Below are 165378 nucleotides of genomic sequence, written 5' to 3' on the forward strand. Positions count from 1 at the left end.
CACATCGTTGACGCCGTCGCCGAGCATCAGCACTTTGCGTCCCTGTTGTTGCAGGGATTTGAGCTTTTCCAGCTTGTCATCAGGGCGCAGGCCACCGATGGCCTCGTCGATCTGTAGTTCGGCAGCGACGCTTTGCACCATCGGCGAACTGTCGCCAGACAGCAACAAGGTTTGCCAGCCACGGGCGCGACACGCTGCGAGCAGATCGGCGGCATCGCTGCGCAGGCGGTCATCAAGCACTAGCCAGGCCAACGGGCCTTGGCTGTTGCCGAGGAGCAACCATTGCCCTGGCTCTGCTGGCATCGGCGGAACCGGGGCTGCGCTCAGGGCGCAGACGAACCCGGGTTCGCCGATGCGCAGGCGTTGGCCTTGTACCAACCCTTCGAGCCCCAGGCCAGGCTCGGCCTGCACCTCTTCGGCGGCCACGCTGGCACGGCCGAAGGCGCGAGCAATCGGGTGCTCGGAGCGATTCTCCAGCGCCGCGGCGAGCATCAGGCACTGATCGGCATCGCTGCTGGCCAGCGGGCGAATGGCGCGCAAGGTCAAACGACCTTCGGTAAGGGTGCCGGTCTTGTCGAAGATCACCGTGTCGATCTGGTTCAGGCCTTCAAGCACATGACCGCGGGTGAGCAGGAGGCCGAGCTTGTGCAGCGTGCCGGTAGCGGCGGTCAGTGCAGTCGGGGTGGCCAAGGACAGGGCACAGGGGCAGGTGGCGACCAGCATGGCCAGGACAATCCAGAATGCGCGCGATGGGTCTAGCTCCCACCACAGCAGGCCGATGACGGCAGATGCAACCAGGGAGAACAGCAGGAACCACTGTGAGGCGCGGTCGGCGATTTCTGCCAGACGCGGCTTTTCCGACTGCGCGCGCTCCAGCAAGCGGACGATGGCGGACAGGCGCGTATCCTGGCCCAGGGCCAGGACTTCGACGGTTAGTGCGCTTTCGACGTTGAGGGTGCCGGCTGTGACAGCGTCGCCCGGTTGGCGGGGCTGCGGCAGATATTCACCGGTCAGCAGCGATTCATCGACACTGGATTGGCCACTGACGATCCGCCCGTCGGCGGGAATCACGTGGCCGGGTTGAATCAGGACACTGTCACCCAGTTGCAGTTCTCGAAGCAGGATTCGTTCGCTCTGGCCCGCTGCGCCCAGACGCAGGCACGAGGCCGGCAGCAGGTTGACCAGTTGCGCCGTGGCCGCGGCGGTACGCTCACGTGCGCGGCGTTCCAAATAGCGACCTGCCAGGAGGAACAGGGCGAACATGCCCACCGCATCGAAGTACAGTTCGCCGCTGCCGGTGATTGCGGTCCAGATACCCGCACCATAGGCAAGGCCGATGGCCAGAGATACCGAGACATCCATGGTCAGGTGGCGCGTGCGCAAGTCGCGGGCGGCGCCTCGGAAGAAGGGCGCGCAGCTATAGAAAACGATTGGAGTGGTAAGGAACAGCGCGACCCAACGCAGGATGGTGTGTAGTTCCGGGCTAAGGTCGATGTTGAATTCAGGCCATGTGGCCATGGTTGCCATCATGGCCTGAAACCATAACAGGCCGGCCACGCCGAGTTGGCGCAAGGCTGTGCGGTTTTCATTGGCCAGTTGTTCAGCTGCGCGGTCGGCCTGATAGGGGTGGGCCGCGTAACCGATGTGGCGCAACTGTGCCAGTAACGTGGACAGCGGCAGTTGGCTGTCGGCCCAGTTCACGTGAAGGCGGTGGTTGGACAGGTTAAGCCGAGCTTCGGCGACCCCAGGCAGGCTGCGCAGGTGCTTTTCGATCAGCCAGCCGCACGCGGCGCAACTTATGCCCTCGATCAGTAAAGTGGTTTCGGCCAGTTCACCGCTGTGGCGAACGAAGGGCTTCTGCACGTCAGCTCGGTCATACAGGGCCAGTTCGTCGACCAGTTGCTGGGGCAGCGCTTCGGGGTTGGCGCTGGCTTCACTGCGGTGCTGGTAATAGCTCTCCAGATTGCCAGCGACAATGGCTTCGGCCACGGCCTGGCAGCCGGGGCAGCAAAATTCGCGGACCTGGCCGAGTACCACGGCGGTGAAGTGGCTGCCGGCGGGAACGGGCAGGGCGCAGTGGTAGCACGGCGTGGGGCTGGTCATGGCAATCTATCGCAAGGTCTTGGGTGACTCTGATCGCGGGGCTGTTGGGGCGGGCGTGCGCCGCGATCAGGGACGACTTATTTTTCGAGGTGTTCAGCCCCTTGCAGCGCTTCGTCGCCCAACTGCAGGGTTTTGTCGTGGCCGACCTGTTCTTCTTCGAACAGACGCCATACATGTTCATCCTGGCTGCCGAGCAGTTCGACGAAACGACGACCTTCTACTTTGTCGTTGAGTTGGCCAATGTAGCGTCCGGCTTCGCTTTCGCTTTGAGTCAGGACAATTTTCCGGTCCTTTTCCGGCTGGGTGGGCGAGATCAGATTCAGCTCAAGGGTTTTCGGCAGGCTGTCGCCAGTGAGGCGCAACTCGACTTCGCCGGTCAACTCATCAAGGTGCACGCTCGCCTTGAGGTTCAGGGTCTGGGCCAGCAGTTCGCGGTCCAGCGCGCGGTTGATGCCTTTGCCTGCCTCGTAGTAGTTGTCGTTGACCAGGTTGTCCGGGTTGTTCACCGCGATCGTCACCATGGTCAGGCTGAGGGTCACCGAGGTGGCCAGCACCCCGATGATGATCCACGGCCATAGATGCTTGTACCAAGGGCTTGCGGCGGTAGCAGAAGGCATAAAGGCAGTCTCTTATCTAATTTGTGGGCCAATGAATCGGCTCTTGGCTTCAACCTGGGTGGCGCTGTCGTCAGCGTCCCTGAGGATGAAAGTAACTTCGTTGGTGCTGGATGGCAGTTTTTCCGGGGCCATCGACAGTTGTACCGGCAAGCTGACAATGTCGCCGGCCGCTACGCGGATTTCCTTCGCACCATCGAGCTTGAGATCCGGAAGACCGGCAGCTTCAAGCACATACACATGATCTTGCTGGTCTTTGTTCATCACTTTCAGGCTGTAGACGTTTTCGATCCAGCCCTGGGCATTTTCGCGGTACAGGACGCGGTCTTTACTGACGTCGAAGCCTACCAGCGAGCGCATGATGAAGGCACTGGAAAGCAGGCCGATCATGGCCAGCAAGACCAGCGCGTAACCGATCAGGCGAGGGCGCAGCATATGGGTTTTCTGCCCGGAAAGGTTGTGCTCGGTGGTGTAGCTGATCAAACCTTTGGGGTAGTTCATCTTGTCCATGATGGTGTCGCAGGCATCGATGCAAGCGGCGCAGCCAATGCATTCGATCTGCAAGCCGTCGCGAATGTCGATGCCGGTCGGACAAACCTGGACACACATGGTGCAGTCGATGCAATCACCCAGGCCCTTGGCCTTGTAGTCGATGTCCTTTTTGCGCGGACCACGGGTTTCACCGCGGCGAGGGTCGTAGGAAACAATCAGGGTGTCCTTGTCGAACATCACACTCTGGAAGCGCGCATAAGGGCACATGTAGATGCACACCTGTTCGCGTAGCCAGCCGGCATTGCCGTAGGTGGCCAAGGTAAAGAAGCCGACCCAGAAATACGCCCAACCATCGGCCTGGCCGGTAAAGAACTCCACCACCAGTTCGCGAATCGGTGAGAAGTAGCCGACGAAGGTCATACCGGTCACAAAGCCGATCAGCAGCCATAGGCTGTGCTTGGCCAGCTTGCGCAGGAATTTATTGCCGCTCATGGGTGCTTTGTCGAGCTTCATGCGCTGGTTGCGGTCACCTTCAGTGACCTTTTCGCACCACATGAAAATCCACGTCCAGACACTTTGCGGGCAGGTATAACCGCACCAGACACGACCGGCGAATACGGTGATAAAAAACAGACCGAAGGCTGCAACGATCAACAAGCCGGAAAGCAGGATGAAGTCCTGGGGCCAAATGGTTGCGCCAAAGATGTAGAACTTCCGCTCTGGGAGGTTCCACCAGACTGCCTGGTGCTCACCCCAATTCAGCCACACCGTGCCGAAATACAGGAGGAACAGGACGGCGCCGCCGACCATGCGCAGGTTACGGAAAATACCGGTAAAGGCCCGGGTATAGATTTTTTCCCGAGCGGCGTAGAGATCGACGCTGTTCTTGTCTTTATTGGCAGGCGGGGTGACATCATGTACTGGAATCTGCTTGCTCATCATTGAGTCCCACGGCAGTGGAATTACGCCGCGATCAGTGCGTGCCGACCGCAGTCAGAAGTTTATGCTGCTCTAGACCGGATGATACGCCTGTAGTGGCAGTATGGGGCATGGCTGCGACCTTTAGCCGCGTTGGGTTTGCCTGATGTTTAGTGTAGTGGGTGTGTCAATTGATCTGGGTCAAGCCCACGGCGCGCGGGCTTACGACCGCCTCAGTTGCTATAAAAAAAGCCCCGCCGTTTGCACGTGCAGGGCTTCGGGCTTGCCGTACGAATTACTTCGCGTCGGCAGTCTTTTCAGCCTGGTGTGACAGGCTGTAGACATAGGCGGCCAGCAGGTGGACCTTGTCGTTACCCTGAATCGCTTCCTGTGCAGGCATCTGGCCCTGGCGGCCGTAACGGATGGTCTGCTGCAGTTGGGCGAAGCTTGAACCGTAGATGAAGGCTTGCGGGTGAGTCAGGTTAGGCGCGCCCATCGCTGGAGTACCTTTGCCTTCTGGGCCGTGGCAAGCCACGCAGTTGGCAGCGAAGATCTTCTGGCCATTGGCTACGTCAGCTTTTGCACCCTCTGGCAGCTTGCGGCCATCGAGGTTGGTCAGTACAAACGCGGCAACGTCGGCAACGCCTTGCTCACCAATGACTTCCGACCAAGCCGGCATTACGCCATGACGACCGCCCATGATGGTGGCCTTGATGGTCTCGGGCTCGCCGCCCCAGCGCCAGTCATTGTCGGTCAGGTTAGGGAAGCCGTAGGAACCCTTGGCGTCGGAGCCGTGGCAAACCGAGCAGTTGGAGGCAAACAAGCGGCCGCCCATCTTCAAGGCTTGTGGGTCCTTGGCGACTTCTTCAATTGGCATCGAGGCAAACTTGGCGAAGATCGGACCAAACTTGGCGTCCGAGCGGGCCATTTCCTTTTCCCATTCGTGAACACCGGTCCAGCCTGGCTGACCGTTGGCGAATTCGGTCTTTTTCTCGTTATCTACGTACTGGTAGCCCGGCAATACACCTTTCCAGTTGCCCAGGCCCGGGTACAGCACCAGATAGCCCAGCGCGAAAACGATAGTGCCGACGAACAACCAGAACCACCACTGCGGCAGCGGGTTGTCGTACTCCTCGATACCGTCATAGACATGGCCGACGGTTTCATCGGTGATATCGCTGCGTTGGCCCTTGCGGGTGGACAGCAGCAGCCAGGTCAGGGCAAAAATGGTGCCCAGACTCAAAACGGTGACGTACAGACTCCAGAAGGTAGTCATTCGTTGTTACTCCTAGACGCTTTCGCTTGCGCTTGCTCGACGTGCTTGCTGGCTTCGGGATCATCCGCGAAGGGCAGCATGGTCGCTTCGTCGAACTCAGACTTGCGTCGAGAACTGAACACCCACAACGCCAGGCCGATAAAGGCCACCATCACCACGACGGTGCCCAGGCCACGAATCATCCCGATATCCATCAATATCACCGTTTGCTTTTGATGATGGTGCCCAGGCCCTGCAGGTAGGCCACCAGAGCGTCCATTTCAGTCTTGCCCTTGACTGCGTCGCGGGCACCGGCGATGTCTTCATCGGTGTACGGCGTGCCTAGGGTGCGCAAGACTTCCATCTTCTTGATCGTGTCTTTGCCGTCGAGCTTGTTCTCTACCAACCATGGATAGGCAGGCATCTTCGACTCAGGCACGACGTTGCGCGGGTTGTACAAGTGCGCACGGTGCCAGTCATCGGAGTAGCGACCGCCGACACGGGCCAGGTCCGGACCGGTACGCTTGGAACCCCACAGGAACGGGTGGTCCCAGACGCTTTCACCGGCTACCGAGTAGTGGCCGTAGCGTTCGGTTTCGGCACGGAACGGACGAATCATCTGCGAGTGGCACTGTACACAGCCTTCGCGGATGTAAATGTCACGGCCTTCCATTTCCAGTGCGGTGCGTGGCTTCATGCCCTCGACCGGCTTGTTGGTAACGTCCTGGAAAAACAGTGGGACGATCTGGGTCAGGCCGCCAATGCTGACGGCAATGACCATGAAGAAGGCCAGCAGGCCGATATTCTTCTCGACTACTTCGTGCTTCATCAGTGGGCTCCAACTACAGCGATCTGTGCAGCAGCTTCAGCTTCGGCCGGCTTCGAGGCACGGACGGTGCGGAACACGTTGTAGGCCATCAGCAGCATGCCGGAGGCGAAGAACGCACCGCCCAGGGCGCGGACGATAAAGCCTGGATGGCTGGCCTGCAGGGCTTCAACGAAGGAATAGGTGAGGGTGCCGTCGTCGTTGATTGCACGCCACATCAGGCCCTGGGTGATGCCGTTTACCCACATCGAGGAGATGTACAGCACGGTACCGATGGTAGCCAGCCAGAAGTGCGCGTTGATCAGGCCGATGCTGTGCATCTGCTCGCGACCGTAGACTTTCGGGATCATGTGGTACAGCGCACCGATCGAAATCATCGCTACCCAGCCAAGAGCGCCGGCGTGTACGTGACCTACGGTCCAGTCGGTGTAGTGCGACAGCGAGTTGACGGTCTTGATTGCCATCATCGGACCTTCGAAGGTCGACATGCCGTAGAACGCCAGGGAAACCACGAGGAAGCGCAGGATCGGGTCGGTGCGCAGCTTATGCCAGGCGCCTGACAGGGTCATCATGCCGTTGATCATGCCGCCCCAGCTTGGTGCCAGGAGGATGATCGACATCGCCATGCCCAGCGACTGCGCCCAATCTGGCAGCGCGGTGTAGTGCAGGTGGTGAGGACCGGCCCAGATGTACAGAGTGATCAGTGCCCAGAAGTGCACGATCGACAGGCGATAGGAGTAGATCGGACGCTCGGCCTGCTTGGGTACGAAGTAGTACATCATGCCGAGGAAGCCGGTGGTCAGGAAGAAGCCCACCGCGTTGTGGCCGTACCACCATTGAATCATTGCATCGGTTGCGCCCGAATAAGCCGAGTAGGACTTGAACAGGGTGACCGGCAGGGATGCGTGGTTGACGATATGCAGCATCGCGGTAACCACGATGAACGCACCGTAGAACCAGTTACCGACATAGATGTGCTTGGTCTTGCGCTTGACGATGGTACCGAAGAACACCACACCGTAGGTGACCCAGACAATGGCAAGCAAAATGGCGATCGGCCATTCCAGCTCTGCGTATTCCTTGGTCGTGGTGTAACCCAGGGGCAAGGTGATGAGCGCACCCACGATGACCGCTTGCCAACCCCAGAAGGTGAAGGCCGCAAGGCTATCGGAGATCAGTCGCGCCTGGCAGGTACGCTGCACGACATAGTAGGAGGTGGCAAACAGCGCACAGCCACCGAAGGCGAAAATCACCAGGTTGGTGTGCAGTGGGCGAAGGCGTCCAAAGCTCGTCCATGGCAGGTCCAGGTTCAGCTGGGGCCATACCAGTTGCGAGGCGATGAAGACTCCAAGCCCCATGCCAAGGATCCCCCAGACCACCGTCATGATGGCGAACTGGCGGACGACCTTATAGTTATAAGCAGTCGGACTGATTGCTGTGCTCATTCTAAGGTTCCACGGTTTGGGTGTTTTTGTAGGTTAAAAAATCGGCGCAAGTATGTATAAACCGTGTGGTTATTGCAACGCGATGGCTGCACTGCCGACCTCTGCCAAAGCCCGCTCCGACGCTGTTCCGAGCGCTTTCGGCGAGCAAAGTGTACACAATTATCTTGTTGATATGTGTACCGTTGTTAATGTTTTCTTGTCCAATCGGTCAAGCTTGCTGTGATCTTTTTTTCCTGCAAAGAAGACGAGATGAAGAGGTCGAGCCGGTCCCATCTACCTTTTCACGCATTCTTCAATAGCCACAGTCGGGCAAGGGAATTAACAGGCCCCTGGTGGCGGTTGCCGTGGCAACAAGCTTAGTTCCGATCAGGGCAGGTGCAAGGTGGGGTGGCGGGGGAGGTGCGACACTTGGTCGCAAGGCGTAAACGGAACCGCCGCATTCAATGGAATGCGGCGGGTTGAGTCAAGGCTCAGTTACGCGAGGATTTTACTTGGCAGAAAGGTCGTTGCTTTGCGCGGGCTCATCCTGGGACAGGCTGTAGACATAGGCCGCCAGCAGGTGGACTTTGTCATTGCCCTGAATGGCTTCCTGTGCAGGCATTTGCCCCTGGCGACCATAACGAATGGTCTGTTGCAGTTGGGCAAAACTTGAGCCGTAAATGAAAGCCTGAGGGTGAGTCAGATCAGGTGCACCCATCGCTGGCATACCTTTGCCTTCCGGGCCGTGGCAGGCCACGCAGGTGGTTGCGAAGAGTTTCTCACCGTTGCTGGCATCGGCCTTGGTGCCCTCAGGCAACTGCCGTCCATCAAGCTTGGTCAAGACAAATGCGGCAACATCGGCAACACCTTGCTCACCAATTACCTCGGCCCAGGCCGGCATTACGCCGTGACGGCCGCCCATGATCGACTGCTTGATGGTTTCAGGCTCGCCGCCCCAGCGCCAATCTTTGTCGGTGAGGTTGGGGAAGCCATAGGCGCCCTTGGCATCGGAACCGTGGCAGACCGAGCAGTTGGACGCAAACAGACGGCCGCCCATTTTCAGCGCTTGCGGGTCTTTCGCTACTTCTTCCACCGGCATGGCAGCAAATTTAGCGAAGATCGGCCCGAACTTGGCGTCAGCCTTGTCCATTTCCTTCTGCCATTCATTGACCTGGGTCCAGCCGTTTTGATAACCCGGCAGGATGCCTTTCCAGTTGCCCAGGCCCGGATAAAGGATCAGGTAGCCGACCGAGAACACCAGGGTGCCAACGAACAGCCAGAACCACCACTTGGGCAGCGGGTTGTCGTATTCCTCGATGCCGTCGAAGCTGTGACCCATGGTCTGGTCGCCAGCTCCGGGTTTTTCACCCTTGCGCGTGGCCAGCAGCAGCCAGGTCAAGCCGATCAGGCTGCCAATGGTCAGTACGCAGATGTACGCACTCCAGAAGGTGGTCATTGCCCGTTACTCCTCGATGCGGGTTCGTTGGCGGCAGGTACTAGGCGATCATCGGCAAACGGCAGCAAGCTTGCTTCGGCAAACTCGCGGTCGCGCCGACCGTTGAACACCCACAGCGACAGGCCGATGAAGGCGATGGCCACCAGCAGGGTGCCCAGGCCGCGCAGTTGGCCTATATCCAGTGTGAAGTCCATGGCGCTTACCTCTTGTTCTTGATCGCGGTGCCGAGCACCTGCAGGTAGGCGACCAAGGCATCCATTTCGGTCTTGCCCTTGATCGACTCCACTGCACCGCTGATATCCGCATCGGTGTAAGGCACGCCCAGGGTGCGCATGGTGCGCAACTTGGTTTCGGTATGGCTGCTGTCGACTGGAGCGGCCACCAGCCATGGGTAGGCAGGCATCTTCGACTCAGGCACGACGTTGCGCGGGTTGTACAAGTGCGCACGGTGCCAGTCATCGGAGTAGCGACCGCCGACACGGGCCAGGTCCGGACCGGTACGCTTGGAACCCCACAGGAACGGGTGGTCCCAAACGCTTTCACCGGCTACCGAATAGTGGCCGTAGCGTTCGGTCTCGGCACGGAACGGACGAATCATCTGCGAGTGGCACTGCACACAGCCTTCACGGATGTAGATGTCACGCCCTTCCAGTTGCAGCGCGGTATAAGGCTTCATGCCTTCCACCGGCTTATTGGTGACGTCCTGGAAAAACAGCGGGACGATCTGGGTCAGTCCGCCGATGCTGACGGCAAAGACCATCAACAGCACCAGCAGGAAGACGTTTTTCTCAATGACTTCGTGTTTCATCTGGATCTCCTCAGGCCAACTGCGCGGTGGCAGGGGCGGTCGCGGCCACTGGGGAACGCACGGTGCGCCAGGTGTTCCAGGCCATCAGGAACATACCGGTCAGGAAGATCGCTCCGCCGACAAAGCGCACGATGAAGCCAGGGTGGCTGGCTACCAGGGTTTCGACGAAGGAGTAGGTCAGGGTGCCGTCGGCGTTGACTGCGCGCCACATCAGGCCCTGGGCGATACCGTTGACCCACATCGAGGCGATGTAGAGCACAGTGCCGATGGTGGCCAGCCAGAAGTGAGCGTTGATCAGCCCCAGGCTGTACATTTGCTCGCGACCGAAGACTTTCGGGATCATGTGGTACAGCGCACCGATCGAAATCATCGCTACCCAGCCAAGAGCGCCGGCGTGTACGTGGCCGATGGTCCAGTCGGTGTAGTGGGACAGGGCGTTGACGGTCTTGATCGCCATCATCGGACCTTCGAAGGTCGACATGCCGTAGAACGCCAGCGAGACCACGAGGAAACGCAGGATTGGGTCGCTGCGCAGCTTATGCCATGCGCCCGAGAGGGTCATCATGCCATTGATCATGCCGCCCCAGCTTGGTGCCAGGAGGATCAGCGACATGACCATGCCCAGTGATTGGGCCCAGTCTGGCAGTGCGGTGTAGTGCAGGTGGTGAGGGCCGGCCCAGATGTACAGGGTGATCAGTGCCCAGAAGTGCACAATGGACAGGCGATAGGAGTACACCGGACGTTCGGCCTGTTTAGGCACGAAGTAGTACATCATCCCCAGGAAGCCTGCGGTCAGGAAGAAGCCTACGGCGTTGTGGCCGTACCACCATTGCACCATGGCGTCGGTTGCGCCGCCGTACAGTGAGTAGGACTTGGTCAGGCTGACCGGAATTTCCATGTTGTTGACGATGTGCAGGATCGCAACGGTGATGATGAATGCACCGAAGAACCAGTTACCCACATAGATGTGCTTGGTGGTGCGCTTCATCAGGGTGCCGAAGAACACCACGGCGTAAGCGACCCAGACAATGGTGATCAGGATATCGATCGGCCATTCCAGTTCGGCATACTCCTTGGAGCTGGTGAAGCCCAGAGGCAAGCTGACTGCCGCCAGTACAATCACCAACTGCCAGGCCCAGAAGGTAAAAGCGGCAAGGCGTGGAGAGAACAGGGTGGTCTGGCAGGTACGCTGGACCGAGTAATAGGACGCGGCAAACAGTGCGCAACCGCCAAAGGCGAAGATCACTGCGTTGGTGTGCAGTGGACGCAAGCGCCCAAAGCTGGTCCAGGGGAGGTCGAAGTTGAGTGAAGGCCAGACGAGTTGCGCGGCAAGAAAAACGCCGAGCCCCATCCCGACGATTCCCCACACCACCGTCATAATGGCGAATTGGCGGACCACCTTGTAGTTGTAGGCGGTACTGCTGGTTGTGTTCATGTATGGGTTCCCATCCACGGTTATAGGCAGGCTAAATAGCGAGGCAAGCATGAGTAATGGGCAAGTGGCCGGTATTGACGGGGATCAATGGGCACGGCTGATCGAAAGTCGCGGGTGGCGCTGGAATGCCCCGCAAAATCAGGGGGATGGCGAGCATTCAGGGTGTCTGATTCTGGCGCATGGCGCGGGCGCGCCAATGGACAGCGAGTTCATGGAAGAAATTGCGCAAAGGCTGGCTGCACAAGGGCTGGGGGTAGTGCGTTTCGAGTTTCCCTACATGGCACAGCGACGCTTGGATGGTGGCAAAAGGCCTCCAAATCCGCAGGCCAAACTGCTGGAGTGTTGGCGCGAGGTGTATCAGCAAGTGCGACCATTGGTCACTGGGACGTTGGCCATTGGCGGTAAGTCCATGGGCGGGCGCATGGCCAGCTTGCTGGCTGATGAGTTGGCTGCCGATGCGCTGGTATGCCTGGGTTATCCGTTCTATGCCACTGGCAAGCCGGAAAAACCACGGGTGGCGCATTTGGCTGAATTGAAAACCCCGACGCTGATCCTTCAGGGGGAGCGGGATGCCTTGGGAAATCGGCAGGCAGTGGAGGGCTATGCACTGTCACCGGCAATACAAATAGCTTGGCTGGAAACGGGGGATCACGACCTGAAACCGTTGAAGGCCTCAGGATTCACCCACAGCGCTCACCTGGCGACGGCAGCGCAGAACATTGTGGCGTTCGTGAATAAATCAGAGCCCTAATGGCGCACGTTTCGTGCAGCGGGCCTCGTCTGGCGATAATCCTGGGTGCGGAACGAGCGCTTTATGGCAGATTGCCGCGCCCGCCCGCTTCCATCGACTAGCGTCTCAGCCGCGGTACTCGCAAAGGTAAGCGGTATCCACAGCGACCTTCAGTTGGAACTTGCTGTTGGCTGGCACGTTGAACTGGCTGCCTGCAGAAAAGGTTTCCCAGTTGTCGCTGTCAGGCAGTTTTACGGTCAGTGCGCCGGAAACCACATGCATGATCTCGCGCTGCGCGGTACCGAATTCGTACTCGCCAGGGGCCATTACGCCGACAGTTGCTGGACCTTCGGCGCTTTCGAATGCAATCGATTTGACCGTGCCATCAAAGTACTCGTTGACCTTAAACATGGGCGACTCCTGAAAAGGGGCTGAAAAGGCTGGCCAGTATGCCCAAGGCATCTGGCGCCGTCATCCGCTTTCAGGCGCCGCTGGCCGGCAGGCTCAACGGTAACAAACGTGCGGTGTTGCGCGCGTCTTCCAGGGCCCGATGTTGCTGCCCGCAAAACTGCAGGCCGGCCAGCTGCAGCGCACCGTTCAGGCCTAGCGGGCGCTGGAGTTGGCGAGCCTTGGCGAAGCGCTGTTTGAGGTTGATATGTGGCAGGTCGGCAAGCAGGCTGTGCATCTGATGCAACTGCCACTCCTGGACAAGTTGCTGGCGGTCATAGTCGCCCCAGCTGACCCAGGCTTGCAGATGCTTTTGATGGTGGCCGATCCAGCGCTCGAACTGCGTCCAGACCTCTGTGAACGAGGCTGCTGTATCAACGCTCGCTTGGCCGATGTGGGTAAGCTCGCGGCAGAAGGGGGTAAGCTGCGGACGTCGCCGTGGTTTGACGAAACGCTGGAAATGATCGATTTCCCGACCCTGTCGGTTGACCAGGGTTGCGCCAATTTCGATAACTTCCATATCTGTGACCGGCCAACCTCCGTCATCTGTGGTTGCTTCCAGATCGATCACCAGCCAATGCCCCATAGTAGGCTCCATTCCAAGAGTTGTTAGAGCGTAGCCAAACTTCAGCGTGGGCGGTATCCCCTGGCGAATTGCCTGTAAGCGCCATTTGGCGCAATCGAAGGTTGTGCAGCGCCGGGAAAACGCCTAGCTTAGGTTGATTCCGGTTAGAACCCGTAAAGAGTGTGTTGCTTTGACTCCAACGCCCATGCCGCAGGTCATGTCCTTGCTGTTGATGCTCGCCACGCTGTGGCTGGCGCCGTTGGCACAGGCAATCGAGGTCGTCGAGGTCAAAGTCGGCGCTGCGCATTTCCCGCCCTATACCATGCGCCCCGAAAAGGGGGCAGATACCGGACTGTTGCCACAGCTGATCGACGCGTTGAACAACGCTCAGCAGCGTTACCACTTTATTTTGGTGCCTACTTCCATACCGCGTCGATTTGGCGATTTTCGCCAGGGGCGTACCGATATGGCGATTTTCGAGAACCCCGAATGGGGTTGGCAGGACATCGACCACGAAGCAGTCGACATGGGACTTGAAGACGCCGAGATATTCGTCACTCATGTTCAAGCCGACCGTGATGAGCGCTATTTTTCCGATCTCACGGGCAAGCGTCTGGCCCTGTACAACGGTTATCACTATTCCTTCGCTGATTTCAATCCCGATCCGCAGTACTTGGCCGAACGTTACAATGCAACGCTGACCTATTCCCACGACAGCAACCTGCTGATGGTTCAGCGCGGCCGGGCAGATGTTGCCTTGGTGACTCGCTCCTACCTCAGCGATTTTCTCAAGCGTAATCCAGGCAGCGTTGGGCAATTGCTGACCTCTGAACGGGTGGATCAGGTTTACCGTCATTACGCCTTGTTGCGCCCCGGTGCGCCGATCAATGGAGCTCGATTCGCTGCGTTGCTGCAAAAGCTGTACGACAATGGTGAATTGTTGCGCATTTTCCAGCCCTATCGCATCGGCGTTACCTCGCCCCTGGCTAACTAAATTTGCGCACCCTGGCTACGTTCTGAAGGTTAAGCCACTTTCCTTTTCGAGCTCAGACCATGCCCTTCGACCTTGCTTCGCAAACGCTGTCATTACCCCGCTGGCACAGCCTGGAGGCCGATGAAAGCGACGGTCGCCTGAGCCTTGAGCTTGAGGGGCGCGCGCTGATACGCGTGCGATTGGTGCGCGGCGACAGTTTCGACATTCATCTTGAGCAGTGTGATCAAGAGCGGCGCCAGCAAGCGCTGTGGGCGGCCTGCTATTGGTTGTTCGCCCGCGATCCCGATTGCCAGCGTTTGACCTGGTATTTGAGTGCCGAGCCTGTTGAAGCGTTGGCAGACGGCTTGTTGATAACTCAAGCCCAGGCGGGCGTGTACAGCTGTGAAAGGATGCAGTTCTGGCAGCTGCCGCATCCTTGGCTTATGCGCACTGCGAACGGCGTGTACCCACAGCAGATGCAGCTCACCGAGGGCAAGCGGCACCCGCGCCGCGCACCCAAACCGCACGGGGAGGTGTACCGGCGGTTCGATCCACGCCTGGGCGCCTGGGTGTCATTGCGCACCGTGGACATCGATACCGACCTGGAGCGCTTCAATCGCTGGCAGAACAATCCACGGGTTTTGAATTTCTGGCAGGAAGGCGGCAGTCTTGAACAGCACCGCGCGTACCTGAACAAGTTGCAAGTCGATCCGCACAGCCTGACCTTGATAGGTTGTTTCGACGATCAGCCATTTGCCTATTTCGAGGCCTATTGGGCCAAGGAGGATCGTATCGCGCCGTTTTATGCTGTTGATGATTACGATCGAGGCATTCACATGCTTGTAGGTGAGGAACATCACCGTGGCCCGCACAAAGTGGCGAGCTGGATGGCCGCATTGGTGCACTACTTGTTTCTGGATGACCCGCGGACGCAGCGAGTGGTAGCCGAGCCGCGTGCCGACAACAGCAAGATGATCGGCTACATGCAAGCGCGGCGTTTTTACCGTGAAAAAGAATTCGATTTCCCGCACAAGCGCGCGGCACTGATGGTGCTAGGGCGAGAGCAATTCTTCGAGAGTTGCGAACTTTAAACTTCAAGTTTCAAGCTGCGCGTTGACCACCACCAACTTGCAGCTTAACGCTTGCAGTTTGCCGCTCAGGTCCGCCGATTGGACACTTTGCGGCAATGTACCAGGGCGTCGCGAATCATGAAGTTGACCAGGGTTGGGGAGACGCCCAACTCCTTGGCAATATCCTTTTGCGCCACCCCATGCAGGCGGTACATTTCAAACGCGTAACGAGTACGTTCTGGTAGTTCGTTCAGTGCATCGGCAATGTTTTCCAAGGTGGCGAAATTCATGTGCGTGGCTTCGGGCGAGGCACCCTGGATCACCACATTCAGGCCCTCTTCTTCGCTGCCGGAATACCTGAGCTCCATGGACTGCTTGCGATAGTGATCGATCGCCAGGTTACGCACGATCTGGAACAAGTAACTCAGTTGGGCCTTGAACGAGGAAGTAATCGGCGGGGCTGAACTGAGCCGGAAGAAGGCGTCCTGCACCACGTCTTCAGCGCGTGAGCGGCAGCCGGTGATGCGAGCGGCGATCTTGACCAGAATACTGCGGTTGTCGACAAACGCCTGGAGTAACGGTGAATCGCACTTACTTGTGGATTGTTGTTCCGCCATGGAAATCACCTTAGCTCTAAGAGGGAGGGGGAGCGCTCCTGTTGGGGAGGCTTCCTACGACGTGCGACAAATTATTCTTAATGATAATTATTGTCAAATGAGAAAAGTAATGTATACGCGGGTATTTTGGTTATAAGCCGCAAAGTGTGATTGGCTTCAAAAACTCCTCGCCCAAGCCCCTGAACGCAAAGCTCTCAGTCGCTAATTATTTGCCCAGGCCATCCGTTCCTCTGTGTACATCCCTGGGCGCTCGGCAAGCGCTTGGTGCTACCGCTGAGCCGGTACGCATCACTACCGAGCCCTGATTTAACGCATAGACTCTGGCAGGAACCTCCCATGACGGACGCCTTCGAACTTCCGGTTACGCTGGTCCAGGCATTGGCACAGCGCGCTGCGCAAACGCCGCAGCGAATCGCCCTGCGCTTTCTTGCCGACGACCCGCAACAGGAGGCCGTGCTGGATTATCGGGAGCTGGACTTGCGTGCCCGAACCATCGCCGCAGCACTGCAGGCACGTACCGACTTCGGTGACCGCGCTGTGCTGTTGTTTCCCAGCGGCCCGGATTACGTGGCGGCTTTTTTCGGTTGCCTGTATGCCGGAGTGATCGCGGTGCCGGCTTATCCGCCGGAGTCTTCGCGCCGTCATCACCAGGAGCGCCTGCTGTCGATAATTGCCGATGCACAGCCGCGCCTGCTGCTGACCTCCAGCGCCTTGCATGACAGCCTGCAGGCACTGGAAGTGTTGAGTGAGGCAACAGCACCGCAGTTGCTGGCAACCGATCAGTTGTCGGGAAGCCTCGCCGACGCCTGGCAAGCACCAGCGCTGCAGGCTCACGACATCGCTTTCCTGCAGTACACCTCAGGCTCTACGGCTTTGCCCAAGGGTGTGCAGGTCAGTCATGGCAACCTGGTGGCAAACGAGGTACTGATCCGTCAGGGCTTTGGTATCGATCTCAACCCTGATGATGTCATCGTCAGTTGGTTGCCGCTGTACCACGACATGGGCCTGATCGGTGGCTTGCTGCAGCCCATCTTCAGTGGGGTGCCTTGTGTATTGATGGCGCCAACCTATTTCCTTGCTCGGCCGCAACGCTGGCTGCAGGCGATCAGTGATCATGGCGGCACCATCAGTGGCGGACCCGATTTCGCCTATCGCCTGTGCAGCGAGCGTGTCAGTGATGCAGCCCTGGCCAATCTTGACCTCAGTCGCTGGCGGGTGGCGTACTCCGGGTCCGAACCGATCCGCCAGGACAGCCTGCAGGCGTTTGCCGAAAAATTTGCCAGCTGTGGCTTCAATGCCCAGAGCTTCTTTGCCAGCTATGGCCTGGCTGAGGCGACGCTGTTTGTCAGTGGCAGTACTCGTGGCCAGGGAGTTGGCGCGGTGAGCCTGGATGCCACGGCGCTGGCGCGCAACTGTGCCGAGCCTGGCAACGACATAGTGCAGATGAGCTGTGGGCGCAGCCAGCCGGAGCATGATGTGCAGATCGTCGATCCACACCAGCTCACGGTGCTGGACGACAACCGCGTTGGCGAGATCTGGGCCCGTGGCCCGAGCATTGCCACCGGCTACTGGCGCAACCCACAAGCGACGGCGCGTACCTTTGTCGAGCAAGGTGGGCATACCTGGTTGCGTACCGGCGACCTGGGTTTTCTGCGTGAGGGCGAGCTGTTCGTAACCGGCCGCCTCAAGGACCTGTTGATTGTGCGAGGGCACAACCTCTACCCGCAGGATCTGGAAAAAACGCTGGAGCGGGAAGTGCAGGTATTGCGCAAGGGGCGAGTGGCCGTGTTTGCCGTCGACAACCTGGGTGAGGAAGGTATCGGTGTTGCAGTCGAAGTCAGTCGCAATGTGCAAAAGACCATCTCGGCGCAGCGCTTGATCAAGGCCCTGCGCCAAGTGATCGCCGACGCCTGTCAGCAAGCCCCGGCAGTGGTCTTGCTGCTCAATCCTGGCGCGTTGCCCAAGACTTCCAGCGGGAAGCTGCAGCGCTCGGCTTGTCGCGTGCGAATGGACGACGGCAGTCTGGATTGTTATGCGCGCTTCCCTGAAGCGCAGCATGCGCCGGCGCTTGACCAAAGCATGCATGGGACCAGGCTGCACGGCCTGATCGCACGGGCATGGTGCGAACAGCTGGGCATTGAACAGGTGGCGCAGGATGATCACTTCTTTCTGCTCGGCGGCAACTCGATTTCCGCCACTCAGCTGACTGCGCGCCTGGCGGATGAACTGGGTTTGCAACTGAGCGTGCGGTTGCTGTTCGAGTGCCCGCAGCTGGATACCTTCAGCAGCGCTGTGGCGGCACTGCAACAGCAGGGGGGCGCGGCGCATGACGCCATCGAGCGTCTCGACCGGCACCAGGCGTGGCCGCAGTCTCTGGCGCAACATCGTATGTGGCTGCTCTGGCAACTGGATAAGCACAGCGCCGCCTATAACATACCCGGAACCCTGCGACTGCGCGGTGAACTTGATCATGCCGCTGTGCAGTCGAGCTTCCAGTCGCTGGTCGAGCGGCACGAGTCGCTGCGCACCGTATTCAGCGAGGTCGATGGGCAGGCGCTGCAGCAGGTGTTGCCGATGCTTACACTCGAGGTGCAGCATCTGGACCTGAGCGAGCTTGAGCTCGACCCTGTCATGACTCGGCGCGAAGCCGAAGCGCAGCAGCCGTTCGATCTGCAAGCCGGTCCGTTGCTGCGAGTGACCCTGGTGCGTCTGGCAGATGAGGAACATCAACTGTGGGTCACCCTGCACCATATAGTTGCCGATGGCTGGTCGATGAACATTCTCATCGACGAGTTTTCGCGACTGTATGCCGCTCACAGCCAGGGGCAGCAAGCTGAGCTGCCTGCGCTGGCCCTGGATTATCTCGACTATGGCAATTGGCAACGACAGTGGCTGGTCGAGGGCGAGGCGGCGCGGCAATTGAACTATTGGACAGCTCAGTTAGGTGGTGAGCCGCCTGTGCTCGATCTGCCCATCGATCATCCCCGCTCCAACCAACAGCGCAAGTTGGCCGCGCGCCTGAGCCTGCGCGTGCCAGCGACGTTAAGTGAGGCACTGCGCACTACCGCCCGCCAGCATGACAGCACGCTGTTCATGATCTTGCTGGCCGGTTTCCAGAGCCTGCTGCATCGCTACAGCGGACAGTGCGATATTCGCGTCGGGGTGCCCAACGCCAACCGGGCGCGGCTGGAAACCCAGTGCCTGGTGGGCTTTTTCATCAATACCCAGGTACTGCGGGCCGAGCTGAATTCGTGCATGCCTTTTGCCGAACTGCTGGCCCAGGTGCGTGAGGCCACCGTGCAGGCTCAGGCCCATCAGGACCTGCCGTTCGAGCAACTGCTCGCAGCCTTTCCCGAGGCGCGCGAGCAGGGTTTGTTCCAAGTCATGTTCAACCATCAGCAACGTGACCTCGGCGCGTTGCGACGCCTGCCGGGCCTGCTCGCCGAAGAGTTGCCATGGCACAGCCGCGAGGCCAAGTTCGACCTGCAGTTGCACAGCGAGGAAGATCACCAGGGGCGCCTGTCGCTGTCCTTCGACTATGCCAGTGAGTTGTTCGATGCTGACAGCGTGCAGCGTCTGGCAGCGCACCTGATCAGCTTGCTGGAACAAGTGTGCGCAGCGCCGAGGCTGAGCATTGGTGACGTGCAGTTGCTCGATGTCCAAGGTCGCGAGCAGCTTCTGCAGTGGGGGCAGGCTCCGGCTCCGGCGGCACAACAGTGGGTGGTGGAACAGCTCAACGAGCAAGCCCGCACGACACCGCAGCGCGTTGCCCTGGTGTGGGACGGCGGCAGTCTCGACTACGCCAGCCTGCATCAGCAGGCCAACAGGCTGGCGCATTATCTGCGCGACAAGGGGGTCGGTCCGGATGTGTGTGTGGCGATTGCGGCTGAGCGTTCGCCGCAATTGCTCATTGGTATCCTGGCCATTATCAAGGCGGGCGGTGCCTACGTGCCGCTGGATGTCGACTACCCACCGGAGCGTCTGGCCTACATGCTGGCCGACTGCGGCGCCGGATTGTTGCTCAGTCATAGCGATATGCTGGAACGCTTGCCGCACGTAGCAGGCGTCAGCACCCTCGCCATGGATCAGCTCAAGCTCGACAGCTGGCCGAGCCAGCCCCCGGGCCTGCACCTGCATGCCGAGAACCTCGCCTATGTGATTTATACCTCAGGCTCCACCGGGCAGCCCAAGGGCGTGGGCAACACCCATGCAGCATTGGCTGAACGCCTGCAATGGATGCAGCAACGCTATGGGTTGGATGAAACCGATGTGCTGATGCAGAAAGCCCCCATCAGTTTTGATGTGTCGGTGTGGGAATGTTTCTGGCCACTGATCAATGGCTGCCGGCTAGTGCTGGCAGGTCCCGGCGAACACCGTGACCCGCAGCGGATCGCTGCCTTGGTGCGTGAGCATGGCGTGACGACTTTGCACTTCGTTCCCGCTTTGCTGCAGGTGTTCATTCAAGAACCGCTGGCGGCCGCCTGCACTAGCCTGCGTCGATTATTCTCCGGTGGTGAGGCGCTGTCTGGCGCCCTGCGTGACCGCGTGCTGCAGGTGTTGCCAGAGGTGGCGCTGGATAACCGCTATGGCCCGACCGAAACGGCGATCAACGTTACTCATTGGCGCTGCAATCAAGCCGATGGTGCGCGCTCACCGATCGGGCGGCCGCTGGCCAACGTCGTGTGCCGGGTGCTGGATGAACAACTGCAACTTAGCGCCGTCGGTGTGCCAGGCGAGTTGTACCTGGGCGGGGCGGGGCTGGCGCGAGGTTATCTTGCAAGGCCTGGGCTCACCGCCGAGCGTTTCGTGCCGCAACCAGATGGCGATGGTCAGCGCCTCTACCGCAGCGGCGACCGGGCACGTTGGGTGGGGTCACTGGGCGCCCTGGAGTACCTGGGTCGGCTGGATCAGCAAGTGAAACTGCGCGGCTTTCGCGTAGAGCCTGAAGAAGTCGAGGCCTGTCTGTTGAACCAGTCGGGAGTGGACCAGGCCGTGGTTGTGATTCGCCAGACCACGGCTGGCGCGCAATTGGTGGGCTACTACAATGGCAGTGAAAACAACGCCGGGCTGATGACTGCATTGATCCAACAACTGCCGTCCTACATGGTTCCTGCGTTGCTGATGCACATCCCCCAGATGCCCCTTGGCCCGAGTGGCAAGGTCGAGCGCAAGGCGCTGCCGGAGCCGGTCTGGACCACCGGCGAGCACATCGAACCGAGTACTGCACTGGAACAACAGATAGCCGCGATCTGGCGTGAAGTATTGGGGTTGCAGCAGATCGGTCTGCAGGACGACTTCTTTGCCCTGGGTGGGCACTCGTTGCTGGCTACCCAGATCGTTTCCCGCACGCGTCAGGCCTGCAACGTCGAGGTACCGTTGCGGGTGCTGTTCGAGGCCAGTCAACTGCGCGCATTCGTGCGCGAAGTCGAGGCCATCCAATGCAGCGGCTCACACAACCTGCAAGGCGCAATTGCTCGCGTCGATCGTCACCAGGCGGTACCACTGTCGTACTCCCAGCAGCGCATGTGGTTCCTCTGGCAGATGGAGCCAGACAGCCCAGCCTACAACGTTGGCGGCATGGCACGGTTGCGTGGTGTGCTGGATGTCAGCCGCTTCGAGCAGGCGCTGCAGTCCTTGATCGTACGCCATGAGACCCTGCGCACCACCTTTCCGAGCATCGACGGGGTGCCGTACCAGTGTGTGCACCGCGACAGTCAACTGCACATGGACTGGCAGGATTTCTCGGCCCACAACCCGGCACAGCGTGAATCGCTTCTACAGGTATTCGCCGACCAGCAGGCGCACCAGCCGTTCGATCTGGAGCGCGGCCCGCTGCTGCGAGCGTGCCTGGCCAAGACCGGTGAGCAAGAGCACTACTTTGTGTTGACCCTGCATCACATCGTGACCGAAGGCTGGGCCATGGACATCTTTGCCCGCGAACTGGGTGAGCTGTATGAGGCGTATGTCGATGAGCGCGAGTCGCCGTTGCAGGCTTTGCCGGTGCAATATCTGGACTACAGCGTCTGGCAGCGCCAATGGCTGGAAGGTGGGGAGGGGCAACGTCAGCTTGATTACTGGAAGGCCAAGCTGGGTGCAGAGCATCCGGTGTTGGAACTCCCCAGCGACCGCCCTCGGCCTGCGGTGCAGAGCCACCGTGGTGAGCTGTATCGCTTTGACTTGAGTCCGCAACTGGCCGCGCAGGTACGTCAGTTCAATGCTGAGCGCGGCTTGACGCTGTTCATGACCATGACTGCGACCTTGGCGGTGCTGCTCTATCGCTACAGTGCCCAGCATGACCTGCGTATCGGTGCGCCGGTGGCCAACCGTATTCGCCCGGAAAGCGAAGGGCTGATCGGCGCCTTCCTTAATACCCAGGTATTGCGTTGCCAGCTCGATGGGCACATGCGCGTCAGCGAGCTGATCGACCAGGTGCGCCAGACGGTGATCGAAGGTCAGTCACATCAGGACTTGCCCTTCGATCAACTGGTCGAAGCACTACAGCCTGCACGCAGTACTGCTTATAACCCATTGTTCCAGGTGATGTGCAACGTTCAGCGCTGGGAGTTTCAACAGCACCGGCAATTGTCGGGCATGCAGGTGGATTACCTGGTCAACGATGCCCGGGCGACCAAGTTCGATCTCAACCTCGAAGTCACCGACCTGGACCGACGTCTGGGCTGCTGCCTGACCTACAGCTGCGACCTGTTTGACGAGCCACGGATCGCCATGATGGCTGAGCATTGGCAGAACCTGCTGGCGGCAATGCTTGATAACCCAGAGCAATATCTGTGCGAATTGCCGATGCTGGCCAGCGGCGAGCAACGCGCCTTGCGAGCAAGCCTTGAAGGGGACCTTGAGGCAGACCTCGGCCAGACCATCGAAGGCTTGTTCAGCGCCCAGGCGTTGCGGGAACCGCAAGCGATTGCCCTGACTTTTGCCGGCGAGCATTTGAGTTACGCTGAGCTGGACGCCCGATCCAATCAGTTGGCCCGTGTACTGCGCGAGCGTGGTGTCGGCGCGCAGGTGCGAGTCGGCCTGGCACTGGAGCGCTCACTGGAGATGGTGGTGGGCCTCCTGGCGATTCTCAAGGCCGGTGGGGCCTATGTGCCGCTGGACCCGGAGTACCCGCGGGAACGTTTGCTCTACATGATCGAAGACAGCGGCATCAGCATATTGCTGGGCCAGCGCAGTCTTTTCGAGGCATTGGGCGAACTGTCCGCTGATCTTGTCTGCTGGTGCCTGGAAGATGACGTGGCAAGCCTGGCAGAGGTCAGCCGCGAGCCGCTGCGCGCTACCAGCCTGCCGGGGCATCAGGCTTACCTGATATACACCTCAGGTTCCACCGGCAAGCCCAAGGGGGTGGTCGTCAGCCGGGGTGAAATCGCCATGCATTGCCAAGCGGTGATCAACGACTTCGGGATGCGCAGCGATGACTGCGAACTGCACTTCTATTCAATCAACTTCGACGCTGCCACGGAGCGCCTGCTGGTGCCATTGTTGTGCGGTGCGCGGGTGGTATTGCGGGCGCAGGGGCAGTGGGACGCGCAAGAGATCTGCACGTTGATTCGTGAGCAACAGGTATCGATTCTTGGTCTTACCCCAAGCTACGGCAGTCAACTGGCGCAGTGGCTGGCCAGTCGCAACGAAACCTTGCCGGTGCGCATGTGCATCACCGGTGGCGAAGCGCTGACCGGCGAGCACCTGCAGCGGATTCGCCAGGCGTTTGCGCCACAGCAGTTCTTCAACGCCTACGGGCCAACCGAAACCGTAGTCATGCCCCTGGCATGCCTGGCACCTGATCAGTTGCAAGCCGGCTTCGCTAGTGTGCCGATTGGTCGCGTGGTCGGTGCCCGGGTGGCGTACATTCTCGATGCCGATCTGGCCTTGCTGCCCCAGGGCGGCATTGGTGAGCTGTATGTCGGTGGCGCCGGCCTGGCCCAGGGGTACCACGAGCGCCCGGGGCTGAGCGCAGAACGCTTTGTCGCCAACCCCTTCGCCGCTGACGGTGGTCGTCTGTACCGTACTGGCGATCTGGTTCGCCAACGTCCCGATGGACTGGTCGAGTACATGGGTCGTATCGACCATCAGGTGAAAATTCGCGGTTTCCGCATCGAACTGGGCGAAATCGAAACGCGACTGCTGGAGTACCCGGCAATCCGCGAGGCAGTGGTGCTGGCGCTGGACACGGCCGCAGGCAAGCAACTGGCTGCTTATCTGGTCTGTGATCAGGCGCTCGCCGATACCGCCACTCAGGTTGCACTGCGTGATGCACTCAAGGCACATCTACGTTCGCACCTGCCGGACTATATGGTGCCAACCCACCTGATGTTGCTTGAGCAAATGCCCTTGATGGGCAATGGCAAACTCGACCGAGGCGCACTGCCGCCAGCGCATCTGGAACACGCTCATGAACATTACCAGGCACCGCGCAGCGCGCTGGAGCAGCAATTGGCCAATCTCTGGCAGGATGTCCTGAATGTGCAGCGCGTTGGCCTGCAGGACAATTTCTTCGAGCTAGGTGGTGATTCTATCCTGTCGATCCAGGTGGTTAGTCGCGCTCGCCAGTTGGGGCTGCAATTCACCCCGCGTGACCTGTTCCAGCACCAGACGGTCCAGACCTTGGCCTCCGTGGTTCGGTGCAGTGACGACAGTCAGGTTGATCAAGGCCCGTTGAGCGGCCGTGCTGCGTTGACACCCATTCAACACTGGTTCTTCGACAGCGATGTAGTGCAACCACAGCACTGGAATCAGGCTGTACTGCTGGCTCCGACCGAGCGCTTAGTAGCCAGGGTGTTGGAGCAGGCCTTGCAGCGACTGGTCGAGCATCACGACGCATTGCGCCTGCGCTTTACTGTGCAGGATGGCCAGTGGCAGGGCGAATATGTGCTGGGCGGCAGTCGCGAATTGCTCTGGCAGGTGTCGGTGAGCAGTTTTACCGAGTGCCAGGCGTTGTACAGTGATGTGCAGCGCAGTCTCGACCTGGGCAACGGGCCGCTGCTGAGGGCCTTGCTGGTTGAAGACAGCAGCGGCGAACAGCGTTTGTTGCTGGCAATACATCACCTGGTGGTCGACGGTGTGTCGTGGCGGGTGCTGCTGGAAGATTTGCAAGCGCTGTACCGCGCACAGACGTTGGCGGCCAAGACTCGCGCCATGAGTGATTGGGCCGCGCGTCTGCAGGCGTACGCCAGCAGTGACTCGCTGCGTGACGAACAACGCTGGTGGCAAAGCCAACTGGGCGCGGCTCACCAGGAGCTACCATGCGATCATCCGCAAGGAGCGAACCTGCACAAGCAGGCGCGTAACCTCAATGTGCGCCTGGATTCGAACCAGACCCGACAACTGCTCAAGGACGCACCGGCGGCCTACCATACCCAGGTCAATGACCTGCTGCTGACGGCACTGGCACAGGTATTGTGCCGTTGGAGCGGTCAGCCGTCGGTGCTGGTGCAGCTTGAAGGCCATGGCCGCGAACACCTGTTCGACGACATGGATCTGACCCGCAGTGTAGGTTGGTTCACCAGCGCTTATCCCTTGAGCCTGAGCCCTTCGACGGCTGAAGGAGAAGCTGGGCAGGGGGCCTCGATCAAGGCCATCAAGGAGCAATTGCGCCAGGTGCCACACAAGGGCCTGGGCTATGGCGTGCTGCGCTACCTGGGCGATCCGTCGGTACGCGAAAGCATGGCCGCTTTGCCACAGGCGCGGATCACCTTCAATTACCTCGGCCAGTTCGACCAGCAGTTCCAGGGTGATGCCCTGTTCCTGCCAGTGGATGAATCGGTCGGCGAGGCCCATGACCTGGACGCGCCACTGCCTAACTGGATGAGTGTCGATGGTCAGGTGTACGGGGGTGAGCTACAACTGCGCTGGACCTTCAGTGGCGAGCGCTACGACGAGCACACCATCGAACATCTCGCCCAGGCTTACAAAGTGCAACTGCTTGCTCTGATTGAACATTGCCTGGACGATAACAACGGAAGCTTCACGCCTTCGGACTTCCCGCTTGCGCAACTGTCCCAAGAGCAGATCGACAACCTGCCCGTGCCGGCGGCACACATCGAAGATGTGTACCCACTGACGCCGATGCAGGAGGGTTTGCTGCTGCACACCCTGCTTGAACCCGGTACTGGCATTTACTACATGCAGGACCGCTACCGGATCAACAGTGCCCTGGATCCGCAGCGCTTTGCCCAGGCCTGGCGGGCCGTGGTCGGGCGTCATGAAGCGCTACGTGCGTCGTTCAGTTGGAATGCTGGCGAAGCCATGTTGCAGATCATTCATAAACCAGGCACTACAGCGCTCGATTATCAAGACTGGGCCGACCTTGGCGATGACGAACAGGAAGCGCGCTTGCAGGCTTTGCATAAGCAGGAGCGCGAAGCAGGTTTCGATCTGCTGCAGCAGGCACCGTTCCACTTGCGTCTGATCCGCGTGGGTGCAGACCGGTACTGGTTCATGATGAGCAACCACCACATTCTCATCGATGCCTGGTGCCGCTCGCTGTTAATGAATGATTTCTTCGAGCTGTATATGGCCCTGGGCGAGGGCCGCGAAGCTCAACTGGCAGTACCGCCGCGTTACCGCGACTACATCGGCTGGCTGCAGCATCAGAATCTGGATGAAGCGCGCCAGTGGTGGCGGGAAAACCTCCAGGGCTTCGAACGCAGCACGGCGGTGCCGAGTGATCGTCCCCTGCTTCGGGATCACGGTGTCGAAAATGCCGGGATGATCGTCGGCGATTGTTACACCCGCCTGGATGCAGCCGACGGCGCGCGCCTGCGGGAGCTGGCCCAGGCCCATCAACTGACCATTAATACGTTCGCCCAGGCGGCCTGGGCGCTGGTATTGAGCCGCTACAGTGGCGAGCGTGATGTACTGTTCGGGGTCACCGTGGCCGGTCGTCCGGTCAGCATGCCGCAGATGCAGCGCACGGTAGGGTTGTTTATCAACAGCATCGCCTTGCGCGTGAAGTTGCCAGCGGCGGGTGAGCGTTGCAGCGTGCTGCATTGGCTCAAGGGCTTGCTCGAACACAACATGCAATTGCGCGAGTATGAATACCTGCCATTGGTGAGCATTCAAGAGTGCAGCGAGCTACCGAAAGGACAGCCGTTGTTCGATAGCCTTTTTGTGTTCGAGAACGCGCCCGTAGAAGTCTCGGTGCTGGATCGGGCGCAAAGCCTGAATGCCAGTTCCGACTCGGGCCGTACTCACACCAACTTCCCACTGACTGCGGTTTGTTACCCGGGTGATGACCTGGGCCTGCACCTGTCGTTCGATCAGCGCTATTTCGATACCGCGACGGTCGAACGCATGCTGGCCGAGTTCAAGCGTCTGCTGCTGGCCCTGGCCGACGGTTTGTTCGCCGACATCAGCGAGCTGCCATTGCTCGGTGAGCACGAACGGCGCTTTTTGCTCGATGAGTGCAACCGCAGCGAACAGGCCTACCCCCTGGAGCAGAGTTATGTGGCGTTGTTCGAAGCCAGGGTTGCGGCCCATCCGCAGCGTACGGCGGCCCGCTGTCTCGAGGCGACGCTCAGCTATGCTCAACTCAATCAGCAAGCCAATCGTCTCGGGCATGCGTTGGTTGCAGCTGGGGTGACGCTGGACCAACCGGTGGCGCTGTTGGCAGAACGTGATTTGTCATTGCTGGGCATGATCATCGGGAGCTTCAAGGCCGGTGCCGGTTACTTGCCTCTGGACCCCGGCCTGCCGACGGCACGCCTGCAACGCATCGTCGAACTCAGTCACACGCCGGTGCTGGTGTGTACCCAGGCCTGTGCCGAGCAAGGGCGAGCGCTACTGGATGAACTGGGGTGTGCGGGGCGTCCGAAATTGTTGATCTGGGAGCATGTGCAGAGCACGCAAGGGAGGGATTTCGATCCGGGTATCTATAGTGCTCCGGACAACCTTGCATATGTGATCTACACCTCCGGTTCTACCGGCTTGCCCAAGGGTGTGATGGTCGAGCAGCGCGGCATGCTCAACAACCAACTGAGCAAGGTGCCGTACCTGCAATTGGACCAGCAGGATGTGATTGCCCAGACCGCCTCGCAGAGTTTCGATATCTCGGTCTGGCAGTTCCTTGCCGCACCGCTGTTCGGCGCGCAGGTGGCGATTGTGCCCAACGCCATTGCCCACGATCCACAAGGCCTGCTTGAGCATGTCCAGGCCAGCGGCATTACGGTGCTGGAAAGCGTACCGTCGCTGATTCAGGGCATGCTCGCCAACGAACATCGGCAACTGGACAGCCTGCGCTGGATGCTGCCGACTGGAGAAGCGATGCCGCCGGAGCTGGCCTGGCAATGGCTGCAGCGTTACCCGCAGGTTGCGCTGGTCAACGCCTATGGCCCGGCGGAGTGCTCGGATGATGTCGCCTTTTTCCGCGTCGATGCTGATTCGACCCGTGGCAGCTACTTGCCTATTGGTACACCGACCGACAATAACCGTTTGTACCTGTTGGATGACGATCAGGCTCTGGTGCCTATGGGGGCGGTAGGTGAGTTGTGCGTGGCAGGTACCGGCGTCGGTCGAGGCTATGTCAGTGATCCGCTGCGCACGGCCCAGGCGTTTATTCCACACCCCTTCGGCGCGCCTGGGGAGCGTTTGTACCGCACTGGCGACCTGGCGCGTCGACGCGTGGATGGCGTGCTCGAGTATGTGGGGCGTATCGACCACCAGGTGAAGATTCGCGGCTATCGCATTGAGCTGGGTGAAATCGAGGCGCGTCTGCATGAGCAGGCCGAGATTCGCGACGCCGCCGTGGGTGTGCAGGAGGGCGTCAACGGCAAGCACCTGGTGGGTTATCTGGTGGCCAGCGATGCAGGCGCCTACCTTGCGGCAGTGCTGGAACGGATCAAGCAACGTCTGCGCGCCGAGCTGCCTGAGTACATGGTTCCATTGCACTGGGCCTGGCTCAAACAGCTACCGCTCAATGCCAACGGCAAGCTCGATCGCAAGGCACTGCCGAGTATCGATTTTGCAACTCAGCAGCGTCAGGACTACCTGGCGCCGCGCAGCGAGCTGGAACAAACCCTGGCGCTGATCTGGGCCGACATACTCAAGGTTGAAAGGGTGGGTGTGCGCGACAACTTCTTCGAGTTGGGCGGCCATTCCCTGCTGGCGACTCAGATTGCCTCACGGGTGCAGAAGACATTGCAGCTAAATGTGCCATTGCGGGCGATGTTCGAGTGCAGCTCGGTCGAGGAGTTGGCCATCTATGTCGACGGTCTCAAGGGCAGTGAGCTGAGCGATGACAAGGTCGACCGTTTGAGTGATCTGATGGCGGCGCTGGAATCGTTGTAAGGGCTGAAAACCATCGTGGGGCAAGCCTGCTCCCACCGGGTGTGATGATCCCGGTGGGAGCAGGCTTGCCCCGCGATCGCGTTCGCCGAAACCTCAGCGTTTGCCCAGAATTTTCCCCAGCATGTCTGGCCGTGGTGCACCTTGCTGCGCCTGCATTTGCTGTTGTTCATCCAGATAGAAAATCGCCGGCGTTGCCGACAAGCCCAATTCCTCCATCAACGCCAGGTTGGCGTCGAGTTTGGCTTGCACTGCGGCAGGAATCTTATCCAGTGCCTTGAGGGTGCTGGCCTTGCCGGCGCTCTCGTGCTTGTGCAGAGCCTGGGCCGGGTCATTGCTGGCCATCAGCGCTGCCGATTTGCCCGGGCTGTCTTCGCGAATGATGCCGACCATGATATGGCGCAACTGTACTTTGCCCGACTCCACCCATGGCCGGGCCTGTTGCCAGAACATGTTGCAGTACGGGCAGTTAGGGTCGCTGAACAAGTAGACGATGCGTGGCGCATCAGCCTTGCCGTCGGCGATCCAGGCGGTCTTTTCCATTTTTGCCCAGGCTTGCTTGGCCATCGGCGCATACACCAGCTTCTGCAGTGGTGCTTCACTCAGGTCCTGGCCTTGTTCATCGAACAGACTGCCGACCAGCACATGCTTGCCGTCGGGCGTCAGGTACAACGCCATGCCGCGGTTCTGATATTCGGCGGCGTAACCACGCAGGCCGTTGGGAGCATCGAAGCTGCCTTTGACTTTTACGCCCTTGGCCTCGATTTGCTGCACAGCCTTGGGCAGCGGTTCGGCCGCGATGACCTGGCTGGCCAGCAGGCCGAAAGTGAGGCTAACAGGCAGTTTCAACAATGGGTGCATGCGTCGTTCCTTGAGGAGTTGGAGACGGCGGGCGCAGGTGCGCGCTCGAAGGATTGCAGGGCGTGACTGAGGCTGGCCCGCGACAGCTCGCCCAGGTGGCTGCCGACAAGACGGCCGTCGGCGTTGTAGAACAGCGTGGTAGGAAGCGCCATGGAGCCGACTTTCTGCGCCAGTTGGCCACCGCCATCAAACAGCACATGTGACAGGTTGAGGCCGGTGGTGGCGAGAAAGGTGCTGACGGTCTGTGGGGTTTCTCCCTGGTTGACGAACAGGAAGGTGATGTCCGGGTGTTCATGCTGCGCTTGTTGCAGTACCGGCATTTCTCGACGGCACGGTGGGCACCAGGTAGCCCACAGGTTGATAACCAGCGGCCGGCCACTGTAGGTGGTGAGTTGCACCGCTTCGCCGTTGGCCTTCTTCAGGCTGACTTCGGGCAGTTGCGTGCCTTGTTCGTAGAGGTGACTGGCCAGGCTGCCAAGCAACCAGAACAAGGCGCCGCTAAACAGACCCCAACCCAGCGGCCGGCGCAGCGCGGTGCGGCGCCAGCCTTGCCACAGTGCACCGATGATAACCACCAGCAGGCCCGGCCAGAGCAGGAAACCGCCATCGCGCAGGTCGATGATCTGCAGGGGATCTTCGCGGTACATCGACCAGTAGCTCAGTACAAAGCCCAGGCGAGCCCCCAGCAGGCCGAGCAGGAACAGGCTGAACAGCACCGACTCCGGGTTGTCGCCGCCGCGCTTGGCAACCCGCCAGCCAACGACGGTGGCCAGGGTCAAGGCACAGATAAGCAGCAAATGGTCGACGGCCATGGTCAACGGCCCGAGGTTAACGGTCAGCATCAGCCTTGACTCCGGGTCTGGGCCCACTGTTCGAGAAAGTTTTGCGCATCGATTTCGCCGGTGATACGGCGGCTGCGTCGCTCGTTACCTTCTGGTCCGATCCAGATAATCGTCGGTGGGCCGGGTACCTGGTAGCGTTGCAGCAATTGGCGGCTGGACGCTGCATCGGCGGTCACATCCAGGCGCAGCAAGCGAATGCCGTTCAATGCGTCCAACACATCGGCGCGGCCGAACACTTGTTTTTCCATGACTTTGCACGACACACACCAATCGGCATAGTAGTCGAGCATCACCCATTGGCCTTGGGCTTTGGCGCTATCGAGTTCGCGTTGCAGGTCGGCCGGTTGACTGACGGTGATGAAGGCATCCTCGTGGACCGCACTGGCAACAGTGCCGCTGCCTGCGCGGAAGGGTTGCAGTGGCTGCCAGGGATCACTGCCGCCGGCGGCTGCGCCGATCACTAGCAGACTGCCCCAGAAACCCAGCAATACTGGCAGTGCGCGGATTGCCTGCAGTCCATGCAGTGCAGGCCAAGCGGCCCAGGCCAGAGCGATCAGCCAGGCCCCGCCCAGGCCCAGCCACAGCGAAGGTTCGAGTACCGTGCGCAGTGTATACAGCGCCATGGCCAGGAACACGAAACCGAACAGGCCTTTGATCAGATTCATCCACGGGCCCGGACGTGGCAGGTAGCGATTGCCCAGAGTGACTAGGAGCAACAGCGGCAAGCCCATGCCGATGCCTAAGGTGAACAACACCAATGCACCCTGCACAGCATTGCCGCTTTGGGCGATGTACAACAAGGCACCGGCCAGGGGCGCGGTCATGCATGGGCCCATGAGCAGACCGGAAAGGGCGCCGAGCAGCGCCGCCCCATAGACATTGCCGCCACGAGTGCCGTGCCCCGCGCGTTCCAGGCGGTCGCGCAACCACGCCGGCAGTTGCAGCTCGAAGGCACCGAACATCGGCAAGGCGAGCAAGATGAACAGGCCCGCCAGGGTGCCGAGCAACCAGGGTTGTTGCAGCCAGGCCTGCAGACTTCCACCCAGCAAAGCTGCAATTACACCGAGCGCGGCATACACCAGGGCCATGCTCAGCACATAGACGCAGGCCAACAACCAGCCGCGCCGCGCACTGACGCCGTTACCCAGGACCAGTCCGGCGAGAATCGGCAGCATCGGAAGCGAACACGGTGTAAATGCCAACAGCAAGCCCAGGCCGAAGAAGGCCAGCAGGCTCCAGGCCAGAGTCGATTGCTGCAGGTTGCCCGCCAAGGCCTGGTCGCTGGCTTGCTCATCCACAGGCACATTGCTCAGACTGACCAGATTGGTCTGCGGCGGATAGCACAGGCCAGCATCAGCGCAACCTTGCCAGCCCATGCGCAATTGGCCACTGGCGTCTGCCGGCAATAGCAACTCAAGTTCACCTCGATATACCTGGGTATCGCCGAAGTATTCATCATGGTAAGGCAAGGCGTTCGGCAGGGTCGGGTGCTGTTCAGGCGGCAGTCCGTCGAACTTCAGGCGTTTCTGATACAGGTAATAGCCATCGGTTATTTTCCAGTGCAGGCGCATCTGTCCCGAATCCAGCCGCTCACTGCTGAATACAAAGGCCTTTTCTACTGGCAGGAAGTCGCTTTGGGTAAAGGGATTTGCCTGAGCCAGACCGCTGAACAGAAGCATCAGGGCAATCAATAATCTACGCATGTCGAAACCTTGGCAGTGCGATAAGTGTTCGATCCTGGCCGAGCGCGATTAACCGAGTGTTAACCCATAAGCGTCAATTGTCGCCCCGGCCGCGACGATCCGGCGCTGGCACGGCATAATCCTGAGTTAATCCGCCTGCGCTTCACTGTCACTTTTAGTATTGAGACCCATCATGCACGTATTGCTCTGCGAGGATGACGACCTGATTGCCAGCGGCATCGCTGCGGGCCTGACTGCTCAGGGCATGACTGTGGACAGGGTAGCCACGGCAGCTGCGGCGCAGGCCATGCTCCAGGCAGCGGCCTTCGATGTCATGGTGCTGGACCTGGGACTGCCCGATGAAGATGGGCTCAAGTTGCTGCAGCGCCTGCGCCAGCAAGGTGAGAGCCTGCCGGTGCTGGTGCTTACCGCGCGCGATGCAGTCACCGACCGGGTCGATGGCCTGCAAGCGGGTGCCGATGACTATTTGCTCAAACCCTTCGACCTGCGTGAGCTGGCCGCACGCTTGCATACCTTGTTGCGCCGGTCTGCAGGTCGGGCGGTGAATACCATTGAGCACGGCCCGCTCAGTTACGACCCCAGCAGTCGTGAAACCTGCCTGGGCGGCATACCGGTCGACCTGTCGCGCCGCGAGCAGGCATTGTTGCAGGCGCTCCTGCACAACCGCGGTCGAGTGTTGTCCAGCGAGCAGTTGAAGGACAGTGTCTATGGCTTCGGTGACGAGGTGGAAAGCAATGCCCTTAATGTGCATATCCATCATCTGCGGCGCAAGCTGGGCAACGGGATCGTCGAAACTGTGCGCGGGTTGGGCTATCGCCTGGGGCCGGCGCAGTTGCCAGGGGAAGCACAGCAATGAGTTTGCGCGTACGCCTGACGTTGATTCTGGGCACCGCCTTTGTGCTGATCTGGGCGCTGGCGGCAGCCTGGATGCTGCGCGACCTGCGTTACCAAATGATGTTCTCTCTGGACCAGCGTCTGGTGGCTTCGGCACGCATGGTTGCCGGGCTGATCGATCAGTTGCCACAACCACTGGTTGCCAAGGGCGAAGGCACGCAACTGAGTGCCGATCAGCTCAGCGTCCCGGATGGCATGGCCTGTCAGGTCAGTTCCCTGCGCGGTGAGATCATTGCCCGCAACCACGGTCAGGAGCACGCCCTCAATGATGACCGCAGCGGCTTTCGTGACCAGACTATCGAAGGCGCGCGGTGGCGCACCTTTACCTACTACCGCGGCGATGTGCGCATCACCACCGCGGACCGTCATCAGGAGCGCGAGGCTTTGAACCGCTCGATCCTGCTGGCGGCCTCGGCACCGGTGCTGGTGGCATTGCTCGGCAGCCTGGGCTTGCTGTGGATCGGTATCGGCAAGGGGCTGGCGCCGCTCAATCGTATGCGCGATGCCTTGCGCCGGCGTCGGCCGGACGCTCTGGAGCCCTTGCAGGTGCGTGCCTTGCCCAGTGAGCTGCAACCGCTACTGGACACCCAGAACCAGTTGTTCCTGCGTATTGCCCAGACCATCGAGCGCGAACGGCGTCTGACCGACGATGCCGCCCATGAGCTGCGCACGCCGTTGACCGCTATCAAGACCCATCTGCAGGTAGCGCGGATGACCGACGGCGCGGCGCGCGAGCAGGCCTTGGAACATGCAGAACAGGGTGCTGATCGCTTGCACCGGACCTTGGAACAGTTGCTCTTGCTGGCCCGGGTCGAAGGCAGTCTGTCTTTCGAAGACGGTGTGCAGTGCAGTGCCGAGCAGGTGGCGCGCCAGGCCATCCAGGACACCGGCTTGGGTGATTCGCAGCGCATAGCCCTGCAATTGGCCCCGGAGGCTGCCCAGGCATATCTGGATATGCCTTCACCCTTGGCCGTGACGGCCTTGCGCAACTTGCTCGACAATGCGTTGCGCCATACCCGTGGTCCCGAGCCTGTGGATCTGGCGGTGCAGATGGAAAAAGGGCAGGTGGTCTTTCAGGTGCGCGACCACGGCGCGGGCATTGCCGAACAGGATCTGGAGCGACTCACCGAGCGTTTCTGGCGTAACGGACAAAGCGGCGGTTGTGGTCTGGGCCTGGCCATTGTCCAGGCCATTGTCCAGCGTTGCGCGGGCTCGCTGCACTTCGACAATCGCAGCGACGGCCTACGGGTACAGTTGAATATCCCTACGCGCGCTGTGTAACCCATCGCGGGGCGGGGCAGATCGACGTTTCATCGCTGAAGCGATCGCAGCCCCGCGATAAAAGTATTTTTTTGGCCTAAATCCACTCGCACCTGAAGCGTTTTTCAAGCGATAACACCCCGACACACATCTGCGAGCAGGCGCGTGACGGGTACATCCGCTTGCTTGCGAGGGTTCCCCCCGATGTCAGTCGCTATCAGCCTTGCCCAGCCGTTGCCGGTGTCTTCAGACGTGGCCGCGGTCGAAACGCTTTATCACTTCCAAGAGTCGCCCTTGCTGACTCGCCAAAGCCAGCAGGAGTCCAATGCCCGTAGCTACCCGCGACGCATCCCCCTGGCGTTGAAAAAAGCTCGCGGTCTATATGTCGAGGACGTTGAAGGTCGGCAGTTCATCGATTGTCTGGCGGGTGCCGGGACGCTGGCCCTGGGGCACAATCATCCGGTAGTGATCGAGGCCATCCAGCAAGTGCTGGCCGATGAATTGCCCCTGCATACCCTCGATCTCACCACACCCGTCAAAGATCAATTCGTCCAGGATCTGTTCGGACTGTTGCCACCGGCCTTGCGTGATGAGGCAAAGATTCAGTTCTGCGGACCGACCGGTACCGATGCAGTGGAAGCGGCCTTGAAGCTGGTGCGTACCGCCACCGGCCGCAGCACGGTGCTGTCGTTTCAAGGCGGTTATCACGGCATGTCCCAGGGTGCGTTGAGCTTGATGGGCAGCTTGGGGCCGAAAAAGCCATTGGCGGCACTGTTGAGCAATGGCGTGCAATTTCTGCCCTATCCCTACGATTACCGCTGCCCGTTCGGCTTGGGCGGCGAGGCGGGGGTCAAGGTCAACCTGCATTACCTGGAAAACTTGCTCAACGATCCGGAAGGCGGCGTGCAACTGCCGGCGGCGGTGATTGTCGAGGCAGTGCAAGGCGAAGGCGGCGTCATTCCGGCTGATCTGGAATGGCTGCGCGGGGTGCGACGCATTACCGAGAAGGCCGGCGTGGCATTGATTGTCGATGAAATCCAGAGTGGATTTGCCCGCACTGGTAAAATGTTTGCCTTCGAGCACGCAGGGATCATTCCTGATGTCGTGGTGATGTCAAAGGCTATCGGCGGCAGCCTGCCGCTGGCCGTAGTGGTCTACCGCCAGTGGCTCGATACCTGGCAGCCAGGCGCGCATGCCGGTACCTTCCGCGGCAACCAGATGGCCATGGCCGCAGGCTCGGCGGTCATGAAGTACATCAAAGAACACGACCTGTGCGCCCACGCCCAGGCAATGGGCGAGCGCCTGAGTGGGCATTTGCGGCGTCTACAGGCGCGCTTTGCGCAATTGGGGGACATCCGGGGTCGCGGCCTGATGCTGGGTGTCGAATTGGTCGACCCGGCAAGTGCGAAGGACGCTCAAGGGCATCCGGCGGCATGTGCGCGACTGGCTCCCCTGGTTCAGCGCGAATGCCTCAAGCGTGGGTTGATTCTTGAGCTGGGGGGGCGACAGGGTGCTGTCGTGCGTTTCTTGCCGCCTCTGGTTATCACTGCTGAACAAGTTGACGAAGTGGCCGTTCGATTCGAGCGTGCTCTGGGCGCGGCGGTGGCAAGTCTGTAGTAGATCGCTGGGCAAGCCCGCCCTACCAAACGGTGCACAACCGGTAGGTACGGGCCTGCTCCCGAATTTGAGAATCTGCTGGTCGATGTCCTTGCCTAGAAAGAATTCACCTTGGAAACCCATGCTCGTGCGTATGGATTAGCTGTCACCCCGGCGCTTAAATTTCCTTCGGCTCGATACGTTTTAGCTTGGATACCGCCTGCTTTGATGGCGCAAACGGGTAGAACAATGACGATATCGCGGCGAGGTTTCATGGCGGGGCTGGCAGTAGCAGGCGCAGCGGTGCCCGCAGCCTACTATGCGCATAAGAAACTGAACCACGATCCTGAGGACGATATCGTTACCCCAGGTGAAGCCAGTGTCGAGTTGGCCGACCTTGCCGGCCAGCAATTGGCAGATCAGTTGCGTGGCGTGTGGGACTTGCGCTTGTCCGGCAGCCAGGCTGCGATTGCAGGCTTGCCCGAACACGGCCTGCAACTTTACCTGGACGTTGCCACCAAAGGTCGAGGTTTGCGCGGCTTCGTCGATGAGAAGAGCCGTCTGGAAGGGCCGGGGCCAGTGGCTTACCGAGTGCTGGGCGATCTGGTTGGCGCCTCCAGTGCGCAGATTCGTTGGCGTCTGTTGAGTAATCAGGGCGGCCCAGGCTATGAGTGTGTCGCCACGTTGGATGAAGTGTGGGGAAATTTCGCCAATGCCGGCAGCGCCAGCTTGAGTGGTCACCTTCAGCCTTTGCAGCGTTCTCTGGCGTTGCCGCTGTTGGACAGCCATTTTGTCGCGGTCAAACGGCCGTTTCCCGAGGCGCGCGAGCGGTTGCCCTATACCCCGGAACTCCAGGCTTGGGTGGTGAGTGCCGAGCATCGTTTGTTTCACCAGCTCTGGCATGCGACACGTGACAAGTGGCACAACCTTTCTGAACGAAAACAGGGGGCCTTGCGCGGGCTGGGATGGCAGCCCGGACCGCGCGACCATGAGCGCGATGCCCGCGGGCCGCGCAAGCATCGCAACGGCTCGGGTATCGATTTTCTGTTCATGCACCGGCATATGCTCGGTGCCGCGCGCACCCTGCAGGATTTGCCATCCTGGCCACATTTCCCCAGGCCAAGGCCTGCGGTCGAGCAGGACCGCCAAGGTTTTGCTCGCTACTTTGACAACCATGACGGAAATTGCGTACCGCCCACCTGGCTTGCGCCGGACGATGAGGCGTATGGGCAATGGGTATCTGCGATCAAGGCCGGGGAAACCTACTGCAGCAATTTTCAAGTCTGGGAATCCCAGTATCAGGATCCGCACTACCTGTCGAAGCTGACACTCGGTGCGTTTGGTTCGGAGCTGGAGATGAACCTGCATGACTGGTTGCACATGTGCTGGGCCTCAGTGCCCCGTGATCCGGTCAATGGTGCGCCAGTGCCGTTTGCGCGTGATCCTTCCGATTTCGGTTCACGTTGGTTCGCAGCGCAGAACGACTTTCTCGGCGACCCGTTTTCGTCCCATGTGAGTCCGGTGTTCTGGGGCTTTCATGGCTGGATCGATGATCGTATCGATGACTGGTATCGCGCCCATGAACGCCACAATCCAGGCCAGGTTCAACGGCTTGAGGTCAATGGTGTCCAATGGTTTGCCCCTGGGCGTTGGGTCGAGGTGGACGACCCGTGGCTTGGGCCCGCGACTCATGGTTGCAGCACTGTGCCAGGAACGTTCCCGGGCAAGTCGGTGGAGATGGATGTGGAAACCATGAAGCTTGCCTTGCGCATCACCTTTGGCGATGAGGACAATATTGGCAATTGGGTCCGGCGTGTGCCGCAGCGCCCGTGGTATGCCCGCCACTTGTCACTGCGCGGGATCGTTTCCTGAAGCAATTGCGGGGCACAGGTTTGCCCCGCGAAGGCCTGTCAGCGACTGACTTGCCAACCGCCTCCCAACGCTTTGTACAGCGCCACGCTGCCTTGCAGCCGGGCCAGGCGCAATTGCACTTGTTGGTCTTGCGCCTGGTAGAGCGTGCGCTGCGTTTCCAGAACAGTCAGCAAGGTTTCGGCCCCGACCTGGTAGCGGCTTTCGGATAGCGTGAAAGCGGTGCGTGCCTGTTCGACTTCTTGATCCTGCCACTGGCGCTGCTCGTCTACACCGCTAATGCCATTGAGCGCCTTTTCGACGTCTGCAAAGCCGGCAACGATGCTGCTGCGATAGTCCTGCAACAACTCCTCCTGCCTGGCGCTGGCCTTGTCCCGTTCGGCGCGCAGGCGGCCATTGTTGAAGATCGGCGCGGCCACGCCCGCGGTCAGTGCGTAGTAGGGGCTGCGCAGTATCTGTGAAAAGGTTTCAGCTCCCGAGCCAAGGTCGGCACCCAGGGTAAGACTGGGCAGCATGGCTGCGCGTGCTACCTGGACATTGGCCTGGGCTGCAGCCAGGCGCGCTTCGGCTGCGGCGATATCGGGTCGGCGGGCTAACAGTTGGCTGGGAACGCCGCTTCCAATTTCGGGCCAGCGCACCGCGTGCAACGACTCCTGAATCGGTGCCAGCTCTTGCACAGGCTCGCCAAGCAAGGTGGCCAGGGTGATGCGCGCTTCCTGCAATTGCTGCTCGAACAATGGCACCTGACGTGCTTGACCGGCCACCAGGCTGCGTTGTTGAGCCAGTTCCAGGGCCGTGGCTGAACCTGAGTCGTAGCGGGTCTGTACCAGGCGCAGCACGTCACGAGCGTTGGCCAGGTTGAGCTGGGCAATACGTACCTGTTCGGCCAGCGCCAAACTCTGCAGGTAGCTGTCTGCAACCCCGCTCAGCAGGGTCAGTTCCACCGTCTCACGGTCGTATTGGCTGGCATCCAGATCGAGCAGGGCGCTGTCGCGCGCGGCGACTTTGCCACCCCAGAAGTCGACTTCGTAGCTGGCACTCAGGCGAGTGCTGAACGTGGTGCTGGTGCGTTCACTGTTATTGCCATCGTCCTGGTTGAAATCTGTGCCGCGCATCTGGTGCTGACGACGGCCGTCCAGGCCAAACTTGACCTCCGGCAGCAGCGGTGCGCCAGCGATAACCGCCGAGGCCTGTGCCTGGCGAACTCTGGCCACTGCGGCGGCAAGATCGAAGCTGTTGTGCCGCGCGTGTGCAATCAGTCGATTGAGCGGGGCGCTGGAGAATTGTTGCCACCATTGCTGTTGCGGCAGCGACACAAGCAGATTGCTGCTGGGGCCTTGCCATTGTTTGGGTGCCTCCAGGCCGCTTTGCGGCGGTGTGCGGTTGTAGCTGCAGGCAGCGATAAGCAAGCTGATGGACAACACACTGAGGCGGCTGGGCAGGTTCATTGATTATTCGCTGGTAAGGGCTTTGACTGGGTCGAGACGGGCGGCCTTGCGCGCCGGCATGAAGCCGAACACCACGCCAGTGGCCACTGCGCAGGCAAAGGCGCCGAGTACGGCCGCCAGGGAAAAGGCCACGGCAATGTTGCCAAGCAGCAATACGCCACCAATCATCAGGGCCAGGGCAATACCGGTAATGCCGCCGACCATTGACAGCAGTACCGCCTCGCTGAGGAACTGACGCAGAATATCGCGCTGCCTGGCACCAGTGGCCATGCGGATTCCGATCTCACGCGTGCGTTCGCGTACGGTCATCAACATGATGTTCATCACACCAATGCCGCCAACCAGCAGCGAAATCGCAGCAATCGAGCCGAGCATCAGCGACAGAGTGTTCTGGGTTCGCGCTTCAGCCTGGATCAGAGCGGCGTCGTTGCTCAGCTCATAGTCGTGCTTGCCGTTGTGCAGCTTGCGCATCAGTTTGTTGATTGCAGCTTCGGTTTGCGCAACGCGTTGGGAGTCGCTGGCAGCGATGGTGACGTATTCCGGGTTGCGGCTGCCGAACAGGCGAATGGCAGCCGCGGAGTAGGGCACCACGATACGCTCGTCGCTGTCCTGGTCGCCGGAGCTGGCGCCTTTGCCTTTGAGGATGCCAACGACCTGGAACGGTACGTTCTCCACCAGGATGTACTGGCCGATCGGGTTGATCTGCGTACCGAACAGCTTCTCTTTGACCTTCTGGCCGATCACGGCGACAGCCGCGGCGGCGCGTTCGTCGGCCTCGGTAAAAAAGCTGCCCTCGACCACCGGCCAGTTGAATATTTCGGAGAAGTAGGTGTTGTTGCCACCCACATAAAACTGTTGGTTGTTGTTGCCGTAACGCACCATCAGGGTGTTGCCGATCACCGGCATGATCATCTTGACCTGGGGCAGGCTACCAACCGCAGCCACATCGTCGAGGGTGACGATGCCGGCAGGTTCGCGCAGGGTCGGTGCGCTGCCACTTAGGTAGAGAATGTTGGAACCAAATGCGGCCATTTGCGCCATGACCTGGCGCTTGCTTCCTTCCCCAACCGCGAGCATGACTACAACCGAAGCCACACCGATAACGATGCCGAGCAAGGTCAGCGCGGTGCGGAAGCGATTGATCCACATGACCCGCCAGGCGGCTTGCAGTGACTCGAGCAGCTCGCCTTTCCAGGCACCGCTGTGGGTAGCACCTTGATCCAGACGTTGGCGCAGGTCTTCGGCCTGCAAGCCTTCGTGATGTTCCTGTGCATTGGAGTTTTCATGGGCCGAATCGCTGAGGATCAAGCCATCGCGGATCTCGATGATCCGTTTGGCCCGTGCCGCCACTTCGCGATCATGAGTAATCAGGATAACTACATGGCCTTGGCTCGCCAGTTCATCCAGCAACGCCATGACCTCGGCACCGCTTTGGCTGTCGAGGGCGCCGGTAGGTTCGTCGGCAAGAATGATGTGGCCGCCGTTCATCAATGCCCGCGCAATCGACACTCGTTGCTGCTGACCGCCTGAGAGCTGATGCGGACGGTTGCCGGTACGGCTGGCCAGGCCCAGGCGTTCGAGTAAGGCCGCTGCGCGAGCGTGACGCTCATCAGCGGGGGTGCCAGCATAGATGGCCGGCATCTCGACATTCTCCTGAGCCGAGCCCGAGGCAATCAGGTGGTAGCCCTGGAAGACGAAACCGAAGGCTTCGCGGCGCAGCCACGCCAGTTCATCACTGTCCAGTTCGGCGACATCCTTGCCGGCGAACAGGTACTGGCCTGATGTCGGCCGATCAAGACAACCGAGGATGTTCATCAGCGTTGACTTGCCGGAGCCGGAGGCACCGACGATGGCGACGAACTCTCCGGGATGGATGGCCAGGCTGATGCCACGGACCACCTCGACCTTGGGCGTATCGACGCCGCCGTAGGATTTGCGAATGTCGCACAGCTCGATCAGCGGGGTGCTCATTCAACCTCCGCTGGCAGCAGGTGCGCCGATCAACAGTCGCTCACCTTCATTCAAGCCCTCCAACACCTGTACCCGCAGACGGTCGCTCAGCCCCGTGCGAACCTGGCGTTGCTCGACCTTGCCGCTGGCATCGAGCACCTGGGCAATCTGCAGGTTGTCATTGCTGGCGTCTTCGTCGAGGGCTGCCACCGGTACGGTCAGCACTTTGCTGGCGCGACCGGCAACGAAGAATACCTGGGTGGTCATTTCAGCCATCAGCGCGTTGTCGGGGTTGTCGACGTCCAGCAGCACGGTGTACAGCACCACTTTACCGCCGGCGCTACCACCACTGGCGCTGGCCGGGCTGCCGCCGCCTTGATTGGACTGGTCCAGGGGTTTGGGCGGCACGGGAAGAATCTGGCGCACAGTGCTGGTCCAGCGCCGCTTGCCGCCGGCGAGGGTGGTGAAGTAGGCCGCCATGCCGGGTTTGACATGGCCGATGTCGGCTTCGGACACTTCGGCCCAAACAGTCATTGGCGACAATTTGGCAATACGCAGTATCAATGGTGTCTGCTGCTGGGCGTTGAGGGTTTGACCTTCGCGGGCATCGACAGCGACGACGGTGCCGGACATCGGTGCATAGATGCGCGTGTACCCCAGCTCGGCTTCGTCACTGCGCAGACTGGCCTGGGCCTGGCGGATCTGCGCGCGGTACATGTCGATACGTGCTTGGGTCACCTTGAGCTGTGCCTGGGCGCTTTGCACATCTTCTTCGCGGGTAGCGCCGCCGGCAGCGAGATTGCGCTGGCGCTTGTATTGTTGCTCGGCGAGTAGGTACTGGGCTTGCTGTTCTGCGAGCTGCGCCTTGAGGTTGTCGATCGAGAAGCGCCCTGCATCGAGCTTCGCTTGCTGGGTAGAAGGATCGATCTCGACCAGCAACTGGCCAGCCTTCACCTGATCGCCCACCTCCACATGCAATTTGCGGATCTGTCCGGAAGCCTGTGCACCGACGTCCACATAGCGCCGAGGTTGCAAGGTGCCCAAAGCCGTGACACTGCTTTCGATGTCATTGCGCGTCACGCTGACAGTGCTGAGCGGGTCGGCGCCGGGGGAAAGGATTTTCCACGCAAGCAAGGCGCTCAGGCTGAGCAGGCCGAGGCCGCAGAGTATCAGCCGGCGTTTTTTTGAAGGACGTCTCATGCAGAGTTCCAGCCAAAGGGATGGGGCGTGGCGTCGTGTTGCCAGGCAACCACGACATACACGTAAAGCTTCAGGTAAACGAGATTCTCGCGACAGAATTTACCGCGACGGGAAGGCACGACAGCAAGGCTTGGTTACGAATAATTATAATTTGTATTTGGGTTTAGTGCCATCACTCAAATTTCTCCCAGGCTGTCCTTGATTTATGCGGGTTTCCCTACAACTATCAATGAACACCTTGTGTCTGGCGAAGTGCCTGCCACCAGCCTGAAGTTGATTTATTGGCGCAGTACGGTCGAGGAGTGCCTTTAACGCTTATTTGCCTTGGTCAATGACGATGCCAGACAAATCCCTGCGGATACTGATTGCCGATGAGCATCCGATGCAATTGATGCAGTTGGAAAAAATGCTCAATGGCATGGGCTACTACCGCATAGCGCCTGTGGAGTCTTTCGAGGACTTGCAGCGATTGGTGCAGGGCGCGTTGCAACCATTCAATCTGCTGGTTGGCAATATCGACCTTGCCAGTCATGTCGGGGTCGATCTTGAGCGTTATTGCCAGGTTAATACGCAGATTCAGCACGCCTTGCTTTATGAGTCTCAGCACCTGAAGGTTCCGGCCATTCCCAGTGGTCAGCGCCAGTCGGTCAATGTCAGCCTGCCTAAAGTGCCAGACAACGAAACCATGCAAAGCTTCATGGCGATCATTGATATGCCCAGGGTGATCGGGCAGTTGCCGGGGGTCTATGAGCATGGAAACCATCGCGGCTATGAACCGCGACGGGCAAGCTTCGCGCATTCTATTTTCTCTCGCTGATCGATAGCCGTAGCCTCCGCCAGCACATCCCGATGGGGTGTTTTGCTATCCTCTTGCGTTTGCCCTCGCGCCAGCAAGCGTGCGGATGCCTATCGATTGACGGATTGCTTCTATGACAGCCACCTCGCCTGCGCCTGCGTTACGCCTGACGCGCAGTCATCACAAGACCCTGAGCCTGGCAGCATTGGGCGGTGCCCTGGAAATCTACGATTTCATCATTTTCGTGTTTTTCGCCCTGACCCTGAGCCAGTTGTTCTTCCCGCCAGAAATGCCGGAATGGCTACGTTTACTGCAGAGTTTCGGGATTTTCGTCACCGGCTATCTGGCGAGGCCGTTGGGCGGCATTCTCATGGCGCATTTTGCGGATCATCTGGGGCGCAAGAAGGTCTTCAGCTTGAGCATCCTGATGATGGCGTTGCCTTGCCTGCTGATCGGGGTGATGCCTACTTATGCCGATATCGGCTATTTCGCGCCGCTGATTCTGCTGGCACTGCGTATTTTCCAGGGCGCGGCAGTGGGTGGCGAAGTGCCAAGTGCCTGGGTGTTCGTTGCCGAGCACACTCCGGCCGGCCGCCGCGGCTATGCCTTGGGCTTCCTCCAGGCAGGGCTGACCTTCGGCTATCTGCTCGGTGCCTTGACTGCCACGCTGTTGGCGCAGATGTTTACCGCCCAAGAGATCCTCGATTACGCCTGGCGCTTTCCGTTTCTGTTGGGTGGGGTATTTGGCGTGATCGGGGTGTGGCTACGCCGCTGGTTGAGTGAAACCCCGGTTTTCCTGGCCATGCGCGACCGCCGTGAACAGCCGGTGGCCTTTCCGCTGCGTACGGTGTTGACTGAACACCGCCGTGCTTTGCTTCCTGCGGCGCTACTCACCTGCGTGCTGACATCGGCAGTGGTGGTGTTGGTGGTGATAACCCCGACCGTCATGCAGCAACGCTTTGGCATGAGCGCTGGTCATACCTTCGCCTTGAGCAGTATGGGGATTGTCTTTCTCAATATTGGCTGTGTATTGGCCGGGCTGCTGGTCGACCGCATCGGTGCATGGCGGGCACTGATGATCTACAGCCTGCTGCTGCCGCTGGGTATCGCGGCCTTGTATACCAGTCTGGTGAGTGGCTGGCAGTGGCCTGGGTTGGCCTACGCGGTAGCCGGTCTGGCTTGCGGGGTAGTGGGAGTGGTGCCTTCAGTGATGGTCGGGTTGTTTCCGGCGCCGATCCGCGTTTCGGGCATCTCCTTCACCTACAATATCGCCTATGCATTATGGGCCAGTACTACGCCGCTGATGCTTATAGCGCTGATGCCCTGGAGCCCCTGGGTATGCGTTGGGTTCAGTCTGATTATGGGCGCTGTGGGACTGCTCACGGCATGCTACTTTGCGACACGAGAAACATTGGACTACGAGGCAGACGCGGTGCGCTGCTGAGTAGGCGGGCGTAATACGCAGTCGGAAAAAAGCCCCCTGGCCGTAAGGCGAGGGGGCTTTTTGTTGGGTGCTGACTTACATGTTCGGGTAAGTCGGGCCACCAGCGCCTTCCGGCGTTACCCAGGTGATGTTCTGCGAAGGGTCCTTGATGTCACAGGTCTTGCAGTGCACGCAGTTCTGGGCGTTGATCTGGAAGCGTTTGTTGCCGTCTTCCTGGGTCACCACCTCGTACACACCTGCCGGGCAGTAGCGCTGGGCGGGTTCGTCGTAGAGCGGCAGGTTGGTGCCGATCGGAATTCCTGCGTCGGCCAGTTTCAGGTGGCACGGCTGCTCTTCTTCATGGTTGGTGCTGGAGAGGAACACCGAGCTGAGCTTGTCGAAGCTCAGCTTGCCGTCTGGCTTGGGATAGTCGATTTTCTTCGAATCGGCGGCAAGCTTCAGGCAGGCGTAGTCCGGCTTGGTGTCGTGCAGGGTGAACGGCAGCTTGCCACCGAACCAGTTCTGGTCGAGGTAGTTGAACGCAGCACCGAGCATTGGGCCGAACTTGTGCATTGCCGGGCCGAAGTTGCGGCTGGCGAACAGTTCTTCGTGCAGCCAGCTGGCTTTGAAAGCCTCGACGTAGCTGTTGAGCTGATCGCCACCTTCACTGCCCGCGAGCAATGCATCGGCCACCGCTTCAGCCGCCAGCATGCCGGATTTCATCGCAGTGTGGCTGCCTTTGATCTTGGCCACGTTCATGGTGCCCAGGTCGCAGCCGATCAGAGCGCCACCAGCGAAGACCATTTTCGGCAGCGAGTTCAGGCCGCCTTTGGCCAGGGCGCGAGCGCCGTAGCTGATGCGCTTGCCGCCTTCGAGGTACTGGCTGATCACTGGGTGGTGCTTGAGGCGTTGGAACTCGTCGAACGGCGACAGGTAGGCATTGCTGTAGGACAGGTCGACGATCAGACCGACTACTACCTGGTTGTTTTCCAGGTGATAGAGGAACGAACCACCGGTGTTCTCCTTGGCCATTACATCCAGCGGCCAGCCAGCGGTATGCACAACCAGGCCTTGCTCATGCTTGGCCGGATCGATTTCCCAGATTTCCTTCAGGCCGATGCCGTAGTGCTGCACGTCGGAGTCGCTGTCCAGGTTGAAACGCTTGATCAGTTGCTTGCCCAAGTGGCCGCGGCAGCCTTCGGCGAACAGGGTGTACTTGCCACGCAACTCCATGCCTGGGGTGTACAGGCCGTCTTTCGGATTGCCTTCACGGTCGACACCCAGGTCGCCCGTGATGATCCCGCGCACGACACCGTTTTCGTCGAACAGCGCTTCCTGGGCGGCGAAGCCTGGGTAGATTTCCACACCCAGGTTCTCGGCCTGCTGGGCCAGCCAGCGGCACAGGTTGCCCAGAGAAATGATGTAGTTACCTTCGTTGTGCATGGTCTTGGGCACGAACAGGTCAGGCACCTTGACCGAGCTGCCGGCATCCTTGAGCACGTAGATGTCGTCGCGTTTGACTTCGGTGTTGAGCGGGGCGCCGAGTTCTTTCCAGTCCGGGAACAGTTCGTTCAGGGCGCGTGGTTCGAACACCGCGCCGGAAAGGATGTGGGCACCGACTTCCGAGCCTTTCTCGACCACGCAGACGCTGATTTCGTTACCGGCTTCGGCGGCCTTCTGCTTCAGTCGGCAGGCGGCGGACAGGCCAGCCGGGCCAGCGCCGACAATGACCACGTCGAATTCCATGTATTCGCGTTCCACAGGTTCTCTCCTACTCAAGGCTCATCGGTTTTTCTTTGTTGACGGGTGTCAGGCGGTCATTATTCGGTACGCTTGAGCTGTAGCTCGAGTACTGACGGACTACACCGCTTTCTCTTGGCCGCGCATTATATCTACACCACTGGCGGGGTCCAATACAAACGTTTGTTTGAATTTGCCGCAGGCCAGTAAAATCAAAGACGCGCGGCGTGAATCTGGCCGGATTGCCGTATTGACCGGATTGGGCGTTACGGTCAAGATACGAGCGGTTTTGCGCTCGCCGTAGGCTGACCGCAGGATGCAGGTACACCCCTAAAAACCAGGCGAAAAGCAGGGCAGCAGGGCTTCGGCCCGCTTTGTAGTGGAGTTTACACGCCACGACAGAAAATGACCCATGGGTTTTGCTGCTACATGGTCGAATTGAGACTGCTGGGTCAGGGTTAAATTCTATCGGCTGCAATAGTTTTTAGAGGTGCCCTTGTACCCACGCGCAATCGCCGGGTTTGCCCCAGGCGACATTCTTTTCACCGGAGAGTAACGAGGAATCCATGAAGGTTCTTGTAGCTGTCAAACGAGTGGTCGACTATAACGTCAAGGTTCGCGTCAAGGCGGACAACTCCGGCGTCGACCTTGCTAACGTCAAGATGTCCATGAACCCCTTCTGCGAAATCGCCGTAGAAGAAGCCGTACGCCTGAAAGAAAAAGGCGTGGCGAGCGAGATCGTCGTCGTTACCGTCGGCCCTGCCACTGCCCAGGAGCAATTGCGTACTGCCCTGGCACTGGGTGCTGATCGTGCGGTGCTGGTCGAGTCGGCAGACGAGCTGACCTCGCTGGCCGTGGCCAAGCTGCTCAAGGCTGTCGTCGACAAGGAACAGCCTCAGCTGGTGATCCTTGGCAAGCAAGCCATCGACAGCGACAACAATCAGACCGGCCAGATGCTGGCTGCGCTGACTGGTTTCGCCCAGGGTACTTTCGCCTCCAAGGTTGAAGTCGCTGGCGACAAGGTCAACGTCACCCGTGAAATCGACGGCGGCCTGCAGACTGTAGCGCTGAGCCTGCCTGCGATCGTCACCACCGACCTGCGCCTGAACGAGCCGCGCTATGCGTCGCTGCCGAACATCATGAAGGCCAAGAAGAAGCCGCTGGAGACCGTTACTCCAGACGCGCTGGGCGTTTCCACCGCCTCCACCAACAAGACCCTGAAAGTCGAAGCGCCAGCTGCACGCAGCGCGGGTATCAAGGTCAAGTCGGTTGCTGAACTGGTCGAGAAACTGAAGAACGAGGCGAAGGTAATCTAAATGACTATCCTGGTTATCGCTGAACACGAAAACGGTGCCGTAGCCCCGGCCACTCTGAACACTGTTGCTGCCGCCGCGAAAATCGGTGGTGATATTCACGTACTGGTCGCAGGCCAGAACGTGGGTGGTGTTGCTGAAGCCGCCGCGAAAATCGCTGGTGTTGGCAAGGTGCTGGTCGCCGACAACGCCGCCTACGCCCATCAACTGCCAGAAAACGTCGCACCACTGGTCGCCGAATTGGGCAAGGGCTACAGTCACGTACTGGCGCCTGCCACCTCCAACGGCAAGAACATCCTGCCACGCGTCGCCGCGCTGCTGGACGTTGACCAGATTTCCGAGATCATCGCGGTTGAATCGGCCGACACTTTCAAGCGTCCGATCTATGCCGGTAACGCCATTGCCACCGTGCAATCGAACGCTGCGGTCAAAGTTATCACTGTGCGTGCCACCGGTTTCGACGCCGTTGCTGCTGAAGGTGGTTCGGCTGCGGTCGAGGCTGTTGCTGCTGCTCACGACGCTGGCAAGTCGGCGTTCGTTGGTGAAGAGCTGGCCAAGTCCGATCGTCCTGAACTGACTGCTGCCAAAATCGTCGTTTCCGGCGGTCGTGGCATGCAGAACGGCGACAATTTCAAGCATCTGTACGCACTGGCCGACAAGCTGGGCGCTGCAGTAGGTGCTTCGCGCGCCGCGGTCGACGCCGGTTTCGTACCGAACGACATGCAGGTCGGCCAGACCGGCAAGATCGTTGCGCCACAGCTGTACATCGCCGTCGGTATCTCCGGCGCGATCCAGCACCTGGCCGGCATGAAAGACTCCAAAGTGATCGTTGCGATCAACAAGGACGAAGAAGCGCCGATCTTCCAGGTTGCCGATTACGGCCTGGTCGCTGACCTGTTCGAAGCAGTACCTGAGCTGGAGAAGCTGGTTTAATCCAGCCGCTTCACTTATAAAAGAGCCCGATCCATTCGGGCTGTGCGAGCAAGCCTTGCACAGCCCGGTCGATCGGGCTTTTTAATTCAGGGTAAAAAGGGTAGGGAGTTGTTGCATGGGATGGCTTGGCCGAATGACCCCGGCGCTGATGGTCGCTGCGTTGCTGACGCCATTGCAGGTTTGGGCGGTAGGTAAATGCGAGCGTCTGGTGGCCACTGGCAGCCCGGATGCTCCGCCTTATTCATGGCGCGACCCGCAAGACCCCAAGCACCTGATCGGCGCTAACGTCGACCTTTTCAAGCAGGTCGCCAGGGAACTGGGCCTGAAGGTCGAGGTGCTCGACAGCGGTACGCGCAGTGATGCGCTGGAAGAGGTACGCAGTGGGCGCGTGGACCTGCTGATCGATTCGCCTTTCACGGTGGCCGAACTCACCGCTGTGGATTACATCCACCCTTCGTTGCTGAGCAACGAGTATGTGGTCTGGACTCGCCACGATTCGTCGGTTGTCTACGATACGTTGTCCGACCTGCAGCACTACCAGGGCAGTGTTTCGGAAAAAGCGCGCATGACCCCCGAGTTTTCATCCTATGCCAAGAGCCAACTGAAAATTGCGCCGGCGCAGAACCTGACCCAGGCGTTTCAGCAGTTGTTGCTGGGGCAGGTCGACTACGTATTGGCTGGACGCTACGCCGGTATGGCAATGGCCCAGAGTCTGGGCATGAGCAACGCGCTAATCGCTCGCGGTTTGCCTTTGGACCGACCCGGGCTTTATCTGGCGCTATCGCATAATTCCGCATGCAATGACGCCTGGTTGCGCGGACAACTGGCAAAAAAACTGACAGAATTGCCGGCCTCCGGCGTGTCCCAAACGGTACTGCAACGCAACGTCGAGCGCTGGAAGGCGCAGATGCAGGCACCGTTGGATGCCCCTAAACAGTAGGAAGATTGTGTGAGAATTCATTCACTATTTGCCGCCGTGGCGCTGCTGGCCCTGGCTGGATGCGCCAATGACCCGGCTCCTAATGAACAGTTGCGCCTCTCCGAGCAGGCGCTGGCGCAAGCCAAGGCTGTCGGTGCGACCGATGAGGTACCAGAGCTGAAGATGGCCGAAGACAAAATGGCCCGAGCTCAGGTCAACATGAGCAACGAATCCTATCGTGATGCGCGCATGCGCGCTGAACAGGCCGAACTCGATGCGCGCCTGGCCGAAGCACGGGTGTTGACCAGCAAGAGTAAAGAGCAGCTCGATCTGCTGCAGTCGCGGGTCAATCGCCTGCGTAAACAGTTGGGAGAGCAACCGTGACTGCAATCAAACCTATGGCAGCCTTGCTGCTGGTCGGACTTGTCGGCCTGCAAGGTTGCGCCAGCCAGCGCAGCGAGTCGGCACTCGACGAAGCGGCGGCCAAATTCCAGACGGTCAAGGACGACTCCGACGTGTTGCGCAGTGCGCCGCGTGATGTCATTCGCGCGGGTGAGTCGTTGGCGCGGGCAGATCGCTTGTCCAGTTATCTGGGAACGGGATCCGATGTTCGCCACTATGCTTACTTGAGCCAGCGCTACAGTGATATCGCGCGTGAGCACAGTAACCTGGTACTCAACCAGGAGCGCCTGGCCAAGCTTGAGCTGGAGCGTCAGCGCCTGCAGTTGGCGTTACGGGAGGCCAAGCTTGCCAGTGTACAGCAGCAGGGCAAGTGGCTGGAGGCGCAGATCGTCAGTCTGGCGACCACCCAGAGTGATCGCGGATTGGTCATGACACTGGGTGACGTGCTATTCGATACCGGTCGTGCGGAGTTGAAAAACTCGGCCAATCGCACCGTCCTCAAGCTGGTGCAGTTCCTGCAACTCAACCCTAAGCGCGTTGTGCGCATCGAAGGGTACACCGATAGCACCGGTGCTTCGGACGACAATCTCAAGTTGTCCCGTGACCGCGCGCAGGCTGTTGCGGATATGCTGGTCGATCTTGGGGTGGACGAGAAACGTATCCAGGTTGAAGGGTACGGCGATCAGTACCCGGTCGAGGCCAACGCTTCGGAGCGGGGCAGGGCGCAGAACCGTCGAGTGGAAATCGTTTTTTCCGACGAAAAGGGCAAGCTCGGCGCCGCGCGCTGAACCCCTTGAGAAACCCGGTGGGCTTTCCCTCACCGGGTTTTTTTGTGGGCGTTCGAAACGAACAGTGGGGCTGTCACGCAACTGTATTGTCGACTATTCTGCAATCTGTCCCAGTACACTTTGCAACTGTTACGGTATTCTGGCTTGATATTCGAGTCATACAACAATAACTACATCGCCTGCGTGTCGAGAACCGATCATGACCAACCTGCTGCTTTATCAGCGTATCGCCCAGCAACTGGCCGAAGACATTCGGCGTGGCGTCTATCAGCCGGGTGAGCGGGTGCCGTCAGTGCGAAAAATGAGTTCGCAGCTCAATGTCAGTCACGCCACGGTGCTGCAGGCATACGCCAACCTTGAGGATCAGGGGCTGATCCGTGCGCGCCCGCAGTCTGGTTATTACGTTCACCAGACCCCCGCATTGACTGCGCAGACCCCGGACATCGCTCGCGTAGAGCGACCCGGCCTGGTCACGCGCAGCAGCATCATTCAGCAAGTATTGGCTGAAGCGCGGCGCGACGGCGTGTTTCCCTTCGGTGCGGCGGTGCCTCACGTTGACTATTTGCCGGTGCGAGCGCTGCACCAGCAGTTGGCCAAGGTCACCCGGTTTCACAGCCCTCGGGCCTTCAGCTACATGTTCAGTCCTGGGTTCGAGCCCTTGCGCCGGCAGATCGCCATTCGTATGCGTGATGCGGGCGTGGTGGTCGACCCCAGTGAAGTGGTGGTTACTCACGGCTGTGTCGATGCGTTGCAGATGTCGCTTCGGGTGTTGACCAAGCCAGGTGACCTGATTGCTGCCGAATCGCCAACTTATTATGGGTTGTTGCAGCTGGCCGATCTTCTCGGGCTCAAGGTCATCGAAATTCCAAGTGATCCATCTACAGGGATCAGTTTGGAGGCCCTGCAGTTAGCGGCGAATCAATGGCCGGTCAAGGCGTTGGTGTTGACGTCCCGGTTGAGTAACCCGCTCGGCGGCACGATTCCTGAAGATCGGCAGAAACAGTTGCTGCGTTTGGCGTCGGACTTCGACATTCAGATCGTGGAAGACGACATTTACGGCGAACTCATGTTCGAGCAGGGCAAGACCAAGGCTCTCAAGGCGTTCGATCGCCTGGGCCGGGTGATCTATTGCTCAAGTTTTTCCAAGACGTTATCGCCTGGCGTGCGCATCGGCTGGATGATTGCCGGTAAGTACCAGGCCGAAATCCAGCGTTTGCAGACGTTCACAACACATTCCGCCTGCAGCGTTACCCAGATGGGTGTTGCTTCCTACCTGGAGAATGGTGGCTACGACCGACACTTGCGATATATCCGACAGGAGTACCGAAAAAACCTCAGTGCCTATCAGCTGGCGGTGCAGCAGCACTTTCCTGAAGGTACGCAGATGACCCGGCCGACAGGAGGTTTCATTCTGTGGGTCAGCCTGCCAGGCCGGGTTAATACCCAGGAGCTGCATGTGCGCGCGCTGCAGCAAGGCATCAGCATTGCACCTGGGTTGATTTTCAGTAATACCGAACAGTTCAACCACTGTATTCGCCTGAACTGCGGTATTCCCTGGAATCGTGAGGCGGAGCGAGCTCTGATGACCCTGGGTATGTTGGCCAGCCAGCTGTGTCAGGAGTCGGGTGCGGCCAATTATTTCTAGCTTGCCAGCCCTCTCGGGAGCGAGGAGCATATGCATATTTTGCGGACGATGTTCGGTAACTATGAAAGCCTTGACTCGGGTTGTCCTCCTTTGTCTGCTGGGGCTTATGCCTTGCGCCGGTGCTGTGATGGCCCAGACCTCACCTGCCGATGGGGTGACGAAGCACGCAAACACTGCAACTAAAGCCAAGCCTGCCCCGGTGACTAAAAAGCAGGTGAAGCCAGTCCACCATAAAGCTGCAAAAAAGGGCAAGGCAGCTCCAGCACCGCTGCCAGAGGCAAAACTCGATCTGCGATTACCGACTGAAATGGTCAAGGATCTCAAGCCGGTAACCCAGGATACGGTGACCACGCCCAAGCCACTTCTGCCGTACCTGTTTGGTGAAAAGCCGCCTTCAGACAGCCCGTTCCAGCTCAACGGCAGGCTGCTGAGTAACGAAATGCAGCTACAGTTGCGTAACGATGCCCGCCAGGATATCGAAGGCGCCGCGATCGAATTCGAGTTCCGCCAGTAGTTGCCGAACTGACTCGTTGGTCATGAGTGACGGCGTGATTTTTCATCTTGCCAGTAATTTCAAACGACCGTTTAAGCGGGTACTATCCGGGTTCATTCATCATTTGCTGTACCGAGGATTCTGTTTTCATGAACTGTCGTGAAGGATGTGGCGCTTGCTGCATCGCACCGTCCATCAGCTCTCCGATTCCGGGTATGCCCAAAGGCAAGCCGGCGGGGGAGCGCTGTCTGCATCTGTCCGTGATCAATCTTTGTGGGTTGTTTGGCAAGCCTGAGCGCCCCGCGGTATGTGGCGGTTTCAAGGCCGATGTGGATGTCTGCGGCAGTGATCGCGATGATGCGATAAGAATTCTTGGGTGGTTGGAGCAAGTGACGGCAGCTTGAAACGCAGGTCTTCGACAATAAGGAACAACACAATGGGATCGTTTAAGCGCATTGCAGTGATTTTCGGGTTGAGCGCTATGCTCGCGCCTATGGTTCAGGCCGAAGATTGGAAGGTGGCCAAGGACGAAGACGGCATCAAGGTCTCGCTGGGCGAAGTTGCCGGTTCCGAATACAAGGCGTATCGCGGCGTGACGCTGATCAAAGCGCCATTGGCAAAAATCAAAGCGCTGCAGGAAGACGTCGTAGGTGCTTGCGCCTGGATTCACGAGTGCAAGTCGCAAAAGCTGCTCAAGGCCGAGGGTGACCAGAGTTGGACCTACACGCAGTTCAACACCCCATGGCCGGTTACGCCGCGTGATTCCATTTTGCACGTCACCACCACCGAAGACGCCGATGGCAGCTTGACCCGTAAGCTCGAAGGGGTGCCCAAGTACCTGCCGGAAGAAAAGGGCTTCGTACGTGTAACCAAAGTCGAAGGCTTCTGGAAGTTGACACCTAAAGACGGCGGAACCGAGGTGACCTACCAGGTTCACACTGAGCCAGGTGGTAGCGTGCCTTCAATGGTTGCGAACAAATTCGTCGTGGATGCGCCTTTCAATACCTTGAAAGCGTTGAAGGCTAAAGCGGAAAGACCCTGAAACAAGGTAGTCCTGGCCCCATCTGGGGGCCAGGCGCGGGATTATGGCGAAGGCGTTTAGTCGATCCGTTCGATCTCCTGTGTGCGGTGGCTTCCCAGTTTGGTGATGACCTCGTTGCGTATCGATGAGTAGTCAGCTACAAGGGTCAAGGTGCTGCTGTTTACTCGAATGTACGCCGATTGATGGGGTGATGCGCTGTGTTTTTGGTTAAGCCAGTCGCCTGTAAAGACATCATCGTCATCGAAGCTCACGGTGTTGAGTAGTAGCTGATTGGTCGCAAGCGCTACGGCAACGCTTATTCGAGCTTCCGTCATGTGCGGGCGTTTCCTCAGGCAGTAAGGCTTAAGGGAGTCTTTGCATGCTTGTGATAGCTGCATAAGCGCTGCCTCCAGTTGTATGCCATCCGGTTTGTCCAGGGTCGCGGAGGCGACCGAGTTGAGGGAGAAAGGCGCTTTGGCAACCTCTGTGGTGCTCTCAGATCCAGTGACGATCCAGCCCAGCTGATTAATGGTTTTGTTAGCGATTTTTCGCCAAAGTTCAGGGGTGTCGAAGGGGTCGTACTGCTTGTTGGCGTAGAGTTGTGCGAGTAGGACACAGTCAAGCATGTCCCGCAGGTTTGTCGCGTTCGGGTTGGGTGGGGTGATAAATATCGTGCCTGCAACTCTGAACAGTCTAGCGGTGACCTCGTTCATGATGTCCCCTCGATAACCGGTGGGTCATCATAGTTTGATGTTTTCAAAGAAACTGTTGGAGCTTTCGCCCAGCGCTTTTTTGATCCCCGCCTCGACTTGCTGATAGTGCGAATAGTTCAGTGTCCACTCGTTGGCTACGTGTTGAAGATCAACTTCTTTCAGTGACCAATCCCAGAACAAAAAACTGCCGCTTGTGGTTGAGTGCTCGAAAACCATTGAGTGGTCATACATCACAACGTCATCATCGCGCTGCAAGCAGGGCAGAATGTCGAACGTGCCTGATTTGCCGCGGACCGAAGCCTTCTGCAATTTCAGCGAGAGCTCGTTGTCGCCCTTGAGCGTGCTGATTGCAGCATTGGTGATTTCCAGCAGCAGCGCTGCGTTGGGGCCGGCTGCCAATTGGATGAGTTCGAGAGCCACTGATTCCATGGTTACGTCGAGGTCGGCGCCATGATACTCAGTCAGTTTGTTGTCAGAGCCAATCCACCCTGCATGGCGTAAGGTCTCGATGTAAGTGTTATACCAGTCCATGCGCTCGGTCAGCATGTCGTGCTTGGCGTTGGCCGCGCGTTGTGCAATCTGGGTTGAGTATTTGACGACTTCTTTGTATTTGGTGTCGAGGTTGGATGTAAAGGTGATCAGTTTGTTGTCTTGGATGCCTGCGGCGCTGTCGACGGTATCTGCTTGTAATGGCGCTGCATTTCTAGTGCTCTGCAGTGCCGACCTGGTTAGGCGCGGCGCTGGCAGATGCAGTTGCTCCAGGTAGTTCAGGCTGGTTTGGATATCCATTTCTGCGTTCCTTATATCGAGGAGATTGAGTGCACGTTGACGTTGCGCGGGACAATGCTCTCGATTTGGCGAAAAGGCCGGCAGCTGGAACGCTTTCCGTGATCGAATAAGAATGAATTAATCGGTACAGTTGCCAAAAATCTACGGGCACTTCGAAACTGTGTTTCATTGATGAAAAAATCAAGCACATAAAAAAGGCTGCCCAAGGGCAGCCTTTTTCGTGTTCGGCGCGAGGCTTACTTACGGTCTTCCAGCTTGACGATGTCGCGTTGCTCGTAGCCGGTGTACAGCTGGCGAGGACGGCCAATCTTGTACGGGCTGGAGAGCATTTCTTTCCAGTGCGAGATCCAGCCGACGGTGCGCGCCAGGGCGAAGATCACGGTGAACATGCTGGTCGGAATGCCGATTGCCTTGAGGATGATCCCCGAGTAGAAGTCGACGTTCGGGTACAGCGAGCGTTCGATGAAGTAAGGATCGGTCAGGGCGATCTCTTCCAGGCGCATGGCCAGTTCCAGCTGCGGATCGTTCTTGATGCCCAGCTCGCGCAGAACTTCGTCGCAGGTCTGCTTCATCACGGTGGCACGTGGGTCGCGGTTTTTGTAAACGCGATGACCGAAGCCCATCAACTTGAACGGATCGTTCTTGTCCTTGGCCTTGGCGATGAATGTGTCGATGTTCGAGACATCGCCGATTTCATCGAGCATGGTCAGTACTGCTTCGTTGGCACCGCCGTGAGCGGGGCCCCAGAGAGCAGCGATGCCGGCAGCGATACAGGCGAACGGGTTGGCACCCGAGGAGCCGGCGAGGCGCACGGTGGACGTCGAGGCATTCTGTTCGTGGTCGGCGTGGAGGATGAAAATCTTGTCCATCGCCTTGGCCAGCACCGGGCTGATCGGTTTGATCTCGCACGGGGTGTTGAACATCATGTGCAGGAAGTTTTCTGCGTACGACAGGTCGTTGCGCGGGTACATCATGGGTTGGCCCATGGAGTACTTGTAGACCATCGCTGCCAGGGTCGGCATCTTGGCGACCAGGCGAACCGCGGAAATTTCGCGATGCTGCGGGTTATTGATGTCCAGCGAGTCATGGTAGAACGCCGAAAGTGCGCCAACCACGCCGCACATGACGGCCATTGGGTGAGCGTCGCGGCGAAAGCCGTTGAAGAAGGACTTCAATTGCTCGTGCACCATGGTGTGATTTTTCACGGTGCTGACGAACTGGGCCTTCTGCTCGGCATTCGGCAGTTCGCCGTTGAGCAGCAGGTAACAGGTCTCGAGGTAATCGGATTGTTCGGCGAGTTGCTCGATTGGATAGCCGCGATGCAGCAGGATACCCTTGTCGCCGTCGATATAAGTGATCTTCGACTCGCAGGACGCGGTCGCCATGAAACCAGGGTCGAAAGTGAAGTGACCCGTGGCCCCCAACCCTCTAACGTCGATAACATCGGGACCAACGGTGCCGGTTAAAATGGGCAGCTCGACGGGGGCTGCGCCCTCGATGACCAACTGCGCTTTTTTGTCAGCCATGTGGCCTCCTATTAATGCTTGAAATCATCAGACAGACCCCCCACGCAGGGCCCGCACCACTATAGTGAGATAAATTCGAATGTCAATTTGCCTAAAGCACGGTTGTAATGGGGCTTTGGCGTGGTTTTTCCTCGAAATTGCCGCCCGTTTACGCCTTTTATCAGCTAAAGGCAATGCGCTATTTGGGCTAGGGGCTTGCGTTGTCATTAGTAGCCTAACTGTCTATAATCGGCACCCGACCGCCAGGGGCTTGCAAGCCCGTGTTGCTGGGGTCGTCACTCCCTGGGTGGTGGGTACCTGACCAGTACACTTACCAACAACTTTGCCCTGCTTGCTAGGGGCTCTTCAGTGTGAAAAAAGCCGTGAAAAGCCAACGACCTGTAAACCTAGACCTAAGGACCATCAAACTCCCCATTACCGGCGTTACGTCATTTCTTCACCGTGTTTCCGGCATCATCCTCTTCCTGGGCTTGGCCATCATGCTTTATGCATTGGATCAATCTCTGGCTTCCGAGGAAGGTTTTGCCGAGGTGAAGGCGTGCTTGACCAGTCCGCTGGCCAAATTCGTTGCATGGGGCCTCCTGTCCGCTTTGCTGTATCACTTGGTAGCCGGTGTGCGCCACTTGATCATGGACATGGGCATCGGTGAAACGCTGGAAGGCGGAAGACTGGGCTCGAAAATCATCATCGCCATTTCCGTGGTGCTGATCGTGCTGGCAGGAGTTTGGATATGGTAACCAACGTCACGAACCTCTCGCGTTCGGGCCTCTATGACTGGATGGCGCAGCGTGTTTCTGCGGTCGTTCTCGCGGCTTATTTCATTTTCCTGATCGGATACCTCGCCGCGCACCCGGGCATCGACTATGCCCAGTGGCACGGTCTGTTCTCCAACAACGCGATGCGTATTTTCAGTCTGCTGGCCCTCGTTGCCCTGGGCGCTCACGCCTGGGTCGGCATGTGGACCATTGCTACCGACTACCTGACGCCGATGGCGCTGGGCAAGTCGGCGACTGCTGTACGTTTCCTGTTCCAGGCGGTATGTGGTGTCGCGATGTTTGCGTACTTCGTCTGGGGTGTGCAGATTCTCTGGGGTATCTGATTCATGGCTAACATTCCTACGATTTCATTCGACGCCATCATCGTTGGTGGCGGCGGTGCCGGCATGCGCGCTGCGCTGCAGCTGGCCCAGGGCGGTCACAAGACTGCCGTGATCACCAAGGTCTTCCCGACCCGTTCGCACACTGTATCGGCCCAGGGCGGTATCACCTGTGCCATCGCTTCGGCCGACCCGAACGATGACTGGCGCTGGCACATGTACGATACCGTCAAGGGTTCCGACTATATCGGTGACCAGGACGCTATCGAATACATGTGTCAGGAAGGCCCGGCTGCGGTCTTCGAATTGGACCACATGGGTCTGCCGTTCTCGCGTACCGAAACCGGCCGTATCTATCAGCGTCCATTCGGCGGTCAGTCCAAGGACTTCGGTAAAGGTGGCCAGGCTGCCCGTACCTGTGCTGCATCCGACCGTACCGGTCATGCACTGCTGCACACCCTGTACCAGGGCAACCTGAAGGCAGGCACTACGTTCCTGAACGAGTACTACGCGGTTGACCTGGTGAAAAACCAGGAAGGCGCGTTCGTTGGTGTGATCGCAATCTGCATCGAAACCGGCGAAACCCTGTATATCAAAGCCAAGGCCACCGTATTGGCTACTGGTGGTGCAGGTCGTATCTACTCGTCCACCACCAATGCCCTGATCAACACCGGTGACGGTATCGGCATGGCCCTGCGTGCAGGCGTGCCGGTCCAGGACATCGAAATGTGGCAGTTCCACCCGACTGGCATCGCCGGCGCTGGTGTACTGGTTACCGAAGGGTGCCGTGGTGAAGGTGGATACCTGATCAACAAGCACGGCGAGCGTTTCATGGAGCGTTATGCGCCCAACGCCAAAGACCTTGCAGGTCGTGACGTTGTGGCCCGTTCCATGGTTAAAGAGATCATTGCCGGTAACGGCTGTGGTCCTAACGGCGACCACGTGATGCTCAAGCTCGATCACCTGGGCGAGGAAGTGCTGCACAGTCGCCTGCCAGGCATCTGTGAGCTGTCCAAGACCTTCGCTCACGTCGACCCTGTCGTTGCTCCGGTTCCTGTTGTTCCAACCTGCCACTACATGATGGGCGGCGTCGCCACCAACATTCATGGTCAGGCGATGACCCAGGACGCCGACGGCGTAGACCAGATCATTCCTGGTCTGTTCGCAGTAGGTGAAGTGGCGTGCGTATCGGTTCACGGTGCAAACCGTCTGGGTGGCAACTCGCTGCTCGACCTGGTTGTTTTCGGTCGTGCGGCTGGCCTGCACCTGGAAAAAGCGCTGAGCGACGGTATCGAGTACCTCGACGCCAGCGATACCGACATCGATGTTGCCCTGAGCCGTTTGAAAAAGCTCAACGAGCGCAACACTGGCGAAGACGTCGCTACCTTGCGTCGCGAGCTGCAAAGCTGCATGCAGAACTACTTCGGTGTATTCCGTACTGGCGAATACATGCAGAAGGGTATCGAGCAGCTGGCGCAACTGCGTGAACGCATTGCCAACGTCAAGATCAACGACAAATCCCAGGCCTTCAACACCGCGCGTATCGAAGCGCTGGAGCTGCAGAACCTGCTGGAAGTCGCTGAAGCCACTGCAATCGCTGCAGAAGTTCGTAAAGAATCCCGCGGTGCTCATGCCCGTGAAGACTTTGAAGACCGTGACGACGAAAACTGGCTGTGCCATACCCTGTACTTCCCGGGCGAGAAGCGTGTTGCCAAGCGCGCCGTTAACTTCGCACCGAAAACCGTACCGGCGTTCGAGCCAAAAGTCCGGACTTACTAAGGGGTGGTCGCTATGTTGCAAGTCGAAGTCTATCGTTACAACCCCGATACCGACTCTGCGCCGAAAATGCAGACGTTCCAGGTCGATACCGGTGGCAAAGACCTGATGGTGCTGGATGTCTTGGCACTGATCAAAGAACAGGATGAAGGTTTCTCGTATCGTCGTTCTTGCCGCGAAGGTGTTTGCGGCTCCGACGGCATGAACATCAACGGCAAGAATGGTCTGGCCTGCATCACGCCGCTGTCGGCAGTGGTCAAGCGCAACAAGCTGATCATCCGTCCGCTGCCTGGATTGCCAGTCATTCGTGACCTGGTCGTTGATATGAGCATCTTCTACAAGCAGTACGAGAAGGTGAAGCCATTCCTGCAGAACGACACGCCGGCTCCGGCCATCGAGCGTCTGCAGTCGCCGGAAGAGCGTGAAAAGCTGGACGGTCTGTACGAGTGCATCTTGTGCGCTTGCTGCTCGACTTCCTGCCCATCGTTCTGGTGGAACCCTGACAAGTTCCTCGGTCCAGCTGCACTGTTGCAGGCTTATCGTTTCCTGGCCGACAGCCGTGACACCAAGACCCAGGAACGTCTGGCTTCTCTGGACGATCCGTTCAGCGTATTCCGTTGCCGCGGAATCATGAACTGCGTAAACGTTTGCCCTAAAGGTTTGAACCCGACCAAGGCAATCGGTCACGTACGTAACATGTTGCTGCAAAGCGGTACCTGATTTTAAAAGTGTTGTACCCGTAGCACACCGAGGTGCGGGCCCTTGCCCGCACCAAGGTGAAACCCGAGCGAGGGCCCAAAAAGCCCAAGCTTTTACCTATGAAGATATGAGACCAGCAGGGGCTTCCGGGCTGGTACCCGGAAAATCTGTGAGATTCTTGGTGGCTTGGTTCGGTCGCTGCATTCGGACTTTTCCAGGCACGCTGTGGTTCTCGCCGATCCGTCCCCTAATCGAGGGTGACCAAGCATGCAAGAAAGCGTGATGCAGCGCATGTGGGAAAGCGCCCACCTTTCAGGTGGTAACGCTGCATATGTGGAAGAGCTCTACGAGCTTTACCTGCACGACCCTAACGCTGTGCCAGAAGAGTGGCGCACTTACTTCCAGAAGTTGCCCGCCGAAGGCAGCACCGCTACCGATGTATCGCACTCGACAATCCGCGACCATTTCGTACTGCTGGCAAAGAACCAGCGCCGCGCCCAACCGGTTTCCGCCGGAAGCGTGAGCAGTGAACACGAGAAGAAGCAGGTTGAAGTACTGCGACTGATCCAGGCCTACCGTATGCGCGGCCACCAGGCTGCCAAGCTCGACCCCCTGGGGTTGTGGCAGCGCCCTGCGCCAGTAGACCTGTCGATCAATCACTACGGCTTGACCAATGCCGATCTTGATACGACCTTCCGTGCCGGCGACCTGTTCATCGGCAAAGAGGAAGCGAGCCTACGCGAAATCTTCGACGCTTTGCAGCAGACATATTGCCGCACCATTGGCGCCGAGTTTACCCACATCGTCGACTCCGAGCAGCGCAGCTGGTTCCAGCAGCGTCTGGAGAGCGTTCGTGGTCGCCCGGCAGTCTCTGCAGATGTCCAGAGTCACCTGCTTGAGCGCGTGACGGCAGCAGAAGGCCTGGAGAAATACCTGGGCACCAAGTACCCGGGCACCAAGCGGTTCGGTCTGGAAGGTGGTGAAAGCCTCATTCCAATGCTGGACGAGTTGATTCAGCGCTCCGGCTCTTACGGTACTAAAGAAGTTGTTATCGGCATGGCCCACCGCGGTCGTCTGAACGTGCTGGTAAACACCTTCGGCAAGAACCCGCGTGACTTGTTCGACGAGTTCGAAGGCAAGAAAAAGGTCGAGTTGGGTTCCGGTGACGTTAAATACCACCAGGGCTTCTCTTCCAACGTAATGACCGCCGGTGGTGAAGTTCACCTGGCCATGGCGTTCAACCCTTCGCACCTGGAGATCGTCTCGCCAGTGGTTGAAGGCTCGGTGCGCGCCCGTCAAGACCGTCGTAACGACAGTGTTGGCGACAAGGTATTGCCGATCTCCATCCACGGTGATGCGGCATTCGCCGGTCAGGGCGTGGTCATGGAAACCTTCCAAATGTCGCAGACCCGCGGTTTCAAGACCGGCGGTACTGTGCACATCGTGATCAACAACCAGGTTGGTTTCACCATCAGCAACCCGCTGGACTCGCGTTCCACCGAGTACGCCACCGACGTTGCCAAGATGATTCAGGCGCCGATCCTGCACGTCAACGGTGATGACCCGGAAGCAGTGCTGTTCGTGACCCAACTGGCTGTCGACTACCGCATGCAGTTCAAGCGTGACGTGGTTATCGACCTGGTCTGCTACCGTCGTCGCGGCCACAACGAGGCGGACGAGCCCAATGGCACCCAGCCGCTGATGTACCAGCAGATCGCCAAGCAGCGCACGACTCGCGAGTTGTATGCCGAGGCCCTGACCCAGTCGGGTCGTCTGGACGCTGAGCGCGTTCAGGCCAAGGTCGACGAGTACCGCAATGCGCTGGACAACGGTCTGCATGTCGTGAAAAGTCTGGTCAAAGAGCCGAACAAAGAGCTGTTCGTTGACTGGCGTCCGTATCTGGGCCACGCCTGGACTGCGCGTCACGACACTCGCTTCGACCTGAAGACCCTGCAAGAACTGTCGGCCAAGCTGCTGGAGCTGCCAGAAGGCTTCGTGGTTCAGCGTCAGGTTTCGAAGATCTACGAAGATCGCCAGAAGATGCAGGCCGGTGGCTTGCCAATCAACTGGGGCTACGCCGAAACCATGGCTTACGCCACCCTGGCATTCGAAGGTCACCCGATTCGCATGACGGGCCAGGATATCGGTCGCGGCACCTTCTCTCACCGCCACGCGGTGTTGCACAACCAGAAGGACGCCAGCACTTATATCCCGCTGCAGAACCTGTACAAGGGCCAGCCACGATTCGACCTGTACGATTCGTTCCTGTCCGAAGAAGCGGTTCTGGCTTTCGAGTACGGTTACTCGACTACCCAGCCAAATGCGCTGGTTATCTGGGAAGCTCAGTTTGGCGACTTCGCCAACGGTGCCCAAGTAGTTGTCGACCAGTTCATCACCAGTGGCGAGCACAAGTGGGGCCGTCTGTGCGGTCTGACCATGCTGCTGCCTCACGGTTATGAAGGGCAGGGGCCAGAGCACTCCTCGGCACGTCTGGAGCGTTACCTGCAGCTGTGCGCTGAGCACAACGTTCAGGTTTGCGTACCGACTACGCCGGCTCAGATCTACCACCTGCTGCGTCGTCAGGTTATTCGTCCGCTGCGCAAGCCGCTGATCGTTCTGACACCAAAGTCGCTGTTGCGCCACAAGCTGGCCATCTCGACGCTGGAAGATCTCGCCGAAGGCTCGTTCCAGACTGTGATCCCGGAAATCGATACCCTCGATCCGAAAAACGTCACTCGCCTGATCCTGTGCAGCGGCAAGGTCTATTACGATCTGCTGGAAAAACGTCGCGCCGAAGGCCGTGAAGACATCGCTATCGTGCGTATCGAGCAACTGTATCCGTTCCCTGAGGACGATCTGGTCGAGATCCTCGCGCCGTACACCAATCTCAAGGATGTGGTGTGGTGCCAGGAAGAGCCGATGAACCAGGGCGCTTGGTACAGCAGCCAGCACCACATGCGTCGTATCCTGACCCGCCACAATAAAGAGCTGGTTCTGGAATACGCCGGTCGTGATGCTTCGGCAGCGCCTGCTTGTGGTTACGCTTCGATGCACGCCGAGCAGCAGGAAAAACTGCTGCAAGATGCCTTCACTGTTTAATGCCATCGCGCACTAGAAACCGAATTTAAGGAACCACTGATAATGGCTATCGAGATCAAAGCCCCTACTTTCCCGGAATCGGTTGCCGATGGCACCGTTGCCACTTGGCACAAACAACCGGGTGAAGCCGTAAAGCGTGACGAGCTGATCGTCGACATCGAGACCGACAAAGTCGTTCTGGAAGTCCTGGCTACTGCCGACGGCGTATTGGGCGCTATCGTCAAGGGCGAAGGCGAAACCGTCCTGTCCGACGAAGTCCTGGGTTCGATCGAAGAAGGTGGTGTCGCTACCGCTGCTCCAGCCGCTGCCGCTGCACCTGCACAGGCTGCTGCTGCTCCTGCCGCTGCGTCGGACGAAGACGCCATCGGCGCTCCCGCTGCTCGCAAGCTGGCCGAAGAAAACGGCATCGCGCTGAACAGCGTCAAGGGCACCGGTAAAGACGGTCGCATCACCAAGGAAGACGTGGTCGCTGCCATCGAAGCGAAGAAAAACGCTCCGGCTGCCGCGCCTGCCGCCAAGCCTGCCGCTGCCGCCGCCGCGCCGATCGTTGCTACTGGCGATCGCACCGAGAAGCGCGTGCCGATGACCCGTGTACGTGCAACCGTGGCCAAGCGCCTGGTTGAAGCACAGTCGAACATGGCCATGCTGACCACCTTCAACGAAGTCGACATGACCGAAGTCATGGCCCTGCGTTCGAAGTACAAGGACCTGTTCGAGAAGACCCACAACGGCGTCCGCCTGGGCTTCATGTCGTTCTTCGTCAAGGCTGCTACCGAAGCACTGAAGCGCTTCCCGGCTGTCAACGCCTCGATCGACGGTTCCGACATCGTCTACCACGGTTATGCGGATATCGGCGTTGCCGTTTCCAGCGACCGTGGCCTGGTGGTACCGGTTCTGCGTAACGCCGAGCTGATGAGCCTGGCTGAAATCGAAAACGGCATCGCCACCTTCGGCAAGAAGGCGCGTGACGGTAAGCTGTCGATCGACGAAATGACCGGTGGTACTTTCACCATCACCAATGGTGGTACCTTCGGTTCGATGATGTCGACTCCGATCGTCAACCCGCCACAGGCTGCTATCCTGGGCATGCACAACATCATCCAGCGTCCTATGGCCGTTAACGGTCAGGTCGTTATCCGTCCGATGATGTATCTGGCACTGTCCTACGATCACCGCCTGATCGACGGTAAAGAGGCAGTGACCTTCCTGGTGACCATCAAGAACTTGCTGGAAGACCCAGCTCGTCTGCTGCTGGATATCTGATTGAGCAGCTGCAAGCGGCAGGCTACAAGCGCCAAGCCTGTAAGGTATGCGCTTTAGCCTGTGGCTTGCAGCTTACTGCTTGCCGCTTGAAAGAGGATTTTTTGAATGACGCAAAAATTTGACGTTGTGGTGATTGGTGCAGGTCCTGGCGGCTACGTAGCTGCCATCAAGGCTGCGCAACTCGGTCTTAGCACTGCCTGTATCGAGAAGTACACTGACGGTGAGGGTAAACTGGCCCTCGGCGGCACCTGCTTGAACGTGGGTTGCATTCCGTCCAAGGCGCTGCTGGACAGCTCCTGGAAGTACAAGGAAGCCAAAGAAAGCTTCAACGTCCACGGCATCTCCACTGGCGAAGTCAAAATGGACGTCGCTGCGATGGTTGGCCGTAAAGCTGGCATCGTCAAGAACCTGACCGGCGGTGTTGCCACCCTGTTCAAGGCTAACGGCGTTACTTCGATCCAAGGTCACGGCAAGCTGCTGGCTGGCAAGAAAGTCGAAGTCACCAAGGCTGACGGTACCACTGAAATCATCGAAGCCGAAAACGTGATCCTGGCTTCCGGCTCGCGTCCGATCGACATTCCGCCGGCGCCGGTCGACCAGAGCGTCATCGTCGACTCCACTGGTGCCCTGGAGTTCCAAGCCGTACCTAAGCGTCTGGGCGTTATCGGTGCCGGTGTTATTGGTCTGGAGCTGGGTTCGGTCTGGGCTCGCCTGGGTGCAGAAGTGACTGTTCTGGAAGCACTGGATACCTTCCTGATGGCTGCTGATGCTGCCGTTTCCAAGGAAGCCCTGAAAACCCTGACCAAGCAAGGTCTGGACATCAAGCTGGGCGCTCGCGTTACCGGCTCCAAGGTCAACGGCGAAGAAGTCGAAGTGACCTACACCGATGCCAACGGCGAGCAGAAGATCACCTTCGACAAGCTGATCGTTGCAGTCGGCCGTCGTCCGGTGACCACCGATCTGCTGGCAGCTGACAGCGGCGTAACCATCGATGAGCGTGGTTTCGTTTTCGTTGATGATCATTGCGCGACCAGCGTACCGGGCGTTTTCGCCATCGGCGACGTCGTTCGTGGCATGATGCTGGCCCATAAAGCCTCGGAAGAGGGCATCATGGTTGTCGAGCGCATCAAGGGCCACAAAGCCCAGATGAACTACGACCTGATTCCATCGGTTATCTACACTCACCCGGAAATCGCGTGGGTAGGTAAAACCGAACAGTCCTTGAAGGCTGAAGGCGTTGAGGTTAACGTGGGCACCTTCCCGTTCGCGGCCAGCGGCCGTGCGATGGCTGCCAACGATACCGGTGGTTTCGTCAAGGTTATCGCCGATGCCAAGACCGACCGCGTTTTGGGTGTACATGTAATTGGCCCATCGGCTGCCGAACTTGTGCAGCAGGGTGCAATCGCAATGGAATTCGGCACCAGCGCCGAAGACCTGGGCATGATGGTTTTCTCCCATCCGACCCTGTCCGAAGCGCTGCATGAAGCCGCACTGGCAGTGAATGGCGGTGCCATTCACGTAGCCAACCGTAAGAAGCGTTAAACAATAAGAAACCACGGCGGGTGGCCCGTCGTGAGTCTTGCGTGCATGACTCACCGCGGAAAGTCCGCCGGACTCGAACTCCCGGAGCATACCGGGGGCATGTGGTCACAGGTGGCGCGGCACTCCAAAAGAGCGCAGCGCCGAAGCGCAGTACCTAACGAAGACGGTAAAAAGCATGAATCTTCACGAGTATCAGGGTAAGCAGCTGTTCGCTGAATACGGCCTGCCAGTTTCCAAGGGTTTCGCAGTCGACACCCCAGAAGCTGCCGCAGAAGCCTGCGACAAAATCGGTGGCACCGAGTGGGTTGTCAAAGCCCAGGTTCACGCCGGTGGTCGCGGTAAAGCGGGCGGCGTCAAGCTGGTTCGCAGCAAAGAAGACGCAAAGGCGTTCGCTGCGCAGTGGTTGGGCAAGCGTCTGGTAACCTACCAGACCGACGCCAACGGTCAGCCAGTGACCAAGATCCTGGTTGAATCCTGCACTGACATCGCCAAAGAGCTGTACCTGGGCGCTGTAGTAGATCGTTCGAGCCGTCGTATCGTATTCATGGCCTCCACCGAAGGTGGCGTGGATATCGAGAAAGTCGCTCACGAGACTCCTGAGAAGATCATCAAGGCTACTATCGATCCACTGGTTGGCGCTCAGCCATTCCAGGGTCGTGAACTGGCTTTCCAGCTGGGCCTGGAAGGCAAGCAAGTTGCACAGTTCGCCAAGATTTTCGTCGGCCTGGCCAAGCTGTTCAAAGAGCACGACCTGGCCCTGCTGGAAGTAAACCCGCTGGTCATCAAGGCCGACGGCGACCTGCACTGCCTCGATGCCAAGATCAACATCGACGCAAACGCCATGTACCGTCAGCCTAAGCTGAAAACCTTCCACGACCCGTCGCAAGACGATCCTCGTGAAGCTCACGCAGCCAGCTTCGAGCTGAACTACGTGGCCCTGGAAGGCAACATCGGCTGCATGGTCAACGGTGCTGGCCTGGCCATGGGTACCATGGACATCGTCAACCTGCACGGCGGCAAGCCAGCCAACTTCCTCGACGTAGGTGGTGGTGCTACCAAAGAGCGCGTTACCGAAGCCTTCAAGATCATTCTGTCCGACAGCAATGTCGCGGCCGTACTGGTCAACATCTTCGGCGGCATCGTTCGCTGCGACATGATTGCCGAAGGCATCATTGGCGCTGTGAAAGAAGTCGGCGTTAAGGTACCGGTTGTTGTTCGCCTGGAAGGCAACAACGCTGAACTGGGTGCTAAAGTACTGGCAGAAAGCGGTTTGAACATCATTGCTGCAACCAGCCTGACCGACGCTGCTCAACAAGTTGTCAAAGCTGCGGAGGGCAAGTAATGAGCGTCCTGATCAATAAAGACACCAAAGTCATCTGCCAGGGCTTCACCGGCTCGCAGGGTACTTTCCACTCCGAACAAGCCATCGCCTACGGCACCAAGATGGTTGGCGGCGTGACCCCAGGCAAAGGCGGTACCACTCACCTGGGCCTGCCGGTGTTCAACACCGTCAAGGAAGCCGTTGAGGCTACCGGTGCTGACGCTTCGGTCATCTACGTTCCAGCTCCTTTCTGCAAAGATTCGATCCTGGAAGCTGCGTTCGGCGGCATCAAGCTGATCGTCTGCATCACCGAAGGCATTCCTACCCTGGACATGCTGGATGCCAAGGTCAAGTGCGACGAGCTGGGTGTTACCCTGATCGGCCCTAACTGCCCAGGCGTCATCACTCCGGGCGAGTGCAAGATCGGCATCATGCCAGGTCACATCCACTTGCCAGGCAAGGTCGGTATCGTTTCCCGTTCCGGCACCCTGACCTATGAAGCGGTCAAGCAGACCACTGACGCCGGTTTCGGTCAGTCCACCTGCGTTGGTATCGGTGGTGACCCGATCCCAGGTTCGAACTTCATCGACATCCTGAAACTGTTCCAGGAAGACCCGAAGACCGAGGCGATCGTCATGATCGGCGAGATCGGCGGTTCGGCTGAAGAAGAAGCCGCTGCCTACATCAAGGCTAACGTGACCAAGCCTGTCGTTTCCTACATCGCTGGTGTTACCGCTCCTGCGGGCAAGCGTATGGGTCACGCCGGTGCAATCATCTCCGGCGGCAAAGGCACTGCAGACGAGAAGTTCGCTGCGCTGCAAGACGCGGGTGTGAAAACCGTGCGTTCGCTGGCAGACATCGGCAAGGCCCTGGCCGAGCTGACCGGCTGGGAAGCCAAGAAGTAATAGCTTCTCAGTAAACAAAAAGGCCACCTTCGGGTGGCCTTTTTGCGTTTGCACGGCATCAATTGGTGATGGCTAGTGTAGTTGGGTGTTACCAAGTGACACCCGGATTGCTGTCATCGAGGCGACAAACTTTTTCGCACATCGGACAACTCGTCAGGCAGCCATGCGCAGTGGGTGCAACTTGGTTACACTGTCTGCACTTTCGTGTCGGTCCCCCAAAAGGGTGCTGGCATGCTTTAAAGGGCCTGTCTCATCCGGACGGGCTACATATTTCCCTCACCCAAGGGGAAATCCCTCTCTAAATCCCGATTTCAGAAGTGTGGTATTTCCTTAATGAAAGTCTTGAAAGGCCAGGATGTCCTGGCGCTTGGTTTTATGACGTTCGCGTTGTTCGTTGGTGCGGGCAATATTATCTTTCCGCCGATCGTCGGTCTGCAGTCCGGTCCACACGTGTGGATGGCGGCGCTGGGCTTTCTGATCACCGCGGTAGGTCTGCCGGTTATCACCGTGATCGCCCTGGCCAAGGTGGGCGGCGGTATGGACGCGCTCAGTAGTCCAATCGGCAAGGTCGCTGGCGGGTTGCTTGCAGCGGTCTGCTACCTGTCTGTCGGTCCCCTGTTCGCCACGCCGCGAACCGCGACGGTTTCCTTCGAAGTAGGTGTGGCACCGCTGACCGGCGAAAGCTCGACCGCGCTGTTTATTTACAGCCTGGTGTACTTCCTGTTGGTTCTGGCCGTGTCGATGTACCCCGGCAAACTGCTCGATACCGTGGGTCGTTTTCTTGCGCCACTGAAGATTATCGCCCTGGCGGCGTTGGGCATAGCCGCGTTCATGCTGCCGGCCGGTACCACGGGGGAAGCGTTGCCAGCCTATGAGGCGTCGGCATTTTCCCAGGGCTTTATCAATGGTTACCTGACCATGGATACCCTTGGTGCGCTGGTATTCGGTATCGTCATCGTCAATGCCATCCGCTCCCGGGGCGTCGAATCGCCAAGGCTGATCACTCGTTATGCCATCATTGCCGGCCTGATCGCAGGTGTCGGTCTGGCGCTGGTCTACATCAGCTTGTTCCGTCTGGGCGCCAGCAGCCATGAGATTGCTGCCGGGGCATCCAATGGCGCCGCTGTACTGCATGCTTATGTGCAGCATACCTTTGGCTCACTGGGCAGCGGCTTCCTTGCGGTGTTGATCGCCCTGGCTTGCCTGGTGACTGCAGTTGGCCTGACATGCGCGTGTGCCGAGTATTTCAGCCAGGTGTTGCCGTTGTCCTATCGGGTTCTGGTAGTGATCCTGTGCGGCTTCTCGCTGCTTATCTCGAACCTGGGCCTGACCAAGCTGATCATGTTCTCGATTCCGGTGCTTACAGCGATTTACCCACCGTGCATCGTGGTGGTGGGCTTGAGCTTCTGCAAAGAACTGTGGAACTCGCAGGTGCGTATCCTGGCGCCGGTTATGCTGGTATCGCTGATCTTCGGTATGGTTGACGCCATCAAGGGCACCAGCCTGGGTGTGAATCTGCCAAACTTCCTGGCCCACTTGCCGCTCAGCGAGCAAGGTCTGGCCTGGTTGGTTCCGTCGGTAGCAACCTTGGCAATCGCCATCGGCTGCGACCGCTTGCTGGGCAAGCCGCGCGAAGCGCTGGCCTGAGAATAGGCCCTCATCTGGCGCCGGCCACAAGCCAAAGCGCGCCAGCCTGGGCATATTTACAAGCCCCGCATCCTGAAAGGGATGCGGGGCTTTTTCGTTGTGCGGAATCGGACGTGTCTTTTTCTTCGGCTAAGCGTCGAAAGCCGGTCAATGCGTATTACTGTGTTCGAACTTATTTACCGGGACCTCGCATGAGTTTCATTCAAAATAATCTGATTCATCTGCTGGCAGCCTGTTGGTTTGTTGTGTGCTGGGGCGGCTATACCCGCTATGCGACCTGGAAGGGGCGCGACACAGCCTGCCTGGCCAGCGTGTTGCACCTGTACCGCGAAGACTGGATGCGCCGGATGTTGATGCGGGACAACCGTATTGCCGATGCAAGTGTTGTGGCTAACCTTGAGCGCAACGCTTCGTTTTTTGCTTCCAGTACGCTGATTATTCTTGCGGGCATTCTTACTGTGCTCGGCGCTTCTGATCGCGCCGTGTCGTTACTGGCTGACTTGCCGCTGGTTCAGCAGGCGACTCAAGGCATGTCGGAAGTAAAGCTGCTGTGCTTGGCCACGGTGTTTGTTTATGCCTTTTTCACCTTCAGTTGGTGCATGCGTCAGTATAACTTTGCGGCCATTTTGGTGGGGTCGGCGCCAATGGTGGGTGAGCGTCATGTCAACGAACTGGAGCGCAAGGCATTTGCCCAGCGTGCAGCGCGGGTCATTTCAATGGCTGCCAACCAGTTCAACTTTGGTCTGCGCTCTTATTACTTTGGCATGGCCATGCTCAGTTGGTTTATCAGTCCATGGTTGTTCATGCTGATGAGTGCGGGTGTTGTCCTTGTGCTGTACCGGCGCGAGTTTCACTCCGATGTGCTGGAGGTGATGGTATATACCCCGACTGAGGTGCCAGGGGTGGAAACAGCAAAAGACGCTGGGCTTAACTGAAACGTTACAGCGTTGAGTCACGAATATAAAAAAACCCGACAACTGTCGGGTTTTTTCATTCCAGGGCGCTTGCTTACTTGGCAGGCTCGGCTGGAGCGGTTTCTGGCGCGGGGGTGACCGGTGCAGCAGGAGCGGCTTCTTCAGCGGCTTTCTGTTGCGCTTCAGCACTGTCTTTGGCGGCTTCAGCGTTTTCTTTTGCAGCCTCGTTCACTTTATCCTGAGCTTCGTCCATCTTCTGCTGGGCGTTCTCGGTGTGTTGCGCAGCATCCTGAGCCTTGTCTTCGCTGGCTTTATCGCAAGCAGCGAGACCCAGGGCGGCGGCCAGCATTACGGCAAAAGCAAAAGGTTTACGCATGGGGTGTTTCTCCTTGTGGAAATAAGTTACTTGTTCCTTTGAGCTCAAGTAACGGATAGAAGTTCCACATACATTACAGATATATAACTCCCGGATCTACATAGACTTTTTTTGGGGCGTGTGCATTGTCTCAATAACCACAAAGGCTTTAGTGATATGAGTGACACTCCATTGATGGCCATGGCAGAGCGCTTTCTCTGTGCTTTACCTCATTGCCAGGTTTTACAGATGCGTGTGCATCACGTGGACAACCAGGGTATGACGCTGGTGCTGCATTATTCGCCAAAAATTATCGGCAATCCACAGACCGGGGCTATTCATGGTGGTGCCCTGACGACATTGATGGATACCACCTGCGGCATGGCCACGCTATGTGTACTGCCAGCGTTCGAAGTCTGCCCGACCCTCGATCTGCGCATCGACTATATGCATTCAGCCAAGCCTGGCCTTGATGTCTACGGTTATGCGCATTGCTATCGGGTTACCCGCGATGTGATTTTCACTCGCGGCATGGCGTATCAGGACGATCCCGAGCAACCCATTGCGCAGGTGGTGGGTACCTTTATGCGTTTGGGCAAAAATGTGAAGGGCGGGTTGAGTTTTGGCAGTTCGTTGAAGGAGCGCGGGCAATGATTCCCCCAGAGGTGCATTTGCAGTTACGCAAGGCGCATGCTGAAGGTAACTATCAGCCACTGTTGCAGTTGATTCCCTATGCAGGGTTGATAGGCATTCAGTGCAGTCGCGAGGGCGACGATCTGTTGTTTTGCCTGCCGGCCAGCCGGGAAAACATTGGCAATCCCTTGCTGCCCGCTATTCATGGGGGGGTTATTGCCGGCTTCATGGAATTGTCGGCAGCCTTGTATCTGTTGATTTTCAGTGAAAGCGCTACGATTCCGAAAATCATCGATTTTTCCATCGACTATCTGCGTGCGGGGCACTTTCGCGACACTTATGCTCGCTGCCAGTTGTGGCGCCAAGGGCGACGGGTGACCAACGTGGCGATAACCGCATGGCAAGGCAGCGAAGCTGAACCGATTGCCACGGCGCGTGCGCATTTCAAGATCGAAGAAGTCAGCATGCCCTTGAAATAGTTTCTCGTGCCCCCATCTGCATGACATCCCGCCGTGAAAGCAGGCTTGGGCCGATGTGTCCGCCTGCCGAACGACTACTGCCATCAGATTGGAGTGTTGAATACCATGAGTGTGGAAACTCAAAAAGAAACCCTGGGCTTCCAGACCGAGGTCAAGCAGCTGCTGCACCTCATGATCCATTCCCTGTATTCGAACAAGGAAATCTTCCTTCGCGAACTGATTTCCAACGCCTCCGACGCGGTCGACAAACTGCGTTTCGAAGCCCTGGCCAAACCTGAGCTCCTCGAAGGCGGCGCCGAGCTGAAAATTCGTGTCAGCTTCGACAAGGATGCCAATACCGTTACCCTCGAAGACAACGGCATCGGCATGAGCCGTGAAGACGTGATCACCCACCTGGGTACGATCGCCAAGTCCGGCACAGCCGACTTCATGAAGAACCTCACCGGCGACCAGAAAAAAGATTCGCACCTGATCGGTCAGTTCGGTGTGGGCTTCTATTCGGCATTTATCGTCGCCGACAAGGTCGATGTGTTCAGCCGTCGTGCCGGCGCCCCGGCTGCCGAAGGTGTGCATTGGTCCTCCAAGGGCGAAGGCGACTTTGAAGTGGCCACCGTAGATAAAGCCGACCGTGGTACTCGTATTGTTCTGCATCTGAAAAAAGGTGAAGAAGAATTCGCTGATGGCTGGCGTCTGCGCAACATCATCAAGAAGTATTCCGACCATATCGCGCTGCCAATCGAGTTGCCAAAGCAAGTCGAAGCTGCAGAAGGCGAGGAGAAGCCGGCCGAGGAATGGGAAACCGTCAACCGTGCCAGCGCTTTGTGGACCCGTCCGCGTACCGAGATCAAGGACGAGGAATACCAGGAGTTCTACAAGCATATCGGTCACGATTTCGAGAATCCGCTGGCCTGGAGCCACAACAAGGTCGAAGGCAAGCTTGAATACAACTCGCTGCTCTACGTGCCGGCACGTGCGCCGTTCGACCTGTATCAGCGCGAGGCGCCGCGCGGTCTGAAGCTGTACGTTCAGCGCGTGTTCGTCATGGACCAGGCCGAGTCGTTCCTGCCGCTGTACCTGCGCTTTATCAAAGGTGTGGTCGACTCCAACGATCTCTCGCTTAACGTTTCGCGGGAAATCCTGCAAAAAGATCCGATCATCGATTCGATGAAATCGGCACTGACCAAGCGCGTGCTGGACATGCTCGAGAAGCTGGCCAAGAACGAGCCTGAACAGTACAAGGGCTTCTGGAAAAACTTCGGCCAAGTCATGAAGGAAGGTCCGGCTGAAGATTTCGCCAACAAGGAGAAGATCGCCGGCCTGCTGCGCTTCGCTTCCACCAGCGATGAAAGCGGCGAGCAAAGCGTGTCTCTGGCAGACTACCTGGCTCGCGCCAAGGAAGGTCAGGACAAGATCTACTTCCTTACCGGTGAATCCTACGCGCAGGTCAAGAACAGCCCACACCTGGAAGTCTTCCGCAAAAAAGGCATCGAGGTGCTGCTGCTCACTGATCGTATCGACGAGTGGCTGATGAGCTACTTGAACGAGTTCGACGGCAAGAGCTTCGTCGATGTCGCCCGTGGCGATCTGGATCTGGGTAAGTTGGACTCTGAAGAGGACAAGAAAGCCCAAGAAGAAGTTGCCAAGGAAAAAGAAGGTTTGGTCGAGCGCCTGAAAGCGGCCTTGGGCGAGAGCGTCAGTGAAGTGCGTGTATCTCACCGCCTGACCGACTCGCCAGCGATCCTGGCCATCGGTGAGCAGGACTTGGGCTTGCAGATGCGCCAGATCCTGGAAGCCAGCGGACAGAAGGTGCCGGACTCCAAGCCGATCTTCGAATTCAACCCGGGCCACCCGCTGATCGAGAAACTGGACAACGAGCAGAGCGAAGATCGTTTCGCCGACTTCTCGCACATCCTCTTCGATCAGGCTGCCCTGGCAGCGGGTGACAGCTTGAAGGATCCGGCGGCGTACGTTCGTCGCCTGAACAAGCTGCTGGTCGAATTGTCGGCTTAAGTAGAGTCAGGGAAAGCCCGCTTCGGCGGGCTTTTTTCATGGTGCAAGGAGGACTGCATGAGCAAGGTTACCGTCGAATCGCTGGTCTATCATGTTGCCGGCAAAGCCTATGAGAGTCGCTTGTTTTATACCCAGGGGGCCAAGGAACAGCCTGGTTTGCTGATGGCGCCGAACTGGATGGGGGTTGGCGAAGGTGCCGAGCGCATCGCCAGGGATGTCGCTGCCCAAGGCTATGTGGTGTTGCTCGCCGACATTTATGGGCAGACCCTGCGGCCGTCGAACATGGATGAAGCGGGCGCGGCGATGACGCCGTTGAAAGATGACCGGGTTGAGCTGCGCAAGCGCCTCAAAGCGGCACTGGATCAGTTGTTGGGGCAATCCAGGGCGGTGCTTGAGCCGGGTAAGCTTGCTACCTTTGGTTTCTGTTTTGGCGGTTGCTGCGCCTTGGAACTGGCGCGTGCCGATGAGCGCCTGCAGGTGGCGGTGTCGTTTCACGGTACGCTGGATACGCCGTTGCCGGCCCAGGAAGGCAAAGTGAAGGCGTCGATGCTGGTGCTGCATGGCGCAGCTGATCCGTTTGTGCCTACAGAGCAGCTACCGGCGTTCGCTGCCGAGATGGATGCGGCCAAGGTTGACTGGCAACTGGTCAGCTATGGTGGTGCGGTGCATTCGTTCACCGACACGGCGGCCAATATCCCTGGCAAGATGAAGTACGACGCGCGCATCTCCAAGCGGGCTTTCCGGGCTATGTACAACTTGTTGGATGAAGTGTTCAAGGCCTAGGGGTTCGTCGGTTCCATCCCGTGGGAGTTAGTCGCCCGCGACGGGGCTGCTGTGCAGCCCTTCGTGAGGAATCCATTCCCACGGTTTATACATTGTCCGTTGCCAGTGCCGCCCAGGCTCAAGGCAGTTCGATTCGTTCACTTTCCCCCGGCACCCTTGGCCAGTCCCCAGCGGCCCAGCGGGCTCGAGCCTGATCTATAAGCGCGGGATCACTGGCAACAAAATTCCAGTTCATTCGTCGTGGTCCATCCAGTGGGTCGCCGCCAAACAGCACCAATTGGCTCTCGCTCTCGGCATACAGGCTCATTTCTTCACCCTCTGGCAGTATCACCAGGCTATGCGGTTCTACGGCTTGATCGTTCAGCAGCACTTCGCCATCCAATACATAGAGGCCGCGCTCAATATGCTCGGTCGGCACGCTCAGGGTGGTTGCAGCCTGCATCTGAATCAACGCATAGAGCGTTGGCGAAAGCACCGGCACCGGTGACTGCAGGCAGAATCCGTTACCTGCGATCAAGCGAATGTTGACACCTAGATTGTCGCTCGTCGGCAAGGTCGCAGCAGGATGATGGCTGTAGTGTCCGCTCCCTTGTTCCTTGTCTTTGGGGGAGGCTAGCCAGACTTGCAGGCCATGCAGGCGTGAGCCGCTTTCCTGCAGATCGGTCGGGGTACGCTCGACATGAGCAATCGCGCTGCCAGCGGTCATCCAGCTGACGTCTCCGGCTTTGACCCGCTGATCGGAGCCGAGACTGTCCTTGTGCAGCAGTTCCCCTTCGAACAGGTAGGTGAGGGTGGACAGGCCGATATGGGGGTGCTGGCGGATATTCACACCTTTGCCTGCGGCGTAGTCGGTTTCGAGCATGTGGTCGAAAAAAACGAACGGCCCGATGCTTCGGCACTGGGCTGAAGGCAGGGGGCGCAAGATCGGTTGTCCTTCGACGGATTCGGCGCGCGGGCGAATGACCAAAAGATTACTCACAGTGGGCTCCAGTCCAGGGGTGATGGACTTGAGCATAACCTGTTACAGGCAGTGCTTGAACTGCGCGGTAGCTTGGCCGGTCTACTTTGTCTTAGACGTCAACAAGGAACGTGCAATGTTTGCCAGAACCCTGCTTACCAGAACCCCGCTTACCAGAAATCGGTATGCCAGTACCCTGGTTGGCATCCTGTTGCTGGGCTTGGGTCTGCAGACTGTGCAGGCGCGTGAGTACCGCTACAGTGATGCACACCTGCATTACGTGGACTTTTTCCAGGAAAGCGAGGGCATGGATGCGTTGCTCAAAGCAATGGATAAAGCGCGCATCGACCAATCCATGATCTCGGGTGTTGCGGTAGCGAAGAAATGGCATGAGGACGAACCCAAACGCCCTCGGTATTATGCCGGTGACGACGCCGATGCCTATTGGTACAGCGCCACGGATATCTACGTGGCCGCCGCGCTGGAAAAACTCGATCCGCAGCAACGTCAACGCTTTCACCCGTTTCTGACCGGCTTCAACCCGGTAGACAAGAATGCTGTGGCGCATATCGAGCGTATGCTCGAACTGTATCCCGGGCTGTGGCAGGGTATTGGCGAGGTTTTCACCCGTCATGACGACTTGACGGCACTAACCAGCGGCGACACCCCCCGGGCCAATAACGAGGCCATGACTCGCATTTACCATCTGGCGGCCGAACAGGATCTGCCGGTGCTGATCCACTCCAACATCACCTCCAAGCGCGAGCGCAATCCGCTGTACCTGGCTGAGATTGAGGAGCCGTTGCGCAATCACCCGCACACCCGCTTTATCTGGGCCCATGCCGGTACCAGCATGGAGATTCACCGTCACCAGACGCAGTTGGATTTCTTGCTGCCCACGCTGTCGCGCATGCTCGAGAGTTATCCCAATCTGTATATCGACTTGTCCTGGAGCGTCCTCCAGCCTTATCTGCTGGATGAACAGGGCAAGCCCAGGGAGGCGTGGCTGGAACTGGTCAAACGCTTCCCTGAGCGCTTTATGCTTGGCTCCGATGTGGTCGGGCGGTTCGACTCTGTAGGGGAGCAACTACAGGGGTTTGATCCATTTCTCGATGCCTTGCCAGCAGACGTGGCACATAAGGTTGCGCGCGAAAACTTCCTTGCTGTACTGCCGAAGAAACAGCAGTGAGGTATCTGGCAGTTTTCCAGTTGTCATCAGTCTGTCATGCCGACGTCATAGCCTGCCGCCATCAATCCTGATGGAGTGCATCATGTTTTTCAGTCGTTTCAGTGCGGTGTGCGGGCTTCTGCTGGTGAGTGGCCTGGCCAGTGCCGAGGTGCGAGTGCAAGGGCCGATCGAGTATGGGTTGTTCCAAACGCAGCATCAAAACTTTCAGCCTGGCGAGCGCGTGCTTACCCAGAACAACCAGACGATCCAGCACACTTCTGAGATTCCGGCGCGGCTGGGTAGCAAGTTCGGTATGCGTTATCGCTTGGAGGGCAAGGCGGCTGAGGATGCGCCGTTGACCCTGCTTTACCTCACTCCTGGAGTACTGACCCCCGACGGCAAGCGCCATGACAAATTCGAGGTGGTGCAGAAGCTGGTGCCCGGGGCTGCCCAGGATGTGATGGCCTATGAATTCACCGAGCCTCACGAAGTGGTGCCAGGGGAATGGCATTTCATGGTGTTCCAGGGTGATCGCCTGCTAGCCGAGCAGCGATTTACTGTGCGCTGAGGGCCGAGGTTGGCGCCTCGTGATTGCTGGTGGTAGCGCTAGGCATTTTCGCTTGTTGCAAATGAACAGCATGCGCCAGCAGTAGCAGCAGGTAGACAGCAATTGGTTGCCTAGCGTCATTGCGGTAGGCCAGATGACTCAGGACATGCTGCGCATTCGTTCGTTGAATCTGCGATTGCTGATCAACCGCGATCCGCAGCCTTTGCAGACGAACAAGGCGCACATTGAGCAGATCAAGGCGGTATCCAGCAGGGCACTGATCGTGCGGTCGAAGGGATGCAGCCGAGTAATGACCGTGCACAAAGCACACTGGAAGGGGCACATGCAGCAGGTGCGGCGCTGGAGGAAATTGCAGCAGCGATCAGCCTGATCAATGAGCGCAATCTGGTGAGCGCCAGTGCTTCCGAGTAACAGGTGCAGGTAGCGCGGGAGGTGGACCGTAACCTGACCAATATCCTTGATTTGGCACTGCAGACCTCAGCGGGAGCCAATCAGACCAATGCAGCGAGCCAGGCGATGTCACAGCGGCGATTGACTTGAATGGCCTGGTAGGGCGGTTTTCGGTGTAAGCAGGGGGGACTGAAAACAAAAACGCCCCGACGAGTCGGGGCGTTTTCAGCATAAGGGGACTAGCCCTTATTTACCTTCCCAGCGCTTTAGCACCAGAGTGGCGTTGGTGCCGCCGAAACCGAAGCTGTTGCTCATCACGGTATCGATCTTGGCGTTTTCCTGGGTTTTGGTCAGGATCGGCATATCGGCTACCGCTGGATCCAGCTCGTCGATGTTGGCCGAGCCGGCGATGAAGTTACCTTCCATCATCAGCATGCAGTAGATCGCTTCGTGCACGCCTGCGGCGCCCAGGGAGTGACCGGAGAGGCTCTTGGTCGAGCTGATGGCAGGTGCCTTGTCGCCGAACACTTCGCGAACACCTTTGATCTCGGCAACGTCACCCACTGGCGTCGAGGTGCCATGGGTGTTCAGGTAGTCGATCGGGGTGTCGACAGTGGACATGGCCATCTGCATGCAGCGGATGGCGCCTTCGCCGCTTGGTGCGACCATGTCGTAACCGTCGGAGGTAGCGCCATAGCCAACGATTTCAGCGTAGATTTTTGCGCCGCGGGCCAGAGCGTGCTCCAGTTCCTCGACCACTACCATGCCGCCACCGCCAGCAATGACGAAACCGTCACGGTCGTTATCGTAGGCACGGGAGGCTTTTTCCGGGGTGTCATTGCGCTTGCTGGACAAGGCGCCCATGGCGTCGAACAGGAACGACTGGCTCCAGTGCTCTTCTTCACCGCCACCGGCGAAGACGATGTCCTGTTTGCCCATTTGAATCTGTTCCATTGCGGTGCCGATGCAGTGTGCACTGGTGGCGCAAGCCGAAGCGATGGAGTAGTTCAGACCCTTGATCTTGAACGGCGTAGCCAGGCACGCCGAGACAGTGCTGCTCATGGTCCGGGTGACGCGGTACGGGCCGACACGCTTGACGCCTTTTTCGCGCAGGATGTCCAACGCTTCCATTTGGTTCAGGGTCGACGCGCCGCCGCTGCCTGCGATCAGGCCGGTACGCGGGTTGGACACCTGTTCTTCCGTCAGGCCCGAATCCTTGATCGCATCGGCCATTGCCAGGTAGGCGTAGGCAGCAGCGTGACCAACGAAACGGAAGACTTTGCGGTCAATCAGTTCTTCGAGGTTGAGGTCAATGGAGCCGGAAACCTGGCTACGCAGACCCATTTCGGCATATTCCGGGTTGAATCGGATGCCAGGGCGGCTTGCACGCAGGTTGGCGGAGACGGTCTCTTTGTCATTGCCCAGGCACGAAACGATGCCCAGACCAGTGATAACGACGCGGCGCATGCGGATAACCCTTAGAAGTTGTCAGTGGAGGTGAATACGCCGACCCGAAGGCCTTCGGCGGTGTAGATCTCGCGACCGTCGACACTGACCGAACCATCAGCGATGGCCATGTTCAGCTTGCCCTTCAGGACGCGCTTGATATGAATGTTGTACGTGACTTTCTTGGCGCTTGGCAGCACCTGGCCAAAGAACTTGACCTCGCCCGAACCCAGGGCGCGACCGCGGCCTGGCAGGCCTTGCCAGCCAAGGAAGAAGCCAACCAGTTGCCACATGGCGTCAAGGCCCAGGCAGCCTGGCATTACTGGATCACCTTCGAAGTGGCAGGCAAAGAACCACAGGTCCGGAGTGATATCCAGCTCGGCGACCAATTCACCTTTGCCGTACTTGCCACCCTCTTCGCTGATATGGGCAATGCGATCGACCATCAGCATGTTCGGGGCGGGCAGTTGCGCGTTACCTGGGCCGAACAGCTCACCGCGACTGCAGCGCAGCAGATCTTCCCGGGTAAAGGCGTTTTGTTTGGTCATGCGAGCTCCTCAATAATCCCCATGCGGCGGGGGGCAAATCTTCCCGACCGACCCCAATCGTTTGTACGTTGGGGCGGCAGCCTACACATAGACTATTGCGTTGTAGTGAAAGTCACAGCGCACGGGGCAAAGAAGTACACGTGTGCACTGAAATTTTATTTTCAGGCTTTTTCAGCAGCCTGTCCAGTTCATAAGACTGCCGCAATTTCACATTAATCGCCAGTCGCAGCTGACTGACTGGGTAGCCAACGCTGCAGAATTTGCTGTAAGTCAGTGCGTTTGAACGGCTTGGCCAAATAATCGTTCATTCCAGCGCTCAGGCAGCGTTCGCGATCGCCCTGCAGGGCATTGGCCGTCAAGGCGATGATTGGCATGGCGGCGCCCTGGGGGAGCTGGCGAATACGCCGCGTGGCTTCATAGCCGTCGATTATGGGTAGCCTGCAGTCCATCAGGGTTGCGGCAAAATGCTGGCGTGCGACCTGGGACACGGCCTGGGCGCCATCCACGGCAATGCACACCTCGAAGCCCAGGCTGCGAAGCATGGCCTCGATCACCGTCTGATTGACCGGGTTGTCCTCGACCAACAGAATGCGCTGGCCCTGACCTTCCTTTTCGCGTTCGCTGTTGGGGCTGAGCAGGCGCGGCGTTTGTTGCACCGATAACGCCAGGGGCATTTCCAGGGTAAAGGTCGAACCCTGGCCTTCACGGCTTTCGCCGCGCAACGTGCCGCCCATGCGCTCGGCGAGGGTGCGCGCAATCGATAGTCCCAGGCCTGTGCCGCCGTAGCGTCGGGAGATCGAGCTGTCGGCTTGCTGGAATGCAAGGAACATGGTTTCCAGGCGTTGGTTGTCTATGCCGATGCCGGTGTCATGGACAGCGCAGTTGAACCAGATCAGTTGGCGGTCAAGCACCTGCCAACGGGGCTCGATGCGCACACTGCCGCGCTCGGTGAACTTCAGCGCATTGCCCACCAGGTTGAGCAGTACCTGACGAATCCGCGTAGGATCGCCGACAACCTGCAATTGGGCCATTCCCGGAGGCATCTGCAACTGCAAGTCCAGGCCTCGCTGGGCAGCCAGATGCTGGAAGGATTGCACGCAACTGCCAATCAGTTCGCCAAGATTGAAGTCGATGTGTTCCAGCTCCAGGCTGGTGCGCTCGATCCGCGAGAAATCCAGAATATCGTTGATCACCTTGAGCAGATGGCCGGTCGACTCACTGGCTACGGCCGTGTATTCGGCCTGCTCCTCGTTCAAGGTGGTGGTTTCAAGCAGTTGCAACATGCCAAGCACACCATTCATTGGGGTGCGCAGCTCATGGCTCATCATGGCCAGGAAGTCCGATTTGGCCCGGTTTGCCTGTTCGGCCTCTTCGCGCGCCTGGATAAGTTGCGACATGGCCTGCTGCTGCTCATGACTGGCCTGGGCCAAGGCGCGGGCCAGGTTGTTGATGTGGCGGGCCAGGTGCCCCAGTTCACTGTCGTCGACCACCGGCAAGGGGGCATTGAAGTCGCCTTGCTGAATGGCTTTCACTGCGTGTCCCATATCGGCAATGGGTTTGGCCAGACTCAAGGCCAGGCGGCGAGCGAGTAAAAAGGTGAAGAGCAGGGCGAACAGGGCAAGGATGGCTGCCTTGATAATGATTTCTTTCTGACGCTCGCTGAAGGCGTCGTTGGACATGCCGACAATAACCCTGCCCAGATAGTCATCGCCTACATTGCGCGAGGGCTGCCCGCCACTGTGCAGGAAATCGTTGTCCAGGCGGATTTGCTGCAGGCGGATAGGGGCCTGGAAAACCTCGACTTGTTGCGCGCGGTTGTCGTGCTCGTCGGGTTGCTCGACGTACACCAGGATATGGTTGCTGCTGTCCTGAACTTCAAGAAAGCGCACGTGGGGAATACTCAAGGTGGCGCGCATCAGGCTCTCGAGCACTTCGTCGTTGCCCGCGATCACCCCGTATTCCGACGCCGGTGCCAGCTGGTTGGCGATCAGTTGACCGGTGTGATTGAGTTCCTGGCGCAGGTCCTGGATTCGCACGAAGGTAAAGAAGCTGATCAGCAGCAGCGTCAGCAACAGCGCCGGTCCCAGGCTGATGATCTGGGTGCGGGTGTGAATGTCCCAGCTCAGACGGAGCCTCATGGTCTGCGTTCTCCTTCGGCCAGTACCAGGGCGGCGCTTTCGGGGTCGATGGTATCGATGCCCAGAGCGCGGGCAACTTGCTGGTTGCCAGCGACACTGAAGTGATCAGGGTAAAGCGTGCGAGGCCATTTGCCCGGGGGTTGATCGAGCAGTCGGTCGAGCACTGCCAACCAATCCTGTTGGTTGCTCAGGGTGCTGGCCAGCGCGCCAGCACGGACAAAACCTGCATTGGGGCCAATTAATGCCATTTGTCGTCCGTAACTGCTTAACAGCACATTCTTAGCTGTCTTGGAGTTGTACAACTGAGGGTCGTCGATGCCCAGCAGCACATCACTGTTCTGCAGGAGTGTCTGCAATGGACGACTGTCGCGCAGGTCTGGCCAGGCTTGGGCAATGATCTTCAGACCCATGGGCTTTGCTGCGCGGCGCAGTTCTTCGAGAAGAAACTGGCTGTGCTCGGCATAGAGTACGCCGATGCGTTGCGCTTCAGGCAGCAAATAGCGGGTCAGGCGCAGTTGTCGGTCCAGCGGCGGATCGCTCCATAGCAGGCTCAGGTAGGCGGGGCGCAACTGTCCAAGGCGCCGCTCTGCCTGCACTCGGCTCACGCGCAGTGCCAGGGCGGGAGGCCCAGCGGTTTCACTCAAACGCCACTCCAGGCTGGTGCTGTCGAGCAGGATCAGCCGAGTGGCAGGGTCGAGGCGCGAAGGGCGAGGAAGTTCGGTAACCGGTATGAAGTTAACGTTGTCGCCCGGGCGGCGCTCGCTCAAGGCCTGGACGAACAGCGCGACACCAGGGCTGTTCTGGTTGCCGGTGAGCAGGATTTCACTGGCATGCAGCCCACCCAATGGCCACAGGAAGGCCGCCAGCAGCCAGAGACGCAACCTGCGCATTAGAATTCGAGCTCCGCGCTGAAGTACAGCACATGGCGACTGTCAAACAGGTTGTCTGCGTAGGTGGTGGGTTGATCGTCCAGGCGCTGTTGTACGACGCCGGCCAACTCCAGTTGGGCGCGATCCCAGACGAGTCGCTTGGCCACGCGCACGTCGATGCGTTCGAATCGGTACTGGTTGAGCTCATCGTCCCCGTAGTAGAAAAGCGCACTGGACCACCCTTGCCCCCAATCACGCAGCCAGCCTGCCGAGCCACTATTGCGCGCACTCAGGCGACGATCAGCGGGATCGCTGGCCCAGGCGTCGACATAGGCGTAGGTCAGGCGCAGGCGATCGGCACTGCTCAGGCGCCAGTCGAGCTGGGTCTCGCTGCCGCTGAAGCGAGCTCGATTGCTGTTGCTGGCGATGTATTGGTTGTTACGCAGTGGTTCACTGATCATGCCGGTAATTTCGTCATAGAACAGTTTGAAATCCACGCTCAGGTCGGCATCGGCAAAGTAGCCGTTGTAACCCAATTCTCGCGAGCGCATTCGTTCCTGTTCGAGGTCACCCGGGCCGCGGGTCCTGACGAAGTATTGGGCACTGCTCTGGCCGAACGCCCCAGGGGTCAGGTTGTTGACGCGATAACTCCAGTTGACGTTGTTCTCGAACATGTCCGGCGAACGTACAGCTTCAGAGTACACCGCGCGCAACCCGTGCCGTGGAGTGATCAGGTAGTTGACTGCCAAGCGTGGGGTGAGGGAGCTACCGGAGAGATTGGCATCCTCGTACATCGCGCCGCCCTGGATAATCCAGTGTTCGTCGGCGCGCCACTCCAAGTGACCGAACAGGCGCCAGGTGCTGTCATTGAGGCTGCCGTTGAAAAACGTCTGCGAATCGGCGCGGTCGTAGCGATAGTTGGCACCACTCACCAGACGCAGGCTGTCGGAAAGGCTCAGGGTGTCCTGCAGTTCCAGGTCGTAGCGGGTTTCCCGTGTACTCTGGTCGATATCGCCACAGACTTGTTCGGAGCCGCCATTGGCCCACTGTTCTTGCACCTGCTTGCCCAGTGCTTGCTCTTGAGCACCTCCGGCGGGCAGTGGCGCGAGAATGTTGCGCGCGACTTGTTCGGCGTAGTTGGGATTGAGCTGCCACAAGCGTGTCAGCGCAGGGCTGAATGACATCGCGGCGTCACAGGCGCGCCACTGCTGCTGGCGATCCCAATGTTGTGCAGTCCCTTGCAGATAGAGGCTGTGGTCGGGGTTGAGGTCGATGTTCCAGCGTACTGAGCCGGCGTAATCCTTGACGTTGGCATCGGAATTGTCGCCATTGGCAGTGACGCCATGGAACACGGGCCTGTAAGTGTAGGGGCGTTGATTGGTCCCTTCTTTGGCCGCAAATTGCCAATCCAGGCTCTGATTATTTGCCAAGGTGTGACTGACACTCAAACTCAGGCGGGTGAGCCTGCGGCTGTCACGGTAGTCCTGGCCGTTTCGGCTTTCATCGAAGCCATCATCCTCCATGCCCGACAGCGACAGGCGCAAGTCTCCGCCATCCCAGCCGCTGCCTTGACTCGCGTACCAGTCGCTGATGCCACGCTGGCCGCGGGTGATTTTCACGCGAGTGCCGCGGCTATCGGCGGGCTTGCGGGTGAGAATGTTGACCACTGCCATCAACGCATTGGCGCCATAGCTGACGGTGTTCGGGCCGCGGAACACTTCGACGCGCTCGATATCCTCCATGGCCAATGGAATATCGCTCCAGTCTACGGTGGCAAGGCCGGGGCGATAGACTGAACGACCATCGATGAGCACCTGCATGCGTCGTGCTTCGTTGACGTTGCTGCCGTGGTAGTTGACTGTAGGTTGGTTGCCAGCACCGTAGCCGATCATCATCCCCGGAACCAGCCGTAGTAGTTCCGGTATGTCACGGGCGCCGCTGGCGCGGATCAAAGCGTTGTCGAGCACGGTCATACTGCCAGGGACTGCCGCCGGTGACTGTTTGAGTCGGGTAGCGGTGAGCACCTGGGGCAGAGACTGGTCGTCGACGAACAGATCGTCAGCGGCAGCGGGGGCGGCGACAATAGCAGTCAATAGTAAAAGCGGGGGCGAGGCTGAAGAGCCAAATGACACGGTACGGCCTTGGTATCGATTTCAAATCGGGCAGTTTAACCGAGTGGCGAGCATTTTTCAGTCGTCGGCGCTGCAATGCCGAGGTCATCTGAATGATCTGGCGCTGGCTCTGACACCGGGGCTCCGTATAATGCGCGAGTCGCCACTTTAATTGGTTTTAACGGATTGGATATGACTGAACAGCAGCCGGTTGCAGTTCTGGGAGGCGGGAGTTTCGGTACCGCCGTGGCGAATCTGTTGGCGGAAAACGGCGTTGGCGTACGGCAATGGATGCGCGATCCGGAGCAGGCCGAGGCAATGCGTAATAACCGCGAGAACCCGCGCTACCTCAAGGGAGTGAAGATTCACCCAGGTGTCGAACCGGTCAACGACCTGCTGGCAACCCTTGAAGATTGCGAGCTGATCTTTGTCGCTCTGCCATCCAGCGCACTGCGTAGTGTGCTGGCGCCTCATGCCCAGCTGTTGCGTGGCAAGATGCTGGTGAGCCTGACCAAGGGCATCGAAGCACAAAGCTTCAAGTTGATGAGTCAGATCCTTGAAGAAATCGCTCCCCAGGCGCGCATTGGCGTGTTGTCCGGGCCAAACCTGGCCCGCGAAGTGGCTGAGCACGCCCTGACCGCGACGGTGGTGGCCAGTGAAGATGAAGTGCTTTGCCAGCGCGTGCAGGCAGTGCTGCACGGTCGTACCTTTCGCGTCTATGCCAGCAACGACCGCTTTGGTGTCGAGCTTGGTGGGGCGCTAAAAAACGTTTATGCAATTATTGCCGGTATGGCGGTGGCCCTGGGAATGGGGGAGAACACCAAAAGCATGCTGATCACTCGTGCCCTGGCAGAGATGACCCGCTTTGCCGTCAGTCAGGGTGCCAACCCCATGACCTTCCTTGGGCTTGCCGGTGTGGGCGATCTAATCGTTACCTGCTCATCGCCCAAGAGCCGCAACTATCAGGTCGGGCATGCGTTGGGCCAAGGTCTGAGCCTGGAAGAGGCGGTCAACCGTCTGGGCGAGGTAGCCGAAGGGGTCAATACGCTCAAGGTGCTCAAGGTCAAGGCACAGGAAGTTCAGGTCTACATGCCGTTGGTAGCGGGCTTGCACGCCATTCTTTTCGAGGGTCGCACGCTGAATCAGGTAATTGAGTTGCTGATGCGCGGCGAGCCTAAAACCGATGTCGACTTCATCTCCACCAGCGGTTTCAACTGAGTACAGGAGCAAGACATGAACGAATCCCCGAACCAGTCCCAGCGCGAGTCGATTATCCTGCGGGTATTGTGGATGCTGGTGTTCCTGGTGGTCTGGCAGTTGGCCGAACTGCTGCTGGGCGGCTTGGTACTGGTGCAGTTGATCTACCGCCTGATCTACGGTGCGCCCAGTGCCAGCCTGATGAATTTCGGCGACAGCCTCAGCCAGTTTTTGGCCCAGATCGGTCGTTTCGGCAGCTTTCACAGTGACCAGAAGCCGTGGCCATTCGCCGATTGGCCAACGCCGCGTGCCGCCGAAGGTGAGGCGGCGCACAGCGTACCGCCAGCAGCGCATCCGGTGCGCGACGAAGAGCCCAAGCTGTGAAGCTTTGGGTGTTGCGCCATGGCGAGGCTGAGCCGCGGGCCAACAGCGATGCACAGCGTCGTTTGACGGCCCACGGCCGAGAGCAGGTACTGCGCAGCGCTGCCACATTGCTGGGTCAGGAACTGCAGGTGATCCTCGCCAGCCCGTATGTTCGCGCCCAGCAGACGGCCGCACTGGTTCACGAAGCGCTTGGTTTTATCAAACCGGTGCAGACGGTGCCTTGGCTGACACCGGACAGCGACCCGCAGGAGGTGATCAGCGAGCTGGAAAAGCTGGACCTGCAGCAGGTTCTGCTGGTGAGCCACCAACCGCTGGTGAGTTGCCTGGTAGGGATGCTCGAACAGGGACATCGGCAAGGGCCGCCGATGTCTACAGCGAGTCTGGCAGCGCTTGAAGGCGAGTGGCCGCTGGCCGGATTGATGACCTTGCGCAGCCTTACTCATGCGTGAGCCCTGGGCCCGCTGTTCAGCGGGTTGCTGAGGGTTGCGGGGCGTTTCAGGCCAATTTCGGTGGTTATTGACCTGATTGCCCTTGGCGATGGCTTTTCCGAACATTGCCCGTCGCCAACTGCTTACCGACAATGGAGCATCACCACTCAACGGACAGGCGGTTATGTCGCAGCAGATATTTTTCGCCCATGCCAACGGTTTTCCTTCGGCGACCTACGGCAAGCTCTTCGATGCGCTTGCGCCTGACTACCAGGTGTTCCATCTACCACAACACGCTCACGATCCGCGCTTTCCGGTCGACGCGAACTGGCAGAATCTGGTCGATGAATTGCTCCATCACCTGGAGCAACAGCCACAACCGGTCTGGGGTGTAGGGCACTCCCTGGGCGGTGTGCTGCACTTGCATGCGGCACTGCGCTGCCCACACTATTACCGAGGTGTGGTCATGCTCGACTCGCCAGTCTTGACCAGGGTCGATCAATGGGTGTTGCAGGCGGCCAAGCGCATGGGCTTCATTGATCGCATCACACCCGCCGGGCGCACCCTGGGTCGCCGTGAGGCGTTTACCGACAAAGAAAGTGCCCGGGCGTACTTCTCTACCAAGTCCTTGTTTCGCCATTTCGATCCGGAATGTCTGGATGCGTATCTGGAACACGGCTTGCTGGCGTCCGAGGAAGGTTTGCGGCTGCGCTTCGATCCGGCCACCGAGATCAGTATCTACCGCAATATTCCCCATACCCGACCAGCACCGGCCAAACACTTGAAGTTGCCACTGGCGATGGTGCGCGGCAGCAGTAGCCAGATCGTCAAGCGCCATCATGCTTTCGCTGTGCGCGGCCTGCCTCGAGGTGAGTACCACAGTTTGCCCGGTGGCCATATGTTCCCGCTGGAACGGCCCACGGACACCGCAAGCCTGATCAAAGGGCTGTTCGATCGTTGGCAACAAGGGGTGGTATGAGTTCGCACATCGAAGATATCCGTCTGAACCTGGGCCACATCGAACTGGCTGCACACCTGTCTGGTCCGGCTGACGGTGTTCCAGTGATCGCCTTGCATGGCTGGTTGGACAACGCCTACAGTTTCGCCCGCTTGGCGCCGAAGTTGTCAGGGCTTCGGATTCTGGCCCTGGACCTGGCCGGTCACGGCCATTCCGAGCACCGGCCGCCCGGCGCCAGTTATGCCTTGTGGGATTACGCCCATGACGTCCTGCGGGTTGCCGAGCAGATGGGGTGGGAGCGTTTTGCCCTGCTTGGCCATTCGCTGGGGGCGATTGTTTCGGTTGTTCTGGCCGGTTCGCTGCCGGAGCGAATTACCCGATTGGCATTGATTGACGGCGTGATTCCACCCACCAGCGGTCCGCAGGATGCCGCGGAGCGTATGGGCATGGCATTACAGGCGCAGTTGCGTCTGGACACAAAGCGTAAAGCGGTGCACCCGACGCTCGATCAAGCAATCCAGGCGCGAATGAAAGGCCTGGTGGCGGTTAGTCGCGAAGCGGCGCAGTTGCTCGCCCAGCGCGGATTGATGCCGGTGCCGGGTGGTTATACCTGGCGCAGCGACAGTCGCCTGACCTTGCCATCGCCGACCCGCTTGAGTGAAGCCCAGGCGTTGAGCTTCGTGCGGCGTATTGCCTGTCCGACTACGCTGGTGGTGGCTGCTGACGGTATGCTGGCGCGGCATGCAGACTTGCTCGAGCAGCTACCCTTTGCTCGTGAGCTCTTGCCAGGTGGCCATCACTTGCACCTGAATGACGAAAATGGTGCAACCCTTGTTGCAGACTGTTTCAATCGCTTCTTTGGCATTTCTTGACTTGCGGCTGGCAACTGTCGACGCTTGACGGGTTGAACAGGGAGACAACCATGAACGAGCGAGACAATGTCACATCCAGTGACTACCCAGGAGTCCTATGCAGCGTGGCGTGCCTATGAGTTTCAAGTTTTGCATCCGCGCAATGATTGTCGGCGCGGGCATACTCTCCAGTGCGCCTCTTTTGGCTGAGGGGATGCCGGTACCCGTCGACGCCAAAGTGATTGACCAGCGTCCTGCCACCGAGCAAGAGCGCGTCTATCCAATGGGCAGCCTGCGCAAGATCAGCAATCAGCTACGCGTGGAAAGCAAGATCGAAAGCCGCGGCCAGGTCAGCTCTGTCACCTACGAGCTGCCCCGGGAGCGCAGCGCCACCGAAGCTTTCACTGCGGCACGCGAGGCCCTGCAGAAAGATGGCGGCTACCCGTTGTTCTGGTGCCAGGCTCGTGACTGTGGTGAAAACAGCCTTTGGGCCAACGAAGTATTCAAGAGCAGGCTGCTGTCGGGCTCGGATGAGCAGCAGGCGTTCATTTTGCTGCGCCGCTCCGCCGAACAAAACAATACGCTGATCGCGTTGTATAGCGTTACTCGTGGCAACAAACGCGCGTACCTGCACGTGGAGGAGTTCGTTGCCCAGGCGCCGCTCGGCGAGCTGTTGCCAACACCGGCTACCGTTCTGCGCGAACTGCGAGACACCGGCAAGCTCGACTACCCTGATCTTGTTGGTGAGCCGTTACCGGCGTGGGTGAACTTGCTTGGACGCAGTTTGAACCTTGACAGCACCTTGCGCGTTAGCCTGAGCGGCACCGAGGCTGAAGCCTGGCGCGAGCAATTGGGCAAGGCTGGCGTACGTCTGGCCAGGTTGGAAGTGGGTGACGCCAAGACCGACGGCTTCCATGTCGAACTGATTCGTTAAGCGAGAACAGCATGCTCAATAATGACCGCCTGCTGGTGCAGATTATCCTGCTGGGTCTGCTTGGCGCTGGCCTGTGGGTGATGGCGCCGTTCATGTCGGCGTTGCTGTGGGGTGCCATCCTGGCGTTTGCCAGTTGGCCGTTGATGCGTCTGCTGACTCGGTTGTTGGGCGGTCGTGAAACCTTGGCGGCCGGCTTGCTGACTACCTTATGGATCCTGCTGGTGGCTGTGCCTCTGGTCTGGTTGGGTTTCAACCTGGCTGATCACATCCGTGATGCAACCAACTTTGTGCGCGATGTGCAGGTTGACGGATTTCCCGATGCACCGGACTGGCTGGGCGGTGTGCCGCTGGTAGGGGAGCGCCTGGTTCGCATGTGGGATACCCTCGACCAGCAGGGCGCCGCGTTGCTGGCTTCGATCAAGCCCTATCTGGGGCAGGTCGGAAACTGGTTACTGGCCCGCAGCGCACAGATCGGCAGCGGCATGCTTGAGTTGACCTTGAGCTTGGTGTTCGTGTTCTTTTTCTATCGTGATGGCCCGCGATTGTCGGCGTTCGTGCTGCGTTTGCTTGATCGGCTCATTGGCGAACGTGCCGAGTACTACCTTGACTTGGTCGCCGGCACTGTCCAGCGAGTGGTCAATGGAGTGATTGGTACGGCGGCAGCTCAGGCGGTCCTGGCGGTCATAGGCTTTTTGATCGCTGGTGTGCCGGGAGCGCTGGTGCTGGGCATCGTTACCTTCATGCTCAGCCTGATCCCCATGGGGCCGCCACTGGCGTGGATACCGGCTACGGCCTGGCTGGCCTGGCAGGGTGAGTACGGCATGGCAGTGTTCCTCGGAATTTGGGGCACGTTCATCATCAGTGGCGTCGACAACGTACTCAAGCCGTACTTGATCAGTCGCGGTGGCAACTTGCCGCTGGTGATCGTGTTGCTGGGCGTGTTTGGCGGTTTGCTGGCGTTCGGCTTTATCGGCCTGTTCATTGGTCCGACGCTGCTTGCGGTCGCTTACAGCCTGTTGCTTGACTGGTCACGCAGCGCACCGGTGGCACCGCCACGCACATGAGGCCTGGCGCTGGATCAGGGTTGTGCCCCGGAGTTCTTGACCACCGCCAATTCCGGGTGGGCCACCAGCTTGTCGATGTGCAACTCGTCGTTGTTCATCCAGGTTTCGGTGAGTACCCGGTAATGCTCCATGTCGCGGCAACGCATGCGCAGGCTGTAGTCAAAGTGGCCACTGATCAACTGGCAGTCGAGCACCTGAGGGCAGGCGCGCATACAGGCTTCAAATGCCTTCTGAGCCGAGCGCCCGCTTTGGTTCGATAGGGCCACTAGCACCAGCAGGGACAAGCCGGGCGATATCCGTTGCTCATCGATGATTGCGCTGTAGCCGCGAATGACGCCGCGCCGTTCCAGCTTGCGTACGCGTTCGAGGCAGGGGCGAGGGGTAAGGTGGACCAGCGAGGATAGTTTCTCGTAGGTGATACGCCCGTTGTGGCGCAATACCTCGATAATGGCTTCGTCGATCCGATCCAGGGGTGGCTCGGCGTGGGGGGGGTTAACCTTGGTATCCATACAGGTTCGGCTTCATTTCAAACAATGGGTGAGCATGAATATGGTACGACCTTCCATGGTCGGCGTCTGTATCGTATCGAGCAGCCGAACCTGAACGGATTCAGGCAATTTTCTTTGTGGCATTTGCCAGGGGTTGGTGCAGCAGGGCGAACAGGTTCTTTGGGTCGTCCAGCTCTGGTACCAGGGCGATATCCCGACCGATGTTCAGCGCTTTGGCGGTATCCAGTACATAGCGCAGGGCCGAGTAGTCCTCCAGGGCAAAGCCTACCGAGTCGAACAGCGTTACCTGTTCGGCATACTCGCGGCCCGCCGCCTGGCCATTGACCACTTGCCAGAATTCGGTGGTCGGCGAATCGGCAGGCATCTGCTGAATCTCGCCCTCGATGCGGCTTTGTGGTTCGTACTCAACGATCACGCGTGCGCGTTCGACGATATCGCGGTGCAGTTCGGTCTTGCCCGGGCAGTCCCCACCTACGGCATTGAGGTGCATCCCGGGTTCGATCATCTCTGGCGTCAGAATGGTTGCATAGGCTTTGTCAGCAGTGACCGTGGTGACGATATCGGCACCGCGCACGGCTTCGGCCACAGACCCTGCGATGGACACCCGTAGCTGCGCAAAGGCACTGAGATTGGCGACCAATTTAGCGCTGGCCTTGGGGTCCAGGTCATACAGGCAAATTTCTTCGATGCCCAGCAAGGTATGGAATGCAAGTGCCTGGAATTCACTTTGAGAGCCGTTGCCAATAAGTGCCATGCGTCGGCTTTGCGGGCGGGCCAGGTAGCGCGCGACCAAGGCGGAGGTAGCGGCGGTGCGAATGGCTGTGGTCAGGGTCATTTCGCTGAGCAGCACCGGGACGCCGGTATCGACATCGCCGAGGGCGCCAAAAGCCATGACCGTGAGCATGCCGCGCTGGGTGTTTTTGGGGTGGCCATTGACGTACTTGAAGGCGTACAGGCTGTTGTCGGATACCGGCATCAGTTCGATCACGCCATCGGGCGAATGGTTGGCCAGGCGCGGGCATTTCTCGAAATCGTGCCAGCGCAGGTAGTCCTCACGGATGTACTCGGCCATTTCGCTGATGCAGGTACCCAGTCCCTTACGGGCGACCAGGTGGCTGAGGTCAGTGATATCGATATAGCGGGTCATGATGAGCTCCTTTGTTATTTGCACCGAGGCACGCAGCTGGGGCCGGTATGCCTATTGTCGATGTGTCAAGGGAGCTATCTCGGCTGAAACACGCTGGGCGCCCAGCCGGTTATGCTGAAATATGTTGTTTGGCAGCGGAATCGGCTGTCAGTGGCAGTAGCGTTGCAGAGCGATTTATCAGAGCCAGGGAAACTGACGCATCACCCGCAGCTCGATTATTCAGGCACAAAAAAACGGCACCTTCGCAGGTGCCGTTTTGCATTGCCAGATCAGGCCTTACTTGTGCAGCTCTTGTGCTGCATACAAGGTGTTCTCCAGCAGACAGGCCCGAGTCATAGGCCCGACACCCCCTGGAACCGGGGTGATCCAGCCGGCGCGGGGCAGAGCGGTCTCATAAACTACGTCGCCGACCAGCTTGCCATCTTCCTGACGGTTGATACCGACGTCGATGACAATGGCGCCTTCCTTGATCCACTCACCTTTGACCAGGCCCGGCTTGCCAGCGGCAACCACTACCAGGTCGGCGCGGCCGACATGGCCTGCCAGGTCCTTGGTGAAACGGTGGGTGACGGTAACGGTGCAGCCAGCCAGCAGCAGCTCCATCGCCATTGGCCGACCGACAATGTTCGAGGCGCCGACAATCACGGCGTTCATGCCATACAGGTCCTGCCCGGTGCTTTCCAGCAGGGCCATGATGCCTTTGGGCGTGCACGGGCGCAGCAGCGGGATGCGCTGGGCCAGGCGGCCAACGTTATAAGGATGGAAACCATCGACATCCTTGTCCGGGCGAATGCGCTCGAGCAGCAGCGATGCATCCAGGTGTGCGGGCAGTGGCAATTGCAGGAGGATACCGTCGATGCTCTCATCATCATTGAGGCGATCGATCAGGTCGGTCAGGGCCTGCTGGGTGGTCTCGCTCGGCAGGTCGAATGCCTCGGAGATAAAACCGACCTCTTCGCAGTCTTTACGCTTATGCGATACATAGACTTGTGAAGCGGGGTCGGTGCCGACCAGGATCACCGCCAGGCCTGGAGTACGCAGGCCTTGCTGGCGACGCTCCACAACACGTTGGGCGATCTGCTGGCGCAGGCTGGCGGCGATCGCCTTGCCGTCAATAAGGTGTGCAGTCATGACGCGTGATTAACCATCGAGAGGGAATAAAAAGAGCGCGCATTCTCGCATGAAGGGGGCTGAGGGCAAAGGCGCTTGGTCCGGGTATTCCCCTAAGCCCTTAAATAAAATGAATTTTTTTTAAAAAAGAGTTGACGACCTAACCACTCGTCTATAACATTCGTCGCACTTGTCGGGCAGAGCCTAGCACTGGTTAGCAAGGTCAGGCAGAATGAGCGGATTTGGTAGCTTGTTCGGTACGGCTAAAAGTTAATTTGTAATCGTAACAGAAAGCAGATTAAATATGCGCCCGTAGCTCAGCTGGATAGAGCATCCGCCTTCTAAGCGGATGGTCGCAGGTTCGAGTCCTGCCGGGTGCGCCAATAGGCAGCTTAGGCACAAGTAAAGCGGTAAATGCAATATGGTGGGCGTAGCTCAGTTGGTAGAGCACAGGATTGTGACTCCTGTTGTCGTGGGTTCGATCCCCATCGTCCACCCCATATTCCAGAAGGCGCCCGATGAAAATCTGGCGCCTTTGCTTTAAAAGCTTCATGCGGACGTGGTGAAATTGGTAGACACACTGGATTTAGGTTCCAGCGGCGCAAGCTGTAAGAGTTCGAGTCTCTTCGTCCGCACCATATAAGCTTTCATCGCCCTTCACTGAAGCGCATGAAAGCCTCGAAAAAGCCGCCTAGTGCGGCTTTTTTTTTGCGCCGATTTTTTCTTCTGCTGCCCTTCAGTCATTCCTTCCTTGCTAGATTGCGTACAGCGCCCACGCCTATCGGTGTTCTTATTCAGCTTTAATTTTGTAAAAGATTCTGATTTAGATTTCCCTTTTTCCTGTGTCTGCGTGACTTCTCTAGTAATACTGATATCTAGGGAGCTTCACGTGAACCGTACGCAGGTGGCCACCGTTCGGGGTGCGCATCACAACAACAAGCATGTCGGCCCCGGATTGGCCCGCAGTTTCCTGACGGTGGCATTGTTGGCAGGTAGCTGGGTGGGCGGTTCGACGCTGCATGCAGCCGAAACAAGTAGCCAAAAGGTATCTGCTCGCCAGGCGTACAACATTCCAGCCGGGCCCTTGGGGCCGGCACTCAATCAATTGGCAGTTCGTACCGGCATTATTCTGACCTACGCGCCTGAGCTGGCATTACAACGCAGTACGCAGGGCCTCGATGGCGAGTATTCGCTGAGGGAGGCTTTCGACCTGTTGCTCAATGGCACGGGACTGTGGGTCGAGCGCATGAAAGATCGTAGCTATGTGCTACGGGTCAATGCGCGCAGCAGTTCAGCGCTGGAAGTCGGGGCCACTATGGTCAAGGCTCAGGCGGATCGACCAGGGGCTATCCAGAGCAGCCGTGATGCGCATGTCGAACGCCAGGACTTGAACAGCCTGGTGCGCTCCATGCCGGGTTCCTACACCTTGCATTCGCGCAGTCAGCCTGGTGTCTCGGTGAACATCCGTGGATTGGCCGGCTATGGCCGGGTCAACACTATGATTGACGGTGTTACCCAAACTTTTCGCAACAATGCTGGGCACGGTTCTGGCGGACCGATGGCGTTTGTCGACCCCAATCTTGTAGCCGGCGTCGATATCCAACGAGGTTCTGTCGATGGTGCCGAGGGTGCTAATACCTTGGGTGGCAGCGCCAACTTCCGCACGTTCGAGATCGACGATATCGTCAAGCCGGACCACCGTGTCGGTCTGCGTACCACCTACCGCACCGGCAACAATGGCTACGGCAATACGCGAATGTTAGCGGCGGGCGCGCGCACCTTGGCCGAAGACAGCGAGGGTGTCTATGGCGTGGTCGCCGCGGCGAGCAGCACGCAGACAGGTGAGTACAAGACTAGCAATGGCCAGAGCAACGAATATGACACCACCAAGCAGAGCCCGCGCTCGGGTTTGCTCAAGGTGCGTTTGCAGCCCAACGACATGCACCGCCTGGACCTGACCGGGGTGCACTATCGCAACGAGTTCTATCACAACTATCCCTGGCAACTGCGCAACGAAACCTACCGTGCCAAGTACGCTTTCACGCCCTACAGCGAATGGCTGAACCTGACAGTCAACGCTTACCAGAACAAGACCGAACTTGAGTATCCGCCGGTCGAAGACTCCCAGTATATTGGCCGCAAGACCCGCGACGATGCCCATGGTTTTGACCTGACCAACGTCAGCCGTTTCAATCTTGGGCCGGTAGAGGCAAGCTGGAGTAACGGAGGGCGTTATTACACCGACGACTTCGTTGCGCAAACCCCGGAAAAGCGCGGCGCCAATCCGGAAGGTAAGCAGCAGACCCACAGTCTGTTCACTACCCTGGACTTCAACTACGACATCTATGCCCTGACACTGGCTGCCCACTATGACGGTTACAAGGTCAGCGGGCATGTGCCGAAGTGTTCGATCGTCGGCCAGTGCCTGGATATCGGCGGTGGTGATATCGATGTGACCAACCGTGAACACAGCTTCAACCCGCGGGTGGGTTTCTCGGTCAAGCCCTACGAATGGGTGCAGCTCTATACCAGTTGGTCCCGTACCTCACGGGCGCCGCGAGTGCAGGAAATGTTCTTCGAGAAGGTGCCGCTCGAGGCAGATGCCAGCGATGCCGACGGGGTGGGTGCCAACCCATTCCTGCGCCAGGAGCGTTCGACCAACTACGAGTTTGGTTTCAACCTGACCCGCAGTGGACTGCTGGCTGCCGATGACTTCGCGCAGATCAAGGTCAATCGCTTTATCAGCAAAATTGACGGCTATATCACACCGCAGTCGTTCGCCATCCTTGATGACGAAGGTGAAGAGGCCTGGAAGCTTAACTGGGTGAATTGGCCGGAGGAAGTGCGCATGAGCGGCTATGAAGTCGAGGGTCGCTACGATGCCGGCTTCTTCTATACCAACCTGTCCTGGACCCGAGCTACGACCAAATCGCCAACCACCTCAGGAATCGAGCTTGAGGACATCAACTCCCAGCCGGACCGCTACTGGACCCTGGACCTCGGTACGCGCTGGTTGGATGAGCGCTTGGTCATCGGCGCCCGCGGCGAGTACGCCGGCCCGTCAGAAATCAGCTGGGACTACTACGAGACCAAGAAGAGCAAATCCACCGGGGTGATCTGGAACCTCTACGGCAGCTATCGGGTGCAGGACAACGTCAGCTTGTTCTTCAACGTCGAGAACGTCGAAAACAAGGTCTATGACAACAGTGCATCGGTGGACTATCTCATGTCTGCGGTCATGGACCAGGGCAACGGTCGGGGTCGCACAACTTCGTTCGGCATCACCCTCGAATACTGACAGGCAGCCGTAAATGTTCAAGTCTTCCTTTATATGGTTGGGCCTGTTGCTGTGCGCTGGATGTACCAGTGTCAACGCACCAATGCCTGACAGTGCTTATCGCCAGGTTCAAGCAAGCATCCCCGAGTGGGGCGCCATCATTGATTTGGCCAGCGGTGAACAGATTGCGGCTGAGCAACTGCTGGAAGAGCTGGCAGGTGCCAGCACAGTGATGATCGGTGAGGTCCATGTGAACCCCGTCCATCACCTGATCGAGCAGTGGCTGGCCACCCGTCTGGCCGAGCGTCGTGCGCAGGGTGCGGTTGTACTGGAAATGCTTGGCAGTGACCAGCAGCGCCCGGTCGATCAGGTCAGGGCGTGGTTGGCTCAGGGCAATCAAGTACGCGCCAAGCGCTTGAAACAGATCATCCAGTGGGACGAGCGCTGGAGCTGGGCGCAGTACGGCGCGTTGGTCGAGTCATTGATGCTTGCGCCTGCGCCGCTGCTGGCGGGTAATTTGTCCCGAGCGCAGCGTAACCAGCTGATGAGTGCGCCCCCTGTCGATGTTGCAGGGCTGTTTGCCAACCCTGCAGTCGCGGCCCTGCAGCGCAAGCAAATCATCGATATGCATTGCGGGCAGATCGACCGTGCCCGTTTGGACGCCATGCTGGCGATCCAGTATGCCCGCGATCTGCGTATGGCTCAGGTGCTGGATCGATCACCTGCGCCAAGGCTGTTGATTGCCGGCACCTTGCACACCCTTAAAAGTCAGGGGGCCCCCCTCTATCTCCAGCAAGGGCCGACAGATGCTGCGCTCAAAGTCTTGGTGATGGGTGAGCAAGGGCAGCCTGTTACTCACAAGGATGCCGACTACTTGTGGTTGCTGCCCGCCCACGACACCAGCGGTACGGCTTTGTCCGGCGGTGCGCCCGACTGCGGTGAGCCCTCTACTAGCGCTGTTCATTGAATCTGACACGACCAGGAGTTAGCCATGATTGATATGACAGGGGCCGAACTGGCCGCGTGTATCGGTATCGATTTTCGCGCATTGCAACTATCGTCGACTGCGCTCGCAGAGCAGCTACACACCCTTGGTGAAGTACGCACCCGAACTACAGCGGGTGCCGCGTTCATCGAGCAGCTCGGTAGCTTCCCATGCTCTGAGGATGTTTCCGAAGCGGGCCTGGTAATAGGTGAGGACGGCCTCGACTTGCGTCTGAACCTGCGCGCCTGGTTCTGGATCGGGATGCGCCATGATCCCCGGCATGAGCAGTTCAGTTTGACAGTGTTTGATCGTCAGTGCCGTTGTCTGCTGACTTTGACGTCCACATCCGGATCGCAGTTGTCTGCTTGGGTTGCGCTGTACGCGCAAAGCAAGGTCGCATTGCCGCAGTTCGATGATCGCAACACCTTTGCGCCGCGTGAAATGCAGGCGCCGGGCTTGTTGCAGGATTGGGCGGCAATGGCCAACGTACACGATCACTTTGCGCTGCTCAAACGCCATGGCTTGAGTCGCTACGAAGCCAATCAGCTGGTAGCCGCTCAATTTTCCAGGCAGTTGGAGTTGAGGAGCTGCACCGCCTTGTTTGAGTTGCTGGCAGCCAGTGGATTGGAGTTGATGTTGTTCATTTACAGCGCTGGTAGCGTGCAGATTTTTACCGGCGTGCTTGTCGATATGCAGCGAATAGAAGGTGCCCTGGTTTTCAATATGCCTGCTACCGAGCTGGCAGCGCCGACGTTGTTCTCGATCACCGACGCATCCGCTACAGAGGTGTGGCAGGTGCGCAAACCCAATGAGCAGGGCGGGGTGACAAGCCTGGAGTTGTTTGATGATGAGCAGCGACTGATTGTTCAGGTGTTTGCCCGCCGTCCCGCTGGGCAGCCTGAGCAGAGCGCCTGGCGAGAATGGCTCGAAGCACTGGAGTCGCATTGATGAGAGCTGCGTGTTTGAAGGTGCTGCTGCTTGTAAGTAGCTGCTTTGCGACGGCTCACGCCGAGCAGGCCGATACCTTGGTTATCGGCGCAGATCTGGCTGAAATCGTCGATCAGTTGCAGGCTACATCGCGGTTGCTGGGACGTGATGACTCCAGTCTCCACCCGGCTCAGGTGGCCAGTTTGCCGTCCGTTGGCTACCTGCGTCAGTTGTCCGCTGAAGGAATTCTCGCCCTCAAGCCCAAACGCGTATTGATCAGCGATGCCGCACGCCCGGCCATCGTGGTACGCCAACTGGAATCGGTAGGGCTGGAAGTGATCAGGGTGGATCGAGGTAAGTCGATCAATGACATTGCGCGCAAAATCCAACAAGTGGCTGTAGCGATGGGGCGTGAAGAGCGCATGCACAGCTTGATCGCCAAGCAGCAGGTGCTGACAGCCGAACTGGCAGCAGTACCTCGACTCGAGGGCCGCAAAGCGCTGTTTATCTTCAATCGCACGGGTATGACGCCCTTGGTTATGGGGCGTGACACGGAAGCGAGCGCGGCGCTGGAGCAGGCTGGGATCAGTAATAATGCGAGCTTCAAGGCCTACAAGCAGGTGGCGGGCGAGTCCATGGTCGCTTTGGCTCCCGATTTCGTCATCATCAGCAAGGCAGGGCTGCAGGCGTTGGGTGGAGAAGACAATCTGTGGAAGCTCGGTGGCCTGGCGTTGACACCTGCGGGGCGAGCGCGGCGCCTGGTGCAGGTGGATGATCAGGCGCTGCTCAACCTTGGGCCGCGTACTGCCGCGGCGATGTTGCAGTTGCGTCAGGATGCAGGGGCGTTATTTCAATGAGCACAGTGCAAAGAACGTCATTGCCGATCTTGCTGTGTATGTTGGCCGGGCTTTGTGGATTGCTCATCCTGTGTTCACTTGTGGGCAGTATCGGCCTATCACCAAGGATTTTCCTTGGTGTAATGCCGGGGCCTCTGGAGTGGCAGGTGTGGAGTGAGGTGCGCTTGCCGCGTCTGCTGCTGGCGGTGTTGGTTGGTTCCACCCTGGCCGTTGGCGGAACCGCTATGCAAGGGCTGTTTCGCAATCCATTGGCAGACCCCACGCTGCTTGGTCAGGCCAGTGGTGCGGGGTTGGCGGTGTCAATCTGGATAGTGCTGTTCAATGGACGTTTCGCGGGGCTTGAGTTGTATGGCCAGTTCTTCGCTGGCTTTGTAGGTGCGCTGTTGGTGACATTGGTGATTTTTCACATTGGCCGTGGTTATCAAGGCCGAGCGTCAACCATCACACTTTTGTTGGCTGGGCTGGTGATCAACACCCTGACCGGCGCCTTGGGCGGCATCCTCACTTATCTGGCCAGTGAGGAGCAGCTTCGCCAGTTGAGTCTGTGGGGAATGGGCAGTTTGACTAGCGCCCAATGGTCGACCTTGAGTGTGGCTTGCGTGGTGTTGCCGCTGGCCCTTTGGGTGTTGGCGCGAGTTGCCGCAGACCTCGACCTTTTTCAGCTTGGCGAAGTCAGCGCGCATGCTGCAGGTCTTGATAGCGAACGTCTGAAAAATCGCGTGGTGCTTGCCTCTTCATTAGGTGTGGGCTTGTGCGTGGCGTTGACCGGGATCATCGGCTTTATCGGCTTGGTGGTGCCGCATTGCTTGCGTCTGTACTTCGGTCCCGGTCATCGCTTGCTGATCCCGGCTTCGATGCTCTGCGGCGCGATCTTGCTGTTGCTCGCCGATACCCTGGCGCGCAGCCTGACCAGCCCGGCGGAGATTCCGGTCGGGCTGGTAACCAGCGTGATTGGTGGGCCTTACTTTCTTTGGTTGTTGCTAGGGCGCAGGGCCCGGGAATTCTGACATGCTGGAACTAATCGACATAACTCTGAAGCAGCCGTTTGTCCTGGGCCCTTTGCATGAGCGTATAGAGCCTGGCCAGCTTCTTGGCTTGATTGGTCCCAATGGTGCAGGTAAGAGCACATTGTTGTCGCTGATCTCCGGCTATCTGGCACCGGCTAGCGGGGAAGTGCGCCTGTTTGGCCAGCCATTGGGCACTTTTACACCGCACCAATTGGCTCAGCGCCGCGCCCTGGTCACCCAGCACAGCGAAAGTGCTTTTGACTGGCCCGTGCGCGAGTTCATTCGTCTGGGGCAGTCGCATGCCGGTGAGCCACTGGCTGTCATTGTTGATGCGCTGGATATCCGTCACTTGCTCGACCGTGGCGTGCTGTCCCTGTCGGGGGGCGAAATGCAGCGCGTATGTATTGCTCGGGCGATCAATCAATTAGCGATCGATCCGTTGAGGGCGGACGATAACCAGCAGTCTTGCCTGTTATTGCTTGATGAGCCCACCAGTGCCCTGGATATTGGCCAGCAACAGAACCTCATGCGCCTGTTGCGGCGCTTGGCGAGTTCGCCGCGAATTGCTGTGGTTTGCGTAATGCATGACCTGAACCTGGCGGCACACTACTGTGACAAGGTGTGGTTGCTGGAGCAAGGTCGCTTGCGCGCCAGTGGTACGCCAATTGACGTGCTCGATGCCAATTGCATTGGTGAGGTATTTGGTGCACAGGTCAGCGTGGTTGCCGATCAGGTACAGGGGGTTCGTATCGAGTTGGCTTTGTAAGGCAATCAGCGCGAGGCGACCGTGACCCAGTAATTGCTGCGCCGGTGAATTTGCACGGGCAGCGAGTGGGGCAGGGCGTCGAGAATCGCGTCGCTGTTGAGCAGCGGATAGACTCCGGAGACATGCAAACTGGCCACTTCCTCGCTACAGCGCAGTAATCCCGGGCGGTAGCGGCTCAGTTGGGCGAGGAAGGCATCCAGGCGCATGGCGTCTGCGATCAGTACGCCCCGGCTCCAATCAGGTTCATGCCCGGCAGGACCTTGGCTGTCGATTGCTGCCTTGGAAAAGCGCGCTTGTTCACCCGGAGCGAGGCGTAAGGTAGCGCTGCTTGCTTGCGCAGGCTGTAGTGCCACGGCGCCTCCGAACAGCGAAACGTGGGTAACACCGGTTTGCAGTTCCACCATAAAGCGGGTGCCCAGTGCGTGGACGGTGCCTTGTGCAGTTTTCACGCTCAGTGGACGTAGTTTTGTACTCGGCTCATGGCCGCTGTCGAGGAGTATCCGTCCGCGGCGCAGGTGCACAAGCCGTCGGCGTTCGTCGAATTGCACCCGGACCTCGCTGTCGGCATCCAGGATCAATTGGCTGCCATCGCTGAGGCTTATCGTGCGAGGTGCGTGGGCGCCATTGCTATAGGCGATTTCCCCAGTGTTGCCAAGGCCTGCTCGGTAGGCCAGGGCTCCGGCGCTACCTATCATGCCGAGTACCAGCAGCGTCTTCAGTGCGCGTCTGCGCTCGTGCGGTGGCGGTTGTCTCGTGAGGCTTCGGTAGCCTGCCTTGGGCTCCAGGCCCGCCAAGCGTAGGCGCATGGCTTCGATATGCTGCCAGGCCCGTTCGTTGTCCGCACTGGCGGCGCGCCAACGCTGCAGGGCCAGCTCTTGGTCCGGGCTGAGGTTGCCTTCCATGCTCAAGGTCAGCCAGTGGGCGGCTTCTCGGGCGGTGCGAGGGCTGAACGCGGTGTTGGCGGTGTTCATTACAGTGTGCAGAAGAAGCAGTGCTGGTTGGCGCGCACCAGATAGAATTTGACCGATCGTGTACTGACGCCCAGGCGGGCGGCAATTTCGGCGATTTTCAGGCCCTGCAAGTGGGACAACAGAAATGCCTCGCGTACCTTGCCGGGCAAGTCATCAAGCAGGCGATCCAGCAGGGTCAGGGCTTCGAGGGCCAAAAAACGCACTTCTGGTGACGGCTCGACTTTTTCTGGTAGCAGCGCCAAGGCCTCCAGGTAAGCCTGCTCTACCAGGCGGCGACGGTAGACGTTGGCCATCAGGCGGCGTGCCACTGTGGACAGGAACGAGCGGGGTTCGCGAATGCTGAACAGGTCCTTGGCGCTCAGAATGCTCAGGAAGGTGTCCTGAGCAATGTCGGCAGCGTGCTCCGAGCAGCCGATACGCTGGCGCAGCCAACGATGCAGCCAGTGATGGTGGTCCTGGTAGAGCGTTTGCACACAAGTGTTGACCGAAGCAGGGGTAGGACTGGATTCCATCGGGATGCATGCCAGGGTGGAGCGAAATGAAAAGTCAGTATAACGATACTCATTATCAAATGATAATTGTTTTTGTTTGTCTTTCGTGCGGTCGAGCGTTGCGGCGCACTGGTGACAAGGGGGCAAAAGCTGATAGATTTCAGCCGGTTGAGGCCGTGATCAACGGCAAGGTAGCGAGGACAGCGTCATGATTTCGAAAGAGCGCCAGGACAACGCATTGCAGCGTTTCGCCGAAGCCAATCCGCAGCTACTCGAAGAAATTGCCGGGCTAAGCGCCCATGAGCAGCATCAGCAGATTGAGTGGGCCTTCGAGGATGCTGCGCAGGAGCAGGGTCTGGAGCCTTGGGAATTGACCCTGCAGCTGATTGCTGGTTCCGAGGCAGAGCTTAAAGCCATGCGCCTGGAAGTGCATCGGCAGGTAGCCGAAGCGCTGGGTATGGGGTGGGACGAGTATTGCAGTATCAATGAGATCGACGATTCGGCGCCCTGAGCGTGCAGGCTCGATCCTGTAGTGTTTTAACAAGTATTTCTGGCTGCTTGGAACCCGGTGTGTCATCTCGATCAGGAGAGGCGTCCAGGCCTTGAGCAGCGGGTCTTGAGCATCCCCGGGCAAGGTTTTTGCCGGGGTCTATAAATGAAATGGACCGGCGTACTTTCCCGTCGTCTTGAACGGGGTGACTTCTGGTCTTTGAGCCACTAGAATGTTTGCCCTTGATTCTGGAGTCGGGTATCGCCGGCTAACGTCTGTGCAACGAGGAATATCCATGCAAGTTTCTGTTGAAAATACTTCTGCTCTCGAGCGCCGCATGACCATCGCCGTTCCGGCAGAGCGCGTCGAGAACGAAGTCAACAAGCGTCTGCAACAGACTGCCCGTCGCGCCAAGGTTGCAGGCTTCCGTCCTGGCAAAGTGCCGATGAGCGTGATCCGTCAGCGTTATGAAGATGCTGCCCGTCAGGAAGCCTTCGGCGACCTGGTCCAGGCTTCTTTCTACGAAGCTGTGGTCGAGCAGAAGCTGAACCCGGCTGGCGCCCCTGCCGTTGAGCCAAAGTCGTTCGAGAAAGGTGGTGACCTGGAGTTCGTCGCTATTTTCGAAGTATTCCCTGAGTTCACCGTTGCCGGTTTCGATTCGATTGCTGTCGAGCGCCTGAGCGCCGAAGTGACTGACGCCGACCTGGACAACATGCTGGAAGTCCTGCGCAAGCAGAACGTTCGTTTCGAAGTCGCAGATCGTGCTGCCCAGAACGAAGACCAGTTGAACATCGATTTCGTTGGCAAGGTCGACGGTGAAGCCTTCGCCGGTGGTTCGGCCCAGGGCACCCAGTTGGTTCTGGGTTCCGGCCGCATGATCCCGGGCTTCGAAGAAGGTCTGGTCGGCGCCAAGGCTGGTGAAGAGCGCGTTCTGAACCTGACCTTCCCTGAGGATTACCAGAACCTGGACCTGGCTGGTAAAACTGCCGAGTTCACCGTTACTGTCAACAGTGTTTCCGAGCCTAAGCTGCCAGAGCTGACCGAAGAGTTCTTCGCCCAGTTCGGCATCAAGGAAACCGGCATCGACGGTTTCCGCGCTGAAGTTCGCAAGAACATGGAGCGTGAGCTGCGTCAGGCCATCAAAACCAAGGTCAAGAATCAGGTAATGGACGGCTTGGTAGCTGCCAACCCGATCGAAGTACCTAAGGCGCTGCTGGAAAACGAAGTCAATCGCCTGCGCGTACAAGCTGTTCAGCAGTTCGGTGGCAACATCAAGCCTGAGCAACTGCCGGCCGAGCTGTTCGAAGAACAAGCCAAGCGTCGCGTAGTGCTGGGCCTGATCGTCGCCGAAGTGGTCAAGCAGAATGACCTGAAGCCAGACGAAGCCCGTGTGCGTGAAATGATCCAGGAAATGGCTTCGGCTTACCAAGAGCCTGAGCAAGTCGTGGCTTGGTACTACAAGAACGACCAGCAACTGAACGAAGTTCGTTCGGTTGTGCTGGAAGAACAAGTTGTGGATACTGTTCTGCAGAAAGCGACTGTGACCGATAAATCGGTCTCGTACGAAGAAGCAATCAAGCCAGTGCAGGCTCCTGCCGCTGACTGATTTCCTTCTCGCGTAGGAAAACACCACAAGCCAGCTTTCGAGCTGGCTTGTGCGTATTCAAGACATGACTATTTGGGAGTGAGTGCAGGACATGTCCCGCAATTCTTATTATCAGCAGAGCTCTGACATCCAGGCCGCAGGTGGCTTGGTCCCGATGGTTATCGAGCAGTCCGCTCGTGGCGAGCGTGCCTATGACATCTACTCGCGCCTTTTGAAGGAACGAGTGATCTTCCTGGTTGGCCCGGTAGAGGACTACATGGCCAACCTGATCGCGGCGCAATTGCTGTTCCTTGAAGCGGAAAACCCGGACAAGGATATCCATCTTTACATCAACTCACCGGGCGGTTCGGTGACTGCGGGCATGTCGATCTATGACACCATGCAGTTCATTAAGCCGGATGTTTCCACCGTGTGCATCGGTCAGGCTTGCTCCATGGGCGCCTTCCTGCTGGCTGCCGGTGCCCAGGGCAAGCGTCACTGCCTGCCGAATTCGCGCGTGATGATTCACCAGCCGCTGGGTGGTTTCCAGGGGCAGGCGACGGACATCGAAATCCACGCCAAGGAAATCCTCTCCATCAAGTCGCGGTTGAACGAGTTGCTGGCCTTCCACACTGGCCAGGACCTTGAAACCATCAAGCGTGATACCGAGCGCGACAACTTCATGAGCGCGCAACGTGCTGCCGAGTACGGCCTGATCGACTCGGTACACGACAAGCGGCAAATGGCTGTCTGATAAGGCAATAAAGCAGGTGGTTGGGTTTTCCCGCCACCTGTGGGCTTGAAAAAGCCCGCAATAGCCTTCATCTTGTGTTGCAAGCCTACCGGATTGGATCGATCGAATGACTGACACCCGTAACGGCGAGGACAACGGCAAATTGCTCTATTGCTCCTTCTGCGGCAAAAGCCAGCATGAAGTGCGCAAGTTGATTGCCGGCCCCTCGGTATTTATCTGCGACGAGTGCGTCGACCTGTGCAATGACATCATCCGCGAGGAGGTGCAGGAAGCCCAGGCCGAAAGCAGCGCGCATAAACTGCCTTCGCCGAAAGAAATCAGCACCATCCTGGATCAGTATGTCATTGGTCAGGAGCGTGCGAAAAAGGTACTGGCGGTAGCGGTGTACAACCACTACAAGCGCTTGAACCAACGCGACAAGAAGAACGACGATGTCGAGCTCGGCAAGAGTAACATCCTGCTGATCGGTCCGACGGGCTCGGGTAAAACCCTGCTCGCCGAAACCCTCGCGCGTCTGTTGAATGTACCGTTCACCATCGCCGATGCCACCACCCTGACCGAAGCCGGTTATGTGGGCGAAGACGTCGAGAACATCATTCAGAAACTGCTGCAGAAGTGCGACTACGACGTAGAAAAGGCCCAGATGGGTATTGTCTACATCGACGAAATCGACAAGATCTCGCGCAAGTCGGACAACCCATCGATCACCCGTGATGTTTCGGGTGAAGGTGTGCAGCAGGCGCTGCTCAAGCTGATCGAAGGCACGGTCGCCTCGGTACCGCCGCAAGGTGGCCGCAAGCATCCGCAGCAAGAGTTCCTGCAGGTCGATACACGTAACATCCTGTTTATCTGTGGCGGTGCGTTCTCGGGCCTTGAAAAGGTCATTCAGGGGCGCTCCACCCGCGGCGGTATCGGTTTTGGTGCCGAAGTGCGCAGCAAGCAGGAAGGGAAGAAAGTCGGCGAGTCACTGCGTGAGGTCGAGCCTGACGATCTGGTCAAGTTCGGTCTGATTCCGGAGTTCGTTGGCCGCCTCCCGGTACTGGCGACGCTTGATGAGCTCGACGAAGCTGCTTTGATGCAGATTTTGACCGAGCCGAAAAACGCACTCACCAAGCAGTATGCCAAGTTGTTCGAGATGGAAGGCGTGGACCTGGAGTTCCGTAGCGATGCGCTCAAGTCCGTAGCCCGCAAGGCCCTGGAGCGCAAAACCGGTGCCCGTGGCCTGCGCTCGATTCTCGAAGGCATCCTGCTCGATACCATGTATGAAATTCCTTCGCAGAAGGATGTCAGCAAGGTGGTGATCGATGAGAGCGTCATCGATGGTTCTTCGCAGCCGCTGCTGATCTACGAGAACAGCGAGCCGCAAGCCAAAGCTGCACCAGACGTCTGAGTCGCCCGTCGGCTCGAATCTGCAAGGGGCCTTCGGGCCCCTTTGCTTTTCCTGTCGTAGAGCTTGTTTTTTTGCGGGGCTGCCCCCACATTAAACCCACGCTCAAATTCCACCGGTTTCCGGCCACCAGGCCGCTGTAGAGGCGAAATCATGAAGACCACCCTCGACTTGCCTCTTTTGCCATTGCGCGACGTTGTTGTCTATCCGCATATGGTCATCCCACTGTTCGTGGGGCGCGAGAAGTCCATCGAAGCCCTTGAGGCCGCAATGACGGGCGAAAAGCAGATTCTTCTGCTGGCCCAAAAGAATCCCGCAGACGACGATCCAGGCGAAGATGCCTTGTATCGTGTCGGCACCATTGCCACTGTTCTGCAACTGCTGAAGCTGCCTGATGGCACCGTAAAGGTGCTGGTTGAGGGTGAGCAGCGCGGTGCAGTTGAGCGTTTCATCGAAGTCGACGGCCATATTCGTGCCGAAGTTTCCTTGATCGACGAGTCGCAGACCGCTGAGCGCGAGTCGGAAGTCTTCGTTCGTAGCTTGTTGTCACAATTTGAACAGTACGTTCAGTTGGGCAAGAAAGTTCCGGCTGAAGTGCTCTCGTCGCTCAATAGCATCGATGAGCCCGGACGCCTGGTCGACACCATGGCCGCCCACATGGCGTTGAAAATCGAGCAGAAGCAGGAAATCCTCGAGATTCTCGATCTGACCACCCGTGTCGAGCATGTCATGGCGTTGTTGGATGCTGAAATCGATCTGCTGCAGGTCGAGAAACGCATCCGTGGGCGGGTCAAGAAGCAAATGGAGCGCAGTCAGCGCGAGTACTATCTGAATGAGCAGATGAAGGCCATTCAGAAAGAGCTCGGCGACAGCGAAGAAGGCCACAACGAAGTCGAAGAACTGAAAAAGCGTCTCGATGCGGCTGGTCTGCCTAAGGACGCCTACGCCAAGGCTCAGGCCGAGCTGAACAAGCTCAAGCAGATGTCACCGATGTCCGCTGAAGCCACCGTGGTGCGCTCTTATCTGGATTGGTTGGTGCAAGTGCCGTGGAAGGCCCAGAGCAAGGTACGCCTGGACCTGGCCAAGGCTGAAGAAATCCTCGATGCCGACCACTACGGCCTGGAAGAGGTCAAGGAACGCATCCTTGAGTACCTCGCCGTGCAGAAGCGGGTCAAGAAGATCCGTGGTCCGGTGTTGTGCCTGGTCGGGCCTCCCGGTGTAGGTAAAACTTCCCTGGCCGAGTCGATTGCCAGTGCCACCAACCGCAAGTTTGTGCGCATGGCCCTTGGCGGTGTCCGTGACGAAGCCGAGATTCGTGGTCACCGGCGTACCTACATCGGTTCGATGCCTGGTCGCCTGATTCAGAAGATGACCAAGGTAGGGGTGCGCAACCCGCTGTTCCTGCTCGACGAAATCGACAAAATGGGCAGCGACATGCGTGGCGACCCAGCGTCGGCACTGCTTGAGGTGCTCGACCCCGAGCAGAATCACAACTTCAACGATCACTACCTGGAAGTCGATTACGATCTTTCCGATGTGATGTTCCTCTGTACCTCCAACTCGATGAACATCCCGCCAGCATTGTTGGACCGGATGGAAGTCATTCGTCTGCCGGGCTATACCGAAGACGAGAAGATCAACATCGCAGTCAAGTACCTCACGCCCAAGCAAATCAAGGCCAATGGCCTTAAAAAAGGCGAACTGGACGTCGACGTCAGCGCTATTCGCGACATCATTCGCTACTACACACGTGAAGCGGGTGTGCGGGGCCTTGAGCGTCAAATTGCCAAGATCTGCCGCAAGGTGGTCAAGGAGCACGCGGGTGTCAAGCAAGTGGCTGTCAAGGTCACTGGCGAGCAGCTTGAGCATTTCCTTGGGGTGCGCAAGTTCCGTTATGGTCTGGCTGAACAGCAGGATCAGGTGGGGCAGGTCACTGGGCTGGCCTGGACTCAGGTCGGCGGTGAACTGTTGACCATTGAAGCGGCGGTGATTCCGGGCAAGGGCCAGTTGATCAAGACCGGCTCGCTGGGCGATGTCATGGTCGAATCGATCACGGCTGCGCAGACTGTAGTTCGCAGCCGGGCGAAAAGCCTGGGTATTCCAGCGGACTTCCACGAGAAGCGTGACACCCACATCCACATGCCTGAAGGTGCAACGCCCAAGGATGGTCCAAGTGCCGGTGTTGGCATGTGTACCGCCCTGGTGTCGGCGTTGACGCAGATTCCGGTACGTGCCGATGTGGCCATGACCGGTGAAATTACACTGCGTGGACAGGTGCTTGCTATTGGCGGTCTGAAGGAGAAACTCCTGGCCGCTCACCGTGGTGGAATCAAGACGGTGATCATTCCTGAAGAGAATGTGCGCGATTTGAAGGAAATTCCTGAGAATATTAAGCAGGATCTTCAGATTAAACCGGTCAAATGGATTGACGAAGTCCTCCAAATTGCGCTGCAATACGCCCCGGAGCCCTTACCAGATGTGGCTCCAGAGATTGTCGCCAAGGATGAAAAGCGCGACAGCGATTCCAAGGAACGAATTAGCACGCATTAGTACGTATTTGGCTGGGGGGCTTTCTTGACGGTATTTTCAGGCCCTTGTTATAAAGCGGCGCTTATGCGTCATTAGGCCACCCAGCGCTTGTTTTGCTTTTCATTACATACTTAGAAACAAACTCAATAGAGATAAGGGGACTTAGAGTGAACAAGTCGGAACTGATTGACGCTATCGCCGCTTCTGCTGACATCCCGAAAGCTGTTGCTGGCCGTGCGCTGGACGCAGTAATCGAATCCGTCACCGGCGCCCTGAAGGCAGGTGACTCCGTGGTACTGGTAGGTTTCGGTACCTTCTCCGTAACCGATCGTCCAGCTCGCACCGGCCGCAACCCGCAAACCGGCAAGACTCTGGAAATCCCTGCTGCCAAGAAGCCAGGCTTCAAGGCTGGCAAGGCACTGAAAGAAGCCGTCAACTAAGACCCTTCCTTCAGGCTCACGCCTAACCGAGCCGGGCTCAAGCCTGGCTTGGCTGCCGGATATCAGGAATCGTTGAAAAGTACCTGTTGTCTGGCCGGTTACGAGAAGGCGCATCTCCGGATGCGCCTTTCTTCTATCAGGAATCTACCCACGCTCCACGGTTGTTTCATTCAGTACAACCGTTTCTGGGGGACGCATGCTGCAGAATATCAGGGACAATTCACAAGGTTGGATTGCCAAGACCATCATCGGTGTCATCGTAGCCTTGATGGCACTGACCGGCTTCGATGCCATCTTCCAGGCCACCACCCACAGCCAGGACGCTGCCAAGGTCAATGGTGAAACCATTAGCCAGAACGAACTGAGCCAGGCCGTCGACATGCAACGTCGGCAGTTGATGCAACAGTTGGGCAAGGACTTCGATCCATCGCTGCTCGATGACAAAATGCTGCGTGAAGCGGCGCTCAAAGGTCTGATCGACCGTAAACTGCTGCTTCAGGGCGCACACGACGCCAAGTTTGCTTTCTCCGAAGCTGCCCTTGATCAACTGATCTTGCAGACGCCTGAGTTCCAGGTTGACGGCAAGTTCAGCCCCGAGCGTTTCGATCAGGTGATTCGTCAGATGGGCTACGGCCGTCTGCAATTCCGCGAAATGCTGGCTCAGGAAATGCTCATCGGCCAACTGCGTGCTGGCCTGGCTGGCAGTGGTTTCGTCACCGATGACCAGGTCAATGCTTTCGCCCGCCTGGAAAAGCAGACACGTGATTTCGCTTCGCTGACTTTCAAGGCCGACCCGGCTGCGGTCAAGGTCACCGACGAGCAGATCAAGGCGCATTACGATGAACACGCCAAAGAGTTCATGAGCCCGGATCAAGTCGTAATTGACTACATCGAGCTGAAGAAGTCGGCGTTCTTCGATCAGGTCACTGTCAACGAAGACGAACTCAAAGCACTGTATGAAAAGGAAATCGCCAATCTGGCGGAGCAGCGCCATGCTGCGCACATCCTTATCGAAGTGAATGACAAGGTGAACGAAGCCCAGGCAAAAGCGAAGATCGAAGAGATCCAGCAGCGCCTGTCCAAAGGTGAAGACTTTGCCACATTGGCCAAGGAATTCTCCCAGGACCCAGGTTCGGCCAACAACGGCGGCGATTTGGGTTACGCAGGCCAGGGCGTCTACGATCCAGCGTTCGAAGAAGCACTGTATGCGCTGAATAAGGATCAGGTTTCGGCCCCGGTGCGTACCGACTACGGCTTCCACCTGATCAAGCTGCTGGGCGTGGAAGCGCCAGAGGTGCCGAGCTTTGCCAGTTTGAAGGACAAACTGACGCGTGAGCTGAAAACCCAGCAGGTCGAGCAGCGTTTCGTTGAAGTCACCAAGCAACTCGAAGACTCGGCCTTCGAAGCGTCCGATCTGGCCCAGCCAGCTCAGGAGCTCGGCCTGAAGGTGCACACCGCACCGGCGTTCGGCCGTGAGGGTGGCGACGGTATCACTGCCAATCGTGCCGTGATCCAGGCAGCCTTCAGCGCTGAAGTGCTGGAAGAAGGTGCCAATAGCACCGCCATCGAACTGGATCCGGAAACCATCGTGGTGCTGCGGGTCAAAGAGCACCTCAAGCCCGAGCAGTTGAGTCTGGAAGTGGTCTCCGACAGTATCCGCAAGCACCTGGCCAAAGAGCAGGCGACTGCAGCCTTGAAGACCAAGGCAGATGCACTGATTGCCGGTCTGCGTGACGGTAGCATCGCCATGGATGCAGCGCAGGACGGTCAGAGCTGGAAGGTTCAGGAAGCGGTTTCGCGTAGCCAGGAAGGTATCGATCCGGCCGAGTTGCAGGCAGTGTTCCGTATGAGCAAGCCTGAGGCCAAGGACAAGCCGGTCTATGGCAGCGTCGTACTCAACGATGGCAGCCTGGTTGTATTGCGCCTCAACGGCGTCAACGAAGGTGCGGCGGCCACCGATGAAGAGAAGTCGGCCTATCGCCGCTTCCTCGCTTCACGTGCTGGTCAGCAGGACTTTGCGGCTTACCGTAAACAGTTGGAAGCCAAGGCGGACATTACTCGCTACTGAGTGATCCACGCTTGAAACAGAAAAGGCCGCTCACGCGGCCTTTTCTATTTTTCTACGCCGATCTCAGCTCAGCTGTTCCTGCGCGGTAGCCGGTGCCAGGAATGCCGCTTCAAGCAATTGCCGGGTATAGGCATGTTGCGGTGCAGCGAAAATCTCCGCAGCTTCGCCTTGTTCCACCACCTTGCCTTGTTTGACCACCATCAGTTGATGGCTCAGCGCCTTGACCACTGCCAGGTCATGGCTGATGAACAGGTAGGTGAGGTTGTATTTGCTTTGCAATGAGCGCAGTAACTCCACCACCTGGCGTTGCACTGTACGGTCCAGCGCTGAGGTGGGTTCATCGAGTAGGATCAATGCTGGCTTCAACACTAGGGCTCGAGCGATGGCAATGCGCTGGCGCTGGCCGCCAGAAAACTCATGGGGGTAGCGGTGGCGGGCCTGAGGGTCCAGGCCGACTTCCTCAAGTGCAGCGATGATTGCCTGTTCCTGTTCTGCCGCTGTGCCGATGCGGTGGATGCGCAACCCTTCACCGACGATATCGCTCACGCACATACGCGGACTGAGGCTGCCAAACGGGTCCTGGAAGACCACTTGCATCTGTCGACGCAATGGCCGCACCTGCTGTTGACTCAGGCCGTCCAAAGCAGTGCCCTGGAAGCGAATGGCGCCTTGACTGCCGAGCAGGCGCAGAATCGCCAGGCCCAAGGTGGATTTACCCGAGCCACTTTCGCCCACGATGCCCAGGGTCTGTCCTTGGGGCAGGCTGAAGTTAATGCCGTCCACCGCCTTGACGTGATCGACGGTGCGTCGCAGCAGCCCCTTTTTGATCGGGAACCACACGCGTAGATCGTCCACCTCAAGCATCGGTTTGCCTGGCGGATTGTCGGCGGGACCGCCGCTGGGTTCGGCACCCAGGAGCATCTGCGTGTACGGGTGTTGCGGGCTGTGGAATAACGTTGCGCAGTCGGCCTGCTCGACGATGCTGCCGCGCTGCATCACACACACGCGATGAGCAATACGCTTGACCAGGTTGAGGTCGTGGCTGATCAGCAGCATGGCCATTCCCAGGCGCGCCTGCAGTGACTTGAGCAACTCGAGAATCTTCAGCTGTACCGTGACGTCGAGGGCCGTGGTGGGTTCGTCGGCAATCAGCAGTTCAGGTTCATTGGCCAAGGCCATGGCGATCATTACACGCTGGCGCTGACCTCCTGAGAGCTCGTGTGGGAGGGCCTTGAGGCGTTTGCGTGGATCAGGGATGCCGACCAACTCAAGCAGCTCCAGCGTGCGCTCAGTGGCCTCCTTGCCCTTGAGGCCCTTGTGCAGCAGGAGTATCTCGTTAATTTGCTTTTCGATTGTGTGCAGCGGGTTGAGCGAGGTCATCGGCTCCTGGAAGATCATCGCGATGCGATTGCCACGGATATGGCGCATCTGCTTTTCATCCAGGGTCATCAGGTCGCGCCCTTCGTAGCGGATGCTGCCGCTGGGATGGCGCGCCAGCGGGTAGGGCAGCAGCCGCAGGATCGAGTGCGCGGTTACCGATTTGCCCGAACCGCTTTCGCCGACCAATGCCAGGGTTTCGCCGCGGCGGATGTCGAAACTGATGCCTTCGACTACCCGCTGAGTTTGCTCGCCACTTACGAACTCCACGGCCAGGTCACGCACTTCGATCAAGGTTTCGTTGCTCATTTCATTTCCTCGGGTCGAAGGCATCGCGAGCGGACTCGCCGATGAACACCAGCAGGCTGAGCATCAAGGCGAGTACGGCGAAAGCACTCATGCCCAGCCACGGGGCCTGCAGATTGGATTTGCCCTGGGCCACCAATTCACCCAGCGACGGTGCGCCTGGGGGCAGGCCGAAGCCGAGGAAGTCCAGTGCTGTCAGGGTGCCGATCGCACCAGTGAGAATGAATGGCATGAAGGTCATGGTCGAGATCATGGCGTTCGGCAGAATGTGCCGGTACATGATTGCGCCGTTCTGCATGCCTAGCGCCCGGGCGGCTCGAACGTACTCGAGGTTGCGTCCACGCAGGAATTCGGCGCGCACCACATCCACCAGGCTCATCCACGAAAACAGCAACATTATCCCCAGTAGCCACCAGAAGTTTGGCTGCACGAAGCTGGCGAGGATGATCAGCAGATACAGCACCGGGAGTCCCGACCAGATCTCCAGGAAGCGCTGCCCGAGCAGATCGACCCAACCGCCGTAGAAACCCTGCAGGGCGCCGGCGATCACGCCGATGATCGAGCTGAGAATGGTCAGGGTCAGGGCGAACAGCACTGATATGCGGAATCCGTAGATTACCCGTGCCAGCACATCGCGCCCCTGATCGTCGGTGCCCAGCCAGTTCTGCGCCGAAGGCGGTGCGGGGGCAGGGACCTTGAGGTCGTAGTTGATGCTCTGGTAGCTGAACGGAATCGGTGCCCACAGTACCCAGCTGTCCTTGGCGGCCAGTAGTTCGCGGATGTACGGGCTCTTGTAGTTGGCCTCAAGCGGAAACTCGCCGCCGAAGGTGGTTTCCGGGTAGCGCTTGAGTGCCGGGAAATACCATTCGCCGTCGTAACGCACGGCAAGAGGTTTGTCGTTGGCGATCAGTTCGGCGCCCAGGCTCAAGCCGAACAGGATCAGAAATAGCCACAGCGACCACCAGCCTCGGCGGTTGGCCTTGAAGCGCTCGAAACGCCGGCGATTGAGAGGGGACAAATTCATCTCAGTGCTCCCGGCTGTCAAAGTCGATTCGAGGGTCGACAAGGGTGTAGGTCAGGTCACCGATCAGTTTCACTACCAGGCCGAGCAGAGTGAAAATGAACAAGGTGCCGAAGACGACCGGGTAGTCGCGATTGATCGCTGCTTCAAAACTCATCAGGCCCAGCCCGTCGAGTGAAAAGATCACCTCGATCAGCAGTGAGCCGGTGAAGAAAATGCCGATGAAGGCCGAGGGAAAGCCTGCGATCACCAGCAGCATGGCGTTGCGGAACACATGGCCGTAAAGCACCCGGTTCGGGCTCAGTCCCTTGGCTTTGGCAGTCACTACATACTGCTTGTTGATTTCGTCCAGGAAGCTGTTCTTGGTCAGCAGTGTCATGGTGGCGAAGTTGCCGATCACCAAGGCTGTGACAGGCAGGACCAAGTGCCAGAAGTAGTCGAGTATCTTGCCGCCAGTGCTCAGTTCATCGAAGTTGTTCGAGGTCAGGCCGCGCAACGGAAACCAGTCGAGGTAGCTGCCGCCAGCGAACAGCACAATCAGCAGGATCGCGAAAAGGAACGCCGGGATTGCATAGCCGATGATGATCGCCGAACTGGTCCATACATCGAAGTGACTGCCATGCCGTGTGGCTTTGGCAATCCCCAACGGGATGGACACCAAATACATGATCAAAGTGCTCCATAGGCCCAGGGATATCGAGACCGGCATCTTCTCGACAATCAGGTCGATCACCTTGGCATCGCGAAAAAAACTGTCGCCGAAATCCAGGTGGGCGTAGTTCTTGATCATGATCCACAAGCGTTCCGGCGCCGACTTGTCGAAGCCGTACATCTTTTCGATTTCCTGGATCAGTGCCGGGTCGAGCCCTTGTGCACCCCGGTAGTTGGAGCCGGCTACCGAAACCTCGGCACCGCCCCCGGCGATACGGCTGGTTGCGCCCTCGAAGCCCTCGAGCTTGGCGATCATTTGCTCGACAGGACCACCGGGCGCAGCCTGGATGATGATGAAGTTGATGATCAGGATGCCCAGCAAGGTCGGCACGATCAGCAGCAAGCGTCGAAAAATATAGGCCAGCATGCTATTGCGCCCCTTGAGTCGATGGTGCATCTGGCGCAGGTGTCACCGGTACTGCGGGTTCAATGTCGGGCTTTATCCACCAGGTGTTGATGCCGATGTCGTACTTGGGCGATACCTTGGGGTGACCGATGTGGTTCCAATACGCCACTCGCCAGGTCTTGATGTGCCAGTTGGGTATTACATAAAAACCCCACTGCAGAACTCTATCCAGAGCGCGACAGGCCTCGATCAGGCTTTGCCGGGAGTTGGCGTTGATCAAGTCCTCGACCAGTACATCGATGGCGGGGTCCTTGAGGCCGATAAAATTACGACTGCCAGGGTTGTCAGCTGCCGCGCTCTGCCAGAATTCACGTTGTTCGTTACCGGGTGAATTGGATTGTGGGAAACCGCCGACAATCATGTCGAAATCACGTGAACGCAGCCGATTGATGTATTGGGAGACGTCCACGCGGCGAATCACCAGATCGATACCCAGGTCGGCCAGGTTGCGTTTGAACGGCAGCAGAATTCGTTCGAACTCGGTTTGAGCCAGAAGAAACTCGATGGACACAGGTTTGCCCTGGGTATCGACCATCTTGTCATCGACAATACGCCAGCCAGCCTCCTGCAACAGCTTGTAGGCCTTGCGCTGCTGCTCGCGGATCATACCGCTGCCATCGGTGACCGGATTGGCAAACGGCTGGGTGAAGACCTGTTCTGGAATCTTGCCGCGCAACGGTTCGAGGATTTTCAGTTCGGCCTCGCTGGGCAGGCCCGTGGCAGCCATGTCCGAGTTTTCGAAATAGCTGCCGGTACGGGTGTACGCGCCGTTGAACAATTGCTTGTTGGTCCATTCGAAGTCCAGCAACAGGCTCAGCGCTTCGCGCACACGCACGTCCTGAAACACCGGGCGGCGAATATTGAAGACGAATCCCTGCATGCCCGTGGGGTTGCCATTGGGCAGTTCTTCCAGAATCAGGCGCTTCTGGCGCACGGCCGGAATGTCGTAGGCGGTAGCCCAGCTTTTCGCTGCATTTTCCAGGCGATAGTCGAACTGCCCGGCCTTCAACGCTTCCAGGGCGACGGTGCTGTCGCGGTAGTAGTCAATAGTCATGACGTCAAAGTTGTAGGACCCGCGATTGACCGCCAGGTCCTTACCCCAGTAGTCCTCGACCCGTTCATAGCGGATCGAACGTCCGGCTTTCACTTCGGCAACCTTGTACGGGCCGCTGCCCAATGGAATTTCGAGATTGCCCTTGGTGAAATCGCGGCCTTCCCACCAATGCTTGGGCAGTACCGGCAACTGGCCAAGAATCAGTGGCAATTCACGGTTGTTGCTGTGTTTGAACTTGAACAGCACCCGCTGCGGGTCCTCGGCTATAACCTCGGCGACGTCGGCGTAGTAGCCGCGAAACAGCGGGGCACCGCTTTTGATCAGGGTATTGAAGGTGAACACCACATCTTCGGCATGGATGGGGTGGCCATCGTGAAAGCGCGCTTGCGGACGCAAGTAGAAGCGTACCCAGCTGTTGTCCGGGGCTTTTTCGATCTTGCCCGCAACCAGGCCGTATTCGGTGAACGGCTCATCCAGGCTCTGGGTCATCAAGGTGTCGTAGATCAGGGTGATGTCGTCGGCAGGCACGCCCTTGTTGATGAACGGGTTCAGGCTGTCGAAACCGCCAAAGCCGGACTGGCGGAAGGTGCCGCCTTTAGGGGCGTCCGGATTGACGTAGTCGAAGTGCTTGAAGTCGGCAGGATACTTCGGCGGTTCGTCATACAAGGTCAGGGCGTGTTGCGGCGCGGCCAGTGCCTGGGTACAGATGCAGGCCAGCAATAGGGCGCAAGCCTTCAGGCGTAGGCTGGGCAGTGACATCATTGAGCTTTCTCCGAAGGCTTTATCCACCAGCTGTTGAGCCCCAGGGTATAGGGCGGCGTGGTGACGAAGGCGAACCTGTTACGGTAGGCCAGGCGATGATTGTCCAGATACCAGTTGGGAATCATGTAGTACTGCCAGAGCAATACCCGGTCCAGTGCGCGCGCTGCCGCCACTTGTTCATCACGGCTTTGAGCCGCGAGTAGGGTGTCGAGCAGGTGATCGACTACCGGGTCCCTGACGCCAGCATAGTTCTTGCTGCCCTTGGTCGATGCCTGGCTGGAATGAAAGTACAGCCACTGTTCCAGGCCTGGGCTGAGCGTCTGGTTCAACGTCATCAGAATCATGTCGAAATCGAACTGGTCCAGGCGTTGTTTGTACTGGGCCCGGTCCACAGTACGCAAGCGTGCATCGATGCCAATGCTGGCAAGATTTTCGACATAAGGTTGCAGGATCCGCTCGAGGTTGGGATTGACCAACAGTAACTCGAGCTTGAGGGGGCGGCCTTTGCTGTCGAGCAGGCGCTGCCCGTTGAGCTTCCAGCCGGCCTGGGCCAACAGATCCAGCGCTTGGCGCAGGGTCTGGCGGTTGATGCCGCGTCCATCGGTATGGCTGACTTGGTAGGGCTGGGTGAACAGCCCCGCTGGCAGTTCGTCGCGGTACGGCGCAAGCAACAGCCATTCCTTGCCCACTGGCAGTCCGTTGGCAGCGAACTCGCTGTTGGGGTAGTAGCTGGTGGCGCGACGGTAGGCGCTGCTGAACAAGGCCCGGTTGGTCCATTCGAAATCCAGCATCAGCCCCAAGGCCTGGCGCACCCTGGCGTCGCTGAAGTTTGCCCGGCGGCTGTTCATGAACAAGCCTTGGGTCTGGGTCGGGATCTTGTGCGCGATTTGGGCCTTGATGACCTCACCACGGCGCACGGCTGGAAAGTTGTAGCCGTTGGCCCAGTTCTTGGCCTGGTGTTCGATGTAAATGTCGAATTCGCCAGCCTTGAATGCCTCGAAAGCGACTGCGCTGTCGCGGTAAAACTCGTATTCGACCCGTGCGACATTGTATTTGCCACGATTGACAGCCAGATCCTTGCCCCAGTAGTCCTTTACTCGTTCGAACACAAGGCGTCTTCCCGGTTGGACCTGGGTGATGCGGTAGGGGCCGCTGCCAAGAGGTGGTTCAAAGGTGGTGGCCTTGAAGTCGCGTCCCTTCCAGTAATGTGCAGGCAACACTGGCATCTCGCCCATGCGCAGGATCAGCAAGGGGTTGCCGGCACGTTTGAAAACAAAGCGAATGCGCCGCGGGTTGAGGATGTCGACCCGTTTTACCTCTTGCAGGTTGGTGCGGTAGATCGGGTGGCCTTCCTTGAGCAGCGTGTGGTACGAAAACGCGACATCGCTGGCAGTGATGGGGTGACCATCGTGGAAGCGGGCTTCGGGGCGCAGGTTGAACACCACCCAACTGCGGTCCTCGCTGTACTCCACGGAGCTGGCAATCAGGCCATAGCTCGACGTGGGTTCATCGCCTGAAGGGTCGTACTGTCCAGTACCCACCATCAGGGTTTCGTTCAGCTCGTTGACCCCATACTGCAGGAAGTTGGGGGTGGTGACCGGGCTTGATCCCTTGAAGGTGTAAGGATTGAGGGTGTCGAATGTGCCGAACGCCATGGCGCGCAAGGTCCCGCCCTTGGGCGCTTGCGGATTGACCCAATCGAAATGGGTAAATTTGGCTGGGTACTTGAGCGTGCCGAACTGGGCGTAACCGTGGCTTTCGGTGATTGTTGCGCCCGCGGGAAAGCTCAAGGCCAGGCTGAGTGACAGCAACAGGAGGGGACGTATCAATTTGGCGATCCGATCCAGGCGGCTTGGGCTTTATTCCAGCTACAGTAACAGCTTGTATCGGCAGGAAAAAGAGGGCCGCCAGGCCGGTGCAGCGGGCTCCGGCGCAGGGCGCGGAGCCAGTTACTTAGTGGGGCAGGTAAACGGTCAGGGTCTGGCCTGGCTTGAGGGCATGGCCGCTACGAGGGTTCCAGCGCTTGAGGTGCTGCATCTCGACGTTGAAGCGCTTGGCCACCAGGTACAGGGAGTCACCTTTACGCACCTTGTACTGGGTGGATTTTTTCTGGCTCTTGCCCTGGAGCGGTTGGGTGCTTTGCATGACCAAGGTTTGCCCGGCCTTGAGCCTATGGCCGGAAAGCTTGTTCCAGCGTTGCAAGTCCTTGACGCTAACCTTGTTGGCCTTGGCGATGCTGCCCAGATTGTCGCCACGTTTGACCCGATAGCGGCTGCTGCGGGTTGTTGTAGCGCGCGGCGATGCTTCGGCCAGGGCCGCTTCGAATACAGCCTTTTTAGGCTGCAGTGAAAGCAGCTCTTCGGGCTTCATGTTAGACAGGCTGGCAGTCAGAAGCTGCGCTTTTGCGGTCGGCACCAGCAACTGCTTGGGGCCGTCCACGGTCATGCGCTTCTTGAACGCCGGGTTGAGTTGGATCAGCTCGTCCTCGTCAATTTCCGCCAGTTCTGCGACTCGTGACAGGTCCAGGCGGGAGTTGATAGCAACGGCTTCGAAGTAGGGTTCGTTGGCGATCGGATTAAGGTTTACGCCATAAGCCTGCGGGGTCATTACGACCTGTGACAGGGCCAGCAACTTGGGCACATAGTCGCGGGTTTCCTGAGGCAGCGGGAGGTTCCAGTAGTCAGTAGGCAGACCGAGCTTTTCGTTGCGCTCGATGGCCCGGCTGACGGTACCTTCACCCGCGTTGTAGGCTGCCAGGGCCAGCAGCCAGTCGCCGTTGAACATGTCGTGCAGGCGAGTCAGGTAGTTCAGCGCGGCGTTGGTTGAAGCGGTGATGTCGCGTCGACCATCGTAAAAACGGGTCTGGCGCAGGTTGAAGTGACGGCCGGTCGAAGGAATGAACTGCCACAGGCCAACCGCATGTGCCCGGGAGTAGGCCATGGGGTTGTAGGCGCTCTCGATTGCTGGCAATAACGCCAGTTCAAGGGGCATGTCACGTTCTTCAAGACGCTCGACAATATAGTGGATGTACAGGCTGCCACGGTTGCCGGCGGTTTCGAGGAAAGAGGGGTTGCTGGCGAACCACAGGCGCTGTTGTTCGATGCGTGGGTTTACCGCCATATCGTCTTGCAAGGCGAAACCCTGGCGCATGCGTTCCCAGACGTCCTGGGGTTCCTGCTCTACTTGCTTGACCGGGATGAACACCGGTTTTTGTTTCATCCGCGCCTGATAGTTGTGCGCGCGAACGCTCTCGGCTTCGTCGATCTGACGGGTGCTCTGGCAGCCCACGAGGGTGGCGGCCAGGGCCAGCGCACTGGCTTGGGCCAGGCGCGTCAGGGCGACGGACTTGAAGGTTCTGCGGCTATTCGACGACATTGGCTGGGACAAAGTTCCGGGCAAAAATGTCGGGCGATTCTAGAAAGCAGCCCCCCCTTGGTCAACCTTTGAGAACTTCGGGGTCTTAAAAGGAGCTGTTTAGAACTTGTCTTTCCAGGCGCGTAACCCAGCAAAGACAGCACTTGGCGTAGGGTTTATCAGGGTGCTCCGTTCGTCTAATTTTTCTTTAACGGATGTTTCGGTAGTGCGCAAAAAGGGGTTGGTGAGCCTTTCCAATGCCAGGGTTGATGGCAACGTGATGCGATCGTGTGCCCGTAACTCGGTAACGTCGGCGAAGCGTTGAGCAATGTGCGGATTTTCCGGTTCTACCGCCTTGGCAAAGCGCAGGTTGCTCAGGGTGTACTCATGGGTGCAATACACCAAGGTTTGCGCTGGAAGAGCTGCCAAGCGTTGGAGGGAGTGATGCATTTGCTCGGGGGTGCCTTCGAACAAGCGACCGCATCCGGCGGCGAACAGGGTGTCACCACAGAACAGCAGCGGCGTGGCGGTGGAATCGCAATAATAGGCAATGTGTCCCAAGGTGTGTCCTGGTACGGCGATGATCTGGAGGTCCAGGCCCAGAACGCGCACGCTTGCGTGGTCGTCCAAGGCCAGGTCGCGGCCTGGAATGCGCTCCTGCGCTGGGCCGCAAACCCGTGCGCCTGTCGTTTGCTTGAGTTGCTCGACACCACCGACGTGGTCGTGATGGTGGTGCGTGACCAAGATGTCGGTCAGGCGCCAGCCAGGGTGGCGTTCGAGCCAGGCCAGCACCGGTGCCGCATCGCCCGGGTCGACCACCGCACAGTGCTGGTTGGCAGAATCCTGTAACAACCAGATGTAGTTATCGGTGAAAGCAGGTAGGGCATCGATCTGTATCATGGTGCGATTCGCCAAACGTTGGACATGGGTGCATCTTAGTAGCTATGCACGCTGTCGAGAACCTTCAAGGGAGACTGCTATGACTGATCAAGCCTTCGCACAGGCCGATCCGCAGTGGCTGGCGCTGATCAGCCTGGCCCGCGACTGGTTCGCCGGCCCTCTGGGGCAATTGATGTTGCATGAGGAGCAACGCCTGCTCGAGGAGGAGTTGGGACGCTACTTCGGCGGCTATCTGGTGCACTACGGTCCGTGTGCCGAGGCACCGCCCAAGGCGGCTCAAGTGCAACGAAACGTGCGCTTGGGTGCGCCGCTGCCGGGCGTCGAAATTGTCTGCGAAGAGCAAGCCTGGCCGTTGAGCGAACATGCCGCCGACGTGGTGGTGCTGCAGCATGGTCTGGACTTCAGCCTGTCGCCTCACGGTTTGCTGCGCGAAGCCGCCAGCAGCGTGCGTCCAGGGGGGCATTTGTTGATCATTGGTATCAATCCCTGGAGCAGTTGGGGCATGCGCCGGGTATTTGCCCATGATGCCTTGCGCAAGGCTCGCTGTATTTCCCCGTCACGAGTGGGTGACTGGCTGAACCTGCTGGGTTTCGCGCTGGAGAAACGCCGCTTCGGGTGCTATCGTCCGCCGCTTGCGTCCCCGGCCTGGCAGCAGCGTCTGGCGGGCTGGGAGCGCGTAGCAGGTGGCTGGCAAGGTGCCGGTGGCGGTGTGTATCTGCTGGTGGCGCGCAAAATGGTGGTTGGCTTGCGGCCACTGCGCCTGGAGCGTCGTGAGCCGATGGGCAAACTGATCCCCTTGCCGATGGCAAAAGTCAATCGACGCCATTCCGAACCTTGAACCCCGGGCTTTGAGTAGCCCTGTGCTTCATCAAATTTATAAAGGCTGTAAATGAGCGATAGCGTCGAAATCTTTACCGATGGTGCCTGCAAGGGCAATCCCGGCCCAGGTGGCTGGGGCGTGTTGATGGTCTGCAAGGGCGTCGAGAAGGAGCTGTGGGGCGGTGAGCTCGAGACCACCAACAACCGCATGGAACTGATGGCGGCAATCAAGGGCCTGGAAGCACTCAAGCGTGAATGCGAAGTGCTATTGGTCACTGACTCGCAGTATGTGATGAAAGGCATCAACGAGTGGATGGTCAACTGGAAAAAGCGTGGTTGGAAAACAGCCGCCAAGGAGCCGGTTAAAAACGCCGACCTCTGGAAACAGCTTGATGAGCAGGTTGGGCGCCACAAGGTGACCTGGAAGTGGGTGCGTGGCCACATCGGCCATCATGGCAATGAACGCGCTGACCAATTGGCCAATCGCGGCGTTGACGAGGTGCGCGGGCTGCGCTGATCACACCAGCCGACACTTGGCCGCGCGCTGAGGTAGAATGGCCGGCTATTACCACAAGCTGTGCGCGACAGGAGACCACCGGCGTGGAGATTCAAAGCAACAGGTCGGTCGTCCTGGACACCGAAACCACGGGTATGCCGGTCACCGACGGCCATCGTGTCATTGAGATCGGCTGCGTCGAATTGATGGGCCGGCGCCTCACCGGACGACACTTTCACGTTTACCTGCAGCCTGACCGCGAGAGTGACGAAGGCGCCATTGGCGTCCACGGCATCACCGACGGCTTCCTGATCGACAAGCCGCGTTTTGCCGAAGTGGCCGATGAGTTCTTCGAGTTCATTCAGGGCGCGCAACTGATCATCCATAACGCAGCGTTCGACGTTGGCTTCATCAACAACGAGTTCGCGCTGCTTGGTCAGCACGAGCGTGCCGATATCTCTCAGCACTGCACCATTCTCGATACCCTGATGATGGCGCGTTCCCGCCATCCGGGGCAGCGCAACAGCCTTGATGCGTTGTGCAAGCGATACGGTATCGATAACTCCGGCCGTGAATTGCACGGTGCACTGCTTGACTCGGAGCTATTGGCCGATGTTTACCTGAGCATGACCGGTGGCCAGACCAGCTTGTCACTGGCTGGGCAGGGCGCTGATGGTGAGGAAGGCAGCGAGAGCAGCCGGGGCAGCGAAATTCGTCGTATTATCGGTCGTCAACCGGGCCGCATCATTCGTGCCTGCGAGCAGGAGCTTGAGGCGCATGTGGCGCGGTTGGAGGCCGTTGCCAAATCCACTGGCGGCCCGGCGTTGTGGCAGCAGTTGTCCGAGGCCAACTAGGCAGATTCTCGCGCAAGGGAGCTGACCTGCTTCTACCCTGAAATGACCGACACGTCATTCGGAGCAGGCGCCCCCGTATGTACAAGGACCTCAAGTTTCCTGTCCTGATCGTTCACCGTGATATCAAGGCCGATACGCTTGCCGGCGAGCGTGTGCGCGGCATCGCCCAAGAGCTGTCTCAGGATGGCTTCGATATTCTACCGGCCATTGATTACGCTGAAGGTCGACTACTGGCTTCAACTCATCACGGGCTGGCGTGCCTACTGATCGCAGCGGAAGGCGCCGGAGAAAACACGCATTTGCTGCAGAACATGGTCGAGTTGATTCGCCTGGCTCGGTTGCGTGCACCCCACTTGCCGATTTTCGCCCTGGGTGAACAGGTGACATTGGAGAATGCACCTGCCGATGTCATGAGCGAACTGAACCAGTTGCGTGGCATTCTTTACTTGTTCGAGGACACCGTGCCATTTCTGGCGCGCCAAGTCGCACGCGCCGCGCACATTTATCTGGACGGTCTGCTGCCACCGTTTTTCAAAGCCTTGGTGCAGCACACGGCGCAATCCAACTATTCCTGGCACACCCCTGGTCATGGTGGCGGTGTAGCCTATCGTAAAAGTCCGGTCGGGCTGGCGTTTCATCAGTTTTTTGGCGAGAACACCCTGCGCTCGGACCTTTCCGTTTCGGTTCCTGAGCTCGGCTCATTGCTGGACCACACAGGCCCGCTGGCTGCCGCCGAAGCCCGAGCGGCAAAAAACTTTGGTGCCGATCACACCTTCTTTGTCATCAATGGCACTTCAACGGCTAACAAAATCGTCTGGCATTCTGTGGTCGGACGCGATGACCTGGTCCTCGTGGACCGCAATTGCCACAAGTCGGTGGTGCACGCCATTATCATGACCGGTGCGATCCCTTTGTACTTGTGTCCCGAACGAAATGAACTGGGGATCATCGGGCCAATTCCATTGAGTGAGTTCAGCCCCCAGTCGATTCTTGCCAAGATCCAGGCCAACCCCCTTGCCCGCGGGCGCATGCCCAAAGTAAAACTGGCTGTGGTCACCAACTCCACATACGACGGGCTTTGCTACAACGCCGAACTGATCAAGCAGATGCTGGGCAACAGTGTCGAGGTATTGCATTTCGATGAAGCCTGGTATGCCTACGCGGCATTCCATGATTTTTTTGCCGGGCGCTACGCCATGGGGACTTCCCGTAGCGAGGAAAGTCCGCTGGTCTTCAGTACGCACTCGACGCACAAGCTGTTGGCTGCCTTCAGCCAGGCATCCATGATTCATGTGCAAGATGGTGGCGCCCGACAGCTTGACCGTGACCGCTTCAACGAAGCATTCATGATGCATATTTCCACATCGCCGCAGTACAGCATCCTGGCCTCGCTGGATGTTGCCTCGACGATGATGGAGGGGCCGGCGGGATATTCATTGATGCAGGAAATGTTCGATGAGGCGTTGAGCTTTCGCCGTGCCATGGCCAATTTACGCCAGCACATTGCAGATGAGGATTGGTGGTTCAGCATCTGGCAGCCTCCTCAGGTCGAAGGCATGCGTCAGGTAAACACCGCAGATTGGTTGTTGCGACCGCAGGCCGACTGGCACGGATTCGGCGATGTGACGGACGACTATGTGTTGCTCGACCCGATCAAGGTCACCCTGGTCATGCCGGGACTTAGCGCTGGCGGGGCGTTGAGTGAGCATGGAATTCCCGCTGCCGTGGTCAGCAAGTTTCTCTGGGAGAGGGGGCTGGTGGTCGAAAAAACCGGGCTCTACACTTTTCTTGTGCTGTTTTCGATGGGCATCACCAAGGGTAAATGGAGCACCTTGTTGACCGAGCTGTTGGAGTTCAAGCGTAACTACGATGCCAACACGGATCTGCTCGAATGCTTGCCTTGTATCGCCCGAGAGGATCTGGTGCGCTATCAGGGGCTGGGGCTGCGCGACCTGTGCGATCAGCTGCACGCCTGTTACCGCAGAAACGCCACTGCCAAACAGTTAAAACGCTTGTTCACTTCATTGCCCGAAGTGGTCATGAAGCCCGCTGATGCCTACGACCGGATGGTGCGTGGAGAAGTGGAAGCCGTGCCGATTGACCAGTTGCTGGGCCGCACCGCCGCGGTGATGTTGGTGCCTTACCCCCCGGGTATTCCATTGGTCATGCCTGGCGAGCGCTTTACTGAATCGACCCGGTCCATCATCGATTACCTGGCGTTTGCCGTAGCATTTGCCAGCGGTTTTCCGGGTTTCGTCGCCGATGTACACGGACTGCAGTTGCAGATGTACGAGCAAGGAGGGGTATACACCGTCGATTGCATCAAGGAATACGAATGATCTCGACGCCGCTACGCGCCAGCTCGAAACGGTTATCGCCAAGATGATTGACCTTGTCGCCGATGGCCAATGTATAGGTGGTGACAAGCAGGGGGGCACTACCGTCGGCTTGAAGGGAGGTTTGCTGGAACTCATGAACGGGGTAGATGCGACCTTCTGCGTCCCGTGCATGAAATTGTCCGACCAGTACTGCTGTCATTTACCGTGCAACCTCTAAAAATTTTCTGTCAGGCATAGACCACTGCTTCAGCGGGGAAGTTTTGCCCGGTTGGAAAAAAACTTCGAGTACCGGATAGATCATCTATACCTACAAGTTCCTTTATCCTACTTGTCAGGTAATCGCCATGAGCCAGGTTTATTCGGTAGCCGTCGTAGTCGGCAGCTTGCGCAAGGAATCATTCAATCGCAAAGTTGCTCATGCACTGGCGGAGCTTGCGCCTTCGAATCTTGAGCTGAAAATAATCGAAATCGGCGACCTGGCGCTCTACAACGAAGACATCGATGTCGATCCGCCAGCGGCGTACAAGACCTTCCGCGAGCAGATTCGAGCAAGTGATGCGGTCCTGTTCGTCACCCCGGAGTACAATCGCTCGGTACCTGGGGTACTGAAGAACGCTATTGATGTGGGATCGCGACCCTATGGGCAGAGCGCCTGGAGCGGAAAGCCAGGTGCCGTGATCAGTGTGTCTCCCGGTGCTGTGGGTGGTTTTGGTGCAAACCATCACCTGCGGCAATCCCTGGTATTTCTCGATGTGCCATGCTTGCAGCAGCCGGAAGCTTATATCGGTGGGGCGGCGTCCCTGTTCGATGACAACGGCAAGCTTTCCGAGAAAACCCGGCCGTTCTTGCAGACCTTTATCGACAAGTACGCAGCCTGGGTAGAACGCCATCAGGGTTGATCAGTGCCGGGCAAGCCCACTTCCATGACATCCAAGGAAGCAGGCTTGCCCAACGTTGGTCCTGAGCCTTACACCGCTTGAGGCATCTCCCCGCGTGCCAGGCGCTTGTTGATATCGGCAATGACTTCTGGCAGCTCATTGATGGTATCGATGAGGTAGTGTGGGCGAGAGCCCGCGAACATTGCATGGATGCGCTTGCGCTCGCTGTCCAACACGTCGGAGGCCAGGGCCCGATAGCCTTCGTACGTCAGCCCCAGGGCATTACCTGAACAGACCAGTGCGACGGTCCACATACCGGCGCGGCGGCCTTCGAGGATGCCGGGAACGGTGTCGTCGACCTTGACGCAGGCTGCCACGTCATCAATACCCAGGGCGATCACGTTTGCCAGGGCTTGTGCAGGCCACGGGCGACCATTTGGGGTTTCATCGGTGGCCACCACATGATCGGCGACATAACCATTCTGAGCGGCCAGTTCGACGACCTTGTCCATCACCACTTTCGGATACCCGGAGCATGAACCGATTTTCAGGCCGTCTTTACGCAGGCCGGTGAGGGTGTCCAGAGCACCTGGGATCAGCGCTGAATGCACCGCGATTTTCTCAATCTGCAGGGGCATGAAGCGCTCGTAGATGGCGGTAACGTCGTCATCAGTAGGGGTGCGGCCAAACACCTTACGATAGCGCTCGGCAATCTGAGGCTGGTCGCACAAGGTGCGAATGTGGTCCCACTTGCCCATGCCCATCGGGCCACGGGCCTCTTCGATAGACACTTCGACGTCGAACTCGGCGAATGCTTCGACAAAAATCTGGGTTGGAGCGAAGGAGCCGAAGTCGACCACGGTGCCGGCCCAGTCCAGGATTGCCGCTTGAAGTTGCGATGGATTGCTGTAGTTCATTTGCTAGTTCCTTGAAAGAGTGTCAGCGCGTTAGATATCCAGTACTTCCATTTCCCGCAGCACTTGGGCTACAGCATTCACGGCGGCTTGCATGCCGTCCGGTCCGACCACACCGATACAGCCGACGCGGAACGTTTCCACTTGGGTCAGCTTGCCCGGATAGAGGATGAAACCTTTGGCCTTGACCCGCTCGTAGAAATCCTTGAACTGGTAGCGCGGGTCATTCGGCGCGTGGAACGTAACGATGATCGGGGCCTGGATTGCGGCGGGCAGAAAGCTGCGCAGACCGATTGCGGCCATACCATCGAGCAGAACTTTGCAATTGCTCGCATAGCGTTGGTGACGGGCGGGCAGGCCGCCCTCCTCGTTGTACTGAAGCAGGGCTTCGTGCAACGCCGCTACCACGTGGGTGGGCGGAGTGAAGCGCCACTGGCCAGTCTTGGCCATGTAGGCATGCTGGTCCTGAAGGTCCATGGCCAGGGATGGCGAATTGCCTGCCGCTGCTGCCAGAGAGGCCTTGTTGGCGAAGACGAAGCCCATGCCGGGTACGCCTTCCAGGCATTTGCCAGAGGCGGCGATCAAGGCATCGAACGGCACTTGCGCAGCATCGATTGGCAGGGCGCCAAACGAACTCATGGCATCGATGATAAGGCGCTTGCCGTGGCGAGCGATGACCTGGGCTATCTCTGGCAGCGGATTGAGGATGCCGGTACTGGTTTCGCAGTGAATCAACGCCACGTGGGTAATGGCAGGGTCGGCGGCCAACAGACGATCGACGTCGGCTGCGGTGGTTGGCTCGTCTTCAGCTGTTTCGAAGGTGCTGTAGGCGCGGCCGATGACTTTGCAGATCTTGGCCAGACGCTGGCCATAGGCACCGTTGATCAGCACCAGAACCTTCCCGTCACGAGGTACCAGCGTGCCGATTGCTGCTTCGACGGCAAAAGTGCCACTGCCTTGCAGCGGTACACAGTGATGGCTGTCGGCACCGTTGACAATGGCCAGCAGTTGTTCGCACAGGCTGGCGGTCAGCTGATTGAATTCTTGGTCCCAGGAACCCCAGTCCACCATCATCGCTTGGCGGGTGCGGGATGAAGTGGTCAAGGGACCGGGGGTCAACAGGATAGGGGCGTTGCTCATTCCGAAGTTCCTCACAAGCGGTGGGCTGAAACTACGGGGCCTAAGTTGCAATTGTGCGCATCATCAATCAAATTGTTTGTTGTTATGCCAGCCATAAGTCAGGCCGATAGATATGAATCTTTTCCAGCTCAGAGCGTTCGATGCAGTTGCCCGGGAGGGTAGTTTTACTCGCGCTGCGGCACGTTTGTTCATCAGCCAACCTGCTGTCACCGGGCACATCAAGGCGCTGGAGGAGCATTATCAGATCACCTTATTGCGTCGCACCGCTCGACGCGTAGAACTGACTGAGGAGGGTACTCGGCTGGCGGCAATCACTCGGGCGATGTTCGGTTTGGCCGAAGAAGCTCAAGCCATGCTTGAGGCCAATCGTCAGTTGCTTACCGGGCGCCTTGAAGTGGCGGCCGATGGGCCGCATCGGGTCATGCCGATGCTTGCCCAGCTACGGGCTCGCTACCCGGGAATAACCGTCAATCTGCGCTTGGGCAATGCCCAGGAGACACTGGCGGCACTGCTCAGTGAGCATGCGGATGTCGCGGTATTGACTGAGGTAGAACCTCGCAAAGGGCTGTATTTACAAAGCTTGGGTGAGTCACAGATCTGTGCCTTGTTGCCAGCAGGTCATCCTTGGGCCGTTGATCGTCACGCCCTTGCGATCAGTGAGCTGGATCGACAAATCATGGTGCTGCGCGAACCCAGCTCGATCACGCGGCGAACGTTCGATCAGGCGTGCGTACAGGCCGATGTCAGGCCGCGCGTACTCCTGGAATTGGACAGCCGCGAGGCAGTGACTGAAGCAGTGGCGGCCGAGCTTGGTATCGGCATTGTGTCGTCGGTGGAGACCAGCCATGACCCACGGGTTGTGGCTCGCTCGATTGTGGGCCCTGGGCTGGTGAATCAACACATGATCGGGTGCCTGGAGCGACGTCGTGAGCTGCGGCTGATTCAGGCATTTCTGAGCTTGGCACCGACGATATGAAGCAGCACTGGCATTTTCTGTCGGCGCCCCTAAGATGGCCGTCAAACCAGGCGGGTAAGGCGAAGTACTGCTGATGGCAGGTAAAGACACCATCTCTATGCAATTGGTGCGCGAAGCGCTGCTGCAAAGTTGCGCGCCCGGCGCGCCAAGCCAGGCCTTGCTCAATCGCATCGGTGTCGATGCAGCTTTGTTCGAGCAGGCAGATGCGCGGGTGCCGGCGCAGGCCTATGCACAGCTCTGGCGATTGTTGGCGCGGCGTTGCAACGATGAATTTTTCGGCATGGACCCACGCGGGTTGCGCAGTGGAAGCCTGGCCTTTCTCTGTCGTACGGCAATGGCTCAGCCTACCCTTGGTGCAGGCCTGGAAGCAGCCCTGACCTTCCTTTCATTGATGCTCGAAGACCTGCAGCCTGCGTTGATAAGGCAGCAAAGCCTTGCCGAGATCGTCATTGTCGAGCCGCGTGAGCAACCGCGCCGTGCCTTTACCTACTTTACTTTCTGGATGATCGTTCACGGGGTCGCCTGCTGGTTGGCCGGGCGGCGCATCCCGATCCTGGCCATTGAACTGCGCTGTGCCGAACCGTTGTTCTGTGACGATTACCGGGTAATGTTCTCGGAGAACCTGCAGTTCGATCGTCCTCGCTCGCGAATGATCATCGCCGCGGACTGCCTTGATCTTCCGCTAAAGCGCAGCGAGGAGGAACTTCAGCGCTTTCTCGCCGAGGCGCCTGGCAATATTCTGGTCAAGTACCGTGACCCAACCAGTTTGGCGCGCCGGATTCGCCAGGATCTTCGCCTGATGGACCCCGGGCAATGGCCTGATGCGGACAGACTGGCGCGTGACCTTTGCCTTTCGGCCTCAACCTTGCGTCGTCGCCTGGCAGAGGAAGGGCAGACTTATCAGGGGCTGAAGGACAGCGTGCGGCGTGAACTGGCCATCACCTGGTTGGCCGAAATTGATCTGGGGTTCGCCGAGATCGCCGAGCGTCTGGGCTTTGCCGACAGCAGCTCGTTCTACAAGGCTTTTCGCAAATGGTTCGGCTGCAACCCCGGGCACTATCGTACGGTAATCCTGCAAGGGCAGTGCGGGGCGAGGGGCGAGTGATTTCCTCCTGCAATGATCGGTATTGGCGGTGGAAGCTAGATGGTTCCGATTATCGCAAGGAAGACCATCATGACTGCAAACCAGCCTGGCGTGGACCACGCAGCCAACGCAAGGAAGATCGCCAACGCCACTGACGACTTTATTCATGAGCGCTTACCTGCCTGGCTGAGCGGCGCTTCGCCCAAGCAGATCAACGCCTTGCGCGACTGCATGCACGCGCACACGCTGAGCCAGGAGGAGCTGCACACCAGGCATTCGGCGATCATTGCTCCCGACGACTTCGCACTCAGGCGGCTACAGCCTCTGTTGCAAGGCGCCCTCAATCTTGAAGTAAACCTTCGCGAGCTTTACTGGCGTGAGGTTCGCCGTTCCTTTCAAATACCCTCTGGTATTTCGTTGCCCGTGGATGTAGTTACCTTCGAGCATCAACCGGCGCTGCAACGCCTGATGCAGAACTTCAAGCCCAGCGCGAGCTTCTACCGGGGCTCAGGTTTATCTACATCTGATCAACGGCCGGTACCCGATTCTAACCAAGCAGATTTGCTGACTGGCGAAACTGAGGTAGTCAGTCTGTTTTGTCGCGAAGAGGACATCGGGCAGGACTACCAGAGCCATCTGGACGGTATATTCGGTGCAGAGATGCAAAGCATCATGGCGCAAGACAATCGCGAAGGCTTGGCATTGGCGGCAGAGATTGCTGCGATAAAAGGTGAGATCAATCCTTCCGACCTGACGATGTTGCGTCAGCAGACGGTCGCCCCCTCGACGGATCGAAAGCCCGCCTCTCATTGGCGGGCGTTGTCATTCAAGCTATTGGGTTGCCCTGTTGATGGAGCCTTGGCGTTTGAGCAGCGCGACATGGGTAGTGTCGTGCGGCGTGTGCTGCTGTATCTGCCAGATGCGCCGCAGCGCTCTCTGTATGTTTTCGACGGTTGGGCGCAATTGAACGATGGCTTGGTCGAAGAGCTGCGCAAACCGGAGTTTGTTCTGTATTTGCGCCAGAGAATAGGGCTCAGAGCGCTGCCGGGCCTGCTCAACCTCATGACCAAGCGACTTGGCGACCCTTCACCTGATCTTGAGGCGAAGGGCGAGGTTCCTGTTACAGACCTTTTTGACAGCCTGGTGAGTGGGCAGGTACAGCGAATCAAGGACGATGCTCGCATTCTTTTGGTGCCAACCGACGATGCAGACCATGCAGCCTCTGCGCAGCGTATTGAACAGATGCAATCGACCGGAATGACCTTGCTCAACGTAGCGGGCCTGTTCGTCCCTGCCATCGGCACGCTGCTGTTGGGGCAGACAGTGGTACAGATTCTTTCAGAAACATTCGAAGGGGTGAAAGACTGGACCCTGGGGCATCGTCAGGAAGCCATTGAACATTTGTTGGGAGTTACTGAAACCATTGTGGTCGGGGTGGCTGTTGCGGCGGGAGCTAAAGTAATAGCACGGGGCTTCAAGCGCAGCAGCTATGTCGACCAGTTGGTGCCGATCAATACTGACGCCGGTAACAAACGATTGTGGTCTGAGGAACTGCAGCCTTATGTCGCCAGTGATGTGCCGGGCCAACTGCAGACTCTCGACAACGGCCTGCACACCGATGGCCAGCGTTTGTGGTGGCGGCACGACAACGCCTTGTATCAGGTTCGTCAGCATCAGGGGCGTTGGTGGTTGCAGCATCCGCTGCGCGAGGAGGCTTACGCACCGCAGTTACTGTTCAATGGTGAGCGCGGCTGGCGCCTGAGTTTCGCGCGACCCTTTGAGTGGCAAGGCAGTGCATTTCTGTTGAGCCGACTATGGCCGCAGGCCGCCGAACTCGATCCAAAGCGGATTGAGCAGATTCTTCGGGTCGCCGATGTCGATGAAGATGCATTGCGCGGTTTACTGGTGGAGAACCGGCCTCTGCCGGTGAGCCTGCGCGACACGTTGGAGCGATTCAACGTTGATGCGCGGATCGATGCGTTTTTCACAGCACTGGCTCAACCTACAGAAGACGTTGATTCGGAAATGTTCCGCTGGTGTGTAGCTCAGATTGACGCTGTTGACCTGCCTGCAACCGAACAACGTGCTGCACTGCTCGAACATTCAAGCCAGTTGCGCCAGCGCCTCTTTGAGCATTTCTCTGTACTGTACTTACCTACGGACGATGCTTTGACCTTGCTCCAGCGCGACTTTCCTGGGCTACCGGATGCTTATGCGTTGTACTTGCTGCGCGGGGCAAATGATGCTGATCGATTGCGTATGACGGAGCAACAGCGCATACCGTTGGCGCTAGCGCAGCAAGCACGTGTATTACTGCGCCATGCCAAACTGGTGCGGTTGTGTGAAGGATTGTTCTTGCGCAATAACTATCAGGCCAATTCGGTAGAGCTGGCATTCAACCTACTGCGTCGTCACACCAACTGGCCCAGCGATATCAATCTTGAGTTGCGTGAGGGGTCCGAGAATGGTCGTCGGCTTGCGGTGTTGTTTGCGCAACGTGATCAGCCCCATGTGATGGTCTGGCGGGCCGGACGCTTTTGCTTGTACGACAGTCAGGGGCGTGAGTTGGATGTGGAGATTGCAGAGCCGGCGGGTTTGCCCGAAGTCATTCTTGCGCTGCTGCCCGATGTGGAAAAACAGCGTTTAGGTTGGAATGCGAGTAATGCCAAGGAACAGATTTCTGCAGACCTGCAAGGCTGGTTGCCTGAAAAGCGGCGGGACCTTGAGCGTCTTATGGGGTGGCGCGAAGTTACACCTTGGTTCAACCCAGGGCAACGCCTGCCGGATGGGCGAACCGGGTATCTGTTAAGCGGTCGTGGCAGGGGGAGTTTCCATGCCGACAATTTGTTGCGCGCGCGTATTCGAGCACTCTATACCGGCTTCTCCGAAACTCAGGTCGAAAATTATCTCCAGGCCTTGCTGCAGCGGTCTGGCTCGCCCTTCAACAACTTACTCAGGCAGGAAAGTGAATACCAACAACTGGATGCACTGTTAGCCGGGTGGGAAAGTGATGCTGCGCATGGATCCAGGCGCTTCGCACGTCGGCACGTAGCCGAAGAACTGCGACGTTGCTGGCGATTGGAGGGCGAGATAGCGCGCAATGGTCAAGGGCAGCCGCAGGGTATGCGGCTGCGCCTGCTCAATGAGGCCGTTGGCGAGTTGCCAGAATTGCCTGCAAATGCCGACTTCAACCATGTCACCGATCTTGCGCTGGTAGGCCTGCAGTTGCAGCGGCTTCCGAGCAACTTTCTTCAGCGATTCCCAGGGCTGCGCTGGTTGAATCTTGGCAACAACGCGCTGAGCGCACTGCCAGCGGGTTTAGAGGCACTTAATCAGCTGCATGGCCTGTGGTTGAACAATAATCGCATTCGACTGACGAATGCCGACGTCGATGTTCTGGCCAACCTTCCACTTTTGCGTACCCTCAATTTGAATCGCAATTCGCTTGGCGAAGCCACATTGCATTTTCATCGGCCGTTACGTTTGACGGAATTGTATCTGAGCAACTGCGAACTGCGATCAGTACCGCAGGGTCTGACCAGATCTCCCTTTCTTGAACATGTTGACCTTCGCAACAACCAAATCGTCGACGTGCCGGAAGAGCTACTGCAAGCACCAAGAGCAATGCGTCAATCCCTGATTTTGAGGGGGAATGCGTTGCCCGATGCAATTCTTGAACGGCTTAACGCACCTGATCCGATTGTGGTCAGTCCGGAGGCTGCGAGAAGGGACGTCAGCAGGGAACAGTGGATTGATGACCTCGACCCGCAGGCACGCCAGCAACGAGCCGACACGTGGGATAGTTTGCGGGCCGAGCCCGGCAGTGACTCGCTCTTCCAGTTGATCAGCGAGCTGGAGGGCACCAGCGACTATCGCGACGAGCGAGCGGACTTGGTACGACGGGTATGGGAGGTTCTGGATATTGCCCGGCACGACACAGAATTACGTCTGGAGCTCTTTAACCTGGCAGCCAGTCCGCGCACCTGCGTAGATAGTGTGGCCTCGACTTTCAGTGCCTTGGAAGTGCGTGTGTTCGTTGCCCGCGCTTTGCAGCGAAGCACACATGACCAGGCTGGCGCCGCACGTCTCGGCGTGGCGAGGAGGTTGTTCCGCCTCAATAGGGTCGAACAGATTGCCCGGGCGGACATGAGTGCACGCCGTGCAGCCGGGCGCGGAGTCGATGAGGTCGAAATAAGCCTGGCTTATCGCAGCGGCCTTGCGCGTCGGCTCGATTTACCTGGGCAGCCCAGAACCATGCAGTTTGATTTGATCGCAGGGGTTACTGCCACACAGCTTGCTGATGCTGCACAAGCAGTGCTCGACGCTGAGGCAACCGATGCACTGGCGCGGTATGTGAGCCAACAGGATTTCTGGGTCGAATATTTGCGTCGCGAACACACAGAGCGCTTCAACGAAGTTGAACAACCGTTTTGGGACCGCCTGGAGGCATTGAGCGATGAGCAAGATATGGCTGAAGGGACTTATCTGGAACAGAGCAACCAGTTGGCCAGTGAACGTACGACAGCGTTGGAGGCGCTTGCGATGGAATTGACCCGCAAGGCTTTGGCAGCAGGGCAGGCTGGCGAAGGTAGTATTTGAGGGTAGCCTGAAGGCAAGGCCAAACCAGTCATCCAATTTGACAGCTTTGGCCATTGTCCCAAAGCCGATGCAGCGCGACTATCGTCAGATTCATGGTGCTACTCCAACAATAAGAACCAGGAGTCTGACGATGCGTGTTTACTCCGAAGCCGCCCGCGGCTTTGACTATTCCACGGTGGCCGACGCCGCCCTGCAGGGCAATCTCAATGGCCTTAATGCATGCGTCGAGTGCTGTGATCGCCATACCGGCAGTGACAAGATTGCCCTGAATTGGGAAGGGCGTGACGGCGAACAGGCTCAGATCAGTTTCGATCAGTTGCAACAACAGGCGATTCGATTTGCCAATGTCCTGCGTGCCCAGGGTGTGGGTGAGGGTGATCGGGTTGCCGGACTTCTGCCCAGAATTCCCGAGCTGCTGGTGGCCGTCTTGGCTACCTGGCGACTGGGCGCTGTCTATCAGCCCCTGTTCACGGCTTTTGGTCCAAAAGCCATTGAGCACCGGGTACATCAGTCCGACGCGCGGGTGGTGATAACCGACCACACCAATCGCAGCAAGCTCAATGATGTTGTCGATTGCCCCGCGATCATCTGTGTCAAGGCCCTGGATGGCTCTGGCGATGTAGACTTCCATCAATCGTTGAATGCCGCCAGTACGGTGCTTGAGCCGGTGCTGCTCAGTGGCGATGCGCCATTCCTGATGATGTTTACATCGGGCACTACAGGCCCGGCCAAGCCGCTGCTGGTGCCATTACGGGCTATCGTTGCGTTCCAAGGCTACATGCGTGATGCCCTCGATCTGCGCGACGACGACAGCTTCTGGAATCTGGCCGATCCAGGCTGGGCCTATGGCTTGTATTACGCTGTTACCGGCCCGTTGGCGCTGGGTCATGCCACCACTTTTTTCGATGGACCGTTCAGCGTCGAAAGCACCTGCCGGATGATCGACAAATACGCTATCAGCAATCTGGCAGGCTCGCCCACCGCCTTTCGCTTGCTGATTGCCGCTGGTGCACAGTTTTCCGCGCCGATCAAAGGCCGTCTTCGGGTGGTGAGCAGTGCGGGTGAGCCCCTCAATCCGGAAGTGATCCGCTGGTTTGCCGACGAGTTGGATGTGACCATTCACGACCATTACGGACAGACAGAGCTGGGCATGGTGCTGTGCAACCACCATGGACTGGAGCACCCGGTGCATCTGGGGTCGGCGGGGTTTGCCATTCCGGGTCACCGTATTGTCGTGCTCGACGAACACAATCAGGAATTACCGGCCGGTCAGCCGGGGATACTGGCGGTGGACCGTGAACAATCGCCGCTGTGCTGGTTTGGCGGTTATCACGGTGTACCAACCCGGTCCATTGTCGGCAAGTATTACCTCAGTGGTGACACGGTTGAGTTGAACACTGATGGCAGTATCAGCTTCGTAGGCCGCAGCGATGATGTAATCACTACGTCGGGTTATCGGGTAGGGCCTTTCGATGTCGAGAGTGCGCTGATTGAGCATCCGGCGGTCATCGAGGCTGCCGTGGTCGGTAAGCCCGACCCTGAGCGCACCGAGCTGATCAAGGCATTTGTCGTATTGGCTGCTGGCCAGGTGGCCAGTGAGGAACTGGCCGAAGCTCTGCGTCAGCACGTGCGTCAGCGCCTTTATGCCCATGCCTATCCACGGGAAATCGAATTTGTCAGCGAGCTGCCCAAGACACCGAGCGGCAAGCTGCAGCGTTTCATCCTGCGCAATCAGGAAATTGCCAAACAACAAGCCGCGTTGGTTTCCAACCCCAGCGCCTGAGGAATCTGATCATGCAGATAGCCAACAAGAACTTTATCGTCAGCGGCGCGGCATCGGGCCTGGGCGCAGCTACCGCGCAAATGCTTATCGAAGCCGGGGCACAGGTCATGCTGGTGGATCTCAACGCCGACGCCGTGCAAGCCAAGGCCCAAGCGTTGGGCGCCAAGGCACGGTTTGCCGTCGCCGATATCAGTCAGGAGGCCGCCGCCAACGCTGCAGTTGAGGCTGCTGTCACAGCGTTTGGCAGCCTGCACGGATTGGTCAATTGTGCAGGTATCGTCGGTGCCGAAAAAATCCTCGGCAAAAGTGGGCCGCATGGCCTGGAGAGTTTCAGCCGCGTCATCAACGTCAACTTGATCGGTAGCTTCAACCTGCTGCGTCTAGCCGCCGCCGCCATGGCAGAAAGCGAGGCGAACGAGGAGGGCGAGCGTGGGGTGATCATCAACACCGCATCGATTGCCGCTTACGACGGCCAGATTGGCCAGGCTGCCTACGCCGCTTCCAAAGGCGCGATTGCCAGCCTGACCTTACCGGCAGCCCGTGAACTTGCGCGCTTTGGTATCCGTGTGATGACCATTGCTCCAGGTATTTTTGAAACCCCGATGATGGCGGGCATGACTCAGGAAGTTCGCGATTCGTTGGCCGCCGGCGTGCCATTCCCACCACGTCTTGGGCGGGCGCAGGAATATGCTGCGCTGGCGCGGCACATAATCGAAAACAGCATGCTCAATGGTGAGGTCATCCGTCTCGACGGTGCCTTGCGCATGGCCGCCAAGTAATTGCAGGAGTATCCATCATGACCCTCGCCAATGATCCAATCGTAATTGTCAGCGCGGTGCGCACACCCATGGGTGGCTTGCAAGGTGACTTGAAGAGCCTGACGGCACCGCAGCTGGGGGCTGCTGCGATTCGTGCAGCGGTAGAACGCGCCGGAGTTGACGCTGACAGCGTTGAGCAAGTGTTGTTCGGTTGTGTCTTGCCAGCAGGCTTGGGGCAGGCACCTGCGCGTCAAGCGGCGCTTGGCGCCGGGCTGAACAAGTCGACCACGTGCACCACCTTGAACAAGATGTGTGGCTCGGGTATGCAGGCTGCGATCATTGCTCATGACTTGCTTCTTGCCGGCAGCGCCGATGTCGTCGTGGCAGGGGGTATGGAAAGCATGTCCAACGCACCTTACCTGTTGGAAAAGGCGCGCAGTGGCTATCGCATGGGGCATGGCAAGATCATCGACCACATGTTCTTCGACGGTCTGGAAGATGCCTACGACAAGGGCCGTCTGATGGGTACGTTCGCTGAGGATTGCGCCCAGGACAACGGCTTTACACGACAGCAACAAGATGACTTTGCCATCGCTTCGCTGACGCGCGCGCAGTTGGCAATCAAGGACGGTAGTTTTGCCAGCGAGATCGTCCCGGTGCAGGTGACAGAAGGCAAAGTCCAACGCTTGATCAGTGATGATGAGCAGCCACCAAAGGCACGGCTGGACAAAATTCCTCAGCTCAAGCCAGCCTTCCGTGAAGGCGGTACGGTGACTGCGGCCAACTCCAGTTCGATTTCCGACGGCGCCGCGGCACTGGTGTTGATGCGCCGCTCCCAGGCACAAAAGCAGGGTCTGAAACCGCTGGCGGTGATCCACGGTCATGCGGCCTTTGCCGATACTCCGGCGCTGTTTCCAACCGCACCTATTGGCGCCATCGACAAGCTGATCAAGCGTACCGGGTGGAACCTGGGCGAAGTCGATCTGTTTGAAATCAACGAGGCTTTCGCCGTTGTCACGCTGGCCGCGATGAAACATCTGGACCTGCCGTCCGACAAGGTCAACGTGCACGGCGGTGCCTGCGCGTTGGGCCATCCAATCGGGGCTTCGGGCGCACGTATCCTCGTGACCTTGCTCGCTGCCCTGCGCCAGAAAGGCTTGCGTCGTGGTATCGCGGCCATCTGTATCGGCGGCGGTGAAGCCACAGCCATGGCCGTCGAGTGTCTGTACTGAGGTGCACCATGTTAGTAAATGACGAACAACAGCAAATCAGCGACGCCGTCCGCCAGTTCGCCCAAGAGCGTTTGCGGCCATTTGCCGAGCAGTGGGATCGGGAACATCGTTTTCCCAGTGAAGCAATCGAAGAGATGGCCCAACTGGGCCTGTTTGGCATGTTGGTGCCGGAACAGTGGGGTGGCAGCGATACTGGCTATGTTGCCTACGCCATGGCCCTTGAGGAAATTGCCGCGGGTGATGGCGCTTGCTCCACCATCATGAGCGTGCACAACTCGGTGGGTTGCGTGCCGATCCTCAAGTTCGGCAATGAACAGCAGAAACAACAGTTCCTGGTGCCTTTGGCCAGTGGCGCGATGCTTGGTGCATTTGCACTGACCGAGCCACAGGCCGGCTCCGATGCTAGCAGTCTGAAAACCCGTGCTCGCCGAGACGGGGATCACTATGTGCTCAATGGCTGCAAGCAATTCATCACTTCTGGGCAGAACGCCGGCATTGTGATCGTGTTTGCGGTGACCGATCCCGAGGCAGGCAAGCGCGGCATAAGCGCCTTTATCGTACCGACCGACTTACCGGGTTATGAAGTCGCCCGGGTAGAAGATAAGCTCGGCCAGCATGCTTCGGATACCTGCCAGATCGTTTTCGACAACGTTCGTGTGCCGCTGGCCAATCGCCTTGGCGAGGAGGGCGAAGGTTACAAGATCGCGTTGGCCAACCTTGAAGGCGGGCGTATCGGTATCGCCTCGCAATCTGTAGGCATGGCCCGTGCTGCATTCGAGGTGGCGCGTGACTATGCTCGCGAGCGCGAGAGTTTCGGAAAATCCTTGATCGAGCACCAGGCCGTGGCGTTTCGCCTGGCAGACATGGCGACCAATATCGCCGTTGCCCGGCAAATGGTGCAGCACGCGGCTGCTCTGCGAGATGCGGGGCGTCCGGCGCTGGTCGAAGCATCGATGGCCAAGCTATTTGCCTCGGAAATGGCAGAAAAGGTCTGCTCGCAAGCCTTGCAGACCCTCGGCGGTTATGGCTATCTGAGTGACTTTCCGCTGGAGCGGATCTACCGCGATGTGCGGGTCTGTCAGATCTACGAAGGCACCAGCGATATTCAGCGCATGGTTATTGCGCGTAATCTTTGAAGGGAGCAGTTTGCATGTCATTTGAAACCATTCTGTTGGACATCCACGGCAAGGTTGGCCTGATTACCCTCAATCGCCCGCAGGCGCTCAACGCCCTGAACGCGCAGATCGTCGGTGAGATCAACAAGGCGTTGGACCAGCTCGAAGCTGACCCGAATATTGGTTGCGTGGTGCTGACGGGGTCAGCCAAGGCCTTTGCTGCCGGCGCGGACATCAAGGAGATGGCCGACCTGCGTTATCCGCAGATTTATGTTGATGACCTCTTCAGCGATGCCGATCGTATCGCCAACCGGCGTAAACCGATCATTGCTGCGGTCTCGGGCTTCGCCTTGGGTGGCGGTTGCGAGCTGGCGATGATGTGCGACTTCATTCTGGCTGCCGACAATGCCAAGTTTGGCCAGCCAGAAATCAATCTCGGCGTGTTGCCGGGCATGGGCGGTACCCAGCGTTTGACCCGTGCCGTTGGCAAGGCCAAGGCAATGGAGTTGTGCTTGAGTGGTCGTCTGATGGGTGCCGAAGAAGCCGAGCGCGCAGGCCTTGTAGCTCGAGTGGTCGCTCAGGACGAGCTGCTTGAGGAGGCGTTGAAGGTGGCAGCGTCGATCGCCAGCAAGTCGATTCCGATTAGCATGATGGTCAAGGAAAGTGTCAATCGGGCTTTCGAGGTTACCTTGAGTGAAGGGGTACGTTTCGAACGCCGGGTTTTCCATGCCGCCTTTGCCACCGAAGATCAGAAGGAAGGGATGGCTGCATTCGTCGCCAAGCGCGAGGCGCAGTTCAAGGATTGCTAGTAAACGGCGCTGCTTGGCAGCGCCGTGGTACCTGGTTAGACAGCGAAGAAGTATCTCTTCGCTGCTATGGTGCTAATGGGGGCTCGATGAACTTCGGTGGTTTGACCTGTCAGTGGGTCAACCGCCGTTCGTCCACGCAGGTAGCGCTGGGCGACGGTTTTCAAGTGCCCTGCGACAAAATCCAGCTTAGGCGTGGCGTGGCCTAAATAATGAAAGTGCGCAAACCAGATGGGACGACCGTTGTGGCGTATTTCGTACTCGTCGAAGTAGTCGTCCAGCCGACCCTTCACTTTGGGTAACAGTTTTCGAGCTCCGGTAAGCTTGATCTCTACCTCATTGTGCTCGATCAAATACTGCAATTCTCCCATCCGCGGCGCCTGCCTCAATGCGGCATTGATTCGCAACGTGCGCGCTTGCTCTTTAAGGATGCGCGCCTGATTGTCCAAGGTCGCCATTGCCTCTTGGGCCTTCCCATCGCTTGTGCCAGGGGCATCGCTCAGACGGCGGCGCAGGGTATCACGCAGCGCTTCGACTCGCTGGCGCTGTTGCGCAAGCATGTCTTCTATGTCAGCGGGGAGGTAATCCATGGCTGCACGGGATTCGAAAAATTTCAGGTCTTTATTGCTGTCCTGGATCAGCGACGTACTTTTCTTGATCAATTGCGACAGGCTTTGTTGGCTCGGAGCGGATGGGGTGAGGGGCGCCGGAGTTTCGGTGAGTTCCTCCCAGCTGTTTTGCCCTTTACGGTACGTCGCGATGGGTTGTACATCATCCGCATCAAAGATATCGACGAGCTCATCGTTTCCAGGTCGAAGCTTGCCAAGGAGCAATCCTTGGTCGTGGGTTTCAATCAGACCGGGCGTCTGGCGTTGCAGTTGCTCGATCGTCAACGTTGGTGGGTAGTCGGTGAGGGCAGACTTTATATTTCGAGTTGCAAACGCCAGATCCTTGCGGATCGCTTCGATAATCTTCTGTTGATTGGCATCACCAGGTTCTGCCGCGAAGTTATCCAGGCGTCGAAGAGCACCGGCAAGGATGCTGTCCATGTCGCTCAGCAACCGAGCCTTCAAATCTTCACTGGCGTTTGTCAATTGGTACAACCGCATGCGCTGGGACTTGAGAAGGTGCAAGTTGTTCCACAGGCGCCTGAGCAACATGTCTGAGCGCGGGTCCAGATTGGGTTTGAGTATTAGCTTTTGATAGTTGTTTTCAAGACGTAATAGGTGAGCAAAGAACACGACCTTTTCCGGGCTTTGAGTCAGGAGGCTGTCAGCCTTTTGATTCAGTAGCCGAATTTCGGGTTTGTAGCGGGTGTCCAGTTGTTGCAGTTGCTCGCGGCTCAAAGGTAGCTTTTCGCTCACGACAACCAGTTCGTCCAATTGCGGAGTGATGTCGTCAAGGATCTGTGTAGCGTGTTGCCAGCTTTCACCTGGAACAAGCTCGGTGCCTGCAGCGGTTGCAGCACGGAGTTCATCAGAGATCAGTTGGTAATACTCCGCTATTTTCTCCTTGCGCAATGTGATTCTCGCAATCAAGGCTTCCTTCAGCGCTGACTGAACGAATAATTTTTGAAATAGGGCGAAACACAGGGTGGATTTGTAATCTACTAGTGGCGCCACCTCGTTGCAGGCCTTGATCGTGTTTATGCGCTCATCCCAGAAGGCTTCCAACGTATACAGTTTCTCGGTAGCTCCCTTGAGTATCGTCAGCTCTTTGAACTTTTCGACCACGGAGAACAGCTTCTCAAGCTCTTGCAAGTGCTTTGGGACATGCGCGAGTTGCGCCTCATAGGTGGCGCGCAATGCTTCTTGGCGTTTCTCTGTCTCGGCTTTGCGTTGAGCGATGCGGCTGTTACGCGGCATGCCGCCACGCAGGCGCAAGCCGAGATCAAGCTGCCAGTTCCCTTGGGTATCTCTCTGCAACCAGGGGCCGAGTGTGCCGGAGTTATCTTCTGCGATTATGCGAGGCTGGCCACTTTGCAAGTCGAGTTGCACCCTATAAATATGATCACCCAGGCGGGCCCAAACCTGATTGTTGTAGTCGTAGAGTCCACGGTGAGCACCACTGCTCATTGGCATTCCCATGGTTGCCGGTGATTGCCTGGCTTGTAGCTGCTGCAGTACCAGGCGCTGAGCCTCGCTGAGTTGTTGGTTGGGGTGAGACCAGCTGTAGTCCAGTTCGAGGAAGTTCGCAGGGCTTGGCTGCACGGTGGGCGGGGTTGGGATTTCGTCCGATTGAGGCTTTTGCGAGCGCAGGCTGAGAGGTTGCTGCGCATGGCTCAATAGCAGCACTGCAAGACTGAATAGAAGATTTGACAAGGCGACGTGACGGCTTGGCTGGTCACTTTTTTCAGTCGATTTCACATAGGCGATCAAGGCCATATTTATTTGTACTAGCCAGGTTGCGCGCGTCAGCGTGGGGCCGGCCAACGGCAGAATGGAGTTGAACAACAGCCAGCCAAGCTCTTTCCAGCGCGCCCAATGAGACTCGCTGGTGGTACTGGAACGTGCCTTGAAATGGGTAATGCTTTCCTCGACGCAGGCGAGATAAAGCTCAGGGATAAAATCTGTCAACGGTGTTTGTACCGCCAGCCGTACCGGTGCTGGTGCGCCGAATGGGACAGAAAAGGAATCCTCCACCGAGAAGGGCAGGTGCGGCTCTTGGAAACCACCATGGTCATAGATGCTTTGACGCTCGGCAGGCAGGCGTTGGAGGATATCTTCTTGGAGTTTCCCAGGGGTACTGATAGCCGCAAGCAGTGCCAGGCGATCAATGAATTCCTGAAGCGGTTTGGCGTGCAAGGGGCGGTACAGCACGCAGGGACCGGAGGTGGCGCCGGCAGGCTCCAGTAGCCAGGTATTGTAAGGTTGGTCGGGCGCTGCGCCAGGTTCGCTGACAAAGCCCAATGGTCGCAACTCCCAATGGATGCCCGAGTTCCTGATGCTGTGCTGAAAAATTTGGCAAATACCGTCGACGGCCGCGATGCTCAAGTGGTTGCCATTGAGATGCAGCTCCATCGCCAGGGCAGGAATTTGCGTGGCCAATTGAGCCGCCAGTAATCCCTGGCGTTGCGTACGTTGGTACTGATCTTCTAACAATTTGTCGCGCAACATTTGGGGGTAGAGGGTGCCGATATCGAGCTCACTCACCACCGTGCGTAAATAGTCGATCGTCATCCATTCGGGCAAAGGATTTCCGGAGTGTGTCTTGAGCTCGATTTGCCCAGGCTTGAGCAGGTTCAGATTGCCTATCGCCAATTGTGCCAGGGAGAAATGGACAGGGCTGATGCTGCCCTCGGTTACCAAGCTGTCCTGACCGGGGATAGCGACAGCGTCGACCTGATAATTGACGACTTCGATGTCCCAGGGTTGCAGAGTGCTGTCCGGATGTTCAGCAAGCAGGTACGCATTGAGCTTCTTGTTGGCAAAGTGCTCGGCGTCATCTACGCCATCGAGCCAGAACTCACCATTGGCTTCGATATAACTTTGAGCTACGCCCGCAATCATCGAGCCATACCGCGTGAGTAACGCGCTGTCGGCATTTTGCAGCCATTGTGGTAACTGCTTTATCAGCTGTTGGCGGTGCAGTTGCTCGCTGCTGTTGCACAGTTCAATCATTGATGTCAGGCGGTCTACATCAAGGCTTAATTGCGCGGCATCGAACTGCGAGCGGCAGGTGTTGGCAAGTGAGTCGATAACCCGCAGTTGTTGGTCTATCAAGCCGCAAGCCTGCTTTTCGAACACGTGTTCCGATTCCGGCTCCAGATGATACTGCGGCTTCCATTCAGAGAGCTGCGGCCACAGTTCGGTGATTTTCTCGAGCACGGCATAGCGTGAAGAGAACGGGATAACCTGTCCGGTGAGGGTATAGAGCAGGCACGAGGTGTGTTCACTGGCATCGGCATTGGGTTCAATCAACACGGCGCTCGCCAGATCAGCGTCAAGCTTGCAACCTCTGGAAAGGTCGAGGGTCAGTAACGAGACTTTCGGCTGGGCAAGGTCAGCATGTCGCTCGTGAGCGTCAGGCGAGGTATGCAGTTTGACCAGGCTAGCCATATGGGTTGTGTCGGGGGTGAGTGCGCGCACCTTGGCATTGGCATCTATAGCGTCTTGAAATTGATTCGCAAGGTACTGTGCATACCATTGCCAAGGGGTCTGCTGCGAGTCGTCTGCCCTGTTCCAGTAGTTGACCAGATGTTGCTTGTAAATCTCTATCAGGAGCGGTCCGCAATCATTGATCGAGCAGCTCGAGCCGATGCAGATCTATTTCCAGGCCCCATTCGTTTTGAGGGTCCTCGATGACCAGATCCTGTTTGTCATCGAGGTTAAGGGTTGTACGTTTGCAGTAGCGCTCCAGCAGAACTGCGCGCAGGGGACGTACGAATTGCTTTCGGGAAAATGAAGCCTTGCTGGAAACGTAGAGTTTGAGTGGATCGTGATGACTGATGTTGCGACACTGCCATTGCTCGACCAGTATTTGCCCGGCAACGTCTAGCAGCGCCGGACGTTCGCTGAACGTGCGAGTCAATTGACATGCGAACATGCTCGACTGTGTCAGATCCTGGGATATAGAAGTCATCTTGGCGGGTGCTCTGTAGGGGGAGAGCGACAATCAAACGCCTTGAGTACACTCGGTGTGCGGTAGCTAATTAACACCATTCAGCCGTTGTCCGCCGCCCTTTACGGGGGATGAATGAGCGTGACGTGCAGGCCAATTGTTTCTGTATGTTTAGTCGTTACGCGGGGTGGCGATGCAAAGCGTGCGACTTTTAGAGGCGCTAGAGGCGATCAATGCAGCCGATTGGCGGAATCCAAGCCGATTCGGTCGTCTGCGATGTCATTTTTGTTGCCCAGTACGACGTGGCGCCTTAGACTGCCGCCCCTCGAAATAGAGTGCCGAAGGGTGCTTGAAGACTTCCGCTGTCGGCGAACTGTCGGCGATGGCAATCCAATCGCTTAAATGCACGTTATTTTCATAGAGAATTCGATGACCAAGGATAAGTTGCTGGCCATGCCGGCCGATGACTACATGAACGCCGAGCAACATGCGTTCTTCACCGAGTTGCTGCAGTCGATGAAAATCGAGACCCAAGAGCGCATCGAGCAGAGCCGCATTGCTATCGAGAGCCTGGATACTCCAGCTGATCCGGCAGATGCAGCCTCTGTCGAGGAAGAGCGTACTTGGTTGGTCAACGCGATTGACCGCGACCAGCGCCTTCTGCCACAGCTGGAAATGGCCCTGGAGCGAATCCGGGATGACAGCTTTGGTTGGTGCGACGACAGCGGTGAGCCGATCGGCCTCAAGCGCTTGTTGATCAGCCCGACTACCAAGTACTGCATCGAAGCTCAAGAGCGTCACGAGCAGATCGACAAGCATCAGCGACAAGCCTGATCGGCTCAGCGTACAAGGCCTCGCAGAGTAATCTTCGGGGCCTTGATGTTTTTGCCAGCGTCACCTTGGTTGCGCATTGGCCGGGGAAAGCTTTGTTGCTACTGATGTAATACAGCTATACCGGCAATAGCTTTTTCCGCCGACGTTGCGGGAGTATGATGGTCATATCGTTAGGTTGCTAACTAAATTCCGGAGGGAATGATGAATAGCCGAGTCGATGTCGCCGTCATGATAGGCAGTGGTGTACCTGCGTCCTTGCAAGTGCTTGGCAGGCGTGCGTGTTGGGTGGTGTTGGTAAACGGAGAACGCCGAGGCACGGCATTCGCTACGCGTGCTGAGGCGGTAGAGTGCCAGGTGGCATGGTTGGATCGATTGCAGGGTAATCAGCGGCCTGGGAAAGCTCGCCAGGCCGTTTGAAATGATTTCAGCGTTCAAGTGTGCGAGCCAGTTCGCATGCATCTACATGACGGCAGCGGAAGCCTTTTACCTGACCAGTCGCATGCTCGGTGATATGAAAGAAATTGACTCCGGCAGGTACCACGATGTGGCGCGTGCCAGATTGGGTTGAACTCAGGCAGTTATCGAAATAAGAATTGCAGACTGCCTCTCGACGAATTTCAGTGTTTTCGTGCATATTCCTTCCTTGTAATATGTAGATAAGATTCTGAGAGCCATTCTGTCGAAGGGCTTGGACCTATCTATCGCATTTTCCTGGCAGTTTTGATGTCAGAAAGTACATTTCCGATGACGGAAATTTGCTGAATGTCTGTCGTGAGGCCTTGGCTGGCGCACAGGGATGAACCTTCCTGCAAGTTGCAATGCTCGCCCGCACAGACGCTTCGCGCATTTGCCCAGTAGTCTTTCAGACTTCGACATTGAAGTGTCGCCACCTCTTTTTGATGACTTGATTGTCTTGTGGTGACGACGTGTAACCGTTTTGAGGAATTCTTCATTGGCAGTCAGTAATTTGGATATGCACGCCCTGTTTGTATTGGGCGATCTTCGGGCCAAGCTGGTCAAACAGTTCCAATCGCGATTTGTCTACGTCACCGAACAGAACGCGGAAGGCCTGTACATGGCCGAAATCGACACAGAGTCCGCGCTTGTTGTTGATGACAAGCCAAGGCTGGAACTCAAGGTCGGTGATCATTTTCGTGCTGCGGTGCTGCCCAGTCGTGAAGGTGGCAAAATGGAAGTTCGATTTCGAGACATCAAGCTTACTGTCTATGGGCTAGGCGACTATGCATTTGTCTCTGTACCTGACGGCGAGGGCATCGTCCTGCGGGAAGGCCAGGGGGTGGTGATGATTTTTGCCGCTCATCAGCAGATACAGGAAGGCCTGGGGAAAATTCTCAAGGCGGCCACTGGCAAAGTTGCCAAATGGCGAAAGGGCGAGTTGGCTACCTTCAAGGCCAGCGAGTGAAAGGCGCGGCTGATTCATCGCAGGGGCGTGCAGACTTTCACGCGCGTTACCAAGCCCAGGCGCGTGAGCAAGCCGAACAGTGGCTTGCGCAACGTAGCCGATTGCAGGGTGCCTGGTTCGATTGGGTAGCTGGCCAACTGTATCAACTTAGTCCTGCCGAGTACGCAGCAATGGTTCGCCGCGAGCTGCAAGCACTTAGCAGCTGAACCTTAGTTTCCTCGTTCCCCCCGGCTGCTGACTTCCTCAGGCACGTTGTCATTGGACATGCGCTTGCGAAACAGGGCTGCACGAGCCAGTAGGAGTGTGGTCACTGGCACAGTAATCGCCATCAGAATTGGAATCAGCCAGGCATGCAGTACTGGTCCTTGTTTTAGCGCTGAGAAATACAGGATCGAAGCCAGTGCAACGCACCAGGTGCCCATTGTAGAGGCCAGGGCGGGTGGGTGCATGCGCTGAAAAAACTCCTTCAAGCGCACCAGGCCCAATGCGCCACTCAAGGCGAACAGGCTGCTCAGCAACAATAGCGCTGCAACGCACAACTCGACCCAGAAGGGCAGTTGGTTCAAATTGATCATTCGATCACCTCGCCACGCAGCAGGAATTTGGCCAAGGCAAATGAGCCGACAAAGCCGAACAAGGCAATCAATAGTGCACCTTCGAAGTAGGTGTCGCTGGCATAACGAATACCCAGCACCAGCATCATCAGCATTGCTAGAATGTAGAGGTAGTCGAGCGCCAGAACCCGGTCCTGTGCGGACGGTCCGCGGAACAATCTGAACAGCGTCAGGGCCATGGCCAGAGAGAAGATGAACAGGCTGGCCAGAATGGCGTCGGCAAGCAGGCCGGTCATTCGAAAATCTCCATTAGCGGGCGCTCATAGGCTTGTTTGAAGTGCTCGATGAAGTGCGCTTCATCGTCCAGATCGAACACATGCAGTAGCAGGATACTGCGGTCCAGCGCCAGCTCCGACCAGATGGTTCCTGGAATGACAGTGGTAATCATCGACAATGCCGCCAGACCGTGAGCGTCGCGCAGGTCCAGTGGAATATGGACAAAGCGTGAGCGAGGCGGACGGCGTCTGGCGGTCCATACTCCGCGAGCCACCTCAAGATTGGATACAAGTACATCGATGCCCACCCGTGCGATCAGGCGCAAAATTGTCCAAGGGTGACTGATGCGTGCCGATAGCGGCCGCAGTGGCGCCATCAGCAGTGGCGCAAGTACACCCAGCAAGATTGCAAGCAACAGGTTTCCCGGGCTCAGCGAAAGGTTCAGTACCAGCCACAACAAACAAAGCGACAAGGACAGCAACGGAGCAGGAAACAGACGTCTCATGGTTGCACCTGCGCACTGGCGGCCTGAGTGGTAGGGCCGGGAATCGGTCGGGTTCCAAGCACTGCACTGATATATTGCTCGGGGTCCTGAAGGCTTGCAGCGGTGTCCTGGGTGTATCGCAGCAGAGGTTCTGCACGCACGCTCAGGAAGATACACAGTCCGAGCAGGGCCACAATGGGGATGCATTCGAACCGGCGCAACGCTGGTGATGGGCGTTCCTGCGGCGTCCAGAATCGCTGGATGCCGACCCTGGCCAGCGCAATCAGCGATGCCAGGCCGGAGAGAATAAGAAGCGCTACCAGTGTCCAGCCTTGAATCGAGAGTGGTTCTTCGCTGCTGACACCCAAGCCTTGGGGGTTAAACAGCGCGGTAATCAGACTGATCTTACCGATGAAGCCAGACAGGGGGGGCATTCCGATTATCAGCAACGCGCATGCGATGAAGCTCAAGCCCAGGAAGGCCATGGTCCAGGGAATTACCTGGCCGATAACAGCTTTCTGCTCATCATCAAGGTTGATGCCTTTGGGCGGATGCAGTGATTCGAGTGGTGAGGGAAGGCAGTCGTCATCGTCCAGAGATAGTTCATTGGCGGAACGTGAGCGCTCTATCAGCTCGGCGAGCAGGAACAGTGCGCACAGGGCCAGCGTTGAGCTGACCAGATAAAACAACGCGCCCGCCGTCAGTGTCGCTTGGCCAAAGCCGATGGCCGCCATCAGGGTGCCCGCCGAGGCCAGAATGCTCAGGCTTGCCATTCGCTCCAGGCGTTGGGCTGCAAGAATGGACAGCGCCGCGCAACCCAGTGTTGCCAGGCCGCCATATACCAGCCATTCGCCTCCAAAGAACGCTGATGCTCCGGCTTGGCCGGAAAACAGCAAGGTCCACAGGCGCAGCACGGTGTAGAAGCCGACCTTGGTCATGATTGCAAACAGTGCGGCCACCGGAGCGCTGGCTGCAGAGTAAGCCGGTACCAACCAGAAGTTCAGTGGCCAGATCCCGGCTTTGGCCAGGAATGCGATGGCCAGAATCGCGGCGCCGGCATGCAAAAGGCCGCGATCGGCTTCTGGTACCAGGGGGATTTTCAACGCCAGGTCAGCCATGTTCAGTGTGCCGGTGACGCCGTAGAGCATTGCAGCGCCAATCAGGAACAGGGATGAAGCGAACAGGTTGATGGCGATGTAATGCAAACCTGCTTTGACCCGTGCGCGGCCGGAGCCATGCAGCAGCAAACCATAGGAAGCCGCCAGCAACACTTCGAAGAATACAAAAAGGTTGAATAGATCAGCCGTCAGAAAAGCTCCATAGAGCCCCATCAACTGGATCTGGAACAGGGCGTGAAAGCTCGCGCCAGCACCGTCCCACCGGGCCATGGCGAAGAGCAGCGCGCTGACGCCAACGATTCCGGTCAATACCAGCATCAACGCGGACAACCGGTCGACCACCAGTGCAATACCGAACGGTGCAGGCCAGTTTCCAGGCAGGTAGACGCCTATCGAACTGGCTTGACCTTGTGCCTGGACCCACACCAGCAAGGTGACCGAAATTGCCAGTCCCAATAGGCTGGAAAAAAGATTCAGGCGAGCTTTTAACGGCCTGCGTTTTTCACCGAGCAGCAGCATTAAAGCCGCCGTGAGCAATGGCAGCAGGATCGGGGCGATTATCAGTTGGTTCATCAAGCTCATTCGTTGGACTCTCGGCCATCCACGTGGTCGGTGCCGGTCAGCCCGCGGGATGCCAGCAACACCACCAGAAACAGTGCTGTCATGGCAAAGCTGATGACGATTGCCGTGAGCACCAGGGCCTGGGGCAAGGGATCGGTGTAGTTGAGCAGGTCCTGGGGGACGCCATCCTTGATGATCGGTTCCTTGCCGATAAACAGGCTACCCATACTGAAAATGAACAGATTGACCCCATAGGACAGCAAGCACAGGCCCATTACCACCTGGAACGTTCGGGGGCGCAGGATCAGCCACACCCCGGAGGCCGCGAGTACGCCAATGGCAATAGCAATGACTTCTTCCATCAGGCGGCTCCGGTCTGGTTGGCTTTGGGTTGGCTGGCGGGGCGGTGTCCACGCACTGACTGGTGAGCCAGGGCTGTGAGGATCAACAGGGTCGAGCCGACGACAACAGTGAAGATGCCGACATCGAAGAACAACGCGCTAGCCACATGAATATCGCCGAGTACCGGCAGATGCAGATGGGCCGTATGAGTGGTCAGGAACGGGTAGCCAAGCAACATCGCGCCGCCGCCGGTCACTGTGGCGCAAAGCAAGCCGGTCCCCATCCAGCGCAAAGGGCGTAGACTCATTTGTGCTTCAACCCACTGGGTGCCGGCGACCATGTACTGGAGGATAAACGCCACCGACATCACCAAGCCTGCGACAAAGCCGCCACCGGGTTGGTTGTGGCCGCGCATGAACAAGTACATCGACACCACCAGGGCGATCGGCAATAGCAGGCGCACCAGCACCGCAGGAACCATCATGAAGCCCAATGCGGTGTCGGCTGCTTGGCGCGGGTTGACCAGGTCAGTTACCACGTCAGGTGCCAGTAGCCGTTGCTGGGCAGGCAGTTGCATGCTTTCGCGCGGTGGGCGGAAGCGGCGCAGCAGGGCAAACACTGCCAGAGCCACAGCGACCAGTACCGTTACTTCGCCCAGGGTATCGAAGCCGCGGAAGTCGACGAGCATGACATTGACTACGTTACTACCGCCGCCTTCGGGCAGGGCTCTGCTCAAATAGAACGTGGAAATGTCATTAGGTGTGGGTCGGGTCAACATTGCGTATGACAGCAGCGCCATGCCACCGCCAACTAGAATTGCCAGGATAAGGTCGCGCAGGCGCCGCAGACGGGCCTGTTCCTGGCTGCCAGGCAGTGGCGAAACACCCTCGATTCGTCGTGGCAGCCAGCGCAGCCCAAGGAGGATCAGTACGGTGGTAACCACCTCGACCGCAAGCTGAGTCAGGGCCAGGTCCGGGGCTGAAAACCAGACAAAGGTTATGCAGGTCATGAGGCCGCAGACACTCACCATGGTCAGTGCTGCCAGGCGATGATACTTGGCTTGCCAGGCAGCGCCCACGGCGCAGGTAATCGCTATTAGCCATAGAGCGACAAAGACGCCTGAACCTGGGATCTTCGGACGATCACCCCAGCTCAACCCACTTTGCAACATCGGCAGCATACCCGCCAAAAACGCTGCCAAAACCAGCATGAACAGCTGTTTCTGCAGGCGTCGAGTAGTCATGATCCGTTCGAAACGGCGCGCCATGCGCATCAGAAGCACCTGGGCATGTTCGAACAAACGCTTGCCGTTGAAACGCTCGATCAGCGGTGGGTTCGGGAAACGCCCCAGCTTGAGCTGATTGCGCAGCAACAGGTAAAGCAGGATGCCGCCGCTCATGGCAATCAGGCTCATGATCAAGGGCGCGTTCCAGCCATGCCAGATAGCCAGGCTGTATTGCGGTAGCGTGCCACCGACCACAGGCAGCGCTGCAGCCGCCAGCAAGGGCCCTACCGACTGGGCTGGGAACATGCCGACGACCAGACAAGTCAGCACCAGCAATTCGACCGGGGCGCGCATCCAGCGTGGAGGTTCATGGGGGGTATGCGGCAGGTCGGTGGCTGGCGGGCCGAAAAATACATCGACCGTAAAACGCAAGGCATAGGCCACGCTGAAGGTACCGGCCAACGTGGCTATTACCGGCAGGGCAGCTTCGATCCAGGCGCTGGAATTGATGAATACGGTTTCGGCGAAGAACATCTCCTTGGACAGGAATCCGTTCATCAACGGCACCCCAGCCATCGAGGCGCTGGCGACCATGGCCAGGGTTGCCGTGAAAGGTATCAACCGGAAAAGACCGCTGAGTCGGCGAATATCACGTGTGCCGCTTTCATGGTCGATGATTCCCGCCGCCATGAACAACGAAGCTTTGAACGTGGCGTGGTTGAGAATATGGAACACCGCTGCGACCGCTGCCAGCGGACTGTTCAGGCCCAGCAACAGGGTAATCAGCCCCAGGTGGCTGATGGTCGAATAGGCCAGCAAACCCTTGAGATCGTTCTGGAACATGGCGGCAAAAGCCCCCAGCAACAAGGTGCAAGCACCGGCCCCGCCCACTATCCAGAACCATTCTTCGCTGCCAGAGAGTACCGGCCATAGGCGTGCCAGGAGAAATACCCCGGCCTTGACCATGGTGGCCGAGTGTAGATAGGCCGAGACTGGCGTCGGCGCAGCCATGGCGTGGGGGAGCCAGAAGTGGAAGGGGAACTGTGCACTCTTGCTCAGTGCGCCGAGGAGAATCAGAGGAAGTAAGATGGGGTACAAGGCATGGTTGCGAACCAGCTCGCCGGCAGCGAGGACCTTGTCAAGGTCGTAGCTGCCGACCACATGGCCGAGCAGTAGTACCCCTGCCAACAGGCACAAACCACCAGCGCCAGTCACCATCAAGGCCATGTAGGCGCCACGTCGGGCATCGGCGCGGTGGTGCCAGTAACCGATCAACAGGAATGAGAACAGGCTGGTCAGCTCCCAGAAAAACACGATCTGGATGAGGTTGCCGGAGATTACCAGGCCTAGCATCGCGCCCATGAAGGCCAGGAAAAAGGCAAAGAAACGCGGTACCGGATCTTGAGGCGACATGTAGTAGCGCGCATACAGCGATACCAATGTGCCGATGCCCAGCACTAATAGGGAAAACAGCCAGGCGAAGCCGTCCATGCGCAGGACGAGATTGAGTCCCAGGCTTGGTAGCCAGAGAAACTCTTCGCGAATGATCCCACCATGGGCTACCTGCGGGTACATCAACGCGACCTGGACGGTCCCGACCAGGGCCACGAGCCCCGCAAGCAGCGACTCACTGTTACGTGCGTTGTGCGGCAAGACAGCCGCCAGGCAGCTGCCGATAAACGGCAGAAGCAGTAGCACTATCAAGGACATAGATTTCTAATCTGCAGAAGTTTGTAAGGGATCATACGTGGCGTACCGTCGATCACCAACACAGAAGCTGTCGCAGAAGCCTACAAGTACGGCGTATCAAACACTTTTTTTATAACAGTTCTTTTCAAGCGTAGACGGTTTCCCTGTCAGAGCCCGCTTTCCCGCTCGTGTCCTGACATTTGCAGTGTTTCCGGTTCTGGCTCTCGACGTTTGAGCTTGAGTTCACTGATCACTACAGCAATCACGATCAACAAACCGCCGATCAATGCGATGCCCGGCAAACGCTCACCTGCAACGCGTCCGACGATTCCGGCCCAAACGGGTTCGCCTGCGTAAATCAACGTCGCGCGTGTCGGCGAGACAGATTTTTGCGCCCAGTTCATTGCCATTTGAATGACCGCACTCATCGCTCCCAGTCCCAATGCGCTGAGTAGCAATAGCCAGGAAAAGTCCGGCAGCGGTTCTTGAGTGGGGACCACCATCAGAAAGGACAGTGCCGAAGCAGTTGCCAGTTGCACCACGGTTACCCGACGAACATCGACCTTTGGGGCGTAACGACTGATGAGAATGATTTCGGCGGCAATGGCTACAGCGCTGACCAGGGTCGCGATTTCGCCTGCACTGAACTGCAATGAACCTCCGTCAGGGCCGGCGAGCAGCATAAGTCCGACAAAGGCTAGTGCGATTCCAAGGCTCGGCATCAGGCCTGGGCGACGGCCCAGGACCAACCATTGCAGCAAAGGCACAAACGGTACGTACAACGCGGTGATGAATGCTGACTGGCTGCTGCTGATGGTTTGCAGACCGTAGGTTTGCAATCCGTAGCCGAGCATGATCGACACCCCAATCAGCACGCCAGCTTTCAGTTCTGTGGCCGTCAGTCCAGCTAAGGCTCGAGCTGAAATCAGTCCCACGAAGAGTGTCGCGGCAGCGAAGCGCAGACCGACAAAGAACATCGGACCGCTGACGGTCATGACGTTGTGCACCAGCAGAAAAGTCCCACCCCAAAGCATGGTGATGAAAACCAATACCAATTCGGCTCTGCTCAGTCGGAAGGAAACGGAAGGGCGTTCTGTGCTGTTGATTGAGTTCATGGTCTTGCACACGAAGAAAGGGCGACGCACAATTGCGGCGAAGTGGGCAGTATACTGCGCAAATACAATGGGTGAGCAATATAGTGCACAAAAATTCCGCTCAACGCGCCTCGGTGCTGCAGCACGTCAGCCAGAACATTCGTCGCCTGCGTCATGCTGCCGAGCTCAGTCAAACTGCGTTGGCAGAAAAATCCGCTGTCAGTCGGCGCATGTTGGTGGCCATAGAAGCCGGAGAGAATAATGTCAGCCTGACTACCTTGGACCGTCTGGCAGAGGCACTTGGGGTAGCGTTCACCGATCTCATCCAGGCGCCTGACAACCGTGATCCCGGTCGCATCAATGAACTGGCCTGGACCGGTGCTCACCCCGGCAGCAGAGCGGTTTTGCTGGCAAGTTCTGTCGCGACCCGTGAAGTGGAGTTGTGGGAGTGGCGGTTGGAACCGGGTGAGGTGTATCACTGCGAAGCCGATGCCGATGGCTGGAGTGAGCAGTTGTATGTAGCTGAAGGCTGTCTGACCTTGCACATCGGGGATCAATACCACCTACTGCAGTCCGGGGATTTTTTCAGTTATGCCAGCAATTGTGTCCACGCCTATCGCAATGATGGCGAAGTGGCCACGCGGTTCGTGCGCAACGTAGTGATCTAGCAACTCAAGCGTGGGGCGAGCGAGACTGCGCCCGTGGAGCTTGCCCCGCGCAAGGTTCAGCGGCTGATGGTGGTCAGGTATTGCTCGGTGGAAATCACCTGGGCATAGGCGAATGCCAGTGATGCCATGTAGGCCGCATGGACCTGGGCCGCCGGCACGGACACACCATTGAATTCTAGATCGCGCGTAGCGCAGGCGTCATGGATGACCGTGGTGGCATAGCCCAGGTCGGAGGCTGCGCGGGTGAAACCATCGATACACATATGGCTCATGCTGCCAATCACCGTTACGGCCTCGATCTGATGACTGTCCAATACCGCCTTGAGCTCAGTGTTCAGGAATGAGTTCACTTTGTGTTTGAGTACGACGGGTTCATTTCCCACCGGCGCCACTTTGGGATGGATCTGGGCGCCCTGCGAACCAGGGGTGAAAAAGGGGGCGTCAGCGGACTCGAACTCATGGCGTACATGCACCACCAGGTCACTCGCAGCCCTGGTTGCGGCAAGAATTCGAGCTGCGTTGTCGGCAGCGCGGTCGGCGCCTTCTAACGTCCATTTTCCGCCTGGGAAGTAGTCGTTTTGAATGTCGATGACGATCAGAGCGTGCTTGCTCATTTCAATAGCCTCTTTGGTAGTGGTTGTGATGTGGTAGTTATAGGCTTGAGCGGCGTACTTGCAGATTGGCGCGAACGACAAAAAGGCGGGAGAAACTGACAATGACCAAAGCGTGTGAGGTTTTGGAAATAGGTTTGCTGGTCTATCCCGGTGCCCAGGCTGCAGCTGTGCATGGTTTGACTGATTTGCTCACCATCGCCAATCGCCTGCGTCATGACCTGGGCGCGTTTGAACGGCCGATGCTGCGTATCAGTCATTGGTGCGAAGAGCAGAATCAGCAATTGGCGGTGGTGTTCGACAGCCATCCGGGTGGCCCCCACCAGCCTCGGGTCATGGTCATTCCGCCAAGCTTGACGCAAGAGCCATCGGTCGAGCTTCTTGAACGTTATCGCCAGCGTCTGCTTCAGTGGCACCGCGAAGGAGCCCTGCTGGTATCGGTGTGTGTCGGCGTGTTTTTTATTGCCGCAAGTGGGCTGCTGGATGGACGCCCTGCTACAACGCACTGGAATTTCGCCCAGTCCCTGGCTGATCGCTTTCCCTCGATCAAGGTCGAGGCCAATCTGCCGCTGCTGGATGATGGCGATATCATCACTTCGGCGGGGTTGATGGCTTGGACGGAGTTGGGGCTGAAGCTGATCGAGCGATATCAGGGGGAAACGCTGGCCGCCGAGACGGCGCGCTTTCTTGCAGTAGATCGCACAAGCGCCCGCGCTCAACCAGGCAGCGTATTCAGTCCGCGCCTGGATCATGGTGACGAAGCGGTACTCAAGGTCCAGCATTGGTTGCAAAGTAGTGGGGCGCGGGAAGTGAGTCTGAAGACGATGGCTGATTGTGCAGGGTTGGAATCACGCACTTTTCTACGCCGCTTTCGCAATGCTACAGGGCATAAGCCTACCGAGTACTGCCAGCAGGTGCGTGTGGGGCGTGCTTGTCGAATGCTCGAGTTCACCAATCGCAGTATCGATCAAATTGCCTGGGGTGTCGGATATCAGGACCCTGGCGCATTTCGTAAAGTGTTCCAGAAAGTTACTGGGCTGGTTCCCAGTGATTATCGACGCCGTGTTACGGAAAATCTCGGTTGATCGGGTATCTGTCGAGTTGAGTGAGGAAACGGCCGGCGCGAGTTGACCGATTGCCATTACCGCCAGGCAGTATAAGGCTCAGTCAGGCTTGAAACCTCTTGACCTTGAGTTAACTGGAGGTTTTACCCTGCCTGCCGTTGCATTGCATGTTAATGGCAGGGAGATAAGGTCCATGGCGGTTCCAGAGCGCAGTTTTTGCTTTACCCAAATGATTGAATTTGAAGTAGTGCCCATGCGCCAGTATGCCTTGGCCCAGGCATTGGCTGAGCGCAGTGAGGCGCTTGCTTTGCGTCACGCCGGCCTGATTGGCGCGAGTATTCAGGCCAGCGACGACGGCAGTCGGGTGTTGCAGTACCTGCAATGGCAGTCGCGCACCGCTTGGGAGGCTGCCGCGAGCAGTTTTGAACAGGAGCCCTTTCTGCAGTTGATTCAGCAGCACCAAGCCAAAGGGGTGAGTTTTGCTGCATTTCAAACGGTCAGCAGTCTGGCTCGAAGTGTGGCAGATGGTCTCTATTGCCATGTGCCCCTGGCTCAGGAATACCAGGGGGAGTGGTGAGGGTAGCGGTCGAGGCGGGCGCCGATGACCATCTCGGCTATCCAGGTACTGAGTATCGAGCTGTAGGCCTTCTGACTTCGGTCACTTGATAGCGCATGATCTGCGCCATCGACGATACGATGGGTCAATGAGTGGGCGCTGACGAACGCAGAGCGGTAGCTCATCAACGTGCTGTGGGGCACATAATCGTCCTGTTCCGACTCGACCAATAACACATCACCACCAAACTCGGCGCAAGCCCCCAGCGCTCGATTATCGGCCGGCCCCAATGGGCGATGGCGATAGGTGTTCAAGCGCTGGCGGTCCAGGCCCTGCTTGGGCATCGTCCATTCATCGTCCCAGTACAGTGCCGGTACTCGCAGTGCAAGCCATTTAATGGGTCGCAGTGCTGTGAGCAGCGTTGCCAGGTACCCGCCGTAACTGGTGCCGATGACTGCAATGGCACTGGTATCGACCGCAGGGTGACTGACCAATCTGTCGTAGGCTGCAACCAGGTCTGCCAGGTTTTGCTCGCGGGTAACGCTCAGACGCTGGCTTGCGGTTTTTTCATGACCGCGCAGGTCGAACGTCATGCACACACAGCCAAGACCTGTAATCTGCTTGGCGCGTGCCAGGTCACGTTGCTGGCTTCCTCCCCAGCCGTGGACAAATAGAATCCCGGGTACTTTGTCGCTGGGGCTTACGATAGTGGCGGCAATCGACTCATCATCGACATGGATCTCAATTGATTCGCTATGGATGGTCATAGTCGCGCAACCTTGCATATTTGCAGATTCTTCCGAGTTCACTGTCGTCCCCCTGATAGAAAATTGTCGCATCGGCGGGCACTAGGGGCTCGTCGAAGACTTCATGGGTAGAGGCGCGTACGCGCGTCAGTGACGCGTCCGAGGCGAATGCCTGGATTGCGAGAATTTCTGCACTGCTGGCGCCGCCTATGCGCCAGGATTGTTCGAGTACGCCGCTTTTGGGTTGGCCCTGGCTATTCAGGCCGCGAGCGACGTCATAGTTTCGGCGCGAAGCTATGAATCCTGGGAAATTACGTACTGCGGCCTGCTCGTAGGTCCGGGCTTGGGTAATGGCGAGCCGTATCGGCTGCTCGAGTTCCAGTTGCAGCAAGGTGTCGTAATTACCTCGCACCACCACCAGGTCGGACCCACCGTAGACTTCTTCTCCTGCATGGTCATGGGTCAGTTGTTGCGTGCCGTAGTAACTGCACTGAATGCCTGCCACCAGTGCCTGGCCAACGCTGAAGGTCTGGACCTGGGTCAGGTTTTCTTCCAGGACCAAGCCCCAAATGGCCAAGTCCTTCTCGCACTGGCTTATAAGCGCTTGTTCGACTTCGTGCAGGGTGCTTGCAACTATTTGCCCTCGTCCTGCCTTCGCGCGTACCGGTTTTATCCGCAAGGGACCAGTACGCAATAACAGTTCCGCAGCGCACATGGCGTCTGCCAGGCTGAAAACCGTGTAGCCGCGAAGCAGTGCATCGCTGGCTTGACGGGCAAAATCGTCGGTCCAGCCCAATGGGTAGCGGGCGTTGGCAGGGAGCGGGTGGGATATGGCCTTGGTGGCCATGTACGGCCGACTGACCAACCCGCCAAACAAATCCCGATCTGAGGTAATGCCGAGATGTTGATAACGGTCGGTATCAATCAGTGTTTCGGTGGGCAGGAAGTAGTAGTTGTCATCGGCACTAAGTGATTGCGCAGGCTTGATAACCTGAGTGTTGAGCAACTGAGCGAGGCGCTCGGCAATCGCTAGGTGAACACTGTGCTCGTGTTCAGGGGTCTGCTCGCGAGTATCGAGCAGCACCACACCTTGCTTGCGGTCTGTCGATCGGCGCATGGGCGTTTTCCTCGGCAACAAGTCTTCCAAGTGGGATCAACTGCCACACCGGACTGTATTTGTTGTGAAGGCCCAGAGGTCTGGAAGTTCAGCCCAATTGAAGTTTTTGCCCCGGCTTTGACTCATTTAACGCTTGGCAGCAATCGTTGTAGGCAGGTTGCAGGAGTCTTGTTACAGGGTTGAACCATAGCGCGGTTGCCGGACGCAGATGCCTGCTCCATTATTTATGTCTATACCAATGGATGTCGCAGTAGCAGGAGTCAGCATGAATAGTCAGCCCTCAACGCAGGGAGTGATCGTCGCTCGCCTGGCAGCTGTGCGTCAGGTGATGAAGCAGGAGGGGATCGATGCCCTGTTGGTGCCTTCGGCTGACCCGCATCTTTCGGAATACCTGCCAGGCTACTGGCAGGGGCGGGAGTGGTTGTCTGGATTTCAGGGGTCAGTGGGTACGCTGATCGTGACGTCGGAATTCGCCGGCCTGTGGGCCGATAGCCGCTACTGGGAACAAGCTGAAAAGGAATTGGCCGGTAGCAGTATCGAGCTGGTCAAGTTGCAGCCAGGCAAACCAGGGCCTATCGATTGGCTGGCAGATCAGACGTGCGAAGGGCAGGTTGTTGCAGTCGATGGTGCCGTCATGGCATTGGCGTCGGCGCGTCAATTGGAAGAGCGCTTGAAGGCGCGTAATGCGCGTTTGCATACCAGTACAGACCTGCTTGCTCGGGTCTGGTTAGATCGTCCGTCATTGCCAGGTAATGCGGTATTTGAGCATCTGCCCCCAGAAGCAACAGTCAGTCGCAGTGAAAAGCTCACGCAATTGCGTAAGGTGTTGCGCGAGCGTGGGGCCGACTGGCACTTCATTGCAACCCTCGACGATATTGCCTGGTTGTTCAATCTGCGTGGTAGCGATGTTTCCTATAACCCGGTTTTTGTCGCCTTTGCGCTGATCAGTCAGGAGCAGGCAATTCTTTTTGTTGCGCCTAGTAAGGTCGATGCGGGTATTCGTCAGACGCTCGCCGTGGACGGTGTTGAGTTACGCGATTATGCGCAAATTCACGCGGCATTGGCTGCAATTGCAGCAGACGGGCGTTTGTTGATTGATCCGGCCCGCGTCACGCGTGGCTTGATTGATAGTGTTTCGGCTCAGGTGCGATTGGTTGAGGGGCTAAACCCCACCACCCTGGCAAAATCGCAGAAAACCTGCGCAGATCTTCTGCATATCCGTAATGCCATGGAGCAGGACGGTGCAGCCTTGTGCAATTTCTTTAGCTGGTTGGATGGCGCCTGGGGGCGCCAGGCCGTCACTGAGCTGACAGTTGATGAGCAGCTCAGCGCGGCAAGAGCCCAGCGCCCGGGCTTTGTTTCGCTGAGCTTTTCCACCATTGCTGCATTCAATGCAAATGGAGCCATGCCGCACTATCGCGCCACCGAAGCGTCCCATGCGCGCATTGAGGGTGATGGGCTGTTGTTGATCGACTCTGGTGGTCAGTATCTGGGCGGCACTGCCGATATCACCCGCATGGTTGCGGTGGGTACTCCGAGCCTTGAGCAGAAGCAGGATTGCACGCGGGTGCTTAAAGGAGTGATCGCTTTGTCTCGAGCGCGGTTCCCGCGAGGCATTCTTTCGCCGCTGCTCGATGCGATTGCCCGTGCGCCGATCTGGGCGGATCAGGTCGATTATGGTCACGGAACCGGGCATGGCGTCGGTTATTTCTTGAATGTGCATGAAGGGCCTCAGGTAATTGCCTATCAGGCAGCGGCGGCGCCTCACACTGCGATGCAGGCCGGCATGATCACGTCTATAGAGCCAGGCACTTACCGACCTGGGCGTTGGGGTGTTCGCATCGAGAACCTGGTATTCAATCGAGAAGCGGGGCGCAATGAGTTTGGAGACTTTCTCGAGTTCGAAACCTTGACGTTGTGTCCTATCGATACGCGCTGCTTGCTGCCGGAAATGTTGAGCCAGTGCGAGCTCGATTGGCTCAATGGGTATCACCAGCAAGTATACGAGCGCCTAAAGCCGCTGCTTGAAGGGGATGCCCTGGCATGGTTGCGGGAGCGTACCCAGGCACTCTGATCTGTAATGCATAGCAAAAAGGGCAGCCGTTTGGCTGCCCTCTTTGTTGAATGTCCTTACTTGCAGATGACGATCATGCTGCGACTGGTATATCCGGCGGGATTGAGTCCGAAAAGGTAATCGCCAGGCTCTGCGTCGTCATCACCAGAGCGAGCGATCACTTTATAGCCTTTTGTACCGCAGGCTGTGGTCGCTTTGGTATAGCACTGGTCCCAGGAGGACGAGAGGCCGGAACAGTTGATATGCAACCCTCTCTTGCCGTGCTTGACTTCAGTTTTTGCAGTCGCCGCGCATCCGGCGATGGCCACCATGGCCAGGATGAGCAAAATTCGTTTCATTCCCGTCCTTAATACGTGCCGGCTCTACCGTCCGGATCTGTGTATGCAGCCTCTTCCTGATGCTCCTGTGCGTCCATGTCTTGTCAATTAGATAGCTTGCAGATTGACGTTCCATGACAGCTTAAAGATCGTGGCTGTTCGGCACAATGACCAGTTCCGATTTAAATGCAAATATTTCTCAAATCAGTCGGCAGGGATGAGGGGCGGACTTTCCTTTCGAATCGACAATGTCGCCCCGACGGAGGCGGTAATGATCGCTCCAATTGCCAGCCATTGACCAAGGCTCAACACCTCGCCTAGGAAGAGCAGGCCAGAGAGTGCGCCGAAAGCAGGTTCAATGCTCATCAGTGTGCCAAAGGTCCTTGCTGGCAGCCGTGTCAGTGCGACCATTTCCAGGCTGTAGGGTAGGGCGGTCGAGAGTATGGCAACGCCTAGGGCGATGGGCAGCAGGGCAGGAGTGAGCAGTGCACTTCCGGCATGGATGATACCCACAGGTGCGACAAACAAGGCGGCGATCATTACACCTAAGGCGGCGGTCTGAATGCCGTTCGCCGCTCCCGCCTTTTGGCCATAAAGGATGTATAAGGCCCAGCACACGCCAGCGCCCAGAGCATAGCCCGCGCCAACCAGATCGAGTTTGCCACCGGTTTGACCAATGGGAATCAGCAATAGTAGCCCTACCACCGCCAGGCCTATCCAGAGAAAGTCCACAGCGCGTCGGGATGCATACAGGGCTACTGCAAGGGGGCCGGTGAACTCCAGGGCTACAGCAATCCCCAAGGGAACAGTGCGCAGTGACATATAGAAGAGGAGATTCATGCCGCCTAGTGCCATGCCGTAGATAACCACGGTGCGCAAGGTGCTTGCGTTGAGTCGCGCTCGCCAGGGGCGCAGCAGTAGCAACATGATGATGCTGGCGAAAATCAGGCGCAGGGTGGTCGTGCCTTGTGCGCCCACAATGGGGAACATGCTCTTGGCCAGCGACGCACCGGATTGAATCGAAGCCATGGCAATGAGCAGTAGGCCGATGGGGAACAGTGTCGTGGCCAGGCTGCGGGGTTTAGCGTTCATTGGGGTGGGGTGTTCCTTATTAGAGAGGATAGAGCGCGCAGAGGAAGACAGCGTTCTATGATGCGCAATGCCAAAGATTTGAGCAATATAGTGCGCAATGTTCTTTTGCATAGTCTTTTTAGGATTAATGCTTGACCTCCGATCTAATCTCTCTATAATTCGCCCCACTTCTGGCGTAGTCGGAGCTGAAAACTTATTGAAATTCAATGAGTTAGATGTTTCAAATAGTGCTGGAAGGGCTTCGATCGAAAGATCGGCAGCGGTGAAAAAGGTGGTTGACAGCGAATTGAAACGCTGTAGAA

The 165378-nt window shown here is 58.2% G+C and carries 137 protein-coding genes, 3 tRNA genes and 1 pseudogene (1 of these 141 cut by a window edge); 81 read left to right on the forward strand and 60 right to left on the reverse strand.

What is annotated here, in order from left to right:
* From V0R60_RS07655 to ccoN (V0R60_RS07705), 11 genes are all read right to left on the reverse strand, one after another.
* On the reverse strand, positions 1 to 2103 hold the 5' portion of the coding sequence (locus V0R60_RS07655; protein ID WP_330079330.1) for a heavy metal translocating P-type ATPase. The gene continues 351 nt to the left of window position 1, outside the view; the window shows 2103 of its 2454 coding nt (coding positions 1-2103); it begins with the start codon at positions 2101 to 2103; its stop codon lies beyond the left edge, outside the window.
* 77 nt (positions 2104 to 2180) lie between these two features.
* The gene (locus tag V0R60_RS07660; protein ID WP_330079331.1) at positions 2181 to 2720 is read right to left on the reverse strand and encodes a FixH family protein; all 540 of its coding nucleotides are present in this window, start codon (positions 2718 to 2720) and stop codon (positions 2181 to 2183) included.
* A 12-nt stretch (positions 2721 to 2732) separates the two neighbouring features.
* Positions 2733 to 4148 carry a cytochrome c oxidase accessory protein CcoG gene (gene ccoG / locus V0R60_RS07665; protein WP_136477426.1) on the reverse strand — a complete coding sequence of 472 codons (1416 nt, stop codon included), beginning with the start codon at positions 4146 to 4148 and terminating at the stop codon, positions 2733 to 2735.
* A 274-nt stretch (positions 4149 to 4422) separates the two neighbouring features.
* Positions 4423 to 5403 (reverse strand): cytochrome-c oxidase, cbb3-type subunit III, encoded by a 981-nt coding sequence (gene ccoP / locus V0R60_RS07670; RefSeq protein WP_136477425.1) that lies wholly within the window; start codon positions 5401 to 5403, stop codon positions 4423 to 4425.
* Positions 5400 to 5597, reverse strand: a complete 198-nt coding sequence (locus V0R60_RS07675; RefSeq protein ID WP_010225992.1) for a CcoQ/FixQ family Cbb3-type cytochrome c oxidase assembly chaperone — start codon at positions 5595 to 5597, stop codon at positions 5400 to 5402. The genes ccoP (V0R60_RS07670) and V0R60_RS07675 overlap by 4 nt, the downstream gene beginning before the upstream one ends.
* 5 nt (positions 5598 to 5602) lie before the next feature.
* Positions 5603 to 6211: a cytochrome-c oxidase, cbb3-type subunit II gene (ccoO, locus tag V0R60_RS07680; protein ID WP_330079332.1), complete on the reverse strand. Its 609-nt coding sequence runs from the start codon at positions 6209 to 6211 to the stop codon at positions 5603 to 5605.
* The gene (ccoN, locus tag V0R60_RS07685; protein ID WP_136477423.1) at positions 6211 to 7653 is read right to left on the reverse strand and encodes a cytochrome-c oxidase, cbb3-type subunit I; all 1443 of its coding nucleotides are present in this window, start codon (positions 7651 to 7653) and stop codon (positions 6211 to 6213) included. Before ccoN (V0R60_RS07685) ends, ccoO (V0R60_RS07680) begins: the two co-directional genes overlap by 1 nt.
* Before the next feature lie 487 nt (positions 7654 to 8140).
* Positions 8141 to 9088, reverse strand: coding sequence for a cytochrome-c oxidase, cbb3-type subunit III (ccoP, locus tag V0R60_RS07690; RefSeq protein WP_136477422.1), 948 nt, complete (start codon positions 9086 to 9088; stop codon positions 8141 to 8143).
* Positions 9085 to 9282: a cbb3-type cytochrome oxidase subunit 3 gene (locus V0R60_RS07695; RefSeq protein ID WP_136477421.1), complete on the reverse strand. Its 198-nt coding sequence runs from the start codon at positions 9280 to 9282 to the stop codon at positions 9085 to 9087. The genes ccoP (V0R60_RS07690) and V0R60_RS07695 overlap by 4 nt, the downstream gene beginning before the upstream one ends.
* Before the next feature lie 5 nt (positions 9283 to 9287).
* The gene (gene ccoO, locus V0R60_RS07700) at positions 9288 to 9896 is read right to left on the reverse strand and encodes a cytochrome-c oxidase, cbb3-type subunit II (RefSeq protein WP_136477420.1); all 609 of its coding nucleotides are present in this window, start codon (positions 9894 to 9896) and stop codon (positions 9288 to 9290) included.
* Between the two features lie 10 nt (positions 9897 to 9906).
* Positions 9907 to 11331: a cytochrome-c oxidase, cbb3-type subunit I gene (gene ccoN / locus V0R60_RS07705; protein ID WP_136477419.1), complete on the reverse strand. Its 1425-nt coding sequence runs from the start codon at positions 11329 to 11331 to the stop codon at positions 9907 to 9909.
* Positions 11332 to 11380: 49 nt separating this feature from the next.
* Here ccoN (V0R60_RS07705) and V0R60_RS07710 point away from each other — a divergent pair, with 49 nt between their 5' ends.
* Positions 11381 to 12082, forward strand: a complete 702-nt coding sequence (locus V0R60_RS07710; RefSeq protein WP_330079333.1) for an alpha/beta family hydrolase — start codon at positions 11381 to 11383, stop codon at positions 12080 to 12082.
* A 105-nt stretch (positions 12083 to 12187) separates the two neighbouring features.
* On the opposite strand, the gene ppnP is transcribed toward V0R60_RS07710, so the two are convergent.
* Entirely contained in the window at positions 12188 to 12472 is a 285-nt protein-coding gene (gene ppnP, locus V0R60_RS07715) for a pyrimidine/purine nucleoside phosphorylase (RefSeq protein ID WP_136477417.1), read from the reverse strand.
* Between the two features lie 70 nt (positions 12473 to 12542).
* A complete protein-coding gene (locus V0R60_RS07720) occupies positions 12543 to 13094 on the reverse strand; it encodes an exonuclease domain-containing protein (RefSeq protein WP_330079334.1) in 552 nt (183 codons plus the stop codon).
* Between the two features lie 169 nt (positions 13095 to 13263).
* Here V0R60_RS07720 and V0R60_RS07725 point away from each other — a divergent pair, with 169 nt between their 5' ends.
* Positions 13264 to 14067 (forward strand): substrate-binding periplasmic protein, encoded by an 804-nt coding sequence (locus V0R60_RS07725; protein WP_136477415.1) that lies wholly within the window; start codon positions 13264 to 13266, stop codon positions 14065 to 14067.
* A gap of 59 nt (positions 14068 to 14126) precedes the next feature.
* Positions 14127 to 15137, forward strand: a complete 1011-nt coding sequence (locus V0R60_RS07730) for a GNAT family N-acetyltransferase (protein ID WP_330079335.1) — start codon at positions 14127 to 14129, stop codon at positions 15135 to 15137.
* Positions 15138 to 15202: 65 nt separating this feature from the next.
* Here V0R60_RS07730 and V0R60_RS07735 read toward each other — a convergent pair whose 3' ends face one another.
* Entirely contained in the window at positions 15203 to 15733 is a 531-nt protein-coding gene (locus V0R60_RS07735) for an RNA polymerase factor sigma-70 (protein WP_136477413.1), read from the reverse strand.
* Positions 15734 to 16069: 336 nt separating this feature from the next.
* Here V0R60_RS07735 and V0R60_RS07740 point away from each other — a divergent pair, with 336 nt between their 5' ends.
* Positions 16070 to 29032: a non-ribosomal peptide synthetase gene (locus V0R60_RS07740; protein ID WP_330079336.1), complete on the forward strand. Its 12963-nt coding sequence runs from the start codon at positions 16070 to 16072 to the stop codon at positions 29030 to 29032.
* A gap of 93 nt (positions 29033 to 29125) precedes the next feature.
* On the opposite strand, the gene dsbG is transcribed toward V0R60_RS07740, so the two are convergent.
* From dsbG to dsbD, 3 genes are read right to left on the reverse strand one after another with little or no spacing between them, the layout of a single operon-like run.
* Complete coding sequence (gene dsbG, locus V0R60_RS07745; protein ID WP_330079337.1) at positions 29126 to 29890, reverse strand: thiol:disulfide interchange protein DsbG; 765 nt, start codon at positions 29888 to 29890, stop codon at positions 29126 to 29128.
* Positions 29875 to 30732, reverse strand: coding sequence for a TlpA disulfide reductase family protein (locus tag V0R60_RS07750; RefSeq protein ID WP_136477410.1), 858 nt, complete (start codon positions 30730 to 30732; stop codon positions 29875 to 29877). Before V0R60_RS07750 ends, dsbG begins: the two co-directional genes overlap by 16 nt.
* Entirely contained in the window at positions 30732 to 32435 is a 1704-nt protein-coding gene (dsbD, locus tag V0R60_RS07755) for a protein-disulfide reductase DsbD (RefSeq protein WP_330079338.1), read from the reverse strand. The genes V0R60_RS07750 and dsbD overlap by 1 nt, the downstream gene beginning before the upstream one ends.
* A gap of 172 nt (positions 32436 to 32607) precedes the next feature.
* On the opposite strand from dsbD, the gene V0R60_RS07760 reads away from it, so the two are divergent.
* The 4 genes from V0R60_RS07760 (at position 32608) to pvdP (ending at position 38057) form a co-directional block, all read left to right on the forward strand.
* Positions 32608 to 33291: a response regulator gene (locus V0R60_RS07760; RefSeq protein WP_136477408.1), complete on the forward strand. Its 684-nt coding sequence runs from the start codon at positions 32608 to 32610 to the stop codon at positions 33289 to 33291.
* Positions 33288 to 34610: an ATP-binding protein gene (locus tag V0R60_RS07765; RefSeq protein WP_136477407.1), complete on the forward strand. Its 1323-nt coding sequence runs from the start codon at positions 33288 to 33290 to the stop codon at positions 34608 to 34610. The genes V0R60_RS07760 and V0R60_RS07765 overlap by 4 nt, the downstream gene beginning before the upstream one ends.
* A 183-nt stretch (positions 34611 to 34793) precedes the next feature.
* Positions 34794 to 36206 (forward strand): aspartate aminotransferase family protein, encoded by a 1413-nt coding sequence (locus V0R60_RS07770; RefSeq protein ID WP_330079339.1) that lies wholly within the window; start codon positions 34794 to 34796, stop codon positions 36204 to 36206.
* Between the two features lie 228 nt (positions 36207 to 36434).
* Positions 36435 to 38057, forward strand: a complete 1623-nt coding sequence (pvdP, locus tag V0R60_RS07775; RefSeq protein WP_330079340.1) for a pyoverdine maturation tyrosinase PvdP — start codon at positions 36435 to 36437, stop codon at positions 38055 to 38057.
* A gap of 38 nt (positions 38058 to 38095) precedes the next feature.
* Here pvdP and V0R60_RS07780 read toward each other — a convergent pair whose 3' ends face one another.
* The 3 genes from V0R60_RS07780 to V0R60_RS07790 are packed head-to-tail and all read right to left on the reverse strand — an operon-like array spanning position 38096 to position 42652.
* Positions 38096 to 39502 (reverse strand): efflux transporter outer membrane subunit, encoded by a 1407-nt coding sequence (locus V0R60_RS07780; protein WP_330079341.1) that lies wholly within the window; start codon positions 39500 to 39502, stop codon positions 38096 to 38098.
* Between the two features lie 3 nt (positions 39503 to 39505).
* Positions 39506 to 41473 carry a MacB family efflux pump subunit gene (locus tag V0R60_RS07785; RefSeq protein WP_330079342.1) on the reverse strand — a complete coding sequence of 656 codons (1968 nt, stop codon included), beginning with the start codon at positions 41471 to 41473 and terminating at the stop codon, positions 39506 to 39508.
* Positions 41474 to 42652, reverse strand: a complete 1179-nt coding sequence (locus V0R60_RS07790; protein WP_330079343.1) for an efflux RND transporter periplasmic adaptor subunit — start codon at positions 42650 to 42652, stop codon at positions 41474 to 41476.
* 337 nt (positions 42653 to 42989) lie between these two features.
* Here V0R60_RS07790 and V0R60_RS07795 point away from each other — a divergent pair, with 337 nt between their 5' ends.
* Both V0R60_RS07795 and V0R60_RS07800 read left to right on the forward strand, forming a co-directional pair.
* Entirely contained in the window at positions 42990 to 43469 is a 480-nt protein-coding gene (locus V0R60_RS07795) for an ANTAR domain-containing protein (protein ID WP_330079344.1), read from the forward strand.
* 112 nt (positions 43470 to 43581) lie between these two features.
* On the forward strand, positions 43582 to 44892 hold the full coding sequence (locus V0R60_RS07800; RefSeq protein WP_136477400.1) for an MFS transporter: 1311 nt from the start codon (positions 43582 to 43584) through the stop codon (positions 44890 to 44892).
* Positions 44893 to 44967: 75 nt separating this feature from the next.
* On the opposite strand, the gene V0R60_RS07805 is transcribed toward V0R60_RS07800, so the two are convergent.
* Positions 44968 to 46632, reverse strand: coding sequence for an electron transfer flavoprotein-ubiquinone oxidoreductase (locus V0R60_RS07805; RefSeq protein ID WP_136477399.1), 1665 nt, complete (start codon positions 46630 to 46632; stop codon positions 44968 to 44970).
* Positions 46633 to 47177: 545 nt separating this feature from the next.
* On the opposite strand from V0R60_RS07805, the gene V0R60_RS07810 reads away from it, so the two are divergent.
* From V0R60_RS07810 to V0R60_RS07850, 9 genes are all read left to right on the forward strand, one after another.
* Positions 47178 to 47927: an electron transfer flavoprotein subunit beta/FixA family protein gene (locus V0R60_RS07810; RefSeq protein ID WP_136477398.1), complete on the forward strand. Its 750-nt coding sequence runs from the start codon at positions 47178 to 47180 to the stop codon at positions 47925 to 47927.
* Positions 47928 to 48857 carry an electron transfer flavoprotein subunit alpha/FixB family protein gene (locus V0R60_RS07815; protein ID WP_136477397.1) on the forward strand — a complete coding sequence of 310 codons (930 nt, stop codon included), beginning with the start codon at positions 47928 to 47930 and terminating at the stop codon, positions 48855 to 48857.
* Between the two features lie 115 nt (positions 48858 to 48972).
* Positions 48973 to 49797: a substrate-binding periplasmic protein gene (locus tag V0R60_RS07820; RefSeq protein WP_168198487.1), complete on the forward strand. Its 825-nt coding sequence runs from the start codon at positions 48973 to 48975 to the stop codon at positions 49795 to 49797.
* A gap of 9 nt (positions 49798 to 49806) precedes the next feature.
* Positions 49807 to 50160, forward strand: coding sequence for a DUF4398 domain-containing protein (locus tag V0R60_RS07825; protein WP_136477396.1), 354 nt, complete (start codon positions 49807 to 49809; stop codon positions 50158 to 50160).
* Positions 50161 to 50174: 14 nt separating this feature from the next.
* Positions 50175 to 50966 (forward strand): OmpA family protein, encoded by a 792-nt coding sequence (locus V0R60_RS07830; RefSeq protein WP_136478998.1) that lies wholly within the window; start codon positions 50175 to 50177, stop codon positions 50964 to 50966.
* Positions 50967 to 51165: 199 nt separating this feature from the next.
* Positions 51166 to 52611, forward strand: a complete 1446-nt coding sequence (locus V0R60_RS07835; RefSeq protein ID WP_136477395.1) for an aminotransferase-like domain-containing protein — start codon at positions 51166 to 51168, stop codon at positions 52609 to 52611.
* A gap of 127 nt (positions 52612 to 52738) precedes the next feature.
* Positions 52739 to 53125, forward strand: a complete 387-nt coding sequence (locus V0R60_RS07840) for a translation initiation factor 2 (protein ID WP_256658254.1) — start codon at positions 52739 to 52741, stop codon at positions 53123 to 53125.
* Between the two features lie 128 nt (positions 53126 to 53253).
* Positions 53254 to 53508, forward strand: coding sequence for a YkgJ family cysteine cluster protein (locus tag V0R60_RS07845; protein WP_136477393.1), 255 nt, complete (start codon positions 53254 to 53256; stop codon positions 53506 to 53508).
* Positions 53509 to 53540: 32 nt separating this feature from the next.
* Complete coding sequence (locus V0R60_RS07850) at positions 53541 to 54146, forward strand: START domain-containing protein (RefSeq protein ID WP_136477392.1); 606 nt, start codon at positions 53541 to 53543, stop codon at positions 54144 to 54146.
* A 56-nt stretch (positions 54147 to 54202) separates the two neighbouring features.
* Here V0R60_RS07850 and V0R60_RS07855 read toward each other — a convergent pair whose 3' ends face one another.
* The 3 genes from V0R60_RS07855 to gltA form a co-directional block, all read right to left on the reverse strand.
* The gene (locus tag V0R60_RS07855) at positions 54203 to 54838 is read right to left on the reverse strand and encodes a hypothetical protein (RefSeq protein ID WP_136477391.1); all 636 of its coding nucleotides are present in this window, start codon (positions 54836 to 54838) and stop codon (positions 54203 to 54205) included.
* A gap of 27 nt (positions 54839 to 54865) precedes the next feature.
* On the reverse strand, positions 54866 to 55627 hold the full coding sequence (locus V0R60_RS07860) for a hypothetical protein (RefSeq protein ID WP_136477390.1): 762 nt from the start codon (positions 55625 to 55627) through the stop codon (positions 54866 to 54868).
* Between the two features lie 236 nt (positions 55628 to 55863).
* Positions 55864 to 57153: a citrate synthase gene (gene gltA / locus V0R60_RS07865; RefSeq protein ID WP_136477389.1), complete on the reverse strand. Its 1290-nt coding sequence runs from the start codon at positions 57151 to 57153 to the stop codon at positions 55864 to 55866.
* Between the two features lie 350 nt (positions 57154 to 57503).
* Between gltA and sdhC the strand changes: the two genes are divergently transcribed.
* The 11 genes from sdhC (at position 57504) to V0R60_RS07920 (ending at position 71436) form a co-directional block, all read left to right on the forward strand.
* Positions 57504 to 57890 carry a succinate dehydrogenase, cytochrome b556 subunit gene (sdhC, locus tag V0R60_RS07870; protein WP_178084192.1) on the forward strand — a complete coding sequence of 129 codons (387 nt, stop codon included), beginning with the start codon at positions 57504 to 57506 and terminating at the stop codon, positions 57888 to 57890.
* Positions 57884 to 58252, forward strand: coding sequence for a succinate dehydrogenase, hydrophobic membrane anchor protein (sdhD, locus tag V0R60_RS07875; protein ID WP_128324478.1), 369 nt, complete (start codon positions 57884 to 57886; stop codon positions 58250 to 58252). Before sdhC ends, sdhD begins: the two co-directional genes overlap by 7 nt.
* 3 nt (positions 58253 to 58255) lie before the next feature.
* Positions 58256 to 60028 (forward strand): succinate dehydrogenase flavoprotein subunit, encoded by a 1773-nt coding sequence (sdhA, locus tag V0R60_RS07880; RefSeq protein WP_136477388.1) that lies wholly within the window; start codon positions 58256 to 58258, stop codon positions 60026 to 60028.
* 12 nt (positions 60029 to 60040) lie between these two features.
* Positions 60041 to 60745: a succinate dehydrogenase iron-sulfur subunit gene (locus V0R60_RS07885; protein WP_045188779.1), complete on the forward strand. Its 705-nt coding sequence runs from the start codon at positions 60041 to 60043 to the stop codon at positions 60743 to 60745.
* A gap of 246 nt (positions 60746 to 60991) precedes the next feature.
* Positions 60992 to 63823, forward strand: a complete 2832-nt coding sequence (locus V0R60_RS07890) for a 2-oxoglutarate dehydrogenase E1 component (protein ID WP_136477387.1) — start codon at positions 60992 to 60994, stop codon at positions 63821 to 63823.
* A gap of 42 nt (positions 63824 to 63865) precedes the next feature.
* A complete protein-coding gene (gene odhB, locus V0R60_RS07895; RefSeq protein WP_136477386.1) occupies positions 63866 to 65086 on the forward strand; it encodes a 2-oxoglutarate dehydrogenase complex dihydrolipoyllysine-residue succinyltransferase in 1221 nt (406 codons plus the stop codon).
* A gap of 105 nt (positions 65087 to 65191) precedes the next feature.
* On the forward strand, positions 65192 to 66628 hold the full coding sequence (gene lpdA / locus V0R60_RS07900) for a dihydrolipoyl dehydrogenase (RefSeq protein ID WP_330079345.1): 1437 nt from the start codon (positions 65192 to 65194) through the stop codon (positions 66626 to 66628).
* Positions 66629 to 66803: 175 nt separating this feature from the next.
* Positions 66804 to 67970: an ADP-forming succinate--CoA ligase subunit beta gene (sucC, locus tag V0R60_RS07905; protein WP_010224674.1), complete on the forward strand. Its 1167-nt coding sequence runs from the start codon at positions 66804 to 66806 to the stop codon at positions 67968 to 67970.
* The gene (gene sucD, locus V0R60_RS07910; RefSeq protein ID WP_016393102.1) at positions 67970 to 68854 is read left to right on the forward strand and encodes a succinate--CoA ligase subunit alpha; all 885 of its coding nucleotides are present in this window, start codon (positions 67970 to 67972) and stop codon (positions 68852 to 68854) included. Before sucC ends, sucD begins: the two co-directional genes overlap by 1 nt.
* A gap of 333 nt (positions 68855 to 69187) precedes the next feature.
* Positions 69188 to 70501, forward strand: coding sequence for a branched-chain amino acid transport system II carrier protein (gene brnQ, locus V0R60_RS07915; RefSeq protein ID WP_330079346.1), 1314 nt, complete (start codon positions 69188 to 69190; stop codon positions 70499 to 70501).
* A gap of 191 nt (positions 70502 to 70692) precedes the next feature.
* Complete coding sequence (locus tag V0R60_RS07920) at positions 70693 to 71436, forward strand: DUF599 domain-containing protein (protein ID WP_136477383.1); 744 nt, start codon at positions 70693 to 70695, stop codon at positions 71434 to 71436.
* A gap of 73 nt (positions 71437 to 71509) precedes the next feature.
* Here V0R60_RS07920 and V0R60_RS07925 read toward each other — a convergent pair whose 3' ends face one another.
* Positions 71510 to 71791 carry a hypothetical protein gene (locus V0R60_RS07925; RefSeq protein ID WP_136477382.1) on the reverse strand — a complete coding sequence of 94 codons (282 nt, stop codon included), beginning with the start codon at positions 71789 to 71791 and terminating at the stop codon, positions 71510 to 71512.
* A gap of 156 nt (positions 71792 to 71947) precedes the next feature.
* On the opposite strand from V0R60_RS07925, the gene V0R60_RS07930 reads away from it, so the two are divergent.
* The 4 genes from V0R60_RS07930 to V0R60_RS07945 all read left to right on the forward strand — a co-directional run bounded on the left by V0R60_RS07930 (position 71948) and on the right by V0R60_RS07945 (position 75675).
* Positions 71948 to 72424 carry a PaaI family thioesterase gene (locus tag V0R60_RS07930; RefSeq protein ID WP_330079347.1) on the forward strand — a complete coding sequence of 159 codons (477 nt, stop codon included), beginning with the start codon at positions 71948 to 71950 and terminating at the stop codon, positions 72422 to 72424.
* A complete protein-coding gene (locus V0R60_RS07935) occupies positions 72421 to 72882 on the forward strand; it encodes a PaaI family thioesterase (protein ID WP_330079348.1) in 462 nt (153 codons plus the stop codon). Before V0R60_RS07930 ends, V0R60_RS07935 begins: the two co-directional genes overlap by 4 nt.
* Before the next feature lie 105 nt (positions 72883 to 72987).
* Positions 72988 to 74892, forward strand: coding sequence for a molecular chaperone HtpG (htpG, locus tag V0R60_RS07940; protein ID WP_136477379.1), 1905 nt, complete (start codon positions 72988 to 72990; stop codon positions 74890 to 74892).
* 57 nt (positions 74893 to 74949) lie between these two features.
* The gene (locus V0R60_RS07945) at positions 74950 to 75675 is read left to right on the forward strand and encodes a dienelactone hydrolase family protein (RefSeq protein WP_136477378.1); all 726 of its coding nucleotides are present in this window, start codon (positions 74950 to 74952) and stop codon (positions 75673 to 75675) included.
* A gap of 118 nt (positions 75676 to 75793) precedes the next feature.
* On the opposite strand, the gene V0R60_RS07950 is transcribed toward V0R60_RS07945, so the two are convergent.
* On the reverse strand, positions 75794 to 76654 hold the full coding sequence (locus tag V0R60_RS07950) for a pirin family protein (protein ID WP_330079349.1): 861 nt from the start codon (positions 76652 to 76654) through the stop codon (positions 75794 to 75796).
* A gap of 115 nt (positions 76655 to 76769) precedes the next feature.
* Here V0R60_RS07950 and V0R60_RS07955 point away from each other — a divergent pair, with 115 nt between their 5' ends.
* From V0R60_RS07955 to V0R60_RS07965, 3 genes and pseudogenes are all read left to right on the forward strand, one after another.
* Entirely contained in the window at positions 76770 to 77822 is a 1053-nt protein-coding gene (locus tag V0R60_RS07955) for an amidohydrolase family protein (RefSeq protein ID WP_330079350.1), read from the forward strand.
* A gap of 82 nt (positions 77823 to 77904) precedes the next feature.
* Positions 77905 to 78369 (forward strand): DUF3859 domain-containing protein, encoded by a 465-nt coding sequence (locus V0R60_RS07960; RefSeq protein ID WP_136477375.1) that lies wholly within the window; start codon positions 77905 to 77907, stop codon positions 78367 to 78369.
* 240 nt (positions 78370 to 78609) lie between these two features.
* A pseudogene (locus V0R60_RS07965) lies at positions 78610 to 78938 on the forward strand (methyl-accepting chemotaxis protein); the annotation flags it as partial.
* Between the two features lie 67 nt (positions 78939 to 79005).
* Here V0R60_RS07965 and fabB read toward each other — a convergent pair.
* From fabB to V0R60_RS07990, 5 genes are all read right to left on the reverse strand, one after another.
* Positions 79006 to 80226: a beta-ketoacyl-ACP synthase I gene (gene fabB / locus V0R60_RS07970; protein ID WP_136477374.1), complete on the reverse strand. Its 1221-nt coding sequence runs from the start codon at positions 80224 to 80226 to the stop codon at positions 79006 to 79008.
* An 11-nt stretch (positions 80227 to 80237) separates the two neighbouring features.
* Positions 80238 to 80753 carry a 3-hydroxyacyl-[acyl-carrier-protein] dehydratase FabA gene (fabA, locus tag V0R60_RS07975; protein ID WP_136477373.1) on the reverse strand — a complete coding sequence of 172 codons (516 nt, stop codon included), beginning with the start codon at positions 80751 to 80753 and terminating at the stop codon, positions 80238 to 80240.
* A gap of 212 nt (positions 80754 to 80965) precedes the next feature.
* Positions 80966 to 82891: an ATP-binding protein gene (locus tag V0R60_RS07980; RefSeq protein ID WP_330079351.1), complete on the reverse strand. Its 1926-nt coding sequence runs from the start codon at positions 82889 to 82891 to the stop codon at positions 80966 to 80968.
* Entirely contained in the window at positions 82888 to 83781 is an 894-nt protein-coding gene (locus V0R60_RS07985; RefSeq protein WP_330079352.1) for an ABC transporter substrate-binding protein, read from the reverse strand. The genes V0R60_RS07980 and V0R60_RS07985 overlap by 4 nt, the downstream gene beginning before the upstream one ends.
* Entirely contained in the window at positions 83781 to 85892 is a 2112-nt protein-coding gene (locus V0R60_RS07990; RefSeq protein ID WP_330079353.1) for a TonB-dependent receptor plug domain-containing protein, read from the reverse strand. The genes V0R60_RS07985 and V0R60_RS07990 overlap by 1 nt, the downstream gene beginning before the upstream one ends.
* 171 nt (positions 85893 to 86063) lie before the next feature.
* On the opposite strand from V0R60_RS07990, the gene V0R60_RS07995 reads away from it, so the two are divergent.
* The 7 genes from V0R60_RS07995 to V0R60_RS08025 all read left to right on the forward strand — a co-directional run bounded on the left by V0R60_RS07995 (position 86064) and on the right by V0R60_RS08025 (position 91687).
* A complete protein-coding gene (locus V0R60_RS07995) occupies positions 86064 to 87089 on the forward strand; it encodes an NAD(P)H-dependent glycerol-3-phosphate dehydrogenase (RefSeq protein WP_203481798.1) in 1026 nt (341 codons plus the stop codon).
* A 15-nt stretch (positions 87090 to 87104) separates the two neighbouring features.
* Complete coding sequence (locus V0R60_RS08000; protein ID WP_330079354.1) at positions 87105 to 87452, forward strand: DUF4389 domain-containing protein; 348 nt, start codon at positions 87105 to 87107, stop codon at positions 87450 to 87452.
* Positions 87449 to 87901: a phosphohistidine phosphatase SixA gene (gene sixA, locus V0R60_RS08005; protein ID WP_136477367.1), complete on the forward strand. Its 453-nt coding sequence runs from the start codon at positions 87449 to 87451 to the stop codon at positions 87899 to 87901. The genes V0R60_RS08000 and sixA overlap by 4 nt, the downstream gene beginning before the upstream one ends.
* A 163-nt stretch (positions 87902 to 88064) precedes the next feature.
* On the forward strand, positions 88065 to 88859 hold the full coding sequence (locus V0R60_RS08010) for an alpha/beta fold hydrolase (RefSeq protein WP_136477366.1): 795 nt from the start codon (positions 88065 to 88067) through the stop codon (positions 88857 to 88859).
* Positions 88856 to 89710: an alpha/beta hydrolase gene (locus V0R60_RS08015; protein ID WP_330079355.1), complete on the forward strand. Its 855-nt coding sequence runs from the start codon at positions 88856 to 88858 to the stop codon at positions 89708 to 89710. Before V0R60_RS08010 ends, V0R60_RS08015 begins: the two co-directional genes overlap by 4 nt.
* Positions 89711 to 89825: 115 nt before the next feature.
* Complete coding sequence (locus V0R60_RS08020) at positions 89826 to 90623, forward strand: DUF4892 domain-containing protein (protein WP_136477364.1); 798 nt, start codon at positions 89826 to 89828, stop codon at positions 90621 to 90623.
* Between the two features lie 11 nt (positions 90624 to 90634).
* Complete coding sequence (locus tag V0R60_RS08025) at positions 90635 to 91687, forward strand: AI-2E family transporter (protein WP_330079356.1); 1053 nt, start codon at positions 90635 to 90637, stop codon at positions 91685 to 91687.
* Between the two features lie 14 nt (positions 91688 to 91701).
* Here the strand turns inward: V0R60_RS08025 and V0R60_RS08030 are convergent, their stop codons facing one another.
* From V0R60_RS08030 to folD, 3 genes are all read right to left on the reverse strand, one after another.
* On the reverse strand, positions 91702 to 92196 hold the full coding sequence (locus V0R60_RS08030) for an Lrp/AsnC family transcriptional regulator (RefSeq protein ID WP_136477362.1): 495 nt from the start codon (positions 92194 to 92196) through the stop codon (positions 91702 to 91704).
* Positions 92197 to 92296: 100 nt separating this feature from the next.
* On the reverse strand, positions 92297 to 93343 hold the full coding sequence (locus tag V0R60_RS08035; protein ID WP_330079357.1) for an ornithine cyclodeaminase: 1047 nt from the start codon (positions 93341 to 93343) through the stop codon (positions 92297 to 92299).
* 276 nt (positions 93344 to 93619) lie between these two features.
* The gene (folD, locus tag V0R60_RS08040; protein ID WP_136477360.1) at positions 93620 to 94474 is read right to left on the reverse strand and encodes a bifunctional methylenetetrahydrofolate dehydrogenase/methenyltetrahydrofolate cyclohydrolase FolD; all 855 of its coding nucleotides are present in this window, start codon (positions 94472 to 94474) and stop codon (positions 93620 to 93622) included.
* A gap of 285 nt (positions 94475 to 94759) precedes the next feature.
* On the opposite strand from folD, the gene V0R60_RS08045 reads away from it, so the two are divergent.
* From V0R60_RS08045 to V0R60_RS08085, 9 genes are all read left to right on the forward strand, one after another.
* Positions 94760 to 94836, forward strand: a tRNA-Arg gene (locus V0R60_RS08045).
* Positions 94837 to 94877: 41 nt separating this feature from the next.
* Positions 94878 to 94953: transfer RNA gene (locus V0R60_RS08050), tRNA-His, on the forward strand.
* Positions 94954 to 95006: 53 nt separating this feature from the next.
* Positions 95007 to 95091 (forward strand) — tRNA-Leu (locus V0R60_RS08055).
* Positions 95092 to 95342: 251 nt separating this feature from the next.
* A complete protein-coding gene (locus V0R60_RS08060; protein ID WP_330079358.1) occupies positions 95343 to 97751 on the forward strand; it encodes a TonB-dependent receptor in 2409 nt (802 codons plus the stop codon).
* Positions 97752 to 97764: 13 nt separating this feature from the next.
* A complete protein-coding gene (locus V0R60_RS08065) occupies positions 97765 to 98697 on the forward strand; it encodes a ChaN family lipoprotein (RefSeq protein WP_330079359.1) in 933 nt (310 codons plus the stop codon).
* Positions 98698 to 98721: 24 nt separating this feature from the next.
* The gene (locus V0R60_RS08070) at positions 98722 to 99663 is read left to right on the forward strand and encodes a ChuX/HutX family heme-like substrate-binding protein (RefSeq protein WP_330079360.1); all 942 of its coding nucleotides are present in this window, start codon (positions 98722 to 98724) and stop codon (positions 99661 to 99663) included.
* Entirely contained in the window at positions 99663 to 100499 is an 837-nt protein-coding gene (locus V0R60_RS08075; protein ID WP_330079361.1) for a heme/hemin ABC transporter substrate-binding protein, read from the forward strand. Before V0R60_RS08070 ends, V0R60_RS08075 begins: the two co-directional genes overlap by 1 nt.
* A 38-nt stretch (positions 100500 to 100537) precedes the next feature.
* Positions 100538 to 101506: a FecCD family ABC transporter permease gene (locus V0R60_RS08080; RefSeq protein WP_330079388.1), complete on the forward strand. Its 969-nt coding sequence runs from the start codon at positions 100538 to 100540 to the stop codon at positions 101504 to 101506.
* Between the two features lies 1 nt (position 101507).
* On the forward strand, positions 101508 to 102272 hold the full coding sequence (locus V0R60_RS08085; RefSeq protein ID WP_330079362.1) for an ATP-binding cassette domain-containing protein: 765 nt from the start codon (positions 101508 to 101510) through the stop codon (positions 102270 to 102272).
* Positions 102273 to 102277: 5 nt separating this feature from the next.
* Here V0R60_RS08085 and V0R60_RS08090 read toward each other — a convergent pair whose 3' ends face one another.
* Positions 102278 to 103243 (reverse strand): FecR family protein, encoded by a 966-nt coding sequence (locus tag V0R60_RS08090; protein WP_330079363.1) that lies wholly within the window; start codon positions 103241 to 103243, stop codon positions 102278 to 102280.
* Positions 103243 to 103755, reverse strand: a complete 513-nt coding sequence (locus V0R60_RS08095; RefSeq protein ID WP_330079364.1) for a sigma-70 family RNA polymerase sigma factor — start codon at positions 103753 to 103755, stop codon at positions 103243 to 103245. The genes V0R60_RS08090 and V0R60_RS08095 overlap by 1 nt, the downstream gene beginning before the upstream one ends.
* A 187-nt stretch (positions 103756 to 103942) precedes the next feature.
* Here V0R60_RS08095 and V0R60_RS08100 point away from each other — a divergent pair, with 187 nt between their 5' ends.
* From V0R60_RS08100 to V0R60_RS08130, 7 genes are all read left to right on the forward strand, one after another.
* The gene (locus tag V0R60_RS08100) at positions 103943 to 104245 is read left to right on the forward strand and encodes a DUF6388 family protein (protein WP_330079365.1); all 303 of its coding nucleotides are present in this window, start codon (positions 103943 to 103945) and stop codon (positions 104243 to 104245) included.
* 274 nt (positions 104246 to 104519) lie between these two features.
* Positions 104520 to 105830, forward strand: a complete 1311-nt coding sequence (gene tig, locus V0R60_RS08105) for a trigger factor (protein ID WP_330079366.1) — start codon at positions 104520 to 104522, stop codon at positions 105828 to 105830.
* A gap of 91 nt (positions 105831 to 105921) precedes the next feature.
* Positions 105922 to 106563 (forward strand): ATP-dependent Clp endopeptidase proteolytic subunit ClpP, encoded by a 642-nt coding sequence (clpP, locus tag V0R60_RS08110; protein WP_136477357.1) that lies wholly within the window; start codon positions 105922 to 105924, stop codon positions 106561 to 106563.
* A 106-nt stretch (positions 106564 to 106669) separates the two neighbouring features.
* Positions 106670 to 107953, forward strand: coding sequence for an ATP-dependent Clp protease ATP-binding subunit ClpX (gene clpX / locus V0R60_RS08115; protein WP_136477356.1), 1284 nt, complete (start codon positions 106670 to 106672; stop codon positions 107951 to 107953).
* 150 nt (positions 107954 to 108103) lie between these two features.
* A complete protein-coding gene (gene lon, locus V0R60_RS08120) occupies positions 108104 to 110500 on the forward strand; it encodes an endopeptidase La (protein ID WP_136477355.1) in 2397 nt (798 codons plus the stop codon).
* A gap of 146 nt (positions 110501 to 110646) precedes the next feature.
* Complete coding sequence (locus V0R60_RS08125) at positions 110647 to 110919, forward strand: HU family DNA-binding protein (protein ID WP_038613039.1); 273 nt, start codon at positions 110647 to 110649, stop codon at positions 110917 to 110919.
* 196 nt (positions 110920 to 111115) lie between these two features.
* The gene (locus V0R60_RS08130; protein ID WP_136477354.1) at positions 111116 to 112987 is read left to right on the forward strand and encodes a SurA N-terminal domain-containing protein; all 1872 of its coding nucleotides are present in this window, start codon (positions 111116 to 111118) and stop codon (positions 112985 to 112987) included.
* A 63-nt stretch (positions 112988 to 113050) separates the two neighbouring features.
* Here V0R60_RS08130 and V0R60_RS08135 read toward each other — a convergent pair whose 3' ends face one another.
* The 7 genes from V0R60_RS08135 to gloB all read right to left on the reverse strand — a co-directional run bounded on the left by V0R60_RS08135 (position 113051) and on the right by gloB (position 122878).
* The gene (locus V0R60_RS08135) at positions 113051 to 114673 is read right to left on the reverse strand and encodes an ABC transporter ATP-binding protein (protein ID WP_136477353.1); all 1623 of its coding nucleotides are present in this window, start codon (positions 114671 to 114673) and stop codon (positions 113051 to 113053) included.
* A 1-nt stretch (position 114674) separates the two neighbouring features.
* A complete protein-coding gene (locus tag V0R60_RS08140; RefSeq protein ID WP_136477352.1) occupies positions 114675 to 115694 on the reverse strand; it encodes an ABC transporter permease in 1020 nt (339 codons plus the stop codon).
* 1 nt (position 115695) lies between these two features.
* Positions 115696 to 116769 carry a microcin C ABC transporter permease YejB gene (locus tag V0R60_RS08145; protein WP_136477351.1) on the reverse strand — a complete coding sequence of 358 codons (1074 nt, stop codon included), beginning with the start codon at positions 116767 to 116769 and terminating at the stop codon, positions 115696 to 115698.
* Between the two features lies 1 nt (position 116770).
* Positions 116771 to 118621: an extracellular solute-binding protein gene (locus V0R60_RS08150; protein ID WP_375547266.1), complete on the reverse strand. Its 1851-nt coding sequence runs from the start codon at positions 118619 to 118621 to the stop codon at positions 116771 to 116773.
* A complete protein-coding gene (locus V0R60_RS08155) occupies positions 118621 to 120450 on the reverse strand; it encodes an extracellular solute-binding protein (protein WP_330079389.1) in 1830 nt (609 codons plus the stop codon). The genes V0R60_RS08150 and V0R60_RS08155 overlap by 1 nt, the downstream gene beginning before the upstream one ends.
* 127 nt (positions 120451 to 120577) lie before the next feature.
* Complete coding sequence (locus V0R60_RS08160; RefSeq protein ID WP_136477348.1) at positions 120578 to 121999, reverse strand: transglycosylase SLT domain-containing protein; 1422 nt, start codon at positions 121997 to 121999, stop codon at positions 120578 to 120580.
* Positions 122000 to 122098: 99 nt separating this feature from the next.
* Positions 122099 to 122878 (reverse strand): hydroxyacylglutathione hydrolase, encoded by a 780-nt coding sequence (gloB, locus tag V0R60_RS08165; RefSeq protein WP_330079368.1) that lies wholly within the window; start codon positions 122876 to 122878, stop codon positions 122099 to 122101.
* A 79-nt stretch (positions 122879 to 122957) separates the two neighbouring features.
* Here gloB and V0R60_RS08170 point away from each other — a divergent pair, with 79 nt between their 5' ends.
* The 4 genes from V0R60_RS08170 to V0R60_RS08185 all read left to right on the forward strand — a co-directional run bounded on the left by V0R60_RS08170 (position 122958) and on the right by V0R60_RS08185 (position 127386).
* On the forward strand, positions 122958 to 123716 hold the full coding sequence (locus V0R60_RS08170; RefSeq protein ID WP_136477346.1) for a methyltransferase domain-containing protein: 759 nt from the start codon (positions 122958 to 122960) through the stop codon (positions 123714 to 123716).
* A 51-nt stretch (positions 123717 to 123767) separates the two neighbouring features.
* Positions 123768 to 124214, forward strand: a complete 447-nt coding sequence (gene rnhA / locus V0R60_RS08175) for a ribonuclease HI (protein ID WP_136477345.1) — start codon at positions 123768 to 123770, stop codon at positions 124212 to 124214.
* Between the two features lie 83 nt (positions 124215 to 124297).
* Positions 124298 to 125047: a DNA polymerase III subunit epsilon gene (dnaQ, locus tag V0R60_RS08180; RefSeq protein WP_330079369.1), complete on the forward strand. Its 750-nt coding sequence runs from the start codon at positions 124298 to 124300 to the stop codon at positions 125045 to 125047.
* 77 nt (positions 125048 to 125124) lie between these two features.
* Positions 125125 to 127386 carry an Orn/Lys/Arg family decarboxylase gene (locus V0R60_RS08185; protein ID WP_330079370.1) on the forward strand — a complete coding sequence of 754 codons (2262 nt, stop codon included), beginning with the start codon at positions 125125 to 125127 and terminating at the stop codon, positions 127384 to 127386.
* On the opposite strand, the gene V0R60_RS08190 is transcribed toward V0R60_RS08185, so the two are convergent.
* On the reverse strand, positions 127370 to 127585 hold the full coding sequence (locus V0R60_RS08190; RefSeq protein ID WP_136477342.1) for a hypothetical protein: 216 nt from the start codon (positions 127583 to 127585) through the stop codon (positions 127370 to 127372). The two genes, V0R60_RS08185 and V0R60_RS08190, sit on opposite strands and share 17 nt — an antisense overlap.
* A gap of 145 nt (positions 127586 to 127730) precedes the next feature.
* Here V0R60_RS08190 and V0R60_RS08195 point away from each other — a divergent pair, with 145 nt between their 5' ends.
* Positions 127731 to 128285, forward strand: a complete 555-nt coding sequence (locus tag V0R60_RS08195; protein WP_330079371.1) for an NADPH-dependent FMN reductase — start codon at positions 127731 to 127733, stop codon at positions 128283 to 128285.
* Positions 128286 to 128353: 68 nt separating this feature from the next.
* Here V0R60_RS08195 and phnX read toward each other — a convergent pair whose 3' ends face one another.
* Entirely contained in the window at positions 128354 to 129181 is an 828-nt protein-coding gene (gene phnX / locus V0R60_RS08200) for a phosphonoacetaldehyde hydrolase (RefSeq protein ID WP_330079372.1), read from the reverse strand.
* Positions 129182 to 129211: 30 nt separating this feature from the next.
* Positions 129212 to 130318, reverse strand: a complete 1107-nt coding sequence (locus V0R60_RS08205) for a 2-aminoethylphosphonate--pyruvate transaminase (RefSeq protein WP_136477339.1) — start codon at positions 130316 to 130318, stop codon at positions 129212 to 129214.
* 112 nt (positions 130319 to 130430) lie between these two features.
* Between V0R60_RS08205 and V0R60_RS08210 the strand changes: the two genes are divergently transcribed.
* The 8 genes from V0R60_RS08210 to V0R60_RS08245 all read left to right on the forward strand — a co-directional run bounded on the left by V0R60_RS08210 (position 130431) and on the right by V0R60_RS08245 (position 142674).
* Positions 130431 to 131294, forward strand: coding sequence for a LysR substrate-binding domain-containing protein (locus V0R60_RS08210; RefSeq protein WP_136477338.1), 864 nt, complete (start codon positions 130431 to 130433; stop codon positions 131292 to 131294).
* Between the two features lie 73 nt (positions 131295 to 131367).
* Positions 131368 to 132399 carry an AraC family transcriptional regulator gene (locus V0R60_RS08215; RefSeq protein ID WP_330079373.1) on the forward strand — a complete coding sequence of 344 codons (1032 nt, stop codon included), beginning with the start codon at positions 131368 to 131370 and terminating at the stop codon, positions 132397 to 132399.
* A 69-nt stretch (positions 132400 to 132468) separates the two neighbouring features.
* Positions 132469 to 136977 (forward strand): NEL-type E3 ubiquitin ligase domain-containing protein, encoded by a 4509-nt coding sequence (locus tag V0R60_RS08220; RefSeq protein WP_330079374.1) that lies wholly within the window; start codon positions 132469 to 132471, stop codon positions 136975 to 136977.
* Between the two features lie 130 nt (positions 136978 to 137107).
* Positions 137108 to 138760, forward strand: coding sequence for an AMP-binding protein (locus tag V0R60_RS08225; protein WP_330079375.1), 1653 nt, complete (start codon positions 137108 to 137110; stop codon positions 138758 to 138760).
* 11 nt (positions 138761 to 138771) lie between these two features.
* The gene (locus tag V0R60_RS08230; protein WP_136477334.1) at positions 138772 to 139539 is read left to right on the forward strand and encodes an SDR family NAD(P)-dependent oxidoreductase; all 768 of its coding nucleotides are present in this window, start codon (positions 138772 to 138774) and stop codon (positions 139537 to 139539) included.
* Between the two features lie 17 nt (positions 139540 to 139556).
* Positions 139557 to 140750, forward strand: a complete 1194-nt coding sequence (locus V0R60_RS08235) for an acetyl-CoA C-acyltransferase (protein WP_136477333.1) — start codon at positions 139557 to 139559, stop codon at positions 140748 to 140750.
* 8 nt (positions 140751 to 140758) lie between these two features.
* Complete coding sequence (locus V0R60_RS08240) at positions 140759 to 141886, forward strand: acyl-CoA dehydrogenase (protein WP_136477332.1); 1128 nt, start codon at positions 140759 to 140761, stop codon at positions 141884 to 141886.
* 14 nt (positions 141887 to 141900) lie between these two features.
* Positions 141901 to 142674, forward strand: coding sequence for an enoyl-CoA hydratase (locus tag V0R60_RS08245; RefSeq protein WP_136477331.1), 774 nt, complete (start codon positions 141901 to 141903; stop codon positions 142672 to 142674).
* Between the two features lie 35 nt (positions 142675 to 142709).
* Here V0R60_RS08245 and V0R60_RS08250 read toward each other — a convergent pair whose 3' ends face one another.
* Both V0R60_RS08250 and V0R60_RS08255 read right to left on the reverse strand, forming a co-directional pair.
* Positions 142710 to 146729 carry a dermonecrotic toxin domain-containing protein gene (locus V0R60_RS08250; protein WP_330079376.1) on the reverse strand — a complete coding sequence of 1340 codons (4020 nt, stop codon included), beginning with the start codon at positions 146727 to 146729 and terminating at the stop codon, positions 142710 to 142712.
* A 175-nt stretch (positions 146730 to 146904) separates the two neighbouring features.
* The gene (locus tag V0R60_RS08255) at positions 146905 to 147216 is read right to left on the reverse strand and encodes a hypothetical protein (RefSeq protein ID WP_330143357.1); all 312 of its coding nucleotides are present in this window, start codon (positions 147214 to 147216) and stop codon (positions 146905 to 146907) included.
* A gap of 444 nt (positions 147217 to 147660) precedes the next feature.
* Between V0R60_RS08255 and V0R60_RS08260 the strand changes: the two genes are divergently transcribed.
* The 4 genes from V0R60_RS08260 (at position 147661) to V0R60_RS08275 (ending at position 149694) form a co-directional block, all read left to right on the forward strand.
* Positions 147661 to 148065, forward strand: coding sequence for a TraR/DksA family transcriptional regulator (locus V0R60_RS08260; RefSeq protein WP_136477329.1), 405 nt, complete (start codon positions 147661 to 147663; stop codon positions 148063 to 148065).
* Between the two features lie 201 nt (positions 148066 to 148266).
* Entirely contained in the window at positions 148267 to 148482 is a 216-nt protein-coding gene (locus V0R60_RS08265; protein WP_136477328.1) for a hypothetical protein, read from the forward strand.
* Positions 148483 to 149017: 535 nt separating this feature from the next.
* The gene (locus V0R60_RS08270; RefSeq protein WP_136477326.1) at positions 149018 to 149488 is read left to right on the forward strand and encodes a hypothetical protein; all 471 of its coding nucleotides are present in this window, start codon (positions 149018 to 149020) and stop codon (positions 149486 to 149488) included.
* A complete protein-coding gene (locus V0R60_RS08275) occupies positions 149485 to 149694 on the forward strand; it encodes a hypothetical protein (RefSeq protein WP_136477325.1) in 210 nt (69 codons plus the stop codon). Before V0R60_RS08270 ends, V0R60_RS08275 begins: the two co-directional genes overlap by 4 nt.
* A gap of 3 nt (positions 149695 to 149697) precedes the next feature.
* Here the strand turns inward: V0R60_RS08275 and V0R60_RS08280 are convergent, their stop codons facing one another.
* The 7 genes from V0R60_RS08280 to V0R60_RS08310 all read right to left on the reverse strand — a co-directional run bounded on the left by V0R60_RS08280 (position 149698) and on the right by V0R60_RS08310 (position 156852).
* Positions 149698 to 150063: a Na+/H+ antiporter subunit G gene (locus V0R60_RS08280; RefSeq protein ID WP_136477324.1), complete on the reverse strand. Its 366-nt coding sequence runs from the start codon at positions 150061 to 150063 to the stop codon at positions 149698 to 149700.
* Positions 150060 to 150338, reverse strand: coding sequence for a K+/H+ antiporter subunit F (locus tag V0R60_RS08285; protein WP_136477323.1), 279 nt, complete (start codon positions 150336 to 150338; stop codon positions 150060 to 150062). Before V0R60_RS08285 ends, V0R60_RS08280 begins: the two co-directional genes overlap by 4 nt.
* Positions 150335 to 150823, reverse strand: coding sequence for a Na+/H+ antiporter subunit E (locus V0R60_RS08290; RefSeq protein ID WP_136477322.1), 489 nt, complete (start codon positions 150821 to 150823; stop codon positions 150335 to 150337). Before V0R60_RS08290 ends, V0R60_RS08285 begins: the two co-directional genes overlap by 4 nt.
* Entirely contained in the window at positions 150820 to 152502 is a 1683-nt protein-coding gene (locus V0R60_RS08295) for a monovalent cation/H+ antiporter subunit D (protein ID WP_330079378.1), read from the reverse strand. The genes V0R60_RS08290 and V0R60_RS08295 overlap by 4 nt, the downstream gene beginning before the upstream one ends.
* Entirely contained in the window at positions 152499 to 152843 is a 345-nt protein-coding gene (locus tag V0R60_RS08300; RefSeq protein WP_028945263.1) for a Na+/H+ antiporter subunit C, read from the reverse strand. The genes V0R60_RS08295 and V0R60_RS08300 overlap by 4 nt, the downstream gene beginning before the upstream one ends.
* Positions 152843 to 155758 (reverse strand): monovalent cation/H+ antiporter subunit A, encoded by a 2916-nt coding sequence (locus tag V0R60_RS08305; RefSeq protein WP_136477320.1) that lies wholly within the window; start codon positions 155756 to 155758, stop codon positions 152843 to 152845. The genes V0R60_RS08300 and V0R60_RS08305 overlap by 1 nt, the downstream gene beginning before the upstream one ends.
* Positions 155759 to 155904: 146 nt before the next feature.
* A complete protein-coding gene (locus tag V0R60_RS08310; protein ID WP_330079379.1) occupies positions 155905 to 156852 on the reverse strand; it encodes a DMT family transporter in 948 nt (315 codons plus the stop codon).
* Between the two features lie 83 nt (positions 156853 to 156935).
* On the opposite strand from V0R60_RS08310, the gene V0R60_RS08315 reads away from it, so the two are divergent.
* Complete coding sequence (locus tag V0R60_RS08315; protein WP_330079380.1) at positions 156936 to 157499, forward strand: helix-turn-helix domain-containing protein; 564 nt, start codon at positions 156936 to 156938, stop codon at positions 157497 to 157499.
* 56 nt (positions 157500 to 157555) lie between these two features.
* Here the strand turns inward: V0R60_RS08315 and V0R60_RS08320 are convergent, their stop codons facing one another.
* The gene (locus V0R60_RS08320) at positions 157556 to 158113 is read right to left on the reverse strand and encodes a cysteine hydrolase family protein (protein WP_330079381.1); all 558 of its coding nucleotides are present in this window, start codon (positions 158111 to 158113) and stop codon (positions 157556 to 157558) included.
* 101 nt (positions 158114 to 158214) lie between these two features.
* Between V0R60_RS08320 and V0R60_RS08325 the strand changes: the two genes are divergently transcribed.
* Both V0R60_RS08325 and V0R60_RS08330 read left to right on the forward strand, forming a co-directional pair.
* On the forward strand, positions 158215 to 159195 hold the full coding sequence (locus V0R60_RS08325) for a GlxA family transcriptional regulator (RefSeq protein ID WP_330079382.1): 981 nt from the start codon (positions 158215 to 158217) through the stop codon (positions 159193 to 159195).
* A gap of 172 nt (positions 159196 to 159367) precedes the next feature.
* Positions 159368 to 159751 carry an antibiotic biosynthesis monooxygenase gene (locus V0R60_RS08330; protein WP_136477315.1) on the forward strand — a complete coding sequence of 128 codons (384 nt, stop codon included), beginning with the start codon at positions 159368 to 159370 and terminating at the stop codon, positions 159749 to 159751.
* On the opposite strand, the gene V0R60_RS08335 is transcribed toward V0R60_RS08330, so the two are convergent.
* Together V0R60_RS08335 and V0R60_RS08340 are read right to left on the reverse strand one after the other, a co-directional pair.
* The gene (locus tag V0R60_RS08335; protein ID WP_136477314.1) at positions 159727 to 160497 is read right to left on the reverse strand and encodes an alpha/beta hydrolase family protein; all 771 of its coding nucleotides are present in this window, start codon (positions 160495 to 160497) and stop codon (positions 159727 to 159729) included. The two genes, V0R60_RS08330 and V0R60_RS08335, sit on opposite strands and share 25 nt — an antisense overlap.
* Positions 160484 to 161593, reverse strand: coding sequence for a DUF3182 family protein (locus tag V0R60_RS08340; protein WP_330079383.1), 1110 nt, complete (start codon positions 161591 to 161593; stop codon positions 160484 to 160486). The genes V0R60_RS08335 and V0R60_RS08340 overlap by 14 nt, the downstream gene beginning before the upstream one ends.
* A 265-nt stretch (positions 161594 to 161858) precedes the next feature.
* Between V0R60_RS08340 and V0R60_RS08345 the strand changes: the two genes are divergently transcribed.
* Entirely contained in the window at positions 161859 to 163667 is a 1809-nt protein-coding gene (locus tag V0R60_RS08345) for an aminopeptidase P family protein (RefSeq protein WP_330079384.1), read from the forward strand.
* 56 nt (positions 163668 to 163723) lie between these two features.
* On the opposite strand, the gene V0R60_RS08350 is transcribed toward V0R60_RS08345, so the two are convergent.
* Both V0R60_RS08350 and rhtA read right to left on the reverse strand, forming a co-directional pair.
* The gene (locus tag V0R60_RS08350; RefSeq protein WP_136477311.1) at positions 163724 to 164005 is read right to left on the reverse strand and encodes a hypothetical protein; all 282 of its coding nucleotides are present in this window, start codon (positions 164003 to 164005) and stop codon (positions 163724 to 163726) included.
* Between the two features lie 183 nt (positions 164006 to 164188).
* Positions 164189 to 165076 (reverse strand): threonine/homoserine exporter RhtA, encoded by an 888-nt coding sequence (rhtA, locus tag V0R60_RS08355; protein WP_136477310.1) that lies wholly within the window; start codon positions 165074 to 165076, stop codon positions 164189 to 164191.
* Positions 165077 to 165378: the final 302 nt, after the last annotated feature.

This window comes from Pseudomonas auratipiscis, assembly GCF_036324085.1.
Lineage (GTDB): Bacteria > Pseudomonadota > Gammaproteobacteria > Pseudomonadales > Pseudomonadaceae > Aquipseudomonas > Aquipseudomonas auratipiscis.

Excerpts from the sequence above, each read along its gene's own strand:
- V0R60_RS07660 (WP_330079331.1), bottom strand. The coding sequence starts at position 2,720 with ATGCCTTCTGCTACCGCCGCAAGCCCTTGGTACAAGCATCTATGGCCG.
- ccoG (WP_136477426.1), bottom strand. The coding sequence starts at position 4,148 with ATGAGCAAGCAGATTCCAGTACATGATGTCACCCCGCCTGCCAATAAA.
- ccoP (WP_136477425.1), bottom strand. The coding sequence starts at position 5,403 with ATGACTACCTTCTGGAGTCTGTACGTCACCGTTTTGAGTCTGGGCACC.
- V0R60_RS07675 (WP_010225992.1), bottom strand. The coding sequence starts at position 5,597 with ATGGATATCGGGATGATTCGTGGCCTGGGCACCGTCGTGGTGATGGTG.
- ccoO (WP_330079332.1), bottom strand. The coding sequence starts at position 6,211 with ATGAAGCACGAAGTAGTCGAGAAGAATATCGGCCTGCTGGCCTTCTTC.
- ccoN (WP_136477423.1), bottom strand. The coding sequence starts at position 7,653 with ATGAGCACAGCAATCAGTCCGACTGCTTATAACTATAAGGTCGTCCGC.
- ccoP (WP_136477422.1), bottom strand. The coding sequence starts at position 9,088 with ATGACCACCTTCTGGAGTGCGTACATCTGCGTACTGACCATTGGCAGC.
- V0R60_RS07695 (WP_136477421.1), bottom strand. The coding sequence starts at position 9,282 with ATGGACTTCACACTGGATATAGGCCAACTGCGCGGCCTGGGCACCCTG.
- ccoO (WP_136477420.1), bottom strand. The coding sequence starts at position 9,896 with ATGAAACACGAAGTCATTGAGAAAAACGTCTTCCTGCTGGTGCTGTTG.
- ccoN (WP_136477419.1), bottom strand. The coding sequence starts at position 11,331 with ATGAACACAACCAGCAGTACCGCCTACAACTACAAGGTGGTCCGCCAA.
- V0R60_RS07710 (WP_330079333.1), top strand. The coding sequence starts at position 11,381 with ATGAGTAATGGGCAAGTGGCCGGTATTGACGGGGATCAATGGGCACGG.
- ppnP (WP_136477417.1), bottom strand. The coding sequence starts at position 12,472 with ATGTTTAAGGTCAACGAGTACTTTGATGGCACGGTCAAATCGATTGCA.
- V0R60_RS07720 (WP_330079334.1), bottom strand. The coding sequence starts at position 13,094 with ATGGGGCATTGGCTGGTGATCGATCTGGAAGCAACCACAGATGACGGA.
- V0R60_RS07730 (WP_330079335.1), top strand. The coding sequence starts at position 14,127 with ATGCCCTTCGACCTTGCTTCGCAAACGCTGTCATTACCCCGCTGGCAC.
- V0R60_RS07735 (WP_136477413.1), bottom strand. The coding sequence starts at position 15,733 with ATGGCGGAACAACAATCCACAAGTAAGTGCGATTCACCGTTACTCCAG.
- V0R60_RS07740 (WP_330079336.1), top strand. The coding sequence starts at position 16,070 with ATGACGGACGCCTTCGAACTTCCGGTTACGCTGGTCCAGGCATTGGCA.
- dsbG (WP_330079337.1), bottom strand. The coding sequence starts at position 29,890 with ATGCACCCATTGTTGAAACTGCCTGTTAGCCTCACTTTCGGCCTGCTG.
- V0R60_RS07750 (WP_136477410.1), bottom strand. The coding sequence starts at position 30,732 with ATGCTGACCGTTAACCTCGGGCCGTTGACCATGGCCGTCGACCATTTG.
- dsbD (WP_330079338.1), bottom strand. The coding sequence starts at position 32,435 with ATGCGTAGATTATTGATTGCCCTGATGCTTCTGTTCAGCGGTCTGGCT.
- V0R60_RS07760 (WP_136477408.1), top strand. The coding sequence starts at position 32,608 with ATGCACGTATTGCTCTGCGAGGATGACGACCTGATTGCCAGCGGCATC.
- V0R60_RS07765 (WP_136477407.1), top strand. The coding sequence starts at position 33,288 with ATGAGTTTGCGCGTACGCCTGACGTTGATTCTGGGCACCGCCTTTGTG.
- V0R60_RS07770 (WP_330079339.1), top strand. The coding sequence starts at position 34,794 with ATGTCAGTCGCTATCAGCCTTGCCCAGCCGTTGCCGGTGTCTTCAGAC.
- pvdP (WP_330079340.1), top strand. The coding sequence starts at position 36,435 with ATGACGATATCGCGGCGAGGTTTCATGGCGGGGCTGGCAGTAGCAGGC.
- V0R60_RS07780 (WP_330079341.1), bottom strand. The coding sequence starts at position 39,502 with ATGAACCTGCCCAGCCGCCTCAGTGTGTTGTCCATCAGCTTGCTTATC.
- V0R60_RS07785 (WP_330079342.1), bottom strand. The coding sequence starts at position 41,473 with ATGAGCACCCCGCTGATCGAGCTGTGCGACATTCGCAAATCCTACGGC.
- V0R60_RS07790 (WP_330079343.1), bottom strand. The coding sequence starts at position 42,652 with ATGAGACGTCCTTCAAAAAAACGCCGGCTGATACTCTGCGGCCTCGGC.
- V0R60_RS07795 (WP_330079344.1), top strand. The coding sequence starts at position 42,990 with ATGCCAGACAAATCCCTGCGGATACTGATTGCCGATGAGCATCCGATG.
- V0R60_RS07800 (WP_136477400.1), top strand. The coding sequence starts at position 43,582 with ATGACAGCCACCTCGCCTGCGCCTGCGTTACGCCTGACGCGCAGTCAT.
- V0R60_RS07810 (WP_136477398.1), top strand. The coding sequence starts at position 47,178 with ATGAAGGTTCTTGTAGCTGTCAAACGAGTGGTCGACTATAACGTCAAG.
- V0R60_RS07815 (WP_136477397.1), top strand. The coding sequence starts at position 47,928 with ATGACTATCCTGGTTATCGCTGAACACGAAAACGGTGCCGTAGCCCCG.
- V0R60_RS07820 (WP_168198487.1), top strand. The coding sequence starts at position 48,973 with ATGGGATGGCTTGGCCGAATGACCCCGGCGCTGATGGTCGCTGCGTTG.
- V0R60_RS07830 (WP_136478998.1), top strand. The coding sequence starts at position 50,175 with ATGGCAGCCTTGCTGCTGGTCGGACTTGTCGGCCTGCAAGGTTGCGCC.
- V0R60_RS07835 (WP_136477395.1), top strand. The coding sequence starts at position 51,166 with ATGACCAACCTGCTGCTTTATCAGCGTATCGCCCAGCAACTGGCCGAA.
- V0R60_RS07840 (WP_256658254.1), top strand. The coding sequence starts at position 52,739 with ATGGCCCAGACCTCACCTGCCGATGGGGTGACGAAGCACGCAAACACT.
- V0R60_RS07845 (WP_136477393.1), top strand. The coding sequence starts at position 53,254 with ATGAACTGTCGTGAAGGATGTGGCGCTTGCTGCATCGCACCGTCCATC.
- V0R60_RS07850 (WP_136477392.1), top strand. The coding sequence starts at position 53,541 with ATGGGATCGTTTAAGCGCATTGCAGTGATTTTCGGGTTGAGCGCTATG.
- V0R60_RS07855 (WP_136477391.1), bottom strand. The coding sequence starts at position 54,838 with ATGAACGAGGTCACCGCTAGACTGTTCAGAGTTGCAGGCACGATATTT.
- V0R60_RS07860 (WP_136477390.1), bottom strand. The coding sequence starts at position 55,627 with ATGGATATCCAAACCAGCCTGAACTACCTGGAGCAACTGCATCTGCCA.
- gltA (WP_136477389.1), bottom strand. The coding sequence starts at position 57,153 with ATGGCTGACAAAAAAGCGCAGTTGGTCATCGAGGGCGCAGCCCCCGTC.
- sdhD (WP_128324478.1), top strand. The coding sequence starts at position 57,884 with ATGGTAACCAACGTCACGAACCTCTCGCGTTCGGGCCTCTATGACTGG.
- sdhA (WP_136477388.1), top strand. The coding sequence starts at position 58,256 with ATGGCTAACATTCCTACGATTTCATTCGACGCCATCATCGTTGGTGGC.
- V0R60_RS07885 (WP_045188779.1), top strand. The coding sequence starts at position 60,041 with ATGTTGCAAGTCGAAGTCTATCGTTACAACCCCGATACCGACTCTGCG.
- V0R60_RS07890 (WP_136477387.1), top strand. The coding sequence starts at position 60,992 with ATGCAAGAAAGCGTGATGCAGCGCATGTGGGAAAGCGCCCACCTTTCA.
- odhB (WP_136477386.1), top strand. The coding sequence starts at position 63,866 with ATGGCTATCGAGATCAAAGCCCCTACTTTCCCGGAATCGGTTGCCGAT.
- lpdA (WP_330079345.1), top strand. The coding sequence starts at position 65,192 with ATGACGCAAAAATTTGACGTTGTGGTGATTGGTGCAGGTCCTGGCGGC.
- sucC (WP_010224674.1), top strand. The coding sequence starts at position 66,804 with ATGAATCTTCACGAGTATCAGGGTAAGCAGCTGTTCGCTGAATACGGC.
- sucD (WP_016393102.1), top strand. The coding sequence starts at position 67,970 with ATGAGCGTCCTGATCAATAAAGACACCAAAGTCATCTGCCAGGGCTTC.
- brnQ (WP_330079346.1), top strand. The coding sequence starts at position 69,188 with ATGAAAGTCTTGAAAGGCCAGGATGTCCTGGCGCTTGGTTTTATGACG.
- V0R60_RS07920 (WP_136477383.1), top strand. The coding sequence starts at position 70,693 with ATGAGTTTCATTCAAAATAATCTGATTCATCTGCTGGCAGCCTGTTGG.
- V0R60_RS07925 (WP_136477382.1), bottom strand. The coding sequence starts at position 71,791 with ATGCGTAAACCTTTTGCTTTTGCCGTAATGCTGGCCGCCGCCCTGGGT.
- V0R60_RS07930 (WP_330079347.1), top strand. The coding sequence starts at position 71,948 with ATGAGTGACACTCCATTGATGGCCATGGCAGAGCGCTTTCTCTGTGCT.
- V0R60_RS07935 (WP_330079348.1), top strand. The coding sequence starts at position 72,421 with ATGATTCCCCCAGAGGTGCATTTGCAGTTACGCAAGGCGCATGCTGAA.
- htpG (WP_136477379.1), top strand. The coding sequence starts at position 72,988 with ATGAGTGTGGAAACTCAAAAAGAAACCCTGGGCTTCCAGACCGAGGTC.
- V0R60_RS07945 (WP_136477378.1), top strand. The coding sequence starts at position 74,950 with ATGAGCAAGGTTACCGTCGAATCGCTGGTCTATCATGTTGCCGGCAAA.
- V0R60_RS07955 (WP_330079350.1), top strand. The coding sequence starts at position 76,770 with ATGTTTGCCAGAACCCTGCTTACCAGAACCCCGCTTACCAGAAATCGG.
- V0R60_RS07960 (WP_136477375.1), top strand. The coding sequence starts at position 77,905 with ATGTTTTTCAGTCGTTTCAGTGCGGTGTGCGGGCTTCTGCTGGTGAGT.
- fabB (WP_136477374.1), bottom strand. The coding sequence starts at position 80,226 with ATGCGCCGCGTCGTTATCACTGGTCTGGGCATCGTTTCGTGCCTGGGC.
- fabA (WP_136477373.1), bottom strand. The coding sequence starts at position 80,753 with ATGACCAAACAAAACGCCTTTACCCGGGAAGATCTGCTGCGCTGCAGT.
- V0R60_RS07980 (WP_330079351.1), bottom strand. The coding sequence starts at position 82,891 with ATGAGGCTCCGTCTGAGCTGGGACATTCACACCCGCACCCAGATCATC.
- V0R60_RS07985 (WP_330079352.1), bottom strand. The coding sequence starts at position 83,781 with ATGCGCAGGTTGCGTCTCTGGCTGCTGGCGGCCTTCCTGTGGCCATTG.
- V0R60_RS07995 (WP_203481798.1), top strand. The coding sequence starts at position 86,064 with ATGACTGAACAGCAGCCGGTTGCAGTTCTGGGAGGCGGGAGTTTCGGT.
- V0R60_RS08000 (WP_330079354.1), top strand. The coding sequence starts at position 87,105 with ATGAACGAATCCCCGAACCAGTCCCAGCGCGAGTCGATTATCCTGCGG.
- V0R60_RS08010 (WP_136477366.1), top strand. The coding sequence starts at position 88,065 with ATGTCGCAGCAGATATTTTTCGCCCATGCCAACGGTTTTCCTTCGGCG.
- V0R60_RS08015 (WP_330079355.1), top strand. The coding sequence starts at position 88,856 with ATGAGTTCGCACATCGAAGATATCCGTCTGAACCTGGGCCACATCGAA.
- V0R60_RS08020 (WP_136477364.1), top strand. The coding sequence starts at position 89,826 with ATGAGTTTCAAGTTTTGCATCCGCGCAATGATTGTCGGCGCGGGCATA.
- V0R60_RS08025 (WP_330079356.1), top strand. The coding sequence starts at position 90,635 with ATGCTCAATAATGACCGCCTGCTGGTGCAGATTATCCTGCTGGGTCTG.
- V0R60_RS08030 (WP_136477362.1), bottom strand. The coding sequence starts at position 92,196 with ATGGATACCAAGGTTAACCCCCCCCACGCCGAGCCACCCCTGGATCGG.
- V0R60_RS08035 (WP_330079357.1), bottom strand. The coding sequence starts at position 93,343 with ATGACCCGCTATATCGATATCACTGACCTCAGCCACCTGGTCGCCCGT.
- folD (WP_136477360.1), bottom strand. The coding sequence starts at position 94,474 with ATGACTGCACACCTTATTGACGGCAAGGCGATCGCCGCCAGCCTGCGC.
- V0R60_RS08065 (WP_330079359.1), top strand. The coding sequence starts at position 97,765 with ATGTTCAAGTCTTCCTTTATATGGTTGGGCCTGTTGCTGTGCGCTGGA.
- V0R60_RS08070 (WP_330079360.1), top strand. The coding sequence starts at position 98,722 with ATGATTGATATGACAGGGGCCGAACTGGCCGCGTGTATCGGTATCGAT.
- V0R60_RS08075 (WP_330079361.1), top strand. The coding sequence starts at position 99,663 with ATGAGAGCTGCGTGTTTGAAGGTGCTGCTGCTTGTAAGTAGCTGCTTT.
- V0R60_RS08080 (WP_330079388.1), top strand. The coding sequence starts at position 100,538 with ATGTTGGCCGGGCTTTGTGGATTGCTCATCCTGTGTTCACTTGTGGGC.
- V0R60_RS08085 (WP_330079362.1), top strand. The coding sequence starts at position 101,508 with ATGCTGGAACTAATCGACATAACTCTGAAGCAGCCGTTTGTCCTGGGC.
- V0R60_RS08090 (WP_330079363.1), bottom strand. The coding sequence starts at position 103,243 with ATGAACACCGCCAACACCGCGTTCAGCCCTCGCACCGCCCGAGAAGCC.
- V0R60_RS08095 (WP_330079364.1), bottom strand. The coding sequence starts at position 103,755 with ATGGAATCCAGTCCTACCCCTGCTTCGGTCAACACTTGTGTGCAAACG.
- V0R60_RS08100 (WP_330079365.1), top strand. The coding sequence starts at position 103,943 with ATGATTTCGAAAGAGCGCCAGGACAACGCATTGCAGCGTTTCGCCGAA.
- tig (WP_330079366.1), top strand. The coding sequence starts at position 104,520 with ATGCAAGTTTCTGTTGAAAATACTTCTGCTCTCGAGCGCCGCATGACC.
- clpP (WP_136477357.1), top strand. The coding sequence starts at position 105,922 with ATGTCCCGCAATTCTTATTATCAGCAGAGCTCTGACATCCAGGCCGCA.
- clpX (WP_136477356.1), top strand. The coding sequence starts at position 106,670 with ATGACTGACACCCGTAACGGCGAGGACAACGGCAAATTGCTCTATTGC.
- lon (WP_136477355.1), top strand. The coding sequence starts at position 108,104 with ATGAAGACCACCCTCGACTTGCCTCTTTTGCCATTGCGCGACGTTGTT.
- V0R60_RS08130 (WP_136477354.1), top strand. The coding sequence starts at position 111,116 with ATGCTGCAGAATATCAGGGACAATTCACAAGGTTGGATTGCCAAGACC.
- V0R60_RS08135 (WP_136477353.1), bottom strand. The coding sequence starts at position 114,673 with ATGAGCAACGAAACCTTGATCGAAGTGCGTGACCTGGCCGTGGAGTTC.
- V0R60_RS08140 (WP_136477352.1), bottom strand. The coding sequence starts at position 115,694 with ATGAATTTGTCCCCTCTCAATCGCCGGCGTTTCGAGCGCTTCAAGGCC.
- V0R60_RS08145 (WP_136477351.1), bottom strand. The coding sequence starts at position 116,769 with ATGCTGGCCTATATTTTTCGACGCTTGCTGCTGATCGTGCCGACCTTG.
- V0R60_RS08150 (WP_375547266.1), bottom strand. The coding sequence starts at position 118,621 with ATGTCACTGCCCAGCCTACGCCTGAAGGCTTGCGCCCTATTGCTGGCC.
- V0R60_RS08160 (WP_136477348.1), bottom strand. The coding sequence starts at position 121,999 with ATGTCGTCGAATAGCCGCAGAACCTTCAAGTCCGTCGCCCTGACGCGC.
- gloB (WP_330079368.1), bottom strand. The coding sequence starts at position 122,878 with ATGATACAGATCGATGCCCTACCTGCTTTCACCGATAACTACATCTGG.
- V0R60_RS08170 (WP_136477346.1), top strand. The coding sequence starts at position 122,958 with ATGACTGATCAAGCCTTCGCACAGGCCGATCCGCAGTGGCTGGCGCTG.
- rnhA (WP_136477345.1), top strand. The coding sequence starts at position 123,768 with ATGAGCGATAGCGTCGAAATCTTTACCGATGGTGCCTGCAAGGGCAAT.
- V0R60_RS08185 (WP_330079370.1), top strand. The coding sequence starts at position 125,125 with ATGTACAAGGACCTCAAGTTTCCTGTCCTGATCGTTCACCGTGATATC.
- V0R60_RS08190 (WP_136477342.1), bottom strand. The coding sequence starts at position 127,585 with ATGACAGCAGTACTGGTCGGACAATTTCATGCACGGGACGCAGAAGGT.
- V0R60_RS08195 (WP_330079371.1), top strand. The coding sequence starts at position 127,731 with ATGAGCCAGGTTTATTCGGTAGCCGTCGTAGTCGGCAGCTTGCGCAAG.
- phnX (WP_330079372.1), bottom strand. The coding sequence starts at position 129,181 with ATGAACTACAGCAATCCATCGCAACTTCAAGCGGCAATCCTGGACTGG.
- V0R60_RS08205 (WP_136477339.1), bottom strand. The coding sequence starts at position 130,318 with ATGAGCAACGCCCCTATCCTGTTGACCCCCGGTCCCTTGACCACTTCA.
- V0R60_RS08210 (WP_136477338.1), top strand. The coding sequence starts at position 130,431 with ATGAATCTTTTCCAGCTCAGAGCGTTCGATGCAGTTGCCCGGGAGGGT.
- V0R60_RS08215 (WP_330079373.1), top strand. The coding sequence starts at position 131,368 with ATGGCAGGTAAAGACACCATCTCTATGCAATTGGTGCGCGAAGCGCTG.
- V0R60_RS08220 (WP_330079374.1), top strand. The coding sequence starts at position 132,469 with ATGACTGCAAACCAGCCTGGCGTGGACCACGCAGCCAACGCAAGGAAG.
- V0R60_RS08225 (WP_330079375.1), top strand. The coding sequence starts at position 137,108 with ATGCGTGTTTACTCCGAAGCCGCCCGCGGCTTTGACTATTCCACGGTG.
- V0R60_RS08230 (WP_136477334.1), top strand. The coding sequence starts at position 138,772 with ATGCAGATAGCCAACAAGAACTTTATCGTCAGCGGCGCGGCATCGGGC.
- V0R60_RS08235 (WP_136477333.1), top strand. The coding sequence starts at position 139,557 with ATGACCCTCGCCAATGATCCAATCGTAATTGTCAGCGCGGTGCGCACA.
- V0R60_RS08240 (WP_136477332.1), top strand. The coding sequence starts at position 140,759 with ATGTTAGTAAATGACGAACAACAGCAAATCAGCGACGCCGTCCGCCAG.
- V0R60_RS08245 (WP_136477331.1), top strand. The coding sequence starts at position 141,901 with ATGTCATTTGAAACCATTCTGTTGGACATCCACGGCAAGGTTGGCCTG.
- V0R60_RS08250 (WP_330079376.1), bottom strand. The coding sequence starts at position 146,729 with ATGGCTAGCCTGGTCAAACTGCATACCTCGCCTGACGCTCACGAGCGA.
- V0R60_RS08255 (WP_330143357.1), bottom strand. The coding sequence starts at position 147,216 with ATGTTCGCATGTCAATTGACTCGCACGTTCAGCGAACGTCCGGCGCTG.
- V0R60_RS08260 (WP_136477329.1), top strand. The coding sequence starts at position 147,661 with ATGACCAAGGATAAGTTGCTGGCCATGCCGGCCGATGACTACATGAAC.
- V0R60_RS08265 (WP_136477328.1), top strand. The coding sequence starts at position 148,267 with ATGAATAGCCGAGTCGATGTCGCCGTCATGATAGGCAGTGGTGTACCT.
- V0R60_RS08280 (WP_136477324.1), bottom strand. The coding sequence starts at position 150,063 with ATGATCAATTTGAACCAACTGCCCTTCTGGGTCGAGTTGTGCGTTGCA.
- V0R60_RS08285 (WP_136477323.1), bottom strand. The coding sequence starts at position 150,338 with ATGACCGGCCTGCTTGCCGACGCCATTCTGGCCAGCCTGTTCATCTTC.
- V0R60_RS08290 (WP_136477322.1), bottom strand. The coding sequence starts at position 150,823 with ATGAGACGTCTGTTTCCTGCTCCGTTGCTGTCCTTGTCGCTTTGTTTG.
- V0R60_RS08295 (WP_330079378.1), bottom strand. The coding sequence starts at position 152,502 with ATGAGCTTGATGAACCAACTGATAATCGCCCCGATCCTGCTGCCATTG.
- V0R60_RS08300 (WP_028945263.1), bottom strand. The coding sequence starts at position 152,843 with ATGGAAGAAGTCATTGCTATTGCCATTGGCGTACTCGCGGCCTCCGGG.
- V0R60_RS08305 (WP_136477320.1), bottom strand. The coding sequence starts at position 155,758 with ATGTCCTTGATAGTGCTACTGCTTCTGCCGTTTATCGGCAGCTGCCTG.
- V0R60_RS08310 (WP_330079379.1), bottom strand. The coding sequence starts at position 156,852 with ATGAACTCAATCAACAGCACAGAACGCCCTTCCGTTTCCTTCCGACTG.
- V0R60_RS08320 (WP_330079381.1), bottom strand. The coding sequence starts at position 158,113 with ATGAGCAAGCACGCTCTGATCGTCATCGACATTCAAAACGACTACTTC.
- V0R60_RS08325 (WP_330079382.1), top strand. The coding sequence starts at position 158,215 with ATGACCAAAGCGTGTGAGGTTTTGGAAATAGGTTTGCTGGTCTATCCC.
- V0R60_RS08330 (WP_136477315.1), top strand. The coding sequence starts at position 159,368 with ATGGCGGTTCCAGAGCGCAGTTTTTGCTTTACCCAAATGATTGAATTT.
- V0R60_RS08335 (WP_136477314.1), bottom strand. The coding sequence starts at position 160,497 with ATGACCATCCATAGCGAATCAATTGAGATCCATGTCGATGATGAGTCG.
- V0R60_RS08340 (WP_330079383.1), bottom strand. The coding sequence starts at position 161,593 with ATGCGCCGATCGACAGACCGCAAGCAAGGTGTGGTGCTGCTCGATACT.
- V0R60_RS08345 (WP_330079384.1), top strand. The coding sequence starts at position 161,859 with ATGAATAGTCAGCCCTCAACGCAGGGAGTGATCGTCGCTCGCCTGGCA.
- V0R60_RS08350 (WP_136477311.1), bottom strand. The coding sequence starts at position 164,005 with ATGAAACGAATTTTGCTCATCCTGGCCATGGTGGCCATCGCCGGATGC.
- rhtA (WP_136477310.1), bottom strand. The coding sequence starts at position 165,076 with ATGAACGCTAAACCCCGCAGCCTGGCCACGACACTGTTCCCCATCGGC.